The organism is Alcaligenes sp. CHO6, assembly GCF_037120595.1.
GTDB lineage: Bacteria > Pseudomonadota > Gammaproteobacteria > Burkholderiales > Burkholderiaceae_B > Alcaligenes > Alcaligenes ammonioxydans.
In genome coordinates, this window is the sequence record NZ_JBANCI010000001.1 from 557020 (window position 1) to 787705 (window position 230686).

The 230686-nt window shown below is 56.9% G+C and carries 217 protein-coding genes, 4 tRNA genes, 3 pseudogenes and 1 riboswitch (2 of these 225 running past the window's edge); of the genes and pseudogenes, 138 read left to right on the plus strand and 86 right to left on the minus strand.

The genetic code is table 11. From position 1 onward, the window contains the following. Positions 1–2449: the 5' portion of a bifunctional [glutamate--ammonia ligase]-adenylyl-L-tyrosine phosphorylase/[glutamate--ammonia-ligase] adenylyltransferase gene (glnE, locus tag V6936_RS02580; protein ID WP_003799245.1), read on the minus strand. 305 nt of this gene lie to the left of the window's left edge; 2449 of the gene's 2754 nt are visible here — the first part of the coding sequence; its start codon is at positions 2447–2449; the stop codon falls past the left edge of the window. A gap of 100 nt (positions 2450–2549) precedes the next feature. On the opposite strand from glnE, the gene V6936_RS02585 reads away from it, so the two are divergent. Together V6936_RS02585 and bla are read left to right on the plus strand one after the other, a co-directional pair. Continuing rightward, positions 2550–6155 carry a YhdP family protein gene (locus tag V6936_RS02585; RefSeq protein WP_336579334.1) on the plus strand — a complete coding sequence of 1202 codons (3606 nt, stop codon included), beginning with the start codon at positions 2550–2552 and terminating at the stop codon, positions 6153–6155. 210 nt (positions 6156–6365) lie between these two features. Then, positions 6366–7136 carry a class A beta-lactamase gene (gene bla / locus V6936_RS02590; RefSeq protein ID WP_336579335.1) on the plus strand — a complete coding sequence of 257 codons (771 nt, stop codon included), beginning with the start codon at positions 6366–6368 and terminating at the stop codon, positions 7134–7136. 29 nt (positions 7137–7165) lie between these two features. Here bla and V6936_RS02595 read toward each other — a convergent pair whose 3' ends face one another. Then, entirely contained in the window at positions 7166–7846 is a 681-nt protein-coding gene (locus V6936_RS02595; RefSeq protein WP_003799251.1) for a GntR family transcriptional regulator, read from the minus strand. Beyond that, positions 7839–8348: a 4-vinyl reductase gene (locus tag V6936_RS02600; RefSeq protein ID WP_235587730.1), complete on the minus strand. Its 510-nt coding sequence runs from the start codon at positions 8346–8348 to the stop codon at positions 7839–7841. The genes V6936_RS02595 and V6936_RS02600 overlap by 8 nt, the downstream gene beginning before the upstream one ends. Positions 8349–8506: 158 nt before the next feature. On the opposite strand from V6936_RS02600, the gene V6936_RS02605 reads away from it, so the two are divergent. The 7 genes from V6936_RS02605 to V6936_RS02635 all read left to right on the plus strand — a co-directional run bounded on the left by V6936_RS02605 (position 8507) and on the right by V6936_RS02635 (position 16470). Further along, on the plus strand, positions 8507–10030 hold the full coding sequence (locus V6936_RS02605; RefSeq protein WP_003799254.1) for an ABC transporter substrate-binding protein: 1524 nt from the start codon (positions 8507–8509) through the stop codon (positions 10028–10030). An 83-nt stretch (positions 10031–10113) separates the two neighbouring features. After that, on the plus strand, positions 10114–11127 hold the full coding sequence (locus tag V6936_RS02610) for an ABC transporter permease (RefSeq protein WP_059318839.1): 1014 nt from the start codon (positions 10114–10116) through the stop codon (positions 11125–11127). Further along, entirely contained in the window at positions 11124–12008 is an 885-nt protein-coding gene (locus V6936_RS02615; RefSeq protein ID WP_059318840.1) for an ABC transporter permease subunit, read from the plus strand. The genes V6936_RS02610 and V6936_RS02615 overlap by 4 nt, the downstream gene beginning before the upstream one ends. Continuing rightward, positions 12008–13894, plus strand: a complete 1887-nt coding sequence (locus tag V6936_RS02620; RefSeq protein ID WP_059318841.1) for a dipeptide ABC transporter ATP-binding protein — start codon at positions 12008–12010, stop codon at positions 13892–13894. The genes V6936_RS02615 and V6936_RS02620 overlap by 1 nt, the downstream gene beginning before the upstream one ends. A gap of 32 nt (positions 13895–13926) precedes the next feature. Continuing rightward, positions 13927–15240 carry an aromatic ring-hydroxylating dioxygenase subunit alpha gene (locus V6936_RS02625; RefSeq protein WP_003799263.1) on the plus strand — a complete coding sequence of 438 codons (1314 nt, stop codon included), beginning with the start codon at positions 13927–13929 and terminating at the stop codon, positions 15238–15240. Then, positions 15237–15842, plus strand: a complete 606-nt coding sequence (locus V6936_RS02630; protein ID WP_051010384.1) for an aromatic-ring-hydroxylating dioxygenase subunit beta — start codon at positions 15237–15239, stop codon at positions 15840–15842. The genes V6936_RS02625 and V6936_RS02630 overlap by 4 nt, the downstream gene beginning before the upstream one ends. A 13-nt stretch (positions 15843–15855) precedes the next feature. Continuing rightward, positions 15856–16470 (plus strand): flavin reductase family protein, encoded by a 615-nt coding sequence (locus V6936_RS02635; protein ID WP_003799267.1) that lies wholly within the window; start codon positions 15856–15858, stop codon positions 16468–16470. 189 nt (positions 16471–16659) lie between these two features. Here V6936_RS02635 and gdhA read toward each other — a convergent pair whose 3' ends face one another. The 3 genes from gdhA to trxA all read right to left on the minus strand — a co-directional run bounded on the left by gdhA (position 16660) and on the right by trxA (position 19794). Further along, positions 16660–18000 (minus strand): NADP-specific glutamate dehydrogenase, encoded by a 1341-nt coding sequence (gdhA, locus tag V6936_RS02640; RefSeq protein ID WP_003799268.1) that lies wholly within the window; start codon positions 17998–18000, stop codon positions 16660–16662. A gap of 141 nt (positions 18001–18141) precedes the next feature. Then, complete coding sequence (gene rho / locus V6936_RS02645) at positions 18142–19398, minus strand: transcription termination factor Rho (protein ID WP_003799272.1); 1257 nt, start codon at positions 19396–19398, stop codon at positions 18142–18144. Between the two features lie 69 nt (positions 19399–19467). Further along, the gene (trxA, locus tag V6936_RS02650) at positions 19468–19794 is read right to left on the minus strand and encodes a thioredoxin TrxA (protein ID WP_003799275.1); all 327 of its coding nucleotides are present in this window, start codon (positions 19792–19794) and stop codon (positions 19468–19470) included. Positions 19795–20026: 232 nt separating this feature from the next. Between trxA and V6936_RS02655 the strand changes: the two genes are divergently transcribed. The 8 genes from V6936_RS02655 (at position 20027) to V6936_RS02690 (ending at position 31796) form a co-directional block, all read left to right on the plus strand. Beyond that, entirely contained in the window at positions 20027–21988 is a 1962-nt protein-coding gene (locus V6936_RS02655) for a DNA topoisomerase IV subunit B (RefSeq protein WP_039942892.1), read from the plus strand. A gap of 20 nt (positions 21989–22008) precedes the next feature. Continuing rightward, on the plus strand, positions 22009–24318 hold the full coding sequence (parC, locus tag V6936_RS02660) for a DNA topoisomerase IV subunit A (protein ID WP_003799280.1): 2310 nt from the start codon (positions 22009–22011) through the stop codon (positions 24316–24318). 61 nt (positions 24319–24379) lie between these two features. Then, complete coding sequence (locus V6936_RS02665; RefSeq protein ID WP_059318842.1) at positions 24380–25414, plus strand: 2Fe-2S iron-sulfur cluster-binding protein; 1035 nt, start codon at positions 24380–24382, stop codon at positions 25412–25414. 37 nt (positions 25415–25451) lie between these two features. Continuing rightward, positions 25452–26705, plus strand: a complete 1254-nt coding sequence (locus V6936_RS02670; protein WP_003799284.1) for a D-amino acid dehydrogenase — start codon at positions 25452–25454, stop codon at positions 26703–26705. Between the two features lie 7 nt (positions 26706–26712). Then, on the plus strand, positions 26713–28026 hold the full coding sequence (locus V6936_RS02675) for an extracellular solute-binding protein (RefSeq protein WP_003799285.1): 1314 nt from the start codon (positions 26713–26715) through the stop codon (positions 28024–28026). Positions 28027–28129: 103 nt separating this feature from the next. Next, complete coding sequence (locus V6936_RS02680; RefSeq protein ID WP_336579338.1) at positions 28130–29233, plus strand: TcpQ domain-containing protein; 1104 nt, start codon at positions 28130–28132, stop codon at positions 29231–29233. Further along, a complete protein-coding gene (locus tag V6936_RS02685) occupies positions 29230–30072 on the plus strand; it encodes a hypothetical protein (protein ID WP_059318844.1) in 843 nt (280 codons plus the stop codon). The genes V6936_RS02680 and V6936_RS02685 overlap by 4 nt, the downstream gene beginning before the upstream one ends. A 1235-nt stretch (positions 30073–31307) precedes the next feature. Continuing rightward, positions 31308–31796 carry a hypothetical protein gene (locus V6936_RS02690; RefSeq protein ID WP_131070670.1) on the plus strand — a complete coding sequence of 163 codons (489 nt, stop codon included), beginning with the start codon at positions 31308–31310 and terminating at the stop codon, positions 31794–31796. A gap of 125 nt (positions 31797–31921) precedes the next feature. Here V6936_RS02690 and V6936_RS02695 read toward each other — a convergent pair whose 3' ends face one another. Both V6936_RS02695 and uraH read right to left on the minus strand, forming a co-directional pair. Beyond that, positions 31922–33154 (minus strand): urate hydroxylase PuuD, encoded by a 1233-nt coding sequence (locus V6936_RS02695; protein ID WP_059318846.1) that lies wholly within the window; start codon positions 33152–33154, stop codon positions 31922–31924. A 58-nt stretch (positions 33155–33212) separates the two neighbouring features. Beyond that, on the minus strand, positions 33213–33566 hold the full coding sequence (gene uraH / locus V6936_RS02700; RefSeq protein WP_003799293.1) for a hydroxyisourate hydrolase: 354 nt from the start codon (positions 33564–33566) through the stop codon (positions 33213–33215). 205 nt (positions 33567–33771) lie between these two features. Here uraH and V6936_RS02705 point away from each other — a divergent pair, with 205 nt between their 5' ends. The 7 genes from V6936_RS02705 to trmD all read left to right on the plus strand — a co-directional run bounded on the left by V6936_RS02705 (position 33772) and on the right by trmD (position 40515). Then, complete coding sequence (locus V6936_RS02705; RefSeq protein ID WP_059318847.1) at positions 33772–34527, plus strand: GntR family transcriptional regulator; 756 nt, start codon at positions 33772–33774, stop codon at positions 34525–34527. 11 nt (positions 34528–34538) lie between these two features. After that, positions 34539–35471: an allantoinase PuuE gene (puuE, locus tag V6936_RS02710; RefSeq protein WP_003799295.1), complete on the plus strand. Its 933-nt coding sequence runs from the start codon at positions 34539–34541 to the stop codon at positions 35469–35471. Positions 35472–35755: 284 nt separating this feature from the next. Next, entirely contained in the window at positions 35756–38383 is a 2628-nt protein-coding gene (gene alaS / locus V6936_RS02715) for an alanine--tRNA ligase (protein ID WP_003799296.1), read from the plus strand. Further along, positions 38383–38637: a sulfurtransferase TusA family protein gene (locus V6936_RS02720; protein WP_003799297.1), complete on the plus strand. Its 255-nt coding sequence runs from the start codon at positions 38383–38385 to the stop codon at positions 38635–38637. Before alaS ends, V6936_RS02720 begins: the two co-directional genes overlap by 1 nt. A 136-nt stretch (positions 38638–38773) precedes the next feature. Continuing rightward, positions 38774–39034: a 30S ribosomal protein S16 gene (rpsP, locus tag V6936_RS02725; protein WP_003799298.1), complete on the plus strand. Its 261-nt coding sequence runs from the start codon at positions 38774–38776 to the stop codon at positions 39032–39034. A 32-nt stretch (positions 39035–39066) separates the two neighbouring features. Then, positions 39067–39666 (plus strand): ribosome maturation factor RimM, encoded by a 600-nt coding sequence (gene rimM, locus V6936_RS02730; protein ID WP_059318861.1) that lies wholly within the window; start codon positions 39067–39069, stop codon positions 39664–39666. 87 nt (positions 39667–39753) lie between these two features. Further along, positions 39754–40515 (plus strand): tRNA (guanosine(37)-N1)-methyltransferase TrmD, encoded by a 762-nt coding sequence (trmD, locus tag V6936_RS02735; RefSeq protein WP_003799302.1) that lies wholly within the window; start codon positions 39754–39756, stop codon positions 40513–40515. A 397-nt stretch (positions 40516–40912) separates the two neighbouring features. Here the strand turns inward: trmD and V6936_RS02740 are convergent, their stop codons facing one another. After that, positions 40913–43765 (minus strand): valine--tRNA ligase, encoded by a 2853-nt coding sequence (locus tag V6936_RS02740; protein WP_003799304.1) that lies wholly within the window; start codon positions 43763–43765, stop codon positions 40913–40915. A gap of 253 nt (positions 43766–44018) precedes the next feature. Between V6936_RS02740 and ndk the strand changes: the two genes are divergently transcribed. From ndk to rpoD, 19 genes are all read left to right on the plus strand, one after another. Further along, entirely contained in the window at positions 44019–44444 is a 426-nt protein-coding gene (gene ndk, locus V6936_RS02745; protein ID WP_003799306.1) for a nucleoside-diphosphate kinase, read from the plus strand. A gap of 150 nt (positions 44445–44594) precedes the next feature. Then, positions 44595–45743 (plus strand): 23S rRNA (adenine(2503)-C(2))-methyltransferase RlmN, encoded by a 1149-nt coding sequence (rlmN, locus tag V6936_RS02750; RefSeq protein WP_003799309.1) that lies wholly within the window; start codon positions 44595–44597, stop codon positions 45741–45743. Then, positions 45740–46234: a helix-turn-helix domain-containing protein gene (locus tag V6936_RS02755; protein ID WP_003799311.1), complete on the plus strand. Its 495-nt coding sequence runs from the start codon at positions 45740–45742 to the stop codon at positions 46232–46234. The genes rlmN and V6936_RS02755 overlap by 4 nt, the downstream gene beginning before the upstream one ends. Continuing rightward, positions 46231–47517, plus strand: a complete 1287-nt coding sequence (gene ispG / locus V6936_RS02760; RefSeq protein ID WP_039942894.1) for a flavodoxin-dependent (E)-4-hydroxy-3-methylbut-2-enyl-diphosphate synthase — start codon at positions 46231–46233, stop codon at positions 47515–47517. Before V6936_RS02755 ends, ispG begins: the two co-directional genes overlap by 4 nt. A 42-nt stretch (positions 47518–47559) precedes the next feature. Continuing rightward, on the plus strand, positions 47560–48843 hold the full coding sequence (gene hisS / locus V6936_RS02765; RefSeq protein ID WP_003799315.1) for a histidine--tRNA ligase: 1284 nt from the start codon (positions 47560–47562) through the stop codon (positions 48841–48843). Positions 48844–48845: 2 nt separating this feature from the next. After that, positions 48846–49481 carry a YfgM family protein gene (locus V6936_RS02770; RefSeq protein WP_059318848.1) on the plus strand — a complete coding sequence of 212 codons (636 nt, stop codon included), beginning with the start codon at positions 48846–48848 and terminating at the stop codon, positions 49479–49481. 3 nt (positions 49482–49484) lie between these two features. After that, complete coding sequence (gene bamB, locus V6936_RS02775; protein ID WP_442892562.1) at positions 49485–50663, plus strand: outer membrane protein assembly factor BamB; 1179 nt, start codon at positions 49485–49487, stop codon at positions 50661–50663. Then, positions 50660–52018 carry a ribosome biogenesis GTPase Der gene (gene der / locus V6936_RS02780; RefSeq protein WP_003799325.1) on the plus strand — a complete coding sequence of 453 codons (1359 nt, stop codon included), beginning with the start codon at positions 50660–50662 and terminating at the stop codon, positions 52016–52018. The genes bamB and der overlap by 4 nt, the downstream gene beginning before the upstream one ends. Continuing rightward, positions 52018–53100 carry a histidinol-phosphate transaminase gene (hisC, locus tag V6936_RS02785; RefSeq protein ID WP_059318849.1) on the plus strand — a complete coding sequence of 361 codons (1083 nt, stop codon included), beginning with the start codon at positions 52018–52020 and terminating at the stop codon, positions 53098–53100. The genes der and hisC overlap by 1 nt, the downstream gene beginning before the upstream one ends. Before the next feature lie 115 nt (positions 53101–53215). Beyond that, positions 53216–53452 (plus strand): RNA chaperone Hfq, encoded by a 237-nt coding sequence (gene hfq, locus V6936_RS02790; RefSeq protein ID WP_003799329.1) that lies wholly within the window; start codon positions 53216–53218, stop codon positions 53450–53452. Between the two features lie 78 nt (positions 53453–53530). Further along, a complete protein-coding gene (gene hflX, locus V6936_RS02795) occupies positions 53531–54619 on the plus strand; it encodes a GTPase HflX (protein WP_039942895.1) in 1089 nt (362 codons plus the stop codon). Beyond that, on the plus strand, positions 54603–55922 hold the full coding sequence (gene hflK, locus V6936_RS02800) for an FtsH protease activity modulator HflK (RefSeq protein WP_003799334.1): 1320 nt from the start codon (positions 54603–54605) through the stop codon (positions 55920–55922). The genes hflX and hflK overlap by 17 nt, the downstream gene beginning before the upstream one ends. A 9-nt stretch (positions 55923–55931) precedes the next feature. Continuing rightward, on the plus strand, positions 55932–56819 hold the full coding sequence (hflC, locus tag V6936_RS02805; RefSeq protein WP_003799336.1) for a protease modulator HflC: 888 nt from the start codon (positions 55932–55934) through the stop codon (positions 56817–56819). A gap of 170 nt (positions 56820–56989) precedes the next feature. Continuing rightward, a complete protein-coding gene (locus tag V6936_RS02810; RefSeq protein WP_059318850.1) occupies positions 56990–58147 on the plus strand; it encodes an ATP phosphoribosyltransferase regulatory subunit in 1158 nt (385 codons plus the stop codon). 74 nt (positions 58148–58221) lie between these two features. Continuing rightward, on the plus strand, positions 58222–59517 hold the full coding sequence (locus V6936_RS02815; protein WP_003799340.1) for an adenylosuccinate synthase: 1296 nt from the start codon (positions 58222–58224) through the stop codon (positions 59515–59517). A 152-nt stretch (positions 59518–59669) separates the two neighbouring features. Beyond that, positions 59670–60215: a phosphoribosyltransferase gene (locus tag V6936_RS02820; RefSeq protein ID WP_003799341.1), complete on the plus strand. Its 546-nt coding sequence runs from the start codon at positions 59670–59672 to the stop codon at positions 60213–60215. A gap of 122 nt (positions 60216–60337) precedes the next feature. Then, positions 60338–60550 (plus strand): 30S ribosomal protein S21, encoded by a 213-nt coding sequence (rpsU, locus tag V6936_RS02825; protein ID WP_003799344.1) that lies wholly within the window; start codon positions 60338–60340, stop codon positions 60548–60550. Next, a complete protein-coding gene (gene dnaG, locus V6936_RS02830; RefSeq protein ID WP_003799346.1) occupies positions 60547–62544 on the plus strand; it encodes a DNA primase in 1998 nt (665 codons plus the stop codon). The genes rpsU and dnaG overlap by 4 nt, the downstream gene beginning before the upstream one ends. Before the next feature lie 258 nt (positions 62545–62802). Beyond that, complete coding sequence (rpoD, locus tag V6936_RS02835) at positions 62803–65025, plus strand: RNA polymerase sigma factor RpoD (RefSeq protein ID WP_039942896.1); 2223 nt, start codon at positions 62803–62805, stop codon at positions 65023–65025. A gap of 341 nt (positions 65026–65366) precedes the next feature. Here the strand turns inward: rpoD and V6936_RS02840 are convergent, their stop codons facing one another. The 7 genes from V6936_RS02840 to xdhA all read right to left on the minus strand — a co-directional run bounded on the left by V6936_RS02840 (position 65367) and on the right by xdhA (position 75033). Next, the gene (locus V6936_RS02840; protein ID WP_059318851.1) at positions 65367–66671 is read right to left on the minus strand and encodes an ATP-binding protein; all 1305 of its coding nucleotides are present in this window, start codon (positions 66669–66671) and stop codon (positions 65367–65369) included. A 3-nt stretch (positions 66672–66674) separates the two neighbouring features. Next, positions 66675–67349, minus strand: a complete 675-nt coding sequence (locus V6936_RS02845) for a response regulator transcription factor (protein WP_003799351.1) — start codon at positions 67347–67349, stop codon at positions 66675–66677. Between the two features lie 59 nt (positions 67350–67408). After that, positions 67409–68710, minus strand: coding sequence for a methyltransferase family protein (locus tag V6936_RS02850; protein ID WP_059318852.1), 1302 nt, complete (start codon positions 68708–68710; stop codon positions 67409–67411). Positions 68711–68897: 187 nt separating this feature from the next. After that, positions 68898–70223, minus strand: coding sequence for a guanine deaminase (guaD, locus tag V6936_RS02855; RefSeq protein WP_003799356.1), 1326 nt, complete (start codon positions 70221–70223; stop codon positions 68898–68900). A 24-nt stretch (positions 70224–70247) separates the two neighbouring features. Further along, positions 70248–71216 (minus strand): xanthine dehydrogenase accessory protein XdhC, encoded by a 969-nt coding sequence (gene xdhC, locus V6936_RS02860; protein ID WP_059318853.1) that lies wholly within the window; start codon positions 71214–71216, stop codon positions 70248–70250. Then, positions 71213–73540, minus strand: coding sequence for a xanthine dehydrogenase molybdopterin binding subunit (gene xdhB / locus V6936_RS02865; RefSeq protein ID WP_336579343.1), 2328 nt, complete (start codon positions 73538–73540; stop codon positions 71213–71215). The genes xdhC and xdhB overlap by 4 nt, the downstream gene beginning before the upstream one ends. Continuing rightward, positions 73540–75033: a xanthine dehydrogenase small subunit gene (gene xdhA, locus V6936_RS02870; RefSeq protein ID WP_301605839.1), complete on the minus strand. Its 1494-nt coding sequence runs from the start codon at positions 75031–75033 to the stop codon at positions 73540–73542. Before xdhA ends, xdhB begins: the two co-directional genes overlap by 1 nt. Before the next feature lie 143 nt (positions 75034–75176). Here xdhA and V6936_RS02875 point away from each other — a divergent pair, with 143 nt between their 5' ends. Together V6936_RS02875 and V6936_RS02880 are read left to right on the plus strand one after the other, a co-directional pair. After that, the gene (locus V6936_RS02875) at positions 75177–76118 is read left to right on the plus strand and encodes a LysR family transcriptional regulator (RefSeq protein WP_039942897.1); all 942 of its coding nucleotides are present in this window, start codon (positions 75177–75179) and stop codon (positions 76116–76118) included. Continuing rightward, on the plus strand, positions 76115–76873 hold the full coding sequence (locus tag V6936_RS02880; RefSeq protein ID WP_003799367.1) for a LamB/YcsF family protein: 759 nt from the start codon (positions 76115–76117) through the stop codon (positions 76871–76873). The genes V6936_RS02875 and V6936_RS02880 overlap by 4 nt, the downstream gene beginning before the upstream one ends. Here V6936_RS02880 and V6936_RS02885 read toward each other — a convergent pair whose 3' ends face one another. The 3 genes from V6936_RS02885 to V6936_RS02895 form a co-directional block, all read right to left on the minus strand. Next, a complete protein-coding gene (locus V6936_RS02885; protein ID WP_003799369.1) occupies positions 76874–77062 on the minus strand; it encodes a DUF3008 family protein in 189 nt (62 codons plus the stop codon). It abuts the gene before it with no gap. 116 nt (positions 77063–77178) lie between these two features. Next, positions 77179–78381 (minus strand): benzoate/H(+) symporter BenE family transporter, encoded by a 1203-nt coding sequence (locus tag V6936_RS02890; RefSeq protein WP_003799370.1) that lies wholly within the window; start codon positions 78379–78381, stop codon positions 77179–77181. Between the two features lie 25 nt (positions 78382–78406). Continuing rightward, complete coding sequence (locus tag V6936_RS02895) at positions 78407–79171, minus strand: AraC family transcriptional regulator (RefSeq protein WP_003799372.1); 765 nt, start codon at positions 79169–79171, stop codon at positions 78407–78409. A 96-nt stretch (positions 79172–79267) separates the two neighbouring features. Here V6936_RS02895 and V6936_RS02900 point away from each other — a divergent pair, with 96 nt between their 5' ends. Then, positions 79268–80464, plus strand: a complete 1197-nt coding sequence (locus V6936_RS02900) for an MFS transporter (protein ID WP_003799374.1) — start codon at positions 79268–79270, stop codon at positions 80462–80464. An 89-nt stretch (positions 80465–80553) separates the two neighbouring features. Here V6936_RS02900 and V6936_RS02905 read toward each other — a convergent pair whose 3' ends face one another. Then, positions 80554–81726 carry an MFS transporter gene (locus V6936_RS02905; RefSeq protein WP_051010388.1) on the minus strand — a complete coding sequence of 391 codons (1173 nt, stop codon included), beginning with the start codon at positions 81724–81726 and terminating at the stop codon, positions 80554–80556. Between the two features lie 1011 nt (positions 81727–82737). Here V6936_RS02905 and V6936_RS02910 point away from each other — a divergent pair. Beyond that, entirely contained in the window at positions 82738–83526 is a 789-nt protein-coding gene (locus V6936_RS02910) for a deaminated glutathione amidase (protein WP_003799378.1), read from the plus strand. Between the two features lie 11 nt (positions 83527–83537). Here V6936_RS02910 and V6936_RS02915 read toward each other — a convergent pair whose 3' ends face one another. Further along, positions 83538–84185: an alpha-ketoglutarate-dependent dioxygenase AlkB gene (locus V6936_RS02915; RefSeq protein WP_003799381.1), complete on the minus strand. Its 648-nt coding sequence runs from the start codon at positions 84183–84185 to the stop codon at positions 83538–83540. A 79-nt stretch (positions 84186–84264) separates the two neighbouring features. Here V6936_RS02915 and V6936_RS02920 point away from each other — a divergent pair, with 79 nt between their 5' ends. Further along, the gene (locus V6936_RS02920; protein ID WP_003799383.1) at positions 84265–85131 is read left to right on the plus strand and encodes a pirin family protein; all 867 of its coding nucleotides are present in this window, start codon (positions 84265–84267) and stop codon (positions 85129–85131) included. A 355-nt stretch (positions 85132–85486) separates the two neighbouring features. Here the strand turns inward: V6936_RS02920 and V6936_RS02925 are convergent, their stop codons facing one another. The 3 genes from V6936_RS02925 to V6936_RS02935 form a co-directional block, all read right to left on the minus strand. Then, positions 85487–86194: a glutathione binding-like protein gene (locus V6936_RS02925; protein WP_059318856.1), complete on the minus strand. Its 708-nt coding sequence runs from the start codon at positions 86192–86194 to the stop codon at positions 85487–85489. A 99-nt stretch (positions 86195–86293) separates the two neighbouring features. Next, positions 86294–86518, minus strand: coding sequence for a DUF3820 family protein (locus V6936_RS02930; RefSeq protein ID WP_336579344.1), 225 nt, complete (start codon positions 86516–86518; stop codon positions 86294–86296). Between the two features lie 6 nt (positions 86519–86524). Next, on the minus strand, positions 86525–87187 hold the full coding sequence (locus tag V6936_RS02935; protein WP_003799393.1) for a dienelactone hydrolase family protein: 663 nt from the start codon (positions 87185–87187) through the stop codon (positions 86525–86527). 146 nt (positions 87188–87333) lie between these two features. On the opposite strand from V6936_RS02935, the gene V6936_RS02940 reads away from it, so the two are divergent. Further along, a complete protein-coding gene (locus V6936_RS02940) occupies positions 87334–87576 on the plus strand; it encodes a hypothetical protein (RefSeq protein WP_235587731.1) in 243 nt (80 codons plus the stop codon). A 63-nt stretch (positions 87577–87639) separates the two neighbouring features. Here the strand turns inward: V6936_RS02940 and V6936_RS02945 are convergent, their stop codons facing one another. The 6 genes from V6936_RS02945 to V6936_RS02970 form a co-directional block, all read right to left on the minus strand. Then, entirely contained in the window at positions 87640–88182 is a 543-nt protein-coding gene (locus V6936_RS02945) for a GNAT family N-acetyltransferase (RefSeq protein ID WP_003799396.1), read from the minus strand. Positions 88183–88508: 326 nt separating this feature from the next. Next, positions 88509–89639, minus strand: coding sequence for a TIGR03364 family FAD-dependent oxidoreductase (locus tag V6936_RS02950; RefSeq protein WP_003799398.1), 1131 nt, complete (start codon positions 89637–89639; stop codon positions 88509–88511). After that, positions 89639–90658 (minus strand): putative 2-aminoethylphosphonate ABC transporter substrate-binding protein, encoded by a 1020-nt coding sequence (locus V6936_RS02955; RefSeq protein WP_003799399.1) that lies wholly within the window; start codon positions 90656–90658, stop codon positions 89639–89641. Before V6936_RS02955 ends, V6936_RS02950 begins: the two co-directional genes overlap by 1 nt. A gap of 36 nt (positions 90659–90694) precedes the next feature. Then, positions 90695–91561 carry a phosphonoacetaldehyde hydrolase gene (gene phnX / locus V6936_RS02960; RefSeq protein WP_230406170.1) on the minus strand — a complete coding sequence of 289 codons (867 nt, stop codon included), beginning with the start codon at positions 91559–91561 and terminating at the stop codon, positions 90695–90697. 7 nt (positions 91562–91568) lie between these two features. Beyond that, entirely contained in the window at positions 91569–93380 is a 1812-nt protein-coding gene (locus tag V6936_RS02965) for a putative 2-aminoethylphosphonate ABC transporter permease subunit (protein WP_336579345.1), read from the minus strand. Continuing rightward, positions 93367–94443: a putative 2-aminoethylphosphonate ABC transporter ATP-binding protein gene (locus V6936_RS02970; protein WP_336579346.1), complete on the minus strand. Its 1077-nt coding sequence runs from the start codon at positions 94441–94443 to the stop codon at positions 93367–93369. The genes V6936_RS02965 and V6936_RS02970 overlap by 14 nt, the downstream gene beginning before the upstream one ends. Positions 94444–94583: 140 nt before the next feature. On the opposite strand from V6936_RS02970, the gene V6936_RS02975 reads away from it, so the two are divergent. Then, entirely contained in the window at positions 94584–95462 is an 879-nt protein-coding gene (locus V6936_RS02975; RefSeq protein ID WP_003799407.1) for a LysR substrate-binding domain-containing protein, read from the plus strand. Positions 95463–95464: 2 nt separating this feature from the next. Here the strand turns inward: V6936_RS02975 and V6936_RS02980 are convergent, their stop codons facing one another. Further along, positions 95465–97492, minus strand: coding sequence for a DUF4139 domain-containing protein (locus V6936_RS02980; RefSeq protein WP_003799408.1), 2028 nt, complete (start codon positions 97490–97492; stop codon positions 95465–95467). 225 nt (positions 97493–97717) lie between these two features. On the opposite strand from V6936_RS02980, the gene V6936_RS02985 reads away from it, so the two are divergent. Further along, entirely contained in the window at positions 97718–98398 is a 681-nt protein-coding gene (locus tag V6936_RS02985; protein ID WP_415301755.1) for a prepilin peptidase, read from the plus strand. A 303-nt stretch (positions 98399–98701) separates the two neighbouring features. Continuing rightward, a complete protein-coding gene (locus tag V6936_RS02990) occupies positions 98702–99775 on the plus strand; it encodes an NAD(P)/FAD-dependent oxidoreductase (protein ID WP_059318860.1) in 1074 nt (357 codons plus the stop codon). Between the two features lie 819 nt (positions 99776–100594). On the opposite strand, the gene V6936_RS02995 is transcribed toward V6936_RS02990, so the two are convergent. Continuing rightward, positions 100595–100679, minus strand: a tRNA-Leu gene (locus V6936_RS02995). Between the two features lie 160 nt (positions 100680–100839). Here V6936_RS02995 and V6936_RS03000 point away from each other — a divergent pair. Further along, a complete protein-coding gene (locus V6936_RS03000) occupies positions 100840–101412 on the plus strand; it encodes a PadR family transcriptional regulator (RefSeq protein WP_003799415.1) in 573 nt (190 codons plus the stop codon). A 2-nt stretch (positions 101413–101414) separates the two neighbouring features. Next, positions 101415–102215, plus strand: coding sequence for a siderophore-interacting protein (locus V6936_RS03005; RefSeq protein WP_059317529.1), 801 nt, complete (start codon positions 101415–101417; stop codon positions 102213–102215). On the opposite strand, the gene V6936_RS03010 is transcribed toward V6936_RS03005, so the two are convergent. Then, the gene (locus V6936_RS03010; protein ID WP_003799419.1) at positions 102212–102556 is read right to left on the minus strand and encodes a hypothetical protein; all 345 of its coding nucleotides are present in this window, start codon (positions 102554–102556) and stop codon (positions 102212–102214) included. The two genes, V6936_RS03005 and V6936_RS03010, sit on opposite strands and share 4 nt — an antisense overlap. A 118-nt stretch (positions 102557–102674) precedes the next feature. Then, positions 102675–102768, minus strand: a riboswitch (SAM-I-IV-variant riboswitch). Between the two features lie 150 nt (positions 102769–102918). On the opposite strand from V6936_RS03010, the gene V6936_RS03015 reads away from it, so the two are divergent. Together V6936_RS03015 and V6936_RS03020 are read left to right on the plus strand one after the other, a co-directional pair. Next, positions 102919–103003, plus strand: a tRNA-Leu gene (locus tag V6936_RS03015). 717 nt (positions 103004–103720) lie between these two features. Next, the gene (locus V6936_RS03020) at positions 103721–103963 is read left to right on the plus strand and encodes a heavy-metal-associated domain-containing protein (protein WP_100214765.1); all 243 of its coding nucleotides are present in this window, start codon (positions 103721–103723) and stop codon (positions 103961–103963) included. Positions 103964–104476: 513 nt separating this feature from the next. Here V6936_RS03020 and V6936_RS03025 read toward each other — a convergent pair. Then, positions 104477–104561: transfer RNA gene (locus V6936_RS03025), tRNA-Leu, on the minus strand. 109 nt (positions 104562–104670) lie between these two features. On the opposite strand from V6936_RS03025, the gene rnr reads away from it, so the two are divergent. From rnr to V6936_RS03040, 3 genes are all read left to right on the plus strand, one after another. Next, a complete protein-coding gene (gene rnr, locus V6936_RS03030; RefSeq protein WP_059317530.1) occupies positions 104671–107148 on the plus strand; it encodes a ribonuclease R in 2478 nt (825 codons plus the stop codon). Between the two features lie 72 nt (positions 107149–107220). Further along, complete coding sequence (gene rlmB / locus V6936_RS03035) at positions 107221–107967, plus strand: 23S rRNA (guanosine(2251)-2'-O)-methyltransferase RlmB (protein ID WP_003799424.1); 747 nt, start codon at positions 107221–107223, stop codon at positions 107965–107967. 158 nt (positions 107968–108125) lie between these two features. Continuing rightward, a complete protein-coding gene (locus V6936_RS03040) occupies positions 108126–109361 on the plus strand; it encodes a cystathionine gamma-synthase family protein (protein WP_039942898.1) in 1236 nt (411 codons plus the stop codon). Positions 109362–109374: 13 nt separating this feature from the next. Here the strand turns inward: V6936_RS03040 and pdxR are convergent, their stop codons facing one another. Continuing rightward, positions 109375–110847 (minus strand): MocR-like pyridoxine biosynthesis transcription factor PdxR, encoded by a 1473-nt coding sequence (gene pdxR / locus V6936_RS03045; protein WP_003799428.1) that lies wholly within the window; start codon positions 110845–110847, stop codon positions 109375–109377. A 318-nt stretch (positions 110848–111165) separates the two neighbouring features. Between pdxR and V6936_RS03050 the strand changes: the two genes are divergently transcribed. From V6936_RS03050 to V6936_RS03060, 3 genes are read left to right on the plus strand one after another with little or no spacing between them, the layout of a single operon-like run. Then, positions 111166–112725, plus strand: coding sequence for a cytochrome D1 domain-containing protein (locus tag V6936_RS03050; protein WP_336579351.1), 1560 nt, complete (start codon positions 111166–111168; stop codon positions 112723–112725). A gap of 13 nt (positions 112726–112738) precedes the next feature. After that, positions 112739–113083: a c-type cytochrome gene (locus tag V6936_RS03055; RefSeq protein ID WP_003799432.1), complete on the plus strand. Its 345-nt coding sequence runs from the start codon at positions 112739–112741 to the stop codon at positions 113081–113083. Between the two features lie 48 nt (positions 113084–113131). Continuing rightward, positions 113132–114112 carry a precorrin-2 dehydrogenase/sirohydrochlorin ferrochelatase family protein gene (locus V6936_RS03060; protein WP_003799434.1) on the plus strand — a complete coding sequence of 327 codons (981 nt, stop codon included), beginning with the start codon at positions 113132–113134 and terminating at the stop codon, positions 114110–114112. A 387-nt stretch (positions 114113–114499) separates the two neighbouring features. Here the strand turns inward: V6936_RS03060 and nirJ are convergent, their stop codons facing one another. From nirJ to cobA, 7 genes are read right to left on the minus strand one after another with little or no spacing between them, the layout of a single operon-like run. Continuing rightward, the gene (gene nirJ, locus V6936_RS03065) at positions 114500–115633 is read right to left on the minus strand and encodes a heme d1 biosynthesis radical SAM protein NirJ (protein WP_039942901.1); all 1134 of its coding nucleotides are present in this window, start codon (positions 115631–115633) and stop codon (positions 114500–114502) included. A 2-nt stretch (positions 115634–115635) separates the two neighbouring features. After that, positions 115636–116133 (minus strand): siroheme decarboxylase subunit beta, encoded by a 498-nt coding sequence (ahbB, locus tag V6936_RS03070; protein ID WP_301605836.1) that lies wholly within the window; start codon positions 116131–116133, stop codon positions 115636–115638. Between the two features lies 1 nt (position 116134). Then, the gene (locus tag V6936_RS03075) at positions 116135–116620 is read right to left on the minus strand and encodes an Lrp/AsnC family transcriptional regulator (protein WP_003799440.1); all 486 of its coding nucleotides are present in this window, start codon (positions 116618–116620) and stop codon (positions 116135–116137) included. Next, on the minus strand, positions 116613–117599 hold the full coding sequence (ahbB, locus tag V6936_RS03080; RefSeq protein WP_219234908.1) for a siroheme decarboxylase subunit beta: 987 nt from the start codon (positions 117597–117599) through the stop codon (positions 116613–116615). The genes V6936_RS03075 and ahbB (V6936_RS03080) overlap by 8 nt, the downstream gene beginning before the upstream one ends. Next, a complete protein-coding gene (locus V6936_RS03085; protein ID WP_336579352.1) occupies positions 117589–118752 on the minus strand; it encodes a cytochrome D1 domain-containing protein in 1164 nt (387 codons plus the stop codon). Before V6936_RS03085 ends, ahbB (V6936_RS03080) begins: the two co-directional genes overlap by 11 nt. Continuing rightward, on the minus strand, positions 118749–119150 hold the full coding sequence (locus tag V6936_RS03090) for a c-type cytochrome (RefSeq protein ID WP_336579353.1): 402 nt from the start codon (positions 119148–119150) through the stop codon (positions 118749–118751). Before V6936_RS03090 ends, V6936_RS03085 begins: the two co-directional genes overlap by 4 nt. Then, complete coding sequence (cobA, locus tag V6936_RS03095) at positions 119147–119929, minus strand: uroporphyrinogen-III C-methyltransferase (protein WP_003799445.1); 783 nt, start codon at positions 119927–119929, stop codon at positions 119147–119149. The genes V6936_RS03090 and cobA overlap by 4 nt, the downstream gene beginning before the upstream one ends. Positions 119930–119973: 44 nt before the next feature. On the opposite strand from cobA, the gene V6936_RS03100 reads away from it, so the two are divergent. From V6936_RS03100 to V6936_RS03115, 4 genes are all read left to right on the plus strand, one after another. Continuing rightward, positions 119974–120159: a hypothetical protein gene (locus tag V6936_RS03100; protein WP_219234902.1), complete on the plus strand. Its 186-nt coding sequence runs from the start codon at positions 119974–119976 to the stop codon at positions 120157–120159. 341 nt (positions 120160–120500) lie between these two features. Then, the gene (locus tag V6936_RS03105; protein ID WP_003799450.1) at positions 120501–120773 is read left to right on the plus strand and encodes an HU family DNA-binding protein; all 273 of its coding nucleotides are present in this window, start codon (positions 120501–120503) and stop codon (positions 120771–120773) included. A 91-nt stretch (positions 120774–120864) separates the two neighbouring features. Continuing rightward, a tRNA-Val gene (locus V6936_RS03110) sits at positions 120865–120940 on the plus strand. A gap of 179 nt (positions 120941–121119) precedes the next feature. Beyond that, on the plus strand, positions 121120–122238 hold the full coding sequence (locus V6936_RS03115) for a site-specific integrase (protein WP_336579355.1): 1119 nt from the start codon (positions 121120–121122) through the stop codon (positions 122236–122238). Here V6936_RS03115 and V6936_RS17350 read toward each other — a convergent pair. The 9 genes from V6936_RS17350 to V6936_RS03155 form a co-directional block, all read right to left on the minus strand. Continuing rightward, positions 122186–122440 carry a helix-turn-helix domain-containing protein gene (locus V6936_RS17350; protein WP_035272393.1) on the minus strand — a complete coding sequence of 85 codons (255 nt, stop codon included), beginning with the start codon at positions 122438–122440 and terminating at the stop codon, positions 122186–122188. The genes V6936_RS03115 and V6936_RS17350 overlap by 53 nt on opposite strands. Before the next feature lie 88 nt (positions 122441–122528). After that, the gene (locus V6936_RS03120; protein ID WP_336579356.1) at positions 122529–122756 is read right to left on the minus strand and encodes a hypothetical protein; all 228 of its coding nucleotides are present in this window, start codon (positions 122754–122756) and stop codon (positions 122529–122531) included. A 104-nt stretch (positions 122757–122860) separates the two neighbouring features. Beyond that, the gene (locus V6936_RS03125; RefSeq protein WP_336579357.1) at positions 122861–123157 is read right to left on the minus strand and encodes a hypothetical protein; all 297 of its coding nucleotides are present in this window, start codon (positions 123155–123157) and stop codon (positions 122861–122863) included. Further along, the gene (locus V6936_RS03130; protein WP_336579358.1) at positions 123150–123350 is read right to left on the minus strand and encodes a hypothetical protein; all 201 of its coding nucleotides are present in this window, start codon (positions 123348–123350) and stop codon (positions 123150–123152) included. The genes V6936_RS03125 and V6936_RS03130 overlap by 8 nt, the downstream gene beginning before the upstream one ends. Positions 123351–123578: 228 nt before the next feature. Beyond that, on the minus strand, positions 123579–124418 hold the full coding sequence (locus tag V6936_RS03135; RefSeq protein ID WP_336579359.1) for a hypothetical protein: 840 nt from the start codon (positions 124416–124418) through the stop codon (positions 123579–123581). After that, positions 124415–124594, minus strand: coding sequence for a hypothetical protein (locus V6936_RS03140; protein WP_336579360.1), 180 nt, complete (start codon positions 124592–124594; stop codon positions 124415–124417). The genes V6936_RS03135 and V6936_RS03140 overlap by 4 nt, the downstream gene beginning before the upstream one ends. Further along, positions 124569–124874, minus strand: a complete 306-nt coding sequence (locus tag V6936_RS03145) for a hypothetical protein (protein ID WP_252605335.1) — start codon at positions 124872–124874, stop codon at positions 124569–124571. Before V6936_RS03145 ends, V6936_RS03140 begins: the two co-directional genes overlap by 26 nt. A 193-nt stretch (positions 124875–125067) precedes the next feature. Continuing rightward, entirely contained in the window at positions 125068–126744 is a 1677-nt protein-coding gene (locus V6936_RS03150) for a DNA cytosine methyltransferase (protein ID WP_336579362.1), read from the minus strand. A 312-nt stretch (positions 126745–127056) separates the two neighbouring features. Further along, positions 127057–127956 carry a recombination-associated protein RdgC gene (locus tag V6936_RS03155; RefSeq protein WP_336579363.1) on the minus strand — a complete coding sequence of 300 codons (900 nt, stop codon included), beginning with the start codon at positions 127954–127956 and terminating at the stop codon, positions 127057–127059. Positions 127957–128022: 66 nt separating this feature from the next. Between V6936_RS03155 and V6936_RS03160 the strand changes: the two genes are divergently transcribed. Further along, entirely contained in the window at positions 128023–128649 is a 627-nt protein-coding gene (locus tag V6936_RS03160; RefSeq protein ID WP_336579365.1) for a hypothetical protein, read from the plus strand. 14 nt (positions 128650–128663) lie between these two features. Here the strand turns inward: V6936_RS03160 and ssb are convergent. The 11 genes and pseudogenes from ssb to V6936_RS03215 all read right to left on the minus strand — a co-directional run. Next, positions 128664–128990, minus strand: a pseudogene (gene ssb, locus V6936_RS03165) (single-stranded DNA-binding protein); the annotation flags it as partial. Next, the gene (locus V6936_RS03170) at positions 128991–129626 is read right to left on the minus strand and encodes a lambda exonuclease family protein (RefSeq protein ID WP_336579367.1); all 636 of its coding nucleotides are present in this window, start codon (positions 129624–129626) and stop codon (positions 128991–128993) included. It lies immediately after the preceding pseudogene. After that, positions 129626–130390 carry an ERF family protein gene (locus V6936_RS03175; protein ID WP_336579368.1) on the minus strand — a complete coding sequence of 255 codons (765 nt, stop codon included), beginning with the start codon at positions 130388–130390 and terminating at the stop codon, positions 129626–129628. Before V6936_RS03175 ends, V6936_RS03170 begins: the two co-directional genes overlap by 1 nt. 7 nt (positions 130391–130397) lie before the next feature. After that, positions 130398–131465, minus strand: coding sequence for a hypothetical protein (locus V6936_RS03180; RefSeq protein ID WP_336579369.1), 1068 nt, complete (start codon positions 131463–131465; stop codon positions 130398–130400). A gap of 278 nt (positions 131466–131743) precedes the next feature. Next, positions 131744–132103: a hypothetical protein gene (locus V6936_RS03185; protein WP_336579370.1), complete on the minus strand. Its 360-nt coding sequence runs from the start codon at positions 132101–132103 to the stop codon at positions 131744–131746. Positions 132104–133048: 945 nt separating this feature from the next. After that, positions 133049–133225, minus strand: coding sequence for a hypothetical protein (locus V6936_RS03190; protein WP_336579371.1), 177 nt, complete (start codon positions 133223–133225; stop codon positions 133049–133051). A gap of 9 nt (positions 133226–133234) precedes the next feature. Beyond that, complete coding sequence (locus V6936_RS03195) at positions 133235–133420, minus strand: hypothetical protein (RefSeq protein WP_336579372.1); 186 nt, start codon at positions 133418–133420, stop codon at positions 133235–133237. A 1063-nt stretch (positions 133421–134483) separates the two neighbouring features. After that, entirely contained in the window at positions 134484–135149 is a 666-nt protein-coding gene (locus tag V6936_RS03200; protein WP_336579373.1) for a hypothetical protein, read from the minus strand. Positions 135150–136124: 975 nt separating this feature from the next. Further along, positions 136125–138326: a S8 family peptidase gene (locus tag V6936_RS03205; RefSeq protein ID WP_336579374.1), complete on the minus strand. Its 2202-nt coding sequence runs from the start codon at positions 138324–138326 to the stop codon at positions 136125–136127. Between the two features lie 5 nt (positions 138327–138331). Further along, on the minus strand, positions 138332–139417 hold the full coding sequence (locus V6936_RS03210) for an AAA family ATPase (protein WP_336579375.1): 1086 nt from the start codon (positions 139415–139417) through the stop codon (positions 138332–138334). A 431-nt stretch (positions 139418–139848) separates the two neighbouring features. Further along, entirely contained in the window at positions 139849–140562 is a 714-nt protein-coding gene (locus tag V6936_RS03215; RefSeq protein ID WP_336579376.1) for a S24 family peptidase, read from the minus strand. 72 nt (positions 140563–140634) lie between these two features. Here V6936_RS03215 and V6936_RS03220 point away from each other — a divergent pair, with 72 nt between their 5' ends. Further along, a complete protein-coding gene (locus V6936_RS03220; RefSeq protein WP_336579378.1) occupies positions 140635–140838 on the plus strand; it encodes a hypothetical protein in 204 nt (67 codons plus the stop codon). Between the two features lie 42 nt (positions 140839–140880). Here the strand turns inward: V6936_RS03220 and V6936_RS03225 are convergent, their stop codons facing one another. Next, entirely contained in the window at positions 140881–141087 is a 207-nt protein-coding gene (locus V6936_RS03225; protein ID WP_003800272.1) for a hypothetical protein, read from the minus strand. A 63-nt stretch (positions 141088–141150) separates the two neighbouring features. Here V6936_RS03225 and V6936_RS03230 point away from each other — a divergent pair, with 63 nt between their 5' ends. The 8 genes from V6936_RS03230 to V6936_RS03265 all read left to right on the plus strand — a co-directional run bounded on the left by V6936_RS03230 (position 141151) and on the right by V6936_RS03265 (position 145213). Beyond that, entirely contained in the window at positions 141151–141723 is a 573-nt protein-coding gene (locus V6936_RS03230) for a hypothetical protein (protein WP_336579379.1), read from the plus strand. Between the two features lies 1 nt (position 141724). Continuing rightward, on the plus strand, positions 141725–142135 hold the full coding sequence (locus V6936_RS03235) for a recombination protein NinB (protein ID WP_240688247.1): 411 nt from the start codon (positions 141725–141727) through the stop codon (positions 142133–142135). Beyond that, positions 142132–142494, plus strand: coding sequence for a Ref family recombination enhancement nuclease (locus tag V6936_RS03240; protein WP_336579381.1), 363 nt, complete (start codon positions 142132–142134; stop codon positions 142492–142494). The genes V6936_RS03235 and V6936_RS03240 overlap by 4 nt, the downstream gene beginning before the upstream one ends. After that, positions 142491–143321 carry a helix-turn-helix domain-containing protein gene (locus tag V6936_RS03245; RefSeq protein ID WP_336579382.1) on the plus strand — a complete coding sequence of 277 codons (831 nt, stop codon included), beginning with the start codon at positions 142491–142493 and terminating at the stop codon, positions 143319–143321. Before V6936_RS03240 ends, V6936_RS03245 begins: the two co-directional genes overlap by 4 nt. 1 nt (position 143322) lies before the next feature. Continuing rightward, positions 143323–143976 carry a DUF6475 domain-containing protein gene (locus V6936_RS03250; RefSeq protein WP_268378289.1) on the plus strand — a complete coding sequence of 218 codons (654 nt, stop codon included), beginning with the start codon at positions 143323–143325 and terminating at the stop codon, positions 143974–143976. Next, on the plus strand, positions 143973–144308 hold the full coding sequence (locus V6936_RS03255) for a DUF1064 domain-containing protein (RefSeq protein ID WP_336579383.1): 336 nt from the start codon (positions 143973–143975) through the stop codon (positions 144306–144308). Before V6936_RS03250 ends, V6936_RS03255 begins: the two co-directional genes overlap by 4 nt. 149 nt (positions 144309–144457) lie before the next feature. Then, positions 144458–144826: a hypothetical protein gene (locus tag V6936_RS03260; RefSeq protein WP_189393915.1), complete on the plus strand. Its 369-nt coding sequence runs from the start codon at positions 144458–144460 to the stop codon at positions 144824–144826. Positions 144827–145018: 192 nt separating this feature from the next. Next, positions 145019–145213 carry a hypothetical protein gene (locus V6936_RS03265; RefSeq protein ID WP_336579385.1) on the plus strand — a complete coding sequence of 65 codons (195 nt, stop codon included), beginning with the start codon at positions 145019–145021 and terminating at the stop codon, positions 145211–145213. Positions 145214–145290: 77 nt separating this feature from the next. Here V6936_RS03265 and V6936_RS03270 read toward each other — a convergent pair whose 3' ends face one another. Next, a complete protein-coding gene (locus V6936_RS03270) occupies positions 145291–145884 on the minus strand; it encodes a DUF6338 family protein (protein WP_336579386.1) in 594 nt (197 codons plus the stop codon). Between the two features lie 816 nt (positions 145885–146700). On the opposite strand from V6936_RS03270, the pseudogene V6936_RS03275 reads away from it, so the two are divergent. The 19 genes and pseudogenes from V6936_RS03275 to V6936_RS03365 all read left to right on the plus strand — a co-directional run. Then, positions 146701–146781, plus strand: a pseudogene (locus V6936_RS03275) (HGGxSTG domain-containing protein); the annotation flags it as partial. Between the two features lie 96 nt (positions 146782–146877). Further along, a complete protein-coding gene (locus V6936_RS03280) occupies positions 146878–147261 on the plus strand; it encodes a hypothetical protein (RefSeq protein ID WP_336579708.1) in 384 nt (127 codons plus the stop codon). Continuing rightward, positions 147200–148480 carry a phage terminase large subunit family protein gene (locus V6936_RS03285; protein ID WP_336579387.1) on the plus strand — a complete coding sequence of 427 codons (1281 nt, stop codon included), beginning with the start codon at positions 147200–147202 and terminating at the stop codon, positions 148478–148480. Before V6936_RS03280 ends, V6936_RS03285 begins: the two co-directional genes overlap by 62 nt. Next, complete coding sequence (locus V6936_RS03290; protein ID WP_336579388.1) at positions 148480–149850, plus strand: DUF4055 domain-containing protein; 1371 nt, start codon at positions 148480–148482, stop codon at positions 149848–149850. Before V6936_RS03285 ends, V6936_RS03290 begins: the two co-directional genes overlap by 1 nt. Then, a complete protein-coding gene (locus V6936_RS03295) occupies positions 149834–151030 on the plus strand; it encodes a minor capsid protein (RefSeq protein WP_336579389.1) in 1197 nt (398 codons plus the stop codon). Before V6936_RS03290 ends, V6936_RS03295 begins: the two co-directional genes overlap by 17 nt. Beyond that, positions 151023–151175, plus strand: a complete 153-nt coding sequence (locus V6936_RS03300; protein ID WP_336579390.1) for a hypothetical protein — start codon at positions 151023–151025, stop codon at positions 151173–151175. Before V6936_RS03295 ends, V6936_RS03300 begins: the two co-directional genes overlap by 8 nt. 96 nt (positions 151176–151271) lie before the next feature. Further along, positions 151272–152033, plus strand: coding sequence for a hypothetical protein (locus tag V6936_RS03305; RefSeq protein WP_336579391.1), 762 nt, complete (start codon positions 151272–151274; stop codon positions 152031–152033). Positions 152034–152045: 12 nt separating this feature from the next. Further along, positions 152046–153002: a major capsid protein gene (locus tag V6936_RS03310; RefSeq protein WP_336579392.1), complete on the plus strand. Its 957-nt coding sequence runs from the start codon at positions 152046–152048 to the stop codon at positions 153000–153002. Between the two features lie 39 nt (positions 153003–153041). After that, positions 153042–153368, plus strand: a complete 327-nt coding sequence (locus tag V6936_RS03315) for a hypothetical protein (RefSeq protein ID WP_336579393.1) — start codon at positions 153042–153044, stop codon at positions 153366–153368. A 2-nt stretch (positions 153369–153370) separates the two neighbouring features. Then, positions 153371–153739, plus strand: coding sequence for a hypothetical protein (locus V6936_RS03320; RefSeq protein ID WP_336579394.1), 369 nt, complete (start codon positions 153371–153373; stop codon positions 153737–153739). Between the two features lies 1 nt (position 153740). After that, positions 153741–154097 carry a hypothetical protein gene (locus V6936_RS03325; protein WP_336579395.1) on the plus strand — a complete coding sequence of 119 codons (357 nt, stop codon included), beginning with the start codon at positions 153741–153743 and terminating at the stop codon, positions 154095–154097. Between the two features lies 1 nt (position 154098). Beyond that, positions 154099–154488 carry a hypothetical protein gene (locus V6936_RS03330; RefSeq protein ID WP_336579396.1) on the plus strand — a complete coding sequence of 130 codons (390 nt, stop codon included), beginning with the start codon at positions 154099–154101 and terminating at the stop codon, positions 154486–154488. Between the two features lie 35 nt (positions 154489–154523). Further along, positions 154524–154904, plus strand: a complete 381-nt coding sequence (locus V6936_RS03335; RefSeq protein WP_336579397.1) for a hypothetical protein — start codon at positions 154524–154526, stop codon at positions 154902–154904. 155 nt (positions 154905–155059) lie between these two features. Continuing rightward, positions 155060–155560 (plus strand): BRO family protein, encoded by a 501-nt coding sequence (locus V6936_RS03340; protein WP_336579398.1) that lies wholly within the window; start codon positions 155060–155062, stop codon positions 155558–155560. A gap of 44 nt (positions 155561–155604) precedes the next feature. Further along, positions 155605–156528 (plus strand): phage tail tube protein, encoded by a 924-nt coding sequence (locus V6936_RS03345; protein ID WP_336579399.1) that lies wholly within the window; start codon positions 155605–155607, stop codon positions 156526–156528. A gap of 10 nt (positions 156529–156538) precedes the next feature. Next, entirely contained in the window at positions 156539–157012 is a 474-nt protein-coding gene (locus V6936_RS03350) for a hypothetical protein (protein ID WP_336579400.1), read from the plus strand. Between the two features lie 375 nt (positions 157013–157387). Then, a complete protein-coding gene (locus V6936_RS03355; RefSeq protein WP_336579401.1) occupies positions 157388–157795 on the plus strand; it encodes a hypothetical protein in 408 nt (135 codons plus the stop codon). An 8-nt stretch (positions 157796–157803) separates the two neighbouring features. Then, positions 157804–158115 carry a hypothetical protein gene (locus V6936_RS03360; RefSeq protein WP_336579402.1) on the plus strand — a complete coding sequence of 104 codons (312 nt, stop codon included), beginning with the start codon at positions 157804–157806 and terminating at the stop codon, positions 158113–158115. Beyond that, positions 158115–158510: a hypothetical protein gene (locus V6936_RS03365; RefSeq protein ID WP_336579403.1), complete on the plus strand. Its 396-nt coding sequence runs from the start codon at positions 158115–158117 to the stop codon at positions 158508–158510. The genes V6936_RS03360 and V6936_RS03365 overlap by 1 nt, the downstream gene beginning before the upstream one ends. Positions 158511–158726: 216 nt before the next feature. On the opposite strand, the gene V6936_RS03370 is transcribed toward V6936_RS03365, so the two are convergent. Both V6936_RS03370 and V6936_RS03375 read right to left on the minus strand, forming a co-directional pair. Further along, positions 158727–159464, minus strand: a complete 738-nt coding sequence (locus tag V6936_RS03370) for a hypothetical protein (protein WP_336579709.1) — start codon at positions 159462–159464, stop codon at positions 158727–158729. Positions 159465–159551: 87 nt separating this feature from the next. Then, positions 159552–159731: pseudogene (locus V6936_RS03375) on the minus strand (DUF4236 domain-containing protein); the annotation flags it as partial. Positions 159732–159839: 108 nt separating this feature from the next. Between V6936_RS03375 and V6936_RS03380 the strand changes: the two are divergent. The 16 genes from V6936_RS03380 (at position 159840) to V6936_RS03455 (ending at position 176186) form a co-directional block, all read left to right on the plus strand. Further along, positions 159840–160184: a hypothetical protein gene (locus tag V6936_RS03380; RefSeq protein WP_336579404.1), complete on the plus strand. Its 345-nt coding sequence runs from the start codon at positions 159840–159842 to the stop codon at positions 160182–160184. A 66-nt stretch (positions 160185–160250) separates the two neighbouring features. Further along, on the plus strand, positions 160251–163712 hold the full coding sequence (locus tag V6936_RS03385; protein WP_336579405.1) for a tape measure protein: 3462 nt from the start codon (positions 160251–160253) through the stop codon (positions 163710–163712). Beyond that, positions 163709–164050: a phage tail protein gene (locus V6936_RS03390; RefSeq protein ID WP_003800199.1), complete on the plus strand. Its 342-nt coding sequence runs from the start codon at positions 163709–163711 to the stop codon at positions 164048–164050. The genes V6936_RS03385 and V6936_RS03390 overlap by 4 nt, the downstream gene beginning before the upstream one ends. Then, positions 164047–164790, plus strand: coding sequence for a phage minor tail protein L (locus V6936_RS03395; protein WP_336579406.1), 744 nt, complete (start codon positions 164047–164049; stop codon positions 164788–164790). Before V6936_RS03390 ends, V6936_RS03395 begins: the two co-directional genes overlap by 4 nt. Before the next feature lie 32 nt (positions 164791–164822). Next, on the plus strand, positions 164823–165605 hold the full coding sequence (locus V6936_RS03400; protein WP_336579407.1) for a C40 family peptidase: 783 nt from the start codon (positions 164823–164825) through the stop codon (positions 165603–165605). Then, a complete protein-coding gene (locus tag V6936_RS03405) occupies positions 165602–166210 on the plus strand; it encodes a tail assembly protein (RefSeq protein WP_336579408.1) in 609 nt (202 codons plus the stop codon). The genes V6936_RS03400 and V6936_RS03405 overlap by 4 nt, the downstream gene beginning before the upstream one ends. Continuing rightward, a complete protein-coding gene (locus tag V6936_RS03410; RefSeq protein ID WP_336579409.1) occupies positions 166210–170970 on the plus strand; it encodes a phage tail protein in 4761 nt (1586 codons plus the stop codon). The genes V6936_RS03405 and V6936_RS03410 overlap by 1 nt, the downstream gene beginning before the upstream one ends. A gap of 71 nt (positions 170971–171041) precedes the next feature. Beyond that, on the plus strand, positions 171042–171347 hold the full coding sequence (locus V6936_RS03415) for a hypothetical protein (protein ID WP_336579410.1): 306 nt from the start codon (positions 171042–171044) through the stop codon (positions 171345–171347). Between the two features lie 192 nt (positions 171348–171539). Further along, the gene (locus V6936_RS03420) at positions 171540–171716 is read left to right on the plus strand and encodes a hypothetical protein (protein WP_336579411.1); all 177 of its coding nucleotides are present in this window, start codon (positions 171540–171542) and stop codon (positions 171714–171716) included. Continuing rightward, on the plus strand, positions 171703–172929 hold the full coding sequence (locus V6936_RS03425; protein WP_336579412.1) for a phage tail protein: 1227 nt from the start codon (positions 171703–171705) through the stop codon (positions 172927–172929). Before V6936_RS03420 ends, V6936_RS03425 begins: the two co-directional genes overlap by 14 nt. Beyond that, complete coding sequence (locus V6936_RS03430) at positions 172926–173336, plus strand: hypothetical protein (RefSeq protein ID WP_336579413.1); 411 nt, start codon at positions 172926–172928, stop codon at positions 173334–173336. Before V6936_RS03425 ends, V6936_RS03430 begins: the two co-directional genes overlap by 4 nt. Next, a complete protein-coding gene (locus V6936_RS03435) occupies positions 173320–173754 on the plus strand; it encodes a DUF4376 domain-containing protein (RefSeq protein WP_336579414.1) in 435 nt (144 codons plus the stop codon). The genes V6936_RS03430 and V6936_RS03435 overlap by 17 nt, the downstream gene beginning before the upstream one ends. A gap of 80 nt (positions 173755–173834) precedes the next feature. Continuing rightward, on the plus strand, positions 173835–174227 hold the full coding sequence (locus V6936_RS03440) for a hypothetical protein (RefSeq protein WP_336579415.1): 393 nt from the start codon (positions 173835–173837) through the stop codon (positions 174225–174227). Continuing rightward, a complete protein-coding gene (locus V6936_RS03445; RefSeq protein ID WP_336579416.1) occupies positions 174228–174803 on the plus strand; it encodes a lysozyme in 576 nt (191 codons plus the stop codon). Beyond that, entirely contained in the window at positions 174796–175044 is a 249-nt protein-coding gene (locus V6936_RS03450) for a hypothetical protein (RefSeq protein ID WP_336579417.1), read from the plus strand. The genes V6936_RS03445 and V6936_RS03450 overlap by 8 nt, the downstream gene beginning before the upstream one ends. Before the next feature lie 482 nt (positions 175045–175526). Beyond that, on the plus strand, positions 175527–176186 hold the full coding sequence (locus tag V6936_RS03455) for a restriction endonuclease (RefSeq protein ID WP_336579418.1): 660 nt from the start codon (positions 175527–175529) through the stop codon (positions 176184–176186). Positions 176187–176975: 789 nt separating this feature from the next. Here the strand turns inward: V6936_RS03455 and V6936_RS03460 are convergent. Continuing rightward, entirely contained in the window at positions 176976–177314 is a 339-nt protein-coding gene (locus V6936_RS03460) for a hypothetical protein (protein ID WP_336579419.1), read from the minus strand. A gap of 689 nt (positions 177315–178003) precedes the next feature. Here V6936_RS03460 and V6936_RS03465 point away from each other — a divergent pair. Beyond that, a complete protein-coding gene (locus V6936_RS03465) occupies positions 178004–178213 on the plus strand; it encodes a cold-shock protein (RefSeq protein WP_003799452.1) in 210 nt (69 codons plus the stop codon). A gap of 139 nt (positions 178214–178352) precedes the next feature. Here V6936_RS03465 and V6936_RS03470 read toward each other — a convergent pair whose 3' ends face one another. Next, complete coding sequence (locus tag V6936_RS03470) at positions 178353–178766, minus strand: BON domain-containing protein (protein ID WP_003799454.1); 414 nt, start codon at positions 178764–178766, stop codon at positions 178353–178355. Positions 178767–179255: 489 nt separating this feature from the next. On the opposite strand from V6936_RS03470, the gene V6936_RS03475 reads away from it, so the two are divergent. The 10 genes from V6936_RS03475 to V6936_RS03520 all read left to right on the plus strand — a co-directional run bounded on the left by V6936_RS03475 (position 179256) and on the right by V6936_RS03520 (position 189448). After that, the gene (locus tag V6936_RS03475) at positions 179256–180275 is read left to right on the plus strand and encodes a sulfate ABC transporter substrate-binding protein (RefSeq protein WP_003799456.1); all 1020 of its coding nucleotides are present in this window, start codon (positions 179256–179258) and stop codon (positions 180273–180275) included. Between the two features lie 25 nt (positions 180276–180300). Next, positions 180301–181215, plus strand: a complete 915-nt coding sequence (gene cysT / locus V6936_RS03480) for a sulfate ABC transporter permease subunit CysT (protein ID WP_219234900.1) — start codon at positions 180301–180303, stop codon at positions 181213–181215. After that, on the plus strand, positions 181212–182099 hold the full coding sequence (gene cysW / locus V6936_RS03485; RefSeq protein WP_219234898.1) for a sulfate ABC transporter permease subunit CysW: 888 nt from the start codon (positions 181212–181214) through the stop codon (positions 182097–182099). Before cysT ends, cysW begins: the two co-directional genes overlap by 4 nt. Positions 182100–182117: 18 nt before the next feature. Beyond that, positions 182118–183215, plus strand: coding sequence for a sulfate/molybdate ABC transporter ATP-binding protein (locus tag V6936_RS03490; RefSeq protein WP_003799459.1), 1098 nt, complete (start codon positions 182118–182120; stop codon positions 183213–183215). Between the two features lie 250 nt (positions 183216–183465). Next, on the plus strand, positions 183466–184239 hold the full coding sequence (locus V6936_RS03495; protein WP_301607485.1) for an energy transducer TonB: 774 nt from the start codon (positions 183466–183468) through the stop codon (positions 184237–184239). 9 nt (positions 184240–184248) lie between these two features. Then, a complete protein-coding gene (locus V6936_RS03500; RefSeq protein WP_059317537.1) occupies positions 184249–185106 on the plus strand; it encodes a MotA/TolQ/ExbB proton channel family protein in 858 nt (285 codons plus the stop codon). A gap of 2 nt (positions 185107–185108) precedes the next feature. Next, the gene (locus V6936_RS03505) at positions 185109–185609 is read left to right on the plus strand and encodes an ExbD/TolR family protein (RefSeq protein ID WP_003799462.1); all 501 of its coding nucleotides are present in this window, start codon (positions 185109–185111) and stop codon (positions 185607–185609) included. A gap of 89 nt (positions 185610–185698) precedes the next feature. Continuing rightward, positions 185699–186379, plus strand: coding sequence for a response regulator (locus V6936_RS03510; RefSeq protein WP_003799463.1), 681 nt, complete (start codon positions 185699–185701; stop codon positions 186377–186379). Positions 186380–186418: 39 nt separating this feature from the next. Continuing rightward, positions 186419–187558, plus strand: a complete 1140-nt coding sequence (locus V6936_RS03515; RefSeq protein WP_003799464.1) for a sensor histidine kinase — start codon at positions 186419–186421, stop codon at positions 187556–187558. 3 nt (positions 187559–187561) lie between these two features. Then, complete coding sequence (locus V6936_RS03520; protein WP_051010389.1) at positions 187562–189448, plus strand: potassium transporter Kup; 1887 nt, start codon at positions 187562–187564, stop codon at positions 189446–189448. A gap of 93 nt (positions 189449–189541) precedes the next feature. Here V6936_RS03520 and V6936_RS03525 read toward each other — a convergent pair whose 3' ends face one another. From V6936_RS03525 to V6936_RS03555, 7 genes are all read right to left on the minus strand, one after another. After that, positions 189542–189919, minus strand: coding sequence for a hypothetical protein (locus tag V6936_RS03525; protein WP_219234895.1), 378 nt, complete (start codon positions 189917–189919; stop codon positions 189542–189544). Positions 189920–190101: 182 nt separating this feature from the next. Next, positions 190102–190530: a monovalent cation/H(+) antiporter subunit G gene (gene mnhG, locus V6936_RS03530; protein ID WP_336579420.1), complete on the minus strand. Its 429-nt coding sequence runs from the start codon at positions 190528–190530 to the stop codon at positions 190102–190104. Then, positions 190527–190808, minus strand: coding sequence for a K+/H+ antiporter subunit F (locus tag V6936_RS03535; RefSeq protein WP_003799468.1), 282 nt, complete (start codon positions 190806–190808; stop codon positions 190527–190529). The genes mnhG and V6936_RS03535 overlap by 4 nt, the downstream gene beginning before the upstream one ends. Further along, positions 190805–191290 (minus strand): Na+/H+ antiporter subunit E, encoded by a 486-nt coding sequence (locus tag V6936_RS03540; RefSeq protein WP_003799469.1) that lies wholly within the window; start codon positions 191288–191290, stop codon positions 190805–190807. The genes V6936_RS03535 and V6936_RS03540 overlap by 4 nt, the downstream gene beginning before the upstream one ends. Next, positions 191290–192876, minus strand: coding sequence for a monovalent cation/H+ antiporter subunit D (locus V6936_RS03545; RefSeq protein WP_407927747.1), 1587 nt, complete (start codon positions 192874–192876; stop codon positions 191290–191292). Before V6936_RS03545 ends, V6936_RS03540 begins: the two co-directional genes overlap by 1 nt. Positions 192877–192920: 44 nt before the next feature. Then, complete coding sequence (locus tag V6936_RS03550; protein ID WP_003799476.1) at positions 192921–193262, minus strand: Na+/H+ antiporter subunit C; 342 nt, start codon at positions 193260–193262, stop codon at positions 192921–192923. After that, positions 193262–196189 (minus strand): monovalent cation/H+ antiporter subunit A, encoded by a 2928-nt coding sequence (locus V6936_RS03555; protein WP_003799479.1) that lies wholly within the window; start codon positions 196187–196189, stop codon positions 193262–193264. Before V6936_RS03555 ends, V6936_RS03550 begins: the two co-directional genes overlap by 1 nt. Positions 196190–196385: 196 nt before the next feature. On the opposite strand from V6936_RS03555, the gene hemN reads away from it, so the two are divergent. Both hemN and V6936_RS03565 read left to right on the plus strand, forming a co-directional pair. Further along, complete coding sequence (hemN, locus tag V6936_RS03560) at positions 196386–197807, plus strand: oxygen-independent coproporphyrinogen III oxidase (RefSeq protein WP_336579421.1); 1422 nt, start codon at positions 196386–196388, stop codon at positions 197805–197807. A gap of 122 nt (positions 197808–197929) precedes the next feature. Next, positions 197930–199078 (plus strand): NAD(P)H-dependent flavin oxidoreductase, encoded by a 1149-nt coding sequence (locus V6936_RS03565; protein ID WP_059317543.1) that lies wholly within the window; start codon positions 197930–197932, stop codon positions 199076–199078. A 77-nt stretch (positions 199079–199155) separates the two neighbouring features. On the opposite strand, the gene V6936_RS03570 is transcribed toward V6936_RS03565, so the two are convergent. Beyond that, on the minus strand, positions 199156–199692 hold the full coding sequence (locus V6936_RS03570) for a hypothetical protein (RefSeq protein WP_003799485.1): 537 nt from the start codon (positions 199690–199692) through the stop codon (positions 199156–199158). Between the two features lie 343 nt (positions 199693–200035). On the opposite strand from V6936_RS03570, the gene V6936_RS03575 reads away from it, so the two are divergent. The 5 genes from V6936_RS03575 (at position 200036) to V6936_RS03595 (ending at position 210740) form a co-directional block, all read left to right on the plus strand. Next, positions 200036–205945, plus strand: a complete 5910-nt coding sequence (locus V6936_RS03575; protein WP_336579423.1) for an alpha-2-macroglobulin family protein — start codon at positions 200036–200038, stop codon at positions 205943–205945. After that, positions 205929–208091 (plus strand): penicillin-binding protein 1C, encoded by a 2163-nt coding sequence (pbpC, locus tag V6936_RS03580; protein WP_336579424.1) that lies wholly within the window; start codon positions 205929–205931, stop codon positions 208089–208091. Before V6936_RS03575 ends, pbpC begins: the two co-directional genes overlap by 17 nt. Before the next feature lie 74 nt (positions 208092–208165). Continuing rightward, positions 208166–208741, plus strand: coding sequence for a hypothetical protein (locus V6936_RS03585; protein ID WP_059317545.1), 576 nt, complete (start codon positions 208166–208168; stop codon positions 208739–208741). Between the two features lie 113 nt (positions 208742–208854). Further along, a complete protein-coding gene (locus V6936_RS03590) occupies positions 208855–209232 on the plus strand; it encodes a hypothetical protein (protein WP_003799494.1) in 378 nt (125 codons plus the stop codon). 212 nt (positions 209233–209444) lie between these two features. Further along, positions 209445–210740 (plus strand): aspartate carbamoyltransferase, encoded by a 1296-nt coding sequence (locus V6936_RS03595; RefSeq protein ID WP_003799495.1) that lies wholly within the window; start codon positions 209445–209447, stop codon positions 210738–210740. Between the two features lie 180 nt (positions 210741–210920). Here V6936_RS03595 and V6936_RS03600 read toward each other — a convergent pair whose 3' ends face one another. From V6936_RS03600 to V6936_RS03620, 5 genes are all read right to left on the minus strand, one after another. Further along, positions 210921–212441 (minus strand): CoA-acylating methylmalonate-semialdehyde dehydrogenase, encoded by a 1521-nt coding sequence (locus tag V6936_RS03600; protein WP_131070640.1) that lies wholly within the window; start codon positions 212439–212441, stop codon positions 210921–210923. A gap of 78 nt (positions 212442–212519) precedes the next feature. Then, on the minus strand, positions 212520–214088 hold the full coding sequence (gene actP, locus V6936_RS03605) for a cation/acetate symporter ActP (RefSeq protein ID WP_003799500.1): 1569 nt from the start codon (positions 214086–214088) through the stop codon (positions 212520–212522). Then, complete coding sequence (locus tag V6936_RS03610) at positions 214085–214402, minus strand: DUF485 domain-containing protein (protein ID WP_003799502.1); 318 nt, start codon at positions 214400–214402, stop codon at positions 214085–214087. The genes actP and V6936_RS03610 overlap by 4 nt, the downstream gene beginning before the upstream one ends. A 51-nt stretch (positions 214403–214453) precedes the next feature. After that, a complete protein-coding gene (locus V6936_RS03615) occupies positions 214454–215248 on the minus strand; it encodes a crotonase/enoyl-CoA hydratase family protein (RefSeq protein WP_003799503.1) in 795 nt (264 codons plus the stop codon). A 44-nt stretch (positions 215249–215292) separates the two neighbouring features. Further along, positions 215293–216900 carry a long-chain-fatty-acid--CoA ligase gene (locus V6936_RS03620; protein WP_336579425.1) on the minus strand — a complete coding sequence of 536 codons (1608 nt, stop codon included), beginning with the start codon at positions 216898–216900 and terminating at the stop codon, positions 215293–215295. A 115-nt stretch (positions 216901–217015) separates the two neighbouring features. Between V6936_RS03620 and V6936_RS03625 the strand changes: the two genes are divergently transcribed. Then, on the plus strand, positions 217016–218068 hold the full coding sequence (locus V6936_RS03625; protein WP_336579426.1) for a helix-turn-helix domain-containing protein: 1053 nt from the start codon (positions 217016–217018) through the stop codon (positions 218066–218068). A 33-nt stretch (positions 218069–218101) separates the two neighbouring features. Here the strand turns inward: V6936_RS03625 and V6936_RS03630 are convergent, their stop codons facing one another. From V6936_RS03630 to V6936_RS03645, 4 genes are all read right to left on the minus strand, one after another. After that, on the minus strand, positions 218102–218998 hold the full coding sequence (locus V6936_RS03630; protein WP_003799509.1) for a recombination-associated protein RdgC: 897 nt from the start codon (positions 218996–218998) through the stop codon (positions 218102–218104). 167 nt (positions 218999–219165) lie between these two features. Next, positions 219166–220839: an MFS transporter gene (locus V6936_RS03635; RefSeq protein ID WP_131070637.1), complete on the minus strand. Its 1674-nt coding sequence runs from the start codon at positions 220837–220839 to the stop codon at positions 219166–219168. Between the two features lie 4 nt (positions 220840–220843). Then, complete coding sequence (locus V6936_RS03640) at positions 220844–222214, minus strand: sensor histidine kinase (RefSeq protein WP_336579427.1); 1371 nt, start codon at positions 222212–222214, stop codon at positions 220844–220846. Positions 222215–222316: 102 nt separating this feature from the next. Next, the gene (locus V6936_RS03645) at positions 222317–223006 is read right to left on the minus strand and encodes a response regulator transcription factor (RefSeq protein WP_003799515.1); all 690 of its coding nucleotides are present in this window, start codon (positions 223004–223006) and stop codon (positions 222317–222319) included. Positions 223007–223212: 206 nt separating this feature from the next. On the opposite strand from V6936_RS03645, the gene recA reads away from it, so the two are divergent. Further along, complete coding sequence (recA, locus tag V6936_RS03650; protein WP_003799517.1) at positions 223213–224295, plus strand: recombinase RecA; 1083 nt, start codon at positions 223213–223215, stop codon at positions 224293–224295. Further along, complete coding sequence (recX, locus tag V6936_RS03655) at positions 224292–224930, plus strand: recombination regulator RecX (RefSeq protein ID WP_235587613.1); 639 nt, start codon at positions 224292–224294, stop codon at positions 224928–224930. Before recA ends, recX begins: the two co-directional genes overlap by 4 nt. Positions 224931–225110: 180 nt before the next feature. On the opposite strand, the gene V6936_RS03660 is transcribed toward recX, so the two are convergent. Then, positions 225111–226031, minus strand: a complete 921-nt coding sequence (locus V6936_RS03660) for a LysR family transcriptional regulator (RefSeq protein ID WP_336579428.1) — start codon at positions 226029–226031, stop codon at positions 225111–225113. Positions 226032–226531: 500 nt separating this feature from the next. Between V6936_RS03660 and V6936_RS03665 the strand changes: the two genes are divergently transcribed. The 6 genes from V6936_RS03665 to hemC all read left to right on the plus strand — a co-directional run. Next, positions 226532–227110: a DUF2889 domain-containing protein gene (locus V6936_RS03665; RefSeq protein ID WP_336579429.1), complete on the plus strand. Its 579-nt coding sequence runs from the start codon at positions 226532–226534 to the stop codon at positions 227108–227110. 84 nt (positions 227111–227194) lie between these two features. After that, positions 227195–228355: an ADP-forming succinate--CoA ligase subunit beta gene (sucC, locus tag V6936_RS03670; RefSeq protein ID WP_003799526.1), complete on the plus strand. Its 1161-nt coding sequence runs from the start codon at positions 227195–227197 to the stop codon at positions 228353–228355. A gap of 21 nt (positions 228356–228376) precedes the next feature. Next, complete coding sequence (gene sucD, locus V6936_RS03675; RefSeq protein ID WP_003799528.1) at positions 228377–229258, plus strand: succinate--CoA ligase subunit alpha; 882 nt, start codon at positions 228377–228379, stop codon at positions 229256–229258. Positions 229259–229550: 292 nt separating this feature from the next. Beyond that, a complete protein-coding gene (locus V6936_RS03680) occupies positions 229551–230255 on the plus strand; it encodes a TerC family protein (protein ID WP_003799530.1) in 705 nt (234 codons plus the stop codon). A gap of 4 nt (positions 230256–230259) precedes the next feature. After that, positions 230260–230385: a hypothetical protein gene (locus V6936_RS03685; RefSeq protein ID WP_003799533.1), complete on the plus strand. Its 126-nt coding sequence runs from the start codon at positions 230260–230262 to the stop codon at positions 230383–230385. After that, positions 230382–230686: the beginning of a hydroxymethylbilane synthase gene (hemC, locus tag V6936_RS03690; RefSeq protein WP_003799535.1), read on the plus strand. It continues 658 nt past the right edge of the window; only the first 305 of its 963 coding nucleotides appear in the window; its start codon is at positions 230382–230384; the stop codon falls past the right edge of the window. The genes V6936_RS03685 and hemC overlap by 4 nt, the downstream gene beginning before the upstream one ends.

The window sequence follows — 230686 nt, forward strand, 5'->3', positions numbered from 1 at the left end:
TGAGGTCAAATAGTTCGCTGCGATTAGGGTGCCCGGCACTGATCTTGTCACGCATATCCAGAATGTCCGCGCGCAATTTACGACGGTCGCGCTCCATCAGCAAGATGGAGCGGCGGATTTCGTCAAACCGTTGTTTGATCTGCGTATCGCCCGTGACAAAGCGGGCGCGAGTGATGGCTTGATGCTCCCACGACCAGGCGCTGCGGGTTTGGTATTGTTCAAAGGCATCCACGCTGACGGCCAGCAAACCAGCATCGCCATCCGGGCGCAATCGCAGGTCAATATCATAGAGCCGACCGGAGGAGGTCATCGCTGACAACCAACTGGTCATGCGGCGCGCCAGCTTGATGTAGCGCTCTACATTGTCCTGGCTGGGGTCGTCGTACAAAAACACCAGATCCAGGTCCGAGGCGTAGCCGATTTCCTTGCCGCCCAGCTTGCCATAGGCAATAACCGCGAAACGTGGCGGGGTGTCGTGTTCAGGGCCCAGGCTGCGGGGGCGCGTCAGGGGCCAGGTGCGTTCCAATGTCTCCGCCAGCATCATATCGGCCAGGGCTGAGAGCTGGTCAGCCAGCGCCTCAACCGTCAGCACGCCCTCCAGATCCTGGGCCAGCAACTGGAAGGTGATCTGATGCTGCCAGTCCCGCATCATGTTCATTTGCTGTTCCACATCGGCCTGCCCGTCGGGCAGTCGGCAGGCGTCCAGGTCCCGACGCATTTGCTCGGACAGCGCGGGAAAGTCGGGAATTTCCATCAGTGAATGCCATTCGATCAGGCTATCGAGCAGCAGGGGGTATTGCGCCAGATATTGGGCGGCCCACGGACTGGCAGAGACGATCCGGGCGACACGGGCCAGGGTGTCGGGGTACTCGGCCAGCAGGGCCAGATAGGCACTGCGCTGGGCAATCAGCTCGATCAGATTAAATAGCCGGGTGGCGGTCACTTCCGGGTGTTCCGAGCGGTAGGCGTAGTCCTCGGCCAAGGGAATCAGACGCTGCACGCGGTCCAGGCTGGCATTGGGCAGGCTGCGCAGACGGTGGCTGTTCAGCAGCGCCTGACGCAACTGTTCAATGCGCTGCTGCAAGGCCTGATCTTGCTGGGCGCTGATTTCCGCGACCGGGGGGGCGGCCGCAGCGGGCTCGGCGCTTGCTTCTTCGCCCATGCCTGCCAGGCGAAAAGCGTTGCGGAAGGTATGCGAGACAAATTTTCTGTGCTGGCCCAGCTGCGCATCAAACTCGGCCAGGCTCAGCCCCAGCGTGGCAGCCAGCTCGCTGCGCAACGCATCGTCCTGCGGCAGCAAATGAGTCTGCTCGTCCTCCCGATACTGCAAGCGGTGTTCGACCCGTCGCAAGAAGGTGTAGGCCGCCAGCAGTTGGTCGCAGACTTCCTGATCGAGCAGGCCAGCCGCGCATTGGCCTTCCAAGGCCTTGTGCAGACTGGGTGTTTGCAAGGAAGGCTGTCGGCCACCACGTATCAGCTGATTGAGCTGGACCACGAATTCGATCTCCCGAATACCGCCATCGCCCAGCTTGATGTTGTGCCAGGTTTCCACGCCATTGCGATTCAGGGCCCGGCGTGTCCAGTCCTGGCGAATGCGTTCCCGCAAGCCGCGCAGGGCAGACAAGGCATCAAAATCGAAGTACTTGCGGTAAACAAAGGGCGTACGCAAGGCCTCGAAGTGATGGATATCGGCCGCACAGCGGCTGCCTTCAAACGCCTGTGCCTTGATGGGCCGTGCTTTGATCCAGGCGTAGCGTTCCCATTCCCGTCCCTGGTTGACCAGATAATTCTCCAGCGCCTGCATACTCCAGGCCAGTGGTCCGGAGTCGCCATCCGGTCGCAGACGCAGGTCGGTGCGAAACACCTGTCCAAAAGCATCGGTATCGGACAGCACGGGCATCATGCGCTGGGTGACCTTGCCGTAGAACTCATGATGACTCAGCGGGCGGCGACCCTCGGTTTCGCCGTCTTCGTCGTAGAGCATGATCAGATCAATATCCGAGGAAACGTTTAATTCCCCCCCGCCCAGCTTGCCCATACCCAGAATAATCATTTCCTGGGGCAGGCCAGTGTGCGGGTTTTTTGGGGTGCCATGCATCTCGGCCAGTTGCCTTGCCACGGTTTCATAGGCCTGCGCCACTGCCAGATCGGCCAGGCTGCTCATGGCCAGCATGACTTCTTCAAGCGGAGCCAGGCCATTGATATCCCGGATCATCAGCACCAGAAAGACGCGTTCCCGCAGTTGACGCAAGGCCTGGCGCACTTGTGCCAGGCGATCATTGTCGGGCTCTGGCAGTAAAGTCCGATACCATTGAGCAATGAGAGCGGGGGTGACAGGGTGCTGGGCCTGCTCTTGCAGCCAGGTGCCAAATTGTGGCTGAGCGTTTACTTTTCGACGCAAGGGGCCGGACCATTGCATCACGGGCTTCAATATAATGGACTGGCTCATACGATAAGAGGCTTTTCGGAGAAGGGAAGACGGCAAGTGGGATCACTTGTCTGACTGGGCCGGAAATGGCCGCATTTAACTATACTCGGGAATTGAATGCATGGTAGTTCGAGGGCTTGTGCGACTGGCGCTATTGCTCTATTTTGCGCTGATGCTGGGCCTGGTTGGCGTGCGCTACCTGCTCGTTCCCCAACTGGATAATCTGCGTCCGTATCTGGAGCAGAAAATCACCGAGCAAACCGGCCTGCACGTCCAGATGCACGAGTTAAAAGGCAGCTGGCAGGGCTGGAACCCGCATCTGTCCATAACCCAGCTGTCCGTGGCCGAACCGGGCCAGGCGCCTATGTTGCAGTTGCCCAGCTTGCAGGCCGTCATCAGCTGGAAGTCGCTCTTTAGCGGGTCGCTGCAGCTGCGCCAGCTCGATGTGCAGGGTTTGACCATACCCATACGGCGCGATTCCCAAGGCCAGATTCTGGTGATGGGACAAAGGCTGGATATGAACGACGATAGCGTCGATACCAGCCCCCAGGCCTGGCAAGGTCCGGTTCGTTGGCTGCTGCAACAGCGGGGCGTTCGTATCCAGGGTACTTCCTTGCAATGGCAGGATGATTTGCGGGGCGCACCGGCCTTGAATCTGCCGTCCATTGAACTGCAGATCGGCTATCGCCAGGGCTGGCATGAGGTCAGTCTGGCCACTGCCTTGCCGACCAATCTGGGCGAGTCCGTCGCCCTGGCCTTGCGGGTGCAAGGCCAGCGTCGTTTGCCCGAGCATGTGGACGTGATGGGCTTGCCCTGGGAAATGACGGTGCAGGCCAAGGCAGTGGATACGCCGGCCTTGCGTCCCTGGTTGGACATCCCTGCGGCTCTGGACAGGGCTTGGGTGGATCTGCATGCCCAAGCCAGCCAAGCCGACGCGGCCCCGTCCATTCAGATGCAACTGTTGGCTCAACTGCGTGATCTTGCCGTGCGCACCGAGCATGAGGAGCGGGTCCAGCTGGAGCATGCCGTTGTGGAGCTGGAAGGCAGCCTGAGCGATATGCAGGCCTTGGTCCAGGGCAAAGCCAGTGACGATGTGCAGTGGGCGGTGACGATGGATGGCTTGGGCTTGCGGATACCAGACCTGTTTGCTCAGCATGTGGGTGTGGATCAGCTAAAAGCGCAGGGCACAGCACATCGCGATGAGCTGGCCAGACTGGGCCTGAATACGATGATGGTAAATGTGCGCAATGCGGATCTGGATGCGCAACTGTCCGGCAACTGGCGTGAGGACGGCCAGTTTGAGGCCGGTGTGGCGGATTGGACAGGGCAATTCCAGTACCTGAATCTGGCCGCTTTAGTGAACTATCTGCCCTTGACGGTGAATCCTCTGGCGCGTGAATGGATGCAGGCGGGGCTGGTGCAAGGCGCTGTCACCCAGGGCACGATTCGGCTACGGGGCGGGCTGGATACCTTTCCCTACGGTCTGAATCCGGAGGATGGTCAGTTTGAAGTGGCCGGTGCGCTGGATAAGGGGATTGTGGATTATCAGCCGGCCCGCCCCCAGCGTCTGGCCTGGCCTCGGCTGGAAGGCGTGCAGGGCAGCATTCGCATGCATAACGACAATCTGGATATTCTGGCGCAGCAGGCTCGCATGCCTATTGCCCAGCAGCAGGATATCGTCATGCGTGATATTCAGACCCACATTCGCTCCCTGGAGCAAGACAGTGTCTTGACCCTGGAAGGGGTGTCGCAGGCGCCGGCCGGCAGTTATCTGGCCTTGGTGCATCAGTCTCCCTTGAATGATCTGTTAGATGGGTTGCTGGCTGACAGCCGGGTGATGGGAGACTGGACGGTGCCCATCACATTGCAGATTCCTTTGGACAATGCCGACGATGCGCAGGTCCAGGGCCTGATCCAGATGAAGGATGGCAAGTTTCAGTTCATGCCCGAGGCTCCCCCTTTGACGGCATTGAAAGGGGAGTTGGCCTTTAATGAGAAGGGGGTCAGCGCCCAGACCTTGACGGGCAGGCTGCTGGGAGGAGATGCGCAGATCCAGGGAATACTGGAGCCAGGTAGGCCTGGCCTGCGCCTGAGCGGCACCCTGACCTCGCAAGGCCTGGAGCAGTATCTGGGGTTGAAAGGCTTGCAGCGTCTGCAGGGTCAGACAGCCTATAACGTGCTGATGAAACTGGATGCCAAGGGAGCGTTTTCCTTGGGGGCAGAGTCCGACCTGAAGGGGCTGGCATTGAATTTGCCCGAACCTTTTCAGAAGCCGGCTGAACGGGCAGCCCAATTGAAAGCGGACTGGAGCAGTGATTCTGCCGCCAAAATGGATCGCTTGCAGATCAGTCTGAGAGACAGGCAGACCTTTTTGCTCAATTTGCTCCACGCTCAAGGCTCGCGCCAGGGCAGCTACTTCCACAGTGGCAGCATGGGAACGCCAGAATGGGTGACATGGCCTCGACGTGGTCTGGAACTGCGTAGTCGCTACGATCGTATGGATCTGGATGCGTGGGAACAGGTGGTTCAGGAGTTTGGCCAGAATCTGGATGGCAGTCCCGTGGCCCCTTCCGCTCGTCCTTTGCTGCCCTTGCTGGAACGGGTGCAGCTGAATGCAGACCAGGCATGGTTACGGGGACAGAGGCTGGATCAGCTGGAGCTGCAAAGCACCGAGGATGCTGCAGGCAGGGTGTCCCTGCGCTTGAAGGCCCGGCAGGCCCAGGGGCAGGTGCAGGCGCAGCATCGTGATGGTCGTTATACCGGTTTGTTTAACGCCCATTTTTCCCATTTGCATATTGATGGTCAGCGGCCCGATTGGGCGTGGCCCGATGCCGATGTGCCGACGGATGATGATTTGAGCCTGCCGGCTATCTCGCTAAAGGTGGATGACCTGCAGATTCAGGGCATACGGTTTGGCACCTTGCAAGCCATGGGTAAGCCGGCGGGCGCCGGGGCGACGTGGCGGCTGGAGACTTTTTCGCTTAGCGCTCAGGGCATGCATTTGCAGGGCTCGGGTTCCCTGGCCTTGCGCGGGCCCCAGCGCGGTCTGGAGCTGATTGCCAATAGTCAGGTGGTTAATCTGGGTGAGTTTGTGGATGTGAGTGGCTTGCTGACCGAGTCGATCAAGAATGGGGACGGGACCATACAGGCCGCCTTGTTCTGGAGCGATTTCCCCTGGTCGCGCGACAAGCGCAATATCAGCGGCCAGTTTAACGTGGACCTGAAAAAAGGGCGCTTTATCAGTTTGAACTCACGCTCGGCAAAACTGTTGGAGTTGCTCAGCTTGCAGTCCATCTCGCGCCTGAGCCGGCTTGACCTGGATTTGTTCGGGGCGGTGAAAGACGGTTTTGCTTTTGATAGTCTCACCGGACGCATGAATCTGTCTCAGGGCAAGCTGGAGTTGGACAATTACCAGATTAAGGGGCCAGCCGGGGAGATCAAGCTGAAAGGCTGGATCGACATCAAGGATGAAACCCTGGATCTGATTGCGGTGGTCAGCCCGAATCTGGACATGAGCGGGGCAGCAATTGCGGCGTACTTTGCTGTCAATCCGATGGTGGGGGTAGGGGCCATGCTGACCCAGTGGTTGATGCAGGTGCCGATGAGCAGTCACTTGTCCGTCACTTATGCAGTGAGCGGCAAGGTAGATGATCCCCAGCTCAAAGAGCTGGACGCCCCGGCTGTGAATACGGCTGGAAAAGACAAGCAGCCCCGGATTGAGCCTTGATTGCCACGATCGGCTTTCCAGGTGCCCGGCACGGTGCCCGGTAAGCCTGGCGATGGTTTTTGGGGCCGTTTCCCTCGTGTGAGCTGGTTTTTGTAGGGCAGGCCGATGCGCGTGAGAAGACTGAAGCAATGTGGAGCCTTGCTGTTTTTGGCAGGATGGGTTTTCAAGGGGGCGGCAGCCAGTCCTCACTCTGTCGTGCAGACTGCGCAAATGCTCGAACAATCCTTAGGCGCTCGTGTCGGTTTGGCGGTGCTCGATACGGCGGACGGGCATGTATGGCAGTACCGGGCCAATGAACGATTTCCCATGGCCAGCACCAGCAAGCTGGTGATCTGTGCGGCTTTGCTGGCCCGAGGGCCAGGCGCCATGAAGGCGGCCTGGCGGGTCAGGCAGGAGGCTGTCCAGTCTTATGCCCCCACTACCAAAGATCGGGTGGGTGAGCAGATATCGGCGGATCAATTATGTGCGATCACGATGCGCAACAGCGACAACACGGCTGCCAATGGGGTCCTGGAGATTCTTGGCGGGCCCGCGGCCGTCACTTCTTTCCTGCGCAGCGTGGGCGATACGGTGACGCGTCTGGATCGCAATGAGCCCAGCTTGAATGAAGCCGCGCCCGGCGACCCGCGTGACACGACCAGCCCTTATGCCATGGTGCAGACCTTGCATCGTCTGGCCCTGGGCGATGCACTGAAAGCAGCGGGCCGCGATCAGCTGATTGGCTGGCTACGTCGTAACGAAGTGGGTGGACCCTTGTTGCGGGCTGGCGTCCCTGAACGCTGGGCGGTGGCGGACCGAACCGGGGCAGCGGCTTACGGCACACGCGGTGTCGTGGCGGTGATGTGGCCCCCTGAACGCGCGCCGCTGGTGGCTGCCGTCTACATTACGGAAACCCAGGCTTCTATGGATGAGCGCAACGCGGCCATCGCCACGATTGGCAAGGCTATTGCAGCGGCGGTGGAACAGAAAGCGCAGCCCTGATCACCGGGCAGGCACCGGCGGCGGGATGCCTAACCCGCCTGACGCTCCAGCATTTCATCCAATGTTGCGTAATAGCTCATGGACGCATGGCGCAGGTTCGTGCGTACATGCTCGCGCGCCTGTTCCGGGTTCTTGTCCAGAAAGGATTGCAGGATGCCACGGGTTGCCTGCATGGATAGCTCCCGATAGCGTGTATCGCGCAAGGTGGCCAGACGCACGGCTTCCACGTGATCGCTCAGACGCAGAATCATGGTGCTCAAGTGCGGGTTGGGGCACAGGGTGATCCAGCCTTCCCGAAACGCATCGTTGGCAATCATGTATTGCATGGGGTCTGCCGCGGCATGGGCTTTTTCGGCTGCATTGGCGGCCTTGTTCATCAGGGCTAGCCCCTCCAGACTGGCTTGCAGGCAGGCAGCGGCAGCCGCTTCAGGCTCCAGCAACATCCGTATTTCAAAAATCTGCGCAATATCAGCCGGGGTGAAGCGCCGCAGCATGAAGCCGCGCGAGGTGCCTTCCAACAGCCCTTCGTTGGTCAGTTGCAGCAAGGCTTCGCGCACAGGCATGCGTGAGACCTGCAGCTCAGCTGCAATTTCGTGGTCGACCAGGCGATCGTCATAGCGGATGTCACCACTGCGCATGCGGCTGCGCAGGTGTTTGTAGACCTGCTGGCGTATGTTCAGTTTGGGGGCGGCAGGCTGGTTTTTACTCATTGGATTTGGGCAAGACGGTGAACAGGCAGTCGACGTGCCGTCCCTGTGCATAGCAGTGTTTCTCCTGCACCTGGACGTGCTGATCGTAAATCAGTTGGCCGACGGCTGTAAGCATACCAACGATAGGCCGGCACAGGGGCCGATCATGGGCGCCAAATCCTTTGGCAAAGGGGCTGTTTGTCACGCGGACCTGTAAACCGCCTGTGCGCTGCGTTTGAATATCCCAGTTTCCCCAGCCCAGTTGTGCCGAGATGTGGGCAATGCTGTCGAGCAAAGCCTGCGGGTCGTGATGGATAGCTTCCCAGTAGGCCTTGGCGGACAAACCGCCTTGCTCCCTGACAGCCTGTCCCAAGGCGTCCAGCGCCTGTGTGCGAGCGGGCTCATCCAGCCGGCGAAACAGCCCCATCAACACGTCGGCACGCAGCATCACGTAGCGCCGATCGGCATCCAAAATCTGGCCCTGAGCCGTATCCCAGTTCAATCTGTCTCTAAATTTAGTCATTTTTCATAAAAAGTATATTGTTTTGTTTTCTGATAATAGATTGATATTAAAGAAAATAAATTATAGGGAAAACCATTATCCATTTAATTTAAGAATAAACTATATACTTTTTGCGAGGCGGATTGACGCTGGAATGAAGTCATAACAAAAGGGGACAAATGGTGAAAGCGTTGCGAAAAAGCGTGATGGGCCTGGCCTTGGGAGCGGCCTTGATGATGGGGTGGGGAGCGGCCAGCCAGGCAGCGGGAAGCGAGTTGAAAATTGCGTTCCCCGTGGATATTCCCTCCTGGGATCCGACTTCGGTCACTTTTCCTGCTGGTCAGTCGATTTACAAGGCCGTGTTTGACTCCCCCCTGTTTGTGGGTGACGACTTGCAGGTGGCACCACGCCTGATTGAGTCCTGGGAATGGGTGGATGAGCAAGGCAAGGCCTTGAAGGTGAAGCTGCGCGACAAGGTGAAATTCCATGACGGCAGCGATATGACGGCCGAAGATTTGAAGTTCACCTTTGATCGTGCGATCAACAAGAAAACCCTGGCACTGAATGGCATGCTGCCCACCTTGAAGTCGGTGGAGGTGACCGGCCCGCTGGAAGCGATTATCCATTTCAGCTCGCCCACCCCAACGGCTCCCAAAGGTTTGGCCTTTTTGTCGGCCTATATCCTGCCCAAAGCCTATTTCGAAAAGGTCGGGGAGGAGCAATTCCTGAAGCGTCCGATTGGCGCAGGCCCGTACAAGCTGAGCGATTATCAGCGGGGTTCCCGCATCACGCTGGAAGCCTTTGAGGACTACTGGCAAGGCGCGCCCGACTTGAAGCAGGTCGTGTTTGAAATTGTGCCGGACTCTTCAGCGCGCGTCGCAGCGGTTGAGTCGGGTCGGGCAGATGTCTCGGTTCAGATTCCGGTGCGCGAAATCAGCCGTCTGGAAAAGAATCCCAAGCTGGAAGCCAAGGTCTACCCCTATAGCGAGATCTACATTTTGCAAATGCCCAGCTATGTAGACAGCTTCAAGGATGTGCATGTGCGTCGTGCCATGAACATGGCAATCGACAAGGCCGGCCTGTCCCGTGCCTTCTACAAAAATGTCGCCCAGCCCTTGTCGGTTCTGGCCACCAAGGGCTCGCCCGGAGATGTACCTGATCTGAACATTCCTTTCGACAAGAAAGCGGCGGTTGAGGAACTGGCCAAAGCGGGCTACAGCACGCAAAACCCGTTGACCATTACCTTGTATTCCACCAATAACACCTTCCCCTCGGATTATGACCTTGCCCGTGCGGTGGCGCAGATGTGGAGCCAGATTGGCGTGCAGACCACCGTGGAGGAAATTACCGTGGCCAAGTATTTGGAGCTGAGCCATTCGTCCAAATTGACGGGGGTGATGCTCTATAGCTGGGCCAATGCCACCGGTGATCCGGAAATTTTTACCGGCCGTATTCTGGACCCGCGTCTGCGGTTTTCCACCTGGAAGGAGGAGCGTCTGGCAGGCACGCTTGATGAGCTGAATCGCCAGATGGACGAGGAAAAACGCGTAGCGGGCTATCAGGCCTTGAACCGCGAAGCGGCCCAACAAGCATGGAGCCTACCGGTCCTGCAGTCCATTTCCACCATTGCCTACAAGAAGGGCCTGAAGCTCAATACCTATCAGACCGGCTACATTCTGCCGCAAGAGTATTCCTGGCAGTAAACCGTTCATGCACCCCGCAGCCTCAGGCGGTGGGGTGACCTACCGGGCTCCCCCCGGACGTATTTTCTCCTGCGGTTCTTTTCATGAAAAACGTTTGCTTCCTGATGGCGCGCAAGCTCGTCTTCGTGCTGGTGACGGCGTTTGTGCTGTCCATGATTGTGTTCTTCATGCTGCGCGTCATTCCAGCAGATTCGCTGGGCATGATGCTGCCGCCTTCGGCGACCGAGGCCGATGCGCAGGCGCTGCGTGTCGAGCTGGGCATGGATGGCTCGGCCTTGCACCAGTACCAGGTTTGGTTGAGCGGTGTGTTTCGCGGCAATCTGGGTAACTCCATCTTCTTTCATCAGCCGGTGACTGGCTTGCTGGCCCAGGCTTTGCCACCCACTTTGGAGCTGGTCGGTGTCAGCTTGCTGATGGCCTTGTTGATCTCGATTCCCGGCGGCATTGTGTTGTATCTGCTGGATAAGAAGAAGATCGAGTTCGTGGCCGATTTTGTGCTGGTCTTGCTCTTGTCCGTCCCCTCTTTTCTGTGGGGCATCATTTTGATCGTGGTGTTTGGCGTGCTGTTTCCGGTGCTGCCTTTTATGGGGCGCATGGAAGGCACGCCCGTGGTGGACGGCGGCACGGGTTTTCTTTTGCTTGATCTGCTGTTGCGGGGGCAATGGCAAGCCTGGTGGGATGCCTTTTCCCATCTGCTCTTGCCGGCCTTGGCGTTGGCGCTGGCATTTAGCCCCATTGTGATTCGCGTGCTGCGCTCCAGCCTGATCGAGACGGCTACCAGCCAGTACGTGAACGTTGCGCGTTTGCGCGGTGTACCGGAGTGGCGGGTGTTGCTGGGGCATATGCTCAAGAATGCGGCGCTGCCCACTTTGACCTTGATTGGGGTGCAGTTTGGTTTTCTGTTTGGCGGCACCTTGCTGATCGAAGTCATTTTCTCTTTCCCCGGCATCGGCAATCTGATGGTGCAAGCCATCAAGAACCATGACCTTCCCCTGATTCAGGGGGTGGCCCTGGTGTTCTGTCTGATGGTGCTGGTCGTCAACTTCTGTGTCGATGGTTTGTACAGCGTTATGAATCCACGTTTGAGGTCTGCATGAGCACGCATTCACCTTCTTTCTGGCAGGCGCGGCTGCGGCCGGTGCTGGCCCATCCCAAGGTGCTGATTGGCGGCGTCCTGGTTCTGATCTTCTCGCTGGTGGCCTTGTTTGCCCCTCTGTTGGCGCCTAATGATCCCAATGCCCAGGATCTGCTGGCCACACTCTTGCCCCCGGCCTGGCAGGAAGGCGGGTTGGCTCAGTACCCCTTGGGCACGGATGGCCTGGGGCGTTGCATTTTGTCCCGGCTGATTTATGGCAGTCGCGTGGCCTTTCAGGTTGCCGTGACGGCAGCAACTGGCACGATGATTCTGGGTACGGTGCTGGCGATCTTGGCCGGCTACCTGGGCGGCTGGTTCGATCGGGGTGTCAGTTCCCTGGTCGTGTTGTGGATGGCTTTTCCGCCCGTGGTGTTTTCCATGATGCTGATGGTCGGTCTGGGAACCGGTTTGTTCAATGTGATTCTGGCTGTGGTGCTGGTGGACTGGACCCGTTTTTATCGCGTGGTCCGGGCCGAGGTTCTGGTGGTGCGCCAGCGTGACTATGTGTATGCGGCACATCTGCTGGGTTTTTCGCACCTGCGTATCATGCTGCGCGAAGTGCTGCCCAGCGTGGCGCCCTTGATCGTGACCCTGTTCAGTCTGCAGATGGGGGTGGCCATTGTGGTCGAAGCTATTCTGAGCTTTGTCGGGCTCTCTGTTCCTTCGGATGTGGTGGCCTGGGGAGTGATGCTGGCCGATGGCCGTGACCAGATTTATCAGGCGGGCTGGGGACTGATGGCGCCTGTGATCGGCATTGTGTTTGCAGTGCTGGGTTTTAATTTGCTGAGTGATGGCTTGCGTACCACGCTCGATCCTCGGCTCAAGCAACGGGGAGCACACTGATGAGCGTGCCGGTGATTGAATTCAAGCAAGTCAGTGTCTCGGTGCCGGTACAGGGGCAGTCGGTAGAGCTGTTGCGCAAGGTGTCGTTTGCGGTGCAGGCAGGTCGTACCTTGGGGCTGGTCGGAGAGTCTGGTGCAGGCAAGAGCATGATAGGGCGGGTGATCTCGGGCATGTTGCCCAGCAATCTGCGTTTGTCCTCGGGGCAGGTCTGTTTTCAGGGCTCGGTGGTGACGGGCGCACAAATGCGCCGCCTGCTGGGTCGCAAAGTGGCCTTTGTCCCGCAGGAACCCTTGTCCTCGTTAAATCCGGTGCTGACCATACGTCAGCAAATGTTCGAGCACCTGGCTCGACTGGGTATTCCTCGTGCATCGCGTGAACAATACTGCCTGGAGCGTCTGCATGAAGTGGGGCTGCCTGATCCGCCGTCCATGCTGGGACGCTATGCCCATGAGCTTTCTGGAGGGCAGTGTCAGCGTATCTTGATTGCCATGGCCTTTTCCGGCGACCCCGAACTGATTGTGGCCGACGAACCCACTACAGCCCTGGATGTGATTACCCAAGCGCAAATTATCCGGATTTTGCGTGAGGTTCAGCAGCGTCACCAAACTGCCGTAATTTTGATTACGCATGACTTGCGCATGGCCGCCCATGTCTGTGACGAGGTCGCCGTGTTGTACGCCGGAGATGTGGTTGAGCAAGGTCCTGCCGCCGATGTTCTGGACATGCCCTTGCATCCGTATTCCTGGGCCTTGAAAAATGCGACGCCGGCCTTGAATGGCCCCTTGTATGCCTTGCCTTCTTTGGCTGACATCATGCCGGGTTTGAAAGACATGCGGGATTTGCCCGGCTGTCGTTTTGCGCGGCGTTGTCCTACTCGAAATGCAAGCTGTGAACAACGTGCGCCCGCGTTGGCAGCGGTCAAGCCAGGCCACTGGGTAAGTTGTGCCGGTCCCTGCATGACGGGTGATGTGGCGGCGCAAGGCCAGTTGCATGTCTTGCCGCAAGCGCCGTCTGAAGAGTTGGCCCCATTGGTGGAGTTTCAGAATGTGGAGCGCAGCTACCGAGTGACGCGCAATGGTCGCCGCAGCCTGATGTATGCCTTGCGGCCCCTGTCCTTGAGCGTACGTCCCGGCGAGATGGTCGGTGTGGTGGGCGAAAGTGGCAGTGGCAAGAGTACCGTCGCCCGTTTGATGGTGGGTTTGCTGCAGCCCAGCGGTGGGCAAGTGCTGGTGCAGGGCCAGTCCCGGGAGCAGTTTGCCAAAGGCCAGGGCGCGTCCTTGTCGCAGACGATTCAGATGGTGTTTCAGGACCCTGATTCGGCTCTCAATCCACGTCGCAGCGTTCAGCAGCTGGTTACGCAGGTTCTGGAGTTGCAGCCGGGCATGACACCGGAGCAGCGCCGCCTGAAAGCGGACGAGTTGATGAAGCAGGTCGGCCTTGCCCAGGATGCCGGTCTGCGTTTCCCCGCGGAGCTGTCCGGCGGACAAAAGCAACGGGTGAACATCGCCCGCGCCTTGTGTGTGCAGCCGCGTTTGCTGGTGGCCGATGAGATTGTGTCGGGACTCGATGTATCGGTGCAGGCTTTGATTCTGAATCTTCTGTTGCGTCTGAATAAAGAACTGGGCGTGGCGGTGGTGTTCATTTCTCACGATCTGTCCGTGATCCGCTATCTGTGTACACGGGTGCTGGTAATGAAAAACGGCGAAGTGGTGGAGCAGGGCAATACCGCAGAGGTATTTGCCGATCCGCAGCACCCCTATACCCGCGTTTTACTGGGCAGCGTGCCGCCAGACGACTCCAGCCAGATCTGGCCCGCGCCCCTGGACGGCCCGCGCCAGATGCCTGGTGAGGTCGCGCCCGCCCTCGTACCCGCCATGGCGGTCTGAATCCCGTTTTACTCGTATTTACAGGAAGCACTATGAGTTATGCCAATAACGAGGCCGCCTTGTCGGGCCTGACCCAGGATCATCAAGTCCATCGGGATGCCTATCTGGACGAGGACGTTTTTCAACTTGAAATGGAACGGCTGTTCAGCCGTGCCTGGCTCTATGTGGGCCATGAAAGTCAGGTGCCCAAGACGGGCGACTATGTTTCGGTGACCCTGGCGCAAAGCCCTGTCATCATGCTGCGTCATAGCGATGGCTCGGTGCGGGTGGTGATGAATCGTTGCGCCCACAAAGGCGCCAGACTGGTCAGCGAATCCAGCGGCAATGTGGGCAAGATGCTGCGTTGTCCCTATCACGCCTGGACCTATAAGCTGGATGGCTCGTTGCTGGCCGTACCGCTGAAAAATGCCTATGAAAACACGGAGTTTTCACAGTGTCCGGCCGCTGGCGGCCTGTCCACGCCGGGGGCAGTGGAAAGCTATCGTGGCTTTGTGTTTGCCCGTCTCAGCAAGGAAGGGTTCAGCCTGCAAGAGTATTTCGGTGATGTGCTGCAGGCCTTGGACAATATGGCGGATCGTTCTCCGGAAGGGGAGTTGCAGGTGGCGGGCGGTTCGATTCGAACCGTCATCAACTGCAACTGGAAGATGTACATGGAGAACATCAACGACACGGTGCATCCCATCTCCACCCATGAGTCCGCTTCCAGCTCGGCAGCCAAGGTGGGTGAAGTCTTCAAGGAAGAAGACCCTACCGCGCTGGAGCAATTGCTGCCCTTTGGTTCGGGCTATGACTTCTATTCCCGTATGGGTGTGGAAACGTATCCGAATGGGCACAGCATTCTGGGCACCAAGTTCAGCATTCATACCGATTACTCGGGCATTCCGGGCTATGAGGCCATGATGAAAAAGGCCTGGGGCGAGGAAAAAGCAGGTCGGGTGCTGGGCTTCAATCCGCAGAATGTGGTGTTTTATCCCAGCATGGCGGCCAAGGGGTCGCCGCAGATCATCCGTGTGCTGCGGCCTTTGGCAGTGGACCGGACCTTGCTGGAAGTGTGGGTGTTTCAACCCAAAGGGGCACCGCGTGAAATGCTGGATCGTGGTCTGAGCTATAGCCGTCTGGTCTATTCGCCCATGAGTGTGGTGGCGCACGATGATGTGCATTTGTTCGAGAGCCAGCAAGCCAGCCTGAAAGCCCAAGGCAATCCGTGGGTGAATCTGCTGCGTCAATACGATGCGCAGGAACGCGAGCAGGACAAGGGCAGTTTCGACGATGCCAATAACGAATGGGTCATACGTAACCAATACCGTGCCTGGAAACAAGGCATGAAGCAGCAGGAGCAGGAATGATGGGGATAGCGCATGAGCAGGGCCCACGGATTGGCCAAGTGCAGGCTGCCCAGCAAGGTCAGCAACAGCAACAAGTGCATCCGCAGCAAAGCCAGGAGCAAGGTCGGCGTCTGGACCAAACGGCGAACCTGCAACAAAGCCTGCAGAACTTCGTATGGCAAGAGAACGCCTTGCTGGATGAAGGACGTTTTGATGAATGGTACGAGCTGTTTGCGCAAGATGGCTTGTACTGGATTCCGGGTGAATCCGGGCAGGAAAGCCCCGACGGACGCATGTGCATTGCTTTGGAAAACCGCATGTTGATGCGCTTGCGTATCGACCGCCTGTCGCATCATCGTGCCTTTTCCTTGCAGCCCGGCGTGCGTGGTCTGCGCGTGATTCAAAACCCGCGTGTTCAATCTGAACATCCTGACGAGGATGGCTGCTATTGCGTGCGCACCAATCTGATTTATTCGGAGTATCAGAAGCAAAAAACCGAGATTCTGCCGGCTACTGCCTCCTACCGTTTGCGCGCCGTCGATCAGGACTGGGAGATCGTGGAGAAGCGAGTGGACTTGTTGAGTGTGGATGGTTATTTGCCCACCATTCAGCTCTTCATTTAGGCGGCCTATGCACATGACTGACACGACACCCCGCTATCGCAGCCTGTCTTGTGAGGACATGGACGACAGCATGGCTTACCGCCTGCTGACGTCCCTGATCGTGCCGCGCCCGATTGCCTGGGTTTGTAGTTTGGAGGAGTCGGGCAGTGTGAATCTGGCCCCCTTCAGCTCCTTTAACTACGTGGCGCACAGCCCGCCGATGCTGGCGATCAATATCAACCGCAATGAGGACGGCAGCCTGAAGGATACGGCCCGTAATTTGCAGGCGAATAAGGAATGTGTGGTGCAGTTATGCCGCCAGTCTGATCTGGCTGCGGTTCATGCCAGTGCGGCAGCCTTGCCCCCCGGTCAGAGCGAGGTAAAGGAGTTGGGCATGAATCTCGTGCCCAGCCAGCATGTGTGTGTGCCCCGTCTGGATGGGGCAGCCGTGCAGATGGAGTGCAAGCTGGATCAGGTGGTGGATTTGGGGCGAGGTGTGAACCAGCTGCATATTCTGGAAGTGCTGGCTTTCCATGTGGATTCATCCTTGATGGACGAAAAGGGGAAAGTGGATCTGGAGGTGTATCGGCCTTTGGCTCGGTGGACTGGGCCGTATTATTGCGAGCGGGGAGGGATTTTTCAGCCTTGACTTCAATGATGGGCCGTTGTGAGCCTTCTGCGGTTCGTTTTTGGTGGACAACCAGAGCCGGTCCACAGCAGCGTACGTTGCGGGGCTGAGGCCTTTACCAAATGTGCGACGGACCCTACCCCTTTGGGATAGCCATAAAAAAAACCGCCTTGTGGGCGGTTTTTTTGACTACTGAGCAAGGCGCAAAACTTAATAAACGCCTTGATGACGCATGGCACTGGCGACTTTGACAAAGCCGGCAATATTGGCGCCGTTAACGTAGTTGATGAAGTCATTTTCTTGACCATAGTTCACACAATTTTCGTGGATGTCACGCATGATGGAGTGCAGCTTTGCGTCAACTTGTTCACGTGTCCAGTTCAGGCGCTGGGCGTTTTGACTCATTTCCAGACCAGAGACGGCAACCCCGCCGGCATTGCTGGCTTTGCCGGGAGCGTACAGAATCTTGGCGTGAATAAAGGCATCGACCGCATCCAGCGTGCTGGGCATATTGGCACCTTCTGCCACGCAACGCACACCATTTTTGATCAGGATTTCAGCATCTTTGCCGTCGAGCTCGTTTTGAGTCGCGCAAGGCAGGGCGATGTCGACCGGCACATGCCAGGGGCGTTTGCCTTCTTCAAAAAGCAGGCCATGTTCTTTGGCGTAATCCACCAGACGACCACGCTGAACGTTCTTGACGTGCATCAGGGCAGCCAGTTTTTCGCGGGTAAAGCCGTCCATGTCCACCACGCAGCCTTGCGAGTCGGAAACGGTAACCACTTTCGCGCCCAGATCCAGACATTTTTCAATGGCGTACTGAGCCACATTGCCCGAACCGGACACTGACACGGTCATGCCGTCAAAGGACAAGCCTTTGCGAGCCAACATTTCCTGTGCGAAGTAGACGGTGCCATAACCGGTAGCCTCGGGACGAATCAAGCTGCCGCCAAAGCACAAATCCTTGCCGGTGAACACACTGGCCGCGCTGTTGGACAGTTTTTTCATCATGCCGGCCATAAAACCCACTTCACGCGCGCCTACACCGATATCACCGGCTGGAACGTCGGTGTCCGGACCCAGGTGACGGTACAACTCAACGATCAGGGCCTGGCAAAAGCGCATCACTTCGCCGTCTGATTTGCCCTTGGGGTCGAAGTCCGAGCCGCCTTTGCCGCCGCCCATGGGCAAGGTGGTCAACGCGTTTTTGAATGTTTGTTCAAAAGCCAGGAACTTCAGAATGGACAAGTTCACCGAAGGGTGAAAGCGCATGCCGCCCTTGAAAGGACCGATGGCATTGTTGTGCTGAATACGGAAACCGCGATTGACCTGAACCTGGCCACGATCATCTACCCAGGAAATACGGAACTGGATAGCGCGCTCGGGTTCGACCAGACGCTCGAGCAGACCATGATCGGCGTACTGGGGGTTTTTCTCGATGAAGGGCCACAAGCTGGTCATCACTTCCCGTACGGCCTGCATGAATTCAGGCTGATGAGGGTCGCGGGACTGTACTCTGGCTAGGAACTGTTCTAGAGAGATAGATTTCATTGCAAGCGAACTCTGTTTGCAATACTGAGATTTCGAGTGGAACTCAGCAGATTGAAAGAATGGATGCACGGGAATGCACCCGATCATACGCCCATCGCAAGCAAGCCTCTCGTATAGAGAGGCTTGCGCAGGATGTTCGATTTACTTCTTCATCATGTCGAAGAATTCGGAGTTGGTCTTGGTAGCCCGGATTTTGTCCAGGATAAACTCCATGGCTTCAATTTCATCCATCCCATGGATGAATTTGCGCAGAACCCAGACCTTTTGTAGAAGGTCGGGCTTGATCAGCAATTCTTCACGACGTGTGCCTGATTTGTTCAGGTTGATGGCAGGGTAAATGCGTTTCTCGGCCAGACGGCGCTCCAGATGGATTTCGGAGTTGCCGGTACCTTTAAATTCTTCATAGATGACTTCGTCCATACGGCTGCCGGTCTCGATCAGGGCAGTACCGATAATGGTCAGGGAGCCACCTTCTTCCAGATTACGGGCAGCGCCAAAAAAGCGTTTGGGGCGCTGCAGGGCATTGGCGTCCACACCACCGGTCAATACCTTGCCGGAAGCAGGAACCACGGTGTTGTAGGCGCGCGCCAGACGGGTAATGGAATCGAGCAGGATCACCACGTCTTTTTTCAATTCAACCAGGCGCTTGGCCTTTTCAATGACCATCTCGGCCACTTGCACGTGACGCGTGGCCGGCTCATCAAAGGTCGAGGCCACGACTTCGCCGCGCACGGTGCGCTGCATTTCGGTCACTTCTTCCGGGCGCTCGTCCACCAGCAGGACAATCATGGTGGCCTCGGGGTAATTGGTGGTGATGGCATGAGCGATGTGCTGCATCATCACGGTTTTACCCGACTTGGGACTGGCCACGATCAGGGCGCGCTGGCCTTTGCCGATAGGCGAGAAGATATCCAGGATACGACCTGTGATGTTTTCCTCGCTTTTGATGTCGCGCTCCAGCCGCATGGGCTGGTCCGGATGCAGCGGCGTCAGGTTTTCAAACATGATGCGGTGTTTGATGGCCTCGGGCTGCATGCCGTTGACTTTGTCCACCTTGACCAGGGCAAAGTAGCGCTCGCCATCTTTGGGGGTACGCACTTCGCCTTCGATGGAGTCACCCGTGTGCAGATTGAAACGGCGAATCTGCGAGGGAGAAATGTAGATATCGTCTGTGCTGGCCAGATAAGAGGTCTCGGGCGAACGCAGGAAACCGAAACCATCAGGCAGGACTTCAAGCACCCCGTCACCGAAAATCTGCTCGCCTTTTTTGGCGTGCTTTTTCATGATGGCAAACATCAGCTCTTGCTTGCGCAAGCGGTTCGCGTTGTCGATTTCCAGAGTGGCAGCCATTTCTAGCAGCTGCGAGACGTGCAGAGCTTTTAATTCGTTCAGGTGCATGGGTGTGGGGAAGGGCTTTCAGCAGCAGACCGCAGGCCAGCATAGGGCCTGCGTGCGGTTAATCAGAGATTACAGGGAGCTGTCGAGAAACGCGCTAAGTTGGGACTTGGAAAGTGCGCCGACTTTTGTCTCGGCCACTTTGCCGTCTTTAAACAGCATGAGCGTTGGAATACCGCGAACACCGTATTGAGCGGGGGTGTCGGGATTTTCATCGACGTTGAGCTTAGCGATGATAACACGACCTTTGTACAGTTCGGCCGCCTCATCGAGCAAAGGAGCAATCATTTTACAAGGACCGCACCATGCAGCCCAGTAATCGACCAGAACGGGAAGGTCGGCTTTGAGGACGTCAGACTCAAAAGAGGCGTCCGTAATGTGTTTGATGGAGTCGCTCATGGCTAGATACAAAAAAAGAGAGATAACGAAAAACTATACGGGTGGCGTGACCTGAGCACAATGTATTCTACGGCCATTTGCCACGGTCTTGTTGCCAATTTTTGACAGGATACCACTGCGTCTGCCTGATAATGTGCATTCGCCGCGCAGTGCGCGTCAATAAAGCGTTTGCCCATTGGCGCCTAAGCACTCGTAAAATAGCGTTTTTCTGTACGATCTACCGGGAATCAAGTTGTCTACTACACGTTACGACGAATCTTCTATACGGGTGCTCAAAGGGCTGGAACCGGTCCGCCAGCGCCCGGCCATGTATACCCGCACGGACAATCCCCTGCACATTGTGCAGGAGGTCATCGATAACGCGGCCGATGAAGCGCTGGCCGGTTTTGCACGCACCTTGACGGTTACCTTGCTGGAGGATGGCGGCATACAGGTCGAGGATGACGGGCGGGGGATTCCCGTTGGTCTGCATCCTGAAGAGAACGCGCCGGTGGTGGAGCTGGTGTTTACCCGGCTGCATGCGGGGGGCAAGTTCGACAAGCTGAACGGGGGCGCCTACGCGTTCTCCGGGGGATTGCATGGGGTGGGCGTATCGGTGACCAACGCCTTGTCGCGCCGTCTGGAGGTGCTCGTCTGGCGGGATGGTCAAGCCAATGAGATTGTGTTTGCCGATGGCGAGCTGCAGCAGCCCCTGACCCAGACGGGGACGGTGGGCAAGCGCAAGACCGGAACCCGGGTGCGCGTCTGGCCCGATCCCAAATACTTCGACTCCGCTCAGATACCCCTGGCCCAGCTGACTCATATCCTGCACAGTAAAGCAGTGTTGCTGGAGGGGGTGACGGTAGAGCTGGTGCAGCAAAAGACCGGCCAGCGTCAGCAGTGGCGCTACGAGGACGGATTGCGCGGCTATCTTCAGGAAGAAATGCAGGGCGTGGAGCTGTTGGTGCCCTTGTTCGAGGGCCGCCAGTATGCGCCGCAGGATGACGATAATTTCTCCCCGGGTGAAGGAGCCCACTGGGTGGTGGCCTGGACGCTGGAGTCCCAGATTGTGCGTGAGTCTTATGTCAATCTGATCCCCACCCCGGCGGGAGGCACGCACGAATCGGGCTTGCGTGATGGCCTCTACCAGGCGGTGCGTAGTTTTGCCGAACTGCACAGTCTGATTCCCAAGGGCGTCAAGCTGCAGGCCGAGGACGTGTTTGCCCGGGCCAGCTTTGTGCTCTCGGCCAAGGTGCTGGACCCGCAATTTCAGGGGCAAATCAAGGAAAAGCTCAATAGTCGTGACGCCGTGCGTCTGGTCAGTGGTTATGTGCGCAACGCACTGGAACTGCATTTGCATGCGAATGTGGACCAGGGTCGCAAATTGGCTGAAGTGGCGGTGCGTCAGGCCCAGGCCCGTACCCGCTCGGCTCAGAAAGTGGAAAAACGCAAAAGTTCGGGCGTGGCGGTCTTGCCGGGCAAGCTGACGGATTGCGAGTCCCACGATCTGGACAATTCGGAGCTGTTTCTGGTCGAGGGTGATTCGGCCGGCGGTTCCGCCAAAATGGGCCGCGACAAGGAGTTTCAAGCCATTTTGCCGCTGCGCGGCAAAGTGCTCAATGCCTGGGAAGTGGACCGGGACCGGCTGTTTGCCAATCAGGAAATTCACGATATTTCCGTGGCCATCGGCGTGGACCCGCACGATGCCCAGTCCGAGCCGGATTTGTCCGGTTTGCGCTATGGTCGCATCTGCATTCTGTCTGATGCGGACGTGGACGGCTCGCACATTCAGGTGCTCTTGCTGACTTTGTTCTTTCGCCACTTCCCCAAGCTGATCGAGGCTGGTCACGTTTATGTGGCGCGTCCGCCCCTGTTTCGCGTCGACGTGCCTGCCGCCGGCAAGCGTGCGGCCCGCAAGATTTACTGTCTGGATCAGGGCGAGCTGGATGCGGTTTTGGAAAAGCTGCGTAACGAGGGCATACGTAACGAGTCCTGGAGCATCAGCCGCTTTAAAGGGCTGGGTGAAATGAGCGCGGAGCAATTGTGGGATACCACCATGAATCCCGATACCCGTCGTTTGTTGCCCGTGCATTGGGGAGAAGACGGCTTGAGCGGCACGCAAGCCATGTTCACCATGCTGATGGGCAAGGGCGAGGCCTCTGCCCGCCGTGCCTGGTTGGAAGAAAAAGGCAATTTGGCCGATCTGGACGTCTGAGCCCGACTTAAGAGTTATTTATGGACAGCAATCAATTGGATTTTGAACCGGCGGGATCGGACGATGGCATCACGCTGGCAACTTACGCGGAACAGGCTTACCTGGATTACGCCGTTTCAGTGGTACGCGGACGTGCGTTGCCCGACCTGACCGATGGCCAGAAGCCGGTACAACGCCGCATTCTGTACGCGATGGATGCCATGGGCCTGGGCCCAACGGCCAAGCCCGTGAAATCGGCCCGTGTGGTGGGGGATGTGCTGGGTAAGTATCACCCGCACGGTGACCAGGCCGCCTATGACGCCATGGTGCGTATGGCGCAGGATTTTGTGCTGCGTTATCCCCTGGTGGATGGGCAAGGCAACTTTGGCTCGCGCGACGGTGACAATGCTGCGGCCATGCGTTATACGGAAGCACGCTTGACCCCGTTTTCCCGTCTGCTGCTGGATGAGCTGGACGAAGGGACGGTGGACTTCATTCCCAACTATGACGGCAGTCAGAAAGAGCCGGTGACCTTGCCGGCACGCTTGCCCATCATGCTGCTTAACGGTGCATCGGGCATTGCCGTGGGGATGGCTACGGAGATTCCGTCTCACAATCTGCGTGAAGTTGCGCAAGCCTGCGTCAGCCTGTTGCGCAATCCGAATTTGAGCGATCAGGAAATCCACGAGATCGTCCCCGGCCCGGACTTTGCCGGTGGTGGTCAGATCATTTCTGCCGCTGCTGATATTGCCGCGGTGTATGCACAAGGTCGTGGCTCGATCAAGGCCCGAGCCCGCTGGGTGTTTGAGGAACTGGCTCGGGGGCAATGGCAGCTGGTTGTCACGGAATTGCCACCCGGCAGCTCTTCTCAGCAGATTCTCGAGGAGATTGAGGAGCGCACCAACCCCAAGGTCAAGGCCGGCAAGAAATCGCTGAGCACCGAGCAGCAGCAAACCAAGGCCTTGATGCTGAACATGCTCGATGCCGTGCGCGACGAGTCGGGCAAGCAGGCGGCGGTGCGTCTTGTGTTCGAGCCCAAATCCCGCACCATTGACCGGGACGAGTTCGTGACCACCTTGCTGGCGCAAACCAGCCTGGAGCGCAACGTCTCCATCAATCTGGTCTGTATTGATACGGATGGCCGCCCCGGCCAGCGCTCTTTGCGTCAGATCCTGCTTAACTGGCTGGAGTTTCGTCGTCATACGATGGAGCGTCGTACCCGCTACCGTCTGGACAAAGTCACTGACCGGATTCATGTCCTGCAAGGGCGCATGGTGGTCTATCTGAATGTCGACGAGGTCATTCAAACCATTCGTGAGTCTGATGAACCACGCGTTGCGCTGATGGAGCGCTTTGATCTGAGCGAGCGTCAGGCGGACGACATTCTGGAAATGCGCTTGCGTCAGCTGGCGCGTCTGGAAGGCTTCAAGATCGAAAAAGAGTTGCAAGAGCGTCTGGATGAACAGCAGTCCTTGCAAAAGCTTCTGGATGATCCCAAGGCCTTGAAGCGCTTGATGATTCGTGAAATCGAGGCGGACGTCAAAACCTACGGCGATAATCGTCGTACCTTGATTGAAGCGGCCGAGCGCGCCGTGCTTGAGACCAAAGTGGTTGATGAACCGGTGACGGTCATCGTGTCGCGCAAAGGGTGGTTGCGTTCGCGTCAGGGACACGGCCATGATGCCACGCAGTTCAGTTTCAAGACCGGGGATGGCTTGCGCGATGCACTGGAATGCCGCAGCACCACGGATCTGGTTGCCATCGGCACGGATGGACGGGTCTATACTGTGCCCGTTTCCAGCCTGCCTTCGGCTCGAGGCGATGGGCAGCCCATTACCTCCATGATTGATGTGAGCCCCAGTGCGCCGATCGAGCACATTTTGGGGGCCGCGCCGGAGCAGAACTATGTGCTGGCAGCCTGCGATGGCTACGGCTTTGTTGCCTCACAGGGCGATATGAACACCCGACAGCGGGCGGGCAAGCAGTTTGTTACGCTTGAAGAGGGTAAAAAACTGCTCAAACCCCTGGCCTTGCGCCCCGACGATCTCTATGTGGGGCTGCTTAGCGAACAGGGACGTTTCCTGGTCGTGGACATCAAGGAGCTGAAAGTCCTGTCCAAGGGGGGGCGTGGCACGGTGCTGATCAAGCTGAACGAGGGAGACACGCTGAGTCAATGGGTAGCCTTTGGGGAAACCGGTCTGGCGGTCAGTGGAGTGCATCGCAAGCGTGCGTCCACCATTGTGATGGACCTGGATATGCTGGCCATGTATCTGGGCAAGCGCGCCGGCAAGGGCAAGACCCTGTCGCTCAAATTGAACGAGCCCGTGCTGCATCGGCCCGACCTGGCCTGAGTGTATATTGCCGCCGGAGGTTGGTCCTCCGCCTGATGGATTTCTTTGTAGAGTGTTGGATATGAGTTTCAAAGTCACGGTTCAGCCCAGCGGGCATAGTTTTGATGTACAGCCTGGCCAGTCGGTGCTGGATGGCGCGCTGAATGCAGGGATTGTCCTGCCCTATAGCTGTCGCAACGGCACATGTTCATCTTGCCGCGGCAAGGTTATTGACGGGCAGTACGATGCCGGTCGGGCGCCCGAGCAATTGCTCAGCCAGGAGGATCTTGCTGCTGGCTATACTCTGTTTTGTCAGGCCAAGCCCAGCAGTGACCTGTTGATCGAGTCTCATGAGATTCGCATGGCGAGCGATATCCAGATCCGGAAGATGCCCTCGCGCGTAGTGGGCCTGGAAAAAGTGCGGGATGATGTCATGATCGTCCGTCTGCAAATGCCGTCCTCCGAACCATTTCGCTACTATCCGGGCCAGTATCTGGAGTTCATTCTGAAAGACGGCAGCCGTCGCAGTTACTCGATGGCGACGCCGCCTCGGGAAGATAATCAGGTCGAACTGCACATCCGCCACATGCCCGGTGGCGTGTTTACCGATCACGTCTTTGGTGCCGGCGTCACCGCCATGAAAGAGCGCGAGATTCTGCGTGTGGAAGCACCTTTGGGTTCTTTCTTCCTACGAGAAGACAGTGCAGCACCGATGGTTTTCCTGGCCAGCGGCACGGGTTTTGCTCCTATCAAGGCGTTGATCGAACGCCTGATTCAAACCGGGAGCCAGCGTGAGGTGGCTCTGTATTGGGGCGGTCGTCGGCCCAAGGATCTGTACCAGTCCGAATTGGCCGAGAAATGGGCCAGCGAATTGCCCAATTTGCGTTTCATTCCGGTGATCTCCGACGCCCAGCCAGAAGATGGCTGGACAGGCCGCACGGGCTTTGTGCATCAGGCGGTACTGGCTGATTTGCCGGATCTGTCGGGCTGGCAGGTGTACGCCTGTGGCGCGCCGGGCATGGTTGAAGCGGCCCGCAAGGACTTCGTGGAGCAGGCTCACCTGAATCCGGATAATTATTTTGCAGATGCCTTTACATCCTTGGCAGACGTCAAGTAAGCGTCTTGAACACTAGCTCAACAAGCGGACAGTACACATGAAAGTAGCAGTTCTGGGCAGCGGCATTATTGGGGTATCAACTGCCTGGTGGCTCAGCCAGCACGGTTGCGAGGTGGTGGTTGTGGACCGGGGAACGGGCCCGGCACAGGAAACCTCGCGAGCCAATGGCGGGCAGATCTCGGTCTCGTACGCCGAGCCGTGGGCCAACCCGAAAATGCCGCTCAAACTGCTGAAATGGTTGCTGCAGGATGACGCACCTTTGCTATTCCGTCCGCGTTTGGACCTGCGCCAATGGCGCTGGTGCCTGTCTTTCTTGCGCGAGTGCTTGCCCGGACGGGTTGCGCCCAATGTGCGCGCCTTGGTGGCCATGGCAGAATATAGCCGCAGCACGCTCAAGCAGTTGCGCCCTGATCTGGATTTTGATTATCGCCATCAGGAAAAAGGCATCATCACGTTTTACCGGGATGCCCAAAGTCTGGACGATTCCCAGCAAATGGCCGATGTCATGCGCGATATGGGCGTAGATCGCCGTATCATGAGCGTGGACGAGCTGGTGCAGCTTGAGCCCGCTCTGGCATCGGCCCGTGGTCAGATTGTGGGGGGCGACTACACCAAGGACGATGAGTCCGGCGATGCCAACCAGTTTGCCTGCGGTTTGGCCGCCATGGCCGGGCGCGCCGGGGTGGAATTTCGCTTTTCCACCCAGATCACCCGTTTGTTGACCGCCAAAGGGCGAGTGCTTGGGGTGGAGGTCATCGGGACGGATGGCGGCTATGAGTCTATCCAGGCCGATGCCTTTGTGGTGGCCATGGGCAGTTTCAGTCCATCGGTCTTGCAGCCCTTGGGCATTGCCTGCCCCGTCTACCCGGCCAAAGGCTATTCGGCCACCTTTCCGGTGCTGGTTCCGCAGGGAGCGCCCACCGTGAGCCTGACCGATAAGGACAACAAGCTGGTATTTTCCCGTTTGGGTGACCGCCTGCGAGTTGCCGGAACCGCCGAGCTGTCGGGCTATTCGCGCAGCTTGAACCCGGCACGTTGTCAGGCTTTGTTAATGCACGTGGCTGATCTGTTCCCAAGTGCATTGGATTTTGATAATGTTTCTTTCTGGTCAGGACTGCGTCCTGCCACAGCCTCAAATGTTCCGCTGATAGGCCGCTCCTCCATCCCCAACCTGTACCTGAATACGGGGCATGGCACCTTGGGATGGACGATGGGCATAGGCTCTGGTCGAGCCCTGGCTGACCTTATCATGGGGCACAAACCCGAACCTGAATTTCCTTTTTTATCATGAAGGATGTATGAAAAATCTACGCGGATTACTGTTGAAACGTGGTGTTATGGCTTTGGCGATGGCAGCGGGTGGCTCAGCCGCTTTGCTGTTTGGGTCCAATGCCCTGGCAGCCGTTGACATTCAGGTCTGGACCGCTTTGAACGCGCATAATCAGGGCGAGTTTGAAAGTTTGGTTCGGGATTTCAATCGCAGCCAGAAAGACGTCAAAGTGACGGTCAAGGCGCATGAAACCGAAGCGGCGCTCGAGCAGCTCATGAGCGCTGGCAAGGATCTGCCCAATCTGGTGCAGCTTGGCGAGATGTCCGGTCTGGATGAGGTGGCCGATCGCCCCTACATCCTGCCCATGCACACCTTGCTGGCACGGGAAAAGATGGACAACGTGTCCTGGTTCCTGGCCTCGAACTCATTTGTGCGCAATGGCCGTGGTCAATTGCAGGGGTTCCCTTACATGGCCGAAATCCCCGTCATGTACTACAACATCAATGCCTTTGATAAGGCCAAGGTCGAGCCCGCGGTTCCCAGCCGGGTCTGGCTGGACTTGCAAGGCCAGTTGGTGCAGTTGGCCAATAATGGTTCGCGCCGTTGCCCGCTGACCTCGGATCAGTCGGTGTCTATCAATCTTGAGAATCTGGCTGCGGTCAACAATCAGATCTACGGTCTGGCTCCCGGCCCCAAAGTCAAAGGCAAGGTCGGCTTTGATTTTGATCTGATGTATATCCGTCACCTGTCCATGATGATCAGCTGGGTCAAGTCCGAATTGCTGGTTAAGCCGGGCACCCTGCCAGAGTCGCCCCAGCGTTTTGCAAAAGGCGAATGTGCAGTCATGCTGTCCAACTCTGGTCATATTGGCGAATACAGCAATACTCGCGGATTAAAATATGCCGTGACGGGTTTGCCGTACTACCCCGAAGTGACTCAAACGCCCGGTAAACCCTTCGTAACGGGCTCGGCCTTGTGGGCTGTTAAAGGTCATAATGCTGAACAGAATCAGGCCTCGGCCCGTTTCATCAACTGGCTGGCTCAGCCCGAGAATGCGGCACGCTGGTATCAGAACACAGGCTTTCTGCCTGTGAGCCGCGAAGCGTTTAACGCGACGGGCAGTGACTACTACAAGGACAAAGGCGACTGGATGCACCTGGTTGGCGCGTACAGCAGCGGCACCTCGGGTACGGCCAAAGGCAATTTCCGTAATTACCGCCAGATCCGCGCCGTGTTCAATCAAAGTCTGGATAGCGCGCTGGATGGTCATCAGCCGGCCTTGACGGCCTTGCGTACGGCTGCTACCGAAGCCAACCGTCTGGTGGCTCAGAAAGGACGCTGATTTATCTGTCCGTACAAGCCGATCTGGCGGCTTGAGCGAGCATCACCGAAGATAAACCCCATGCCCCTGACGGGACATGGGGTTTTTTCTATGGATGTCTGTGATGCGCGTCTTTGCCCGTTTTATCGTGTTGTTGCTATGTTGCCTTGGGATGTCTGCCTGTCAGACTGGACGGGGGAGCGATGGCCGCTTGGCCGACCCGGCTACGCGTGTGTTCAATTTCGACTGGCGTTTGTCAGGCGACCCGCAAGCCGGCCCCATGCAGGTTTTTGATAATGGCACACGTATCTGGCTGCATTTTGCGCCGGGCCAGAGATTGCCTGCTGTGTTTGGATGGCATGACGGTCAGGAGACTTTGCTGACATTGAACGTGTCCGGTCAATTTCACGTCATTGATGCATTGTGGACGGAACTGGTGTTTCGCGCTGGGCGGTTGCAAGCCAGGGCAAGTCTGAGACCGTCGCAGACAACAGACGACGCCTCGCATCGTCAGCATGATGGGGCTGCTGCTTTGTCGTCGCCGGCCCCTTCGGACAGGCAGTCACGGCAGAACGCTGCCCTGGGGAAGCCCGGCCTGTCTGGTGATACGTCTCTGGGAGTAGCGGCTCCTTCCGTCATGGATGGACGTGCTCAGTCCGAGAGCAGGTCTGGGACGTCCTTGCGATCTGAGTCATCTGCGCGCCTGGAGACGCTGCCAGAGGCTCCACTGAAGCGCCCAATGCCGCCAGAGCGCCCGGCAGACAGTCTTGTAGCAGCATCTGCTGCAGAGGGGGAAACATCCCCGGCAACCCCGCCCTCTGATCTTGATGGGGGAAAGTGGGCGCGTATAGAGGGGGAGGGGCAGGCAGCGACTCCTCGCGTGAAAGGACAGAACCAGCAGGCTGTGGAGGGGCCATGGGAGGAAAAAACACAGTCTGTTTTTGAGCTGCGCCTGAAAGATAAAACGCTACGACAAGCGCTGATTCGTTGGGCCAGGCAGGCCAAATGGGTGTTTACGCCTGAGCATTGGGCCTTGGAGGTGGATTTTCCTATCAAGACGGCCGCCCGATTTGAAGGAGATTTTGAGACGGCGGTGGCCCAGTTGCTGGATGCGGCTAAGCTGAATGCGCATCCTTTACAGGCCTGCTTTTACTCCAATCGGGTCTTGCGGGTGCTGAGCTGGCCCCAAACCTGCAAACCTCAGCGACGGGGGGAGGGGCAATCATGAAGTGCGTCGTTTTGCCACTGGTGTTGCTCATGGCAGGCTGCGTCTTGCAAACAGGCGGACGCCAGGCTGAGCAGGCCTGGTTTGATGAGGCGTTTGTGCTGGATTCAGCAGAGCAACGGTCGGAAAGTGTCACACAGTCTGTCGACAAACCTTGGCTGTTGGGAGACGCAGTTCCCTTGAGAAAAAAGCCTGTTATGCCGGCTGTCCTGCGTCCCGGACAGACTTTCAGCTTTTCTTTGGAGGAACCTTTACCCAGCCTGGATGAGCTAGCCCGCCGCCTTTCAGCCCTGTCTGATCTATCGGTCACGATCAGTCCTGAAGCCCGTTTGCCCCTGGCACACTTTTTACCGCGCCTGAACGTGAACGAGGAAGCTCTTGAGCCAGCGCCGCGTGGGGGTTTGGTCTTTGAGCAATTGCGCTTGTCTGATTTACTGGATCAAATCGCCGCAGTCTACAGTCTGAGCTGGCGGCTCCATGCCGGTCGCATCGAACTGTATCGTATAGAAACCCGTCGTTTTGATCTGCCTGTCGCCGCCACAGAGCAGCATGTCCGTTCCGCTCAAGCCGCTGATAGGGGCGGCGTGGGTGATACGGTGCTTGACCGAGGTCAGGATGAGGGAAGAGGCCGTTCGGCTGCCGCGTATCTGCAGGACATGACGGAAATGTTCTTGTCCCGGGCCGGAAAGGTCAGAGTTCTGGGGCATCCTCCTCATGCCTTGCTGGTGACAGACACGCCGGCCCGTCTGAGTGCCTTGGGCTTGGCCCTGAAGCAACAGCCCGAGTTATGGCACCGGGATGGAATGTTGCCCGGTAAAACACAGCTCAAGGGGGGGCGATGATCTCCGCCACCTTGCCGCGCGAATACTGGTTTGGCTTGCAATGGACTGAGACTGAGCAGAGGCCGTTTGGTGGCCCGCCGGGTCGCTCTCGATGGATATGTCGTATGGGAGCGGAACGGCCCGCACTGGGCTGGGTGTGGGGCAAACAACTGCGTCACCGGCGTCGTGGCTCGGTACTCCGCCTGGCGCGGACGGGGCCGACGCGCTCGGGATTGAGAGGCATCCAAGCCCACTCTGCGGCCGCCTGCCTGGCGGTTCATCACCCTCAGGAAACGGTGCTCCTGTTATGGGCCGTAGCCCCTGGACTGCTGTGGTTCCTGGTGCTGGAACAAGGTAAGGTGGTGGAGGGCAGTGACTGCGTGCTGTCTCAGCTCGGGCAAGTGCATGCCTTGCGGCAAGCGATGCGGACACGGTATCCCAGGCTGCGTGAATTGCGGCAACCTGATGATGTATGGATATGCCTGGAGCAGGGCAGTCGTACCCATACACGCATGCTGCGTCAATCTATCACCAGGATCGGAGATACAAAAAAAACGTTTATCCGCCTGTTCACGCTGTCTCTGTTCTTGATGATGGGAGTGGCTAGCGTGCTGTCGGTGGGTTTACGGGACCAGAACAGCAGAGGAGGGTCCCCTGACAGCCCGGGTTTTGAGATAAGCATTGAGCCAAGTCTCCACCTTCAGTTCACCCCTCGTCTTGACCCAGCCAAGAGCCTGGTGTCCGCTTCTGGCCCAGACTTAGACGATGATCCAAATCCAAATCCAAATTTAAACTCAGGTTCAGACTCAAGCTCCAGTGTAGAGTCAGATCAGGAGCCGGACCCGGCCGCTGCCTCGACTGGGGTCTTGGCTTCCGTTACCTCCCCTGGCTTGCTCACGGTTTCAGCTCCTTTGCCAGCTCCCACTTCAGCCTTACGGGCTCCCTCCCGGCAAAGTGCGACTGCAGGTTTGGAACTCACTTCAGGGCAGGATGCGGGCCGTGCCTTCGCCCTTCTTCAGCAGGCGGCCCAACCCGAGGAGCGGTCTGCAGCGAATTTGTCGATAAGGGACACGTCTCACCAAGGGCGAGGCTGGCAATTGCGGCACATAGACCGTCGTGCGTCGTTCGATGCCTGGGAGTGTCACAGTGTGTGGGCCTGTCTGCGACAGGAAACAGAAAAGAAAGTGGGCCATGCTCGCCCTTCCAGGGTCGCAGAAAGCGCGCCTCAATCATTCAGGCCTGAGTCCTGGGCAAGTTTGAAAGCGATCTACGGTCGCGATACGCGCTTGCTGGCCGAGGTGCAGATCGGTCAGCGTGTGCTGTTGTTTCAGCAGGGGCAGGTATGGCCCGTGGGACGAGAGCGTGATCGGCAAATCCGCTTGTTGTCACTGGACAGTCGTTGTATCGAGCTTGAATTCGAGCCTGAAGCAGGACAGAGTTTGTCTCCAACCTCAACGCCAGCCCCTGTCCCTCCTCCAGCACAGGCCCAAAGCCGGGTACAAGGCCAGACTCCATCAAACGCTCACACCCAGCCACACGCGGTAGACCAGAGCCAAACCCAGGTTCGGGAGCACGGTCAAACCCAAGCACAGGAGCAAACTCAGGCACGGGGGGCAGGCCACGCTCCCTTACGGCATCAAGCTGGAAATTATCGCAATGCGCAAGCCAATACACACAGTCAGCCCCGGCAGGCGATGCAGTCATTCCGATCTGGCAAGCTATGTCTGGCGGCAGGGAGTGGGTAAAGCCCGCAGCAGTCTTCGCTACCAGGTGCGTGGCGCCATAAGATAAAACCCCGACGTGACATGTGTCACATCGGGGCTGGAGGGAGCGGGCTGATGGCCCTGTCAGGGCTTGGCCTGGGGCACTCCTAGTCGCGTGTACCGCTCCAGGCGGCAATCGCGGCACGCTCTTCGTCAGTCATTTGAGTCATATTGCCCAAAGGCATGTACTTGGAGTGCACCACGGTTTTCACCTGTTCTGCGTGCAACACGGTGTTGTCGATGGTATCGAGCAGCATGCCGGCAGGGGCGGCGGTAAAGCCAAAGTCTGCATTGGGCTTGACCGCGTGACACTGTACACATCGGGCATCCATGATTTCCTGGACGCGAGCGACCGTGATCGTTTCGGCGGCCTCACCGGCTGCTGGAGCGCTGGCAACCTCACCTTTGAGATTGGCAGGGGCAGCCAGGTAGCCCACGATCAGCAGGAGAACCACACCGGCAGCCGGGTAGGCTGGCTTTTTGATGCCGGCATGCATCAGCACAAAGTACTGACGGATCAGGGCGCCGGCAAAGATGCACAGCACCATGATGATCCACGCATTGGGGTTGTTATACGTGAACGAGTAGTGGTTGCTCAGCATCAGCAACAGGACAGGCAGCGTGAAGTAGGTATTGTGTACCGAACGCTGTTTGCCGCGCTTGCCATCCAGAGGGTTGGGCGCCTGACCGGCTTTCAGTGCCTTGACCATGCGGCGCTGGCCGGGAATGATCCAGAAGAACACGTTGGCCGACATGCTGGTGGCCATCACGGCGCCAGTCAGCAAGAAGGCAGCACGACCCGAGAAGATGTGGGCGCTCAGGTAAGCCACCACGACCATCATGATGGCCACAGCCACGCTCAGCAGGCCGTCGCGGTTCATGTTGGGACTGATCAGTCGGCACAGACCGTTATAGACCACCCAGCCCAGCACCAGGAAAGCAATGGCCATCACATTAGCCTGCGTGCCCGACATTTGGGCCGCCCATTCCCAGGGACTGTTGGGGTTGACCAGATAGAACTCGGGTTTGGTCAGGTAAAGCAGGGCGAACAGGAAGAAGCCGGACAACCAGGTGGTGTAGGACTTCCAGAAAGACCAGTGCAGGTCATCGGGCAGTTCGGCCGGGTTGGTTAGGTATTTCTGGTTGTGATAGAAGCCGCCGCCGTGGACTGCCCACATCTCGCCAAACACACCGCGTTTCTTGCTTTCTTCGCCTTTAGGCGGTTTCAGGCCATTGTCCAGCATCACAAAGTAGATGGACTCGCCGATCCAGGCGACAGCCGCAATCACGTGCAACCAGCGCAGCAGCAGGTTGCCGTACTCAAGTAGGTAAGCGTACATAAAGATCTCGTATCAGAGTGGTTTCGTATAGAAGCGAAAAGTCGACTTGGATACGCGATCAGCTGCCGCGATAGGTAGACCAGGACCAGGGGGTCACGACCAGGGGAACGTGGTAGTTGGCGTTGGCATCGGCGATACCGAACCGAATGCCGACCTGATCCACAAAGCGGGGTTCAGGCAATGCCACACCACTGGCGGCAAAGTAGTCACCGGCATGAAACACCAGTTCAAATACGCCCGTGTGCATGGCCTGGCCTTGCAGCAAGGGCTCATCACAGCGACCGTCGCTGTTGGTGTGAGTGGTTTTGATCAGAGTGCGTTGATCGTTTTCAATGGCATACAGATCGACGCGCACGCCGCTGGCTGGGCGACCTTGAGTCGTGTCAAGGACATGGGTAGATAGCTTTCCCATAAATGTCTCCGGTTTATGGTGATCAAAAAAGGTCCAGCGAGCCCAGTTTTGAGAACCGGCCGGGGGCCAACGGTGCAAGGATCAGTGCGCTGGGTTGAGGCCCCGAAACTGTCGCTCTGTTTGAGGAATCAGATTGTCGACAATTTATGTTGACGATTTTGTCGGGGTACCGAATAATTGTCAATAGTCAATAACGAGAAATTCTATGCTTCAGATACGGCGGCAAGAGGGGACGACGAATGAATCCCAAGCGCCAAGCGCCTCCTCGCTGCTCGAGGGTGGCCTGGCAGATACCGAGGTCGGGCGTGTATATAGCCAGATCTTCGATGCGGTTGTCGATCGTCGTCTTTTGCCTGGCACCAAACTGACCGAAGCCACGCTATGCACGATCTTCGAGTGTTCGCGGGCGACCGTGCGTGCCGCCCTGGCTGCCTTGGAGCACGACAAGATTGTGGTCATCGAGCCCAATCGCGGTGCGTTTGTCTGGAAGCCCACGGCCAAGCAAACGCGCGACGTCTTCGAGCTGCGGCGCGACCTGGAGTCGCTGATCCTGAAAAAACTGCTCGCTTATCCCGATGTGTCCGAGCGTTTGGCCGGTCTGTACGACATGGTGGAACGAGAGCAGCACGCGTTTGAGCACGGCGATCGCATCAGCTGGTTGCGCCTGTCCAATGCCTTTCACGTGATGCTGGCGCGCTGCGCCGGCAACGATGAACTGACCGAGCTGATGCACACCTTGTGTGCGCGCACCACGCTCATCATCGCCTATCACGACACGCCGGGCGAACAGGCCTGCTCGTTTCATGAGCATAAAGAGATTTTGGACAAGCTTAGCCAGGGAGATGCCCAAGGCGCTCATCTGGCTATGCATCATCACTTAAGTGATTGTGAACATCGCATGAGCGAAGCGGGTGATGGCAGTGTTGCCGATCCTTGGCTGGCCCTCAGCGTAAAACGCTAAACGGAGACGGTATGTCCTTGAGTAAGTACCCTCGTGACCTGGTCGGTTACGGCAAAAACGTGCCCCATGCACAATGGCCTGATCGGGCGCGCATCGCGGTGCAGTTTGTCTTGAACTATGAAGAAGGGGGGGAGAACTGCGTCCTGCACGGTGACCCGGGCTCTGAGCAGTTTCTGTCCGAGATCATCGGCGCAGCAGCCTACCCGGACCGTCACTTGTCCATGGAATCCATTTATGAATACGGCTCGCGGGCGGGTGTCTGGCGGATTCTGAAAGAGTTTGAAAAGCGCGGCCTGCCCATGACCATCTTTGGTGTGGGCATGGCGCTGGAGCGTCACCCCGAGCTGGCACAGGAATTTGTGCGCCTGGGGCATGAAATTGCTTGTCATGGCTACCGCTGGATTCACTACCAGAACGTGTCTGAAGAAGTCGAGCGCGAGCATATGCGCCAGTGCGTAAAAGTGCTGACGGACTTGCTGGGCCATCATCCCGAGGGCTGGTATACCGGTCGGGACAGCCCCAACACCTTGCGTCTGGTGGCCGAAGAGGGTCAGTTCTTGTACAGCTCCGATTATTACGGTGATGACCTGCCGTTCTGGACCGAAGTTCAGCTCAGCGACAATACGGTCAAGCCCCAGTTGATTGTGCCCTATACGCTGGACAGCAATGACATGCGTTTTGCTGCCCCTCAGGGGTTCAACACGGGCGACCATTTCTTCTCCTACCTGAAAGACGCATTTGACGTGCTCTACGAAGAAGGTGAAGACGCTCCCAAGATGCTGTCCATCGGTTTGCACTGCCGTCTGATCGGCCGCCCTGGGCGCTTTCGTGCCTTGCAGCGCTTCCTGGATTATGTGCAGTCGCACGAGCGTGTCTGGGTTTGCCGCCGTGTGGATATTGCCCGTCATTGGGCCGAGCACCATCCCTATCCGTCCAAGGCTTGACCGGGGCAGGGCCAGGGTTTGTGTCTCCTGGCCCATCAAGATGGCATCCTGAATTTGAGCAGGGTGCATGGACATTCCGACTCGCCAGGGTCGGAATTGTTGTTTCTACCCGCTGAAAACAGTACTATTTGTCGCTTACGCAGCCGCTCGTACAGGGAGTGTGGCGTCCTGGCTTCTCACTGCTTTGCCGGGGCGGCAGGTGTTGTGCCAGCGCAGCGCGCGCATGGGCTGCAAGGCTGATCGTCTTATAATAGGCAGTTAAATTTTCCATCGCGTTGCATGTAATGAAAACCTCAGAAATTCGTCAGAAGTTTCTTTCTTTTTTTGAATCCAAGGGACACCACATCGTTTCCTCGGCTTCGCTGGTGCCAGGCAATGATCCTACCTTGCTGTTCACAAACGCAGGGATGGTGCAGTTCAAAGATGTGTTCACGGGCAAGGAAACCCGCCCCTACAACCGCGCTACCAGCTCTCAGCGTTGTGTTCGTGCCGGTGGCAAGCACAACGACCTGGAAAACGTGGGCTACACCGCTCGTCACCACACCTTTTTTGAAATGTTGGGCAACTTCAGCTTTGGCGACTACTTCAAGCAAGACGCCATTCGCTATGCCTGGGAACTGCTGACGACGGTTTACAAACTGCCTGCCGAAAAACTCTGGGTCACCGTCTATCAGGAAGACGATGAGGCCTATGATATCTGGGCCTCGGAAATTGGGGTGCCCAAAGAGCGCATCATCCGCATTGGCGACAAGGGTGGCGTGCGCTACAACTCGGACAACTTCTGGCAGATGGCCGATACCGGTCCCTGTGGGCCGTGCTCTGAAATCTTCTACGACCACGGTCCTGATGTTTGGGGCGGCCCTCCCGGTTCGCCCGAGGAAGACGGCGACCGCTACATCGAGGTGTGGAACCTGGTGTTCATGCAGTTCGAACGTTCCGCTGACGGCACCATGACGCCGCTACCCAAGCCTTGTGTGGATACGGGCATGGGTCTGGAGCGTATTTCGGCTGTGCTGCAGCACGTGCATTCCAACTACGAAATCGACCTGTTCCAATCCCTGATTCAGGCCGCCGCACGCGAAACCAAGACCAGTGACCTGAGCAACAACTCGCTCAAGGTGATTGCCGATCATATCCGCGCCTGCAGCTTTCTGATTATTGACGGGGTCATTCCCAGCAATGAAGGTCGCGGCTATGTGTTGCGCCGTATTATTCGACGCGCTCTGCGTCACGGTCACAAGCTGGGTCAGAAGGGCCTGTTCTTCTATCGCCTGGTGCAAGACCTGGGCTTGGTCATGGGCGAAGCCTATCCCGAGCTGATTAGCCAGCGTGAGCGTATCGAACAGGTGCTGCGCCAAGAGGAAGAGCGTTTTAGCGAAACGCTGGAAAATGGCATGCGCATTCTGGAAGGTGCCTTGGTCAACCTGCCAGCGAATGCCAAACTGGACGGTCAGACGCTGTTTACCTTGTACGACACCTATGGTTTCCCTGTGGACCTGACCGCCGATATCTGCCGCGAGCGTGGCATTGAGGTCGATCTGGACGGTTTTGAAGTCGCCATGGAAAACCAACGCCAGATGGCACGCGCTTCGGGCAAGTTCAAAACAGCCGAAGGCTTGAGCTACTCCGGGGTGCAAACTCGTTTTGACGGTTACACCACCCTGGAAGGCAGTGGTACGGTCACTGCCTTGTATGTGGATGGCACCTCCGTGCAGTCCGTGACCCCGGGCCAGCAAGCGGTAGTGGTTCTGGATGCCACCCCTTTCTACGCCGAGTCCGGTGGTCAGGTAGGTGACGCAGGTATCCTGAGCGATGCCGCGGGTTTGTCCTTTGAGGTGCAAGATACCCAAAAGATTTCCAATCAGGTTTTCGGGCACCAAGGCGTGTTGAACGCAGGCACCCTGACAGTGGGCCAGACCGTTCAAGCCCAGGTGGATACCGAGCGTCGCGAGCGTGTGATTCGTAACCACTCGGCCACGCATTTGATGCACAAGGCTTTGCGTCAGGTGCTGGGCGGTCACGTTCAGCAACGTGGTTCCCTGGTAGATGCTGAAAAAACCCGTTTTGACTTTGCGCACGATGCCGCCATGACGGCCGAGCAAATCGCGCAAGTCGAAGCGATTGTGAACGAGCAGGTTCTGGCGAACCAGGCCGTGCAAGCCCAACTGATGTCCTTTGACGACGCCGTCAGTGGCGGCGCCATGGCTTTGTTTGGTGAAAAGTACGGCGACGAAGTGCGCGTGCTGGATATCGGTTTCTCGCGTGAACTGTGCGGTGGCACTCACGTTCAACGCACGGGCGACATCGGCTTGTTCAAGATTGTCTCGGAAGGTGGTGTCGCCGCTGGCGTGCGCCGTGTCGAGGCCATTACCGGCACCAACAGCCTGCATTGGGTGCAAGCGCGGGAGCGCTTGCTGAGCGAGGCTTCCGCCAGCCTGCGTACTCAGCCAGAAGGTCTGCTAACCCGTATCAACGCCTTGCAAGGTCAGATCAAGGATTTGGAGCGCGAGCGCGAGCAAATGCAATCCAAGCTGGCGGCTTCGGCTGGTCAGGATCTGTTGGCTCAGGCCGTACCCTTGAATGACAGCAGCCGCTTGCTGGTGGCCACGCTGCAAGGCGTGGAAGCCAAAGCCTTGCGCGAAATGGCCGATCAGTTGAAGAACAAGCTGCAGTCTGCCGTGATCCTGCTGTCTATCGTGGCGGACGGAAAAGTCAGCCTGGTGGCAGGCGTAACGCCTGACCTGACCTCCAAGGTCAAGGCGGGTGACCTGGTGGGCTTTGTAGCCTCGCAGTTGGGCGGGAAGGGTGGTGGTCGTCCTGATATGGCCATGGGCGGCGGTACCGATGCCAGCGTCTTGCCACAGGCCAATGCCTCGGTGCAGGCCTGGGTCCAAAGCAAGTTGGGTGCGTAATGGCGATGTCCGAGACTGGCGCTTTGCCCAACAGCGATCTGCAGGTGGATGCAAGCGGGCTGAAATGCCCCTTGCCCATCCTGCGTGCCAAGAAAGCTTTGGCGCAACTGGAGTCCGGGCAAGTGTTGCAAGTTATCACCACCGACCAGCACGCCATTCAGGATTTTCAGGCTTTTTGTCGCCAAACTGGCAACGAATTGTTGGCTCAAGACCAGCAAGCCGAAAAAACTCTGCATTTTTTACGCCGTCGTTAAGCTGACGGCGGTAGAATACTGTTTTGTCTGTTGCGTATCTAGCACTGAATCTGCTATCTTAGCGTGTTACTTTTGGCATGCTTGCCAGAATAGTGCTAGAATTTTTTGTTTACCTTACACAATAAAGGGATTATCAATGGTGGTAATTCGCTTGGCCCGTGGTGGCTCCAAAAAGCGTCCTTTTTACAACGTAGTAGCCGCCGAGGCGAGCCAACGCCGTGATGGTCGCTTCATCGAACGTCTGGGTTTTTACAACCCCGTTGCTGGCGAAGGTCAGGAAAACCTGCGTCTGCAAATGGATCGCGTTAAGCACTTCACCGACAACGGTGCACAGGTTTCGCCCGCTGTGGCTCGCCTGTTGAAAGAATACTCGGCTAAGGTTGCTTCGGCTGCCTAAGTTGATTCACCTGTTTTTTGGTAGTGTTTAGTGTGAAGCAAGACGCGATTCCTGCTGACCTTGTTGAGTTGGGACGCATTGTTTCCGCTTATGGCGTGCGTGGCTGGGTTAAGATCCAGCCGCATTCCATGCAGACCAAAGCACTGCTAAATGCAAAAACATGGTGGTTAAAAACGCCCCGGCCTGAATCTCAGGCGGGCGTTTTTGCGTCTGCATCGCCAAGACAGATCCAAACAGCCAAGCAGCATGGGGCAACCATCGTGGCGCAGTTTGAAGGTCTGGATAATCGAGAGGTGGCCCAAGCCCTTAAAGGGCATACGGTTTGGGTATCCCGTGCCGCTTTTCCCCCGGCGGACGACGATGAGTTTTATTGGGTTGATCTGATCGGCTGCCGCTTTTTTGGCGAGCAGGAGGGCCTGGCGCACCTTCTGGGCCAGGTGGCAGAAGTGCTGGATAATGGCGCTCATTCGATTTTGGTCGTGCATCGGGGCTGCTGGGACGCCAACGGCGTCTTTGCGCCTGAGAAAGACGAGCAGGGTCGACCACTGGAAGAGCTGGTGCCCTTTGTGCAAGCCATTGTGCATACGGTCGATTTGCCTGCTCGCGAACTGCATAGTCACTGGGCGATTTGACCCTTCCCTGCCTAGCGATTGCGATACTAAGGCCCGCTGGGCTCTGTATCGTCATGCTCCAGCCACTTTTTCTCTTGCCGAGCCCTCATGCGATTTGATGCCCTGACCCTGTTCCCGGACATGTTTGATGTGGTCAGCGAGGCTGGTGTCACCGGCCGCGCACACAAGCAGGGCATCTGGCAGATGCGGACCTGGAATCCGCGTGACTACACCACGGACGTGCATCGTACCGTGGACGATCGCCCTTATGGCGGCGGCCCGGGCATGGTCATGCTGGCTGATCCCTTGAATGATGCGCTGGATCAGGCTTTGGCTGATCGTGGCGATAGTCCGGAAGTTATCTTGCTGAGTCCTACAGGGCGACGCTTTGATCAGGCTGTGGCGCAGGAACTGGCTCAAGGTCCCGGCGCAGTTCTGGTTTGTGGTCGCTATGAGGGTATCGATCAACGTTTTATTGATGCACGGGTTACCCAGGAGCTGTCTTTGGGGGACTTTGTGTTGTCAGGCGGCGAGATTGCTTCCCTGGCAATCATCGATAGCGTGGTCCGCCTCTTGCCGGGAGTGCTGAACGACGCTGATTCGGCGCGCCAGGATTCCTTTCATGCGGGCAACAGCGGTTTGCTGGATAGTCCACATTACACACGCCCCGAGGTTTACCGCGGCCAAGCGGTGCCTGAGGTGTTGATGTCTGGTCACCATGGTCGTATCCAGGCTTGGCGACGAGAGCAATCCCTGCGTTTGACCGTGACGCGCCGTCCTGAGCTGATTGAGCTGGCTCGCCAGCGTGGCGAACTTAGCAAGGCGGATGAACGGTTTTTGGCTTCTTTGGCGGCACAACAGCCTGATTGAACCAGCTTGCGCTTGCTGAGCTATCAGCAGGTCGAACAAGCGGGGCTGGGCTTGCCGGCAGGCTCGCCCACGTCGCTATGCCCAACGACTTTTTTGACGCTCTGCCCCTCGGAGCAGGCTTTGTGTCATCTGTGATTTGCGAGAGCGGCTCCTTGCCACGGGCTGGGCCCCTTGTGTCAGGGTGGATCGCTATGCTCGGTGACGGACGTGTTGTGATGGCGGTGTAGCGCAGGCAAGAGAGGCTGCCGGCTTTTTAAGAGGCAAGAACGCTCCGCTCGTGGTGCTGAATCGGCGCGCTGCCCTCGTAAGTGATCTGTAGGCTAAGCCCTTGATGGCAATAAAAAGGCCCTGCACGAGTGCAGGGCCGTTGCCTGTTGCCTGGGTTTACGTCGCGGTATCAGCCCAGACGATCAAACTGCTGCTTCACCTTGGCTAGCGTTTCACCGAACTGAGCCACGCGCTGGCGCTCCTGTTCGACCACAGCGGCAGGGGCGCGCTCCACAAAGCTGGCGTTGCCCAGTTTGGCTTCGGCCTTGTTGATCTCCCCTTGGAGGCGCTCGATTTCCTTGGAAAGACGGATACGCTCCGCTTCCACGTCGATCTCTACATGCAGCATGAGCTGAGTGGTGCCAATCACTTGTACGGGTGCGCCTGCGTCTGTGGGCAACTGGTCCACAATTTCCACGCTTTCCAGTTTGCCCAAGGCAGCCAGGTAAGGGCTATTGGCTTTCAGGGTGGCGGCGTCACCTTGTGCAATCAGCGGTACACGCTGGGCGGGCGAGATGTTCATTTCGCCTCGCAGGGCGCGAATGGCGTCGACCTGGGCTTTCAGCTCTGCGACCTGTGCCTGTGCCTGTTCATCAATGGCGGCAGGGTTGGCAATCGGGTAAGGCTGAACCGAAATGCTGGTGGTTTCATCGGCAGCGCGCTTGCCAGCCACCACCGAGACTTTCTGCCACAGCTCTTCCGTGATGAAAGGGATGATGGGGTGCGCAACGCGTAGCACCACTTCCAGCACGCGGATCAGGGTGCGACGGGTGCCCAACTGCTGTTCGGGTGTGCCATTTTGAATCTGAGTCTTGGCCAGCTCCAGGTACCAGTCACAGTACTCGTCCCACACAAAGTGGTAGATGGCGTTGGCGATGTTGTCGAAACGGTAGTCGGCAAATCCGCGTTCGGCGTCCTGCTCGAGGCCTTGCAGCAAGCTGATGATCCAGCGATCGGCAAAGCTCAATTCGGCTGGAGCATCCGTGTGGAGCTCATGGCCTTCGGTGTTCATCAGCACAAAGCGGGTGGCATTCCACAGCTTGTTGCAGAAGTTGCGGTAACCTTCGCAGCGCTTCATGTCGAAGTTGATGTTGCGGCCCAGCGTGGCATAGGCGGCCATGGTAAAGCGCAACGCGTCCGTACCGAAGGCGGGGATGCCATCGGGATAGTCTTTCTTGGTGCGCTTGCTAATGCTTTGCGCCTGCTTGGGGTTCATCAGGCCAAAGGTGCGCTTGTGCAGGAGGCTTTCCAGATCTATGCCGTCGATCAAATCCACCGGGTCAATGGTATTGCCCTTGGATTTGCTCATTTTCTTGCCTTCCATGTCGCAGACCAGCCCATGCACGTAGACGGTCTTGAAAGGAACGCGGCCGGTCAGGTGCATGCTCATCATGACCATGCGGGCCACCCAGAAGAAAATAATGTCGAAACCGGTTACCAGCACGCTGGAGGGTAGGTAGCGCGCCAGGTCAGGCGTTTCTTCGGGCCAGCCCAGGTCGGTAAAGGGCACCAGGGCAGAGGAGAACCAGGTGTCCAGTACATCTTCGTCGCGGCGCAAGGGGCCTGTCACGCCAGCGGCGCGGGCTTGTTCCAGAGCGTCCTCTTCGGAGCGGGCGACAAACAGGCTGCCGTCTTCGGCGTACCAGGCGGGAATCTGGTGACCCCACCACAGCTGACGGGAAATGCACCAGTCCTGAATATTGTTCAGCCACTGGTTGTAGGTGTTGGACCAGTTGTCAGGGTAGAAGCGCACACGGCCATCGGCCACCACGTCCAGGGCAACCTGGGTGATGCTTTTGCCGGGGTGCAGCGAGTCTTCCGGAGCGGGCTTGCTCATGGCTACAAACCACTGGTCGGTCAGCATGGGTTCGATGACCGTATTGGTGCGGTCGCCCCGCGGCACCATTAGTTTGTGAGGCTTGACGGCCTGCAGCAGTCCCTGGGCTTCCAGATCGGCCACGATTTGCTTGCGCGCGGCAAAGCGCTCCAGGCCTTGATAGGCTTCGGGGGCAGTATCCGCAATGTGGGCATCCAGAGTCAGGATGCTGATCATTTCCAGGCCGTGGCGCTGGCCAACGGCGTAGTCATTGAAGTCGTGGGCAGGAGTTACCTTCACCACGCCGGTACCAAAGGCCGGGTCCACGTAGTCGTCCGCAATGATCGGGATGGAGCGGCCAACCAGAGGCAGGGTAACGGTTTGGCCGATCAGGCCGATATAGCGCTCGTCCTCAGGGTGGACCATCAGGGCGACGTCGCCCAGCATCGTTTCAGGGCGGGTGGTGGCCACCGTCAGATGGGTCAATTCCCCCTGGGGGGTAGTCAGCGGATAACGGATTTCCCACAGGTGGCCGTCCTCTTCCTCGCTCACCACTTCCAGGTCGGATACGGCGGTACCCAGCACGGGGTCCCAGTTCACCAGGCGCTTGCCCCGGTAAATCAGCCCCTGTTCGTACAAGCGCACGAAGGTCTCCAGCACGCCACGGGACAGTTTGTCATCCATGGTGAAGTATTCGCGGCTCCAGTCGCAGGAAGCACCCAGGCGACGAAACTGGCCAGTAATGGTATTGCCGGACTTTTCCTTCCATTCCCAGACTTTTTCCAGGAATTTCTCGCGGCCCAGGTCGTGGCGGCTGATGTTTTGGGCATCAAGCTGGCGCTCCACAATGATCTGGGTGGCAATCCCGGCGTGATCGGTACCAGGAATGTAGACCGTATCGTCGCCTTTCATGCGGTGGTAGCGCGTCAGGCCATCCATGATGGTCTGGTTAAAAGCGTGACCCATGTGCAGCGTCCCGGTGACGTTCGGCGGCGGGGACTGAATCACAAAAGGTTCTGACTGATGATCGCCCAAGGGCTGGACGTGTTGGCCACCCTTGAAAAGGTCGGCTTGTTCCCAGCGCGCGTACCAGCGCGTTTCGATTTCCTGGGGTTCAAAGCTCTTGGATAGCTGCTCGTCGGAGGTCGTTGCGGATGAGTTGGTCATGGTGATGCGGTCTGTCCCCCTCGTATGGCACGGTAGGTGCCGCAGAAGGCGGAACTAATCCTGGGTAAAAAACGAATGTAAGATGCACTATTTTAAGATGTGGCCGTGCGTCTTTGGCGTGGTAAAATGCCGGGTTGCCGTAAATCTGATGAAAGTGCTTGTTTTCATTAAAAAATTTAGCGCGAACCGTCGGATCTGCATTTTGCTTTACGCAGCAAAGACTACACTATATTGTTCTTATTTGGATTTTCACATGGCTATTGAACGCACTCTGTCCATTATCAAGCCCGACGCTGTTGCTAAAAACGTGATCGGTCAGATTATTTCCCGCTTTGAAGGCGCTGGCCTGAAAGTGATCGCTGGTCGCCTGGTTCACTTGTCCCGTGGCGAAGCCGAGCGTTTTTACGGCGTCCACGCCGAGCGTCCTTTCTTCAAGGATCTGGTTGACTTCATGGTTTCCGGTCCTGTGTTCGTGCAGGTTCTGGAAGGCGAAGGCGCCATTGCCAAGAACCGTGAGCTGATGGGTGCCACCGACCCCAAGAAAGCTGAGCCCGGCACCATTCGCGCTGATTTCGCTGAAAGCATTGACGCCAATGCCGTGCATGGTTCCGACGCGCCGGAAACCGCTGCGGTTGAAATCGCTTTCTTCTTCCCAGAGTGCAACGTTTACAGCCGTTAATAGGCTGAACCGCGCAGTACTGGCGGCACTCTGATCAGGAATTGCCCGGCCCGCCGCAACGGTGGTGCGCCGGGCACCTCTCAGAAAAGAGACTTGTTTGCGCTTGTGCAACAAGATAAATGCCAGACGGCGTGAAGGTATTATTTTTTTATGTCATCGCTCGAACCTATCAATCTTCTGGGCCTGGGCCCGGAGCAACTTGTTGAACTGGTCGCCCAATGGGGTGGCAAGCCTTTCCGAGCGCGCCAATTGCAGCGCTGGATACACCAGCGGCAACAGGACGACTTTGGGCAGATGACCGACCTGGCGCGCGAGTTCCGCGAGCAATTGACGGCTCATTGCCTTGTCACCGCGCCCAGCATGTCGCACGAACATATTTCTGCCGACGGCACCCGCAAGTGGCTGTTTGATGTCGGTAGCAACAACGCGGTTGAGGCGGTTTTCATTCCCGAGGACGATCGGGGCACGCTTTGTATTTCCAGTCAGGCAGGTTGTACCGTTGCCTGCCCGTTCTGTTCGACCGGATATCAGGGCTTTAATCGTAATCTGACCACTGCGGAGATCATTGGTCAGCTGTGGTATGCCCGTCGGGCTTTGCTCAGTGCGCCGGAAACCGCTCGTATTGGCGATGCCGCGCAAACCAGTACCCGGGTGATCAGCAATGTGGTCATGATGGGCATGGGGGAGCCTTTGCTCAATTACGATCAGGTGCTCGGTGCCTTGCGCCTGATGCTCGATGATAACGCCTACGGTCTGTCTCGCCGCCGCGTCACGGTTTCCACATCCGGCGTAGTGCCGATGATGGACCGTCTGGCTCAGGATTGCCCGGTTGCCCTGGCGGTGTCCCTGCATGCGCCCAATGACGCGCTGCGCGATCGGCTGGTGCCGTTGAACAAGAAGTATCCGCTGGCTGAGCTGCTCGATGCCTGTAACCGGTATCTGGAGCATGCCCCGCGTGACTTCATCACGTTTGAATACATCATGCTGGACGGTATCAATGATACGGATCAGCATGCGCAGGAATTGTTGGATATTGCGCGTATTGTGCGCTGTAAATTTAACTTGATCCCATTCAACCCTTTTCCGCAGTCCGGTCTGAAACGTTCTTCGGCAGCGCGCGTCAAGCAGTTTGCCCAGAGGCTGATGGATGGTGGGGTGGTAACGACTGTGCGCAAGACCCGCGGCGATGATATCGCCGCCGCGTGTGGGCAGTTGGCGGGCGATATACGAGATCGCACCCGCATCGAACAGCGATTGCCTGATCGGGCGGTCATTCAAATCAAACAGGAACGTGCATGAGCGAGACTCTGGACTCCTTCCATCAATCGGCTCCGGATGCGGGCTCAGGGGTAGGCCCTACACTGCGGGAGTTGCGTCTGGCGCGATCCTGTACGCTTAACGAAGCTTCCACCCGTTTGAAGTTTTCCGTGCGTCAGCTTGAGGCTCTGGAGGCCCAGGAGTGGGATCAGCTCCCCGGTGGCCAGCCGTTGCGGGGGATGGTGCGCAACTATGCGCGTTTTCTGCAGGCTGACGTGTCGGCGGTGTTGGTCATGCTGGAAGCCCAGGTCAGTGACACGGCGGCACCCAAGCCCGTGCCGCGCAGTCCCTCCGGTTCAGGACTGGGCAAAGCCGACTTGAGTCTGTATGCCGATTCGCGCGGCGGTTTTGGCTGGGTCTGGATTCTGATTATTGTTGTGTTGTTGTTGGTAGCGGGCTTTTATGCCATTGACCGGGGCTGGGTTCCCCAGGAATGGCTGGTATTTGATTGGCTCAAGGACTTGAAGAAATGACGCAGGGTCCCGAAACTTCCTCTGCTTGCCAGCCTCTGCCGGTTGGCGCCCAGCCCAAACGGGTGACGCGTACCGTGGATGTGCGCTGGGGTAATCATGTCGTTAAACTGGGGGGCTCGGCACCGGTTGTGGTCCAGTCCATGACCAACACCGATACGGTCGATGCGATTGCGACGGCGATTCAGGTGAAGGAGTTGGCCCGAGCGGGCTCCGAGATGGTGCGTATCACCGTCAATACCCCCGAGGCAGCCCGTGAGGTGCCCGCCATTCGTGAACAGTTGGATCGCATGGGGGTGAATGTCCCCCTGGTCGGCGACTTTCACTACAACGGCCACAAATTGCTGGCGGATTATCCCGAGTGTGCCCAGGCCCTGTCCAAGTACCGAATCAATCCGGGCAATATGGGCGGCGGCAAGCGCCGGGATGATAATTTCGCCAAGATGATTGATATTGCCTGCCGGTATGACAAGGCCGTGCGCATTGGCGTGAACTGGGGCAGCCTGGATCATGAGCTGATGGCCCGCATGATGGATGAGAACAATCAGCGCGCTCAGCCCTGGACCGCCCAGGCGGTCATGCGTGATGCCCTGGTCATCTCTGCCATCAGCAACGCCCAGCGTGCTGAGGAGCTGGGCTTGTCGGGTAACCGGATCGTACTGTCTTGCAAGGTCAGCCATGTACAGGACCTGATTACGGTCTACCAGGATTTGTCGGCACGCTGCGATTACGCGCTGCATTTGGGCTTGACTGAAGCCGGGATGGGCAGCAAGGGAATTGTGGCTTCGACCGCGGCCCTGGCCGTGCTGTTGCAGCAAGGCATTGGTGACACCATTCGTATTTCCCTGACGCCTGAGCCGGGCGGTGATCGTGCCCGTGAGGTGGTGGTGGCTCAGGAAATTCTGCAGACCATGGGCTTGCGCGCCTTCACGCCTATGGTCGTGGCCTGCCCGGGTTGTGGTCGCACCAGCAGTACGGTGTTCCAGGAACTGGCCAACGATATTCAACGTTATTTGCGTGACCAGATGCCTGTCTGGAAGGATCAGTACCCCGGCGTGGAAACCATGAACGTCGCGGTCATGGGCTGTGTGGTCAACGGTCCGGGCGAGAGCCGGCACGCGGACATAGGCATCAGTTTGCCGGGAACCGGGGAAGTGCCCTCGGCGCCGGTCTATGTGGATGGTGAGCGGGTGGTGACCCTGAAGGGTGATACTATCGCTCAAGAATTTCAGACCATTGTCCAGAATTACGTTGAGCGACGCTACGGCAGGGCGCCAACGGTTTGATCAACACGCTTGTCAGTCTATGGCGAGCAAACCATTAGAATTATGACGCAGCAGTTTCAAAAGCTCCGCGCCCTGACGGGCATGAAAGACACCCTACCGGGTGAAAGCGCACAGTGGGAGGCCCTGGAGGCTCTGGTGCGGGAATGGCTGGCCAGTTACGGCTATCGCAATATGCGTACTCCCGTGCTGGAACATACCCAGTTGTTTGCCCGTGGCATTGGCGAAGTGACCGATATTGTCGAAAAGGAAATGTATTCCTTTACCGACTCGCTCAATGGCGACAAGCTCACCATGCGTCCTGAGTTTACGGCTGGCATGGTGCGTGCCTCGATTGAGCACAACCTTCTGTATGACCGGCCCCATCGCGTTTACGCCATGGGCCCCGTGTTTCGCCATGAGCGCCCGCAGCGTGGTCGCTATCGTCAGTTCCACCAGATCGACGTGGAAGCGCTTGGTTTGCCTGGTCCAGACGTGGATGCCGAATTGATCGTCATGCTGGCCCGTTTGTGGAAGAAGCTGGGGCTTACCGACATTCGTCTGGAGCTCAACTCCCTGGGGCAGGCTGAAGAGCGTGCCGCTCACCGCGCCGCCCTGATCGAACACCTGGAAGCTCACAAGGACGTGCTGGACGAGGAAGCCCAGCGGCGCATGTACACCAATCCCTTGCGGGTCTTGGACACCAAAAATCCGGCCATGCAGGATATGGCTAATGCGGCTCCGCGTCTGTTCGACTTTCTGGGCGAGGAGTCCCGCGCCCACTTCAAGGGTGTGTGTGACCGCCTGGATGATGCCGGTATTGGCTACACCTTGAACCCGCGTCTGGTGCGGGGTCTGGATTACTACAATCTGACGGTGTTCGAGTGGGTAACCGATCGCTTGGGTGCGCAAGGCACGGTGTGCGGCGGGGGACGCTACGACGGTCTGATCGAGCTGATGGGCGGCAAGCCTGCGCCCGCCGTCGGTTTCGCGATTGGCATGGAGCGTTTATTGGATTTGTGCTCCCAAGAGGGTGAGCAGGAGCAGGCCCCTGAGTGCCAGGTTTACATGGTTCACCAAGGTGAGGCTGCCCAGCGCAAGGCCTCGCTTTTGGCCGAGCAGCTGCGTGATGCCGGCCTGCAGGTGATTGTTCACGCCGGCTCCAGCGGCTTTAAGTCCCAGTTCAAGCGGGCCGATGCCAGTGGTGCACAGGCCGCCGTGATATTGGGTGAGGACGAACTTCAAAAAGAACAGGCCAGTGTGAAATGGTTGCGTGCTGCGGATGGCGCCCAGCAGCAACAGTCTGTTGATTTCTCTGAACTCGCCAGTGTTTTGTCAGCAAGGATTTGAGCATGGCCTACGATCTTGAAGAACAGGAAAAACTGGATGCCATGCGGGCATGGTGGGACCGCTGGGGCACCTTGTGCATTGTGCTGGCGTTTGCCGCGTTGGCTGCCGTAGCAGGCTGGCGTGGCTGGCAGTGGTATCAAGGCCATCAGGCCGGGCAGGCCATGGGCTATTTCGAGGCCCTGGAAAGCGCCACGACCCAGACCGGTGAAGAGGCCGAGACGCGCATTCTGGCCGCTAGCACGACCTTGCGTAACGATTTCCCCAAGTCCGGCTACACCTCTCGAGGTGTGTTGCTGGCTGCCCATGCTTTGCAGCAGCGAGGCAATCTGACACCAGCTCGTGAGCAGCTGGAGTGGATGGTCAAGACCAACCACGACCCCGCTCTGACGCCTTTGGCCCGTCTGCGTTTGGCCGGTATCTTGCTGGAGCAGAAAGAGTATGACGAGGCCCTGGCTCAGCTGAACAATCCTCCTGTCAGCTTTGCCGGTCTGTTTGCGGATCGAAAAGGCGATATTTTGGCCGCTCAGGGACAGAATGAAGCAGCACGCGAGGCTTGGAAACAGGCTGTCGAGCTGCTCAAGCAAGACCCCATTTCGCAGTTGGTACAGATCAAACTTGATGCCCTGGCAGGAGCTTAATTCATGTCTCTTCCTACTATTCGTAAATCCTCGTCTTCTGCCATGCGTGCCTTGCGTCTCAGTGCCTTGGCACTCAGTCTGACCGCATTGGCTGGCTGCTCCATGTTCTCCAGCAAGGACCCGCGCTTTGAGCCGGCTCCCCTGACAGAGTACACCCCGGGTGTGGCGGCCAAGATCAGCTGGAGCACCTCGATTGGCAGCGGTGCGGATTCGGGCTTTGCGCCACAGGTGGCCGGCTCCTCGGTTTACGCGGCGACCGTCTCCGGTCAGGTCAGTAAAGTGGATCTGGACACGGGGCGTGTGCAATGGTCGACCAATGCGGGCAAGAAGTTGACCGCCGGTGCTGGCTCGGATGGAGTGGTGACGGCAGTTGCCTCGGTAGACGGTAATGTCATTGCATTTGACGACTCGGGCAAGGAATTGTGGCGCAGCCGTAGCAGCAGTGCTGTGAATGTGCCGCCTGCCGTCGGGGCCGGCGTGGTGGTGGTGCGTACCAGCGATTATCGTTTGCAAGCCTTTGATGCCAGCACAGGCGATCTGCGCTGGAGTCTGCAGCGTCCAGGGCCGGCACTGTCGTTGAAGACCAGCATGCAAATGCGCATTATTGATGGCCTGTTGTTGGCCGGCATGCCCAATGGTCGCTTGATGGCGATTGACGCGGCTCAAGGTCGTCTGGTCTGGGAGGGCAGCATTTCCGTGTCCCGCGGCGCCACCGACCTGGAACGCATTAACGACGTTGTGGGCGCTCCGCAAGTGGTCGATCCTTTGTTGTGTGGCGCAACCTATCAGGGTCGGGTGGCGTGCTTTGACGTGTCCCAGGGCGGTCGCCTGGTGTGGGACAGGGAATTTTCGGCCGGTACCGGTATCGCAGCGGACAATCAGATGTTGTATGCCGCCAATAGCCGCGATCAGATTGACGCGTTTGCCCTGACAGACGGGCAAACCATCTGGACGCAAAAGGCATTGCGAAACCGTGGTCTGGCTCCTTTGGCCGTCTTGCCCCAGGCGCTTGCCGCCGGTGACAAGGAAGGCTATGTTCACTTTCTATCGCGACTGGACGGCACCTTGCTGGGCCGGGTCAGTGTCGGCGGTGGTGCCATTGTGTCGCCTTTGGTCGGAACCCCGCGTGGGGTTCTGGTCCAGACGGGCAATGGTAATTTGGTCTTGGTTGGAATCAATTGAAAAGCGTTTCTTTTAAGCCCGTTGTGGCTTTGGTCGGTCGAGCCAACGTTGGCAAGTCCACTTTGTTCAATCGCCTGACGCGTTCGCGCGCGGCGCTGGTGGCCAACTTCCCTGGCCTGACTCGCGACCGTCATTACGGCGAAGGCCGGGTTGGCAGCCGTCCCTATATCGTGGTCGATACGGGCGGTTTCGAGCCGGTGGCTAAAACCGGCATGCTGCTGGAGATGGCTCGCCAGACCCAGCAAGCCATTGCCGAAGCCGACGTCGTTGTCTTCCTGGTCGATGCCCGCGAGGGCGTCAATGCGCTGGACCTGGAAATTGCGCAGTTACTGCGCAAGCTGGGTCAGAAAGTGCTGCTGGCTGTCAATAAGGCCGAGGGCATGCGCTATGAGGCTGGCGGTGTCGAGTTTCACGAGCTGGGCCTGGGCCAGCCTTACCTGATTTCGGCCTCTCACGGCGACGGGGTGGAAGAGCTGATCAATCTGGCCCTGGAGCAGGTACCCAGTCCTGAGCCTGATCAGGATGGGCAGGACGACGAGCAATTCCAGCACCGTATCAAACTGGCGATTGTGGGCCGACCCAATGTGGGCAAATCCACCCTGATCAATACCCTGGTCGGTGAAGAGCGTGTGATTGCCTTTGACCAGCCCGGAACGACTCGCGATGCCATCGAAATCGAGTTCGAACGCAACGGGGTGGAGTACACCCTGATCGACACGGCCGGACTGCGCAAGCGCGGCAAGGTGTTCGAGGCGGTGGAAAAGTTTTCAGTGATCAAGACCTTGCAGGCAATTGAGGCCTGCAACGTAGTCTTGCTGATGATTGACGCACATACGGAAATTTCCGACCAGGACGCCAGTATTGCCGGCTTCGTTGTGGAAACCGGGCGTGCGCTGGTGGTGGGCATCAACAAGTGGGACGGGCTGGACGAGTATCAGCGCGAGTGGATCAAGCGCGAGTTCGATCGCAAGCTGCGCTTTTTGAACTTTGCCAAGATGCACACCTTGTCGGCGTTGAAAGGGCAGGGCATCAATCCCTTGCTCAAATCGGTTAATGAGGCCCATGCCGCCGCTTTCTCGAAATTGTCTACACCCAAGCTCACCCGTGTGATGCAAGAAGCGGTGGAACAGCAACAGCCGCCGCGTAAAGGCATTTTCCGTCCCAAGTTGCGGTATGCTCACCAAGGGGGCATGAACCCTCCGATCGTGGTGATTCACGGCAACGCCCTGGACGCAATTTCGGACAGTTATCGCCGCTATCTGGAAAGCCGTTTTCGCGAGGCCTTCAAGCTGGAAGGCACCCCTTTGCGAATCGAATTCAAATCATCTAAGAACCCTTATTTGAAGGATGCGTAATGAGCCGTTTGTGGAGTGATCATGTCGCTGGACTTTCTCCCTATGTTCCGGGTGAGCAGGTCAAGCTGGATAACCTCTTGAAGCTGAACACAAACGAGCATCCTTACGGTCCGTCGCCCAAAGCGCTGGAAGCGATTCGTCAGGCGGCGACCGATAATTTGCGTCTTTACCCGTCCTACAGCGCCCAGGAACTGCGTGACGCGGTGGCTCACAATCACGGCGTCAACGCCAATAACGTTTTCCTTGGCAACGGCTCGGACGAAGTGCTGGCCCATGTGTTTAGCGCCTTGTTCCTGCGCGGCGTGCGTCCGGTCCTGTTGCCGGACATCACCTACAGCTTTTACACCACGTATTGTTCGTACTTTGGCGTGCCGGCTGACATCGTGCCGCTGCGCGAGGATTTCACGCTGAATGTGCAGGATTATGTGCGCAAGCGCAGCCTGCCGCCCGCTGGCATTATTTTTGCCAACCCGAATGCGCCGACCGGGATTCCTTTGTCGCTGGAAGACATTGAAGCGATTCTTTCCGCTAACCCTGACACGACGGTAGTGGTGGATGAGGCTTATGTGGACTTTGGCGGTACGTCCTCGGTTGGTCTGCTGGAAAAATACGACAATCTGGTGGTCATCCAGACTATGTCCAAGTCGCGGGCGCTGGCCGGTCTGCGCGTGGGTTACGCCTTGGCCAGCGCGGACATCATTCAAGCCCTGGAGCGTGTGAAAGACAGTTTCAACTCCTACCCCATGGACACCATCGCTCAAGTGGGTGCCGTGGCTTCCCTGAAGGATACGGCGTATTTTCAACGCCAGTGTCAGGCAGTCATTGATGCCCGTGAACAGTTGCGCGCCGACCTGCAGCAGCTCGGTTTTGAGGTTTTGCCCTCCAAAGCGAACTTTTTGATGGCTACGCACCCTAAGCATTCAGCTGCTGGTATTCAGCAGGCCTTGCGTGAGCATGGAATTCTGGTTCGCTATTTCCGTCAGCCACGCATTGAGCAGTATTTACGTATTACGGTAGGATCGCCCGAACAATGTGCCCGACTGTGCAACAGTTTGCGGCAGATTCTCGGGCAGAGCGTCTGATATACACCTATAGATAAAAAACTCCAGTCTGGAACGTGCGGATTCAGGGAAAACCCGGTAAAGTAGTGGGATTCGCTTCCATTTCTGGAAAAACAACATAACCGGAGCCTCACCAATGAGCAATAAAGGGCAAATTCTACAAGACCCGTTTTTGAACGCGCTGCGCAAGGAGCATATCCCTGTGTCGATCTACCTGGTCAACGGCATCAAGCTGCAAGGTCAGATCGAGTCCTTCGATCAGTATGTCGTACTGCTGCGCAATACAGTCACTCAAATGGTGTATAAGCACGCGATCTCTACCGTCGTTCCTGCACGCCCCGTCACTTTGGCTGCGGATGAGCAGGCTGAATAAGTCCTCACCCAGTTCGTTGTACTCTGAAAGACCCGTCTCGCGGAGCCCGCGGGCGGGTCTTTGTTTCTGGAGCAAGCGTTGAAGGCACTGGTCATTAGTGTGGACATGGGCGAGCTGGATTACAAAGCCCATGCTGAAGAGTTTTTGATGTTGGCAGAAGGTGCCGGTGCCCAGATCGCTGAGCTGCTGGTGGTACGTCGTTCCCGTCCGGATCCGGCCTATTACATCGGAACCGGCAAGCTGGAAGAGGCCGTCGCGCTGGCCAAGGCCACGGGAGCCGAAGTCGTCTTGTTCGATCATGCCCTCAGTCCGGCCCAGCAGCGCAACCTGGAGCGCAAGCTGGAGTTGCGCGTGGTCGACCGGGTCGCCCTGATTCTGGATATTTTTGCCTTGCGGGCGCAAAGTCACGAAGGGAAATTGCAGGTCGAGCTGGCCCAGTTGCAGCATCTGACTTCTCGGCTGACGCGCATGTGGACTCACCTGGAGCGTCAGAAAGGCGGGATCGGGATGCGGGGTCCGGGCGAATCGCAGCTGGAAATGGACCGTCGCATGATTGGCGACAAGGTTCGTACCTTGCGCGAGCGTCTGGCCAAGGTGCAGCGTCAACGCAGCACGCAGCGTCGTGCCCGCACCCGTAGCGGCACCTTGTCAGTGTCGCTGGTGGGCTATACCAATACAGGCAAATCCACACTGTTCAATGCCTTGACCCGGGCGGATGCGTACGCGGCGGATCAATTGTTTGCCACCCTCGATACCACCACACGTCGTATCTGGATTGAAGGGGCCGGGCAGGTTGTGATTTCGGATACGGTAGGTTTCATCCGTGATCTGCCACCGACCTTGATTGCGGCCTTCCGGGCCACGCTGGAAGAGACTGTCCACGCGGATTTGCTGCTGCATGTGGTTGATGCGGCCAACCCGCAACGCGATGAACAAATCGCTGAAGTTCATAAGGTTCTGGAAGACATCGGGGCCCATGAAATACCGCGCATTCTGGTCTACAACAAAATTGACCAGGCCGGCTACGAGCCACGGGTAGAGCGGGACGAACATGGTACTATTGCCCGAGTCTTTGTTAGCGCTTTAGAGCGCATCGGATTGGATGGGTTGCGTACGGCAATCGTCGAATCAGGTCATTTCGCGGAAAACAATGCGTCTGAACAATAAAATATTCAATCTCAATGATCCCGGTTGGGGACGAGACAGTGGCAAAAACGGTTCCGAGCCACCTCGCCGCCCCGAGAAACAAGATGGCCCGCCTGACCTCGACGAGGTGTGGCGTGACTTCAACAGTCGCCTGGGATCTTTATTTGGCAAAAAGGGACGTCGCTCCCCTCCCGGCGGCACGCCGCCCGGTAGTGGCACTGGCCCGTCCCTTCCCAAGGGTTCCCCCAAGCTGTTCGTCATCGGCGGTGTGGTGGCAGTTGGCTTGTGGTTGGCCAGTGGCTTTACCATCGTGCAGGAAGGGCAGGTGGCCGTAGTGACGCGTTTTGGCGCGTATACGAAAACCTTGAATCCCGGTTTGCAGTGGCGCTGGCCCGCGCCGATCGAAGATTACCAGATCGTTAATATTTCCCAGTTGCGCACCTTTGAGGTGGGCTACCGTGGCAGCTCCCGCAATAAAGTCCTGCCCGAGTCACTGATGCTCACGACCGACGAGAACATCGTCGACATGCAGTACGTGGTTCAGTATCGACTGCTGCCCAACGGCGCGCCCGATTATCTGTTCAATACCAACAACCCGGATGAGTCGGTGCGTCAGGCGGCAGAAACCGCCATGCGTGAAGTCGTGGGCAAGCAGCCCATGGACTCGGTGCTGTATTCCGGCCGTACGCAGATTGCCTCGGATGTGCAGCAGTTGGCCCAGTCCATTCTGGATCGCTACCGCACCGGCATTCAGATCAGCACGGTTGCCATTCAGAACGTACAGCCGCCCGAGCAGGTTCAGGCCGCTTTTGACGATGCCGTCAAGGCTGGTCAGGACCGCGAGCGTCAGATCAATGAAGGTCAGGCTTATGCCAACAAGGTCCTGCCGGAAGCGGCTGGTCAAGTGGCACGCATGATGCAGGAATCCGAGGGCTACAAGGCTCGGGTGATCGGCGATGCCAAGGGTGATACTGCTCGTTTCGGCAGTGTTGAGGCTGAATACGTGAAGGCGCCGGGTGTGACCCGCGATCGTCTGTACCTGTCCACGATCCAGGAAATTCTGGAGCGTACCAGCAAGGTATTGGTTGATACCCGTAGCGATAACAACATGATCTATCTGCCTTTGGACAAGATTGTGCGTCAGGTGGGCAGTCGTACTGATATGGAGCCTTCCGCTCCCGTTGCGTCGGCTGCTTCGCAAGGACAGACCTCCCGCCCGGCCGCCCCGGCCGCGGCTTCCAAGGCGCCAGCACCCGCCAATCCAGCCAGTCTGGATACCTCGCTGGGCTCTTTGGTCAGTCCTTATTCCCCATACGCACGCTAGGAGAGCTTGATGCAACGTTTATTTCCTGCTCTGGTGGCCCTGGCGGTAATTGTCGGTCTGCTGCTGTCTTCGGTCTTTATCGTGCGTGAGCGCGATGCGGCCCTGGTTTTTGCCTTGGGTGAAGTGCGCACCACCATTACAAGCCCCGGCCTGTATTTCAAGTTGCCACCGCCGTTTGAAAACGTGGTGTTCCTGGACAAGCGTCTGCAGACCATTGAAACCAAGGACCCCGAGCGTATTCAGACTTCTGAAAAGAAGAACCTGCTGATCGACTCTTACGTTAAATGGCGTATTTCCGATCCGCGTCTGTTTTACGTGACCTTTGGCGCAACCGATCGTGGTGCGGTCGAGCGCTTGCAGGCGCAGATTCGTGATGCGCTGAACGCTGCGGTGAACGTGCGTACCGTGAAAGAGGTGGTCTCCACCGAGCGTGATGCCATCATGCGCGAAGTGTTGACGTCTGTTGAGGCCCGCGCACGTCCTTTGGGCGTGGAAGTGGTGGACGTGCGTTTGCGTCGTATTGATTTCGCTCCCGAGATTTCGGAATCTGTGTACCGCCGTATGGAAGCGGAACGGACCCAGGAAGCCAATCGTCTGCGTGCGACCGGTGCTGCGGAAGGTGAGCGTATTCGTGCCGAGGCAGACCGTCAGCGTGAAGAGCTGCTGGCCGATGCCTACGCCAAGGCCCAGGCCGTCCGTGGTCAAGGTGATGGTGAAGCAGCTGCCATTTACTCCGAGACGTATGGCAAGAACCCCGAGTTCTACCGCTTCTATCGCAGTCTGGAAGCCTATCGCAGTGCCTTCAGCCAGCAAAGCGATACATTGGTCATCAGTCCCGATTCTGATTTCTTCAAGTATTGGGGCAAGCAAGGGTCAGCCGCAGCACCTGCGAACTGATCAGCGCTATAGAACTCAGGGCCGCGGGGTGTTCCACCCGCGGCCCTGATCGTTTATACTAGCGTGTAAGTTACTAACACCACTTCGCATGCGACTTAGGCGGCTTACAGGCCCCAAGTCGCTTTTTGTTTGGCTGGAACTTTCGTTTATAAGTAGTCCGAGGCACGAGTATGTCCAATTGGTTGTTGCCAGAGAGCCTGGCTGATATCTTGCCTGCAGAGGCGCGTCGCATCGAGGAACTGCGCCGCGATTTGCTAGACTTGTATCGTACTTACGGGTTCGAACTGGTCGCTCCGCCCTTGGTGGAGTATCTGGAATCCCTGCAAGCGGTATCTGGCACAGATCTGAATCTGCGTACCAGCAAAGTCGTCGACCAAATCTCGGGTCGTACCATGGGGGTGCGTGCCGACATGACGCCTCAGGTGGCCCGCATCGATGCCCACCTGCTCAACCGCGAGGGCGTGACCCGGCTTTGCTACTGCGGCTCGGTCTTGCATGCGCGTCCGGCGGGCTTGCTGTCGGATCGTGAGTTGCTGCAGATTGGCGCGGAAATTTTTGGCCATGCCGGTATTGAGTCTGACCTGGAAGTGGTGCAGTTGGCCTTGGAAAGTGTGGGCCGGGCAGGGGTTCATCATCCTCGCCTGGACTTGAATTACCCCGATCTGGGGCGCTTTCTGATCGAGCGCGATCCTATTTTGAAAAGCCGCGTGGCGGAAGTGTGTGAACTGCTCAATGCCAAAGATGTTTCTGGCTTGCGGGCCCTGGGTCGGGATTCGGGCTGTCTGCCTGAAACGACCCGCTATCTGCTGGCCTTGACCTCCTTGTATGGCGATGGCACCGTGCTGGAGCGCGCTCGCAGTGTCTTGCCCGATGAGCCCGAGGTGCGGGAAGCCTTGGGCAGCCTGCGCAGCTTTATTGATGCTTTGCCCGACCACGAGATTACGGTGGACCTGGCCGATATTGGCAGTGGGTATGCCTACCATTCGGGTTTGATTTTCTCGGTCTATGCCGAAGGTTGGCATGACGCTTTGGTTAAGGGCGGACGCTTTGACGGTATTGGGCGCATGTATGGTCGTGCCCGTCCCGCAACCGGCTTCAGCCTGGATTTACGCAAACTCTCGGCCGGGCTGGCGCCGGCCCAGGCGGCCCGTGCCGTACGCGCTCCCTGGGGGAGCGATGCCGCCCTGATTGCGGCGGTAAAGCAGTTGCGTCAACGCGGTGAAATTGTGATTCAGATGCTGCCCGGTCAGCAACTGAGTCTGGATGAGTTCGTGATCGACCGCGAGTTGTTCTCGTCGGACGGTCAGTGGCAGGTTAGGGCGCTGTAAGCCAGACGGCTTGTGGCGTTGGTGATTGTTATCGGTCCGGCACCGTGCCGGCCTCCTTTATTCTGATACTAGACATGAGCAAAAACCTTGTGGTGATTGGCACCCAGTGGGGTGACGAAGGCAAAGGCAAGATCGTCGACTGGCTGGCCGAGTCCGCGCATGGCGTGGTTCGTTTCCAGGGTGGGCATAACGCTGGCCATACATTGTGGATTAATGGCAAAAAGACGATTTTGCGCTTGATTCCTTCGGGCATCATGCACGGGCACGTCACTTGCTACATTGGCAATGGCGTGGTGCTCTCGCCCGAAGCCCTGTTGACCGAGATCGCCGAGCTGGAAGCAGCCGGTCTGGATGTGCGTTCGCGCCTGCAGATCTCGCCTGCCTGCCCGCTGATTTTGCCCTATCACATTGCTGTGGATCAGGCGCGCGAAAAGCGTAAGGGTGACGGCAAGATCGGTACAACCGGTCGTGGTATTGGCCCAGCCTATGAAGACAAGGTGGCCCGTCGCGCTCTGCGTGTGCAGGATTTGTATGATCCTGAGATTTTTGACGAAAAACTGTCCGAAGCGCTGGATTACCACAACTTTGTGCTGACTCAGTATCTGGGCGCGGAAGCGGTATCGGCTGAGCTGGTGCGTGATCAGGCCATGAAGCATGCCGAGCAGCTCGCTCCGATGGTGGCGGACGTCTCCAACAATCTGTATCAGGCCAAGAAGGCCGGGCAGAAGCTGTTGTTTGAAGGCGCTCAAGGCGCACTGTTGGATATTGACCACGGTACTTACCCCTTCGTTACCAGCAGCAACTGCCTGTCCGGTGCGGCCTCTGCCGGTTCGGGCGTCGGCCCCCAGGAGCTGAGCTATGTGCTGGGTATTGCCAAGTCCTACACCACGCGCGTGGGTTCGGGCCCATTCCCGACGGAATTGCTGGATGACACTGGCATGCGTCTGGCAACGGTTGGCAAGGAGTTTGGTTCGGTTACCGGTCGTCCACGTCGTTGCGGCTGGTTTGATGCCGCCGCCATGAAACGCTCGGTAATGATCAACGGTATTTCCGGTCTGTGCATCACCAAACTGGACGTGCTGGACGGCGTGGAGCAGATCAAGATTGGTGTGGGTTACCGCTACAAAGGTGAGTTCCTGGACGTCTTGCCCTACGGCGCACATGCAGTGGCCGAAGCCGAGCCGGTTCTGGAAGAAATGCCCGGCTGGACCGAGTCCACCGTAGGCGTGACCGATTACGACAAGCTGCCTATCAATGCACGTCGCTATCTGGAACGCATTGCCGAGCTGTGCGATGTGCCGATCGATATGGTTTCCACGGGGCCAGATCGCAACGAAACCATCGTATTGCGCGATCCGTTTACCAAATAAGCAATTTATCGCGTTATAATGCCTTGCACCGTTGTACGGTGCGTACAAAGCGGCCTAAAAGGCCGCTTTGTCGTTCTGGACGCTGCGCGGCCTACCAGACTCTTGTTTTGCAGGTATCAACGCGCAGTAAGTGCATTTAATCTGGAATACATATGAGTCTGCCCCCAAATAGCGATACTGATGAATGGGTCTCCTGGGAACAATACAATCGTCTGATTGAGCAATTGGCCCTGATCATTCACGAATCAGGTTGGAAATTCGACAAAATTGTCTGCCTGGCCCGCGGTGGTATGAGGGTGGGGGACGTTATTTCGCGTATCTATGATGTACCTTTGGGTATCCTGGCAACCAGCAGCTATCGTGAAGCGGCGGGCACTGAGCAGGGCGAACTGGATATTGCGCAATACATCACCATTACTCGTGGCACCTTGGATGGCAATGTGCTGCTGGTCGATGATATGGTCGATACAGGCAAGACTTTTATGCGTGTGCGCGATCACTTGCGTGCACAATTTCCGGCGATCACCGAGTTGAAAACCGCCGTTTTGTGGTGGAAAGGCCACGCCCAGGTCGACCCGGACTATTACGTGTCCAAGTTGCCCACAAATCCCTGGATTCATCAGCCTTTTGAGGACTACGATAGCATTCGCCCTCATCAGCTGGACGCCTGGATTCGCAAGGGTACTGGCCAGGCTTGATCGCCGGCATTCAGATACTTGGTGGATAGCCCATTTGCGCCTTGCTTGGTGTATGCCTGCAATCGTGCTACCATAATGGGCTATCTGTTACGCTAACTCTTTTTACAAAGGTCAGGGATTACATGTCCATTGTTCGCCTGAAAGAAAACGAACCCTTTGAAGTTGCTCTGCGCCGCTTCAAACGCACTATTGAAAAAACCGGTCTGTTGACCGAACTGCGTTCGCGCGAATTCTACGAAAAGCCAACGGCCGAGCGCAAGCGCAAGCACGCTGCCGCCGTGAAGCGTCATTACAAACGCATCCGCAGCCAGCAACTGCCCCCACGCTTGTATTGATCCCTGAATCTTTTGTTCAGGAACTGCTCGCCCGTGTCGATGTCGTAGATGTCGTCGGGCGGTACGTGCAGTTGCGTAAAGGCGGGGCCAACTTGCTTGGCCTATGCCCTTTTCACAACGAAAAATCCCCTTCATTTACAGTCAGTCCGACCAAGCAGTTTTATCATTGCTTTGGTTGCGGCGCTCACGGATCGGCAATCTCGTTCCTGATGGAACACACAGGGGCTTCATTCCCTGAAGCGGTACGCAGTTTGGCTGCCTCCGTCGGGATGACCGTGCCCGAAGCAGATCGTACCCCGCGCCAACGAGCGGCCGATGCCCGTCGAAAAGACGAACTATCGCGCCAGCATCATATTCTTGAAACGGCACAGGGGCATTACCTCCGTCAACTGAAACAGTCACCCATTGCCATCGATTATCTGAAGCGTCGTGGCCTGGATGGGGAGACGGCTGCCCGTTTCGGCCTGGGCTGGACCGGTACCGAGCGACGTGGGCTGTCGGCTGTGTTTCCACAGTACGAAGACAAGCAACTGGTTGAGTCCGGTCTGGTGATCGAGTCCGAGGATGGTCGTCGCTATGACCGCTTTCGTTCGCGCATCATGTTTCCGATTCGCAGCACCAAGGGCCATATCATTGGCTTTGGTGGCCGTCTGATTGAAAAAGGCGAACCTAAATACCTTAATTCTCCGGAAACCACGCTGTTCTCCAAAGGCCACGAATTGTATGGCCTGTGGGAAGGGCGCCAGGGCATACGCAAAGAAGGCTTTGTTCTGATTGTGGAAGGGTATATGGACGTGGTTGCCTTGTCGCAGCACGGCCTGCACAATGCCGTCGCGACCTTGGGTACGGCAACCACGGAACATCACATCACCAAGCTGATGCGCGCCAGTGACAGACTGGTGTTTTGTTTTGACGGCGACCGTGCGGGACGCAAGGCCGCCTGGCGTGCCTTAACTACCTGTCTGCCTCTGGTTCGTGATGATGTCTCGATCCGATTCATGTTTCTGGCGGATAATCACGACCCCGATTCCTTTGTTCGTGAATTTGGCGCGGAGGCGTTTCGCGAACAAGCCCAGCAAGCCGCCGCTTTATCGCGCTTTTTCCTGGATGAGCTGGCGGCCCATCATCGCATGGACGAGGCAGAAGGCCGCGCTGCTTGCGTCCACGAAGCCTTGCCTTTGTTGCTGGAGCTGGCTGACAGCACCTTGAAGGTGCAGATTCAGCATGAGTTCGCCCGCATGGTGATGCTGACCCCGGACGAGCTGGCGCAGCGTCTCAGTACGGTAGAGCCGGTGCGCCGACCGGCGCTTGATGCACCGGCAGCCCAGGACGGTCTGGTGGCCCGGCCGCCTGTACCTGCGCAGTCCGCACCGGACGGGATGGAACCGTTTGAGGATGGTTTTGACGGTTCGTTTGCTGATAGCCTGCCCATGGATGGCTGGCACGATGATGCCGACTGGCAACCCCAGCCGGATTATCAGCAGCGTCCTGCTCCAGCGCGAGGCAAGGACAGAAATGCTCGCCCACGCCCGGATCGCGCTCCGCTGGGCGGTAGCCGTGCGGTGACTCCGATGGCCAAGCGATTGCTGCGCTTGCTGATCGGACATCCTACTCTGGTGGGTGAACTGGGTGATCAACAGCTTGAAATTTTGGCTCAAAGCCCCCATTTGCGTCTTGTGCAGGAGTTGATTGCGTTAAGCAATATCAGCTCGGCGCGTCATGCAGGTGCGTTGCTGGAGGCGGTGGACCCCGAGTCTGATCTGGCACCCGTGCTGGAAGCGCTGGCCACCGAGCTGTTGGGCGAAGAGGAATTGCCCGACCCGCAAGGCGAATGGCGTGATGCGCTCTATCGCATTGAACTCGATGCGATCAAGGCAGAGCAATCGGCTTTGGTGGCCACAGGCCTGAAAGAGCCTGAACAGCGTCAGCGTTATCAAGAATTGACACGCCGTATTGCTTTGTTGAATGCTGCTTATACTCGGCAAGTGAAGTAAAATATTGGGTTATGTGTTGTGTTTGTGGCCGGCCAGGGGGTTAAAACTGGTACGCGAGCAAATGTGGCGGGTAGCGGATTGTGAACCACCTTATGCCTTGAGCCCGGAGCCAGGGATTACATTTATTTAGGGTTCGCTAGCGCAGCACGTCCAGGAGCAAGCCGGTTGTGAACACGCTCATTATCAGGCTCTTGCCTGTACGACTCGGTGGCTACATATTTAGTGCCACAGGGGTAAATGGCGTCTATGGAAGAAAATATGACTCAAACGACTGGTAAAACCTCGACGACGGTCTCTCGGTCTGCTAAGAAAACTTTGGCCGCGACAGCAAAATCAGGGGCATCAAGCTCGGTAGAGCTCGATGAGCTTCACGAAAGTGGAGAGCCAGGCGCAGCGCCTGCCAAAAAGGCAGCTAAAAAGGCGGCTGCTAAAAAGACGGTAGCCAAAAAAGCGGTTGCCAAGAAAACAGCGGTCAAGGCCGCTACCGGCGGTCGCCGTGGACGTCCTGCAAAAAACGCAAATAACGACGGCATCGATTTTGTCGATGACGACGAAATGGGCGAAGAAGAGGTCATTCCTGATCTCAAACCGGTTGCCAAGCGTGGAGCCAAGCGCGCCAAGGCCGAAAAAGACGTGTTCGGTGTGCGCGGCCAGTTGAGCCCGGAAGAACAGGAAGCGCGTCGCAATCGCCTCAAGGCACTGATCAAGCTGGGCAAGGACCGGGGTTACCTGACTTACAGCGAGATCAATGACCACCTGCCCGACGATCTGGTGGATGTCGAAGCCATTGACGGCATTATCGGCACCTTCAGTGACATGGGTATTTCGGTTTACGACCAGGCTCCCGACGCGGATACCTTGCTCATGAGCGATAACGCGCCCATGGCATCCAGCGACGATGATGTCGAGGACGAAGCCGAAGCTGCACTAACCACCGTGGATTCCGACTTCGGTCGCACCACAGACCCGGTGCGCATGTACATGCGCGAGATGGGGTCGGTGGAGCTGCTGACGCGCGAGGGCGAGATTGAAATCGCCAAGCGTATCGAAGACGGCCTGAAGCACATGGTGATGGCTATTGCCGCTTGTCCTACCACCGTTAACGAAATTCTGGCCTACGTTCAGCGTGTACGTGAAGGCGTCATGCAGATCGACGAAGTGGTTGACGGTCTGGTGGATGATGATGGCGAAGAGTACGCCGGCTCCGGTGTCACTGCCGACGACGAGGACGAAGGTCCAGCCGGCGGCATGAGCAGCAAGCAGATTGAATATCTGCGCAACAAGTCGCTCAAGAAGTTCGACATCATCGGCGAGTGGTTTGACAAGATGCGCGTCTCTTTTGAGACCGAAGGCTACAAGAGCCCGGGCTATGTGCAGGCTCAGGAAACCATTCTGAACGAATTCATGGGCATTCGCTTTACTGCCAAAATGGTGGAGAAGCTGGCCGATACCATGCGTGAACAGGTTGCGATCGTGCGTCAGCATGAGCGTGAAATCCTGACCATCTGTGTGGATCGGGCGGACATGCCACGCGCCCACTTCATCAAGGCGTTCCCCGGCAACGAAACCAATCTGGACTGGGTGGTGCAGGAAGTGGCTGCCGGCCATCCCTACAGCGCCATTCTGGAACGTCACATCCCTGCGATTCAGGAAATCCAGCAAAAGCTGATCGACCTGCAAACCAGTGTTGTGTTGCCGCTGAAGGATCTGAAAGAGGTCAACAAGCGCATGACCACGGGCGAAGCCAAGGCACGCAAAGCCAAGCGCGAAATGACCGAGGCCAACCTGCGTCTGGTGATCTCCATTGCCAAGAAGTACACCAACCGTGGCCTGCAGTTCCTGGATCTGATTCAGGAAGGCAATATCGGTTTGATGAAGGCAGTGGACAAGTTCGAGTACCGTCGTGGCTACAAATTCTCCACGTATGCAACGTGGTGGATTCGTCAGGCCATTACGCGTTCGATTGCCGACCAGGCCCGTACGATTCGTATTCCGGTTCACATGATCGAGACGATCAACAAGATGAACCGTATCAATCGTCAGATCCTGCAGGAAACCGGCGTTGAGCCTGATCCGGCAACCTTGGCCCAGAAGATGGACATGCCTGAAGACAAGGTTCGCAAGATCTTGAAGATCGCCAAAGAGCCTATCTCCATGGAAACGCCGATCGGTGACGACGACGATTCTCATTTGGGCGACTTCATTGAGGACAACAACACCGTTTCGCCGTCGGATTCCGCCTTGCACGGTTCGATGCGCGATGTGGTCAAAGATGTCCTGGATTCCTTGACGCCCCGCGAAGCCAAGGTGCTGCGCATGCGTTTCGGTATTGAGATGAGCACCGACCAGACGCTGGAAGAGGTGGGCAAGCAGTTTGACGTTACGCGCGAGCGTATTCGTCAAATAGAGGCCAAGGCCTTGCGCAAGCTGCGTCATCCTAGTCGTGCAGACAAACTGAAGAGCTTCCTGGAAAGCCAGTAAGTTGTGAGCAAGTCTGTATAGAGCTTAAAAAAAACCCGGTCTGCGAAGACCGGGTTTTTTTGTGCTCCTAGTGCTCCTAGTGCTCCTAGTGCTCCTAGTGCTCCTAGTGCTCCTAGTGCTCCTAGTGCTCCTAGTGCTCCTAGTGCTCCTAGTGCTCCTAGTGCTCCTAGTGCTCCTAGTGCTCCTAGTGCTCCGCCCAGCCTGACGAGGTGCGTTTTCAAGGCTTGGACGCGGCCTTCGATCGGGGCGGGGAGGGCCTCTTTTTTGACGGACTAAATGGTTTTATTGCTCCTTGCCATGGGGGCAACAGAGAGCAGGAAGAGTCTGGCTGTTTCGGGAGATCAGGCCGGGTCCAGGTCCAGCTTGAAGACACAGCCTTTGCCATCAGGTCCGCTTTGCCCGCTTAAGCTCCAGCCCTGTGCCAGCGCCAGTTGGCGGGCCAAGGCCAGGCCTATTCCTCGGTGGCCTTCTTCTCGGGTGCCTGTCGGCAACTGTTTACCTTGGCTGAAATGGCGCTCGAAAATAAGAATCCGATCTTGCTCGGCAATCCCGGGGCCGTCATCCTGCAAGGCCAGTACGCTGGGCGAAATCCAGCGTAGTTGCAGCTTACAGGGCGCGGCGTGATCGATGGCATTGCGCATCAGGATGCGCAACAACATGGACAAGGCGTAGGGGTCCAGGGTGTAGAGCAGAGTGTCGGGCAACTGGTTGCTCCATCGCACATTGCTGCTGTTGGCATCCAGCAAGGCGACGGCTTGCCAGGTTTGTTGGGCCAGCTCGCGGATATCGACCTCGCGTACATGGCGTTCGGCCGTATAGGCCAGACTTTCCGCCGCGTCCAGACTGGCGCTAATGGCATCGGCCTGAACCATCATGCGTTTCAACCGTTGCTGTGATGGCCCCTCAGGCAGTTGCAGCAGCAAGAGCTCGCAATCACTGCGTATGCCGGTCAGTCCGGTCCGCAGTTCATGGCCTAGATTGGCGGCAAACTCTCGTTCGTGGTTAAGCAGTTCCTCAACGTGCTCCTGCATACGGTTAAAGGCCCGGATCAGGCGGCCCGCTTCGTCATCCTGATGCTCTGGCAGGCCAGAGCGGCCCGGCGCCCAGTTTTCCAGATGACGGGACAGTGTCAGCATGGGCGCGACTGCATGGCGGGCAACACGGCGACCAAGCAGGAAAACCAACAGGATCGTGGCGGAGCCGATCAGGGAAAGAATCAGGCCGAACTCCCGTACCCGGTCCTCGTGCGGGGTGGCCCGGTACACCAGATAAAGCTGGCCTTGCTCCTTGTCCTGCCGCAGTACGTGCCAGGTGTCGCTGCCTATATGAAATTCGTAGAGCCCCGGTTCGGGCACGCGAGCGAACTGGGGCAGATTGTCCTTGGGCTGCTCGGGTACAAACCAGTAGGTATCCAGTTCGGCTCCCAGTGCCTCGCTGCGGCCATAGCCACTGTCGGGCAGCAAAGAGGGGTTGCGCGCGTAAGAGACCAACATGGCGTTGACCATCCCGTCTTCCATGCGGGCAAACGCGATATAAGCCAAGCCTCCCATAATGACGACGAGCAGAGCAGCAATCAGGGTCAGGGCCCACGATACGCGCTGAGTCAGGGTGCTCATGAAACGGCTACGGCGCAGTGCTTGGGCCATGGTTTAACTCTCCTGTTGCAAACGCCAGCCCATGCCCGGCAAGGTTTCGATGGTGCCTGCACCGGCTTCCGACAGGGCCCGTCGCAGAAGATGGATTTGGCTGCGCAATGCTTCAGGCGAAGGGGCACCCTGTGGCCAGAGTGTTTTTTCCAGTGCGCGACGCGTCAAAATGGCCTGCGGATCACGCAACAAGGCCTCCAGCAGCTGGCGGGCCTTGAAGTTCAGGTGTAGTTCTTGCCCGTTCACGCTGACCAATGCGGAATCCAGGTTGTATTCCAGACTCCCCCAACGCAGGGAGCCATGTTGGACCTGTGGCGGCCCCCGTCGCAACAAGGCCCGCAAGCGTGCCTCGACCTCGGCTAGCGCGAAGGGTTTGATCAGGTAATCGTCTGCGCCCAGGTCAAAGGCGGTCAACTTGCTCTCCAACTGGCTGCGGGCGGTCAGAACCAGAGTGGGGATGGGGCTATGCCGGGATTGGCGCAAGGCCTGAAGCACCCCAAAACCGTCCAGGCCCGGCAAGCCCAGGTCCAGCACCAGGGCATCGAAATCCTGTTCCTCCAGCAGTGCGAGGGCGCCATTGCCATCGTAGGCGGCATCCACCACAAAGCCTTTCAACTCCAGGTAGGTATAGAGATTTTCGGCAATCGTTGTATCGTTTTCAACAATCAGGACACGCATGACAGCTTGTTCCACAGAGTAAGGCCGGTTCTTGGTGAGCTTACTGCACCTAAGGCTGTTCAGGGTAGACGCAGCAAGACAGGTACCCAGCCATTGATCTGCAGCCATTGGGCCAGCGCGAAAACGGGCCAGATCAGGAAATAGGGTAGCGCATCACGCAATGTTCGTGCCAGGCCGCCTAAAGAGACTTGCAGTTCAGCAGGGCTGTTCCACAGACTCAGGCGTGGGGCCAGACGAGGGACGCGCTCACAGTAATCCAGATAGGCCTGACCAAACACCTTTTGCAGCAGGACCTGCTCTTCGTCAATCACATTATTGAATACGGCGTAGACGAACAGGGCCAGTACAGGGCCCAGTAGCAGGCTGCCCGACAGGGCTCCCATACCCATGACCGCGCATAGTGAAAACAGGTATAAAGGGTTGCGACTGATGGAATAGGGGCCCTGGCTGATCAGGCTGGAACCTTTGTGTCCGCCCAGATACAGCATGCACCAGCAACGGCCCAGTACGGCAATCAGGACCAGGCCCAGCCCGCTCATGCGTGTGAACTGGAACACCAGTGAGTCGGCCTGCCAGGTGGGCGCAAAAAACGGCAAAATGAGGACCATGAGACCGCCAAACACCCCCAAGGTGCGACGGCGCTGCACCTGAACGCTGGCCAGGTGTTCCCACGCCTGTTCGACGGTGGCGCGTTGGCTATGTGAAGCGGACCAGCGCTTGGGGTTCACAATCAGGGGATAGAAAGCCAGGCTGCCCAGCAACCAGACAATGGCCAGCGAGGCAAATACCTGTGGTAGGTCAAGACGCTCCTGGTCGGCTTCCAGCAGGCCCAGCAAAAATGCACACACTAGTCCCGCCAGCAGACCGCCCCAGCGCAGGCGGGACTGGTTCAAGGCCCAGCCTGCAAAGTACAAATGCAGCAGGCCGGCTCCCACCGCAACGACCGCCCCCACACCCAGCAGGGGTTTGAGCTCGGGCACCCACAAGTACATGATGTGCAGCCCGTAGGAATCAGCCGTACGCTGCAGCAGTAGCATCAACAAGGGAACCGCCAGAAACAGACTGGTGCCCAACAGCATGATGCGCTTGCCCGGCAAGGCGTCCTGTCCACGCAAACGCAACAGTTTCCAGGCGGCAAATGACAGGCCAGCAGCCGCAATCAAGCCGGTCAACAGGCCTTGTGCTTCTTTCATTTCATGGGCCATATGGCCAGGCTGACGGCTGACGGCCAGTAACGGGTTGAGCGGTGACCAGTCCTGAGTCAGGCTGGCCAGCCAGAGAAATAAGAAAGTGACTCCTAGAACTTGGGTTAAGAGGTAAAACAAAGCGTTACGCTGTACCTGGATAGAGGTGCCGGACATAAAGAAATCTCGCCAAGAATAAGAGGGAACCGGAACTGGTTCTCTGCTGACGGGCTCAATGTATCGTTGGCAGCGTAAAATCCGCGTGAAATTGCGCCAGGCCCCAGCGGGCCGATGAGAGCGAAGCAGCGTTCCCGGGTTCGGTCAGCGGTCGATGACCGAGCCCGGGCATGCGTGCCTGTCTGTGTTAGTGATCGCGCTCATGGACCCGGCGACCGGCACTGTAGCTGGCTTGAATGCAGCGGTCATCGCCCAGCAGGGCCAGTACGAATAGCTGTTCTTCCAGCGAGTTCAGCAAGGCGCTGCGGCGCGCCATCAAGGCGGTGGCCTTGGGGTCCAGGACAATAAAGTCGGCCTCGGCGCCGGGTGCCAGCGTCCCGATTTGCCCTTGCATGTCCAGGGCGCGGGCGGCGCCTTCGGTGGCCATGTAAAACATAGACGTCGCCGTCAGGTGGTAGTTGTTCAGACGCGCTACTTTGTGCGCCTCGTTCATGGTGCGCAGCATGGAGAACGAGGTGCCGCCGCCGACATCGGTGGCTAGTGTGTGCAGAACCTTGCTTTGACGGATGGATTGAAAGTCGAACAGACCCGAGGCCAGAAACAGGTTCGAGGTTGGGCAATGGGCCGCGACACTGCCAGTATCATGCATGCGTGCCCGATCCTGTTCATCCAGCCAGATGCTGTGACCGTAGATAGCGCGAGGGCGTAGCAGGCCAAAGCTGTCATACACATCCAGGTAGCTGCGGTTCGTGGGAAAGAGCTCACTCACCCATTTGATCTCGTCTTTATTTTCGGCCACATGGGTTTGTAAAAACACGTCAGGGTAAGCACGGGCCAGCTCGCCACAGGCTGCTAATTGTTCCGGGCTAGAGGTGGGCGCAAAACGGGGGGTCAGGGCGTAAAGCTGGCGGCCTTTGCCATGCCAGCGTTGAATCAGGTCTTCCGAATCGCGCGCGCCGGACTCGGCCGTATCTTGCAAATAATCCGGGCAGTTGCGGTCCATCATCACTTTGCCCGCAATCATGCGCAGATTGCGCTCGTGGCTTTCCTCGAAAAATGCATCCACCGACTGGGGGTGGACACTGCCGTAGACCAGGGCAGTCGTCGTGCCATTGCGCAGCAGCTCATCCAGAAAAACGCCGGCCACTTCGCGAGCATGTGCGCTGTCACCGAAACGGCCTTCTGTCGGAAACGTGTAGGTTTCCAGCCAGGGCAGCAGGCCGCTGGCCGGAGAGGCGATGATATCCGTTTGTGGAAAGTGCAGGTGTGTGTCGATCATGCCCGGCATGATGATTTTCCCGCTCAGATCAAGCGTTTGCGTACCGGCAGGCAACGTGTCCGACAGCTCGGACCAGTCGCCGCAGGCCTGAATCCGGCCTTGTTCATTGACCAGCAACAGACCGTCGCTATGGTAGCGTACTGCCTCGGCAGGGTCTTCCAGCGTGGCGGGGTCCGCTACAAAGTACAGCAGTTGGGCGCGGTAGGCGCAGGCAGGGTGTAAAGAGGTAGTCATAGTGTCCTTGAAGTCGGGGTCGCCTCAGCGACTGAGCCGGCCCATTGCGTAGGCGTGGGCCAGCAATTCCGCGGCGACGGCCACGGCAATAATCGACGGGGCCTTGCCGTTGATGCCGGGCATGCCGATGGGGCAGACCAGGTCCTGAATCCGGGATTCGGGCATGCCGCGTTGTTGCAGACGGCGCTCGAACTGACGGCGTTTGGTCATGGAGCCGATCAAGCCCACATAGGCGGTATCGGGGCGGCGCAAGATCTTTTGGCACAGCGCCAGATCCAGGCCGTGATTATGCGTCATCACCAGAAAATAGCTATTGGCAGGAGCCTGTTCGATCAGGGCATCGGGGATATCCGTCACTTCCAGGCTGACGTTGTCGGGAACCTGGGCGGGAAAGAGTTCGGGGCGTTCGTCAATCCACAGAACCCGGCAGGGCAGGGTGCCCAGGATCTGCACCAGCGCCTCGCCAACATGCCCTGCTCCAAACAGCAAAATGGTCAGAGGAGCGGGGGGCAGGTCTTCCAGCCAGACGCCTTGCGAGCCGTCGTAATCCAGTCGGGACTCGTCGACGAGAGACGGGCACTGGATATCCACCAGCTTGCTGCCATCTGGCCGTAACCGAGAGCGGCGACTGACGGCCTGCCCGGCGCGTAGGGTTCCGTCCAGCGCCTCCAGCCAGTCCAGATCTGCCGTGTCCAAGGTTTCGTACAACAAGGTAACGACACCGCCACAGCATTGGCCCAGACTGGGGCCCAGCGGCAGGCGACTCATGCTCCAGGTCGGTCCGCCCGGCTGGCCGAGCAAGACACGAGCCTGCTCGGCGGCCACCCATTCCAGATGCCCGCCACCAATGGTCAGCCATTGTTCCGTCTGGCTGAACAGCATGACGGTCCCTGTCGTGCGCGGCGTGGAGCCTTTGGCCAGCGCCACCGAACACAGCACCAGCCGTTCGCCCGCTTTTAGACGGGCGAGGGCAAGAGAGGGCCAGTTACTCATTTCGCAGCGCGAATCGCCGTAACTGCCCGCAACACGGCTTCCGCCGTCGCGGGTGCGTTCAGCTCAGGTTCGATTTGGTTATTGCCCACGCTGGCCACGGCGTCGCGAATGGCATTGAAGACACAAAATGGTAGCAGCAAAGGCGGTTCACCCACGGCTTTGGAGCGATGAATCGAGTCCATGGCATTGCAACCGTCGAACAGCTTGACGCGAAAGTCGGTGGGACAGTCGCTGATGGCCGGGATTTTGTACGTCGACGGGGCATGCGTGGTGAGCTTGCCTTGGGCATTCCATACCAGCTCTTCAGTCGTCAGCCAGCCCATGCCTTGGATAAAAGCACCTTCAACCTGCCCGATATCCAGGGCGGGGTTGATGGATCGGCCCACATCGTGCAGAACATCGGCCCGCAAAAGGCGAGACTCCCCCGTCAGTGTGTCGATCAGCACTTCCGCGACCGCCGCTCCGTAGGAGAAATAGTAGAAGGGGTTGCCCTTCATGACCTTGGAGTTCCAGTGCAGGCCAGGGGTGGCGTAAAAGCCGTCGGACCACAGCTGGACACGGGCTTGGTAGGCGTGCTCAACCAGTTGGAAGAAGGGCATGGTCTGCTCACCGATCTGGACTTGACCACGCTCGAACTTCACGCTGGATTCTTCTACCGAGAACAATTGGGCAGCCACTGTCGTCAGACGCTGGCGAATCTGATGGGCGGCATCTTGGGCGGCTTTACCGTTCAGGTCTGTACCCGTGGATGCGGCCGTGGCCGAGGTATTGGCCACCTTGGTCGTATCGGTTGCCGTAACGCGGATATGCTCCAGATTCAGGCCCAGCTCATGGGCGACCACCTGAGCCACCTTGGTGTTTAGCCCCTGCCCCATTTCTGTGCCACCGTGGTTAACCAGTACGGTGCCGTCGCGATAGACGTGAACGAGCGCACCCGCTTGGTTAAAGGCAGGCACATTAAAGGAAATGCCGAATTTCACTGGCGTCAATGCCAGACCCTTTTTCAGGATCGGGCTGCTGGCATTGAATGCACGGACTTGTTTACGACGCTCACGGTACTGACTGCTTGCTTCCAGCTCTGCCACCAGCTCGTGAATCACATTGTCGACCACGGTCTGATCGTAGGGCGTGACATTGCGCTCTTTCTTGCCGTAAAAGTTGATGCGGCGCACATCCAGTGGATCTTTGCCCAGACGGCGGGCGATCGCGTCCAGCGCCACTTCCATTACCAAGGCACCCTGCGGGCCGCCAAAACCGCGAAAAGCGGTATTTGACTGCGTATTGGTGCGGCCGCACAGTGCGCTCATCTCGACATCGGACAAGTAATAGGCGTTGTCAAAGTGACAAATTGCGCGGGTGGCTACCGGGCCGGACAGGTCGGCGGAAAAGCCTGAGTTGGCGGTCATGTCCAGGCGTGCACCCAGCAGGCGACCGTCCTCATCGTAACCAATGTCGTACTCGTAATAGAATCCGTGACGCTTGCCGGTAATCATGAAGTCGTCGTCGCGGTCCAGGCGCAGCTTGATGGGACGTTGCAGCTTGACGGCGGCCACACTGGCCACGCAGGCGTATAGCGCAGACTGGGACTCCTTGCCACCGAAACCGCCGCCCATGCGTCGACACTCCACATGGACCTTGTGAGCGCCAATACCCAGACAGTGGGCAACCAGTTGCTGCATTTCCGATGGGTGCTGGGTGGAGCACCAGATATGCACGGCACCGTATTCCTTGGGTACGGCGTAGGAAATCTGGCCTTCCAGATAAAACTGTTCCTGCCCATTGCATTGAAAGCTGCCCTGCAGGCGATGGGGTGCAGCTTCCAGAGCCTTTTTGGCATCGCCTTGCTTCAGGTTCATGACGGGAAGCACGCCGGCCTGAGCCGCTTTGGCTTCCTGAGGTGTCAGAATGGCTGGCAGATCCTCATAGGTGATCTGGCCCAGACGGGCTGCACGACGTGCCTGATCATGAGACTTGGCAATAACGGCGAAAACCGGCTGCCCGAAGTAATGCACCACGCCATCAGCCAAAATGGGATCGTCATGCAGAATCGGGCCACAATTATTGGCGGCCGGGATGTCGGCAACCGTCAGAACCGCAATGACTCCCGGCGCGCGGCGCACGGCGTCCAGGTCCACGTTCAGCAAACGGGCATGGGCCCGTTCGGACAGCCCCAGAGCAATATGCGCGGTACCTTGCAGCTCGGGCAGATCGTCCGTGTAGTCCGCGGTGCCGCTGACATGCAGCTCGGCCGATTCGTGCAGGAAGGACACGCCCACCCGCTGGGCGCTTGCAGTATTCAGGTGGTCGATAGAGTCAATTTTCATCACAAAGTCTCCAGGCTGGCTTGAGCTCGGTGAAAGACGTTTAGCTGGGCGGGACTCAAAGCGTGTTCAGGGTGGGTTTCCAGAAAGAAGCGGTACAGCAAATTGGCGGCACTCTGCTGGCGATACTCGCTGCTGGCACGCATGTCGCTCAGGGCCTGATAGTCTTGTTGCAGCAACTGCATGGCCGCTTGTACGTTTTGCTCGCTCCACGCCTGGCCTTGCAATACTTGCTCGGCCTGACTGGCCCGCTTGGGTGTCGCGGCCATGCCGCCAAAGGCAATACGGGCCTGTTTGACGGTCTTGCCGTCCAGCTCTATCGCAAAGGCAGCGCAGACAGCGGAAATGTCCTGGTCAAAACGCTTGGACAGTTTGTAGGTGCGAAATTGCCACTGGGCCTTGTGACGGGGGACCAGCAGGCCTTGCACGAATTCGCCCGGTTCCATGGCGGTCTTCTGGTAGGCCAGATACAGGTCCTCCAAAGGCATGACGCGTTCGACGGCGCCTTTGCGCAGCACGACGCGAGCACGCAGCGCAATCAAGGCTGGCATGGAGTCGCCAATGGGCGAACCGTTGGCCACATTGCCTCCCAGCGTGCCGGCGTTGCGAATCGGAAAGGAGGCAAAGCGTTGGCGCAGCTCTGTCAACTCAGGGTGGTCCTCGATCAGGGCGTCAAACGCGTCGTTCAGCAGCACGCCCGCACCAATGTAAAGATCGTCCTCGATGGGTTTCAGTTCACGCAGCTCGGCCACCTGGCCGATGTAGATCAGATGTGGCAAGTCGCGGAATTGCTTGGTCACCCACAGTCCAATATCAGTACTGCCGGCCAGAATACGGGCGTGAGGATACTGTTCGCGCAACTGGGCCAGTTGATCCAGTGTGCGGGGGGCGTGGAAGGTCTGGCCTTGGTACTCGTAGGCCAGCATGTCCTTGTGGCGGATGGTACGCAGGGTGTCTTCAAGGGCTGCGCGGTCCAGACTGACAGCGGGGTAACTGTGCATGGCCTTGGCGGCATCAATAATGGGACGGTAGCCCGTGCAGCGGCACAGATTGCCCGAAAGCACATCGTCGATTTGCGCCCGGGAGACGGGACCATCCTCAGGCGAGTGGCCCATGTACAGGCCCCACAGCGACATGATGAAACCGGGCGTGCAAAAGCCGCATTGGGCGCCATGCCAGTCTACCATGGCCTGTTGCACGGGGTGCAGCGTGCCGTCTTGCTGGCGCAGATCCTCAACGGTATAGAGCACTTTGCCGTCCAGGGTCGGCAGCAACTGGATACAGGCGTTGACAGCACGCAATTGCAATTGATTGTTCTGGTCCAGTTCGCCAATCATGACCGTGCAAGCGCCGCAGTCACCCTCGGCACAGCCTTCTTTGGTGCCGGTGCAGTGCTGATCCTCACGGATGTACTGTAAAACGGTTCGCGTGGTGGGGGCGTGAGCCACTTCCTGTACCTGGCCGCGATAAATAAAACGAATTGGTCTTGTCTCCATGATCTCACTCGACTGGTTTTTTACGGATCGAAGATAGCATTTGCTTAGGACGCGAACATTTGCCTGGAATGATGTTCACTATATAGGCGTATGAGTGTCTATACGGATCAACGGCGCGGGCCAGCGCTTGTATTATTTTGATCATGCCAAAATTACGAGAACAACTAGACCTGCATTTGCTGCGGGTATTGCAGTCGCTGCTCAAAGAGCACAGCGTCTCGCGTACGGCCATCCGCTTGGGCATGTCCCAGCCGGCCGTCAGCAATGCCTTGCGGCGCTTGCGTGAAATCACGGGCGACCCGATTTTATTGCGCGGTAAAAAGGGGATGGTGCCTACCGAGCGCGGCCCCTTTTTGCTGGCACATGCCACGGAAGCCCTCCAAGCAATCGAGCGAATTTCTGCCGCCGCAGAGCCTATGGATCCCAGCCAGTCTACCCGGGTTTTCAATTTGGGGGCGCCAGACTATCTGGACGGGGCTTTTATCCCGGATATCGCGGAGCGGGTACGTCGCCAGGCTCCGCAGGCCCGTCTGGTGGTCCATACCATCAACCCGGATCTGGATTACGTGCAGGCCCTGGAGGAGGGCGAGCTGGATGTGGTGATCGGCAATTGGCTGGAGCCCCCGGAAAAGCTGCATCTGGCGCGTCTGTTTGATGATGAGGTGGTCTGCATGCTGGGCCGCCATCATCCACTGGCCCAGCGTGGCCTTTCCTTGCAGCATTATCTGGAAATGCCGCACCTGGCTCCCTCGGCCCATGTCACGGACAAGCGTGGCTTTATTGACGGCTGTCTGGCCGAGCAGGGGATCAGTCGGCAGGTACAGATGGTGGTACCGTATTTCGGCTTGGTGCCCGGTATTTTGAGTCGTACCGATATGGTGTTTACCACCAATCGTCAATTTGCCGAGTACTATGCTCGCATTTTGCCGATTACGGTCTTGCCCTGTCCGATCCATTTTCCGCTGATGCGTTTCTATCAGCTGTGGCATCCGCGCACCCACAATGCGGCCGAGCTGCTGTGGTTTCGGCGTTGCATTGCCCAGGCTGCCGGTCGGCTGGACGGCTTATCCGAGGGAACAGCATGAGCTTGAACATAGATTTGAATTGCGACATGGGCGAGAGCTTTGGGGCGTGGGTCATGGGCCAGGATGAGCAGGTCATTCCCTGGGTCAGTTCCATCAATATCGCCTGCGGCTTTCATGCTGGGGACCCGGGCACCATGCGCAAGACGGTCGCCCTGGCCCTGAAGCACGGTGTCAAGCTGGGCGCCCATCCTGGTTTGCCGGATCTGGCGGGTTTTGGCCGCCGGGTGATGGCAGTGACGGCTGAGCAGGTCTATGACCTGGTCGTGGTGCAGGTGGGAGCGCTGGCCGCGGTGGCCCGCACCCAGGGAGCCCACTTACATCATGTCAAGGCGCATGGCGCTCTTTACAATATGGCCGCCAAGGACGTTCAACTGGCCCGCGCCATCGCTCAGGCGGTGGCCGATATTGATCGTAGCCTGATCCTGTACGCCCTGGCGGGCAGTGTCCAGGTGCAGGCCGGGCGCGATGCCGGCCTGCAGGTGGCACAGGAAGTGTTCGCCGATCGCAGCTATCAGGATGATGGCAGCCTGACTCCGCGGCAACAGCCTGGCGCCATGATTACCGATGCGGAGCAGTCGGTACGTCAAGTGATGCAGATGATCGAGCAAGGGACAGTGACCAGCCTGTCCGGCAAGACCGTGTCATTGTCAGCGGATACCTTGTGTTTGCATGGCGATCAGGCAGGAGCTGCCGAGTTTGCGCAGCGTTTGCATCAAGCCTTTGCGCAAAGCGGCATCCGCGTACAGGCAGTCTGATTACGCTTTGTGTTCGGGCAGGTTGCGACGAGCTGTGTCGGTACTGGCCAGCTCTTCCAGCTCTTTTTCGCTCATGGTGTTGTACATCTCCAAAGACGCTCCTTTCAAGCTGGACACAGGCGTTTCCCCGCGCTTAGCGGACAAGGCTGCTCCGGCGGCTTTCTGTTGAGCTTGAGATAAAGCAGGCATAACGCACCTCCATAAAAAAGAGTCACGTCTGTAGTGTGCCAAATGGCAAAGACGGCAAGGCAAGCAAATGTGAGGCTTGTTTGCCGTCTTGAACAGAGGCTGAGGGAAAAGCCCACTCAGGACACTTTTCGTTTCTGAATCAAATAGATAGCCATGCCGAAAATCAGACCCCAAAAGGCGCTGCCGATATTGAGCAGGCTCATGCCCGAGGCGGTGGTCAAAAAGGTGACCAGGGCCGCATCACGGGTATCCGGGGCTTCCAGCGCCATGTGAATGCTATTGCCTATGGTGCCCAGCAAAGCCAGCCCGGCAATGGCCGCGATCAGTTCCGTGGGGAAAGCGGCAAACAGGCTGACCACGGTGGCGCCGAAAATACCGGCGGCAATATAAAAAATACCGGCCCAGACACTGGCGCGGTAGCGCTGGCCTGGGTCGGCATCGACTTCCGGCGTCATGCACAGGGCCGCACTGATGGCGGCCAGATTGTAGGCGTAGCCGCCAAAGGGGCCGAAGATCAGCCCCACAATCCCCGTCCAGCTGATGACGGTGGAGTTGGGGGCGTCATAGTTATGGGCCTTCAAGACGGCCACGCCCGGAATGTTTTGCGAGCTCATGGTTACGATGAAAAACGGTATGCCCACCCCGATCAGGGCCGTCCAGGAAAACTCCGGCCAGACCAGTACGGGCGTAGCGGGCGTCCAGCTCAAAATCTCCATTTTCAACAGGCCCTGCAGCGCGGCGATGGTGACACCGGCCACCAGAGCCAGAGGGACCGCATAGCGGGCTGACCACTGGCGCACCGTCAAAAACACAATGAACATGCCCAGACACAGTAGCCATTGGGTCTGCATGGCGCCAAACAAATCCAGACCAAAGCGCAGCAGGATTCCGCCCAGCATGGCGCCGGCAATGCTGCGTGGCATGTAGTGCATCAGCTTTTGAAAGCTGCCGCTAAGGCCGCAAATGGCGGTTAGCAAGGAGGAAAACAGAAAAATTCCCACGGCCTGGGACATGGGCAGCCCCACCAGTCCGGTGGCCAATAAGGCCGCGCCGGGCGTGGACCAGGCCGTCAGAATGGGAATTTTGTAGCGCAAAGACAGGCCTGCCGACAGCAGGCCCAAACCAATACCCAAGGACCACATCCAGGAGCCCAGTTCGGCTGTACTGGCCCCGGCCGCCTGTGCCGCCTGAAAAACAATGGCCGCGGAACTGGTGTAGCCCACCAGCACGGCGATCAGTCCCGCCGACAGGTGAGAGATCTGAAACCAACTTAATAAGCGATGCAGATATCCGTTGCGGGACAGAGGTGTGGAGGTCATGGATGTGTGTTGAGGGTAAGGGGGCTTAAGAGGATGGGCTCTGGCCTACGTAACGGCTGGGGGTCTCGCCCACAATGGATTTGAAAACACTGATAAAGGCACTGATCGAGGTGTAACCCAACTCCCTGGCAGTGCTTTTGACAGACATGCCTGAACCCAGTTTTTGCAAGGCCAGCATGATCATGAATTGTTGACGCCAGCGCCCAAAGCTCATCCCTGTGTGTTTTAGCATATGTCGGGCCAGGGTGCGCTCGCTCATAGCCAGTTCTTGAGCCCAGTCGGCCATGGTGGGGCGTGAATCAGGCTGCTTGAGCATGTGCTGGGCAATTGTTTGCAACACCCTGTCTTCCGGCACGGGAACGTGCAGCTGGCGGGTGGGCATCTGGTTCAAGGTCTCCAGCAGCACCAGAGCCAGTCTATGGGTCTGGCTGCCCAGCTCGTAGTCAGCCTTGAGCTCGCTCAGGTGAATAATCAGTTCCCGCACCAGGGGACTTAACTGCAGGGTGCAGCAGTGCTCGGGCAGTTGATCCAGGCCGGGCTCAATATACAGAAAATGGATCAGGGCCTGATCGTCAACACGGGCGCGGTGCCGGATGCCCACCGGCACCCAGACCGCGCACAGGGGCGGCACCATCCAGTAGCCCTGGTCGGTCTGCAGGGTCACCGAGCCATATTGCGTCATGATCAGTTGGCCATTGGGATGGGTATGCAGGGGATTTTCGGTCGTGCTGCCCATCGCCATCTTGATGCTGAAAACAGGCCCTCCCTGCGGGTCAGCGCTAAAACTCATGGTTTGTCTGTTTAGAGGTATAAATTGTCATAATATCCTGTTTGCGTCGAAGCGGTAAAACGATAGACTAGGGTTTTTACCTACTGGTCGTTTTTCATGTCCCATTCTCGCTTTTCCTGGTTTGCCCACCCCATGCTGGTATTAGTGGGGGTGTTGCTGATTGCGGGCAATCTGCGGGCTCCGATTACGGGTATAGCGCCCTTGCTGGACCTGATTCAGACAGATTTGTCTTTGTCGTCCACGCAGGCCGGCCTGCTCACTGCCATGCCTTTGTTCATCTTTGCCGTGATTTCATTGCTGGCAGCGGGCATGGCTCGGGTGGTGGGCCTGTCTCGTTCTTTGTTTATCGCTTCGGTGCTGATCGCCGCCGGTGTGGTGTTGCGCATTCTGGGTGGGGTAGGCGAGCTGTTTGCGGGTATTGGTCTGCTGGCGGTCGGCATTGCGTTGGGCAATGTGCTGTTGCCGTCGCTGGTCAAACGCCATTTCCCCATGCGCATCAGCCTTGTCACGTCTTTGTATGTCTTGTTCATGGGCTTGGTAGCGGCGTTCAATTCCGCTCTGGCGGTGCCCATGGCCGAGTGGACGGGCCAAAGCTGGCGTTGGTCGTCCCTGATTGTGGTGGGAATCATGGCCTTGGCCAGCGTGGCAGTGTGGGCAACGCAACTGGGTGCAGACCGACGTGCCGCACAAGATGCCCCCGCGCTGTCGGCGTCCGGCGCTCCGGTATGGCGTTTGCCGCTAGCCTGGTATATCACGCTGTATATGGGCTTGAATTCCTTGGCCTACTACATGGTGGCCAGCTGGTTGCCCGTGATGTTGGTGAGTTATGGTTTTGAACCCGATCATGCCGGCCAGATCCATGGTTTGATGCAACTGGCCTCCGCCGTGCCGGCTTTGCTCTTGATGCCGCTACTCAGTCGTTTGCATGATCAACGTGTGGTGGCTTTGGCAGGGGCTGTGCTTCAGACGCTGACCTTTGTGGGATTTCTTGTCCTGCCGTCCTGGTCATCGCTGTGGGCAGTCTTGTTTGGCTTTGGTAGCGGTAGTGTCTTCTTGATTGCCTTGTCCTTGATCGGGGTGCGTTCCACCTCTACCTCGCAGGCCGCCTCCTTGTCGGGCATGGCGCAGTGCATGGGCTATTTGCTGGCCGCCTTTGGACCTCCTGCCATGGGGGGCTTGCATGACATGTTTAACGGCTGGGGTTGGGCTTTGGGTTTGTGCATTCTGGTCAGCTTCGGTATGGCCTATGCGGGTTGGCTGGCTGCTCGTCCAGCAGTGCCCCGCACGTTCTGATGCTGTCAGGGGCGTCACGCAGCTCAGTGTTAGGGAGAGATGAAAAAACAGCCCCTTGGCAGATGCGTGCGGTCCAGGGGGCCATCTACTCAGTCCTTGATGCGCAGCGAAAGGGTATGCAAGGCCAAACCACCTAGCGCCAGCAGTGCGCCTACCCAGGCGGTGGAGGTCCAGCCCCAGCCAGCTGCAATGGTCAGACCGCCCAACCAGGCTCCCAGTGCGTTGGCGAGATTGAAAGCAGAGTGGTTCAGGGCCGCTGCCAAGGTCTGGGCGTCCCCGGCTACATCCATCAGGCGAATTTGCAAGGCAGGCCCCAAGGCGACCATCGTGCCGATCAGCAGGATGTTCAGTGAGCCCAGAACAGGGTGATGGGCGGTCAACATAAATAAAAGCAGGACGCCGCTGGCCCAGATCAGCACCAGTTGGATACTACGATCCAGATGGCGATCGGCATAGCGGGCACCCAGCAGATTCCCCAGCACCATGCCCAGACCGAACAGGGCCAGCACCATGGGGATGGCACTCAGAGACAAGCCGGCCAAGTCCATTAATGTGGATTTGACGTAACTGAACACCGAGAACATACCGCCAAAACCAACGGCCCCTATGCCCAGTGTCAACCAGACCTGCTTGCGTTTTAAGGCGCCCAGTTCCCGTAAAGGACTGGCCAGGGTATTGGCAGGGACAAACGGGACAAAACGCAGGATCAGCGCCATGGTCAGCACGGCAATCACGCTGACGAAAATGAATGCTGCCTGCCAGCTCAGCCATTGACCCAGCGCCGTAGCGATGGGTACGCCCAGCAAGGTGGCCACCGTCAGGCCCAACATTACGTAGGCGACAGCCTGGGCCCGGCGATGGGGGGCGACCAGGCGGGCAGCGACCAGGGCGGCGACACCAAAGTAGGTGCCATGGGGGAAGCCGGCCAGGAAGCGGGTGACCCATACCGTGCCATAAGAGGGGGCAATTGCCGTCAGGAAGTTGCCCACTGCGTAAGCGGCCATCAAGGCAATCAACAGGCGGCGCCAAGGCCAGCGCGCGCCCAGTACGGCCAGTACCGGAGCGCCGATCACCACGCCCAGGGCATAAGCACTGATTAAATGGCCGGCGGTCGGGATGTTGATGCCCAGATCCCGGGCCACATCAGGCAAGAGCCCCATGATGACGAATTCGCCAGTCCCGATGGAAAAGCCACCGACGGCTAAAGCCAGGATGGCCCGTAAAACGTGTTGTGCAGATAAGGAAGGATGTGAGGAGGACAAGATAAGGCCTGAAAAACAAGGGGGAGGGAGGGTAGGTCCCTGACCGGGTATTGTCGCGTACTCCCGGGTGCGGACTCAAGATTTTCCGCGGCTCAATAGCTGTCTACCAAGGTCGGAAGTAGATACGTTTTTCTAATTTTTAATTATCTCTACGTCCTAGCACAAATTAATTTAAGGATCTATAGCGCCTGCCTTAAACAACGTATGCTGATTTTTTTATTTTTTTTATATAGAATCACGGTATTGGGTTTTTTGTATCCAATCATTTTCCTGTGGTAGCTTTCCCCTGATTTTGCAAGAAATCGGGGGTTTTTTTTATGCTATTTATTTTCAATTTCAATCATTAGTTCATTGATTATTCAAGCGCAAAGCGGCCAGCAACAGCGTTCTCACGTTTTGGCCCTAGAAAGGGGCGCTGCCCCAGTATGGATGACAGAGTCTGCGGATGCTTACGCCAGACTCTTTTTTTTTCGTTCTTTTTATGTTGCTCAGTAGAAAATAAAAAACAATATGTCCGGTCATATTAAAAGCTGGTAAAAGGAGTAAAGGATTTAACGAATTCAAGCGTGTCGCTGGCTGAGTTGATTCTCTGTTTAAGCTGGTCAGCCTGTTTTTCGGTATAAGGTCGAATTTTTTCTTTGTTATTTCTTTTATCTTATTTAAGGCATGAATAAATTTTATATCTCATTGAGATGTGTTTTTTTAACCATGCTGCATGAGAGAGCAATTAATTCGCTGGCACGCATGCTCGCTTTTGTTTGAAAGGTGGGCATGGCCCCCCTGCGCTGGGAGGCCTATGAGCACGTCAAGGAGCTCATGGGGGGGGCTTGTCTGCTGTGGAGGTTCGCGCAGCATGGCGCACTCCTTGTGGACCTGGGGCCAGCCATCGGTAAAAAGCGCGGCTGGAGCGGGGTAGCAGATAGGGTGAGGGGCGTTCGGGCCCCGGTCCGGCCTGCTCAGAGGCGACGGCTGCGTTAGAATCGATCAGGCCGCACAGCCAAGGAGGTGATCATGAAAGTTGCATTGGGCCAGATGGCCGTATCCAAAGATTCCCAGGAGAACCTGAATACCTGTCTGGGGCTGATCGAACAGGCATTGCGCTCTGAGGCGCAGTTGCTGGTGTTGCCGGAAGGGGTTCTGGCGAGAAATGTGGCCGACCCGGAGCTAGTGCTGAAATCGGCCCAAACACTGGACGGTGAGTTTGTCAGCCGACTGCGGACCGCGACCCGTGATACTGACCTTACGGTGGTGTTTTGTATTCATACCCCTGCCAGTGAGGGCAGGGTCTGGAATACGCTGGTGGTCTTGCGTGATGGCCTGGTCGTGGCGCATTACAACAAGCTGCATTTGTATGATGCGTTTTCGGTGCAAGAGTCGCGCTATGTGCAGCCGGGTACCGAGATCCCCGCTTTGATCGAGGTGGCCGGTTTCAAGGTGGGTTTGATGACTTGTTATGATCTGCGCTTTCCCGAGCTGGCCCGACGCTTGTGCATCGAGGGGGCGCAGGTGTTGCTGGCACCTTCGGCGTGGCTCAAAGGGCCCTTGAAAGAGCATCACTGGCGAGTGCTGACGACAGCTCGTGCTTTGGAAAATACAGCCTATATGGTGGCTGTCGGTGAATGTGGTGAACGCAATATTGGTCAAAGTCTGGTGGTAGACCCATTGGGTGTGATCGTGGCGCAGGCGGCGGAGACGCCAACCTTGTTGCTGGTGGATCTTGATCGGGAGCGTCTGGCTTACGCCCGCCGTATTTTGCCTGTTCTGGAAAACCGTCGCTTTGCACCGCCTGAGCTGGCTTGACGAGCGGGGCCTTAGCCCGCCTTGCGAAAAGTCAGATTGACCCGGCCTGAGCCCCACAGGGGATGGGCCGGGCCTTCCAGCCTGCGTATGCCATGAAAATTCAATCTGGAAGGCCCCCACCAGATCAGCACATCACCGTCACGCAGCCGCAGGGTACGCACCGGGGCGCTGCGTGTTGCGCCACCCCATAAGAACAAGGCCTCACGCCCCAAGGACACCGAGACAATCGGGTGCTGCAAGTCGCGCTCGTTTCTGTCCTGATGCAAGGACATATGCGCGTGCTCGTCGTAGTAGTTGATCAGGCAGGTATCTGGCTGCAAAGGGCCCTGGCCTGACTCCTGGGCAATGTGCGTCAGCAAGTCCTTGAAGACCGGAGGCATGGCGGGCCAGCCCAAACCGCTTTGCGGGTCGGTGGGACTGTAGCGATAGCCGTGCTCGTCCGATATCCATCCCAAGTTTCCACAGCTACTTTGTGCGGCTGACATGCGATGTCCTGATGGAACCTGCATATGTCGCCAGGGGGCACTGTGCAGCAGTTCTTGAACCGCCCGCGCCAAAGCGGCGGCATAGGGCAGGGCCAGGCCCGGCAGGGCGATCAGGCCGGTATCCAGAGTCAGGACGTTGCCGGGATCGGGATCAAAGAGTGAGAGCGTGGGCATGCGGGAGTAAGCGAACCAATCAGGGACCAGAGTATAGTAATCGGGATTGCATTTTTGCGACTTCCCAATAGAGGTGTCTATGGTCGAGCTGCTGATTCCACAACGCCAGCACAGTATTGGTGCATTTGAGGTGGGGCGCGTTTTGCCCTTTCGCCAACGGCGTATGGTGGGGCCCTTTATCTTCTTTGATCGCATGGGGCCGCAGGCGTTGACGGCACCGGTAGGGACGGAGAATGATGTGCTCCCACACCCGCATATCGGCCTGTCTACCGTGACCTATTTGTTTGAAGGGGCCATGACGCACCGCGACAGTCTGGGCGTGGAGCAGGACATTACACCGGGTGCGCTCAATTGGATGACCGCGGGTTCAGGCATCAGCCATTCCGAGCGCTTTGAACCCATGCGCGCGCAAGGGGGTCGCATGGATGGTATCCAGGCCTGGGTGGCCTTGCCGGAACACAAGGAAGAACAGAATCCGGACTTTGTGCATTATGAGGCCGAGCAGCTACCTCTGATTAAGGATACGGGCCTGGAAGGTCGCCTGATTGCCGGCTCGGCGTTGGGTTTGTGCAGTCCCGCCAGTGTGGCCTCGCCTTTGTTCTACATGGAGTTGCGCGTGCAGGCCGGCCAGTCTGTCCCTTTGCCAACCGGCCACGACGAGCGCGCCATTTATATCTGTGCGGGTGGGTTGGAAATAGGTAGTCAGCGTTATCCAGCTGGCCAGATGCTGGTCTTTGCCAAAGGTGACAGCCCCCGTATCCTTGCCGAGCAGAGCAGCCACTTGATGCTGCTGGGCGGCGAGCCTTTGGGACCACGCCATATCTGGTGGAACTTCGTGTCCTCGCGCAAAGACCGCATCGAGCAGGCCAAGGACGACTGGCTCAATGGCCGCATCCGCCTGCCGCCACTGGACGATGAGCAGTTCATCCCTTTGCCTGCGGTGTAGGCTCAGGTTGACTGTGACGGTGCAGGCCTTGCACCTGGAAAATGGCGTGCAGCTAAAACAGTCGCTGTGGGGGCGCCAAATCGTACACACAAAAAAAAGCCCTGGAAAGAATCCAGGGCTTTGAAGGCTTGCTCATCAGGCTGGTGGATTTGCCTGTATCTGCTCCATGAGCAGACTGGTTTTTTGATTGACGAACAAGCCTGGCAAACGGAATAGTACCGCTTGTGCAGAATGTTTAGGAAGGCAATTGTACGGATTGCCAACAAATGAAATAAAAAAGACCAGTTCGATAGCAGGGCTATTGCAAGGTGGTGTGCGGTGCCACTGATAGCCAGCGATCATGCCTGCTGATCCATCAATCACGGGCAGGAATGTTCAGGCCCCGTTGCACTGCCGGGCGGGCCTGGAATTGCTGCAGGACACGGGCCACGTTCTTGAATTGCTCGTACTCCACCAACTCGCCTGCGCCGTAAAAACCGATCAGGTTGGCAATCCAGGGGAACAGGGCAATATCGGCGATGGAGTAGCGGTTGCCCACCATCCAGTCCTTACCGTCCAGATGCGTGTCGATCACGCCCAGCAGCCGCTTGGACTCGTTGACATAGCGGTCACGGGGGCGCTTGTCTTCATAGTCCTTGCCGGCAAATTTGTGAAAGAAGCCGAGCTGACCAAACATGGGGCCGACGCCGCCCATCTGGAACATCAACCATTGCAGGGTTTCATAGCGTTGGGCCGGGTCCGCAGAGAGCAACTGGCCGGTTTTTTCTGCCAGATAGATCAGGATGGCACCGGACTCGAACAAGGCCAGCGGTTTATTGCCAGGGCCATTGGGGTCCAGAATCGCCGGAATCTTGTTATTGTTGCTAAGTGAAATGAATTCCGGGCTGAGCTGATCGTTGCGCTCAAAGCTGACCAGATGTGGCTCGTAAGGCAGGCCAATTTCTTCCAGCATGATGGAAACCTTGACGCCATTGGGGGTGGGCAAGGAATACAGTTGCAGGCGCTCGGGGTGCTGTGCCGGCCATTTGCGGGTGATGGGGAAGGCGGAGAGATCGATAGTCATGAGGTCCTTCACAATGGGGTGTAGAGGAAGCCTTGATAGTAGCAAGCGGTACGGCGACATACCGTCGCAGCCCGCCACCCCGTAAGGGATTTGTGCCGCTTAGCGGCTGCGCGGGCGCAAGGGGTCCAGCAAGGATTTCAGGCCGTTGTGGTCCAGCTCGTGCATCAGGGCCAGTAGCTGCCCCAGCCGCCCGGAAGGAAAGCCTTCCCGGGCAAACCAGGTCAGGTAATGCCCCGGCAGGTCGGCCAGCAAGCGACCTTTGTATTTCCCGTAAGGCATGGTGGTGTTCAACAGAGCAAGCAGGTCGTCGCTGGATTCAAACATGGGGGCTTAACGGAGATGGTCGGCAAAGAAAGCGAGTGTACGCTCTTGAGCCAGTTGGTAGGACGCTGGGTGAAAATCGGGGCGATGATCGCAGCCAAAACCATGTCCGGCAGGCTCGTACACGTAAATGGCCACGTCCTTTTGCGCGTCTTTAATGGTCTGAATGGCGCTGGCAGGGATGGAATGATCCAGAGCGCCAAAGTGCATTTGCACCGGGATCTTGGGCTGTTCCTGGGCGTTCTGGGCAATCTGTGAACCATACCAGCAACTGGCGGCTTGCAGACCCTGCAAGCGGCAGGCGGCCAGCCAGCTCAAGGACCCTCCCCAGCAATAGCCCACAATACCCACCTTGCGGGAGCCCAAGGCATCGACGCAGGCCTGAATATCCAGCAGGGTTTTGTCGAGCGCAATGCGATTGCGCAGCGCCAGACCCGCTTGCACGTCCTCGGCGGTGTAGCCCAGTTGTACATTTTTCTCTTGTCGGTCGAACAGGGCGGGTGACAGTACGCGGTAGCCTTGCTCGGCAAAGCGCTCGCAGGTGTCACGGATATGTTGATTCACACCAAAAATCTCCTGCAGCACGATCAAGCCGCGTTCGGCCTGTTCATCGCCGGCGGCATAGGCCTCGAAACGGTGCTGGTCTGCGCTAGTCAAGCTAAGCATGCTCATGGCGGGTCCTTTAGCTATAAAACAATAATTCTCTCTTATAACAGTCGCCCATGCTGGGACGCCAGCCTAGGGACGTTTACAATCCACCCGGAATGGCGAGTAGCTTGACCACTTGCCCAAGCCCCTTCTACTTCAATGGAATAATGATGCGTGACGTGCTAATGGACAGTCTGTTCTGGACGATTGTGATGCCCTGGTTCTTGTTTCTAGGGCTGTTTCTTGTTCCCAAGCAACCTTCCTGGTTGCGAAGCTACGCCTTTCCTGGCGTGTTTGTGGCAGTAGGCCTGGGGCTGCTGGCTGCCGTGGCAGTGGGCGTTGGCATTTTCAGTATTGTGCTGGGTTTGATTGCCTTTGCCGTGTGTTACGAAAAGCAGAAAGCCAGCGCCTGAGTCCGGGGCAATGGCCTGAAAGAAACCATCGCAGGCAGTAGGCCGCGATGGTTTTTTTGCGCGTCAGCCATCCACCGGCTCGGTCGGCGTATCCAGCGTCAGCAGGTAAAAGGCGGCATCGAGCCAGCGCCCAAATTTGAAGCCCACTTCCTTGAACGTGCCCGAATGGGTAAAGCCCAGACGCTTATGCAGGTGGATACTGCCCGCATTGCTGGCATCAATACAGCCCACCAGCGTATGCACATTGGCCAGACGGGCACGGCGGATCAGCTCTTGCATCAGAATTTTGCCCAGGCCTTTGCCGCGATGCGCCGGGTGTACATACACGCTGTGTTCCATGGTGTATTTGTAGGCGGGAAAGGCGCGGAAGCTGCCCCAGGTAGCAAAGCCCATCAGCGTGCCCGCATCGTCCATGACGCCCACCACGGGAAAGCCGTTGGCGCGTTTGGTGGCAAACCAGCTCACCATGGCGTCGGGTGGGCGCGGCACATAGTCGTAAAGCGCGGTGGAGTTCACGATAGCGTCGTTCAGGATCGCCAAAATAGCGGCTGCATGCTGCTCTTCATCGCAGTCTATAAAACGCAGCCCGCTGTCACTGTCTTTCATGGATCTCTTCCTGTTCTGAGCAAGCCAAGCCGTCATCACCGATGGTGACGGGGGGTGGGGCGCCAGCCTGGCTGTGTGGAGTGCTAAAGCTCATGAGCGGTAGCTCTGGCCTATCGTGTGGCGTATTTTATTCCACTATGTTGGGTTGCCAGTGGGAAATTCCTGCTAAGAACGTATCGCAGTTTGCTTTATTTTGAGGTCGTTGATGTTGATCTCCAGATGCATGCCTGAAGAAAAGAAAAACGCGCAGCGTGGGCTGCGCGTTTTGGCACTCTTGTGGCGTGGGTAAAGGCTGATCCGCTGGTCGAACCCTCCACGCCCAGCCATCAATCGTAGCGAGCGGCGATATTGCGTTCGCCGATTGCCAGACCTGTGGTCATGCCCAAGCCGGTGTGCATGACCGTCACTAGTGTGCTGCCATCGGCCTGCAAGACGGAAAACGGAGCCGGTCCTTTTGCACCGTACACCCCCTGCCAGCGTTGAAGCACCTGAACCGGGCATCCCAGCACCGTTTCAGCCAGAGCCAGCAGGTACTGGTCTGTTTCTTCCTGGTTGAAGGGACTGGCTTGCTGGCCGTAGTCGTGCGAATCCCCAATGATCAGGTCGCCCTGAGGGGTTGGGCTCATCAGCAAATGAATGCCTTGCTCCAAGAGCACGCCGTGGCGTTGCTGTACCTGCTCGCGCAGTGTGGCTGCCAGAGGCAGGTCGCTGAAGGCACCATAGTGCAGGCAGGACAAGCCTGTCAGCAAGGGTCGGTCCAAGGCCCAGCCCGCGTCTTGTGCACGCACTTTCAGCATTTGCAGACGGGTCACCGAGGGTTTGACGGTCTCCAGCAGTTCGCGATGCAGGCTGCTGTAGTCATGGCCTGGGCACACAAAAATGCTGTTGGCCGTGAAGTCGCCCACGCTGCTGTGTACCTGACCCGCTTGGGCATAATGCACATGTGCTTGGGTATACACATCGACGCCCATGGCCTGCAGGCTGCTGGTAATGGCGGGCAGGGCGTCGCGCGAGTAAATCTGCAAATCGTCCAGACCTTGCAGCGCACCGTGGTGATGCCCCAAGCGGCCTTCAAACAAGGCGGCCAGTTCCTTGCCGCTCAACATCTGGCATGCCACACCTTCATCCTTGGCACGGCCTTGAGCGAAGTCTTCCAGCAGTTCCAGTTCCAGATGATTGCGCGCCAGTACCAGCGAACCATTGCTGCGCACATGAAAGCCCGCTTGCGCGGCCAGTTCCAGCCACAGTCCGCGGCTTTGGCGAGCCAGTTCCATCATGATGCCCGGAGCCTGGCCGGTGACCAGGACCTGACCGAAATTACGTATGGTGGCGCCTTGGGCCTGATGACTGCGCTCAAGCACAGCCACCCGTAGCTTGCGGCGGGCAGCCGCCCAGGCATGTGCCATGCCCAGGATGCCGCCCCCCACCACGATCACGTCGTAGTGTTGTGTGCTCATTACTTCTTGGCTTCCGATTTACCGTCGTAACGCTTGGTCCATTCGTCGATGATGCGCTCGCGGTTTTCAGCAGCCCATACGAAGTTGTTGTCGATCAGACGCTGGTTCAGGTCTGCAGGCAGATGGGGGTTGGCGGTCGCGATGGAAGGAATGGCCAGAACCGCGAAGTTGGTCTTGTACAGATGGTTGGCGGCTTCGCTGGCAGAAAAGTCAGCCAGTTTCTGCGCGGCTTCCAGGTTCTTGGTGCCTTTCATGATAGCCGCGGCCTCAATTTCCCAGCCCAGACCTTCTTTGGGGAACACCAGCTCCAGGGGAGCGCCTTCTTCTTTCAGGCGGGCGCCGCGGTAGTCAAAGGACACGCCAATCGCATACTCGCCGGAAGCAGCCATATTGCAGGGCTTGGAACCCGAGTGGGTGTAGGCGCCAATGTTCTTGTGCAGGCCGTCCATGAAGGCCCAGCCTTTATCTTCACCAAACAGCTGCAACCAGGCGCTGACGTCCAGGAAGCCGGTGCCGGAGGAGGCGGGGTTGGGCATCACGATCTTGCCGGCATAGACCGGCTTGGTCAGATCTTCCCAGGAGGTCGGCATGGGCAGCTTGTTTTTTTCCAGCTCGACGGTGTTCACACACAAGGCAGCGGCAAACCCGTCCATGCCGACCCAGCTGGGCGGATTGTTCTGGTCGCGCATTTTGGCGTCAATTTTTTCCAGACCCTTGGGGGCGTAAGGCTGCAGCATGTCCTGGCTGGCCATCAGGCCCAGGGAGGAGCCGGCCAGACCCCAGACCGCGTCAGCTTTCGGGTTGTTCTTTTCAGCGAGCAACTTGGCGGTGATGATGCCGGTGGAGTCGCGGACCCACTGGATCTTGATATCGGGGTTCTCTTTTTCAAAAGCGGCCTGGTAGGCTTTGAGCTGATCGGCTTCCAGCGCGGTATACACCGTCAGGGTGGTGGCAGCGTGTGCCAAAGAGGCGGTGCCCATCAAAGCGGCGGCCAAGGAGCTCAGAACAATGGTTTTCATGAAGGGATGTCCTTGTGACAGCAAAAGGGGGAGGGGTTAGAGAGAGTCGCTGGGGTGTTCGCCCTGGGCCATGCGCTCATTGATCTGTTCAATCACGGCAGGCAGTTGGGCAACGGTATCAATCAGATAATGAGGCTGGGCGTGGGCAAACGTGGCAGCAGCGCGATCACGCAGGGTCTGGCGGCTCGTTTCATCCAAGGCCAGAAATTCCAGCTCGGTCAGACCGGCGGCGTTGCCCGAGAGCAGCAAACCCACCGTCCACATGCCGGCATTGCGGCCTTCCTCAATTCCGACCGCCGTATCGTCAATCTTGACGCAGGCGCTGACATTGCGGATTTCCAGACGGATGACGTTTTCCAAGGCCATGGCGGGCCAGGGGCGCGCCTGTGGCACTTCATCGAAGGCCACGTGGTAGTCCACCAGCACTTGCTGGCGATGGGCGTGTTGCAACAGATTGTCCAGAACCAGACGCGGGTAGCCGGAGCACGAGCCAATCTTCAGGCCTTGGCGACGCGCCCAAGACAAGGTTTCACGCGCACCCGGGATGGCCGCGGAGAACTCGCCCACGCGTTCGTTTTGCATGGGCAGGAACGTGTTGTAGATGCGGTCCACATCGTTATCATCAGGCTGGCGATCGTGCAGGGCCACGAATTGGGCATGCACTTCGGGCAGTTCCAGCATGGCTTTGATGTGGTCCCATTTGCCAATGCCCATGGCGCTGCGAGCCTGGTCCAGGTTCAGGGTCAGATCAAAGCATTTGAAGGCTTCAACCAGAATTTGAGTGGGAGCAAAGGAGCCAAAGTCCACCAGCGTGCCGGCCCAGTCGAAAATCAGGGCTTCAAGGTGCATGGCCTGGGAGGTGGATGTATCAAGTGGCGTATTTGCGCAAGTAGGGGAGGGCATTGCGGTCCTATCGGGTTGGAGAAAGAGAGGGAGAGCGCCAGGCCTGGCTGCGGCGCAAGGCGGCACGGCTCAGTACATGAACCAGCAGGCAGACAAAACCGGAGCTCAGCATGATGACCGTACACATGGCCGCTGCCGGGCCAATAAAGCCGGCGTCATCCATATTCATGACGGCGACCGAGGCCAGCACGGTTTGCGGGCTGTAAAGAAATACGACGGCAGACACGGTGGTCATGGCCGAGACAAACAAATAGCGCGCCACGGACAGCAAGGCAGGCAGACACAGGGGCAAGGTCACCCCCATCAAGGTGGACAGGCGTGGCGCTTTCAAGGAAGCCGCGGCCGCCTCCAGCTCCGCGGGAATCGCCTTCAGGGCGGTCACGAAGTTCAGGTGGGCGCTGGTGTACAGGTGAATGACGCTGCACAGGACCAACAAGGTCATGGAGCCATACAAGCCGGCCAGGGGGTTGTTGGGATGGTTGAAAAAGAAGATGTAACCCAAACCCAGGACCAGTCCGGGAATGGCCATGGGGGCCAGCGCCAGCATCTGCAACAGGCTGTACAGACCTTTGTCGGTCCGGCCGCGGGCGGGGAGTTTTTCCAGCACCCAGGCACCCAGGAAAATCAGGGCCGAGCCGATCACGGCGGTGAACAAGGCCATGGTCAGGCTGTTGCGCCAAGCCAGCCAGCCGCCGCCATCCATATTGTTGAAGTCGTAGGACTTCAGGGACAGGCTCAGGTTGTAAGGCCAGAACTTGATCAGGGAGGCCCAGACGGCCATGCCCACGATGGTCAGGATCGCCAGGGAAATCAGCACCATGACCCCCATGAAATAGCGGTCGCGGCGGCGGTGTGGCTGGGGCGAATAGGCGCTTAAAGACCCTTGTGCCTGACCGCGAGCACGGGCACGCAGGTGCCGGTCCAGAAAGAAGGTCAGGACGGCCGGGATCAACAGCAGCACCCCAATGGCAGCGCCTTTGGAGAACTGTAATTGGCCGACCACGGCCTTATAGGCTTCCATAGCCAGTACGTTGTAGGAGCCCCCCACGACCTTAGGTACCCCAAAGTCGGTGACCGTCAACGTAAAGACCAGGCAGGCGGCGGAGAAGACGGCATAGCGGCTGGCAGGCAGCGTCACGGTCATAAAGCGACGCCAGGCGTTGGCGCCCATGGCGCGCGCCGCGTCATACAGGCGGGCATCGGCCAGAGCCAGACCGGTACTTAAAATCATCAAGGCATGGGGGAAGGTATAAAAAGCCTCCCCCAGCACAATGCCCCAGAAGCCGTAGATCGTCTCGCCGCCTATCCAGTGACGCAGCAGTCCCTGATTGCCGAACAAATAGATCAAGGACAGGCCCGGCATCAGCGAGGGCGCCAGCAAGGGCAGCAGTCCCAAAGCCCGGAACAGACCGGCACCCCGGATGCAACAGCGCTGCAGGGCAAAGGCAAAGGCGTAGGCAGCGGGAATGACAATGGTCAGGGTGGTGAGGCCAACCAGAATCGAGCGACCCACCATGTGCATGAAGCCTGGGGCGCTGATGATGGACCAGAACTGGCCCAGCCCGACCAACTGACCCTCGCTGTCCTGAACGGCTCGCAGCAGGATAAACAGCATGGGCAGGGCCAAAAACAGCACCAGCAGGGCAAACAGGGCAATCAAGAGGGCGCGTCGTGCTGCCGCGCCTATCCAGGCAGGCAAGACGCGACGAGTCAGCGGGGGATTCTTCACGCGTGTGTCGGCAAGGGGTAGCCCGTACAGGCTGGTCGAGGGCAGGGCGGCCGTGCCAGCTGGCGGCACGGCAGTATTAGTGGTGGGCATGCAAGGCCTCGCTGGGAAGCTGGATACGACAGCGTCGTGCAGCCAGTGGGTCAAGCAGGCGGTCTCCCTGCTCCGGATTGACGATGGCCTGCACAGTCAAGCCGTCCATGCCCTCCGGACGCAGCGTCAGTTTGTAGTGGCGACCTAGGAAGATGCCATCCACAATGTCTGCCAGAAACGTATTGGTGACCGAAGTGGGGCTGTTGTTGTCCAGAACGCGGATGTTCTCGGGACGTATGAACAGTCGTCCGGCACTGGTTGGTGCCTCCTGGCTCAGATCCAGACGGACCCGCTCGACCAGCACCGAGCAATCATGCAAAGGCGTGAACGGCAGCCAGTTGGCCTCGCCCACGAAACCGGCGACAAATGGGTCTGCCGGGGCGCGATACAGAGCCTGGGGACGATCAAATTGAACCAGGCGGCCTTTATCCATCACGGCAATGCGGTCGGCCATGACCATGGCCTCTTCCTGGTCGTGCGTCACCATCAAGGTGGTAATGGACAGCTGTTTTTGCAGCGCACGCAGCTCGCTGCGCAGGCGTTCGCGCACCTGCGCATCCAGGGCGGACATGGGCTCGTCCAGCAAAAGCAGCGAGGGTGAAGGAGCCAGGGCGCGGGCCAAGGCCACGCGCTGTTGCTGGCCGCCGGACAATTGGGCCGGGTATTTGTTTTCCGAACCGGACAAACCCACCAGATCCAGCATTTCCGAGACCCGCTGACGCACTTGTGTGGCCAGGTCTTTGCGGGGCGACAGCCCATAAGCAATGTTTTGAGCCACGGTCAGGTTGGGAAACAGGGCGTAGGACTGAAACAGGATGCCGTAGTCGCGTTGTTGGGGGGGCAGTTCAGTGATGTCACGTCCAGCCATAACGATGCTGCCCCGGTCTGCCTGTTGCAGGCCTGCAATGCATCGCAGCAAAGTGGTTTTGCCGCAGCCCGAGGGGCCCAGCAAACAGACCAGTTCACCGGCCTGGATATCCAGGCTGACCTGGTCCAGGGCAGTAAAGGAGCCGAACTGCTTGTGCAGTCCTTGTATGGTTAAAAAAGCAGGCTTGGCGCTCATCCCGAGGTTCCGACTTGTCATGAATGTCATGAACGTCAGTATGGGAGTCCTATATGGCGGCCCGATGACAGTACAACGAATTTCTGTAATACGAGAATCGGATAATTTGGGTTTTGAGTTTTCCCAAGGAGAGCGGCAGCATGCTGGCTCTGGAACTAAAGTCCTTTCACGCGACGGCCCATTGTGGCTCGATTACCAAGGCGGCCCAGTTGCTGGGTATCAGCCAGCCCACGGTCACCTCGCATCTGCGGCAACTGGAGAGCCGCTACGGGGTGGAGCTGTTTTATCGGCAGGGCAAAGGAGTCTATTTAAGCCAGCAAGGGGAACGCCTGCTGCCGCAAGTTGAGCAACTAATGCAGCAGGCCGCGCAGATTGATTTCAGTCTGCGAGACTTGCGTGATTTGAAAAGCGGCATATTGCGGGTAGGGGCGACCGGACCGTATTACATCATGGCGGTATTACGGAATTTTCATCAGGCCTACCCAGGTGTGAAAATGCGTTTGAGTATCGACAACTCTCATCGGGTGCTGAGTGCCTTGCACGATTACCAACTGGATGTGATCGCTTCGTCGGCGCTGGTGGATGACTCACGTCTGGTGCGTCTTGTGCTGGCCTCCGATCCTTTAGTGGCCGTGCTGCGCAAGGATCACCCGCTGGCAAGCCGCCAACGCCTGCGGATTGTGGATCTGTGCCGCTACCCTATGTTGATGCGCGAGTCTGGGTCCATGACCCGGGAGCTTTGCTACCAGGTCTTTGGCCAGGCGGGGCAGGAGCCCACACACATTCTGGAAATAGGCAGCCGGGAGGCCATTGGGTGGGGAGTGGTGTGCGGCATGGGCGCCAGCTTGCTGCCTTTGCGTGAAGTGCCGGCGCACCCGGACATCATCAGCTTGCCCTTGAGCGATGTCTCGGCGCACTTGAGCGAATTTGTGTATTGCCTCAAAGAACGCGCGCAGGGTCATGCCATACGCGCGTTTCTGGAGCAGGTGCAGGCCCAGTTGCCCGCACCGGGAGGCTAAGTTCAGTTCAGTTCAGCCAAGCCTTTCTCGAAGGCCTGACGGGCCTTTTGAACGGCATCACGCTGATCCTGAACCGCCTGGCGCTGGCTGGCAATCTGGTCCTCTTGCTGGGCCAGCTGTGCGCTAAAGCGTTCGCCCAAGGTGCTCTGTGCGCTGACCGCGGCCAGATTGGCGCGGATGCGCTCCTGCTCTGCAATCGTCTCATTCAGGCGCTCGACCGCCAGGTTCTGCGCCTGCTGGGCCTGGCTCAGTTGCCGACGCAACTCAATCAGCTTGTCCATCTTGGCCTGCAGGGCCTGGTCCTGGCCGTTGCCTCGCCATTGCACCAGCAGGGTTTCGTCGATGTCTTCCAGACGCAGTTCCGTCTGGTCCTGCAGGCTGAGCTGAGCCGTGACGGTGATGGTTTTACCTTTGGGTACCTTCACTTTCAGGCGGTGTTCCTGGGCTGTGTCGCTATCGTGGGCATCGGATTTGAAGGACCAGCCATCCTGACGCGGTAACTGGATCAGGACGGTCCTATCTTCGTTCGCGGGACCCGTGATCTCGAAACGGAAATTTTGAAAGCGGGTCCATTCCGATCGAGCCACGCCATCGCTGACGCGCGTGTTGCTCAGGCGATATTCCTCTGTCTGTTCTTCACGGATCTGCACTTTGCTGTCCTGGGCAAAGTAGATCAGGCGTTGCTCTCCAGTTGGCAGCCCGGCCAGCTCCGCATCTCCCACATGACCGTCTTGCTGGTCAAAGACGGTGATGATGCCCGGTGGCAGGCTATTGGCCTGCTGATTGTTGACCCAAATGGCGGCCGTGGGATGATCGCCCGCCTGACCACTGCGATATACCGACAGAGCCTCAGCCTGCAAGGACGTGTCCATAAATGGGACGGAGACTGTCTGGCCGGTGGGAACATTCACTGTCTCGGGCAAGCTAAAGCGTACCTGGGTTTGACCTTCCTGAGCTTGAGCGTCGCTGTTGGCACCACCCGCGGCCCATTGTTTGGAAAGGGCGCTGTCTGCCATGTAGGCTGCTTCAGCGATGGGGGCAGGGGCAGGGGGGGCCATGCGGGCACGCATGGCATTAGCCATGGCCGGATGGGCTTGATTCGCGCGCACGCTTGCTTGGGTGTCCGCTTTCGGGGCGATGACGCTGCCCACGGCAACGGGCAGTTCGGGGCGCTCGTTCCAGTAGCGCTCCAGCAGGCGTTGACGCAGCATCACTGGCGAACCCGAGCTTAAGGTGACCTTGACGTTTTTCCAGTCCTCGCCAGTGGTGTTTTCGAAAATGGCCCAGGCCTGCAGTCGGGCTTTGCCCTCTTGCATCATCAGTCGGTAGGAGCTTTTCCAGACTGGGGCAGGAATCAGATAGGACAGACGCGCGGTCTTGGTGTCGGTCTTGTTCAGGACCAATTGAATGTCACGCGATTGCTGATTGTTTTGTCCGGCCAAGACCTGCGCGGCTTGCTGCAATTGTTGCTGCACGGTTTTATCCAGCACTTCCAGGCTGGTGTCGGGACCCAGCTCCAATGTCTGAATCTGGCCTTGCTCCGTGAGCACGCTCAGGATGGCCTGGGAGGAGCGCTCGTTAGTGGCCGCGATGGTCTGTACACCCAGAACGGCACCGCGCACCTGGCGACCTTGCGAGCTGGCGCTCAGTTGTTGCCCTCGCAGGGCCTGCGCCAAGGCGGCGGGCGAGCCCAGATCCTTGGCCGAGAAGGGCAAACTGTCAAAGCTCTCTTTCAACGGGGCCAGGCCGGACAGGGTCAACGATTCAATGCGGCTTTTGCCGTCTACGGCCATCAGGGTTTTTAAAATATCATCGACCTGGTTCAGAGGCACGCGCAGTTGGGCGGTTCCGGTGTCGGTAATCGGGATCTGTCGTTCGATCTCGGCCATACCGGCGCTGGATAAGGTGATCGCTTCGATCTGCTGGGCCCAGGCTGCACTGGCTGTTGAGCCCATCCAGACCAGCATCAAAGCACCGGTCAACGAGCGCAGGCGTGGAGCACGCGCCGCGTGGGGCATAAATTGGTTCATGGCGCTTCCTTATTCATCCATAAGCGAAACAAAGGGTTGAAGCGCATTATGCCTAGCCTTGCTGGGCTCTGTCTGTCATTCGGGTAACAAAAAATGCCATGCCTCGATTTCCCGCAGCCTGGAGCAAAAAATGCTTACGTCATCAAAAGCGCACACGCCTCTGCTAGGATTTGGTCAGCGAGACTGTGGGACACGCACTTTTCATTAATCGGGTGAAGGATCATTATGATGTGGACGTCGTGGGGCAATGCCTGGGCGGGAATGGGAGTTGCTCTGGTTTTGGCCGTCTGTTTTTATTGGCCCGCCCGGCGCCTGTCCTGGAGTCTGCCCATCGAACTGGAGTCCGGCTTGAGTACACGCCCACGTCGACTACACCGGCAATGGGGGTGGGTGTGCCAGGCCCTGGCTTTGGGGCTGATGCTTTGGGCAGGGTGGCGCTGGCAACTGACTCCGGCCGCAGTGGCTGCCTGTGTCTGGATCGCCGTTACCGCTTTACTGGCCTGGATTGATGCGGAAACCGGCTACCTGCCCGATCGCCTGACCTTGCCTTTGTTGTGGCTGGGCCTGCTGGTCAATCTGGATCACACCTTTACCACGTTGCCCTTGGCGGTGCTGGGTGCAGCGCTGGGTTATGGTCTGCTGTGGCTTTTGAATCATGGTTTCCTGCTGCTGACCGGACGTGCCGGCATGGGGTACGGCGACTTCAAGCTGCTGGCGGCCCTAGGGGCCTGGCTGGGGGCAAGTGCCCTGCCCGGCATTCTCTTGTCTGCCTCTGTCCTGGGTTTGCTGGCCGTGCTGATCTTGCGCTTGGGTGGTCGGCTGGCGGCAGGGCAGGCCATTCATTTTGGGCCTTATCTGGTCCTGGGGGGCTGGATCATGCTGTTTTCTCTGCCTCGCCTTTTTTAAGAAGCAGGGGCATTCGCTCAGCTAAACAAGATTTGATGGTTTGCCCATGCCCGCCGCAGGGGCCGGAAGTGTCCACCGACAGGTCTTGTTGACCCTTTTGTGAGTGCGGCGCATCTCGCTTGGCATCCTGGGTACTCGCTCCCGGCCAATAGGTGATAGTTGGGGCTGGCTGGGCAGTCGTGGTAAAACGTCCCGGGCCAGTCGGGCTGGCAGCCATTGTGCCCAAGCGGTCAGCAGACGCACAAGGCGGTTCTATGGACATTATCCCGCTGATAAAGCGGACGGGAACCTGGGGATGAAGGGATGATTATTGTTGTTGGTGCTGGTGTGGCGGGTTTGGCAGCGGCGCGCCGTCTGAGTATGCAAGGTCAGGCTGTGACGCTGGTGGCTCCGCCAGAGCGGCAGCCTTCGTGGGGTGAAACCTTGTCTGAACGCGGTGCCCAGGTCTTGACCCGTCTGGGATGGGAAAGCTGCCTGGATGAGACGGTGGCTCTGCGCTCTCAGGGGCGTTTTTCGGTATGGGGAAATGAAGGGCTGCGCACCGTGCAGGACGAGGATGGTCAGGGGTACCTGCTGGACAAGGCACGTCTGGAGCAGGTGCTGCTTGAACGCTTGCAGAAAGAAGAGAAACTCAGCTTGCGTCGCACACGAGTTCTGAGCCTGGAACACCAGCCTCACGGGCTTACTGTCAGATTGGCGGATGGCACGAGCCTGGAAGCCGCTGCCTTGATCGATTGCAGCGGTCGCGCGGCAGTATCTTGCGGGTCGGTTGCCAAGCGTCAACGACTGGACAGGCTGGTCGCGGCCTGGCGTGTTTTTGATCTACCGCAGGGAGCGGAGCCTCTGGCGGCTTCATTGGTCGAAGCGGCGGAGTTGGGATGGTGGTATTTGTCTCCCATGCCCGGCCATCGTTTGACGGTGGCCTTGTTCTCGGATGCGGATCTCTTGCCTGACGCTTTGAGTCATGATGGGTCGACGTGGGCCGGTTTACTGGCTTGCGCCGATGCAGCGCGCGTGCGTATGGAAAGTCTGGGCTTGATCGATCAAATGGCCGACTGTGCTCCTACCGTCAGCGCAGCTGCCAGCGCCACCGTGTCTCACTTTGTTGAAGGCCGTCTCCTTCGCGCTGGCGATGCGGGCGCCGCCATGGACCCCTTGGCGGCCAATGGTCTGGCTACGGCGCTGTGGAGCGGCTCGCAATCGGCACAGGCGGCTCTGGCCCTGACGCAAGGAAACCCTGAGCCGGCACGATCGTATGAAAAAGACTATTTGCTGGGTCTGGTGCGTCACCTGAATGCTCAACATGCCCTGTACGGTAGGGAGCAGCGTTATGCGGCGCAGCCATTCTGGCAACGCCGTCATCGCCCTTTGGAGTAGTCAGCAAAAGGGTGGGCCAGCCGAGCAAAAGGTGATGGGCCTGTGCATGTCAAAAAGCCGAAGCAGAATAAAGCATCTGTTTCGGCTTTTTTGTCGCTGGATCTTCGGGGTCAAGGAGATCGGTGTCTCCCCCTGACGGTTGTGCTCGTTGGCAAGGGGGCATACATCAGATCTGTCGATCCGGGCAGGTTCGCCTTCGTGCGATGCCATGAACTTTCTGGGGCTTTTCAAACTGGTCTTTTGCGCTGCTGGTTTCACGGTTTCAGCTCAGACTGAGTGGTAGCTCGATAGGACGGCGTACGCATTTACTCAAAAGAGTGCGTTTTATGTCGTTGCCAACAGCCCAAGGCTATTTTTAATGGAAAGATCTCAGTACGGATGCGCTCTTTTTAAGTGGCGGCGCAGGGTTTTAACATATGGCCGCTATTCGTATTTTGTAATGGGCATGTTATGTGCTTGGGCCGCACGAACTGGTTTTCCTGGTTTCAGGTAGTGTAAGTGACTGTTGATCCACACTTTTTTCTTCTTGGCCTGATTTTTCTTGTGGCTTTTCTGCTGCTCGCTTTGGGCCCGGCGCTAAGCTTGTCCGCCCCTGGGGAAGCGCTGCCCAGATATCAAGGTAAGTTGCCCGATTTTTAGTACTTATCTGATCGCGGTGCTTGCGTTTGGTGTTCAGCTTGACTGCTGTACTTCAGGGGGGGGGAAGGTCGGGGTGGGGGCCTCGTGCGCTCCTGTAAGGGGCTCGAAGATCTTAGCGTTTGGGTGCGGACACAGCAAAAAGCCGATCATCTTTTGATGATCGGCTTTTTGAGGAATTTGTGGTGCCCAGGAGAGGACTCGAACCTCCACACCCGAAGGCACATGGACCTGAACCATGCGCGTCTACCAATTCCGCCACCTGGGCTTTGATAAGGGCTGCTGCCCGTCTCAAGCATTAAATTATAGGATGGATCTTTTGGTAAATGCAAGCATTTTCATTGGGCACGGTTTATTTTGATTTTTGGTTGATTGTCATTCTCATTATCATTAATATGTGTCGAGTGATATAGCATAAGAGTGTGACTATGAAATTTAACACAATGGATGTCGAGCGCATGTTGCAGGATATGGGGCAGGGTCGAAAGTACTCTGCCCGAGCTATGCAGCTTATGCTGATGGCCTTGCTCAAGGAAGGCAGCACTCATGGGTATCAACTAATCCGTCGTTTTGCGCAGATCAGCCAGAACAGTTATGTGCCCAGCGCCGGCGCGGTGTATCCGGCCTTGGCCTTTTGTGCGACTCAAGGTTGGGTTCTGATTGAGGAGCAAGGGCGCCGCAAGATGTACAGCCTGACTCCGGAGGGGCTGGCGTATCTTGAGGCGCAGAAAGAGAAGTGTGACTACCTACTGCAGTCCTTGACCTACCGCGGGCGCAAGCGGGTATGGATACGGCAGATGCTGGCTGAACAGAGTAGTGACGAGGATTTAAAGGCCGCGCAGGAACAGACGGGTTGGCTGCCCGAATTTGTCCAGGTACGCCATAGTCTTAAACAGGCCATGTTTGAACAATCGACAGCCAGTCTGGCACGACAGGCTGACGTGGTGGCAATTCTGGAGAAAGCCATCGCCGAAATACGCAATTTGCCCAAGGAGTCTTAAGCATGCAGTCCGAACAATTAACGCAAAAAGTGGCCCATCCCCTGAAGTTGCGATTGCTCACCGTCAAGCATCGCCGTGAGTTGGGACCTCATATGCTGCGCATTACCCTGACGGGTGCTGACCTGGAGGGGTTTTACTCGCCGGGGTTTGATGATCACGTCAAACTGATTTTTCCGGATCCAGCCACCCATTCCCTGCGTCTGCCCCAAATGGGTGAGCGCGGTATGGTCTTTGCGGCGGGGCAGGAAAAACCTCCCATCCGTGATTACACGCCGCGCGACTACCGCGCGGCGGAACAGGAGATGGATATTGATTTTGTGCTCCACGGTGACGGCCCGGCGTGCCGATGGGCCATGCAAGCCAAGGAAGGTGACAAGCTGGGGGTCGCGGGACCCCGTGGCTCCTTTCTGCTCAGCAAGGAACTGGATTGGCAAGTCCTGATCGGTGACGAAACTGCCATACCTGCGATGGCACGACGCATCCATGAACTGCCTGCCACGGTGAACGTGCAGGTGTATGTCTTGGCGCGCAATTTATTGACGGTAGGGACGCTAGCGGCGCCCGATCACGTTACGGTGAACTGGATTCCATCACTGGCCGGGTTGCCGGGCATTCTGGACGCGCTGCGGGCTGCGGCGCAGCCCAGCGGCACCGGCTATGTATGGGTGGCGGCAGAATACGCAGTTGCCCAAGGGCTGCGTGAATACTGGGTGCAGGAGCGTGGCCTGGATAAGAACGCGATTCGGGCCAGCAGTTACTGGCGCCAAGGCGATCAGGGCGATCAGGCCCCTCGTCTGGATTAAGCGGCTTGTTGCTGAGGGTAGGGTTGGGCGCGCAAGCGGCCACCCACGTGCAGCACTGGCTGCAGGTCTGTGTCCAGCGTTGTCTCGGGATGCGCCAGGCGATGCTGGTCAATCAGGCGTGCGATCGCATCCATGTTCAGCAGCAATGTGCTGTCGATATCAGGCTGAAAACGGGTCCAATAGCCGCCCCGACAACTGGAGCCCAGCCAGCGAGGCTCATAATCTCCGACAGTATCCGCATGCTGTTCGCGGACAACGGCCAGCCGCGAACAGCCAGGACGAAGCACAATGCGGTAGCTTTGCTGTTCTAGGGTGAGGTGATAGCAGTACGGTGCAGACATAGTTTCTCCTGTTTAGCTCTTGGAAGCGGCTTCCGGGTGAGCAAGTTGGATTAAAGGACCCGTTGAGCGCCTGCTAGGTCAGGCATAAAAAAACCCGCTGGCAGCGGGTTGTTGTCATAACGATCCCTTTGGTTGCCAGATGGCCATATCTTGAATCCACCTTGTGCGGGTACACAGGTTGGCATGGGTTACCCCAACTCTTGATATGGCAATAAGCATAAAAGCGATTTTCATGAAGCGCAAGAGGCCGACAAACTTCTGTCCATCATAAAAAACAGAAATAGTTTGCGCGAATTGAAAATCGTGTTATAGTTATTTTCTGTCTTGCAACGACGTGTTTTAAAACAAGTGTTGCAGTCAGAGCCCAGGTGGCGGAATTGGTAGACGCGCATGGTTCAGGTCCATGTGCCTTCGGGTGTGGAGGTTCGAGTCCTCTCCTGGGCACCAAAATTCCTCAAAAAGCCGATCGTCGAAAGATGGTCGGCTTTTTGTATTGTGGTTTGGGAAATCGGGGTCGTATAGATATCCAGGCGCAGTTCAATTTGGTCCTTTTCATGCCCCCGACGGAGCCAGCCTGTCCGACCGGTAAGGGACTGTGCGGTTGGGTTCGCGTTCAAGCGTAAACGGCGCTTACAAGGCTGGTTCTTCTGCCTGCAAATAATGCTTTATTTATAAGGTTGGTTCTTCTACCTGCAAAGAGTGCTTTGTATTAGGCAGCTCAGGTCGACGCGCTGTTTGATGGCTTTTATTCTCCAGGCAGGATGGTTAGTGCACTCTTCTCCCTGGCCTTGTTCAGGTGCAGTTGAGCTGGCGTTTGAATCCAGTTCTTTCAACCATCGCCGTTGTCCATTCGATCTTGCTTCGTCCACGTGCTGTCAGCCAGCCATCGATCTGATGGGCAAACAAGCCTATTTGCCTAGCTAGCAATTTGGTCAGTTACTCAGTCAGTCGAGTGGTAGTAGTAGCTTGATCTGTCAGTTAGCCTGCTTGCCGTCCTCGTTCCTTGTCTTGTTTTTTGAAGGAGGAGTGCGTACACCCCTGTACTGAATGGCTAATCGTCACTTGCCGTATTTATAAGATGTATTTAATATATATCTTTATGGGCGGTGGCGATTTCATCAACTGCCTCACCTCATGTTAAAGGGATGAAAAATGCAAGTGGGAATGTTGAAATTGGCGGGTCTGCGACACCCTGAGTGTGCTGACAAAGTGGCGAATGCCTTGGCAGCGGTCCAGGGTGTGCAAGCGGCAGACGCTTCGTTTGAGAATGCGAAGGCATCGGTGCGTTTTGATGAAACCCAGGTGTCGTTGGAAGATCTGCATGCCGCGGTTGAACAGGCGGGCTATCAGATTGCCAAGCCAGCGCATGGAGAGGATGGCGCATGTTGTGGCGGCTGCGGCGGTTAATAGCGGCGACTTTATGAAATGGAAAACCGATTGTTCAAACGCAGTCGGTTTTTTTTGTCCCAAAGAATCAGGCGGGGTTTTTGAGGCAGGGGCCGTGGCAGGCAGAAAAAGATCCCTTTGTTTCTCCCGCATGGGATTGGTGATGTGTTCATAGGCCTGTAAAGAAAGCCACCGATCATGCGGTGTTGATTTCTTATTCGGAAGTGCCTGTGCTTAATCAATCATGCGCTTGTATTGCCGTTACGGCAGTCCTTGGGCTAGAAGCCTTGCTCGCTGCGTACCTTCCCAAGTCCAGTCTGGGACAAGAAAATAAGAAGGCTTGCTGGGCGCCCAGCGAATGGCTTGTCAACGCGCAAGAGCCCGGCAAAGGGTGTGGCTTGGGACGTACACGTGGAGTGGGGGCTGCGGGCCTAACCTTTCATGGGGCCTTGCGTCGGTGCCCAAGCGCCTTGCTGTATGGGCGCACAAAACAAAAAGCCGATCATCGAAAGATGATCGGCTTTTTGAGGAATTTGGTGCCCAGAAGAGGACTCGAACCTCCACACCCGAAGGCACATGGACCTGAACCATGCGCGTCTACCAATTCCGCCACCTGGGCAATATCGTTGTATGCTTATGACTGTGCCAAAAGCCTTCAACGTTTTTGCTGCGTAAGCAGCAAAGAAAAAGGATTATAGGCATACTTTATTAATAATGGAAGTGTCCTTTTGAATAAAAAACATCAAGACAGTACTGAGGACCGTATTCAAACAACGGGCCGTTATGAATTGCCGCCTGACTTCGACCCGGATACCCCGACGCGGGAAGCGATCCTGGCGGGGCTGCGCGAAGATGCAGACGGCCTGACCATGCAGGCTCTGGCACAAAAGCTGGGCCTGGGCAAAGAGATTACGGTGGGTTTTGAGCGGCGTGTGCGCGCAATGGAGCGCGATGGACAACTGCTGATCTCCCCCGAAGGCAAGATTCGCAAAAACAGCCAGACTGGTTTTATCGCGGGCAAGGTGTTGGGTCATCGCGACGGCTTTGGTTTCTTGCAGCGTGACGACGGGCAGCCTGATCTGTTCTTGTCCCCACGAGAAATGGCCAAGGTGTTGCACGGCGACCACGTTATGGTGCGCATCGTCGGAGAGTACCGCGGCAAGCCAGACGCCTCGATCGTAGAAGTGACGGCGCGTCACACCAGCAAGCTGGTGGGACGTTTCCTGCGCGAGCGTGGCACGTTTATCGTGGTGCCCGAAGATCAGCGCATCAAGCATGACATTCTGATTCCAAGCGGGGAGCAGGGCGAGGCCGAACCCGGTCAGGTCGTCACCGTAGCGATTACCCAACAGCCGGAGCGGCATCGTCAGCCTTTGGGGCGTGTGATTGAGGTGCTGGGGGAAATTGACGATCCCGGCATGGAAATCGAGATTGCCGTGCGCAAGTTTGAGGTGCCGGTCGATTTTTCCGATAAGGCGCTCAAGCAAGCCGCCCGCATTCCTGCCAAGGTCAAGCCTTCGGAATATAAAGGCCGTGTCGACTTGCGCGATGTGCCATTCATTACGATTGATGGGGAAGACGCCCGCGACTTTGATGATGCGGTGTATTGCGAACGTGTCGATATCGGAACCGGTAAACGGCCCCGCTGGGCGTGGCGTTTGCTGGTGGCAATTGCAGATGTCAGCCATTATGTGCGTTCGGGTGACGCGCTGGATGAGGATGCGCTGGAGCGGGGTACCAGTGTGTATTTTCCGCGCCGCGTGATTCCTATGCTGCCCGAAAGTCTGTCCAACGGAATCTGTTCGCTTAATCCATCGGTAGACCGTCTGGTCATGGTCTGCGATATGGTCGTGTTGGCGGATGGCGCCAAGTCCGGCACCGTTTCAGCCTATCAGTTTTATGAAGCGGTCATCCACTCGCATGCGCGCACCACCTATTCTGATATCTGGAGCGCCCTGCAGCAGCCCACAGGCCCGGCGGCCAATCAGATCCAGCATGTGCTGGAGCCCGTGCAGAATCTGTATGCCCTGTATCGTGTGCTGGCCGAGCAACGTGCTGCGCGGGGGGCGATTGATTTCGATACTGTCGAAACCAAGATCGTGTGCAATCCTTTGGGCCGTATCGAGCGTATTGAGCCCCTGGTTCGCAACGATGCTCACAAACTGATTGAAGAATGCATGCTGGCAGCCAATACCTGCGCTGCTGATTTCATTGCTCGTAGCCGTCGCAACGGTCTGTACCGTGTGCACGAAGGCCCCACGCCGCCCAAGTTGGAAGCCTTGCGCGAGTATCTGCGCAGTTTGGGTTTGACCCTGGAAGGGGGCGATGAACCCAGCTCGGCCGATTACGCCAAAGTCGTGGCGGCAGCGCGTGGCCGCTCGGACTTTGCCATCATTCAGACCATGTGTTTGCGCTCGATGCAGCAGGCCATTTACAGCCCGGAGAAAACGGGACACTTTGGGCTTGCCTATTCGCAGTATGCCCACTTCACCTCGCCGATTCGTCGCTATCCCGATTTGCTGGTGCATCGCGTCATCAAGGGTATTTTGAAGGGCGAGCGCTATGTTCCGGCTATTGATGAGGACCCGGGGGATGAGGCGCTGCCCGCCAGTAAACGGGATTTTGCGCGGTGGGAAAAACTGGGGGCGTTGCTGTCGGCTCGCGAGCGTCGCGCTGACGAGGCTTCCAAAGATGTGGAAGCCTGGCTCAAATGCTGGTTTGTAAAAGAGCATGTGGGCGAGGAGTACTCCGGCAAGATCAGCGGTGTCACCAGTTTTGGCCTCTTCGTCACCCTGGATACTCTGTATGTAGAGGGTCTGGTCCATGTCTCTGAACTGGGCGCGGATTATTTCCAGTACAACGAAACTTTGAATGAGCTGCGTGGCGAGCGCACGGGCTTGCGTTATCGCCTGACCGATGCCGTGCAAGTACAGGTAGCCCGCGTTGACCTGGAGGCGCGTCGCATCGAGTTTCGTCTGGTCAAGGGAGTCGGGTATAAGGCTGTGAAGGCAGCGGCTGAAGCGTCTGATCCTTCCGAGCGTCCCATCAAGAAAGCTGCTCCGACCAAGCCTTTGGCGTTAAAGGGCACTACGGCGTCCCAACGGCGTGCCTCCCAAAAGCAGGCCGAGCGGGATGAAAAGCGCAGCGCGGAAAAGACGGCCAAAGCGGCCAAATCCACGCGTAGCCCAAGAGGCCGGCGCCGATAGGCGTACAATATCAAGCCGGGCTTTTGCCCGGCTTTCTTTATTTGCTTTGATTTATTTCCTCCAAGGATTGTTATGGCTCAGCAGGTTTTGGCCGGTTTTCATGCCGTTATTGCCCGGGTTCGTTATAGCGCCGCTACGGTGCGCGAGGTGTATGTGGATCAGACCCGGCGCGACAAGCGGATGTTGGCCTTTATCGAACAGGTTGAGCAGGCGGGCCTGAAAGTCATGGCAGTGCCCGTCGAGCGTCTTGATGGTCTGGCCAAAGGCACTCGCCACCAAGGTGTGGTGGCCTTGGCTCTTGAGCAGGAATTGGCGGTTGATGTCAACGAATTGCTGGATGATCTTGAAGAGGCTGGCCAGGTTCCGTTCCTGTTGATTTTGGATGGGGTTACTGACCCTCACAATCTGGGCGCCTGCCTGCGCAGTGCCAATGCCGCGGGTGCGCATGCCGTGATTGCGCCTCGCGATCGTGCCGTGGGCCTGAATGCCACCGTGTCGCGTGTCGCGTGTGGGGCGGCAGAGTCCACCCCCTACATTACCGTGACCAATCTTGCTCGTACCATGCGCATGCTGCGCGAGCGTGACGTCTGGCTGGTGGGGACCAGCGACCAGGCAAGTCATACCTTTCATCAAGTAGATGCGCGTCGGCCTATGGCCTGGGTGATGGGGGCCGAGGGAGAGGGTATGCGTCGGCTGACCCGTGAGACTTGCGATGAGCTGGTCTCCATTCCCATGATGGGGGCTGTGGAGAGCCTGAACGTCAGTGTTGCCAGCGCGGTTTGCTTGTACGAGACGTTACGCCAACGTAGCCAGGCTTAATTTCTTTTAAGTCTTGTTACTTACTTAATTACTTATTTGTATAAAAGACAGCCGCTTTCAGCGGCTGCTTCACCAGATAATAAGTGATTGGCCATCAGCCGGGCGCAAGCCCACCAAGGTTGATGGGATGTACTTGCATTTTGGGCTTTGAAACGATCATGGACGAAAACGGCTTTATTACCTCCACCCTGCATTCTGACCGTCGCTTGGGCACGCAGTACGGCGCTATTCATCAGCCATTGCACCCATCGACCGAGTTTGGCTTTCAGGATGCACGTGAGTTGGCCGCGGTCTTTCAAGGCAAATCGGGCTTCACCTATTCTCGTCAGGGCACACCCACAACGGCGGCCTTGGAAGCCAAGATTACACGCATGGAAAAAGGCGTGGGCAGCGTGAGTTTCGCCACTGGAATGGCAGCGCTGACGGCGACCCTGTTTACCTTGTTGCGTCAGGGCGATCACCTGATTGCCAGCAAATATTTGTTTGGCAATACCAATAGTCTGTTGGGCACCTTGCGGGATCTGGGTGTGCAGACCACGCTGGTGGATGCGACGGATCTGGCGCAAGTTCAGGCAGCACGACAGCCCAACACCCGTATGGTTTTTTTGGAAACGATTGCCAACCCAGGCACTCAGGTGGCCGATCTGCAAGGGGTGGGGCAATGGTGCCAGGACGAGGGCCTCTTGTACGTGGTGGATGCCACTTTGTCCTCGCCGTATTTGTTGCCGGGTCGGGAGTTCAAGGCCTCGTTGGTGATCAATTCCCTGTCCAAGCACATCGGCGGTCATGGCAATGCCTTGGGTGGCATGGTGACCGACACGGGCTTGTTTGACTGGACCACCTATCCCAACATTGCCCAGGTCTATCGCAACGGCAATCCCCAGAACTGGGGGCTGGTGCAGATCCGTAAGAAGGGATTGCGTGATATGGGTGGCACCTTGTCGTCTGACGTGGCCCATCGTCTGGCTGTGGGTTCGGAAACACTGCCTTTGCGCATGGAACGCATTTGCGCTAACGCCCTGGCGCTGGCGCGTCATCTGAAGGCTCACCCCAAGGTAAAACACGTGCGTTATCCTGGCCTGGAAGACCATCCTCAGCATGAGCGCACCGCCCACTTGTTCGGCAATCGCTTTGGAGGCCTGATGAGCGTGGTGCTGGAAGACAAAATCGAAATCTTCGATTTTCTGAATCGTCTGAAGGTTTTTGTGCTGGCTACCCATCTGGGCGATAACCGCAGTCTGGTATTGCCGGTTGCGCACACCATCTATTATGAAATGGGGGCCGAGCAGCGCGCCTTGATGGGCATTGCTGATAACCAGTTGCGTATCTCCGTTGGCATCGAGGAAATTGTCGATCTGACCACGGACTTTGATCAAGCGTTGGCTCAGTCCTGAATACATGCTCTGTCTAGTCCTGGTTCAGCCTAGGCTGTATCAGGGCAAGATGCTGCATCGCCTGTTGCAGCTCTCCCGGCTCCAGATTGGCATAGCCAAATAGCAGATGGCGCGGTTTGGTGCCGTCTGCTTCCTGGCTGGCGGCCTGGGCCAGAGGGTAAAGCCGTATGCCATAGTGAAGCGCGGTCGAGGCCAGGTGATCGGCGTTCGGGCTTTGCGATGGCAAACGAAAGGCCAGATGCATGCCGGCATTCTGCCCGCTGATCACACCTGTATTTCCCCATATGTGCTTCAGGCCCTGGAGCAGGATATTGCGCTGGTCCAGATAGCGGCGGCGCAAGTGCTGCAGGTGACGTGGGTAGTCGTACTCATCAAAGAAGCGTGCCAGTACAGCTTGTGTTAACCAGGGGGAGCCGTTGTTGAGCAGCGCCTTGCGGGCGATAAAGTCTTGGCTTAGCTGGGGCGGACAGACCATGTAGGCCAAACGCAAGCCGGGACCCAGGGTTTTGGAAAATGAGCCCAGGTAAATGACCTGTCCCGGGCTCATGGCCTTGAGCGCTGCGGGCAAGGCCGGCCCGTAACAGAAGTCTCCGTCGTAATCATCCTCGATGATCAATGCGCCACTGGTGCTGGCCCAGGCCAGCAGTTCCTGACGCCGCCGCACCGTCAGTGTATGTCCCAAAGGGTATTGGTGCGATGGCGTCACAAAGGCCAGTTGGACGGGCCTGTCGGGCAGGTGGCCGGTGCATAAACCCTGCTCATCCACCGGCACTGGAATGCCTTGTGCCCGATGCCGTTCCAGCAGATGCCTGAACCCGTTATAGCCGGGTGATTCATGCACCGCACAACTATGCTCATCCAGGAAATGCGCCGTAATCAGGCTGAGTGACTCCTGAGTTCCTGCGGTGATGATGATGTGTTCCGGGTCGGCCAGTATTCCCTTGCTGGCCGCCAGATAATCCGCAATCTGCAGACGTAAACCCCATAGCCCTTCCGGTGGCGGGTACTCCGCCATGGCTGAGCCGGCGTAGCGCAGCAACTGATTGGACAGATGAATAAACTGACGCAGTGGAAAAGCATGGGCAGAAGGCCGTCCGACCTTGAAATCGAAGCGAACTGGCAGACTGGGGGCGGGCACATGAACCCCGCTGGCCTGGGCGGTGCTGGTGCGCAGACTGCGTGAGCAATGCGCCGTTTGCAACACAAAATCCGGTGCCAGACGACTGCGTCCATGACGGGTAGGGGTGGCCACGAAGAACCCCCGGCTAGGTTCGCTATGAATCAGATTGGAATCAATCAGCAGGTCATAGGCACCCATCACGGTATTTTTGGACACTTGAAGCAAAGACGCCATCCGCTGAATCGAAGGCAGGCGACTACCTTCTTGCAAGCGCCCTGAGCAAATCAGGCTTTCGATTTGACGGGCAATTTGTCGTTTGTAGGGCGGGCTATGAGTATGGGAGAGCGTAATCGGTAAAGAAAACATGGTGGGACTGGAAAGGAATCAAAACCATCGAGAGCGAGCCAGGCTGAGCCACTATAGGTAACCCCTCTCTCTTTTAACTTGAGTTGGCTCAATGTGATGTTTCGTTCGTGATAAATTTGTCCGCTTTGTTGATCTGTCACCTTACCCATCGTCAGCGATTTTTTTATCTCGGTAAGAGTATTTAATTTACTGTAATTGCGATATAAAAAAACCGTCACCATTCTTTGGTCCGTATCCATACCTTCTCATCAAAAAATAACAATCGTTATATTTTGAATGGCCTTGCCCCTTGGCAAGTCACATGTTGGAGGTAATGGAATGTATAGAAAAATGATGACCCTGGCCTTCCTGTCTGCCACCGTCAGCACGGCACTGGCGGAACCGACGCAAGAGCAAGTGCGGGTGGACAAGCTGTTTCAGGAGAACTGTGCGGTCTGTCACGCAGCCGACCGGGGTGGATACATTGCGCCGGGTCTGCACAGGGATCGTCTCGTTCAAAGTGAGATTGCCTTGCGCGGCACCATCATGACCGGAATCCCGGATACCTTGATGCCGCCTTTCGTGGGGCGTTTGCCCGATGAGGATATCCGTGCCCTGGCCAGGCTGATCAAAAATGAGCCTGTGGTGGAACGTCACTGGGGGATGGACCAGATCCGCGCTAGCGTGAAGGTGTTGGTCGATGAGTCCACCTTACCCGACAAGCCCAATTACGAGATCGACTCTGTCTACGATCTGATGGTCATCATGGCTCGTGGACGCTACGGTCGGGGTGACGGCGCCAATCAGGCCCGTGCGGTTTTCATCAATGGCCAGAACAACCAGAAAGTGGGCGAAATTGCGACGGTGGGAGCACCCCACATCATGGAGTTCAGCCCCAGTCATGAGCGCTGGGCCTATCTGAAAAGTGATGATGGCCATGTCTATAAAATCGACCTGTACACCTTGCAGATTGTGCGACAGGCCAAGATTGGTCTGACGGGCACCGGGATAGCACTGTCCAAGGATGGTAAGTGGCTGGCGCTGAGCTCATTCGTGCCCAACAGCATGGTTATCTTGAAAGCCGACACCCTGGAGCCCGTGAAATATCTCGCGCTGGAAGGCGAGGACCCCGATGGCAATTTCATTAAATCCGCTGGCGGTCCGATCATCGGCAGTCGCATCAATAACAAATTTGCACTGACGCTGCGGCAAGCAGGACAGATCTGGATCATCGACCCGGACAAGCCCGACATGCCCGTGACCAAACTGGCCAAGGTGGGGCGCATGTTGCACGATACTTTCCTCACCCCGGATGGGCGCTATTCCATGGTTGCCTCTTACGATGACAACAAGTATGTGGCCATCGACTTGAAAGACGACAAAGTGGTGCGCGATATTCCGGCTGGCTGCCAGCCTCATGCCGGTTCGGGAGCGGTAACGGAAGTCAATGGGCGTATGCTGGCTTTCGGCACCAATATGGGCAGTTGCAAACTGGGCTCTGTGGTCACCGTCTGGGATACCAAAGACTTTTCGGTGGTGAAACAAATTCCGGTGGCGGGCGCCACCGAATCGCCGGCTGCTCACCCCAATGCCCCGTATGTCGCGGTCGACATTATTGACAAAGACAAGCGTGCCGCCTGGATTCAGCTGATCGACAAAAACACCTTGTCCGTCGTGAAAACCCTGGACGTGGGCGGTCACGCCTTCTTTCCCAATTACAACCGTACGGGTGATTACCTGTACGTCAGCTCTGGCTATTGGGGTGATCGTCTGAAGATCTATGACAGCCGCAGTCTGGAGCTGGTGGCCGAGCACAAGATGGAAAGCCCCTCCGGTGTGTTCTCGCGTGCCCGCACCCGTTGGCACACCATCGGGCAGCCTGAAACCCAAAAATTCTAAGCAAAGGAACATCATGAAACAGCTTTTGATGGGTCTGGCCCTGGCTGGACTGATGGCAGTCAATGCAGCCAGGGCGGCGGACGAGCCGGCCGGATTGCAAGGTTCACATGGGCAGTCACAATTGTCGGCTCAGGCCTCTGCCATGCTGCCCCTGTGTGCATCATGTCATGGGCTAGAGGGAATCAGTACAGTGGGCTTGTATCCCAACCTGGCTGGGCAAAAAGAGGAATATCTGGTCAAACAGTTGCAGCAGTTCAAAACGCGAGAGCGCAATGACCCTATCATGAGTCCGATGGCTGAGCCCTTAAGCCCTGAAATGGTCAATGAGCTGGCTGCTTACTTTGCCAGTCTGAAGTAGCAATGAACCGGGCGTCAGTGTTCACTGACGCCTGAAGGATGTGATGCCATGAATGTGTTTCCCTTGTTCTTCAATCTGACTGGCAAGGTCGTCGTCGTGGTCGGTGGGGGGACGGTCGCCGAGCGCAAGGTTCGTCTTTTGCTGCGTGCTGGGGCACGAGTTACCGTTGTAGCGCCCGAGCAAACCCCATGGTTACGGGCCAGCGCCCAAGCTGGTGCCTTGACCAGTCTGTTCAGCTCTTTTGTGGCGGATCATATTCGTCATGCCTGGCTGGTCATCGCAGCCACCGGTCGGCGCGAGATAAACCGTAGCGTGGCGCAGGCAGCCGAAGCCCTGCATTTGCCCTGCAATGTGGTCGATGACGGTGAGCTTTCGACTGTGCAGGTGCCGGCCATGGTGGACCGCTCGCCCTTGATGATTGCGATTTCGTCTGCCGGCTCGGCTCCTGTTCTGGCTCGACGGGTCCGTGAATGGATAGAAAGCGAGCTTCCCGAATCGCTAGGGCAACTGGCGGGGCTGCTGGCTCGCCGTCGAGCAGAGATCAAACAGGCTTTTCCCGAGCCCCATACGCGCCGTCAGTTTTTTGATTCTGTTCTGGATAGTCCTATTCCCGATCTGTTTGCCCAGGGTAAGCCTGAGCAGGCACGGACGGCTTTTGAGACGGCATTAAAGGAGGAGGTGCCTCCTCAGACTATTGTGGTCACCATACTGCCGATTGCAGATTTGGACGCAGTGGATTTGTTAACCCTTCGTGCGTTGCGCAAATTGAACCAGGCGGACTGGGTTTTATATTTGCCGCTTATCTTGCCCGCAATTCTCGAAAAGGCCCGTCGCGATGCGCGCCTGATGCCTTTGGATCAGGGGGGCGTGGTTTTGCAGGAAACCTTGTTGAATCGGGATTTCTGGGCGCCGCTGTGCCGTTCCTGGTCACCCGGAGAGCGTATTGTGATCACCTGGAAAGCATCGTGGCCTGTGCAGCCTTTGCTTGATCTGTTGCGTCACCATGGCGTGCAGGGCGAACTGGCTTAAACAATCTGCGTATTACGGCTGCGGTTGGGGGCAGATGCTGCATTATGTTCAGCTACCTGACTCAGGCACGATGTGTGTTTATTCGTGTCTGCGTTCTGGGCTTTGACTGACCTGCCATTGGTAATGGCTCACCATACAAAACGCACAGGCTGGTACCTGCATTATTGATTGCTGGGGCCGATGCAGCATTTGTCGATGTTTTATTCCAGCAGCTGCCATTGTGTCTTTGTAGAAGTTGGCGTGCAGATCTAGCGGGGATGTCCTTATAAATCTTGCTCAGGATCTGTTGTGAGTGTGATTTTGAACTTGAATGGGAGTGCGGTGTGGGTGTGGGTGGGCGCTGCTTCGTCGGCAGTGCCCAACCTTGCGCAATAAAGAGGGGCGACCTTAGCGAGTGATTTCCTGGTCATTCAGATAGCAGCCCGGATCTTCAGCCCATACATTGCCGGTGCTCTTTTCTGCGCGGGTGCGGGTATTGCCATTACAGATGTCGAGATACGCGCAGCTCGCGCAGCGCCCTTGTACCTGCCGTGGCTTCTGGCGTAGTCCCCTTAGCAGGGGTTCCTGCTGGTCTGACCAAATCTCTGAGAAAGGGCGTTGCAGTACATTGCCCAAACTATAGTGCCACCACATGGTGTCGGGATGCACATTGCCGCGGTTATCGATATTGGCGATGCCCTGGCCAGAGGAATTGCCTCCCCATTGCCGCAACATGTCGATAATTTTCTGCGTATGTTCGGGGTAGTGCCGTCGTACCCAATGTAAAAAGAAAACACCATCAGCATCGTTATTGCCCGAGGTAAATTCCTTGGGGGTGCCAGCTTGCTGATAGGTCAGGCAGGTGGTGAACAGTTGTTCCATTGCCCATCGGGTGAGCGCGTGGTGACTGGCCAGGGAGCGGTTGCCCAGACCCCTGCCCGCGTAGTTCAAATGAGAGAGATAAAAACGGTCAATCTGCTCTTGTTCCATCACCTGTAGCAGACCATTCAAATCAAGTGCGTTTTCTTGGGTTAATGTAAAGCGCAGGCCGACTTTCAGATGCTTTTCACGACATAGACGCAAACCTTGCAACGATGCCGCGTAGGCTCCTTTCTCGCCCCGAATGTTGTCATGTCTGGCTTGCAAGCCATCCAGCGAGATACCCACATAGTCAAAGCCGCAGTCGGCTATCCGATCAATAGTCTGCTCTGTGATCAACGTGCCATTGGATGACAGTCCAACGTACATACCCAAGGCTTTTGCTCGTTGGGCCAGGTCATAAATATCGGGTCGTAGCAAGGGTTCGCCACCCGATAGAATTAATGCGCGTACGCCGAACTGATGCAAATCATCCATGACCCGGCACGCCTGTTCATGGCTCAACTCCCCTGGAAAATGCTTGTTGGTCGAGGCTGAGTAACAATGGCTGCAATGCAGATTGCAACGCCGGATCAGATTCCAGATGACCACCGGGGCCTTGCTTTTACGCATAGGGGGAACCGGGGAGTGCAACGCAGCAACAAAACGGGATAGGCGAAACATGCTTAAGGCCTCCGCAGACGCAAGCCAGTTTTCTTAAGAATGGCCGTGGAAAATAAAATATCGTGATCGTTCAAAACTCCCGGAAAGTCCTGCCTGATTTGTGTACTGATGTGTAGTGCCTGGGCGCGCACCGTGTCATGGTCTTTGCCATGCAACATGGCAAACAGGTTATAGGGCCACTCGGGTAGGCGTCGGGGTCGACGGTAGCAGTGGCTGATGCCCGCTTGTGTAGCCAGCCATGTGCCTACCGTGTCCAGTTTGTCGTCTGCAATGTTCCAGACGCACATTCCATTGGCTACATAGCCCAAGGCATAGTGATTGGGGACGGCTGCAATACGCCGGATCAAGCCGTGGTCCAGCATGTTTTGAAACTGTGTCATGACATAGGTTTCGGACACCCGCAGCTCTTGGGCTAGTTTTAGATAAGGTTGGGGTTCTATCGCCAAGCCTTGTTCAGACGCATGAATCAAAGCGATGTAAGGCTGAGTTAAGCGACGCATGTCAAAGCTCCAGTTTCAGGCTAAGAAGGTATTCCCGCTCTTTCGGGAATGCGAAAACCGGCAAGCCTGTTTCCACCTCGATGATCCTCAGGCAGGACTCGATCTCCAGCATGCTGGCGGCGGCAAGCACGAACCACATATTCAAGGCGTGAGTGCGACGGTAGTTATGCGCTACCTCCGGGTGGCGGTTCACCGCTTTGACGGTGCTTTCCCAGCGCTTTTCCGGCACGGCCATTGCGGCCAGGCAATAAGCCCCTCCCAGGGCTTCGATCTGAAAGAGAGGGCCAAAGCGGGTCAAGACGCCGGATCGGTGTAAGTGCTGCACGCGTGCGATTAGTTCGGACTCCTTCAAACCAAAATCAGGAGCCAGTTGCGCAAAAGGACGGGAGCAGATGGGGAATCCCTCCTGCAAGCGATTCAGGATAGGTCGATCGGCAGCGTCCAATTCGACCGGTGTGTGGCGTAAGGGGAGATTCGTATTAGTCATGATGAGGCTGGTTAAGCAATGCGCCCCGTTGTTTGAAGCAACGTTTGGAGAACAGAACTTCCTGGGGCAACAGGCTCAAGCCCAAATCGTCGTTCAACTGTGCATGTTGGCTCAGCACCTGCCCACGTTCTTTACCGTGAATCATGCAAAACAGATTGTGATTCCAATAGGGTGGAAAGGGCTGGCGCCGATAGCACAACGTGATGCCGCTTTGCTTGGCCAGTTTTTCGCCCACGGCGTCGATATGCTGCGTGTCTACTGTCCAGACGCACATGGCATTGGCCTGATAGCCCAGCTTGCGATGGTGTAGAACCACACCAAACCGCCTGAAAATCCCTTGCGCCAGAAAGTGGCGTAGATGCAGCAGTACTTGCGCCTCGCTTATTTGCGCGTACTGAGCCCAGGGTTTGAACGGTTCGGCCTGAATCTCCACGCCTTGTAATGCGCATTCAAGCAGCTTGCGTTCAACGCTGCCCAAGGCAGGCAGACCGCTGCCGGGCGCTATAGGGTTGTTTACTTTGGTGTGATGAAGCAGGCTGAAACCCAGATCAATGTGATAGGCCTTGAGCATGGGCAGAGACAGGGGCCGTAAGCCCGTGTGGCACGCGATGTGATCGAGCGTTGCGCGCCGTTCTGCTTCATCTGAACAGGTCAGCACAAACCAGAGATTGATGGCGTGCTCCCGTTCGTAATTATGGTTGACGGCCGGTAGCGTGCTGATCCAGTTTGCCACGCCATCCAGCTCTCGGTCTGGAACTTGCATGCCGACCAACGTGCTGCTTATGCAGGCGGGGTTCAGAACCGGTCCAATGCGGCTGATGATGCCTTGGTCGCGCCAGCCTCGGAGGTAGTCCATCACTGCTGGTTCGCTCAGGCCCAGTAGCAGTCCCAGTTTGCGAAAAGGACGTGGCTCCAGGGGGAAACCGTGTTGCCAGGCATTGAGTAGTTGGAAAGCGGAAGGGGAGAGTTCAGAAACCAATGCGACTGCTCCGATGCGTAAAAAACACGCCACTGGGCTGATGAATACTCAGGCTGCTCAGGTGTTTGAAACTGCGGGTGTCGTATACGTTGACCCGGTTGTCATCGCGTGCCGAGATCCAAACCGCCTCGCCTCGAGGCGTAAACTCCATATGCAGCACAGCCTTGCCCACTTCCAGGGTCCGGATCACGCTGGATGTCGCGACGTCAATGACCTGCACCTTGTCGTTGTCTGGAAAGGCGAAGTTCACCCAAACCTGGCGACCATCAGGCTGGGCCATCACAAATACGGCCTGGCCCAGGACCGGAATGCTGGCCTTTTCTTGCCAGTCCAAGGTACTGGCAACCAGCACCTCGTGGCGCCCTATGGCAGGCAGGAATACATTCTGGCCTGCCAGTGCCCAGCCACGCAGATGCGGCATCTTGTATACCGGCAAGGCCGATTCGCCCCGACCATAGCCAGCCAGGATCTTTCGGACACCTTGTTCAGGGTTCCATAAGTCCAGCAACGCCAAGGCGTCTTCGCCAAACAGCCCGGCAATGTAGTACCGTCCGTCTGGGGTCACCATGGCATCGTAGGGCTGGCGGCCGGCCGGAAAGCGACGGGTGATAGGCCTGAGGGGATTGGACAGGTCGGTCAACCAGATCTCGCCTGCCTCGAACAGAGAGTAGACGAACTGCTGATTGGGCAAATCTGCCAGACCCACCACTTTGGCGCGCTTGCCGGGGGCGTAGGTAGAGGGGACCTCGCTGAGCAAAGTGAGGGTATCGGCATCGAAAACCCGGATGCCGCCTGGCTCGTAGTTCTGTACCACAATCAGTCTGCCGTCTTGCGAGATGGCGCCACCGATGGCATTGCCAGACTGAATGATGCGTCGCACCAGAACTTGCCCAAGCAGATCAACCTTGCTCAGGCCGCCATCACGACCAAACACATAGCCGTAGCGCCCGTCGCGGGAATAGGTGATGTGAGCATGGGACAGATCGCCCAGACCTTCGATGCGCGCCAGACGGCTTTGCTGGCTGGTTTCAATCACGACGACGCTGCCAGTGGCGCGCTCGACAACCAGTCCCAGATCGTGAGTGCCTCGTAGTGGTGGGGTCGAGCAGCCGCTTAGCACAAGCAGCAGGCCAAGCGTTATCAAAGCTTTCATGGTTTCTTGTCCGGGGTTCGAAGCAGAAAATCGGCCAGCCACAGGCTTTCCGAGGGGTGGAGAAAGCGATTCCAGCCGGGCATGGCCGTCCCTGGACGGCCGTGCATGGCCGTCCCTGGACGGCCGTGCATGATCGTCAGCGCGATCTGCGCCGCGCTTTGGCCTTGCAGGGCGTCACTCGTCAAGGCTGGGCCCAGCCCGCCGTTGAGCTTCAGACCATGGCACGAACCACATTCCTGATGCAGCAAGCTACGGAGTGATGCTTGACGTTCCGGGCTGAGGGGCGGCTCATGGGCGGCGAGCTGCTTTGGCAAAAGAAATACGAACAACGCAGCCGGCCATAGCTTTATCAGGAAGCGGGCGATATCAGGGCGCCGGCAGCAATGCCTGGCGCTCACGTCAATGCTCCGAATGGCTCAACGTGCCTTGTGTCCTGAGCGGGTGCTCGGGGCCGGGGGTAATCGGGATGCAAACGCACAACGTCTCCGATGATCAGCAGGGCAGGTGGACTGAATGTCTCTGCCAGTTGCGGCAAGGTTTGCAATGTGCCTAAACCCCAGCGCTGATTTTTAAGCGTGGCATCCTGAGCCAGGGCGATAGGAGTGTCCGCGTCGCGTCCATGCTGAATCAAGGCCTGGGCGATATGGCCGCAATTAGCCATGGCCATGTAGAACACCAGCGTACAGGAGGGGTCGGACAAGGACGCCCAGTCCAGTTCCAGACCCCGGTTATCACGCAGGTGACCGGTGACCACACGCATGCTGCTGGCCAGACCGCGATGGGTCAGGGGAATACCCAGGGAGGCAGCCGCGCCGATGGCAGCCGTAATACCCGGCACAACCTCTACCTGAACACCATGCTGATGCAGATAAAGCTGCTCCTCGCCACCTCGCCCAAAGACGAAGGGATCGCCACCTTTGAGGCGAACGACATGCTGGTGTGTTTTGCTCAGCGACAAAAGCAAGGCATTGATGTCGTCTTGCATACCGGCTCTGCAGGCTGCCACTTTTCCAACATCGTGCAAACTGGCTTCCGGGTTGACGCAGCTCATGATCGCGCGGCTGACCAGACGGTCGTGGACGACGGCATCGGCCTGTTGCAGCAGGTATAAAGCCCGCACTGTGAGAAGTTCAGGGTCACCCGGACCCGCTCCAACCAGATAAACCTTGCCGTGCATCGCTGCGCTCCTTGCTGTCGCTAAATATGAAATACAGGGGAACAATGCAGAAAATTGTAGGAGGCGTGCAGGACCTGGCATGGGTATGGTTCATGCTCAGGGAATGGGTGCGGAAAGTGACTTTTCTGACCACCATTGCGATGCTGCTGATGAGCAAGGACGATGCCGTCAGGCGAGCTTGGTCGATGCGCACCGAGCAGGGGGACGCAGACAGGCGTGCAAGTGCTTGAAAGATTATTCAAAAACGCAAGTATCAGCCCGCTAATTTTGTGCCGGGCGATGCCCAAATAACATATTTGCGGCAGGCTGTTAAGTTTCTCGCAGCAAAATAGGGAAAGTCCTGCAACTTGTATCAACAGTGAGCAATGATGCGGGTTACAGAGGTTTTTTTGCTTGACACGGGTATTAAACGAAGGCTTAATACGCGGTAGCCAACCGGGGCACTTGTGCGCCCGGTAGCCATGACAGACAGGGCGCTTGGATGTCCGGTCGTTTGTCACTATTAAGTCTGACCGCCAAAAACTGGTTCCCGCTGGGGGCCCGTAAAATAATTTTCAGGGGTATTTTCTCAATGAATAAAACCGAGCTTATCGAATTCATTTCCACCAAAGCCGATCTGTCCAAAGCTGACGCTGGTCGTGCACTGGATGCGTTTATCGATGCCGTGACCACCACGCTGAAAGAAAAAGATACGGTTACTCTGGTTGGTTTTGGCACCTTTGCTGTGTCGGAACGCGCTGCCCGTTCGGGTCGTAACCCACGTACCGGTGAAACTATCGAGATCGAAGGCGCCAACGTGCCCAAGTTCCGTCCCGGTAAGGCTCTGAAAGACGCTGTGAATTAATTTATAAATTAATTGGCGCAAAAGGCTTGCAAAAAAAATTCTTTGGTCCTATAATTCTTTTTCTTCACAAGAAGAACGGCATCACAGAAATGGGTGCTTAGCTCAGCTGGTAGAGCGGCGCCCTTACAAGGCGTAGGTCGGGGGTTCGAACCCCTCAGCACCCACCATTTCTTTTGCTAGTCGAATCAAGCACTTAGGTAAAACTAAGTGCTTTTTTTGTGCCTGTTTCACCAGCTTTTTAGGTAGTCTAAGGTAGCCTCAACCAACCAAGATTGGCTTGCTACCAACTCTACTACGCCCTACATTGAAGCCTGTTTATGCTTGGATGGTGTGCTGGAGAAATGTAATGGCTGGTAAGCGGATTCGTGCAAACGGCACCTGGGAATACGTATTTAAAAAAGCCGGGTTGCTGGAAAAACCTATCTATATGACGTTCGCCTCTGAGAAAGAGGGCGATGAGTATGCCCAACGGCTCGAGGCGTTGTTGGATCGGGGGATCATCCCTTCCGAGCATCAGCCAGAAGGGCGCATCCTGACGATTGCTGCGTTGGACAGGGAGTACCAACGTGAAGCCCATCCATCTGCGAAGGATGTCGCAGCGCTGCGCGTGATTGTGCGCATGCATGGCGACTGGCCGTTGGCCAGGATCACGGCCGGCTGGGTAGATAATTGGATTTCAGAAATGAAAAGGGTGGAGCAGCTTGCGCCAGCTACCATCCGTGCCCGTGTGGGGGCGTTGGCAAGGTGTACAGATTGGGGGATGAGAAAGGGCTACGTCCAGTTTCCTGATCATCCACTGCGCTCGTTACCGGACGGGTATGCACAGTACACGAAGATGGATGCCGCACTATCTGGTGGCGGACGTGTTGATACGGAGCGGGACCGTAGGCTTGAGCGCGGCGAGTACGAAAGGATACTAGCGGTCATTCAAGAGGGCCGACTGCCCAGAGCAAGGACTGATCTGCCGTATCCGCCAGCCTTGGAGTGCATTTTTATCCTGGCGGTGGAGACAGCGATGCGATTGAGGGAGATGTACACCTTGACGCTTGCTCAGGTGGATCTGGATAAGCGTACGGTGTTTTTAGAGAAAACCAAGAACGGCGACAAGCGTCAGGTACCTTTGTCCTCGGTTGCTATGTCAGCATTGGAGCGATATTTAGCGATTCGAGAGGAGCAGGGGTTGGAGCACGATCGATTATTCCCGTGGTGGGGTGGTCGGTACGATGCTGCAAGCCTTACAAGAATGAGTGACTTCCTCTCTAAGCTCTTCAAGAGAATCTTTGCGGCGGCTGGTATTGAGGATTTGAACTTCCATGACTTACGCCATGAAGCCACCAGCCGCCTCTTTGAGAGAACTCGCTTGTCAGAGACGGCGATCATGCGGATCACTGGCCATAAGAGCCAGCGCATGCTCATGAGGTACGCGAACCTGCGCGGGTCCGACCTGGCTGATTCACTTTGGTGATCCCACGCATACGGTCAGCAGTCTGCTTGATTAAGAGTTGGTCCAAGTAATTGAGAACGTCGCGTGTCAGCATGACGTAGGCGCGTCCGACTTTCGCTGCTGGCACGGCGCCAGACTGGATGATCTCAAGCATGGTCTTGGGGTGCACCTTCAAAATATCGGCTGCACCCCGCAGATCAGTGGTGTGATTGTTGGTTTGCATGTTTCTTCCATAAAAAAACCCGCCTTGGGGGCGGGTAGATTCCAATCTTTGGCCGTTCTGGCCAGGACTTCCAAAATTCGATCTTGCATCAACGGGCCTGTCGAAACTCCCGTAGGAACCGCTGGCGGAACTGCTCTGTATCCAGCTCTGTGTTACGAACTGCAGTGTTCTCTGGGTTGTTCATCCAATTCCACATTGCGGTACTGAGTAGCTGGGCTGCTGTAATTTGCTTTTGCAGACTGTCGATTTCGCACGCCACGCAGGTTCGACCGCGATGCGCCTGGGCTTCACTGTGTTTCTCACAGCTGTAGTTCATGTCTTTTTCCTGATCAAAAAATTAAAGGGGCAGGCTGTCCACCCATTTGAGGAACAGCTCCCAGAGTGTTTTGCGTCCGGCTTCAGCAGCCTCGGGAGAAATGCTCATGCGCCAGGCTCCTTGGCTGCCGGCGCCTGGCGCAGCATCCGCAGCAGGGCAGTGCGGTACTGGCCCAGGCTTTGGTACGAGATAGCGGACGCATCGCAGGCGACAAAGGCCTCGATGTTGGCCAGGGTTCTTTGTTGCTGATCGACTGGGTCTACCATGTCCAGCAGCGCGAGGATATTCAGTGGGTGAGCCACGACGTCAACGAAAGGTCCGAAGTGCCGATTACATGCATCTCTTGCATCCTCGGCTGCTCGGCGCAGGCGTTTTCGCTCTTCGTAACTTAGGCTAGCCATTGATCTCCTCCTTTCGTATTAACTTCACACGCACCTTGCGGCGCTTGGATTTAGACTTTCGTGAGAACCAGAGCGCCAGCAAGTATGCAAGAGTGACGGCCATCATGAACCCAATGCCTGGCAGGAAGCCGTCAAGAAACTTGCTCAGCATCACTAGGTAATTGAACTCAATGCCGAAGAGGGTGACGGTCACTGGCCTGCTCCTTGCGTCGTTGGTCGTAAAAATCCATCCCAGCCTGCCCAGAAAGGAGTGGGTCTATCACCTTGCCCAATGTGTACATGGAGTTGCAGCGCTGGCACTGGACCCGTAAATCCCTGTGTGCACGGATCACTCCGTCGTAGTACGGTGGGCCTATTTCGGGGTGGCTCGGCAGGTAGAACCATGGGTCGGGCTTATGCCCTAAGAGGCGGCACAAGAGTTTCATGCCTGCTCCTTACGGGCTGCTTTGAGGACGGCGCTGGCTTTCTCGGCCCATTGAACAGGGTCGACCAGGTAATGCCCCAGCAGGAAGTGGATTACTGCGGCCTGTTCATTCTCTGCACGCTCGGCAATGGCGTGGCCTCCAGAACGAAGTGTGTCGGCCAACTGGGCACACATGAAGTTTGGCCGCCCGAGGATTGCGATCAGGTCGTCATTCAGTGGCGGAAGCGCATTCACCCTGTCTGTGTCTTGCTGTGCCCGCAGGGTTTCAATCTCCTTACGCAGCGCTTCAATCTCTGCATCCCTTCCTGGGATACCTGCCATCACATCATCGAGCGTCTGCTGTGTGAGGTCAGGCTGGGCGGCAACGGGGGCGGCGAGCACCGGCTTGGCGGCTATCTGTAGCAGGAATGCGCGTAGAGCCTTCCATTCGTGATTACGACATCCGCTATCAACGTAAACCCGGTACTGGTCACCTTTCTTGCTCACGAACTCCCGCGCTGCTTCCAGCGTCACATAAGTGGCGAAATGCTCCCATGTCTCTTCTATACCGGTGCGGGTGTAATTGTCCGGCACGTTTCCAGATTCTTGATATGCGGCTTCGAGCACCGCTGCATCCTCGTCATCAATCTGCTCGCCTTCGCAGAACCAGCCAATGTTGTCGGTGTAATCCAAGTCCAGGCCGGTAATCAGATTGCGTTTCTCAACGGTGAATATCGGATCTGATGTGCAGTGCTCGAAATCATCGGCGGCGATGCGCTGGGCCATGAGAAGAATTGCATCTGGCACGGCCACTGGCTCCGCGCTCACAGGTGCGTTGTTTTGTGTATCTGTGCTCATCGACGTTTCTCCATCAATTGCGGGTAATTAGGATTGGGGGCGGCTTTGGACGTAACAGGGATGAATGCGCGTGTGCCGTATACCTGTGCAGCGCGTTCCTGGTTGATGGCCAGCTGGCTGATAGCCTGGACTGGGTTGTGACGCATATCGTCAGGCATGCTCAGGTTCTGGCGCATTGGCGTCCTCCTTGTCAGCCTTGGCTTTCTTTCCGCAGAAAGGGCAGTACGAGACGATGAGACCAAGGTCCTTGCCCTTCTCGCTGCGGTAGCCAGGAGCATCCGCCTTAATTCCGAACGGGATGCTGATGTACGTGCCAGGATTGGCACCGTCCAGGACGTAGGTGATGTTGCGGCAGCGAACAGACTCAATCGGTGCCTTTACTTGCGGCTGGTGGTGTTCTTTGATCTTTGCTTCGATTTCTTCAATACAGTTGCAGTTCATGGCTTTGCTTCCCATCCGTTCTCACCCCAGACCACACAAGAGCGTTCCAGCTCATGGCACAGGGATGCATATCCGTTATTGAAATGACCGTGATGCTTGGATTTGTGCAGCAGAATCCGAGGCGTGGGGTCATGGCGAAGGGTAAAAAATTGCCCCGGTTCGATGTGTCGAAGGCGGGGCAGGGGTTTGTTGCTGTAGGCGCTTTGTGTCATGCGACTTTCTCCCGAGGGGAGATCTGCTGATCGGAGTAGTTCGCCTGTACCAGGGCATGGGCCAGTGGTGGGCAGACGCTGTTACCGCACATGCGGACTTGAGCCGTCTTGGTCAGCGGGCTGCCGTCAGGTTTTTGATCGATGATGTACGAGTCAGGAAAGCCTTGGGCCCGGTAGAGCTCTCGAGGCGTCAGCATGCGCAGGCCAATATCCACGATCTGATAATCGACGCCATGGACTGTCACCAGCCCGAAACGATCACGGGTGGGGATTGTGTGCAGAGGCTCGCGCAAACTCACCCCATCCTGCTCATTGCCGTAATACTTCACCAAGAACGAGCGAACTTCCCCAACATGCCCGCCGCCGGCTGTCAGTGTCGGCATAGGCTCGTCATGGCTCTGGCCGAATTGGTTGTTGCGCAGCTTCACCAGGTGGCTTGTCACCAGACCTGCTGGGCAGCCAGACGCCATTACGGTGTTCAGCGGTTGCTCAACATCGCGGATGCCGTGGCTGAACCGTTTACCGCCTGCCTTGCCTTCGCCATGCCCCATGTGAATCAGGTTGGCTGTAATCAAGCTGTGGTGATCCACACTTGTGACGGTCCCGATAGGGTCTTGCAGGTCGCTGCCCACTACGCCGGTGTAGTGTTTTGCCAGAAACGCAGCCACAACGGCATGTTTCTGCGACGCGACGACGGTGCTCAACGGCTTAGCCAGGCCTGGAACCCGTGGCGCTTGACCTGGTCGCTCCCCGTAGCCGGTTTGGATCAGGGTGGGTACAACCAGCGCATGATGACCACCCGTTGTTACCGTTCGCAGCGGTTCATCAATACCGGCCCCGGGATGACCGGTTGTATTGGTGACGATAAACGGGTTGGCAGACTCCACCACATACCGCATCACACCCTTTGCAATGCGTCGGCATGTTGCATCCGCCAGTGGGCGCTTAATTCCTAGAGCTCGTCCTTCCTCTTTTGTGAGAAAGATACTTGGGCATGGGATGGACCAGTCGATGATGTCCGATGCCGGGCGCCAGGCCTGTTGGCCCTTGGCTGGCTTGGCAAAGTGCGTCTGCTGCGGCCAGACGATAGGAAGGCCATCACACCGTGCCACCATGAAGAAGCGTTTGCGGATAGTGGGAGCACCATAGTCGCAGGCCCGCAACTCCTTGTATTCCAGGCGGTACCCAAGGGCGCGAAGCTGCTCTTTCCATAGCTGAAACGTTTGTCCCTTACGCTCAGGGCAAGGCATACCGTCATCGGTCAGCGGTCCCCAGGTCTGAAACTCTTCCACGTTCTCCAGAATGATCACGCGGGGGCGCACGGCCTTGGCCCACTTGACGACCACCCATGCGAGACCACGGATGCGCTTGGACACCGGCTTCCCGCCTTTGGCCTTGCTGAAGTGTTTGCAGTCAGGGCTGGCCCACAGCAGGCCGACTGGCCGACCGCGAGTGGCGATGTGTGGATTGATCTCAAACACATCACTGACATAGTGCTCAGTCTGAGGGTGGTTGATGGTGTGCAGGGCAATGGCCTCTGGGTCGTGGTTGACGGCAATATCAACGTGCCGTCCCAGAGCTTGTTCCAGCCCGGTAGAAGCGCCACCGCCGCCTGCAAAAAGATCGACCACTAGTTCGTCGTGAACGGGGAGCTGAAATTGCGGAGTAAGCACAAATTGTCCTCCTGGCGAATACCCGCCAGAAATAAATAGATGAAGGTATGATTGCCTTTCGACCTGAAGGCGAATAACAACTAAGGAGGGGTTAAGGTGCGAATACCAGACACAGTGGTTCACGTAACCGAGCGCAGAGGCGTTTGGTTCTGGGAGTTTTTTGTTAATGGACGTCGCTTTCAATGCACGGACCGGGGGCTACCGTCAGAAGATCTGGCTCGTAGCGAGGGTGAGGCGGAAAAGCGACGTGTATTAGCCGCTATCAGTTCATCGGAGTAGCTCGCCCGAGTCTTTTTGTGAGTTGATGAGGCTTTAGTGGCTGCGTTCGCCGCCCAGTGCATCGACTAGATCACTGATCATCTTGGCCAGCTCGGAGGTCATCAACGTCATGTCGGCATCAAAGATTTCGTCATCGTTCACGGCCGTCACGTCTTGTTTTTCAGTCAGGATGTCCAGCGGGGCCACACGTTTGACGTCCAGTGCGTCGGTCAGCACAAAGCTGATGCGATCTGCCCAGGTCATGGCCAAACGAGTGCATTGCTTGCCGGCTTCAACGTGCTTGCGCACTTCGTCAATGTCGGCGCTTTGCTTTACGTAGCGCACGGCAGCACCGCTATCGCCGGTGGAGCGCAGTTCAGTGTCCTGGTCCACAGTAAAGTTGGCCAGTTGCTCTTCGTCCACCAGCCAGGAGGTCATGGCGGCACCGGGTGATTGCTCGGTGCACAGAGGCTGCACGGGGAAGGGCTCCACGCTCTTGGCAAACAGGCCCAGCACCTCGTCACTCTTGGCAACCGCTGCGGCATCAATCACAAACCAATGGTTTCGTGTGTCGATCCACACCAAAGTGTCGCGCTGCACCGCATGAGAGCGGGGCATCAAGTCAATGATGACCTGCTCTTTGATTTCCTTCATCTGCTTGCGGCCCGGCTTATAGCCTTGCTGCTCTTCGATTTCGCGGGCCTTCTCGCGGGCCGCCTGGTTGACCACAGCGCTGGGCAGCAGTTTCTTTTCAGCACGCATGCAGATCAGATACTGACCGTTCACTTCATGGACCAGCCCACCACGTTCGCGCGGCGGTACCCAGCCCAGGCTGAGAGGTTCTTGGCTGCCGCATGGCGTGAATTGATGCTTGGCCAACATTTCGTCCAGTTGTTGAGCGGACAAGGCAAATGCCGTATTCAGACGATAGATACGCAGGTTTTTAAACCGCATAGGTGTATTCCTTTCAGGATAGGCTATGCTCACGCGGATAAATCATCGCGTGGAGTGGATGGGGAAATGAAAAAAGAGGACGCCGATCAGTTGATCAGGTGCGTGAAAGAGTGTTGGTGGCGATTGCTTATATTTGCCTCTGTACTACTAATGTTTGTCACGCTTGTTGTTTATGGCTGGCCCGCAGCAGACTTGGGTTTCGGTTGGGGGGCCGTTGGGGCAGTAGGCACGATTGTCACCGGTGGAGCAGCTGTGTTTATCGCTTGGATGCAAAGTAGATGGATGGAGCAATCACGAAAGCGGGATTATTTCAAAGTCATACATAAACTTAGTTCGGCACTGTCGTATTTTTCATTTATATTTGAGGAAAAGTTCTTGAAAGGAGCAGAGGGGAAAGACAGTTTTATAGAAATATTTATTTCTGTAAATCTCCCAAAGGCGGAAGAGGATCTGAGAGCAGTTTACGAAAACTCTAACTCAAATTTACTCAGCAATAAAATTCTTAGTCACATGAATTCTCTGCTTGTTGCATGCGAGATTCTTCAGAAAGCAGGAACCTATAAGGATGACTCCTTTTATAAATTGGAGGCGATGGCTAAGAAAGTAGTGTTGCGTGATGCCCAACCTGTTTTGGAGAGTCTCTATAAATTGGTGAAAAGTGAAGTGGAAGCAATATCTGCCGAGAATCACTAGGAAGTTATATTTGTACCCAACATCTGCATTTGTTCAGCAACGATCTCGGTGGTGAAACGCTCCTGACCGTCCTGGCCTGTCCATTTACGGGTGCGCAGACGACCTTCTACGTAGACGGGGCGGCCTTTACGCAAGTATTCACTCGCGATTTCAGCCAGGCGGTTGTAGAACACCACACGGTGCCATTCCGTTTCCTCGCGGCGCTCGCCGGAGGTACGGTCTTTCCACTGCGAAGTCGTGGCAATGGAAATATTGCAGATGGCCGAGCCTTCCGCGCTGTAGCGTACTTCTGGGTCGCGGCCAAGATTCCCGACCAGAATGACTTTGTTGACCGAGGCCATTTACGCAGCCTCCAGCAGGGCGTCCCGCAGCTCTTGCTGATATTTGGTGACCGTCCGCTCAAACTCCATCAGGTCAGATTCCAGCGATTCGATCTGGTTGTCGTCGCGCTCGATGCGGATGATCTTCATTCGGCCCAGGTCGTGAACCCACAGCACCAGATCCACCCATTTACGTCCAAGCAACCACATTGCACCATTGCATTGGTCCACGTAGGCGGCAATATCGCCGTTCACAAAGGCGGTGAACAGCGTGTCGCTGCTGACCATCGTCTTGATTTCAATGATCCCGTCATCGCCCACCAGACCGTCCACGCTAACCCCAAACAGGCGGTCTGAGGTCGTGATGAAACCGGCCTCGTCAACGATGTGCCCCGTTTTGCGCTCATAAACGGCGCGGGCGTAGGGCTCTTGTTCGGTTCCCAGGCGCATGGCGCCGTTTACAAAGACCTGCATGGGTTCACCGCCTTCGCGCTCTCGGGCTACGTCCATAGCGTAGTCCAGACACTTCTTAGAAGGGGCTCCGCTTTTCAGACGGTCGCGGCAGTCTTTGAAACGGCTCCCGGTGATGACGCCTTTGCGGGCCTGGAGCCATTCCGGCGTACCTTGTTCCGCAGTGTGAATAATTAAGCCTTCCATTATTGAGCCTCCGTAAGCGTCTTTTTCTTGTCAGACACAGCCTTTTTGAAGGCGTTGTAGTCGGCAAGGTTGTTGGTTGCGTAGATGACGTTGCCACCTTCCTGCCAGATGGTTTCCAACTGCTCCAGTGTTTCGGCTTTAGCCACTTCGCTGATCCACTCGTCGCGCAGGTCTGCGCTAATCTTCGAGTTCGCGCTGCCTTGCCCGTCATCGTCGTCACCTTTTTCAGAAACGCCAGTGATGGCCTTGAGGGTGTGGCGCTGCAGGTAAGTGACGGTGGAGGCGATGGCCTGGATGTTGTTCTTGCTTCCGCTTTGGTCCGCATTGGCCTCAAGGGACACAGTATCGGTATGACCCTGGCGGTGTTTGAGAATGCAGGTTACGCGGATCAGGTCTTTCTCTTGATGGGTTTTCCAGCTCCAGGCGAAGCCATGCTTTGAAAGGGCAGGGCCGACCGCTTCGACCACATCGGAAAGTTCTGCGTGCTTGTAGTGAGTGCGCCCGTTCTTCCCGGCGAAGTCGACCGTTTTGCGTTTGATGATTTCGACAGCTTCGGACTTGAATGCAGCCAAGGCATCGTTGAAGGCCTTTTCGGCCTCGCGCTCTTCCCAGCGTTGCTGCAGGTTCATCATCTGCTCCACCTGGTCGAGCGTGGCGCCTTGTTTCATGGCGGCCATCATCATGCCCATGGGGGAATTGGCGGGTACTTGATCAACCGGCGCGGTCAGGTCGCGCTGGGGAGCTTCAATAATCTCTGTGCTCATGGTGTCCTCAATATTGGATTCGGATGGCTGGGATCAGGCCCTTGGCGATCAGAATGACGGCCTGTTTGGCGCACTCGTTGGGCAACCCGTTTTCGATAAATGCGGCCAGAGCGGCGTTGTTGATACTGGCTTTGTGCGCGATATCGGCCTCGCGTTTTCGCTGTGCTGCTTCCTCGGCTGCCTTGGCGTCGGCTTGGCGCTTGATTTCTGCCTGGCGGGCGGCTTCGGCGGCATCTTTGGCGCGTTGCTCGGCGGCCAGCTTTTCAGCTTCAGCTCGGGCCTCGGCCTGCTTCTGGCGCTCGATGGCTTTGGCGCGCTCCTGCTCGGCACGTTCCGCTGCGGCCTTGGCATCGGCTTCGCGCTTGGCTGCCGCATCGCGCTCAGCTTGGGCTTTGGCTTCCGCATCGGCTTGGGCCTTTTCAGCGGCTTGGCGGGCAATCTCCGCCTCGCGGTCTTTCTGCTCCTGCTCGGCCTGCTTGCGTCGTAGCTCAGCCAGTTCCGCCTGTTCAGCTTCGTACTTTTGGCGCTCAGCCAGGGCTGCGTTCAGGATTTCCAGCGCTTTGGCTTTTACCCGGTGAGCCTCGGCCTCAAACTCTTCCCAGGACTCGCCAATCACCACAGATTCAACTATTGCGATGCGCTGGCGGAGGGTTTCAACATCAAGGCCTCCGACTTCTCGGGCTTGTTCGGCCATGCCGTCCAGGTCGGCTCGGTGGAGTGCTACCCGGTTGGCCTCTGCTTCTTCCCAGTCCGTGAGCGGCTTGCGGACTTCATCAGCCAGTGCGTCCAGTTCGTCACGCATGCGCTTGCGTTCAGCGTCGATCAGCTTGGGGATTTCCTTGAGCCTGTCTACCTGCTCTTTGCCCAAGCTATCCAGAGCGGTTTTGATCCTGCGCACCTTGAATGCGCGGCTGGCGATTTCCTTTCGGCCCTTGTCGGTCTTCAGGTTCGGCGCATGCCCGGTGACTTCTTGTCGGATGCGCTCGATATACGGGTCCAGACCGTTTGGTGTTTGGTAAATTTGCAGCGCCGTTTCTGCCGGCGGCAGTTCCGTCAGCTCTAAGACTTCGGTCATGTCATGCTCCAATCGCTCGGGCCCCCAGAGTGGGGCCGAAAAAAAGCAGTCCGCAGACTGCTATGGCAATGAGTAGGGTTAGGGGCCAGCCCCAAGGCGGGGTGCTGCTATTTGGTGCGTAGCATCCCTGGCCATCGAACGGGTTGCGGCGGCGAGTGCGGGGGAAGCCGGGGTTTTGGTCTGTCACGGCTGCCTCCAGATGCTAAGAACGCCCTCAATTCCGAGTGCGATAAAGAAAGCGGCGCAGCAAAAGAACACCGCAAAGATGAAAAACTCGATCAGCACGGCAGCGCCTCCAGTTCTTGCTGGGTCATGCAGTTATGCGTGGTATCTGCCCAGTCGCCGATGATTCGTTCGCGTTCGGTGCGCAGGGTAGGGCGCAGGCTTTCATCACCAAGCGCAGCAAGCAGCTTTGCGGAGTAGTCGAAGCCTGCCGAACTGGAAGCCAGAAGCGCATTCTCCATTTCTTCGATCAGCCCTATGCGGCTTACCTTTTGAGGAATCGATTGCAGGGTCCAGGCGATGTTTACGTACAGCGTTTTGCCATGCAGACAGTTGCGGATCTGCTCCGCGATATAGGCGCGGCGGCGCTCCGCCAGCTCGTAAGCGCGTACCTCGCGCTCTGCGATAGCGTTCATGGTTAGCTCCGTGGGGATTGCGCCGCGTCCGGCGCCATTGAAAGGGGAGAGGGTTAGCCTGCGTCTGCCGCCGTCACGGCATCTGCGCAAATGCAGGTGTTGGCGGGGTTCGGGGTTCTATGCCCTCTAGTCGCAGCACTCCCGCCGCCCATGGCGTGGGCGGGGGTGATTTAGAATTGGTTAAGGGAGTGGGAATGCTGCGGCTGGAGGGTGCCCGCTCTTGGGCTTGTGCTCTATTCGCTGGGCTTGGGAGCCTTAATAATCAAGTGCTGTTATGATCGCCACGCTCGAATTGGTTTTTCTTTATCAGGGTGCTGTTGAATGTTTACTAGAATCTTTGGATCAGTACGACGTGAGTATTTGCTTAGGGCTTACGTCATAGGCTTAGCTTTTTTTGCCCTTTTCGTCTTCATGGATTACCAGGCAGGCTGGCCTGATGGTTTTTTTTGGAAACGGACATTCCCAGGCTTAATTTGCTTGGCACTGTTCCCATTCTCGAAGCTTGTTTATGACGAGTTAAAGCGTTTTGTGCTCGGCGACAACGTTTTTATTCTGAACGCCATAGTGATGCTCATAGCTAAGTTAATCATTAATTTCGCCTTGTTTCTGTGTGCTTGGTTTGTTGCACCTCTGGGCATTGCTTACTTGTGGTACGTGTCTAGATCGCGTGCATAGTTTCCTGATCATCAAGGCGGGCAGGGCGCTACTCCTGCTGTGTCGGCTTCGGAGACTCTTAGCTATGCCACCCGGGAATGGTCGCAAACTTCCGTCCGACTTCATATGCGACAGTTTTGCGTGTCTGCTTTCCACGCCGCCGCCATGATGATGCCCCTGTCCTGGCGCAGGGGAGGCAGATCACTATCTGCTGCCAGTACGGCTACCCAGGTCGGCCCGCCGCGAGCCCGAGGAGATCCGGCTATGCCGGCCCGCCTGGGCGGGTGATGATTAAGTGCCAGCTACCGTGGCGATGGCGGCGCGCGCGGCGCTTTCGCTTTGATGCCAGTCGGTGGCCCACAGGGGGCCTCCGTCCGCATCCAACTGCTCGGAGATATACGCAAATTCGCCGGCTCCGGCGTCGTGCTGCAGGCGTGCGCCAACAGGTGGCGTGTGTTTGTGTTCCATGTCTGTCTCCTAGGCGGCTTCTGTGAGTTCATGGGCCGCGTCTTCTGGGGCGCAGCCATCCTCCCAAAGGGCGTACGCCAGATCGTCATCCTCAAGGTCGCCAACGATCTTGCACAGCTTTTTGAGCCACTTGTCGTACTCGCGCTCAAGGGGGAGGGTTGCGCTTTCTTCGCGAGCAAAATTAACCATGTTCATGTCTATCTCCTATTTATCCGTCAGCACCCTGGGTCAAGGCGCTGGTGGATAACGCCGGTCTATTCCCGGCAGTCACCTTCCGTGCTAAGTTGGAAATTCCGTTTACAACTCAACATGGATGGAAAAGAAATGGCTTTGAATGAGGCTCAAGCAACTGGTTTTGCGCAACAACTGCTTTTAGCAATTGCAGAAAGCGGGGAGATAAAAACTATTGGCCCCAACACAACCTCCAGTGGGGTGGACATAAACAGACAGACTGAGAGAGGCGAAAGGGATGCTGCCTATCTAGCATCGCTCTATCGCAGCTTGGTGAGAGGCCTACAGGAGTAAGCCATCAGCTCTTGAGTTCGTTTTTTCGCAACTCACGGTCGGCAGTAATCAAGGCGCCGACCGTCGTCTTTATCAGCTCATCGATATCCGCACTTGTACCGTGCGCTTCTATCGCTGCTACCAGAACTGCTCGGACAGTTTCTTCAGTAAGGTACATAATCCTCTCGCTTCAGTAAGCACCACCATTGATGCTTACCAAAGCGGCCTGTTTCCAGGCCGTTGCTGGGATTCCAACCAGCATGACCGTTTCCGTTTTTGGCCGTCTACACCTCACCCTCTTTCTCCGTAAACCGTGCTTTGACGGACTGGAGACGGCAGGGATACCGCGCAGAGCCACAACCATGCTTGTGGGTGCTATTGAGCCGGACGAACACCCTCACATAGGCGGGGTGAGCAACATCGGCAGGTGTGTTTTTAAAGAGCCTCCGCCTAAGCGAGCGCAGCCTTTGCTGCTGGCGCTCTCTGTACCGTTACTTACCGTGGCTTTGCCTAAAGGTGTTCTGCGGTTTTGGTGAAGCGTTGAATTTAGTTTAGAACACTGAACCAAATAAAGTCAAGTGTTCTAAACTCATCTTGTTTAGTGTTCTGTGTTTTTGCCGGGAGGAGAGATAGCTAGCGCCCCTAGATCAGATGAGGCCCGGTCAGGAGGGCGGCGCTTATGAGGCCGCTATGCAAAGGGGGAGGGTAATAAAAAACCCGCCGAAGCGGGCTCTGTTAGCCGAAAGTCTTGCAATTACTGAATAATCGCTTCGCCAGACACAGACAGGTAAACAATCCTCCCGGTGAGCATATCCACCTCACATCGAGCAGATTGCGGAATATCTATGCCAAACCCGTTTTTGAATTGAAATGAGCCGTGCGGCCACAGAAACTGCCACACGTCTTTAACCTTTCTGCCAGATGTATGCCCAGGCGTGTTGCCGCTGCCATATGAAGCGACGGCTCCTATTGTTTTTTGGCAGAGAAACAACGCTTCCATCTTGGTTTTTTGCTCGGCCTTTTCTTTCGCTGAAATTGCCCGGCTGTCTTCGCTTGCGACCCACCACCACGCCAGCCAAACGGCCACCAGCACGCCAGCCGCAATAGACCAATCCACAGCAAAAACAGTATCCTTGCCGGGGAAGAAATACCACACCGCGACAAAGACAACCACGCCCCCAAGAACAACCATACCGACCGCTGAAACCCAAAAAGCCACACCGCCCCCACCCACGCGCGACGTGCTCCACGCCCACGCTGCCACAGCGATCAGTACTCCCAGCAATCGCCACAACCCATTGCCACGCCGCGCCCTCCTTTTGGGTTGCGCACTTATGTAGCTCTCCGCCTGCTCTCGGGTAGCAAATTTCAAATTATCAACATGCCAAATGCCATCCCCATCCTGCGTAGGCTTACTCATACCCACCTCCACAAAGTCAATGCGGAGATCATAGTCAACGACGAAAGTCTGCGCTAGGTTGGTGGATGCGTCTATACAGTATTTTGGGTCAAGGCAATGTGGCTAACTGTGGGGGATGAGCATGATGTATGAGGTGAAAATTCGCACTATTGTGCGCAGCTGGCTTGCTAGTCTAGGGCTTCATCAATCAAATTTATTGATCATTAGGAGATCGATATGAAGCTGGTACACGCATCCGTTCATACGATGAAGTCCGCGGACGGGCATGATGTTCGATACGCCAGGCTCGGTTACCAGACTGCACGAGGGTATGTGGGCCAGTCGATGTTGCTGAGCCGGTTAACCCCAGAGCTGAGGGCGGTTGCAGAGTCAGGCGAACTGATAACGCTCGGGAATAGGGCGCAATAAACAAAAAAGCCCCTCTTGGGGCTTTCTGGCTATGGGCTCGTTACGTGAGCTGACGTATCAGAACGGAAGGCCGGGGAATCGGTCTTTTAGCTGTCGGATAAGTTTTTGCCGGGTCGACACCATTTGCTTTGTATAGGTTTGATGGCTTTCGACTGTTCGGCGAGCGGGCTCGCGCAACGGAGAAGTGTGTAGTGGGCTGCGACTAGCCTGGTTAAGTTTTTCGTAGATAGTAATACCTTCTGTATGACTTCAAATTACCGCTACCGCCTGGAAATATAGGTTTTCCTAAGCGATGATGTGGCGTGGAATTTGAAGGGTAGTGAGATAGCGAGATTGCTACCTTTAAATGAGATCAGCCTCATTGTACCATTATGGACTTTTCGCCCATTTAAGCATAGAAGTGCTTTGTACCGCTTCTCCGGACCTGGGGGCGTCAGGGCCTGGTCTGTACGCCCAACAAAACCCTCCTCCATGAACTGCACCTCGAAGGTCGGATCAATGTCCAACTTCTGGGGTGCGGTTCAGTGAGGGGCTTTGTCACTCTTTAGTTGAGAGTGTTTATGGTGCCTATTTTGCTTTGAGTGAGACCTCTTGGCGGACCTCCACTGGCTGCAAAGTTTGATAGCGTTGTCGAATATTGTTATATACGCCCGGAGTGTTTTCTACGATAACTGATACTACCATTGCGTAGGGCAGCGGCGGTAGGGAGCTATTGTTTACGCTCATACCTTCTTCACGTGCTCCGTAGGTAATATCGAACATGGGGTCGTCTAATGTTGTGGCGTTAAACCGGTGCTCGTGTTTTAAAGTGGTCTCCCACTTTTGATCGTCAGTACGGGCCTCTAATTCTGATGTGTACATTTTTCCGGCTGAGAAGAAAGAAGCCGTTTTTGTAGAGGACTTTCGCGGACGTAAATGTACAGTAAGTCCAGCACGAGTGTAGTTGACGGCGTGTTCTGGATCCGTTTGGCTTGCAAAGCACAGGGTTGCACTTAAAGTTACGCGGCCTTTCAGCGGGAGCGAGGGAAATGGAATAAAGGCGCGTAAATTCTGGCCTGCGGTTAATGTTCCTTGGTAGATGACCCGGACTTCATTGTCTTCGCATATCAAAACCTCGTCTATATTTTGCGGGAATCGTCCATGACCGCTATGCGACATCAGTATGTCTACTGGTCGTGTTGCATGGTGCGTCATTAACGCTTTAACTGCTAGCATGCTGAGGGGGGAGTTTAATGATGCCTTCACTCCTATAGCGGTGCGGAGTACTGTCGGTGCGCTGAAGCTTGTGCCAGAAGTATGCACAAGCTGATTGGATAGCGCGTTGTACACTACGAAAGGGTGGCTATCTGACCCGCCGAATGCTACTCCGTCTGGCTTAACTAGTCCTGGGCGTCGGCCGGGGCCATAAGAGCTGTATGGAGCCCGCTGCCAAGTTGACTCGACATTATCACAGGCGCCAACGGCTACGGCGTTGACCATGTCGGAAGGCGGCTGTATGCGACATTCCGGCCACTCCTCCTCTCCAGTATTGCCAACAGCAACTGTTGCGAAAGTTTGTCCGGATGCTAAATGTTTATCGATTAATGCGCTCCATGGATGGACTTCATCGTCATCCAGAGGCGTATATGGCCCGATGCTGAAATTAATAAAGTCCAGTTTCTTGCTTTCCAGAATTTCATTAATATGCTTGAGCACCTGATATAGGTCTAAATCAGGAACATTGTCTTGGGTCTGAAGATCTGGGCTAATGCATCGATAATGCTGCACATTTGCATAAGGCCTTGGAAAACTGTTTTGGTTTTCTTCTAAGGGGCCGAACAAAAGTGCGCTGGTAACGCTATTACCGTGAGTAAGGTAGTCGGAGGTAGTATGTTCAGTTCCAGGCATAATAGTTTCGGTTGCCCACCGACTGAAGTCGGTGTGGCCGAGACCACCATCAAAAACCCCCACTGATAAAGATTGATCTAGGGCTGGAAGCAGTGGAAGTGCTGGTACTGGCGTTGCCGAGATCCTCATTGCGCGACCACCAACGCGAAGAGATGGCATAGCTCTTACTGCACGTACGAATTGGAAAGTTGCAATGTCCTCGGCTAAGGTTGGTGCAATAGAAATGGGCAGAAATGTTAAGCCTGATATGTTTAATGCCCGATCTAAATATGCGGTTCCACCTAGTGATTCTACGTAATTGGAGAACGCTTCTATGATATCGATATCGTTCTTATTTGCGTGAAGTGCAACCTCTAACGTAGCTGGTTCCATGGACTGATTTGCAAGGAAATTCTTTTCCGCCGCGGTGAATGGTTGAATCGACTCGAACCTGCAAAAAGCCTCTTGATGAGTCTTCGCAGTACGCGGGGATTCCAGCATGGCGGAAAATCTGGAGAACGACTCATCTGCTCCTGTGACGTATAGTGTTGCGGTATAGATGGGATCTGTTTTGGACATCCCCGCAATGTTGACTCGTCGAGGATGTATGTATGTAGAGCGGCTCCCTATGCAGCGAAGTCCGCTCGCCATTAGGAGGCTGTTGGGATGATGGGTCTTTGCCAGAAAAGCGGGATGAAGAGTGAACTTGGCTACTGTTTCACCCCGAGGTTTTGCCGCCCTCGGTATTTTTTGAATAGAATCTTTTAGGATTACGAGTTGTCCGCCGAGCCAGCGGCGTTGCTCTTGTATCCCATATGGGTACTTTTTTGGGCCTGAACTGCGCTTTAATTTATGATTATTGGTTAAGGTTTCTCCATAACCCAAAATTATGTTTGTAGGCATGTGGCTTATTCTCCAAGATAACGCTTTATTACTTTGCTTACAGTCGGATGGGTTTTTCCTAAGCGCGCAGCGATTTCACGCCGAGAGTATCCTTCTAAATGCATTAAAACCATTTCCCCCTCATGCGGTTTTTCAACGCCGCCCTTCGATAAACGGAATCGAACAGAATTTCGTACAAGGGTTTTTAGTAGCTCTGACTGCTCAAGCAGCGCCTCTTTGCGGGAAGATAGTATTATTTGCTGGATTGTGCTAAATGATTCGCCAAGTAATAATGCGGCCAAATTAGAGCGAGCTATATCGTTTTGTACGAATTCAATAAGATATTGCTCAATTAGTTCATGGCTTGGCGTTTGAAAATTTATTATATGTTCAAAACGACGCCATACAGCAGGATCTAATAGATCGCCATGGTTCGTTGCTGCGATTAGCATCGAGTTTATAGGCCAATCATCTAGTGCTTGTAGTAGTACGTTAACGAGTCGCTTAAGTTCGCCTACATCTGTATCGTCATCGCGCCGCTTAGCAATAGCATCAAACTCGTCTAGTAATAAAACACATGGCCTTGATACGGCATGATTAAAAACCGCACGAACATTATTGCCGGTTTTCCCAAGAAAGCTACTCATTACTGTCGCTAGGTTGAGCGTCAGAAGAGGGAGACCTAGCTCTTGTGCCATCCAATGCGCGGCTAGAGTCTTGCCGACTCCTGGCTGTCCGCAGAAAAGCAGCATTCGAGCGGGAGCAAGGCCTTCCTGCAAGAGCTCATTTAGTCGACTCCACTCTTTTAATACCAAATTTAGCGTGGATTGCGTTTCCCTATCAAAAATGGGTTGTTTAGCTAGCTGTACGGGATAAATAGTTTCAACGAGCTCCATTCGAGAGTCCACGTCAACTGGTGCTGGTGCGAACTCTCCTGCTCCACGCATGACATTCTCCATTGATAAAAATTTTGAGATCTCTTGGGCTAAAGTGAGATCGGTTTTTTTGAGCTTGACGGCGAGGCGTCCTACCGCTAGCGCAAATGCGCTTCGCGAACCGGTCATTCCTGCTTTGACGACATTAATAAGCTCTTTTTTTGGTAGATTTTCCACTTAATTCCATATAAATCAATTGGTTGCATGGATTGGTAAATTTTTAATAGATATTTTATATTATATTTACCGGGCGCGCCAGCTTGCTAAGTGGCTAATGCCAGTTGCCTGTTCTCGAGTAAGCTCGCCCTTCGGGGGACGTGGCTTCGGGTAGGGGGGCACCTCTTTTACGCATGCAGGCTGCTGGTACAGCGGAGGGGCTGCGTCGATGAAGCTTTGATTTCTTGGGCTTGATGGAGCGGCTTGTGTTTGCACAAGAAGGATTGTTGAAATTAATCCTTCAATATTTCATGAAATGCCATTTTGTAAATAATTCTATGTTTTTAATGGCGTTTGTTATTTTCGTATAAAAAAGGAGCCAAATGGCTCCTTGTCTCTTCCTGCTCAGTCCGTCTTACGTACAGCCTCCCTGGGCTGGGTCACGTTTCGTGTCATCGATCCGATCCAAATTTCTTAAACTGGATCGGCAGCACACGGACAACCCGGCCAATAATGCGTGTTGCATCCGGGCGTTCGCTCCACTTCCAGTCAGGGTAACTTTTGTTGTCTGATGAAACCACAATGTCGCGGCCAACCAACGATAAGCGCTTACACAGCAGCTCGTTGCCATGGAGGATTAGGTAAACGGTCTCCCCGACATACTCATTCACCGCTGTGTCCACAAAGACTAGGTCATCGGGATTGATCGTTGGCGCCATTGAGTCTTTGGCTGCCGTGATGAGCTTGATATTGCCATTGCGGTTTGTGGTGCCCAGCATTTCCTGCGCAACCTGGGCTGGCAGAAACATTGTTGAGACAACCGCGGGGTGATCATCGTTGGTATAGCCGTCGCCACAAGCTGCACGCACATCTAGCAACTCAAAAACAGCTTGGTCTTTTTTTGAGGTGCGCATCTGACCGGCTTGTTTGTCAGCTATTGGGTCACCTCTCCCCAGAACTAGCCACACATGGCTGTAACCGAATCGCTCCTCAATCCCAAGGGCGTTCTCCATTTTTATGGATTTGATGTTGCCATCTAGCCACTGGGTGACCGTTCCTTTTGAGACCCCAGCGGCTTTGGCCACATCGATCTGATCGAAGCCTTGGTCCCGAAGAGCCTCAATCATCTGGTGCATTCTTTTTTGTAGCGGGGTGGACGTATTCATAGTTTGGAAATCTAAACCGTTTTCGGTTTAGTGTGCTTGACTTGAGTTGGTTCAGAACACTAAACTAAAACCATGGACGCTAAACAAATTATCGATGTTATGGGCGGAAGGGCTGAGGTCATGCGCATCACAGGACTGACCAAGGGCCGCATTTCGCAAATGGTCACAGAGAACCACATCCCTGTGGCGTGGATGGTTGCGTTTCGTGCAATGAAGCCATCTGTATTTGGCTCCGAGCCGATTCGCCGCCCCAAAAAGGAGAACGCCAATGTGTGATCCAGAAAAGCGAGAGCCGATACCCATCGGCCCCACAGATATTTAGTGAAGGGTGGAGGCCCCGGCCTCACCTAAGCCGTGAAATTCATTCCATAGCAGTCGATCTAGCACGCCCTCTACATGAGCCTCTGTTGGGTATTCAAACATTTGCCTGGCCAGCTCTTCGGCACGGTCCAGCAGCTCCAGGCGCTCTAAGTCGATTTCTTCTTCCATGCCGGTAGTGTCCGGCCCATTCAGATTCTTATCCATTCGTAGTTCCCGAGGATTGCAAAGTTCTCAGGGGCTACTTTACGAAAGCAGGACGGATCAATCATGCGAAACGAGTCGCACAAATCCAAGCTGAAGACCTTGCTGCACTACGTCGATCAATGGCGCGCGCGTGCGGGCAGCCGCGAGGCGGTGGCGCTGGCCATTGTTGAAACCCATCAACGCCACGGCCTGGAGTCCAGCAGCAAAGTTCGTTTCGAGACGGCCGGTGACACATTCACGTTGGCTAAGAACGCGGCTGATCGGATCTTTCGCTGGCTCGACGATCAGACCAAAGACAGCAACTACATGCCGGCGAACTTCGAGCAGTCCATTCTGTTGGCCATGCCCGAAGACCTGCGCTACGCGTACGTGAACGAAATGCTGCGTCCGTTGGGTTTCTCGGCGCGCAAGTTCATTTTCTGCTTCGGGCAAGAGTTCGATGTGGTGGACCGCGTGAAGGCGATCAACAAGGAAGGCTCGGAAGCCATGGCGGCGGTGCTGAACCTTTCCCAGGACAGCAGCTTGGATGCGATGGAAGCCGCACACAAGGAACTGTCTGAATCCATTGGTACGCAGCGCGCGGCTCGCTCGGCTCTGGAGGAGCAGATCGCCCAGCGTAAGCATGTGGGAGCCTGATATGCGTTTGATCTATCGGGAGTTCACGCTTCGGGATGGACTGAGTTGGAACAACCTTGTGGCATTGGTGCGGGCGAATGCGCGTGCCGCGATCGACAACGATAAGCCGCTCAAGGTCATCGTGACTCAAGCAGAGGCAAAGCGTCGCAGCGTCCAGAATCGCTACTACTGGGCCGCGGTGATCACTCCGATCGCTGAGCAGGCCTGGGTGGGCGGGCGCCAGTTCAGCAAAGAATCCTGGCACGAACTGTATGGGCGCTTGTTCGGTGTTTGCGAAGACATCACGTTGCCCGATGGTGAGGTGGTTACCCGCCGGCTGTCCACCACCGATATGACGGTCTCGCAGTTTTCGGAGTACTGCGAGCGTGTTCAGGCTCATGCCGCCCAAGAGTATGGAGTGGAGTTCTCATGAGAGCCTGGAACAGCACCTTCAAGGCCCCGACAAAGACTATGGCACGCAGCCCCTGGAAGAAGCGCAGTAACAAGCGCGCAGCGACAAAATCCGAGCGCCAGCATATGAACGCTCAATCTGAGTCTGGTTGCATCCTGTGCCGATTCCTGGGGTACGGGAACACGCCAGCAGAGATTCACCATATTCGCCACGGCATGGGGGCAGGGCAGCGCAACAGCCACCTGATGACTATTCCTTTATGCCCTGAGCACCATCGAGGCGCCACCGGCTACCACGGCCTGGGACGTAGGGCGTTTGAGCGCATGTACGGCACAACCGAACTGGATCTGCTCGGTATGACACAGCGGGAGGCTGTATGAGTGTTGAGGTAATGACCGCTGTGTTTAAGCGGTACCCAGTTGGCGGCGGCGAGATGATTCTTGCCCTGGCGTTGGCTGATCACGCTGATGACGACGGGACCAAGGTTTTCCCCTCCATCGACCACTTGATGACTAAGACGCGCCAATCGCGCCGCACTGTCCAGTACCAACTGCGCAGGATGGAAGAGTCTGGCTGGCTGATTCTGGTCAATAGCGGCAATGGAGGCCGGGGTCAGTCTCGCGAGTATCGAATCAACCTTGATTGGATTAAAGGTGGCGAACTACCGGGCCAAGAAAACGGTGCAGAAATTGCACCCATTTCTGATGAAAAAAACGGTGCAGATTTTGCGCCCATTAATTCACCTGAAAAGGGCGCAATTCAAGACATAAAGGGCGCATCTGACGACACAAAGGGTGCAAACGACGACATGAAAGGGTGCAACGGGTTGCACCCGCATATAACCACCATAGAACCATCAAGTAACCGTCATAAACCATCAAAGGCTGACGCCTTGGTTTTGCCCGACTGGCTGGACTCTGATTCGTGGTCGATGTGGGATGAATTCCGAAAAGAAAAATCCGGTAAGGCTTGGACGGAGGCAGCCAAACGGCTTTCTCTGCGAACGCTTGCCAAGCTGCATGCCGCCGGGCAGGACCCAACAGCCGCTATCGAGCAAAGCATTGAGCGTGGCTGGACTGGGCTTTTTGGCATCAAGGAAAGCAACGCCGGACAAGGGCTCTTAGCGCAGTCCGGAGCCTTGAATCGCCAGGAGGCCCTGGAAGCCCGAAACCGAGAAATTGCCCGTCTAGCCGCTTTGGAGTCCTGAGATGCACGACACTGAAAAACAGCAGTTCTTTGGCCTTATGGCCGACGTCTATGCCTTCTACCACAGGGACACATCACGCTTTGCGTTGAACGTCTGGTGGGAAGCCATGAAACCCTTTGATTACCCTGCCGTGAACGAAGCCATAAACCGGCATTGCGTGAACCCCGACAACGGCCAGTATGTGCCTAAGCCTTCGGACATTGTGAAGCTCTTGCGCGGCTCAACTCAGGATAGCGCCTTGGTGGCCTGGGCCAAAGTGGATAAAGCCGTGCGCACAGTCGGCACATACCGCAGCGTGACATTTGACGACCCGATCATCCTGCTGGTGCTGCAGGATATGGGCGGCTGGATCGCACTGGGGACTAAGAAAGAGGACGAGTGGCCGTTTGTGGCGCGTGAGTTCGAGAACCGCTACCGAGGCTATGCCACGCGCCCCAGCCTGGAATACCCCCGTTGGCTACCGGGTATTGCTGAAGCGCAGAACAGCCAGGCCGGCCAGCCGGTAGAGCCGCCGGTGCTGATCGGTGATGCGGTGCGCGCCAAGCTGGTGCTGCAGAACGGCTCCGAAACGCAACGCATCGGGTTCCAGCAGCTCAGCGACAGAGAAATGCAGGAGGCATTGGCCCCCAGCTCACCGCGGAGGCTGCAAGCATGAAACGCAAGTACGGAAACCGCAAGACGGTAATCGACGGCATCCAGTTTCCCAGCAAGCTGGAAGCCACCCGCTACCAGCAACTGAAACTGCTGGAACGGGCAGGGCAGATCACCGGCCTGGAGCTGCAGCCACGTTTCGAGCTGATCCCCAAGCAGCGCCGGGCAGATGGTAAGGCTGAGCGAGCCTGTGAGTACGTGGCGGATTTCCGGTATACGGACGCCCGCACCGGTCAGCAGGTAATAGAGGACGCCAAGGGCATGCGCACGCGGGACTACATCGTGAAGCGCAAGCTCATGCTCCAGGTCCACGGCATTTCGGTGCGGGAGGTCTGATATGTCATACCCAAGCTGGATGTATCAGGACCCATCGAAGCATGTTGATTTCGTGCGCCGCAAGCGAAAAGAACACCAGGAGCGGCAGCCCGAGGCAAAACGAGAACGAGCGCGGGAAGGATTGAGAGAGCTATTCGGGGAGAAGAGGGATGCAACGGTACGACGCTGATTCGATCTTGTGGAACTGGGCTCGCTGGTGCGCCTCGGGCGAGCGCGTGGGGAACATGCTGGACGTGGTGCCGCATTGCGACGACGAGGAAGCGCTCAAACCGGTCATCTTGCCAGAGCAGGCCGAGCAGGTCGACCGCCTGCATAAGACGCTGCCGCATCATGAACAGATGATCATCATTGCTGAGTATCCGCAGCGCCATGGCTTCTTTCGGGGACTGCCGGCTCGCCAACGCCGTGAAAAGGCCCAGCGATGGATTAAAGCCGTGACCGGTGTGTGTGTACGAGAGTCCGAGTACAAGCTGTACCTGGGGTTGTTCAAGGAATTGGTGTGGAGGAAGGTGCGGTGAAGTACGCCAATGAAGTTATCAATCTCATGGGTGCGCATCCTGGCCGACGTTTTAAGGTTCGGCATATCGTTGGATATGTGGCTCCGAACTCAACCCCTAAGCAGCGGGCGTCTATACGCGTCGGAATTCAGCGTGTGCTTTACGCGCTTGAAACCAATGGGCAGATTGGTAGTTCCCGCGCGCAGACAGTGAATGGCGGCGATGCTGAATATTGGTGGAAAACCGCAACATCAAGTTCTTGCCGACCGCAACAGAAACCGCAACAATACAGGCAGCACAACTGTGCCTATAGGTTTTGAACAGGCCCGCCAGTCGAAAGATCGGCGGGCTTGTTTTATGACTTGGGTTTGGGTGGTGCAGGAGGCGGGGGTGGCCGTTGGTATGTAGGAGGCGGGTTGGCATTATTTTGTTCATGCCCGCCTGGAGTTCTAGCGGGAGTGGCTGGGGGACGTATTTTGCTCATTTTAAAGGCGCTCCTTGGGAAGAATCTCAATCCATTCTATATCAGAAGCTTTGATAAGGAACTCTTGAGGCAGGTCTATGGTTCCTAGCTCGTCGTCTAACCAGGCGCAATTTGTCATATGGAAGTGGTCTTTCTCACCACTGGATGGCCACCAGAGCGGCCAGCCATATAGCCTCCGCTCTCCTTTGATGTGAAGAATGATATATGTCGGGTCTCTGCTAAATGCAGCATGCCAACCACTTGGGTGCGAGCTTTTTTTAGATATTCTTAATGCTCTAAATAGTCTGTGTAGATGGTCTTTATTCCACAAGTAGCTGATAAATAGGCCCGTGAACGTCGCTGTGGTAAGCGATAGAAGCGTTTCTGAATCAGTATCCATCTGACCGAGCGTTACCCAGTTGCCAAGGAAAAGTAAAAACTTTTTTTCAAGGCCGACAAATAAGTTAACGGTCATTGAGTAGATGAGGGCTTCTACTATTCGTTCAAATTGCGACGGGCGCTCGTGCGGGGTAAGTACATAAATCACTCCAGCAACAATGAAGCCAGGAAGTAGATATTGCAATAGAGCGATAACGTCGTTTGTTATGCTGGGCATAGGTCTGTATTAAAACTGAATTGGTCGTGGCTCTTCTATAATTGTACTTTTCGGCTTTGACGTAGGCTATTTTGACATGTTTCCTCTGCGGCTACTGGGTTTGTGTTAGTTCAGTGATGAGCGTGGTAGGCTAGGGCTTAGCTCCACAGGACGTTAGTGGTTTGATCAGCACTTTTTTGACATGAGAAGCCATGCTGTTTACTAGAATTCCTCGGATCAAATTGGATAAGCTCTACCATGCAGTTGAGGGTGCAGAGAAGGTCAAAGGTAGAATATCGGCTATTGTTAAGCAACTAGGCATTGAATTTGATAGTCAGAGTCGGACAGGGTTATCACTCACGTCGCATTCTGATTGGCCAGTGTGCGCGCTAATCGAGTCCCCTTTGGGGCGTGGCAGGCTACGAGTAGAATGGACTGTTTTGGAAAGTGGCGTCGCCGGACTAGTAATTGTTGATCGCGAGGTTTTGACTTCATTTAATCAATTGGAATATCAGCCGGTATGGGCATTTACCGTCCCAGAGTATGGGGATGCATACATAGGCTCGGGCCAAGAGCGGGAGAGCCTCAGAATACATGCATTGACAAGTGGGCAAGTTATTGGCACGGCCTACGAGCTTGGTATGTCGATTCTGTATAAGATCGCTGCAGGGTGTCGCGAGGACGAAGATGTCGGGTAGTACGTAAGCCGCCTTAGGGCGGTTTTTTTACGCCTATCCGGATCGATGCGGATAGGCTCGGGTTCTATGTCGACTGAGCGCCTTCTGGCCTTCCCTTTCGTAGTAAATTTCCAAAACACCCCATGAATGAGGTGCTGACATGGCCCTATGTGGCGCAAAGACGCGCAGCGGGGAGCCATGTAAGCGCCATGCGGTGCCGGGGTCCACGCGCTGCAAGTTACACGGCGGTGGAGCGAGCAAAGCCAATAAGGGCAACAAGCACGCCGCCACTCCAGGGAGCATCTACTCCCAGTATTTCACCGAAGAAGAAAAAGACTTGGCTGCCCAGATTGAACTGGGCAAGGTCGATGAAGAGCTGCGCCTGACGCGGATACGCCTGATGCGCGCTTTGGCTCGGGAAGCCGAGTACGGCAACACCCTGGAGCTGGACAGCGAGAAGCGCGAGCCGGTCATCATCGACGGCGTGGTGGTTGCCGGTGCCGAGCAGGTGACCACCACCAGCAAGGTACGGGACTACACGGGCCTGATCGACAAGCTGACGGCTCGCATCGAGAGCCTGGAGCGTACGCGGGCCGAGCTGGCCAAGAATTCGCCGCCGGACGAAACGCCGGTGGGCAAGATCCAAATCGAGATTGTGAATGCAAAGCCGAACCCTTCGCCTACAGATGACGGAGCCGCAAGCGCGGTTCTTTCAGACTGAGGCCAAGTACCCGGCTTTTATTGGCGGCTTTGGAAGCGGCAAGACAGAGACCCTAGCCAACTGCGCACTGCGCGACGCGCTGCAGTCCTCGGATGCCCTGATTGCCTTGTACGAGCCCACCTATGACCTGGTGCGCCTAATCTTGGCACCGCGGATGGAAGAGAAGCTATCCGACCTGGGCATCCGTTACAAGTACAACAAGCAGGAAAACATCATCTATACCAGCGCGCCGAACTGCGGCGACTTTATCCTGCGCACGTTGGAGAACCCGGCGCGTATCGTGGGGTATGAGTCTTACCGGGCGCATGTGGACGAGATCGACACCTTGAAGAAGGTGCAGGCGGAGGCGGCCTGGCGCAAGATCATTGCTCGTAACCGTCAAAAGCCCAAAGGCGTGGACAAGCCGTTCAACCGGGTGAGCGCCTATTCGACGCCCGAGGGGTTCCGGTTTGCTTATGAGACCTGGGCCCGCAAGCCCAAGCCGGGCTATGTGATGGTCCAGGCGGCCACCTCAAGCAATCCGTTCCTGCCGGATGACTATGTTGATTCCTTGCGCGAGTCCTACCCGGCGCAACTGATCGAGGCGTACCTGCAGGGCCGCTTCGTGAACCTGAACAGCGGCAGCGTGTACCCGTCCTTCTGCCGGCGGCTCAATCACAGTGCCGAGGTGGAGCGACCGAACGAGACGCTGCATGTGGGTATGGACTTCAACGTGCTGAACATGACGGCCACCATCAATGTGATCCGCGATGACTTGCCGATCACCGTGGCTGAACTGACCGAGGTGAGGGATACGCCCGCCATGGCCAAGCTGCTCAAAGATCGGTTCAAGGATCGAGGGCATGCCGTGGTGGTCTATCCCGACGCCAGTGGTCAGAACACGAGCAGCAAGAACGCGAGCGAATCGGACCTGACCATTCTGCGGCAGGCGGGGTTCACTGTAAGGGCGAACAGCCGCAACCCATCCGTGCGCGACCGGGTCAACGCGGTGAACGCCATGCTTCTCAATGATATGGACCAGCGACGCTGGAAAGTGAACACGGATCGCTGCCCGGTGCTGACCGAGGCGCTGGAGCAGCAGGCCTACGACAAAAACGGGGAGCCGGACAAGAGCTCAGGGCATGACCATGCAAACGATGCGCAGGGTTATTTCCTGGTCCACCGTTACCCAATTAAGAAACCGAGCGCCGGACAGCGCCAGATTGGAGGTTTGGCGTAATGTCAGTCACAACCACGCATCCCGACTACGATGCACACCTGCCCGAATGGGAAATGATGGACGATGCCTTGGAGGGAGAGCGGGCCATCAAGGCCAAGGAAAACTATCTGCCCAAGCCAGCCGGCATGGTCGAGGCGGAGAAGCTCAGCGGTGAAAACCGCTACCTGTATGAAGGGTATCGAGAGCGCGCCCAGTACGAGCACTGGGTGCGCGACAGCCTGCGTTCGATGATGGGGCTGGTCTCGCGGCTGCAGCCTGAGATTGAGTTACCCGCGCGCATGCAGGCCATGGAGCAAAACGCTACAGATGACGGGTTCAGCCTCAAGCAGTTGTTCCTGCGTATGGTGCGCCAGGCTGTCTCCCATGGTCGTGTGCCTACTGTGGTGAATATCGATGAGCAAGGGCAGCCATACTTCGCTACCTACCGAGCTACGAACGCCACCAATTGGAAAGAGGCAACGATAGAAGGGCGTCAGGACTTGGTGTTGGCAGTTTTCCGGGAGTTCCGTGAGAAGGGCGATGACGTCTTTTCGCACGACACTGAAGCTGTTTATCGCGTCTATGTGCTGGATGATGGAGTTTGTTTCACCGAGGTGCAGGGCAGCGATGGGCAAATTATTGAAGAGCGCCGGCCGCTGGGTACGGTGGCCACCGGCGGGCAGGTAGCAAAAGGGCTGGAGTTCCTACCGGTCATCTACTGCGGCTCGACCGATAATGCTCCTGCTGTAGACGAAGTGCCACTCTTGACCATGGCGCGTGCGGCAATTAAGTCGTATCAGCTCAGCGCCGACTATTTCACCAGCCTGCACTACACCAGCCATCCGCAGCCGTGGGTGTCTGGACTGGAAGCGGATAAACCGCTCTCGGTAACCGGTCCGTCAGCAGCGTGGGATCTTGGCCCGGACGGCGAGTGTGGCTACCTGGAGTTCCAAGGGGCTGGTATCGATGCCGTGCGCCGTGCGATGCAGGATCAGAAGGGGGCGGCGCTGGAGGCCGGTGCCAAGGTCATGGACATGGCCGGCACCGAGTCGGGCGAGGCCCGCAAGGCGCGCCAGGATGACCAGCACGCGACGCTACACACCATTGTCGTGACGGTGGCCGAAGCTATCGAGCAAGGCCTGCGCTATATCGCTGAGTGGATCGGCGAGAATCCTGACGGCGTAAAGTTCACGGTCAAGCCGGAATTCAGCACGCCAGTGATTGATCCAGCCATTGCCCAGCAACTGCTGCAGGCGGTCATGGCTGGCAAGATCAGTGCGGACGCCTACTGGCAGTATCTGATCCTGGGCAAACTGCCTGAGCGCTCGTATGACGAAGAGGCGCTGCACATCGAGAACCCTGGAGGCGTAGAGAATGGCGAGTCTGAGTGATGCCCAGCGGGCTATTGTTGCGGCGCTGGCCCAGCATTCGTCTTATGGCTATCGGGCATCGTCGCAGGCCGTCAACCGCCTCTGGCTGGAGCTGGATCGCATCGGCGCCGGCTTGGCCAAGGAACTGCTGCCACTGCTGGAGGCGTTGAGCCCGGGCGAGCGGGAGGCATTCCTGGCTGGCCGCTATACGACGGATGCGCTCAAAGCCCTGAAGGGCGAGATCGACCAGGCCGCCAAGGCGTTGGACAGGGCCATCCGAGCAGAATGGTCTACCAGTGCTCTGGCGCTGGCCGGATACGAGATTGCCTATATTACCGAGGTAATGGGCAGGGCCGTCGATGGCCTGCCCAAGGTCAAGGTGCCGGCAGTCAAGGCGCTCAAGGCCGCCGCTGACCGGCCGGTGTTTGGTGGTCAACTGCTGGACGATCTACTGACTGACATCCCCGTCCAGGCTCGTGCCCGGATCTATGCCGGGATTCGGCAGGGGATTGGGGAGGGGCAGACCAACGCCGATATCATCCGAGGCTTGCGGGGTACCGACAAACTGCGCTACCAGGACGGCCTGATACATCGCAGCAAGCTGGACGTGGAGCGGGTGGTGCGCACGGCACGCAACCATGTCTCAAACGTGGCGTATGAAAACACCTACCGTGCCCTGGGCGTGAAGTACTTGGTGGTTGTTGCCACGCTGGACGGGCGCACCAGCAAGTACTGCGCGGCGATGGATGGTACGCGGTACGAAGTTGATTCGGATTTTCCACGCCCTCCGTATCATCCGAACTGCCGTACCGTTCTTGCACCAAGCTTTGATGGTGACCTGGTGGGCAACCGGCCATTTGTGCGTTCGCTTAAGGTGCGCGGCGGCTACCGGATTGGCGAGGACGGTGAGCGTGTCCCACGGCCAGCCAGCTTTCGACCGGTGGGGGACATGACTAAGGCGCAGCGTGAGAAGGCGGAGCTGAAAGTTGGCCAAGTGCAGGCCAGCACAAAGTACGGCAGTTGGTTTCGCGGCCAGGATGCTGCGTTTCAGCGCGAATGGTTGGGACCAGCCCGATATAAGCTGTATCAGGATGGCGGCTACGACTTGAGTCGCTTTGTCGATCCGCGTGGGCGTCAGTACACTTTGCAGGAGCTGCGTCGGCGTGACGCGGATACCTTCAAGAGCATATTCGGTGATTGAGCATCAGCCCTGCGACTTCATGTTTCTCGAATGGTGGAAACACCGCATCGTCGAGCGCCGCCCTTTGCTGGAGCGGCCCGAGCTATGGCTGCACATGCACATCAACATTTCCATGCGCCGACAGGAGCTGGAAGACGACACGTAACCCGCCTCTGAGCGGGTTTTTTTTGGAGGCTGCCCGAGGGGCGGCCTTTTTTTATGGCTGGCGAGGCTGGCCGAAACCTTCCCAAGGGGAAACCGCATGTTTGAAGATCTCGATCTGGCCGAGCTGGGCTTGGACCTGCCCGAGGATAAGGCCACTGCTCTCAAGGAGGCGCTGGCCGCAAAAGGGCAGGAGGCTATCGATAAGGCCGTCACAGGCCTAAAAACCAAGAACCAGGAGCTGCTGGGTTCGGTCAAGACCGCCAAGGGCGAGCTGGACCAATTCAAGGCTCAGTTTGACGGCCTGGACCTTGATGCAGTCAAAGGCCTGCTGAGCAAGGCGGACCAGGACGAGGAAACCCGTCTGATTGCCGAGGGCAAGCTGGATGAGGTGGTTTCTCGTCGGACCGAGCGGCTCCGAGCCGATCAAGAGAAGAAGCTTTTAGCGGAAAAGGAGCGTGCCGACAAGGCTGAGGCATTCGCGGCACGGTTCAAGGACAAGGTCCTGGCCGATTCCATCCGTGAAGCTTCGGCCAAGGCTGGGGCGCTTCCTGAAGCCGCCGAGGACCTGATCCTGCGTGCGCGTAGCGTCTTCCAGTTAAGTGAGGATGGCCAACCGGTCGCGATGGCCGATGGCGAGATTGTCTACGGCAAAGACGGCAAAACGCCGTTGTCCCCACTCGAATGGGCCGAGGGCCTGCGCGAGTCTGCACCGCATCTGTGGCCGCGAGCCCAGGGCGCGGGTGCTGTCGGCGACAAAGGCGGCAAGGGCGGCAAAAAGCGCAGCGAGATGTCGCCTGCGGAGATTGCTGCGTACGTCAAAGATCATGGCCGAGAGGCCTACCTGAAATTACCCAAATAAGGAGCGCATTCAATGCCTACCACTGTCAACAGCGACCTGATCATCTATAACGATCTGGCGCAAACCGCCTATCTGGAGCGTCTCCAGGAAGTGCTGGCCATTTTCAATCAATCCTCTGGCGGCGCCTTGGTGCTGCAGAACGAGAACATCGAAGGCGATTTGCGCAAGCGTGCCTTTTGCAAGATTGGCGGCTCGCTTGAGCACCGTGATGTCAATTCGGCTGCCGACGTAACCGGTAAGAAGATCGGCGCCGGCGAAATGATCGGGGTCAAGACACCCTGGAAGTACGGCCCTTACGAAACCACCGAAGAAGCCTTTAAGCGCCGCGCGCGTAGCCCTGAAGAGTTCTCCATGTTGGTGGGCCAGGATATGGCCGACGCCGTCCTGGATTACTACATCGAAGTTGCCTTCGCATCCCTGGCCGCTGCTATCGGTTCCAACGTCAATATGGTCGCCAAGGCCGCTTTTGCGACGGATCACAAGAAGGTCCTGACCAAGGGCATGCGCAAGTTCGGTGACCGCTTTAACCGCATTGCGCTGTTTGGCATGGACTCCGCTACGTATTTCGACCTGGTAGATGACGCGATCGATCAGAAGATCTACGAAGAAGCTGGCATCGTGATCTATGGCGGCACACCCGGCACCATGGGCAAGCCCGTATTGGTCTCGGATAAAGTGCCCGGCAACAGCATTTTCGGCCTGCAGGCGGGCGCGGTCACCTTGACCGAATCCCAAGTCCCCGGTGTGCGTTCCTACCTCATTAACCACCAAGAAAACCTGGCGCTGGGTTACCGCGCTGAAGGCACGTTCAATGTGGATCTGCTGGGCTATTCCTGGAAAGAGGCTTCGGGCGTGAATCCGAATCTGGCAGCTCTGGGCGCTGGTGCCAACTGGGGCAAGTACGCGACCAGCGATAAGGCGACTGCTGGTGTTTTGATCGATCTGACGCCAGATCAGTCGGGCGGCTAAACCTCTGCGGGGCTTCGGCCCCGCTATTAAGGAACAATCATGAGAGTTCTGTATACGACCCAGGCGGCATTCGCCTTGCCTGAAGGCGAGTCCGTGGCCGTGCGCAACCCGATCTATTTCCGAAGCCCCGAAAGTGGAGTCAAAGAAGTAGCGGTTATGGGGGACTTCCCCGAGATCGTTACGGCTTATGAGGCGCTTGATGTGCCTGTTCACGTTGTGCCCGAGGGCGATCGCCAGGAAGCAAGTCTGGAGCCGGCACAAATGGGGCTGCCTGCCCTGCGCAAGTACCTGAAAGGCCTGGGTATCGATTTCGATCCAAAAGCCAGCAAGGACGAGCTGCTGGCGCTGCTGCCTGCTGCGGAATAGCCATGGAGTACGTGACTGTTTCAGAAGTGGACGAGCTGATGGGGCAGTCATGGGCTGCCGAGGACAAAAAGGCGCGTGCGGTGCTACTGGCCAATGCCTGGATGGGTGAGCAGCGTCTGCCCAGTCTGGACCCTATGCCGCCGCAATGGAAACAGGCTGGCGCCGAGGTCGCTATAGAAGCGGCGGCCGACCGGCTTTACCGTGCGACCGAGGTGGGCGTGACCAGCAAGTCCGTGAAGGCCGACACGGTCGACTCCAGTAAAACCTTTGCGTCCAACTACCAGCAACTGACGGCGGGCGAGCGGCTCGCCCTGGCGCTGCTCAAGCCTTGGATAGGGCGGGGTGGTGTCGTTTTCTTGAAGAGGGCTTGATATGGGACTGCGTGACGAGTTGATGGCCGATATAGCCGAGGCCTTCGATACAGACCTGGCGGATGCGGTGACTGAGTTCACGGGCCGGCGCATCGAGCGCGGGCAAGCCTACGATCCGGTGAATGAGGTCTGGCCAGAGGTAGAAATCACCTATACCGGCCGGGGCGTCATCGGGGGCTACAAGCTGGAGCTGATCGATGGCATCCGGATATTGGCCACGGACTCCAAGCTGACTGCGCTGCAAGGCGATGTGGACGGCACACCCAGGGTAGGCGACAAGATCAACGGCATGGAAGTGCTGAATGTCGGCCAGGATCCAGTCGGTGCTACCTGGACTTTGCAGCTACGGAGGGTTTGACATGGCGACTGGTTGGAGTAAACCGCCCACTGCGTTTATCAAGGTGGTGGAGCAGGATCTCGGGCAGAAGCGGCACCAAGTTGCCGTGGAAGCCCTGGCCGCAGTCGTTGCGAGCTCGCCTGTGGACTCCGGCGCTTACCGAGCAAATCACCGCGTCAGCATCGACGGGGTGGATCTGGGCTACGACCTGGAGAAAATCGACCCATCAGGAGCCGAGACGCTACAAGCTGGCAATGAGGCCATCAGCTCTGCTGCCAGTCCATATTGCGAAACCGTCATCCAGAACAACATCCCCTACGGCGAGGTACTGGAGGATGGCCATTCAGGCCAGGCGCCCGCTGGGGTGTATGGCGTGGCTTTCGCCGCTGTCGTGGAGAAACACACCAAATGACCTTTGAGCAGATCCGGCGCGCTATCACGACGCGAATGTCAGTCTTTCCCGGTATTGACCAGGCGCGCATTGATTATCCCAACTCCCTGACGGCATTCACGCCGCCGGAGTCAGGTCTGTGGTGTCGTCTGAGCATCCAGCATGGGCAAGCCTTCATGGCAGGTATGGCCGACCGACCACATAGCCGCAAGCCCGGCATGATCACCGTTCAGTGCTTCGACCGCATCGGCGCTGGAGTGGGCGCTCTTAATCGCCTGGCCGACCTGCTGGAAGAGCACTTTTCCTACTGGTCCCAGGGCGATTTGGAGTGCCTGGAGGCGAGTCAGGTGGACGTTGGCACCGGCGATTCCGTAGGCCGGCCGCAGGGCCTGGGTTTCTATCAGATCAACGTCAATATCCGGTTTAGGGCTGGATAGTCAGTATCAATCTATCTATTACCGGCTGCGAGCCGGTTTCTTGTTTTCTTGGCAGCCTTAAATCGGTAGATACCGAGCCCGAAAGGGTGGAAGAGCTTTGAAAAGTCCGGGGCTGCCCATTGCGGGCGGCCCTTTTCTTTTCGGAGAACGAAACGATGAAAGAACTGATGTTCCAAAACCAAACCATCCGCTTGATAGACAAGGATGGAAAGAAGTGGGCCAGTGCGGCGGATATTGCACGAGCCCTTGGGTATGCTCGCGCCGATAAGGTGACGCGCATCTATGACCGCCACAAGGCTGAGTTTTCAGCCTCGATGACGCAGATTGTCGAGACCCCCACTTTGGGGGCTTCGGGGAATCTCGTAACCCAAACGAGGGTATTCAGCCTTCGGGGAGCGCACCTGATCGGTATGTTTGCCCGCACATCCAGAGCCCAAGAGTTCCGGCGCTGGGTGCTGGACATCCTGGAAGGGCATCAATCGGCTCAGTCGCTTATTCAAGAGTGGTTCGAGGCTAAGGCCGCACTAGACGCACAAGACCGATTCGCCAGCCTGTGCGGCCGAGGTCTGAGCGAACATAAACGCCGAAAGCCACCCCTGGTAACGCGGGTGAATCAAATATCCGAACAGATGCAGCCATCTCTGCAACTGAACTGACCCGGCCCCGAGCCGGTTTTTTTACGCCATCATAGGAGCACGCCATGTCCAGCGGTGCAAAAGTCACAACCCACATCGTCAAGGAGGTCACGCCCGGCGTCACGCCCAGCTCTGGCTGGCAGACCCTGCGCGTCACCGGCAACACCCTGACCCCCACGCCCAACACCGAAGAGTCCGAAGAAATCACGGACTCACGCATCGGTCAGGGCTCTATCACCACCAGTGTAGACATCGCCGGCGACATCACGGGTGAGCTGTCTTACGGCACGTTTGACGACCTGCTGGCTGCCGCCTTCTATGGCGCCTGGACGGCCAATAAACTGACCGTGGGCGAGACGCGCACTACTTTCAGCGTTGCCAAGGGCTACCGCGATGTCGGTGTCTATGCCTTGTTCAAGGGCGCGCATGTCAGCTCTATGGCATTGGAAGTGCCGGAAGAGGGCAAAGCCACAGTGACGTTCTCGATGTCTTGCCTGGACTATGAGGATAAGGAAACGCCGTTTGCGACCACACCAGCAGCGCCCACGGATACGCCGTTCATGTCTTCGATCAGCGTGGGCGACGTGAAAGCGAACGGCGTCTCGCTGGCTGGCCAGGCCTGCGTCTCCGGCTTGACCCTGAACATCGATAACAACCTGCAGACGCAGCGGTGCTTCGGGGCTGAGCGCCTGGGGCCGGGTGCGCTGATCGAAACGTCGGCCGCCATTACCGGCACTGTGAATCTGGCCTGGTCCAAAAAGGCGTGGGAGCTGTGGAAGAACCAGTTCACGCGCACGCCCATTGCCATTGCCTTCCCAATCACCGACAGCCTGGGCAACAAATACGAGATCTCGCTGCCCGCAGTGGAAATCGATGGCGAGCTGCCCAGCGGTGGCAAGGCCGACATTCTCCAGATCCAGCTGAACTACACCGTGGCTAAACAAGCACCCACTATCACGCGCACGCCTGCTGCGGCGCCAGGACCATAAGGAAATATCCATGGCTTTGAGAATCAACCGCCAAGAGCCGGCCGCCACGCATGAGCGCTGGGAGGATTACGACGAAGACGTCTCCTTCAAGCTTGCGGGCCTGGACACCGACGCCTATCAGATCGCCCTGGAACGTGCTCGCCGCCTGATCGCGCGTGAGGACGCGGGCCAAAGCCTGGCGGCCATCAACGTGTCTGGCAACGACGTGCGCGAGCATGACGTGCAATGCCAGTTGCTGGGCCGTTACATCATCAAGGACTGGAAGGGTGAGATCCTAGACGACGCCGGCGGCGCGGTGCCTTACTCGGCCGAAGGCGCGGCCAAGCTCCTGGCCAGCAACACGGATCTGTTCGTGTGGGTGATTGCTACTGCTGCCCAGGTCGCGGCCGGCGCTCAGAAGGAGGTTCAGGAAACCGTGGAAAAGCCGTCGCCCGGTTCCAGTGGGAAAGAGAGTGGGCCGGGCAAAGCCAAAAGCGAAAGCTGATCTATTCGGCCCTGGGTGCTGAAGTGCCCGACGAGCCGCCTACCGATCCGATCACCGATCACATCATCAGCGTGTACTGCGCGGCTGATCGGTGCCGGGGTGTGGCGGTCGGGATAGGCGGGGCTGTGCCGCTGCCTCTCACCACGGCAAACATCACTGCTGTGGTGGAGGCGTATGGGACGCCGCTTTCTAGGAGGGAGCTGGATGCGGCGGTATTTGCGATTGTTAGGTCGAAGGAGAGCGGATAAGATCGAGAAGACTATGCATTACACAGACTTTTAACTACAATCAGCTAAAATATTGTTACAGACGCCAACCTTAAGGCTTGATTGTTATGAGAGTAAAGTTCGAAACGAAAGGCGCTTTGAATTTAAAATGACGAACTTAAAAAGCCCGTCTACCGTTGGGAGCAATGGGGACAGCGTTTTTAAATGGATCGTGCTTGTAGTGGTGGTGGGCTCGTTTCCATTATGGGCGCGTTTTCTTGGAAATGCTGTTTCTCCCACAATCATTAAGGACGCCATAGCAATTTCTGATCTTATTGCATTCTCTTTCTTGCTAGCAGTGACATCAATGTCTGAAAGCTATGACAAAGACACGCTTTTCGGTTATGTGATGGGAAGGAAGGTGCTTTTTTGGGCATCTGTCACTAGTCTTATTTTGTGCTCGGTTTTTTTTGCTTTATCAATGGCTGGCTTTGAGAACCAGGATCGTGCTTTTCAAATTTCTTGGATTTTGGTTATGGCTAATCTTGCTATCGGTTTTTTTGTTTCTTTTGAATAGGTGAGGGGATGGAAAATTTTTTCTTTTTCATCACAGCCTCTTTTTCCATAATGGTTATCATGGTCTCTATAGTGGCTTCTGTTTTTCTAAAGCTCAGAGCAAGTAGGTGGCGTGGTTTTTTTGGTTTTTTAGAAAAAAAAGATGAGAATGAGCAAGGGAAGTTGGTAGGGCAGCAAGCTGGTGTTGAGAACTTAGTCTTTCATATTAACTATTTTGAGATTGACTTAAGTGGAAAGGATTCTGCGCAGATGGAGAATGAGGTAGTTAATTTTAGACATAAAATTAAACCTTTGGATTTGCCCTGCGAAGGAGTGAGCTAGTGAGGATAGATCCAGAAAACTCAAAATTGTTTCTTAGAGAAATAATATATAAACATAAGAGTGGGAAAACCGAAAGCTCGGGCGAAGATAGGCAAGGGGATGCTCAAGTTCATTTTGGAAAAAGAGGGCTAAGTACTCCGAATTTAGGAAGATCCTATGTCTTAGTGGAGGTTTCGCTTGATATGAATACCGCTGAATTTTATTTAAATGCATCGGGATTTATTGGGTTTCCTGTTGTTGATGGGGTGGTTGAGGTTGGTGAGAATCTAAAAGATAAGGTGAATGCAGTTATTAACGAAAATTTAGGTGCATTGGAAGTTTCAGGTAAGAAATTGATTGACTATTTATTGTCCGCTACCATAACTCAGCCTATGGATTTAACTGTTAATGATTAGTTTTGTAGGTGGTATGTTCTTTACGCCCATCGTGCTATTTGTTTTTTAAATTTTGATGCGCTCCTCTCGTGTTGAATTATTGCGTTTTTTTAGAGCGCGGTATATTTTATTTATGTATTTAATTTGCGGGTCTTGGATGTAAAGGTGTGGTGGTTTTGGGTGGTTGTTGCTTTATTACTTAAAAAGCCGCTTTTCAGCGGCTATTTTTTTGTGGGCTTACTTTTGGTCGGCAGGTTGGTGCCACTGTTGAACGAGTAGTTGTGCTTGCCGGAAATCGAGTATAGGTGCGCCTAAAGTGAGGGTCCAGGCTTCGTCGTGTCCTACAAACATGGCATCAGCGCGATTGTAGTAAGCCCGAAATTTGTCTGTGTGGCGTTTTATTGGGCGATGCCGTTGTGCGGAAACCCAGTAAATGATGTGCACAAAGGCTTCATTGTGCCGTTTCTCTTTGCGCAGCAGATTTGCCATCCGTTCGTGCACTGTCGCATCTAGGCTGAGAGTGTTCTCGACGCTGAACTGCTGCGCGGATGCGTGCGCCATGAAGTGACTTTTTTCATCCTGGCAGGCGCGCCAAGCCGCGTCAAAATCTCCTTGCTTTTCTGCTTCTGCAGCTTGCCTGCGAGCAACTGCGGCGAGAGCTAAATAGTCTGTTTGTGACGCCGGAGAAGATAGAAGCAGATGGTGTGGATTATTTGTCGCGCGAGTTGGGGCGGGCTGACTAGGATCTACCAATGCACCGACTGCGGCAGCGCGTTCTTGCCATGTGCTAGTTGTGGGTTGCGGACTAGAGATTGCGGCTGCTATGTCTGGGGCTTCAATGGCTTCTCGTGTCCAAGATTTTCGCATCAAGAGTATGAAAATTGTCAGGCACGCGATACTGACAATGATCATCGGAGTCCTTAGGCCGCTAAAGGCATAGGCAATGCCGGCAGAAAGTAGAAATCCCACGAACATTGCGGTGTCCCATTCTGTCTTGGTAGCAGGGGCTGGCGGGGCGCTTTTGGCTGGACGTCGGTAGAGCTTTGAGGCAGAGATGCCAGTGCCTGGTAGTCCGGCTGTGACGCGAGTGCCGCGCTTGCTGAGGTTTACGGTGGCGCCGCGCCTTCCGATGGATGTGCTAACTCCGGATTTGCTGAAGTTGAGACGTATTCCTGGCGCTATCTTGACGCTTTTGCTAAATCGGAATGCCACGTAATCCCCGCCTGTATCTACTTGTTGCATTTGACCATAGCATTGATGTCGAACATTTCGGAACTGGTGGAAAAAACAGTGCTTTGGTCTCAGTAGAGGGATTGGCTATGATCTCCGCATTGACTTTGTGGAGGTGGTATGAGGCGTATATTTGCAGCTGTTTTATTGATGTTAGGTGTCGGCAGCGCTACTGCAGAGCCAGTGATCCCCGAGGCGTTGGCTCGAGAAATGGTGGAGGCAAAAGCAGGGCTGGCACTGCAGTACGGCGAAATGTGCTTCCAGCGAGTCCAGGCGCTTTTGCTGGGCTACGAGGCAAAATTGCAGGATAAGGATTTGAGCGCGCTGATTCAGGGCATGCCTAATGATGAGGCGACCGGCCTATTCAGAACTGGGTACGGCCTTGAGGGATTGCGAGATCCTCAAATCGCTGGAACATACTCCGGCTGTCTAAATGAGGCGCGGCCCCTTCTTGAAGCCCCCTAGATGTTTGTTAACTGATTAATTCGACCCCCTTTTCGAAGGGGGTTTTTTTTCGCCTGGAGAAATTGAATGGCGCAAGAATCCCGCCTGGCCATCACGATTGACAGCCGATCTGCCGAGCAGAAAGCCAAGGAGCTGGAGCAGGCGCTCGGCGCGATGGAAGCTGCCGGCATCCGTGTCGTCGGATCAACTCGCCGCGTCAGCGGTGGGTTGGTGGGGGTCGGTGGCGCGGCGCGCACAACTACAGCGAGCGTTGATGGCCTCAATAAAGAGCTGGCAAAGACTGAGCAACAGGCGGCCACCTCGGCAGCCACGATAAATCGTGTTTTGAAGTCAGCGCTGCTCGGCGTCTCTACCATGCGGTTGATCGACATGGCTGACGAGTGGGGACAATACGCAAGCCGCATGCGTATGGCAACCGAAACCCAGGACGAGTACAACCATGCTCAGTCTCGGATGGCTCAATCTGCGCAAACTACTTTTCGAGCGATCAACGAGACGCGTGAGGCCTTTATCCAGCTCTCCCCGGTGTTGCGCGAGATGGGGCTGAGCCTGGACCAGAGCATCGACGCCGTTGATGCATTTTCGGGCCTGCTCGTGGTCAATGGTGCCAATGCCGAGCGCGGTGCCGCAGCAATGGAGGCCTTGGGCAAATCATTTCAACGCGGCCGAGTGGACGCTCAGGCGTGGATGACGATCTACAGTACAGCGGACACAATTGTTGAGCATTTGGCTAAAAGCTCAGGAAAAACAGCTGCGGAAATCCGTCAAATGGGCGTTGAAGGAAAAATCTCCGCCGAAATGATGGCTAAGGCATTAGTGTCAGCGTACGAGCCTGTCATCAAGCAGGTCGAGGGTATGCCCACTACGGTGCGCGACGCCCTAACGAATCTGAATACTGCCTTTGGGGAGTACATTGGCTGGCAAAATGAGGCCAGTGGTGCCACTGCCGCATTAGCGTCGGGGTTGGGGCTTCTGGGTGAAAACTTAAGTGGTGTTTTGAATGCTGGCTTGGTGGTGGGCGGGGCTGCTTTAGCCGCGTACTCCGTTAAAACAGGTCTGGCTCGAATAGAGACGGGCAAGCTAACAGTAGCAAAAATTGCTGGTGCTAATGCAGACCGAGCTGCTGCCCTTGCAGCCCGTTCAGTAGCAGTAGCCCGCGTAGAGCAAGCTAGGGCGACCCTGGCTGCGGCAGTCAGTGAAAAAGAAAAATTGGTGGCCACGTCCCTTTTGGCAAATGCAGAAAGGAATCTTGCGGCGGCGTCTGCTTCAGTTGCGACCGCCACTAGGGCGCTAGGGACCTCTATGCTCGGCTTGGTTGGTGGTCCGATCGGAGCCATAACCCTTGCAACTGGTTTAGCTGCGACGGCATGGCTGGCATTCTCAAAAAGCACGGACGAAGCCAAAGAAAGCCTCATTGATATTGGAGAGCCTTTAGATGAAACCGTGAGGAAGTTTCAGGCGCTTGATGCGGCATCTAGGCAGTTAGTGATTAACGAACAGCTTAAGAAACAAGCCGAGGCAGCAGATGAGGCTACTGATGCCTGGAAGCGCTTACAGAGTTCGACAACAAGAGGCGTTAACGAGTTTGGATCGGCATGGAGTCATGGGCAATGGCGCGAGTTCCGCAGGGAGCTGGAGAGCCTGCATGATGCCGGTGAAAGCCTGGAGCCTGCGCTGCGTAAAGCCGCCGAGGCCGGAGTTGTAGATAAGTCCAAAATTGATAGATGGTATGAGCTGGCCTCCATCCTCGCAAAAGCCAATGATCGAGCAGAAAAACACGGGACAGTGGCAGAACGCCTGGCCAAAAAGCATGAAGAGATTCGAACTGCAGCGCAGGGAAGCGCGAGTGGCTTGAATAGCCTCAACGATGCGCTCGGGATAGAGAAGTGGGATGAATACCTGAAGAAGTTGACTGATGCGCGTGACGTAATAGGCATGAACGCCAAGCAGTTAGGGGCTTTTGAAGCAGCTCAGGCTGGCGCGAACTCACTTCAGCAAGAAATGGCCGGCATCGTCACGGCTCAGACTGATGCGTTCAAAAAACTTCAGTCTGCTATTGATGATAAGGACAAGAAGGCCATTGAAGCGGCTCAGAATAATATCCGAGCCTTAGACATTGAGCGGCAGAAGGTTGAGCTGCTGGCGATTAAGACTCAGGCTCTTATCGCTGCAACAAATGCCTTCGCGCGTGGGGAGGTGTCGGGTGATGTGGCAAGCGGTATTTTGCAGAATATGCTGCAAGGCTTTTCTCAGGCTGAGGCTGCGATTGCTGTTAGCAAGGAAGCAGAAGCACAGATCAAGAATATCTATGCCAACACCAATCCTAGCGATAGCACTAAAGGTGGCGCAAACGCAGCTAAGGAGTCCGCCCGTCTGCTGCAAACACTTCGCGATCAAGTGGCTGTTCTTGGTATGTCCGAGAGCGAGATGCAGCGCTATCAGTTGCGCGTCGCTGGTGCGACACCAGAGCAGCTAAAAATGGCTGACTCTTTGTTGGCGACTAAAGAGGCTTTTGAAAAAACGAAAGCTGCCCAGGAGGCTTATAAGTCCTTGATGCTGGATCTTCGTACGGAAGAAGAGCGAACCAACGATCAATTTAAAGAGCGGATAAAAGTTTTGCGCGAAGCGGGCTTAAGCGCAGAGCAATATCAAGCCTCGCTGAACAAGTTGGTCACGAGCAATATCAGTGTTGCGCCGAAGTTCGATGGAGTAGATGCCAGTGTTGGTGGTGCCTCTGGCGAGCTAATCCGCCTTGCCCAGGCTCGGGCAGAGTTGGATAAGTGGCGCGCTGACGAAATCCAAAAGCATCAAGAGTATTTGAAAACTAAAGAGGGCAATGAGCAAGCTTATGCATCGGCAGTCTTGAAGATCAATCAAGACTATAACAAGCAGCAAGAGGGGCTAGCAGACGCTTGGCGCTCAGCAACGTTAGCTAACTTCGCGTCCGTTACAGGCGATGCGGCTGCAATGCTGAAAGGTTTAGGACATGAGGGTAGTCTTGCCTATAAAGCAATGTTTGTAGCGAGCAAAGCGGCTGGTATTGCACAAGCGATTATTAATACAGAAGCAGCAGCGACTCGCGCACGCGCAGAGCTGGGCCCGATTCTGGGAACACCTATCGCTGAAAAAATGCGCATTCTTGGCTATACCTCGGTCGGCATAATGGCCGCTACATCGTTAAGTGGCATGGCCCACAGCGGAATCGACCAGATCCCGCGCGAGGGCACCTGGCTGCTGGACAAGGGCGAACGCGTGCTAAGCCCCCGCCAGAACAGTGATCTGACCTCCTATCTCAAGAAAGCCAATACGGTGCCCGCTGGTGCCGGGGGCGGCGGCCAGCCGATCCAGATCAACGTCGAGGTCAATATCGCCAACGACGGCACCGCTCGGACCCAGGTTGACGGGGCTGGCGCACAACAGGGGCGGCAATTGGCTGAGGTGGTAGGCGGCTATGTCCAGCAGGCTCTTGTGCGCGAGATGCGCCAGGGTGGTTTGTTGTGGAATCGACAAAATGGGTACTCACGATGATGGAAACATTCGCCTGGGCCCCGGAGCAGCAGAACGTGGCCGAGGAGGTACAGTTTCGCGTGTTGTCTGCCAAGTTTGGTGATGGCTATGAACAGAATGCCGGAGATGGACTCAATACCCGTGAGTCGACCTGGCCTCTGACGTTTTTCGGGCGCGAGGAGCGGATCAAGGAAATACAAGGTTTTTTAGACAGCCATGGCGGCTGGCGTTCCTTTCTTTGGACGCCGCCAGGGCAGAGCACGGCCATTGTGGTCAAGTGCAAGGCCTATTCCAGGCCTCATGGGGGCGGCCAGGCCTGGCGACTGTCGGCCACGTTTGAGCGAGGATTTCGGCCATGATGATCAACAGCGAAATTCAAAAACTCGAGCCCGGCGCGATTGTTCAGGTCTTCGAGCTGGATGCTGAGGATATAGGGGCGGGTACCTTACGCTTTCATGGTTACCCGCAGGACGAGCCGATCTGGTGGCAGGGCAAACGTTACGAGCCATGGGCCATCGAGGCGACGGGATTTCAGCGGGTAGGCGAGGGCCGACAGCCTGCACCGACGGTGCGCGTAGGAAACATCGGTCTGGACTCTCAGGGCAAACGCATTCCTGGCGTGATCTCCGCCATGTGTCGCATGTACGGCGATCTGGTAGGTGCGAGGTTCATCCGGCGCCGGACCCTGGCCAAGTATCTGGATGCGGCCAACTTCGAAGCCGGCAATTCAACAGCCGACCCGACTCAGGCCTTTCCAGATGAGGTCTGGCTGATCGAGCAGCGCACTTCTAGCAATGCGGAGATTGTGGAGTTTGAGCTGTCCAGTCCCTTGGACTTTCAAGGTCAGCAGTTGCCAGCACGCCAGATCACAACACAGTGCGCTTGGACCCGAATAGGGGGCTACCGAGGGCCTTACTGCGGTTACACAGGGTCTGCAATGTTCGATAAGAACGATAACCCGGTCAGTGATCCTGCACTTGATCGGTGCCCCGGCTTTGTGCGTAGCTGCCAGATTCGCTTCGCTGCCCAGCAGGGCTGTACGCCGACGGAGGCAGAAATTAACTTTGGCGGCGAACCTGCCGCTGACCGACTCAGATAGCCGCCTTTGGGCGGTTTTTTTATGGGTGACGTATGCAGAAAAAAACCATTGATGCGATCAAGGCTCACGCTCTGGCTGAATATCCGCGCGAGGCCGTCGGCTTTGTAGTGGCTACCGGCCGGCGCGAGATGTATATGCCGGGTGTGAATGCGGCAGCAAAGCCGGAAGACTATTTCGCCACGCGTCCGGAAGATTGGGCAGCCGCTGAGCAACTGGGCGACGTCATCGCATTCGTGCACTCCCATCCGAATATGCCTGCCACCCCCAGTCAGGCGGACCGGGTCGCGTGTGAAGCCATGGCCGAGCATTTCAAACCGCTGGAGTGGCTGATTGTGTCGGTCATGCCTGGTGAGGCCGCACCACAGGTGGTCGGTATCGAATCGTTCTGTCCAGAGAGCTACCAGGCGCCGCTGATCGGCCGCCAGTTCTACCACGGTGTACTGGACTGCTACACCCTGGTGCAGGACTACTACCGGCGCGAGCATGGCATTGAACTGCCGGATTTCGAGCGTGAGGACGGTTGGTGGGAGGGGGAACAAGAGCTGTACCTGGATAACTTCGCCGCAGCGGGCTTTGTTGAGGTGGACGATGGGCCGCGGGCGGGCGATGTGATCCTGATGCAGTTGCGCAGCGATCGCGTGAACCATGCGGCCGTCTTTCTGGGCAATGTTCCGCTGGCTGAGGCGCCCCACGCCCACCCGGTGCCCGACGCCATGCTGCACCACGCCTATGGGTACCTGTCCGAGCGCATTCCGTACGGTGGGTACTGGTCCCAAATCACTCGCAAAATCATTCGACACAAGGAGCTGCTGTGATTGTCGCTACTGATATTGATGACGAGCTGCGCACTGTGCGCTTGTACGGGAAGTTAGGCGCTCGCTTCGGGCGCGTACATCGTCTGGCCGTGAACTCGGTAGCGGAGGCTATCCGTGCGTTGTGTGTGCTGTTTCCCGGGTTTGAGCGGGAAATGATGACCTCGGGCGACCGGGGCGTGTCCTATGCATGCTTCTTGGCCAAGACCAACATCAACGAGGAAACCCTGCAGGCGCCCGCTGGTCAGGACGAGATTAGGATTGCACCGGTTATTCGTGGTGCTAAGCGTGGTGGGTTGTTCCAGACCGTGCTGGGAGTGGCGCTGGTGGCCGTGGCCTGGTGGAACCCGTTAGGCTGGTCAACTGCTATAGCCATGGGCGTCTTGGCTGCAGGTGCCGGCATGGCAATCGGTGGCGTGTTCCAGATGATGGCCCCCACTCAGCAGGGGCTGAGCACGGCAGACCGACCTGAGAACGGCGCGAGCTACAACTTCAACGGCCCAGTGAATACGACCGCCCAGGGCAACCCCGTGCCGCTCGGCTACGGCAAAAAAATCGTTGGTAGCGCCGTGGTGTCGGCAGGAATTTACTCAGAGGATCAGATGTAATGCGGCTTCTCGACTACAACATTGCGGCGCCAGAGGGCGTCGTTTCTGTATCTGGCGGCTACAGCATTCAAGGGTACAAGGGCGGGAAGGGCGGTGGCGGGTCCACTCGCACGCCTACCGAAGACCAGGACAATCTGCATTCCATCGCCTATGCGTCTGTGATTGACTTGGTTAGCGCCGGGCCCATTCATGGTTTTGTGGATCAGAACAATCCGTTGCGCTCGGTCTACCTGGACAACACGCCCATACAAAACGAAGACGGATCGCTGAATTTTCAAGACGTGCAGCTGGAGTTTCGTGCTGGCACGCAGGACCAGCGCTATATTCCAGGCTTCCCCGCTGCTGAGTCCTCTACTGCCGTGAATGTAGAGCTGCGCTCGGACCAGCCGTTCACACGCGCCATCCAGAACGTGCACATCTCCGGTGTACGCGTGGGTCTGTCCGTGCGCGGCCTGAAGCAGCAATCGACGGAGACCGGCGACATAACCGGCTATCGCGTCGAGTATGCGATTGAGCTGTCCACTGACGGCTCCGCCTTTGCCGAGGTGCTGCGCGGCGCTTTCGACGGCAAAACCACGCAGCAATACTCTCGCTCGCACCGGATTGACCTGCCGCGCGCAAGTACCGGTTGGTCCATACGCGTGCGCCGCCTGACACCCAACAGCAGTAACTCCACCATTAGTGATGTGACCTATGTGGACTCCATCACGGAGGTGACCGACGCCAAACTGCGCCGGCCGATGTCGGCGTGCGTGGGGATTCGCGTCAACGCCAAGCAGTTTCAGTCGATCCCGACGCGTGCGTATCACCTGTACCTGCGCGTGGTGCGAGTGCCCAGCAATTACGACGCCTGGACGCGCTCCTACGCGGGGACCTGGGACGGTACGTTCAAAATGTCGTGGACAGACAACCCTGCCTGGGTGTTTTACGATCTCGCTACGAACGCCTGCGACGGCTTAGGCCGGCTGCTGCCCGCCGGCTGGGTTGACCGCTGGGCGCTTTATCAGATTGCCCGGTATTGTGATGAGCTGGTTCCAGATGGCAAAGGTGGTACCGAGCCGCGCTTTTCGTGCAACGTGTACCTGCAGGACAAGGCCGAGGCCTGGAAGGTGCTGCAGGATCTGGCGTCTGTCTTCCGAGGGATGGCTTACTACGCCCATGGTTCGGTACTGGCTGTTGCTGATATGCCTCGCGATGCCGTCTATACCTACTCGAACGCCAACGTAGTGGACGGGCAGTTTAATTACACTGGTTCAGGCCTGAAAACCCGCTACACCGTCGCTCTTGTGTCCTGGAACGACGAGACGGACATGGGGCGAGCCAAGGTGGAGGTGGTTGAGGACCCCGAGGGTATCGCTCGTTACGGTGTGCGCCAAGTCGAACTGACCGCATTCGGTTGTACATCACAGGGCCAAGCGCAACGTATCGGGCGCAGTGCGCTGTTTACGTCGCGGATGGAAACCGAGAGCGTGACATTTGCAGTGGGCTTATCGGGCACACTCGCCCAGCCTGGGCAAGTGATTGAAATTGCCGATGCCCATTTGGCTGGCCGCCGTATTGGCGGGCTGATTAAGTCTGCAACTACTAATGCCGTGACGCTGGATGCGCCGACACGCGTATCTGCTGGCGATCGGCTGACTGTGGTGCTGCCCAGCGGCGTTTCGCAGACGCGTGTCGTGGCAGCCAGTGTGGGGCAGGGCGCCGAACTGCAGGTGATTCCTGTGGCTACGCCGTTCAGCCAGGCGCCGCAAAGTGAGGCCGCTTGGTCGATCAGTGCGCCGGATCTGGCTACGCAAAAATACCGCGTGCTGACGGTGAGCGAGGGTGCCGGCCTGCAGCACACCATCACCGCACTGCAGTATGTGGACGGCAAACACGCGGCCATTGATTACGAAACCCGAGTTGAGACGCCACCCATCAGCGTGGTGCCGCCTCCAGTACAGGGTTTACCAGCCAATGTAGTGATCACCTCGTACCACGTTCTGGCTCAGGGCCAGGCCCGGCACAATGCGGTCATTTCATGGGATGCGGCCGCCAATGCTGTGGCCTATGAGGTGCAATGGCGCCGGGATAACTCGGAATGGGTAAGCATGTCCCGCACCGGCTCGACCAGTGTGGAGGTGCCCAACATCTACGCCGGCGGCTACGTTGCGCGTGTGCGCGCCATCAACGTGCTGGATGTATCCAGCCTGTGGGCCACGTCCGCGCTGACGCAACTGAATGGTGAGGTGTCGGCGCCGCAACCAGTCCCCCATTTGATCACCGCCTCAATCCCGTGGGGTATCCGACTGAGCTGGGGCTTTCCTACTGGCCCTAACATCATCGAGCGTACCGAGATCCGCTATAGCCCTACGCAGGAGTTTGCTGATTCGTTGCCGGCTGGCAGTTTCGCGTATCCCTCGGACTCGTTCGAGCAGACAGGCCTGGCGATCACCACGCAGCATTTCTTTTGGGCGCGGTTGATCGACAAGAATGGGACGCAGGGTCCGTGGTACCCAGCGGAATCTGCACCCGGCGTGCGCGGCGTCCCCAGTCAGGTGGCCAGCGATTACAACAAGCTGATCACTGAGGAGATCGTGGCTGGCGGGATGGGTGACTTGCTAATGGGCAATATCCGCGAGATCCCGAGCATCAAGGAGGCAGTCGGAGGTCTGACGCTTGAACTGGGCGAGTTAAATCAGCGTGTGGATGAGGTCAACAGTCAGGTTGAGGAGCTGCTTAGCGCTGGCGAGTGGAATGTCGGCGACGCCTATGCCGTGGGTGCGGTGGTGTTTGCTGACGGCAAAATGTACCGGGCAAAGAAGGCAGTTCCAGCAGGCAAGCCAGTCACTGATGCAGCGTACTGGGAGTTGATTGGGGACTACGCGTCGATCACGGACGGTTTAGCGGCCTTGGCGATTCAGTCACAAGAGACGATCAGCCGGGTGGAAAATGCCGAGGGCCTGATTCAGGCCAACGCCGAGCAGATCAGCGCGGTGGCTGGCAAGATTGATGACCCTGACACGGGCCTGGGCGCTCTGGGGTCGTTAGTGCAGTCCATGCGCACTCAGGTTGGCCAACTGCAGGATGGACTGCAGTCGCTATCTGAGTCCACAACCGCGCTGTCCAGTCGGGTCGATGGGTTGGATCAGGCTCAGCGCGGTTTGGCCACAGCGGTCCAGTCCCTGACGACGCGGGTTACTGCGACAGAGGGCCGCCTGGATAGCCAAGCCAGCAGCATCACGCAGCTGGGCACGAGCGTCACGAATGCCGATGCCAAGGCGGTCGCTGCTCAGCAAGCTGCTGCCGCTGCAGCGGATGCGGCTGGCGCTAAGGGCGAAGTGATTTTCGGCAGCACGGCCCCGCCCGCCGCTAAGCGCCTGGCTCAAAACCTGTGGATCGATACCGCGGGCAATGCGAATACGCCTAAGCGCTGGAATGGCTCGGCGTGGGTGGCGGTGACCGATAAAGCGGCATCGGACGCAGCATCGGCTGCAGTTGCCGCAAAGGCTGCCGCTGACGCCGCACAGGCGACGGCGAATCAAAAGGCCGATGCGTCGGCGGTCAACGCGCTGACCACTCGGGTGGAGCAGGCTGAGGGCGGGTTAGCCAGCCAGGGTCAGGCCGTCACTGCCCTGCAGAATACGGTCAATGACCCCAGCACTGGGGTAGCCGCTACAGCCGGTGCGCTGAACGACACCAAATCACGCGTCACTGATGTTGAGGGCCGGCAGGATGCAATGGCCAGCAATCAGCTGATCCTGTCCGCTGACATCAAGCGCCAAGCACCTGATGAGAATGCTGAGCTTGAGCGTGTCCTTAACCAATGGCAAACCCAGGCGGCGCTGTCCGAGTTCAAGAGCGTGCAGGCTGACGAGAACCGTGCCCTGGCAGAGTCGATCACTACCCTGACAGCTGTGATCGGACAGGACTCTGCCGCCGTTGAGGAGATCATGCGGTCTCTGGTCGAGCTGGATGGCAAAATCTCCGCATCCTGGGGCATCAAGCTGCAGGCCAACGCAAACGGCGTGCAATACGTCGCAGGCGTGGGACTGGACCTGACGAATGAGTCCGGCGTGATGCAGTCTACGTTCGCTGTGCTGGCTGACCGTTTTGCGGTCATGCACGCGACCAATGGTGATCCAGTTACGGTGTTTTCGGTGCAGGGTGGGACCAGCATTCTAAATACGGCATTGATTGGCTTTGCGTCGATCACGGAAGCCAAGATTGCTAATGCGGCTATCTCGCGCGCCAAGATCCAGGACGCTGCAATCAATGCTGCCAAGATCCAGGATGCGGCTATTACCAGCGCAAAGATTCAAAATGCCGCGATTAAAACCGCCCATATTGGGCATGCGGAGGTCGATACGCTGCGGCTTGCCGGAAATTCAGTCTCTGTAACTGCATATGCAACGGCAGGCGCTGGTGAGTTGGCGGCGGGTAGCACGTTCCGATCCGTCGCAGTAGGGCTCGCGCTGATGCACGGTGCCGATGTTGTTGTTACGGCAACAGTTGAAGGGCTGACCAATACTCAGCCCGGCACGCTCGCGGATACAGGGCATGAGCTGGTATACGACACGGGCGGTTACGACGTTGCTGCGTTTAGAACAGTGAGTGATTTTGATAACTCGATGACAGCGCCCGGGGTGGTTGTGTTCAAAGGCTGGGTTCCTGCTGGCTGGCAGCAGTTTTCGATCCGACAGCGGTCCCCGATTATTAGCTCATTATCAGGGAAATGGGTGGGCGCTGCCGCAATCCGCATCGAAGCATTCATGAGGTAAATATGAAAAACACAGTTTCTTTGTTTCGAGACGGAAGATTTATACAGACGCTCCAAGGGCCTCCAGATCTTGTGATTGCGCCATTTCTGGCGCGTTGGGAAGGCGGCCATGCGCCGGGAGCGTTGGACGACTCCTGGTGGTTTTACGGTGGCCAGGCGCGTCAACGTCCGGCCTGCCCGGTCGTGGCAGAGGGCTTGGTGCTGCGCGGGGTTCGCCCAGGCAGCACCATCATTATCGAAGGCCAGCAGTACGAGTGCGCAGAGGGCGGGGACGTGGAGCTGTCGTTTCAGTTCTCCGGAACGTACGAAATCACGGTCACGCGCTGGCCGTATTTGGATGGGAGTTACACCATTGAAAATCCACCACCAGCCGAATAACCACGCAGAACGCCGGCAACGGGAGTATCCGGATATCGGGGATCAGCTCGATGCGGTCTACAAGCTGGCCCGGCATTTGCAGGAGCAAGGCCAGCGACTACCGCCAGATGTTGATAAATGGGTGGCTCAATGCCGGGCCGTCAAAGAGAAATATCCAGCCGCTTAAAAGCGGCTTTTTTTATGGACAGAGATATGAGCGTTCACAAATCGATCGCGCAGGTTTTTGAGAACAATATGGGCAACCGCATCACTCCGGAGCTCGCCGCTGGCATGATCCGTAGCCTGATCGACATTCTGGCGGCCGGCGTTCAGCCTCGGCCCGAGGGTGAGCAGCCGCACGAGCAGGGGAGCGGCAATGGCGTGGTATAGCACAGGTACGGTAAAAGTCACTGTAAACAGCGCAACAGTGACGGGCACAGGTACACAGTGGCTGGCCGCGGCCCGGCAAGGCGAAGCGTTTGTGGCGCCGGACGGGCGCTTGTACGAGGTGTTGAATATCGCATCCGACACTTCCTTGACACTGACTATGCCTTATCTTGGCGCGTCGGCAACTGGCCAGAGGTATGCACTGGCACCGATGCAGGGGTACGTCAAAGAATTGGCGGACCGTGTGGCCGCACTACTGCTGCTCTCCCAGCAAGAGTGGGCCATGGTTTTGAAAGCGGCTGATTTGCAAGCGTCGCCCAACGACCCGACCCGCGAGAAGATTCTGGTAACAGGGAAATCATTCGGTTTGGGCAGCACCGGGGCGCTAGACAATTACGACCTCTGGCCTTCTGCCTCGCTGGATGACACCGGAGTGCCTGCGGGCATGTACTACGTAAACAGCACGATTGCTGGTAAGCCGCCCGGTGCCGCCGCAGGCATCGTGTGGCACCGGCAGGCCGGTAGCGCCGGGGCTCAATTGTTCATCGTTACGACTGGTGGCCTTCTAATCCGAGGACGCACTAGCGGCGGCTGGGGAGGATGGGACCCTGTTCTTCGTCAAGGCGTGTTTGGCCTGGGCGCAGGCACAGTTGCTCCCCCCAACGGCCGGGATGGCGTTAATCCGTTCGGATGGTATTACCAGTCGAGCCCTGTTCCCGCTTGGGGTGGCGGCCAGTTCTTTTTGGATATGCCATACGGCAGTAGCCAGAACGCTGGCTTGCGGTTGTCCACAATTCCGTATACGGACGACTTCTTTCTGAACGGTGGAGTCTCAGGCAAGAAAGAATACCGGCCCGCCTGCAAGTTGGTCCATGACAAAAACATCGTAGGGGATGTCGGGGCCGGTTCTGTGATAGCCGTCGGCTCTAACGCCAATGGCACCTGGGTGCGGTTCGCCGATGGAACACAGATCTGCTATGGGACACAGCTTTTCCAAGGCATCGCCTGGAATCGAAAGACCTGGACGTATCCCCTGGAGTTCTATTCCAGTCCTGTTGTGACCTGCTCTGGCCAGGGGGATAACGGAGGCTTTGCTTCTGCGCCTTTGGTTGAGCCTTATACCCGAGAGGTGTACTTCACCAAAGTTACTGGCTCAGTGGAAAACGATAACTGGGCAAAATTTGGCTGTATTGCTATAGGGAGGTGGAAAGCATGAAGATGACCCTGAATCTGCGGCCACAAGTTCCAATTGGCGAGGTCCGTACTCTGGTCGTTGAAAGACAGGGGCAGACGCTGCGCCTGAACAGCGAATCACTGGATTTGTCGTTTATGCGCCCGGGAGATTATTTGCCAGCCGGCTCGATTGAGCACCCGTTACTTGGCGGCGCGTCTGTCATTCGCGATGAAACAGGAATTCTGATTGATGGCCTGCTTTTTCATATCGCAGCGGATCAAACAGACCCAGCAGCTTGTTTCCCCGAGCCGGTGGTTATTGTCGAGGACGGCATTGTGCCTCTCCCTGCTCAAAGTCCACCGCCTCCACCACCGACCCCAGAGCCTGAGCCCGACTTGGAGCTTGGCGACACCCGCTACATAGAGTCAGACGATGAACATCAAAATTGATACCAACAAACTCGTCACAGTCGCTGCGCAGTTGCAGGCGCACAAAGACGCGAAAATAGTCGCGCTGTCCGCGGCCTGCCGCGCCGCGATTACCGCTGGCTTCGAGTCGGACGCCCTGGGTGAGCTGCATCTGTACCCGAGCAAAGAGACCGACCAGCTCAACCTGGCCGGTAGCGTGACCGATTCGCTACTGGCCGACCTGCCAGCAGACTGGGTAACGCCGTTCTGGTGCGCGGACTCCACTGGGGAGTGGGCCATGCGCCCGCACACCGCCACACAGATCCAGCAGGTTGGTCGAGAGGCCAAGGCTCGGATTCTGAGTTTGATGCAGCACAATGCGGCGCTGGCCGAGCATGTCCAGCTGGCGCCGGATAAAGCGGCAGTCGATCAAATCGTGTGGGAATACCCAGCCGCCTAAGCGGCTTTTTTTACGTCTGCTGCTTTTGCAGCGCTTCACGGGAGACAGCCATGCCGACCGTATTACACAAGGGGAAGGACTTGGAACCGACAAGCACGGGAACATCGGCGGCTGGTTTGGCCGTCTGGAAGGCGATGGGAGGAATAGCAGGAATGGGGGCCATCGGGGCGGGCTTGGCCACGCTGGTGGTGATGTGTATTCTGCGGCCGCGCACGCAGTCCGAATGGATTGTGGGGGTGATCAGCACGGTGGTGGCCTCGATCTCAGGCGGTGCCGCGGTGATCCAGCACTACGAGCTGCACCACTGGGCGAACAACCCGGTAGGTTTGGTGGCCATGCTGGGCTTAGCGTTTGCCTGCGGACTGCCCGGCTGGGCGGTGGTGCGCTGGGCGTTCAACTTTTTCGACAAGCGGCGCAAAGCCGATATCGCCGAAGTAATTGGCGAAATTCAAGATCTAGCAAGGGGGAAGTAAGTGAACAAGCTGATCGAAGTGATCTCGGGCCTTCTGGCCCTTTTTTTTCGGCCACAGAAAGCAGAGCAGGCCACGCCAGAGCCACAGAAGGCTTCACCGACGGGCATGTCCGCCGACGGCCTGGCCATCCTGCGGTATTTCGAGAGCTGCCGGCTGGAAGCTTATTGGGATGCTGACGGCAAAGTCTGGACCATCGGCTGGGGTGACACTGGTCCAGACGTGGTGGAAGGCCTGCGCATCACCCAGGCCGAGGCTGATGAGCGATTGAGGCGTCGGCTGGCCCGCGAGTTCGTGCCTGGTGTTCTGAACGTGCTGACTCGTCCAGCAAATCAGGCGCAGCTCGATGCCATGGTGGACCTTGCATACAACATCGGCGTGGAAGCATTTCAAGGTTCCACGCTGGTCCGCTTGTTCAATGCCGGCGACCAGGCCGGTGCTGCTGAGCAATTCCCGCGCTGGAACAAATCAGGCGGCAAGGTGCTGCTGGGCCTGCGTCGCCGTCGTGCTGCAGACCGCGCTCGTTTCTTGGGCGCGTCAGGGGCTGAGGCAATCAAGATAGGAGCGGCCATTGTTTAAGGCGCTATTTTCTAAGCTGGCAGGCTGGCTGGGGCTGCTAGGTGGCCTGGCCCTGGCCGCGCTGGCGCTGCTGCAGGTCGGGCGGCGTCAGGGCAGGGCTCAGGCAGAGCAGAAACAAACAAAGGCGGACATGGCCGCTGTGGAGGTGGGACGTGACGCAGCTGAAACGATTGAGCGCCTGGATGATGATGCTGTGCGCGATCTCGCTCGCCAGCGGATGCGCGGCACTAAAGGGCGGTAGTTACTGCGCCGCCGCCCAACATCCGTTTGTGTGGCGATCTGATGCCGAGATAGACGCCACGCCGGTACGAGTGGTGCGCTATGTGGAAACGGAGGCTGAGACTTGGGCGCGGTTGTGTCAGAGATAAAGCTAATGCTGACTGGTACCGATGCGGCACTTCTTGGCGGTATGCGGACAGCTCAGTGGAGAAAGAGCGCTTCACTACACCAAGTGGTCGCTGCTTCTCTACTTGGATTGTGTGCAACCTTCAGTGTGATCCTAAGTGCTGGTGCGCCTGCCTTTTTAGAAACCATAGGGAGTTTTGTTGGATTTTATGGGTTTTTGAGGACGCTTAAGCAGTCTTACATCGCAAAATCTGCATTGCTTGTGTTATAAAGCGGCCACCGAAGGAGAATGTGTTCAGAGTAGCTTGCATAAGCTAGCCAACAATATAGACGCAGTGGATAAGTTTATGCTGGGATTCATTATAAAGAGGATCGGGAGTGGTAATAGATTTTCAAGAGATCAGTGATAGCCATGCGTTTGAGAATTTTTGCATGCATCTGCTTCAGGAAATGGGGTTAAGTATTCCCGTTCCACCAGCTATTGGGCCAGATAGTGGTCGAGACATTGTGTGCGAAGAGCCAAGCAAATTTGCGCAAAAAGGCTATAGATGGCTGGTCAGTTGTAAGCATTTTGCTGGCAGCGCCTCCTCTGTTGGCGTCAATACAGATTGGGCAAAACCACACAAATTAATTGAGCATGGCTGCAATGGCTTTATGTTTTTTTTCTCATCAGCCTATACCGAAGGATTCCGCGCCTCGGTTGAGAGTATATGTAATAGAACAGGAAGCCCATACAAGATTTTTAATAAATTTGACATCGAGCAAATCCTACTTTCCTCACCTAGGTATTATCCAATTATTCGGCAATATTTCCCTATTTCGTATGAACGGCTTGTGACGCGGATTAATGGGGACCAATGCTGTAATTTTTTAACACCTATGGATGCTCTATATGCAATTTATGTGAGGTCTGAGCCATTTGGAGGGATAGTCTATAGCGTTATGGGAGAGTGCTGCGTCGAGGGTTATCTAGATTACTTGGATAGTAACGGCATAGAATATGGTATGGTTCAAATTCGAGCTAGCTCCTATGTTTAATGCGCAAATCACGACAAAACAGCTTGCAAAACCTAACTGTCAGTTCACTGTGGAAAAAAGTGTTCCGGTTTTTTCTTAACCTGGATGTTGAGCATCCACTTCAGTTGAGGCGCTAACCGTTTTTGGCCGGTTTCGTTCAAACGCGTTTAGTCTGGCTTGGCCACTGACGAGCGTCTGTGCCACTCTGGCTGGCAGCACCAGAACAGCTTATCTACTTGATCGCTGCGATCGCCAAGCTGATGCATGACAAGAGGGCGGGTGCCAGGTGGCACGTTATATTTCAGACCGTCGGTGAGCCTTCCGAGGTCATGTGGGTTCCAGTTCATCGGCTCTATATAGTCAACTGGCTCGCGGGCCTGCCTGATTCGTCCACACATATAGCACCTTAGATGGAGTTTGTATGGGTGACATCTTCATCTTGCAGCAGCATATGAGTTTGTTCAATGGCGACAAACCGACTGCCGACCTCTTGCGACCACTCCCTCCTGATTATTTTGTGATTCTCCGAGACCTGCCAGACCACATTGCGAAGTCGGCGTATCTCCCAGAGTAGGGCTTTGACGTCAGCGTTTCTCGGATTGCGATCTTGTATTTCGCGTAGCTGGGAGAGCTGGAGGGGAGGGCGAGTCATGGTTGATTACTGTATAAAAAAACAGTAATTTAGCACTTAACCGCTTGGCAGGTGTTACAGGCCATGGACGCAAAAAAGCCCGCCATAGAGACGGGCTGCTTTGACCTAGCTGCGGAGACAATCATTTCCAGTTAGAACCAGTTTTTCCTCTGTCGCAGCTACCAGGATCGACCTTGCAGAAATCGATTTGCTGTAAACCAACCGCAAACTGTTCCGATGGCTCCAGAGACGGTACCTGCAAAAAACCGGCTAAGGATTTCTTCCTTGGTAAGTCGTTCAGCAGCAAAGAGTTGCTCGCGAGGGTCGTAAGACAGCCAAGGCCAGAGATAGTAAGCTATGAGCAAAATTAGCATCACTCCTATTGCCAAGAATAACTTATTGTTATCCCACATCATGAAGTGCCAGATTGTGATGGCCACGACAGTTAGGAGGAACATGATTAGAGCCGAACTGAAGATCGTCGGCAAGACAAGACCTAAATATTTGAGCGTTTCCATGGTTAATCTCTTTTTGTTTGTCACAGAACAAAGTTTTACCATATTTGCTCAATAAAGGTTTTTGCAAGCACGCCATAATTTCAGCATGAGCACCGTCGCCTGGCAGAGAAAAGGAAAATAGGCTGCCAATGTTGTAAATGACCACCAGCTATCTTGCAGGCTGGTTTTTTAAATGGTTGATTGTGTAATTATTTGATTTATAGGGTAATTATAATCCCTTACAAGGCGTAGGTCGGGGGTTCGAACCCCTCAGCACCCACCATTTCTTTTGCTAGTCGAATCAAGCACTTAGGTAAAACTAAGTGCTTTTTTTGTGCCTGTTTTATTGGCCTTATACGTGCGTTCGCCCTTGATTGAACAGGCACACCAGACCGGGAAAAAGGCCTTCAGATGCTGCCAACAGGCGGTAAAGTGGCTGTAAGCGTTCGTAAACGTACTCCTAGGTTCGCCTTTCAGGTTTGATCGAGCCTTAGCGGCTTGGTACAGAGAACAGGCAGTAAGACGGGGTCATGGGTGGTGGCAACCAGCACAGAGTTGCGCTTTACGGTCCGCTTCCGGTCATCCGTGCGCATTTGCGATCAGTGTCCGGGCCGTCTGGCTATTTACTTTGTAACGGTGCTATCTATATTGGTGAATCTCGGCCATAGTGTGTCCAGGGACATTTTTACCCTGATTATTTAGGACATACATTGAAAACAGAAATTGGTATCGTGAAGTGGTTCAATAACGAAAAAGGCTTCGGCTTCATCATGCCGGAGAGTGGCGGTAAAGACCTCTTCGCACACCACAGTGAAATTCAGGGCTCTGGGTTTAAATCTCTTGAAGAAAACCAACGCGTTTCCTTCGTTGCAGGCGTAGGCCAAAAAGGCCCTTGCGCTACCCAGATCCAAATCATCTGATCTCCTGCTAGCCTTGTCAGGCTAGTGTAGCGTTGATCGATAAGACCGGACCCCATGAAGCATGGGGTCCGGTTTTTTATTGGGTGCTTGACGCTCAGATCTTCGGTACTGGCTCTTTGGGACGGCTCGAGCGGTTCTCTTATTTGTTGACGCTCAGTCCGGTGGCCTTCACCTGTTTTACGCCTTCGGTTTTTTCAGCCACTGCAACTGCTTTCTTGTACTCGCTGTCGTTGGAGACGGTTCCGCTTAGTGTTGCAACTCCGTCGTTCATCTCAACAGCAATGTTTTTGTCTTTGAGTGCATGATCGGCATGGAGTGCCGCTTTAATTTTTTGACTGATTTCGGCGTCACCGTGTTTGTCCCCCGCCCCAGCGCGGTGGGTGCTCACCTCTTTGGCATTTGCTTCCCCTGGCGTTTTGGGGTCTTTGCTTGCATGCCCGGTTGTTGCGGAAAGATCCGGGTGAGAGGGTTTGCTGTCCGCGATGACGACCGTGCTAAATCCTAAGCTGAGCGTAGAAGCAAGTAGCAAGTTAGAAAGAGTTCTGGAGTTCATTGTTTCACCTTTTTTCTGGTTAGCTTTCAGAGTGCACCGTTAAACAGGGGGCGCACGTCAGAACAGAGGGACCTGCTTGGATGCGATGGGATAGGGCGTTTGTATCTAACTATCGTGCTCAACGATCGGGGCGGCCATTTGGGTTCGGCTGCCCGGCGAGACAGACGGGCTCGATATGTTGTGGGCGACGTTTGTGTAATCTACGTAGGACGCCACCACGTCTGGATTTTTTCATAGTCCGGCGGGCCAACCATTTCTTTACGGTTCAAAACGTAACGAAGCGAAGACCTGGTATGAGCAGTGGCTCGAAGTACAGAAAGAGTTGCGCATCCGCCTTGACTACGGCCGGCTCTTTCCCTTGTCAGTGCAGTCTTCTTGGCCCCTCTATCTGCCCGCTATATCTAACCAAAGAATCGGTATTTAGCGGTGTGAAACACCCTTGCTAGACTCGTTCTCATTGCTTGGACATGGTTTCAGGGGGGATGGGGAATGAAGCGGTTTCAACAGAAGTGGAAAGGCGTGCGGGCAGGAGCCTTGCTGGCACTGGTGCTGGCGGCGGCAAGTGCGGTGGCAGCCGAAGTCAGTATTCTGAATGTCTCGTACGACCCGACACGTGAGCTCTACGCTGAGTTCAACAAGGCCTTCCAGGCCCACTACAAGTCACAAACGGGTGAGCAGGTGGTCATACGCAGCTCTCATGGCGGCTCCAGCAAGCAGGCGCGTACCGTGATTGACGGGGTGCCTGCGGATGTGGTGACACTGGGGATCTCTTCCGATATCGATCAGATCGCGCAGTCTGGTTTGCTGGACAAAGGCTGGCAGGCGCGTTTGCCGGACAACAGCACCCCTTATACCTCTACGATTGTCTTGCTGGTGCGCAAGGGCAATCCTAAAGGCATTCACGACTGGAACGACTTGATTCGCCCGGACGTCAAAGTGGTGACGCCCAATCCTAAAACCTCGGCGGGCGCGCGCTGGAATTACCTGGCTGCCTGGCTGTATGCCTTAAAGCAAGCCAATGGGGATGAAGAGCAGGCGCGTGATTTTGTGGCCAAGCTGTACCGTAATGTCAGCGTGCTGGACTCCGGCGCGCGTGGCTCGACCACGACCTTCGTCGAGCGGGGTATCGGTGATGTATTGATTGCCTGGGAGAACGAGGCGCTGTTGTCCGTCAAGGATCTGGGGCCCGATCGTTTTGATATTGTGGTGCCCTCCAGCAGCATCCTGGCTGAGCCGCCTGTGGCGCTGGTCGATGCCAATGCCGCCAAGCATGGTACGGAAAAAGTGGCCCAAGCCTATCTGGAGTATTTGTATAGCCCGGAAGGTCAGGAAATCGCTGCACGTCATTTTTACCGTCCTCGACTGGAGTCGGTGGCCGCCAAGTACCGCGATCAGTTTCCAGCGTTGAAGCTGTACAAGGTCGATGATGAGCTGGGCGGCTGGACTCAGGTTCAGGCCAAACACTTTGCGGACGGTGGTGTGTTCGACAGCATCTATTTGAGCAAATAACCCCACTCTTACTGAGGACCGTTCGATGTCACAGGCTCGTCTTTGGGGATTTCTGCCCGCTGGCCGCAAGCAGCGGGCTTTGCCAGGCTTTGGCTTGACCATGGGTTTGTCCATCAGCTATTTAAGCCTGATTGTGCTCATACCGTTATCGGCTGTTTTGCTCAAGACCACCTCTATGGGCTGGTCAGCCTTTTGGGAGACCATCAGCGCCGCGCGTGTCCTGGCCTCGTTGAAGTTGACTTTTGGCATGGCGGCCTTGGCCGCTGTGATCAACGGCGTATTTGGTTTGATTCTGGCCTGGGTGCTGGTTCGATATCGTTTCCCAGGTCGCCGCCTTGTGGATGCCTTGATTGACTTGCCCTTTGCGTTGCCGACGTCGGTGGCTGGGATTTCTCTGGCAGCGATTTATGCACCTACCGGCTGGATCGGGGCATGGGCGCAACCCTATGTCGGGCAAATTGCGTTCACTCCCTGGGGGGTATTGATCGCCCTGGTGTTTATTGGCCTGCCGTTTGTAGTGCGCACCGTTCAGCCAGTTCTGGAGGAATTGGAGCAAGAGCAGGAGGAGGTCAGTGCCTGTTTGGGAGCCGATCGCTTTCAGACGGTCAGTAAAGTGATTCTGCCCGCCATTTTGCCGGCCTGCCTGACCGGTGTGGCCCTGGCGTTTGCCCGCGCAGTAGGGGAGTACGGCTCGGTTATTTTCATAGCCGGGAATGTGCCGATGGTCTCTGAAATTACGCCTTTACTCATCGTGATCAAGCTGGAACAGTTTGATTACGCTGGTGCCTCGGCGCTGGCGGTTCTGATGATGGTCTTGTCATTCATTATCTTGCTGGCAATCAATCGTTTGCAGTGGTATTTGCAAGCGCGTCATTCTGGGCAGGCGCGTAGCAAAGCGGCCAGGGTGGCTGCGCCTTTTGCCTTGGAGGGCGCCCGATGAGCAGCCTGGCGATGGAACCCGCTGTACCTGTGGTGTCGGTGCCAAGGGCACGCCTGCGGGCAGCGCAGGATGAGGGGCCGGTCGTCAAGGCGGTACTGATTGGCCTTGCCTTGCTGTTTTTTGTTCTGTTTTTGCTGCTGCCCTTAATCCTGGTGTTCATGACAGCGTTCAGTCGTGGTGTCTTGCCATATCTGTCGGCACTGAATCAGAGCGATACCATGCATGCGGCCAGTTTGACCGTGCTCGTGGCTGTTATTGCCGTCCCCTTGAATATCGCGTTTGGTTTGGCGGCTTCCTGGGCTATTGCCCGTTTTGAGTTTCGTGGTAAAAGCCTGTTGACCACCTTGATTGACCTGCCCTTTTCGGTCTCGCCAGTGATCGCGGGTTTGATGTTCCTATTGATTTTTGGTCGTCAGGGCCCGTTTTGGGACTGGCTCGATGCCAATAACATCCGTATTGTGTTCGCCTTGCCGGGGCTGGTTCTGGCAACCCTGTTTGTTACCTTCCCGTTTGTGGCGCGCGAGCTGATCCCGCTCATGCAAATGCAGGGTAGCGACGAAGAGCAGGCCGCGCGGGTGTTGGGAGCCAACGGGCGACAGATGTTCTGGCGCGTGACCTTGCCCAAGATCAAATGGGGTCTACTGTATGGGGTGATTTTGTGCAATGCCCGTGCAATGGGCGAGTTCGGGGCAGTGTCGGTATTGTCTGGTCATATACGTGGCCAGACCAATACCCTGCCTTTGCATGTAGAGATTGAGTACAACGACTATCACACCGTGGGCGCTTTTGCCGCCGCTTCGGTGCTGGCAGTTTTGGCTTTGCTGACGCTGGCGCTTAAATTGTGGGCCGAGCGCAAAATGGTTCAAGACGGTCATCGTGGATGACCGCATTCGGAGTTCATTATGAGTATCGAAGTTCGTCATCTATCTAAACAGTTTGGTGCGTTTACGGCACTGGGTGATGTGACATTGGATTTTCCAGCGGGCGAGCTGGTGGCTTTGCTGGGGCCTTCGGGTTGCGGCAAGACGACGTTGCTGCGGATTGTGGCAGGTCTGGAACATGCGGATGCGGGTCAGGTGCTCATCAATGGCAAGGATGTGGCTTCGGTTGGCACCCGCGATCGTCAAGTCGGTTTTGTGTTTCAACATTACGCCTTGTTCCGCCACATGACCGTATTTGAGAACGTGGCCTTTGGTTTGCGCATCAAACCCCGCAAACAGCGCCTGCCCGAAGCACAGATTCGTCAGCGTGTGCACGAGCTACTGGAGCTGGTGCAGCTGGACTGGCTGGCAGATCGTTATCCTGCCGCTTTGTCGGGTGGTCAGCGACAGCGTATCGCCTTGGCGCGCGCTTTGGCTGTAGAGCCTGGTGTCCTGTTGCTTGATGAGCCATTTGGCGCTCTGGATGCCAAGGTGCGTAAAGAGTTACGTTCCTGGCTGCGTCGTTTGCATGATGACTTGCATATCAGCACCTTGTTTGTGACTCACGACCAGGAGGAGGCCATCGAAGTGGCTGACCGTATCGTGGTGCTGAACAAAGGGCGGGTCGAACAAGAGGGCGCTCCGCAAGAGGTGTATAACCATCCGGCCAGCCCCTTTGTATACGAGTTTCTGGGGGCGGCAAATCGCCTGCCTGGTCAGTTCCGGCAGGGACGGTTTGTAGCTGATCCTCAACTGGGTCAGTTCGAGTCCAGCCAGGCCTTGAACGGGCAGGGCGCCGGGCAGGGCGAAGCGGTGGGCTATGTGCGTCCGCATGATCTGGACCTGCAGCGCAAACTGGATGGCCAAGGTATTGTGGTGGCGGTGCAGCGTATTATTCCCTTGGGGGCAACGGTGCGGGTGGAGCTGGCTCTGAACGAAGGAGAACGGGCCTGGGAGGCGGAGTTCGATCATCAGCGCTGGTCTCAGCTGGACTTGTCACCCGGCGAGCGCGCCTTGGCCTTGCCGCGCAAATTCAGTGCTTTTCCTTTGGAAACCCCGTCCGACGTCCGTCCGTCTTAATCTTTCGCAAACGAGGCGTAACAGGCTGACCGTAAGTCGGCCTGTTTGCGTTAGTATCAGGAAAATTTCTTGCAAAGCAGGCTGAACACAGGATATTTTCCTATTTTCCAGTATTGAGAATCATTCCTGTTTCTGTTAAGATTCGATACTTCACTGGGCATCCTGTCCGGTCCCCTCATGGTCCATGCGGGTTGCAGAATGTGTAGAACGGATTATGACCGGAATTGCTTCTCAAACGAATAATCGCTCGATGCTGGCCTTGAAGGCAACCGGGCTGGCATTAGCACTGGGATTGCACGTGGGGGTTCTGGCTACCATCTTGTGGACGGAAAGCCCCAAGATGGTGGGTGAACCTGCTCCGATTGATGTGGTGGGAGTGACCTTGTTGGAGGTAACGGAAGCGCCGGTCCAGCAAGAGCAGGTCAGTGCTCCGCCCGAACAGGTGGTGGCCGAACCTGAGCCAGAGCCAGAGCCAGAGCCAGAACCTGAGGTGGAGCCCGATCCTGAGCCTGAACCGATCGTGGAGCCTGAGCCAGAGCCGATTGTGGAAAAACCGCCGGTGCCAGAGCCTCCCAAGCCTAAACCGAAACCCAAGCCAAAGCCCAAGCCCAAGCCGCAGCCCAAACCGGAAGTACCGCCAGCAGAAACGCCACAGCCTGCCCAACCGGCAGCACCCGCTGCCCAGGCTGGACCGGCCACGGATAATGCGGCTCAAGCCGCGGCACGTTCTGCACAGGGCGATCGTCCCAAACTGATTGGCCGTGTGGATTATTTGGGTCGTCGACCCGTGCCCGTGTACCCGCGGGCTTCGGAACGCCGTCGCGAGCAGGGCCGCGTAGTGGTGCGTGTCGTGATTTCAACCCAAGGAACCGTGCTGGAAGCCAAGGTGCAAAGCTCCTCAGGCTATGAGCGTCTGGATGAGTCTGCACTGAAGGCTGTACGCACAGCGCGTTTTAAACCGTATACGGAAAATGGTGTGGCCTATCGTGCCATGGCCGATATTCCTTTCGACTTTGTTTACTAGGATAGATCAATGATGCAGGAACTATTTCAAAGCGTATGGGTAAGCCTGGCACAAGTTGCAGGGCCTGTTGCCGATCAGGCTGCCGCCAGTGTTGCTGCTGCTGAGGAAGCGACCGGGGTGCTGCACTTTATCCAGCAAAGCGATGTGGTCGGCAAGACCCTGTTTGTGATTCTGGCCTTGATGTCGATTGCCAGCTGGTATCTGATTATCGTCAAGGGCATCTTGTCTTTCCGTCTGAAACGCCGCTCGCAAAGTTTCATGCGCGAGTTCTGGTCGGCCAGCTCGCTTGAGCAGGTTGAAAACGAGATCGCTACCCACGGTGCACGTGATCCGTTCAGCCATCTGGCCAGTCACGCCATTCACGCTCAAAAGCATCACGTCAAGTACGGGGCTATGCGGCTGGAGGAGAAAGGTTCAACGGGTGCGTTTGTGTCGCGCATCATGCGCAAGGTGATGGACGAGGAAACCGCCAAACTCGAAAACGGCCTGACATTGTTGGCTTCGGTCGGTTCCACCGCTCCGTTCGTAGGCCTGTTTGGCACGGTGTGGGGGGTGTACCACGCGCTCATCAATATCGGTCTGTCCGATGGCGTCACCTTGAACAAGATTGCTGGCCCTGTGGGCGAGGCATTGGTGATGACTGGCCTGGGTCTGGCCGTAGCCATTCCTGCCGTGCTGGCCTATAACGCGTTTGTGCGCACCAACCGCGTTTACTTGTCCCAGCTGGACGCTTTTGCGCATGATCTGTTTACCTTCCTGACGACCGGTCAGCCGGTGCAGGATACGCAACCTGTTCTGCGCCGTGTCCCCAGTTCGGGTGGCGGTGCAGCATCGAGCTCGGCAGCCGCTGCCAAGCGGGAGCATTAATCATGGCCTTTGGCAGCTTTGATAATCGTAATTCGGGCTCTGCGTTGTCTGAAATCAATATGGTGCCGCTGATCGATGTGATGCTGGTGCTGCTGGTGATCTTTCTGATCACCGCTCCTTTGCTGTCGCACTCCATCAAGATACAGTTGCCCCAGGCAAGCTCCGAGCCGATTCAGCAAGATCCCAAGACGATTGATCTGGCTATTGATGCGGCAGGGCAGATTTTTGTCAATGAGCAACTGGTGGCCCTGGAAGATTTGGCGGCTACTTTGGCTCCCTATTCCAAGGAGCAGCCGCAGCCGGAACTGCGTATCCGTGCCGATACCGATACTCGCTATGAAACACTGGCCCAGGTCATGAGCCGCTCCAAGGCTTCTGGCCTGACCCGATTGGGATTCATCACCCGTCCAGGCCCAACGACCCAGGCTCCTGTACAAGAGGGTGACGCACAGAAAGGTCCATCAACGGGCGAGACCACGGGCAAGCCGGCACCGGCTCCGTAACGCTGCGCGTAATCCCTCATGTTGTTTTTTCTGGCCCCTCGCTTTGCATCCGCGACGCGAGGGGCCAGTTTCGTAATAAAATCCCTACAATGCGTGTACTAGTTATTGAAGACGACGCCATACTGGGCGCCGCACTGCAGGAGTTTCTCAGCGATCAGGGCTATGCGGTTGACTGGCTTCAGGAAGGTGAAAGCGCCTTGAAGGAGCTGTCCGCCCAAGTCTACGATTTGCTGCTCCTGGACTTGAACCTGCCAGGCATCAGTGGCCTGGAGGTATTGCGGCAGTTGCGCCAGCAGGGCAATGCGATACCCGTTCTGATTCTGACCGCGCGCGACGGCGTGGATGATCGCGTGGGCGGTTTGGATGCCGGTGCGGATGATTACCTGATCAAGCCCTTTGATCTGTCCGAGCTGGCTGCCCGGGTACGTGTCTTTGGCCGCCGCCGCAGCGGGCAGGTGCAGCCTGTTATTGATGTCGGGCCCTTGAGTTTTGATACGATTGGCCGCGAGCTGCGCTGCGCGGGGCAACGCGTGAACCTGTCGGTGCGTGAGCTGTCCGTCCTGGAAATGCTGATGATGCGGGCCGGTCGTGTGGTCACCAAGCAGCAGATTATTAATTCCTTGTCTGCTTGGGATGCCGATTTCAGCGACAATGCGGTCGAAGTTTATGTGTATCGTCTGCGCAAACGCCTGGAAGGCACCGGGGCAGTGATACAGACTGTGCGCGGCTTTGGCTATCTGCTCGATGTGGAGAGCGTGGCCGGAGCATAACGGCAGCCTGTGCCCGCTGCCAGACACTTTAGGTCAACCATGCCCGATCAGCATCTTTCTTCAGCGGAAAAAACCTCCTTGTTGCGATCATGGCTGGAACGCTTTCTTGCCCCCGGCTCTTTGGCCCGCAAATTGATGGGCCGGCTTTTTCCTCCGATTTCCATTCTTGTTGTACTGGATCTGAGCGTTACCTGGGTGCTGACACGTCGTATGAGCCTGGAGGATTGGCTGCTGCGCGATATTTTCTGGACCATGGCCTTGAGCCAGGTCTTGCTGGTCAGTTTGATCGCCTGGGTGCTGTTATCCGGTATTCGCTCTCAGCTTGCCTCGATTGATGATTTGTCACAACAAATACGCAATCGGGCCGATGATGATTTTGAACGCCTGGATGCGAGCGCCTTGCCGGCGGAAATCGTGCCCTTGGTGGAGCACTTTAACGAGTTGCTGGAGCGTCAGCGTGATACCCTGCAGGCGCAAAAGCGCTTTATTGGTCATGCTGCGCATCAGTTGCGTACTCCCCTGACCGGTTTGCAGCTGGAATCGGAGCTGATGTTGGCCAAGCCCTTACCGGACGATATTCGCCAGCGCGCCGAGCGCATCAAAAGTGTGTCGGATCGTATGATTCGCCTCGGTCAGCAGTTGCTGGTGCTGGCCCGCACGGATGCCGATACCAATATCAAAGACAGTTTTGTGCGCCTGGATCTGTGTGAGTGGACGCGTGAGGAGGGCGGTGACTGGTTTTTGCAGGCCCGTCAGCATGGTGCAGAGATCCATTTGCTGGCGCCTGAAAAGCCGGTTTGGATTGACGCGGCTCCCGTACTGCTGCGCGAGCTGCTGTCCAACCTGATGGATAATGCGTTGCGCTATGGTCAAGGAACGGACCGCATTGTTCTGCGCGTGGCCAGCAACCCGCCGTCCTTGTCCGTCGAGGACCATGGTCCGGGTATTGAGGCCAGCGAGCAACAACGTGTCTTTGAAGCCTTTTACCGTTCACCCGGCACGCAGGCCGGAGGCTCCGGTCTGGGCTTGGCCATTGTGCAGGAAATTGCCCGTGCGCATGGGGCCTGGTGGAGTTTGATGAGCCGCCCTGATTTTCCCGGTACCCGTATCACCATTGTTTTTCCTGGCCCGCGTATTGGTGCGCGTCTGACCCGGCACGATACTTTGATTGGAAATTAAGCTTTGAACACAGCAACAGAAAACCCCAGAAAAGCGGCTCGGGCGGCCTTGTTAGTGGGCGCGTTAGGCGTGGTATATGGGGATATCGGGACCAGCCCGCTCTACACCATGAAAGTGGCCTTGAGTGCCTACAGTCAGCCTGGTGCCGAGCAGGTGTATGGCGTGCTGTCCTTGCTGTTCTGGCTGCTGACCGTGGTGGTTTCCATCAAGTACGTGACGGTGGTGCTGCGACTGGATAATAAAGGCGAAGGCGGCACCCTGGCTTTGATGGAGTTGGCTGCCCGTGGTATTCATGGGCCCAAGCGCCAGCTCATTGTGGTTTTGGGGCTGATTGGCGCTGCTTTGTTCTATGGGGACAGCATCATCACGCCGGCCATTTCCGTGATGTCTGCATTGGAAGGCATTGGCATGGTCTCGCATGTGCTTGACCCCTGGGTGGTGCCACTGGCCCTGGGGGTTTTGCTGGCACTGTTCCTGATCCAGTCGCATGGAACGGGAACCATGGGCAAGTTGTTTGGCCCCATCATGCTGATCTGGTTTCTGGTTCTGGGTGGCTTGGGCTTGTGGCGTGTGATCGAACATCCGCAAGTGCTGATGGCCCTGGACCCGCGTTGGGCGGTGGCTTTTATTGCCCAGGCGCCCTGGCAAACGTTTCTACTGCTTGGCGCTTTGGTTCTGGCTTTGACCGGAGCGGAGGCCTTGTATGCCGACATGGGCCATTTTGGTCGTCCTTTGATTCGTAAAGCCTGGTTCCTGGTGGTGATGCCTTGTCTGGTTTTGTGCTATTTCGGCCAGGGCGCCTTGCTGATATCCGACCCGACCGCGATTCGTAATCCTTTCTTTTATCTGGCACCGAACTGGGCGCTGGTACCCATGGTGATGCTGGCAACGGTCGCAACCGTGATCGCTTCTCAGTCCGTGATTTCGGGGGCGTTTTCCGTAACCCGGCAGGCAGTGCAGCTTGGTTTCTGGCCTCGTATGGTCATTCAACATACTTCGGCCAAAGAAGAGGGACAGATTTACCTGCCTCGGGTGAATTTGCTGTTATGCGTGGCGGTGATGGTGCTGGTGCTGAGCTTTGGTTCCTCGGACCGTCTGGCTCATGCTTACGGTTTTGCGGTAACGGGCACCATGCTGATGACCAGTTTGCTGGCCTTGATGCTGTTGCCGCGTCGCGCCCACGGACTCAAGCGCTGGGCCTGGCTGGGGCTTTTGGGTATTTTCCTGGTACTGGACGTGCTGTTGTTCTCGGCCAATGCGCTTAAATTGCTGGAAGGGGGGTGGCTGCCGTTGCTGGTGGGGGCGGTTCTGCTTGGCTTGATGTTGACATGGAGGCAGGGGCGCGCTGCGTTGCACGAGCGTTTGCTGGAAAACAAACAACCTTTGAAGGAGTTTTTGCTCAACCTGGAGGAATATGCTCCAACCCGCGTACCGGGCACAGCAGTGTTTATGAGCACCATCCCAGATTCGGTTCCCCCAGCCTTATTGCATAATCTGAAACATAATAAAGTGCTTCATGAGCAAGTCCTGTTTTTGACGGTGAGCAGTGCGGGCGTACCCTATGTGCCCTTTGGTGAGCGCTATACGCTGCAACGTCTGAGCCGGGGAAGCTGGCAGGCTGTTGCCTCATGGGGCTTTAAGCAAGAGCCTAATGTACCTCAGTTGCTCGAGCAGATTACCCTGGAGCATCCAGAGCTCAATCTGGAGCCTATGCAAACGTCTTACTTCTTGTCCCGTCAGACCGTGATGATCCAATCGCGACAGCCTTGGTATCTGGGATGGCGTCGACGCTTGTTTGCGTTCATGGCTCGCAATGCCAGCCGCAGCACGCGCTTTTTCAAGATTCCACCCAATCGAGTGGTGGAGATGGGCATGCAGGTCGAGTTGTAAACCGAGAGTATCGTTCAAAACGAAGAATGGGCCTGGTAAGGCCCATTCTTTTTAACTGCCAGCCTGCGCAGGCAAAAGTGTGTCCGCGAAGGTTTATTGAGCGGGCACCACCGTTGTGGTCTCGCGCAGGATACCGCCACCTTCCACGCTGCCGCGTACAGTGGTGTCCTGACCGCGCATGGCTTTCAGGCAGTCTTGCTGCCGATCAGCGGGCAGACGATGGCACCGTGCCTGACGATTGGCCTCCAGATTGTGATCCTGTTTGTCCAGCTTATGCTGACGCTCGGCCTGCAAGGCAGCACCAGCTTCACGACGGCAGGTGGTCCGCTGCTCACCGGTAAATTGCTCGCAGCGCTGGATGTCGTGGCGATAGTCTTTGGTCGGGGTTTGAGCCCAGGCAGCAGAGGACAGTAAACCTAGACTGAGCAAGCCTGCACTCAGGATTCGGGATGGGCGTGTATGTAGACTCATCAATCTCACTCCTTTACTTGCTAAGGGAATCACCGGCTTGGCGAGCGCTGTCACGAGTAGGTATGAGCAGGCCGCAAAGCCCCAAAAGCAGCTGCGTATAGGGCAATCCCTGACACGCAGTAAACCCCTATCAGTATAAGTGGAGCAGTTGCAAGTGAGGGTAATAAAACTTTTCCAACTCCTTACTGGGGGGGGTGCTCCTGGGGCTCAGGTTGTGGCGGAAGGAGGTCTGCGGGCAGGGGGGCTTTGTGCGGCATGTCCAGATAGCCGGGCTCATCGGGCCCGTATTCGGCCAGACGTTGACGATATTCACGTTTGATGGCGGCACGCATCAAAAAAATGGCGGTGACCGGGGAGGTAATGATCAGGAGCACGCTGATGATGAGTGGATGCAAAATAGGACGGCTCATCAAATGGCTCGCGCTGATCGCCACAGCCAGTACCATGAAAAATGTTCCTAGCGTATTTCCCATTGTTGGGGCGTGAATACGCGAGTACACATGCTTGAAACGCAGCAGGCCCGCCGAGCCGATCAAGGCCACAATGCCGCTTAGCACCAGTAAGAGGGCGACTGGAATGGCAAGCCACCAGGGCAACAATGTGTCTGTCATGGTTCGATGACCTCGGCGCGCAGCAAAAACTTCGCCATCGCGGCGGAGCCTACAAAGCCAAACAGGGCAATCAGCAAGGCAATGTCAAAGTACAGGGTTGAATCAAAGCGGATGCCCAGGGCCAGCAAGGCCAGCATGCCGTTGATGTACATGGTGTCCAGTGCCAGTACGCGGTCAGCGGCGGATGGGCCTTTGAGCAGACGGATGACGGCACAACACATGCCCAGAACAAAGCAGCCCAGGGCAAACTGACAGGCCCAGTAAACAATATCGATCATTGGAAAATCTCCAGCAGCGGGGTTTCATAGCGCTTCTGAATCGTGTCTAACCATACCTGCTCGTCCTGAAGGTCCAGAATGTGCAAGGTCAGGATGCGGGTCTTCTCATCAAACCCTGACCAGACCGTGCCAGGCGTGTAGGTAATGATGCAGGCCAGAGCAGCCAGAGCATGCGGATCGGTCAATCGCAGGGGGATGGCCAGAAAACCGGGACGCGGCGCCTTGCTGCCTTTAAGGACCAGTTTGCCCACGGCGATATTGGACAGCACGATGTCCCAGGCAACTTGTCCAATCAGCTTTAAGGCCAGAAATGGGTGACGGATGCTGGCCTTGACGGGCCGGAACGGGATGGCTGCCAGACTCAGGGCAGTAGCCAGAAACAGGCCCAGCACCAGATAGCCTGGCGATAGCGAGTCGTTCAGCAGCAGCCACAGGCCCAGCAACAGCAAGGGCAGGAACAGGTGTTTGGTATAGCGTCTCATCACAGTCCCTCCGCCTGAACGGAGCGCACAGGGTTTTGTCGCAGGACTGAACCAATATAAATACGTGGTTCATCCAGTTGCTGAGCAGTCTGTTCCAGGTACGTGGTGATGGGGCCGGCATACCAGCTCAGAATCCCGCAGGCGACAATAATGCTGGCAATTGGCGCTGCCTCGATCAATTTCAGACGAGGGATGGTCAGTGAGCTATTGCTCCAGAACAGACGAATGCCCACCCGCACCATGGCGATCAAACCGGCCACTCCTGAAATCAGGACCGCGGCGGTCAGAATCCAGGCGTTCAGGGGTTCTGGGGATTGGCCCGAAGCCTTGAGTGCGGCCGTCAGCAAGGACAGCTTGGCCACAAAACCGGACAGGGGAGGCAGGCCGACAATCAGCAAGGCGCAGGCAATAAAGGACATGCCTAGAAAAACCATCACGCCGGGGATGGCGACGCCGACCACATCATCGCTATGGTCTTCGGATTCAGGGTCATCCAGATCAAAGACTTCCTGGCTGACAGCCAGTAGATCGGCGCCAAAGGGTTTGGTGCGGCTGACCAGTTCCAGCAACAGAAAAAACGCGCCCAGCGCCAGCACGCTGCTGAGCATGTAGTACAGGGCGGGACCTGTCAGAATCACGCCGGGCATGCCCAGTGCCGCCAGCAAGGTGCCCGAGGACACGATGATGCAATAGCTGGCCAGGCGTTCGGGTTGTTGGGCCGCTATGACACCGATAGCCCCAAACGCCAGGGTGGCAATTCCGGCAGGGAACATCCATGCTACGCCGAAGGCCGCAGGAGCACCCGTGGGCAGGAGCAAGGAGCCGATACGCAGCAAGGCGTATATGCCTACCTTGGTCATGATGGCAAACATGGCGGCGACCGGTGCGCAGGCATTGCCATAGGCGTTGGGTAACCACAGGTTCAGAGGCCAGGCGGCCGCCTTGATCAGGAAGGCAATGCCCAGGATGGCCAGGGCTGCCTCAAATACCAGGCGGTCCGAATCCGGCATGGAGCCGGCGCGCAAGGCCAGGTCTGCCATGTTCAAGGTGCCCGTGACGCCATACACCAGCGCAATGGCGATCAGTAGCAGGAACGAGGAAATCAGATTGACGGCGATGTAGTGCAGGCCGGCACTGACACGCGCCGCGCCTGATCCGTGCAACATCAGCCCATACGATGCCGCCAGCAACACCTCGAAGAACACAAACAGGTTAAACAGATCCCCCGTCAGGAAGGCACCGTTCAGCCCCATCAGCAGTAGCTGGAACAAAGAATGGAAATGGACCCCTACGCGATCCCAACGTGCCAGCGAATAGAACCAGCAGCAAAACGCCAGTACATTGGTGAGCACCAGCAAAAAGGCTGCCAGCCGGTCTACGACCAGCACAATCCCGAAGGGGGCGGGCCAGTCACCGAGCAGGTACACCCCGACCGATTGCGGCCAAATGGGTGCCAGCGTCCCATCGGCCAGCAAGAGCAGATAGACGGCACACAACAACTGGGCCAGCAAGGAGGCAAAGGCGATCAGTAGTTTGTAGTGACGGCGCTTGTCGCGCAGCATCACCATCAGGGCCGCGGCCATCATGGGAATGGCGACGGGCAATACGGGCAGGTGTTGATTGAGCAGACTCACAGGTCGTCTTCCTCGCGGCCATCAACGTGGTCGGTGCCGCTCAGGCCGCGGTTGGCCAAAATAACAACCAGAAACAAGGCCGTGGTGGCAAAGCCGATCACAATAGCCGTCAGTACCAGGGCTTGCGGCAAGGGATCGGCATAGCTGGCACCCAGCTCACTGCTGTTAATAACGGGCGCGGCACTGATGGTGAGTCGTCCCATGCTGAAAATGAACAGGTTGACGGCGTAAGAGACCAGGGCCAGTCCCATGATGACCTGAAAGGTACGCGGGCGAAGCAAGAGCCACACGCCCGAGCCCGCCAGGACACCAATCGCAATTGAAAGCACGATTTCCATTATTTATTCTCCATCCCGGATGCAGCGTTCGAGGCGGATTGCAGCGACGGCAGTTTGCGATAAAAACGTAATGACTGGTGGGCCAGCGCGATCAGAATCAGGATGGTTGAACCAATCACCAGCATGAATACGCCAATATCGAAGATCAGCGCACTGGAGGTATGTACCTCGCCGATCAGGGGCAGGTGCAGATCCCAGCTTTGGGCAGACAAAAAGGGCTTGTTAAAGACCCAGACCAGCATGGCGGCTACGCCAGCAGTCAGCAGACCCAGACCAATCCAGGTTTGAGGCTGAATCAAGGGGCGCGATTCCATCCATACCACGCCACTGACCATGTATTGCAAGATGATGCCAGTAGCCATAATCAAGCCGCCCACAAAGCCGCCGCCGGGCAGGTTGTGACCCCGCAGCAGGAAATACAGGGCAATCAGGGTGGAGATGGGCAGCAGCAATCGCAGCAACACGGCTGGAATCTGCATGATGCCCTCGGGCAGAGGTGTTTTGGGGTCGGGCTCAACAAAAACGGCTTCACGGCTGTCTTTGACGTTCTGACGACGGGCCAGCGGCTGAGCGATGGCCTCGATGGGGGGCCGGAAGCGTCGCAGCAGCGCAAAGACGGTCAGCGCCACAATACCCAATACGACGATTTCGCCAAAGGTATCAAAGCCTCGGAAATCAACCAAAATCACATTGACCACATTTGCGCCACCGCCCAGGGGCAGGGCCTTCTCGATAAAGAAGGGCGAAATTCCACTGGGGTGGGGGCGGGTCATCATGGCGTAGGCCAGGGCGGCGATCCCACCGCCGGCCAGAATGGCAATGATCAAGTCGCGACTGCGGCGCAACAGGGCACGTCCACTGTTGTCCTGAGCGCCCGGCATGTCGCTGACACGTTGTGGCAGCCAGCGCAGGCCCAGCAGGATCAGCACGACAGTGACGACTTCCACGGCCAATTGCGTCAAGGCCAGGTCGGGCGCCGAGAGCCAGGCAAAGGTCAGGCTGGTCACCAGACCGGCGCCGCCTGAAAGGAGCAGGGAAGCCGGGCGATGGAATTTGGCCTGACGCGCCGCGCCGATGGCGCAGGCGATGCCGACCACCCACATCAGGGCGAAGAACGGATCAATCGGGGTGAAGATAGTGGATTTGAACCAGTTGCCGCGAGCCAGCGGCAGGGCCGCCACACTGATCGTCACGACGATAATCAACAAGATCTGGCGCTGCAGACGCGGCGAATACAGTTTGCCCACCGCCCAGTTGGCTGCCACTTCCAGGTACTCCATGGCCAGCTCGAAAAAGCGGCGGCCATCGGCGCGTGTCAGCAGCGGGGTGCGCCCTTGGCGGTTCTTATAGAAGCGGTTGATGATAAGGACCAAAATCACGCCCATGACCGTTGCCACCAGACTCATGACCAAGGGCAGATTGAACCCATGCCACAGGGCCAGGTCGTACTGAGGCATTTCACTGCCCAAAATAGCGCTGGCAGCAGTATGCAGGAAGGGCCCGAAGGTCAGGCTTGGCATAATGCCCACCAGAAGGCAGGTCAGCACCAGAATGGCGCTGGGTATGAGCATCCGGCGGGGTGGCTCATGGGGCTCGCGGGGCAGATCCTTGGCGACGGGGCCAAAAAATACCTGTGCAATGAAGCGCAAGGAGTACGCCACGCTAAAGGAGCCGGCAATGACGGCTACCACCGGCAAAGCGTATTCCCAGGTATTGCCGTTGCTGGCCAAAACAGTTTCGGCAAAGAACATTTCTTTGGAAATGAAACCGTTCAGCAGTGGGACCCCGGCCATGGAAGCGGCTGCAACGGTTGCCAGTGTGGCTGTCAGGGGCATGGCATGGCGCAGCCCGGACAAGCGGTTCAGGTTTCGGGTACCAGTTTCGTGATCCACAATGCCGGCCGCCATGAACAAAGAGGCCTTGAAGGTGGCATGGTTCATCATGTGAAAGACCGCAGCAACCAGGGCAAGGGGGCTGCTCAGGCCAAGCAGCAAGGTAATCAGGCCCAGGTGACTGATGGTGGAGTAGGCCAGAACCCCTTTCATGTCACGCTGGAACATGGCCACGTAAGCTCCCAGTGTCAGGGAGCACAAGCCGGCACCGCCAATAATGACTGCCCATTCCGTGGTGCCCGACAGCACCGGCCACAGACGGGCCAGTAAGAATACGCCGGCTTTGACCATGGTGGCCGAGTGCAAATACGCCGAGACGGGAGTGGGGGCTGCCATGGCGTGAGGCAACCAGATATGAAAGGGAAACTGGGCGCTTTTGCTCAGGGCGCCCAGAGCAATCAGGATCAGCATCCCGGTATACCAGGGATGATTGCGAATCTGCTCGCCCGACTCCAGTACCACGCTCAGATCGTAGCTGCCTGCGGCCTGGCCGAGCATGAGCACGCCTGCCAGCAAACAGAAGCCTCCGGTGCCGGTGATGATGAGCGACATGCGGGCGCCCCGGCGTGCGTCCATGCGGTGATACCAATAGGCAATCAGCATGAACGAGGACAGGCTGGTCAGCTCCCAGAACACGACCATCTGGATAAGGTTGCCCGACAGCACGACCCCCAGCATGGAACCCATGAAGGCCTGCAAAAAGGAAAAAAAGCGTCGTACCGGGTCCTGGGCTGACAGGTAATAGTGCGCATACAGGGCAATCAGTGCCCCCATGGCCGTGATGATGATGCTAAAGAGCCAGGCATAACCATCCATGCGCAACTTGAAGGTCAGGCCGTGGGCTGGAATCCAGGAACGGGAGGACTCGAGCACCTCTCCGCGAGCGATGTCCGGATAGGCGTAGAGGGTCAGTAGGGCGCAGGTAACGGCGACAGCGCCGGCAAGAGATGCTTGGAGTTTGCGAGAGTTCGCGGGCATCAGGGAAGATAGCAAGCTACCGATAAACGGCAGTGCTAGGATCACGAGCAAATACATCTGGCTCCAACAGGCGGTAATTTAGGCGGCTAGCGCTTAATAATACGATATATGAAGCTAATTTCAGCCCAACAGTCATAAAAAAAGCGTTTTTTTAGTTCTTGTGGCCTTGATGCAGGTCAAGCGTGTACCCGCGATTTTCTCTCACAATGAATGCTTGACTAGAAGAAATCGGTCTTTTGCAGGAGGACCCTCTATGCCGCAAACCTTGGAAGCATCGGACGCCAGCGCCCCGACCACACAGGATATCGAGATCTCTGAAGCCTTGATTCGGCGCTTTGATCGTTCCGGACCGCGCTATACCTCCTACCCTACCGCAGACCGTTTTTTTCAGGATTTCCCCGCACAGCCCTACATTCATGAGCTGTCGCGGCACGCCTTAAGCAGCAGCAATCCCCCCTTGTCGGTTTACGTGCATATCCCGTTCTGCCAGTCGCTCTGCTATTTCTGTGCCTGCAACAAGATCATCACTCAAGATCGCAGCAAGAGCGAGCAGTATCTGGATTACCTGCTGCGCGAGATCGATATGGTCACCCAGTATATGGGGGAGGACAGGCGCACCGAGCAACTTCACCTGGGCGGCGGCTCGCCCACGTTCCTGGACAATGAACAACTCACCCGGCTGATGACCAAGCTCAAGGAGCAGTTCATGTTCACGGCCGATGCTGAGCTGGGCATCGAGATCGATCCACGCACCCTGTCCGACGACACACTCCAGAACTTGGCGGCTCTGGGCTTTAACCGTACCAGCTTTGGGGTTCAGGACTTTGACCCTAATGTGCAAAAAGCCATTAACCGTATCCAGCCTTTCGACATGGTCGAACGTGCCATCGAGCAAGGCCGGGCCGCTGGCTTCCAGTCCATCAATACGGATCTGATTTACGGTCTGCCCTTGCAGACCCTGGAGAGCTTTGCATCCACCATTGATTTACTGGTGCAACTGAGGCCGGATCGGATTGCCTTGTACAACTATGCGCATCTTCCCACTCGCTTTAAGGCTCAGCGTTTAATTAACGAGGAACAGTTGCCCGATGCCGACCAGCGTCTGCAACTGTTCCTGATGTCCTCGCAGCGCCTGCTGGATGCGGGTTATGTCTATATCGGTCTGGATCATTTTGCACTGCCCAACGACGAGTTGAATCTGGCCCGCCTGGATGGCAGCTTGCACCGCAATTTCCAGGGTTACACCACGCGGTCAGCCTGTGATTTGGTGTCCTTTGGCGTTTCGTCCATTGGGCAAGTGGGGACGATGCATGTGCAAAATGCCCGCAGTCTGCGCAATTACTACGCCGAAATTGACCAGGGGCGTTTGCCCATCGAGCGTGGGATTGTGATGCAGCAGGACGATCGCCTGCGCGCCGAAGTCATCATGCACTTGATGTGCAGCATGCCCGTACCGATTGCGCGTCTGGAAGCGCGTTACGGCATCGATTTTGCCAGTTACTTTTCCGCTGAGCTGCAAGAGCTCAGCAGCTATGCGCAAGCGGGCTTGCTGACCGTCGACTCTCAGTCCATTCAGGTCTTGCCCAAGGGCCGTTTGTTTGTGCGCGCCTACAGCATGGTGTTTGACAAGTACTTGAGCCAGGAAAGCGGCGCACGCTATTCCCGCCTGATTTAACACCGTGGCCGTTGTCAAAGACGGCCACCTTTTTATTGCCCTGTTTCTGGTCCCGACGTGGCCGGCAGGTTCTTGCATCAACCTAAGGTATTTACATCGTGCTAAAGACGGATTTACGTCTCATGTCCCTGAAGGGAAAACTGCTTTTGCCTATTGTCCAAGGCGGCATGGGAGTCGGTATATCGGCGTCCCGACTGGCCGGCACTGTGGCTGCACTGGGCGGGCTGGGAACCATCTCCAGCGTGGATTTACGGCGTCATCACGAAGACCTGATGGACAGCACTCAGGGTGAAGTCGAAAAAGGTGTGGTCGATGCGGCCAATTTGCAGGCGCTGGATCGTGAAATCAATCTTGCCCGAGAGCGCTCGGGCGGCAATGGCGGCATCGCCGTCAACATCATGAAGGCGGTTTCGCAGTATCCCGAGTATGTGCGCCAGTCGTGCGAGAGCGGTGCGGATGCCGTGGTAGTGGGTGCCGGTCTGCCGCTGGACTTGCCCGAACTGGTGCAGGACCATCCCAAGGTCGCGCTCATCCCCATTCTGTCCGACGTGCGCGGCGTCACCTTGCTTGTAAAGAAATGGCTGCGTCGCAAGCGATTGCCCGATGCCGTTGTTCTGGAGAATCCCCGGTATGCGGCTGGCCATCTGGGCGCAGCCGATGATCAGTCTCTGAATAAACCGGAATATGCGTTTCAGCGCGTGCTGGAGGGATGTCGTGCCTTATTCCGAGAGTTGGGCCTGGAGTCCGAGCGCATCCCTTTGATCGCTGCCGGTGGGATTCACCGTCCTGAACAGTTGCGCCAGCTTATGGATTGGGGGGCGGATGGCGTGCAAATGGGGACGGCGTTTGCGGTGACCGAGGAAGGCGATGCCCACGAGAATTTCAAGCGTGTTTTGCTGGATGCGGAAGCCAAAGACATCGTGACCTTCATGAGCGTGGCCGGATTGCCGGCTCGTGCCGTGCGTACACCGTGGCTGGACGCTTATTTGCACAAAGAGAAAAAACTGCAATCGGTGGCTCGCGAACGGCCGTGCACCGAAGGCTTTGACTGCCTGGCTCATTGCGGTTTGCGCGACGGTGTGCAGCGTCATGGACAGTTTTGCATTGACCGTCAATTGGCGTATGCCTTGAAAGGCGATGTACAGCGGGGTCTGTTCTTTCGCAGTTCAGAGGCCTTGCCTTTCGGCAAGGCCATGAAGTCTGTGCGCGAACTGATGGACTATATGTTGAATGGTCGCAGCAAAACACCGGGTGTGGTCCCTGCAGTCTAAGGACCGGGGCTGGGCGAACTGTCTGGGGTGCGAACTGAAGCAGGACGCTCTCCAGACTAAGGCGCGCAAGCGGTGTCTTAGCCCTTGAGCTCGCGTATCAGGCCTTCTTCAGCCGCATCGATGGTATGGACAGCTTCCCGTCGTTGTGTCTCCAATGCCAGACGACGGGCAATCTCATAGCACTCCTCGATGTGCTGGTTGCCGACCTTGCGCAGTACGACAAAGCTGATAGAGGCAGAAATGGCACTGCCTATCAGCGGGACATATTTGGCACCATATTTACCGGCCAGCTTTTTTGCTCCCAGACGCACCAGAATATTGATGATGCGATCAGTGCTCAGAACGCGGCCCACCAGGCCCAAGCCCATGCTTGTTCCACCGACCACCACCAGCTTCTTCAGCTCGGGGCTCAGGGCGTCCACATCGCTGGCCGTCAGTCCAAAGCGGGCATTAATAATGGGGATGACCTTCATTAAAATGGCCACGTCGGTACCTACGTCCACGCCGGGAACAGGGACAACGGCAGCGGCGGCTGAAAGCAGGGCGCGTCGACTGATCAGTTTGCGACATTCCTCTCGGGTCTTATCCAGTTCCTGCAGGGTCATGGTGCTCATGTGTCTTTCCTGAAATCGAAGCGCTTGGGTCTTCACAAGCCTCACTCTATATGGGGTTAGTGGGCTGGTTTTCCAGTGCTGCTGTCTGTTCGTATGGCATTTATCGTAGTTGATGTCGCCAGTTTGAGGAAAAAAGGGGGTGTTTGGTCGCATTTGAAATTTTTACTTTCAAATGCCATGTTTGCCCCTTCAAAGCCATTGCGCCGTGATTTAAAGCCCGGCGTTTTTTTTTGTTGCACTTGGTGGCATTCTTTAAGCATGCATGTAAGAGTTTATACACGCTCAGCGTAGCGGATTTCCATTAAACTGGCGCCGAAAATAGCATATCCATAGGGGAAGAACGATGCATCGCCAGTCTTTGCTGGGCTTGATGTTCTTGCTGGGCGTCAGTAGCGCCCAAGCCATTACGATTAGCAGTTTTTCGCCCCAAGGGGCGACGTCCGATTTACGGGATGTCAAAGTTACCTTTGCCAAGCCCGCTGTTCATTTTGGCGATTCACAACTGCCGGCACCTGTCCAGGTCCAGTGTGATGATCCTTCCGTTGCGGGGCAGGGCCGCTGGCTGGATTCCCGTCGCTGGATTTATGAGTTTGATGAGCGACCAGGACCTGGCTTGACTTGTACCGCCGTGGTGTCCAAGAGCTTTCGCAGCATTAATAATGAAGCGATTAGCGGACCGGCTCAATATCGTTTCAATTCCGGTGGCGCCATTTTGGAATCCAGCCGCCCGTATTACAGCATTATTGATGAAGACCAGGTATTTTTATTTAATTTCAATGCGCCCGTTAATAGTGCTTCTTTAGTCAAGCACGGGTATTGCCGGGTTGAGGGCATTGGCGAGCGCATTGGCTTAAAGGCCATTGAAGGTGCGCAGCGTGATGCCCTGGCTCGTTCTGCCTTCTATGTGGATGAGGTGGATGAGCGTTATCAGGCCGTGCAATGCGCGCGTCCTTTGCCCGCCGATGCCAGCGTGTCGGTTGTGCTCGAGCCGGGCATCACGACAGCGATTGCCAATCGCAAGGGCGTGCCTAATACCGACCGCTATACCTTCGATTTTTCAGTGCGGCCACATTTCACGGCTTCGCTTTCTTGTCTGCGCGAACGCGCTGAGGCGCCCTGCACGCCTGTTGGCAGTGTGGCTGTACAGTTCTCGGCACCGGTTGCCTATGAGCACCTGCAGCAGATTCGTCTACAAGCCGGCGACAAGGTATGGGAGCCTGTGTCCGACCAGGATGAGGCCTGGCAAGACCGTGGTCCCGGCCAGAATGTACGATTTGAGGGGCCTTTTCCGGAAAATGCCCAGCTGACCATCCAGGTTCCAGACTCCTTGACGGACGATGCCGGGCGGCCCTTGCAAAATCCCGAGGTCTTGAGCAACGGCATGAAGACGACGACGTATCCGCCGCTGGTCAAGTTTGTGGTGGAGCCTTTTGGGATTGTCGAGCGCTTTGGTCATGCTGATCGCGATGGCTCGGATGACGCTGACCCACCCGCCATTGGTTTGAACTTGCGTAATGTGGAAGCGAATCTGACCACTCAGCAGATGCTGGTGTCGGCCGGGCAGGTGGGGGCGATGGCGGTCAAGGACGATAAGGAGGTCCTGGCCTGGTATTCCCGGCTGCGGCAGCTTAACTATTCCTGGTCGGTGGCAGCTGACACGCTGAAGAGCATGATGGGCAGCGATTTTCGCGTAACCGCTCCCATCGATCAAAACGGTTATCTGGATCTGCGCGCTCAGCCTCTGCTTCAGGGCAAGGATCTTAAAAAGCTTGATTTGCCCGGCATGGACCAGAAAAACGAGCGTCCTTTTGAACTGATTGGCGTGCCGCTGAAAGAGCCCGGTTTCCACGTTCTGGAAGTGGCCTCGCCGCGCTTGGGCGCCTCCTTGCTGGAGTCGGCGGGCACCATGTATGTGCGTAGTTCGGTGCTGGTCACCAATCTGGGGGTACACATCAAGCAAGGTGGTGATGACCTGCTGGTTTGGGTCACTACCCTGGATGATGCCAAAGTCGTGCCCGGCGCCAAAATCCGTGTCATGAATTGCCGCGGCGAAGAGCTGGTGCAGGGCGAAACAGGGCAGGACGGGGTTTTTCATCACCCCCATCCTGTCTCCAGCCCGGATTATTGCAATGAGACTGGCCTGTCCGGCCTGTTTGTGACGGCTCGCATCGATAAAGACAACCCCATGGCCAGGGGCAAAGACGAGTTCAGTTTCGCGCTGAGCGAATGGAACGCCGGTATCGAGCCATGGCGCTTTAATGTGCCCTATAACTGGGGCGGTCGCGATGAGCCGGTTGCGCATAGCGTGATGGATCGCAGCCTGTTTCGTGCCGGTGAAGTCGCGCACATGAAACATTACCTGCGTGAGCGGGTACGCGATGGCTTCAAGGCTCCAGTTCGTTATCCCGAGACGATGATCGTCGAACATGAAGGCAGCGGCAAACGGATTGAATTGCCACTGAAATGGCAAAAAACGGCGGCCGGTAGCGTATTTGCATTGACCGACTGGACGATCCCCAAGGATGCGGAGCTGGGTGTCTACCGACTGCGAACCGAAGGCGAGAACCAGTACTTCAATTTTGGCGATTTCCGTGTTGAGCAATTCAAGCTGCCTGTGCTGGGCGGTAGTATCAAGTTAAGTGATGGTCAGGATCGTCCCTATCTGATCAGTCCTGAGCAGATGCAGGCTGATCTGCAGCTGCGTTATCTGTCTGGTGGCCCGGCGGATTTCCTGCCTGTACAACTGTCGGCGGTGGTGCGCAGTCAGTCGCCCGCGTTCAGCACTTACAGTGACTACAGCTTTGCGCCGCCTGAAAAAGCGGATCGGTCGGCGATGTCAGAGGCTCGCGTTTTCTTGAACAAACAACGCTTCCAGCTCGATGCCCAAGGCGGGTTGCGTGCTAAGCTGGATCAGTTGCCTGTAGTGGATCAGCCTTCCGAGTTTTTGGTGGAGGCGACGTTTTCCGATCCCAATGGCGAGATTCAAACCCTGACCCAGACGATTGCGGTATGGCCTGCCGATGTGGTGGCGGGCTTGCGTGCAGGCACTTGGTTGGCGGCGGGTTCATCCACCCAGCTCTCGGCTATTGCCTTAAGCCCTGACGGCAAGCCCTTGAAGAATGTGCCAGTCCGTATTGAGGCCGCCAATGTGCAGCGCTTCTCGATTCGTAAGCGTATGGTGGGCGGGTTTTACAGCTACGACAACCAGGAGCAGCGCCAAGACCTGGGTACGGTCTGCGAGGGACGCAGCGACGAACAGGGGTTGGTGCAGTGCGATGTAAAACTGGAGAAGGGCGGCCAGGTGGAGCTGCGTGCCATTGCGCGTGATGACAAGGGCCGTGAGTCGGTGGCCGCCAGCACGGTCTGGGTCAGCGGTTCGGGCTCGTTGTGGTTTGGTGGTCAGAATGATGACCGGATAGATGTCATTCCTGCGAAAAAGACCTGGGCGCCGGGCGAAAAGGCGCAGTTCCAGGTGCGAATGCCATTCCGTGAGGCCACCGCCCTGGTGTCGGTGGAGCGCGAGGGTGTGTTGCAGGCCCAGGTTGTCCAGCTCGAAGGCGACAATCCGACCGTCAGCGTGGAGATCAAACCCGAATGGGGGCCGAATGTCTACGTTTCCGTGCTGGTGCTGCGGGGGCGTCTGCGTGATGTTCCCTGGTACTCCTTTTTCAGCTGGGGCTGGAGCCAGCCTCTGACCTGGTACAAGGCCTACTCGGAAGGGGGGGGCGAGTTTGTGGCCCCGACTACCACGGTAGATTTGTCCAAGCCCAGCTATCGCTTTGGTCTGGCCGGTATCGAAGTGAGTAGCCAGCAAGATGCGCTGGATGTGAAAGTCAGCACGGATCGCAATCAGTACGCCATCCGTGAGCAGGCCCAGGTGGATATTCAGGTTCTCAAACCGGATGGTTCACCCGCAGCCGGTGCTTCCGTGGCCCTGGCGGCCGTGGATCAGGCCTTGCTGGAACTGAGCCCTAACACGAGTTGGGACCTGCTCACGGCCATGCGTGCTTTGCGGGGTTACAACGTGCAGACCGCTACAGCACAGTCCGAGATTGTGGGACGTCGACATTATGGCCGCAAGGCGGTGGCAGCAGGCGGTGGCGGCGGCAAGAGCCCCACCCGCGAGTTGCTCGACACCTTGTTGCTATGGAAGGGCAATGTGGAGCTGGATGCTCAAGGACGCGCGACCGTGACGGTCCCCCTCAAAGACTCCTTGACCCAGTACCGCATCGTGGCCGTTGCCGATTTGGCTGGTGAGCGTTTTGGCAGTGGCTCCGCCCAGATCGTCACCACGCAGGATCTGCAGATCATTCCTGGTTTGCCCGCGATTGCTCGCGAAGGCGATCAGTACCAGGCTCAGCTTACGCTGCGAAACAGCAGCCCGCGTGCCATGACGGTCAACGTGCAGGCACAGTACCGTGGCAAGGGCTTGCCATCAGCCGCCTTGCCTGAGCAAACCGTTGAACTGGCTTCCGGTTCGGCCAAAGTGGTCTCCTGGCCCATAACGGTCCCAGCCTCCAGTGGCTCGGCTGATTCGCATCAGTTGGAATGGACACTGGATGCGCAGGAAGTGCTGCAGGCGGCGGGCAAGAGCAAACCTGCCAAGGACAGCCTCTCCATCAAGCAGGAAGTCTTTACGGCCACGCCGGTAACGGTTCAGCAAGGAACGCTGGTGTCCGTGTCCATGGAGCAGCCATTGAACATGTCGGTGCAAGTGCCGGCCGGCGCCCTGAAAAATGAGCAGGGCGGGGTGCAGGGCGGCCTGCAAATGTTGTTCCGTTCCTCCTTGGGGGGCGGAATGGAAGGGGTGCGGGCCTGGTTTGAACGCTATCCTTATACCTGCTTTGAACAGCAAGCCTCCCGCTTCATGGGCTTGCGTGCTGAAGGCGCATGGGCTGGTCTGATGCAGCGTCTGCCTTCCTATCTAGACCAGGATGGCTTGCTGCGTTATTTCCCCAGCAATTACGGTTGGGGTAGCCGTGTACTGACCAGCTACATTCTGGATATCAGCTACATGGCTCAGTCCATGGGGCTGAACTATCCCATTCCTGACGGCTTTCGCAACGAGATGCTGCAAGGACTGGAGAACGTGGTCAATGGCCGAATCCCGTCCATGCAGACCGTTTCTCGCCAGGAGCGGGATATCGAAGTCATTCGTGCGGTTGCCGTATTGGCGAAGTACGGCCGTGCGCGCGTCACAATGCTCGATTCGGTCGAGTTGAATTTGCAAAGCTGGCCGACCGATATTCTGCTGGCATGGGTGGATCTGACCCAGCGCCTGCCCGGGATCAAGCAAGCTGTGCAAAGCCGTAAAGAAGCACTGGGGCTGATTCAGGCACGTCTGATCAGCCGCGGAACCCGTCTGGTGTTTGGCGACGATGCACTCAATGGCAGTCCCTGGGCCATGACCAGCCGGGTGACCAATCAGGCTCGCCTGATGCTCTTGGTCAATGAGATGCCTGACTGGACTGAGGACATGCCTCGTCTGGCCCAAGGTCTGTTGGCCGAGCAACAGCGTGGTGCCTGGCGCATGACGACGGAGAACCTCTTGGGCAGCCTGGCCATCGAGCAATTCAGCCGTCATCACGAGCAGGCCCCGACAGGACAGTCCATGGTGATTCTGGGCTCCGAAACGGCCCAGGTGGTGGACTGGGATATGCTGACACCCGACGGCCAGGGCGTACGCTCCACCAAAATGGATGTGCCTTGGCGTGGCGAGCAGGCAGACAACTTGAGCGTTGAGCAACTAGGTGAGGGCAAGGCCTGGATTGACGTTCGCTCTCTGGCCGCTGTGCCGGTGACCAAGCCTGTGGCGGCCGGTTTGAGCATAGAGCGTCAGGTTCAGGCTGTGGAGCAGGCCAAACCAGGCGTGTGGAGCCGTGGCGACATCATGCGGGTGACGATCAAGGTCAAGGCGCAAGGCCAGGCCAGTTGGGTGGTCGTGTCTGACCCGGTTCCTGCCGGCGCGACCATTCTGGGCAGTGGACTGGGTCGGGATTCGGCCATGGCCACGGCTGGTCAGACGCAGTCCGGTCAATGGCCCAGCTTTATCGAGCGCCGCTTCGATGGTTACCGGGCGTATTACGAGCGTTTTGAGGAAGGCACGACGGAAGTCAGTTACACACTGCGCCTGAACACGGTGGGCCAGTTTGTATTGCCGGCCACGCGGGCCGAGGCTTTGTACGAGCCCGATGTTTTTGCTCTCTGGCCTAATGAGCACGTTTTGGACGTTGTGGATGCGCCAAGCCATTAAAGCAGGGTTGCTGTTGTCGGGACTGGCCCTATGGGCCAGCTCCGGACAGGCCACACCCAGCTATGAAGACGTTCGTCGGTCCTTCCGATCGTCTGATGTGCAGGTCCTGGATCGCCAGGGCCAGCTCATCCAGCGGGTGCGACTGGACTTTCATCAACGGCGCGGCGACTGGGTGGCGCTGGAGCAGATTTCCCCGGCTTTGCAATTGGCGGTCTTGATGTCCGAAGATCGCCGTTTTGAATCGCATGGCGGGGTGGACTGGCTTTCAGTGGGTTCTGCGGCCTGGGACGGTGTGTTTGCGGGACGGAGCCGAGGCGCGTCCACCATTACCATGCAGTTGGCCGGGCTGTTGGATCATACGCTGCTTGGCGGACGGGGCGGGCGTTCGGTGTGGCAAAAACTGGATCAGGTAGTTGCCGCTCAATCATTGGAAGATACCTGGACCAAACCGCAAATTCTGGAGGCTTACCTCAATCAGGTAGCCTTTCGGGGCGAGCTTGTCGGGGTGGATGCGATGGCACGCACCCTGTTTCAAAAGCAGGCCGCTGCGCTGGATGCACGCGAGTCAGCGATTGCTGCCGTTTTGCTGCGAGGCCCCAATGCCTCGGCCTTGACGGTCGAGCGTCGGGCCTGCTTGACCTTGCAGGCAATGGGACGCGCCCAGCAGTGCCAAGCATTAAGTCATCTGGTGCCTGTGGCCTTGCGTCGAGCCGGGCAGGCACCACTGGGGCAGACGCAACTGGCGCCGCATTTCGCCCGCTGGGTTCTGGAGCAAAGTCCACAGACCGAAGCAGGGGATCGCTTGCACACTACCCTGGATTCGCGTCTTCAACGGCAGGTTCAAGCCAGTGTGCGACGACATCTGCTGGATCTGCGCACCGCCCGTGTGCAGGATGCGGCCGTAGTGGTGCTGGATAATCATCAGGGGCAGGTGCTGGCCTATGTGGGCTCCAGCGGCGACCTGTCCGAAGCCGCGCAGGTCGATCATGCCCGGTCTTTGCGTCAGGCAGGTTCCACGCTCAAACCTTTTCTATATGAGCTGGCCATCGAGAAACGTCTGCTGACGGCCGCTTCCTTGCTGCAGGACTCACCCTTGAATCTGCCAACCGGCAATGGTCTGTATATTCCACAAAACTACGATAAGCAGTTTATTGGCTGGGTTAGTGCGCGCAATGCTTTGGCTTCGTCCCTGAATATCCCTGCCGTACGCGTTCTGACCTTGCTGGGGCCGGCCAGTCTGGTGGAGCGTTTGCGCGAACTGGGGCTTAATTTGCGGCAGGACGGTGATTTTTATGGTTACAGCCTGGCCCTGGGCAGTGCTGATGTCACCTTGCTGGAGCTGACCAACGCGTACCGTGCTCTGGCTAATCTGGGCCAGGCTCAGGCGGTAAACGTGCGTATGGATCAGTCCATGGCCGCGTTTCGTCCCGTCATGGACCCTGGAGCCAGTTGGATTGTGGGTGATATGTTGTCTGACCGTCAGGCCCGTGTGCTGACCTTCGGCTTGGACAGTGCCTTGAGTACCCCGTTCTGGAGCGCGGTCAAGACCGGAACCAGTAAAGATATGCGTGATAACTGGGCTCTGGGCTGGACGGAGCACTACACAGTGGGCGTCTGGGTTGGCAACAGTGCAGGACAAAGTATGCAAGATGTATCCGGCGTCAGTGGGGCCGCACCGATCTGGCACGAGGTCATCTCTGTCCTGAACCACTACAGACCCGGTCGTCAAACGGTCCGGCCAGAGCAGGTGCAGCTTCGACAAATCGTGTTTGTGCCGGCTTTGGAGCCCAGTCGTGAAGAGTTTTTTGTAGAGGGCACGCAGACCGATCGTATTCAGTTGAACGATGCAAATCTGGCCTATGCCGGTCCGGCCCGTATCCAGGAGCCCGTCAACGGTACGATCTTGGCCTTGGACCCGGATATTCCGCCGCAAAACCAGCAACTGCGCTTGCTGGCGCAGGGGCAAATCAACGAAGCGTTGGAATGGTGGGTCCATGGCGTGAAAGCGGGCGGTGGGGCCCAAGTGCGTATTCCCCTGGTACCCGGTACGCTGCGCATTGAACTGAAAACCGAACAAGGTCGGTTGATGGACCAAGTCAGTGTACAAATTAGAGGTGCACAAATGACAAGCTTTAACAAAGATTAACCGCTTGCTCTTTTGCATGACTGATACACTGCTATCCTTATTGATACTTCGTAAAGAGAGGGGGGAACTTCACTATGATGACTTTACGCACACTGGCTCGAATTTTGGCGCCCGTTGGTCTGCTCGCCTTGGCTGCTTGTCAAACCGTACAAGAAAAGCCGAGTGACGCTGCCGGTACGTCCAGCGCGGCAACGCAGGCTCCCTCTACGTCAGCGCAACAAGCACCCGCTCAGGCCGGGGCCGAGCAACAGGCAGCGCCTGTGCAGATCTTTTTGGCTGATACACAGGAACAAGCAGGTTGGGCTCGCGTCGATGTGCAGCCCAATGGTGTGCTGTTCGTGAATCCACGCGCCGTTGTGGTGCGTGAGGATTTGGTGGGCGTGCAGGCCGGCACCAACGACAGCAAAGAGGGTTTGCTGGCGCTGGATCTGACGCCTGAAGCGGCTCAGCGTTTGCTGCAAGTGACGACCCAGTTCCCCAAAAAGCGTTTGGCTTTGGTCGTGGGTGACACCATGTTGGCGGCACCTGCGTATGGTTCGCCCGTTAAAGACGGCCGCCTGATTTTCATGGTAGGCACGGAAGCCAATGCGCTGGCGGCGGCTCGCGCCATAGCCGGCCCGCAGGCGACCCAAAACAACGGCAAGAAGTAAGCGCGATTGTTTGATTTGAATGCTGCTCTGGCCCTGGGTTCACCCAAGTCCGGCTGTTTGAAAAACGCGGTGGGCGCCAGCCCGCTGCTCTTGTTCCTGACAGGAAAGTCGGTATGGTGAACCCACCAGGCAGTCTTGCTTTCTACATTCTTTCTTTCCGGGTTCTGATCGCCCTGCACGGGGCGGCGCTTGTGTTCATCATGTTGATGGGCACGGGGGCGATCTCATCAGTTTTTGTTCCCGCCTTCTTACGCCTGCCCTTGTTTGTCTTTTTAATGGGGGTGGTGTCAGCGTTTCTGGCCTTGTGCTGGAGCCAGTGGACCTTGGTCTGGCACAGTTCCAGGACAGGGCGCCGTTGGGCCTGGATACCCGGATTCTGTTCTGCCTTCTTTCTGGCCCTGAGCTTGGCGCTGTTTGTGATTGGCGTCTGGGGCACCTTGGGTTTGGCCGACTTTGCCTATCAACATAGTGAATGGCTGACAGGCCAGTAAAGCGGACCGGTTTTTAGTGTACCCAATAGTGATCCGGCAGCATCCTTGAACGATGCCATGCCAGCAGGCTGGGCTTTCGCATGTCGTGTCCTGCCATCTGCTGCGTAGATCGGCGTTGTATTTTCTGCAATAGCCACAATTCCTCCTCGCTTTTTTCAGCTTTGCGGTTTTAAAATATGCGCATTGCGTATATTTCATAAGCGAGAGCTGATATGGCCGTCTCCCAACAAGTTTTTTTGCGTGATGCAATGCGTCGCCTGAACCTGACTCGTGACGTTTTTGCGGCACGTATTGGGGTGAAGCGTCGTGCTCTTGATACCTGGCTGCTGCCGGAAGGCTCCTTGGAGTCCCGGGCCATGCCCGAAGTGGTGCAGCGCTTTGTCACGGAAATCGTGGAAAATGAAGCGTTGCTGAGCAAGTATGCGCAAAGCGCACAGTCCGGCCCCTTGCGTGATCGCATTGCCACCGGTGGCAAACATCAGCTCTTGTCTGTAGACCAGTTCACCCGTGAAACCGTGGAAGAGCTGTGCAGTCTGGCCGACATCATGCAGCCTATCGCCCGCCGTCAGAAAGTATCGCGCGTGCTGGAAGGCGCTGTGCTGGGTAACCTGTTTTTTGAAGCCTCGACTCGTACCCGCGTCAGCTTCGGCTCGGCCTTTTGCCGCCTCGGTGGTTCTGTGTGTGACACGACCGGCTTTACCTTTTCCTCCATGGCCAAAGGCGAATCCATTTACGACACCAGCCGCGTCATGAGCGGTTACGTGGACGCCATGGTGATTCGTCATCCCGAACAGGGTTCGGTTGCTGAATTTGCGCGCGCCACCAACATCCCGGTGGTGAATGGTGGTGACGGGGCGGGTGAACACCCCAGCCAGGCCTTGCTGGATTTGTATACCATCAGCACGGAGTTCTCCCGTCTGGGCAAATTGTTGGACGGCGCACATATCGCCCTGGTGGGTGACTTGAAATATGGCCGTACCGTGCATTCGCTCATCAAGCTGCTGGGCATGTACCGCGGCCTGAAATTTACATTGATTGCGCCTCCTGGCCTGGAGATGCCCGAACATATTGTCGAGCAGGTGGCCAAGCAAGGTAAGCATGTGATCGAGCAGACCAGTTCCTTGGAAAAAGGCTTGCCCGGTGTGGACGTGATTTACGCCACGCGTGTACAAAAAGAGCGGTTTGAGGAAGGGCAGGACGGCAGCTTTACGGCCGACTTTCAAGTTAACAAGGCGATTATTGATCGCTGCTGCGGCCCGGATGTGATTGTGATGCACCCGCTGCCACGCGATAGCCGCGAAGGGGCCCATGATTTGAGCGTGGATCTGAACCACGACCCTCGTCTGGCTATTTTCCGCCAGGCTGACAATGGGATTCCTGTCCGCATGGCTATCTTTGCCGTTTTGTTGGGTGTGGAAACGCTGGTGCAGCACTCGATGCGGGATGTGACCTGGAATCCTCCCTCCCACGTCGGTCCTGATGATGCGGTTTTCCACGGTATGTACTAAGTGGAGCAGGCGTCAGCGCTAAATACACATGAATAGAAAAACCGGGGCTCTGAATCAGAGCCCCGGTTTTTTTGTCTTTGATAAAAGTGCTTTTTAAGTCTGCTGGGTGAGCAGGCTTAGAGCGATATGCCAGGCCGAATCGCCGCCAGGAGGCGAAGAGTCAGCCCGGCAAATCCACCTTTACTTGGACGTAGGCATGGCAAATTCCGCACCCTTGGAGATGCTTTCAGGCCAGCGCTGCATGATGGATTTCTGGCGGGTGTAAAAGCGCACGCCTTCTTCACCGTAGGCGTGCATATCGCCAAACAGGCTCTTCTTCCAGCCACCAAAGCCGTGCCAGGCCATAGGGACAGGAATAGGGACGTTGATACCAACCATGCCCACATGGATGCGGCGGCCAAATTCACGGGCCACGTTACCGTCGCTGGTAAAGCAAGCCACACCGTTGCCGAACTGGTGCTTGTTGATCAGCTCAATGGCGCTGGCCAGATCCGGTACGCGTACGCAGCACAGAACAGGGCCAAAGATCTCGTCCTGATACACGCTCATGTCGGGGGTGACGTGATCGAACAGGGTGCCGCCCATCCAGAAACCGTCCTCGCATCCTTCACCGGCTTTGGCGCCGTCAAAGTTACGGCCATCCACCAGCAGCTTGGCGCCTTCTTGTACCCCCTTGTCGATGCAGCCACGGATGCGTTCGCGCGCTTGAGGGGTCACGATGGGGCCCATTTCGGCGGCAGCATTGGTGCCGTTCAGAATCTTCAGACTGCGAGTACGTTCTTCCAGCTTGGGCAGGATGCGTTCGGCAGAGTCACCCACCAGCACGGCCACCGAGATGGCCATGCAACGCTCGCCAGCCGAGCCGTAGGCGGCGCCGATCAGGGCGTCCACGGTCAGGTCGATGTCGGCGTCAGGCATGACGACCAGGTGGTTCTTGGCGCCGCCCAGCGCCTGAACACGTTTTCCGCCCGTTGCGCCCATTTCATAAATACGATTGGCAATCGGGGTGGAACCTACAAAGGATACTGCCTGAACATCCGGGTGATTGACCAGGGCCTCAACCGCGTCTTTATCACCCTGCACCACGTTGAATACGCCGTCGGGCAGGCCGGCTTGCTTGAGCAGCTCGGCGATGAACAGGCTGGGGCTGGGGTCAATGGGACTGGGTTTGAGTACGAACGTGTTACCGGCCGCGATAGCGACAGGAAACATCCACATGGGAACCATGACGGGAAAGTTGAAGGGAGTGATGCCCGCCACGACTCCCAGAGGCTGGCGCAGGGTCCAGTTATCGATATTGGTGCTGACCTGTTCGGTGAAATCACCTTTGAGCAGTTGGGGGATACCGCAAGCAAATTCCACAATCTCAATGCCTCGGGTGACCTCGCCCATAGCATCGGATAAGACCTTGCCGTGCTCAGCAGTGATCATGGCAGCCAGTTTTTCCTTGTTCTCATTGAGCAAGGCCAAAAAATTGAACAACACACGGGCGCGGCGCAGCGGCGGCGTGTCGGCCCAGGCTGGGAAAGCGGCCTGGGCACTGGCCACGGCGTTGTCGATATCCTGCTGGTTACCCAGTTTGACCTTGGCGCTGACCTGGCCGGTAGCCGGGTTGTATACCGCTTGAGTGCGTGTGCCGGCGCCAGCGTGCTGGCCACCTCCGATGTAGTGAGCAATTTCGGGGGTGTTTAACTCTGTCATGGTGATGCTCCTGCTGGGATGAATGGAAACAAGGGGCGGCAAGTTCGTCAGGTGACTTGCCGCCAGAGTACCAGTTATCTAGTGAGACACGGCGGCAATGCCGACGGCGGTTTCAGCCCGGACCTGCTGGGCGTCAAACCCGGCGCGGTCCTGGCTGGCGCGGCGGCTGCTGTCCAGCTTCGATACCAGGTAGATCATGAAAAATGCCAAAGGCATGGAAATCAGGGTGGGGAAGTCGTAAGGAAATACGGCTTCGGAAAAGCCTAGAATGCGCACCCAGACGGCGGGCGAGAGAATCACCAGCCCCAGGGCCACAAGCAGGCCGCTTAAACCGCCATAAATGACGCCGCGAGTCGTCACCCCGCGCCAGTACATGGACATCAGCAAGACCGGGAAATTGGCCGAGGCCGCGATACTGAAAGCCAGGGCAACCAGGAAGGCGACATTCTGATCACGGAACAACAGTCCCAGGAAAATGGCGACAAGGCCAATGCCAATGGAAGCCAGACGATTGACGCGCATGGCCTGGGAGGGGGTGACCTCGTCACGACGGATCACCTTGGCGTACAAGTCATGCGCAATGGCCGAGGCACCGGCCAGGGTCAAGCCACTGACCACGGCCAGAATCGTGGCAAAGGAGACCGCGGCCAGCAAACCGAACAGGAGGTTGCCGCCCAGGGCCGTAGCCAGATGCATGATAGGCATGTTCGAGCCGCCCAGCACCATGCCGCCCACCTTGCCGTCCACGTAGAATTCGGGGTGATTCGGCAGGATGGCCATGGCAGCCAGGCCCAGAAAACAGATCACCACAAAGAACACACCCATCAGGCCAGTCGCCACAAAGACGGATTTGCGAGCGGCTCGCGCATCGGGCACGGTGAAAAAGCGCATCATGATGTGCGGCAGACCGGCAATGCCAAACACCAGCGAGACGGCCAGTGACAGGCCGGAGAAGGGATCGGCCATGAGTTTCCAGGGGCCTTTCATGGCAGTACCAGCCTGGTGATGGTCGGCCGCAGCGCTGACCAGAGCGGAAAAGTCGAAGTTGAAGTAATACAGGGCCAGGGCCGCCATCAGAAAGCCATTACCCATCATCAGGACGGCCTTGATGATTTGTACCCAGGTGGTAGCCACCATGCCGCCAACGACCACATATACCATCATCAGCAGACCCACCGCTACCACGGCATAGGTGTAATCAATACCAAAAAGCAGTTGTACCAGTTGCCCGGCACCGACCATTTGGACGATCAGGTAAAACAGCACGACGGTCAGCGAGCTGATGGCGGTAAAGATGCGGGTGCTGCGTTCATCCAGACGGTACGAGACAATATCGCTCAGGGTGTAGCGGCCCAGGTTGCGCAAACGCTCGGCAATCAAAAACATGATGATCGGCCAGCCCATAAAGGCGCAGACGGCGTACAGCAAGGAGTCAAAGCCGTTGGTAAACGCCAGGGACGAAATGCCCAGCAGGGTCGCTGCGGACATATAGTCACCCACAATGGCCAGACCGTTTTGTGTGCCGGTAATGCCTCCGCCCGCCGTGTAAAAGTCCGAGCTGGAGCGCGTGCGCGACGATGCCCAGTACGTGATGCCCAAGGTCACCACGACAAAGGCCCCAAAGATCAAAATGGCTTGAGTATTCATGGGTTCACCTTGGCCAGTACGCGCTCGCACAAGGGGTCAAAGCGGGTGTTGGCGATGTGGATATACACGCCAGTCAATAACCAGGACACAACAATCAGTCCTATTCCGTACACCATGCCTGCGTTGACGGCTCCTCCACCGCCCAGGTCATGGGTCAACACAGTCGGCCAGAAAATGGCCATCACAATAAACAGGCCCGTCAGTCCCAGGCAGATGCCGGCGCAGGCAAATGCCAGACGCCGACGCTGCGACTTGAGTTGTTCATATTCCTGTAGTCCGGACAGTGCCCGGCTTAACTCTTGATGCGACAGCATGGTTTTGTCTCCGTATTGTTGTGATTACTGCCCATGTCCGCCTGGCCGATGTTATTTGCTCGGCTTCACTTTATGAGCTTTCTTGTTAACGAACTCGCCCAGGCGCTCTTGTACGTCCCGCCCGGTCTGTACGACCGCTGCCATCAAGCCCTCGGCAAAGAGACCATCGGTGGCAGACATATCGGCAATGCGGCTGATCGAGCTGACGATGGCGTAGTTCGATAAGAGGGCATTGCCCGCAATGCGCTGGGCCAGTTCCAGGCTCAGCTCATAGGCTGTTTTGGGATTGGCTTCGTTGTTGCACACGTAATGCGCCAGCCCCAGACGCTCTCCTTCCACGGCATCGAGCACACGACCTGTCAGCATCAGTTCGATCATGCGGTTCGGAGAGATGATTTTTGCCGTTCGCACGGTGGCACCACCGCCAGTAAAGATGCCGCGTGTACCCTCGGGCAGGGCAAAAAAGGTACTGCTGTCGGCAACGCGGATGTGCGCGGCACTGGCCAGTTCCAGCCCACCTCCGACCACTGCGCCTTGCAGGCAGGCAATGACGGGAATGCCGCCGTGCTCAATCTTGTCAAAGGCCCGGTGCCAGCTTTGGCAGACACGCAGAAAGTCCACCGCGCTCCGTTCTTTATCGTGGTGCTCTTTCAGGTCCAGGCCTGCGCAAAAGTGATCGCCTTCGGCCTTCATCAGAATTACCCGGATATGCTCGGGAATATTGGAAAAGTAGGCGTCAATTTCAGCGATGGCCTCTTCATCCAGGGCATTGCGCTTGTGCGCCTTGTTCAGCGTGACAATTCCGATGTTGTCCAACTCGGTGGTGAGCAGGAAAGGGGCGGCCATAAAAAACTCCTTGTGTTACGTAAATGCGAGGGCAGTGGTGCAAGTCAGCGGGGATCGGTTTGATCGGTCAGCATCTTGCGCAGCGCCATTTTTTGAATTTTTCCAGTTGCTGTCATGGGCATCTGGTCGATGAAAATGACTTTGTCGGGTACGGACCAGCGGGTGACGCGATCCTGGTAGCGCTTGAGCAGGTGGATCTCGTCCAGCTCAGCGCCTTCGCGGGGCACCACGAACAGGACTGGTCGTTCGCCCCATTTGTCGTCGGCCTGGGCGATACAGGCAGCCAGCTCAACCAAGGGTTCTTCCATGGCGATGTTTTCGATCTCGATCGAAGAGATCCATTCGCCACCGGACTTGATCACATCCTTGCTACGGTCGGTAATGTAGACATAGCCGTCGGCGTCGATGGAGCCTACGTCGCCAGTGCGGAACCAGCCGTTTTCGCTGGCCAGATCGGGCTTGCCGTAATAGCGGTCCATGATCCAGTTGCCCTGGATCAGCAGGTGGCCGCTGCTCTTGCCGTCGCGTGGCAAGGTATTGCCTTGGTCGTCAACGGTCTTCAGGCGTGCACCGAACAGGGCACGGCCTTGAGAGGCTAGAACGTGCTGTTTCTGCGCCTCGGGCAAGGTGCGGTGCTTGGGCAGTAGTTGGCAGACGGTGCCCAGCGGCGAGGTCTCAGTCATGCCCCAGGCATGGCGTACCGTAATGCCGTATTGAGCCCAGCTGGCAATCATATTGGGCGGGCAGGCCGAACCGCCAATCAAAATGCGACTCAAGGTGCTAAATGTCTTGCCTTGAGCGTTGGCGTAATCCAGCACGGTTTTCCAGATGGTGGGTACACCAGCGGACAGCGTCACGCCGGCGCGCTCACACAGGGAATAAATGCGCTCACCTTGCAGATTGGCGCCAGGCAGTACCAGTTTGGCGCCGGACATCAGCGCAGAGTAGGGCAGGCCCCAGGCATTGACGTGAAACATGGGCACCAGCGGCATGACAGTGTCGGCGCTGGCAATGCACAGCGCATTGGGGTGCGCTGAGGCATAGGCATGCAAAAGGGTGGAACGATGGGAATAGAGCGCGCCCTTGGGGTCGCCGGTGGTGCCGGAGGTGTAGCACAGGCCGCTGGCGGTGTGCTCGTCAAAGACCGGCCATTCAAAGCCCGTCGTATCGTTGCCCAGCCAATCTTCATACTGGTCGGCCAGGTCACCTTGTGCCTTGCTACCCATGCGTACCCAGTGTCGGACGCTGGGACACTGGGTGCGCAGATCGCTGACCAGGTCCTCAAAATGTTCGTCATAAAACATCACCGCGTCTTGGGCATCATTGATGATGAAGGCAATTTGCTCGCGCGTCAGGCGGGGGTTGACGGTATGGCAGACCAGACCGATACCCGAGGTGGCATAGTAAATTTCCAGGTGACGATAGGTGTTCCATGCTAATGTCGCCACGCGCTCGCCCGCTTGCACCCCATGCTGTCGCAGTCCCTGGGCCAAATCCTGAACCCGGTGGGCAAAGTCAAAATAGCGGTAGCGATGCAGCTCGCCATTGTCCAGGGCGGTGACGATTTCTTGCTCCGGGTTATTCTCTACGGCATGGGTGAGAATTGAACTGATGAGCAAGGGCATGTGCATCATATTTCCAGTGCCTAACATGGTGATGTCTCCTTGTATTATGACTATCAGCATAGGATGGTTTCGCCCCTTGCCCAATAGCGAATACTGCCGTTGAATATGCAAAAAGTGACAATCTTTGAAGGGTCATGGAAAGATGAATGCTTTGCCCGGCACGCTACCGGTTGCTGTCGATGCTGCGCACACTGCCACGGTGGCGCTGGATCTGGTGCAGGACTGGTTTCACAGTTTGCGCACCAGCTATTCGGAACAGGTGCTGGATCATTGCCTGAAGCAGTCAGGCATCGTGAAGGATTTTATTGATCGCCCTGGCGCTCGTCTGACGCGGGATCAACTGGTGCGCTTGTATCAGGTCAGCGCCCGTAAAACAGGCGATGAGATGATGGGGTTCTGGACCCGGCCTATACGGGCGGGAGCCTTGAAATACATCGTGCGCACGGTGCGGGATGCGCCGTCCATCAATGTGGCTTTGTACCGCTTTACCCAGTTCTGGAATCTGTTGCTGGACGATTTCAGCCTGAATCTGATCCGCACCGATACAGACCTGGGTATTGAGCTGGTGCCCCGCTATGGGGATGCCTGTGTGCATCGTTTCGGACATGCCCTGATGCTCAAGCTCACGCACGGCATCGTGTCCTGGCTGATGGGGCGTGAGGTGTCCGTGCAACAAGTGGCTTTTGCGTTTGCGCGGCCAGCGTTCGCGGCGGATTACTCCGTCTTGTTTCCTGCTTCAGTGAGTTTTGATGTGCCGTGCTCGCACATTGTGTTTGGCGCGGAACTCGGTCAGGTGCGTCCGCAGCGCACTCAGGTGGAGGCCAGGGCCTTTCTGGAGCGGGCCCCGCGCGACTGGATTTTCACCTCGTATCATGAGCATGCCCTGCGATTGAAAGTACGGGAGATTTTGCACACCGATCTGGGTTTGACCCTGCAGGACGTGTCGGGGAAACTGCATATTTCGGCGCGTACCCTGATCCGCAGACTTCAGGAAGAAGGTCTGTCCTTTCAAGGGATTAAGGATGAATTGCGCCGGGATCTGGCGATTTTCAAATTGCTGCGCAAAGATATGTCGCTGGCTGAAATTGCGTATGCATTGAAGTTCAGTTCGCCAGCGACCTTTCACCGGGCTTTCCGTCATTGGACGGGGATGACGCCCGGTGTGTATCGTGCCGCTCAGCAGGAGCTAAGCTGAAGTGGGAGCCAGCAGTCCAGGAAGGACGTGGGCTTACTTGCGTTCACCGCCCAGCACCTCGACCAGGTCGCTGATCATTTTAGCCAGTTCGGACGTCATCAGCGTCATGTCCGCATCGAAGATTTCTTCGTCGTTGACGGCAGTCACATCCTGCTTTTCCGTCAGGATATCGAGCGGTGCGACACGTTTGATGTCCAGCGCGTCGGTCAGTACAAAGCTGATGCGATCCGCCCAGGTCATGGCCAGTCGGGTGCATTGCTTGCCCGCTTCGACGTGCTTGCGCACTTCGTCGATATCGGCACTTTGCTTGACGTAGCGCACGGCCGCACCGCTATCGCCCGTCGAACGTAGCTCGGTGTCCTGGTCAATGGTGAAATTGGCCAGCTGTTCTTCTTCCACCAGCCAGGAGGTCATGGCGGCGCCGGGGGATTGTTCGGTGTAAAGCGGCTGCACAGGGAACGGTTCCACGCTTTTGGCCAGCAGCCCCAGCACTTCATCACTTTTAGCCGTAGCCGCCGCATCAATGGCCAGCCAGTGGTTGCGGGTGTCCAGCCAGACCCGGGTGTCGCGCGAGACCGCAAAAGCACGCGGCATCAGATCTACGATGACCTGTTCCTTGATTTCCTTCATCTGCTTGCGGCCGGGCTTGTAGCCTTGCTGCTCCTCAATATCACGCGCCTTCTCGCGCGCGACCTGATTGATGACTGTGGTGGGCAGCAGTTTCTTTTCGGCGCGCAGGGCGATCAGATACTGACCGTTGACCTCATGCACCAGGGCATTGTTTTCACGGGGACTAACCCAGCCCAGGCTCAAGGGTTCCTGGCTGGAGCCTGGCGTAAAGCTGTGTTTGGCCAGAGCTTCTTCCAGCTCTGCGGCGGAACATGTCCAGTCGGGGGAGAGGCGATAGATGCGTAGATTCTTAAACCACATGGAGACGAAGATAAATAAACGTAGAAAAGGAGCGGGCATACAGCCCGAGGCAATGTTCGATTGTACGCGCAGATGTTCTTGTGCCGCCCGGCCATTTACGCACCCTTGCATTTGCCAGTCCATCTGGCCTTTTTGCGACACGCCAGGCTATCCGCCTGCAGACAGGGCTAACGATTGATATCGTTATGGCGCGTCTCTCGCACAAAAGGCGCACCAATGGCGACGGTGAGCAGGCACACCAGAATCGGGTACCACAGGCCGTCATAAATATTGCCGGTAAGCGCAATCAGGGCAAAAGACAGGGTCGGTAAGAAGCCGCCGAACCAGCCGTTGCCGATGTGATAGGGCAGACTCATGGAGGTGTAGCGGATACGAATCGGGAACATCTCCACCAGCATGGCGGCGATAGGGCCGTAGACTGCCGTGACCAGCGCTACCAGATAAGTCAGCAAGACCACCAGCATGAGCTTGTTAACCTGTTCGGGATCGGCCCTGTCCGGGTATCCGTACTGACGCATGGTGTCGGTCAGTTCGTTTTTCAGCTCCTGCGAGTGCCGGGCAAAATCGGCCCGGCTCAGATGCCCACCCTCAAAGCCATCAATCACATGATCGCCAATTCGGACCTGGGCCACCTGGCCGGGGGCGCCCTTGACGTTGTTGTAGCTGACCGCATGGCTGGCCATATACGACTTCACAATGTCGCAAGAACTGGTGAAGGTATGGCTGCCCACTGGATTGAACTGGAAGGAGCAACGGGTCGGATCGGTGATGACCGTAACCGGGGCGTTGCGTTGGGCCTGCACCAGAGCAGGGTTGGCAAAATAAGCCAGCCCTTGAAACACGGGGTAGTAGGTGAGTGCAGCCAGCAGACAGCCCGTCAGAATAATGGGTTTGCGTCCGACCTGATCGGATAGCCAGCCAAAAAAGATGAACAGGGGAGTGGCCAGCAAGAGGGAGATGACCATCAGGGTTTGTGCCAGCGTGGCCTGCAGTCCCAGCATTTGCGTAATGAAGAACAAAGCGTAGAACTGCCCCGTATACCAGACCACGCCCTGGCCTGCCGTCAGTCCGAACAAGGCCAGCAGAGCGATGCGCAGATTGGCCCAGCGGCCAAAGGACTCGGTAATGGGCGAGGTCGACAGCGTGCCCTCTTCCTTGATGTGCTGAAAGGCAGGCGACTCTTTCAGGTTCATCCGTATCCACACGGAAATGGCCAGCAGCAGCACGGAAATCAAAAATGGAATACGCCAGCCCCAGACGACAAAAGCTTCTTCGCCGACCAGACTGCGTATGCCCATGATGACCAGCAGCGACAGCAATAAACCGACTGATGCCGTGGTCTGAATCCAGCTGGTATAAAAGCCGCGCCGGTGCTGGGGAGCGTACTCGGCCACATAGGTTGCAGCGCCGCCGTACTCACCTCCCATGGCCAGACCCTGCAGTAGACGCAGGACGATCAGCATGATGGGGGCGGCGATCCCGATAGCCTCATAGCTGGGTAGGACGCCCACCAAAAAAGTGGACAGGCCCATCAGTAAAATGGTGATCAGAAAAGTGTACTTTCGTCCAACACGATCGCCGATGCGGCCAAAGATCAGGGCGCCAAAGGGGCGCACTGCAAAGCCCGCCGCAAAAGCCAGCAAGGCAAAGATAAAGCCGGCCGTCGGGTTGACGGCAGAAAAAAAGTGCTGGGCCAAAATGGCCGCCATGGAGCCATACAGATAGAAGTCATACCACTCGAACATGGTCCCCAGGGCCGAGGCAAAAATAACCTTGCGTCCCTGGGTGTCGAGTTTGTTCTTGGTTTTGTGGGAGGCAACACTGGTGATTGTCTGGGGCATGCGCTCAGGCTCTCCAAGGCAAAGACAGTGGGAAACTGACACGCAAGCGCAGGCCACTGGGTTGGCCTCCCGTCAGTGGCATGAAGTCGATGGAGGCGTCATGAATGTCAGCAATCTCCCGCACGATGGCCAAGCCCAGACCACTGCCGTCGGCCTGGTTGCCCATGATGCGATAAAACCGGTCAAAGATTCGTGACTGATGCTCCGCGGGAATACCGGGCCCATTGTCTTCAATCTCCAGCCAGCCTTTGCCGGCTGCCTGACCCGTACGCAGGGTGATCCAGCCACCGGCCGGTGTGTAGATCAGGGCGTTGTCCAGCAGATTGTTGATCAGTTCGTCAAGTAACACCGGATCGGCCTGCAAAAGGATGGCCTTGGGGTGGTTTTCCAAGCCGAGGTCCAGCCCTAGACTCAGGGCGTCCGGCACCCGTTGGCCTACATGCAGTTCAGTCAAGGTGTTCAGGTCCAGGCTCTGCTTGGTGGGGGCATAGAGGGCATCGCTGCTTTCGGCGCGCGCCAGCGCCAGCATTTGCGTGACCAGCCGCGTGGCGCGCTCTGTGCCGCGGACCAGCTGTTGCAGGCTGGCTTCCGTTTGTTGGGGGTCACGCTCTCGCAGGGCCAGTTCGGCTTGTGTGCGTATGCCCGCCAGAGGAGTTTTCAACTGATGGGCTGCGTTGGCAACAAACTGTCTTTGAGTGGCGGAGAACTGGGCCTGCTGAGCCAAAAGACCGTTCATGGCATCGATCAGCGGCACAATTTCGGCCGGAGCCTGTTCCTGGTCCACAGGCGACAGGTCGCCCGGCGCCCGGGCTCGCAGGCGCGCCTGCAGCAGGTTCAGGGGCTCCAGCCCGTGCGTCAGCCCCAGTCCAGCCAGCATGGCTGCCAGCGGCACAAGAATGAATTGCGGAGTCAGCATTCCGATCAGAATTTCCCGGTGTAGCACCGCTCTATGTTCATTCGTTTCAGCGGCAACCGCCAGAAAAGGCGTGTTGTTTTTGTCCTTGCCCCCCCAGACATAGGCCAGACGCAGACTCTGATCGTCCAGAACCACATCCCGGTAACGCAGCAGGTCGGTGTCATAGCTCCAGCTGTCGGGAACTGGCAAATGGGCATTGCCGGCCAACGGGGCTCCATTGGCATCGCGGATTTGCCAGAGGGTGGGCGTGGGACTTTCCTGCCGCAAAATGGTTTGCGCGCCGTGCGACAGCTCAATAGGCTGGTTCAGGTCCTGGCGGCTGATTTCCACCCGCAGCAGGTCCAGATGATCGCGCAAGGTGCGGTCATAGGGCGAGTTGGCAATATGCTGGGCGATGAAATAGGTAATGACAATGCCCACGGTCCACAGCAGAAACAAGGGCCCGAAAATCCAGATCATGATCTTGTGGATGAGCGGACGTGGCGCCCCGCGCCTTTTTCGGGCGGGCGCGACAGTGGCACGTGATGGGGGCGACGCGGGCTGCATGGACGATCCCTTCGCTTAGGCTGGAGCGTCTTCTCGCAGTTTTTCCGGTTCCAGACAGTATCCCAGGCCCCGCACAGTCAAGATGCGCACGCCGCTGGGCTCCAGCTTTTTGCGCAGGCGGTGAATGTAGACCTCAATGGCATTAGGGGTGACTTCCTCCCCCCACTCACAGAGCAGATCCACGAACTGGTTCTTGCTGATCATGCGCCCGCTGCGCGACAGGAAAATCTCCAGCAAACTGGTTTCGCGGGCTGACAGCTCCAGGGGTTGATTGTCGATATACGCCATACGGCCCTTCAGGTCGAAGCTCAGCCGTTTGTGATGCAGCAAGGCGCTGCTGGTGCCGGTACTGCGCCGCGTCAGGGCGCGTACCCGCGCTTCCAGCTCCGTCAGGGCAAAGGGCTTGGACATATAGTCGTCTGCGCCCAGGTCCAGGCCGCGCACGCGCTGCTCCACCGTGTCGCTGGCAGTCAGTATCAGCACGGGAAGCGTGTCCTGCCGCTGGCGGATGGACTGCAATACGGACAGGCCAGGCTTTTTGGGCAAGTCCAGGTCCAGAATCAACAGGTCAAAACTTTGAAGCTGCAAGGCCGAGTCGGCGCTATCGCCATCGTGCACGACATCGACCGCATAGCCTTCGTAGCGTAAGGAGCGAGAAAGTCCATCCGCGAGAATACTGTCGTCTTCAGCTATGAGTATGCGCATGACCCTACACAAACAAATGATTGAATGGCTGGCTGGCATTGTGGCACAAGGCTGTCAGGCCGGTCAGTAGGGGATAACGAGGCTGCAGGCCTAATTTATTTGAATATCTGTGTATATATACAGTATAATTTGATGCAATAATGAGGTTTGAATTTTAATTGTCGTGCCCGTCCGTTGGGGCGCCATTCCACAGTCAAGGATTTTTCATGGACGATAAAAACAGCAAAGCAGTGGCCTCGGAACGTTCCAAGGCGTTGGCCGCCGCTCTGTCGCAAATCGAAAAGCAGTTCGGCAAGGGTTCGATCATGCGCTATGGCGACGACACCGTCGAGCACGACATCCAGGTGGTTTCCACGGGCTCGCTGGGTTTGGACATTGCTTTGGGCGTTGGTGGTCTGCCTCGTGGTCGCGTTATCGAGATTTATGGGCCGGAGTCCTCGGGTAAGACCACCTTGACCTTGCAAGTGATTGCCGAAATGCAAAAGCTCAAGGGAACGTGCGCGTTTATTGACGCTGAGCACGCGCTGGATGTGCAGTATGCTCAAAAGCTGGGCGTTAATCTGGCTGATCTGCTGATCTCTCAGCCCGACACGGGTGAGCAGGCCCTGGAAATTACCGAAGCCCTGGTACGTTCGGGCTCGGTGGACCTGATTGTCATCGACTCGGTCGCGGCTCTGACCCCCAAGGCTGAAATCGAAGGCGATATGGGCGATTCCCTCCCTGGTCTGCAAGCCCGCCTGATGAGTCAGGCCCTGCGCAAGTTGACCGCCACCATCAAGCGTGCCAATTGTACGGTTATCTTCATTAATCAGATCCGTATGAAGATCGGTGTCATGTTCGGCAACCCCGAAACCACCACGGGCGGTAACGCATTGAAGTTTTACTCGTCCGTGCGTCTGGATATTCGTCGCATCGGCTCGATCAAGCGCGGTGACGAAATGGTGGGTAACGAAACCCGCGTTAAAGTGGTCAAGAACAAGGTCGCGCCTCCGTTCAAACAGACCGAGTTCGACATCATGTACGGCAGCGGTATTTCGCGTGAAGGCGAGATTATCGATCTGGGCGTACAAACCGGTGTGGTCGACAAGGCGGGCGCCTGGTACAGCTACGACGGCAACCGGATTGGCCAGGGCAAGGACAATGTGCGGGAATTCCTGAAAGAGCGTCCGGAGCTGGCGCGTGAAATCGAAAACAAGGTTCGCGAGAAACTGGGCGTAGCCTTGATGAGCACCACGGTCAGCCGTGCCGAAGCTGCGCCTGTTGCTGACGCGCCCGAGGGTGATCGTTGATCTCTCCTCCTGAGTTCGATGAGGAGCCCTTTGAGACCGATCCGGAAGAAATCCGGGAACGGAAGCAGGCTCAAAGGGAGCGTATCGCTGCGCTTTCTGCCCGATCTACAAACTCGGGCAGGAATGGCGAGCCAGCCAGCGTTGGCGATGATGCTTCGGCTGTAGAAAAGAAAGCGACCTCCAAACGGGCGGGGCTTTCGCTTAAGGCCAGAGCCTTGAATTTTCTGTCCAGACGTGAATATTCACGTCTGGAGTTGGGCCGGCGCTTGGCGCCCCATGCTGATAGTGCAGAAGAAGTGGAAGCCCTGCTTGACGCACTGGTCGAGCAAAAGTGGCTGTCTGACGAACGTTTTGCGCACAGCGTCGTCAATCGGCGCGCCTCGCGGGTGGGCACCCGGGTCATTTTGCAAGAGCTTCGCCAGCATGGCGTCGATGTGCATCAGACTGAAATTATTAAAGAAGAATTGATGGCAACTGAGCTGGAGCGTGCCAAACAGGTGTGGGGCAAGAAGTTCAGCGCCCCCCCGGATGACCCTCGCAGTTACGCAAAGCAGTATCGTTTCATGGCCAGCCGTGGCTTTTCGGGTCGTATCTTGCAGCAGATCCTGGGCGACTGGGAAGACGATCTAGCCTGAGCAAGCTGCCTCTTTTGCATTGCTCGCGCACTTGGTGATTGCGGGGCGCAGTTGCCGGTAATCCGATCCATTTGCCTACGTTGAACCCTCTCGGCTTGGGGCATGTCTGACTGCCGCCCCTTGCCTGAATTTTTAATCTGACCCGCGGGGTTTATCCTTTTGGCGCAAGGCGTCAATGAGTCACGCTTGAGCAGCCACAATCCCTTGCAGGCTTTTAAAGCAGGTCGCGCGTGCCTGTGCCAGGAAGGCTTGCACATAGTTCGCTTGCACATCTTCACTTCTGACGCTTGCGTAAAGCGTTCGCCACACACCATTCTCCCCCAGGCGACAGGTGCGAATTGAGGCCGGGTTCAAGAACTCCGTCAAGGCCCAATTGGGCAGAGCCGCCACTCCGCGCTGACTGGCCACCAATTGCACGATCATAGGGGTTAGTTCGGCTTGCCGAAGCGCAGCAGGCTCTACATCGGCTGGTGTCAGAAATTGCATAAAAATATCGAGACGGTGGCGCTCTACCGGATAGGTAATCAGAACTTGATCTGCCAGTTGAGACGGTTCTATATAGCGATATTGCGACAAGGGGTGCTGTCTGGAAACCGCTAAAACCAGCTCGTAGCGGAAAAGAGGCTCGTAATGTACAGCCGGATCGGCCTGAGGATCTGATGTAATCACCACGTCCAGGTCCCCGCGCATCAAGGCGGGCAAGGGGGCAAAAGAAAAAGCTGCGCTCAAATCCAGTGTGACATCGGGCCACTCTTGTCTGAAGGCATCCAATGCCGGCATCAACCATTGAAAGCAGGAGTGGCAGTCGATGGCGACATGCAGGCGCCCCGTTTGCCCGGCGGCAAGACGCTGCAGATCACGCTCGGTAGCGCGCACACGCGGCAAGATGTCATCAGCTAACATCAGGATACGCAAGGCGGCCGTGGTCAGGCGGGCGGGGCGGGTGCGACGGTTCAGCAGTGGCACGTGCAATCGGGACTCCAGATCGCGCAACTGGTGCGAGAGAGCAGACTGGGTGACATTCAGGCGCTCGGCGGCCTCTTGCAAGCTTCCGCTGTCACGGATGGCGCTTAGGGTTTCCAGGTGACGGATTTCAAGCATGTTGAGAAAAACTCATATTCCACACAGCGTATCTGATTTTCTTACTAATTATACAGAGGCAATGATTCGCTCCTGCTTGATAAGGGCTCTCTATTGATGCACAGCGTGTTGATGATGACAGTTGTTCATGATCTGGGTGTGGGTGCCCCAGCATCGGGCTAGGGCAGGCTTGGGGACCACTTTAGTCGGCCAAGCCGAGCGGAAGCGTTCAGGTTCCGCGCTCCCCAGCGGGGAAACGGAAATGCCCGGTTGCACTGGACAGGGGGGGTAAAACGGCACACCTGACCAAGTTCACAGGAACGGTGAGGCAGGGTGGATGGGCTTGTCCGGCAAAGGGTCGTTTTTTTCATGCGAATTTGGTATACCGTAGGATGCACCGCGCATGAAACCTGCGTTTGGCCCGCCTGGAATGCGCTTACAGATTATGTAAGTGGCTGATACGGAACATACGAGGTGCGTTATACTTGATCAGTTTCAATCTTGCCGCCTCGTTCATATCAATGCCTTTGCCTCCGCCGTCCGTTGCCCGTGAACCATTGCATACGCGTACCATCACGGTACAGTCGTTCGCACGGGAAGATGGCCTTTGGGATCTGGAGGCGTCGTTGCTGGATGTTAAGTCCTATGACTTTCCCATCCGTAACGGTCAGACCCACAAGGCGGGCGATCCTGTTCACCTGATGCATCTGCGTGTCACCATCGACAGCAGCTTTGCCATTGTGGATGCCGTGGCGGTCTATGACGCAGCTCCCTACCAGGACAACTGTTCGTCCATTTCAGATGCCTATCGCAAATTGGTCGGTCTGAATTTGCTCAAGCAATTTCGTCAGGGTGTCAAAGAGCGTTTCGGACGCTCGGCAGGCTGTACGCACATGAGCGAGTTGGCGCTGGTCCTGCCCACCGCAGCCGTGCAGACCATGGCCGGTCGGCGTCGCAGTAGTGGGGAATCAGAAATTTATCGTACCGACAAGCAGCCTTTCCATCTGGATGGCTGCCATGCCTTGCGCTTGAGCGGTCCCGTGGTTGAGGAGTTTTACCCCGTCTGGTATCGACCCAAAGTGACGGATGGGGTGGAGTAGTTTTTTGTTTTAGTCAGGTTTCAGGCTCAGGCCTGGAGTTCCTGCCTTCTTTTTTTATTGTGTTTTTAGACTGACAGGTATCACATGAAAATTCACGAATATCAGGGCAAAGCACTGCTTAAGCAGTTTGGCGTTGCCGTGCCACGCGGAATTCCTGCCTTCTCCGTCGATGAAGCGGTTGCAGCTGCGCAGGAGCTGGGTGGCTCTGTGTGGGTTGTCAAAGCCCAGATTCACGCCGGTGGCCGTGGCAAGGGCGGTGGCGTCAAACTGGCTCGTTCGATTGACGAAGTGCGTCAACTGGCCTCGGAAATCCTGGGCATGCAGCTGATCACTCACCAGACCGGTCCTGAAGGCCAGAAGGTGGGTCGCCTGCTGATCGAGGAAGGCGCGGACATCAAGAAAGAGTACTACGTCGGTATCGTGACCGACCGTGCTACCCAGCGTGTAGCCGTGATGGCATCCAGCGAAGGCGGCATGGAAATTGAAGAAGTGGCCGAGCGCAACCCCGACGCCATTCTGAAAGAGTTCGTGGACCCTGCTGTCGGTTTGACCAATGAGCAGGCTACCAAGCTGGCCCGCGGTATTGGCGTGCCTGACGCTTCGATCGACAAGGCGGTTGCCGAATTCCAGAAGCTGTACAAGTGCTACACCGAAACGGACGCGGAACTGGCTGAGATCAACCCTCTGATCCTGACCGGCTCGGGCGACATCATTGCGTTGGACGCCAAGTTCAACTTCGATAGCAACGCTTTGTTCCGTCACCCCGATATCGTGGCGTTCCGTGATCTGGCTGAAGAAGATCCTGCTGAGGTTGAAGCCAGCAAATACGATCTGGCCTACATCCAGCTGGACGGCAATATCGGCTGCCTGGTCAACGGCGCCGGTCTGGCCATGGCGACCATGGACACCATCAAGCTGTTTGGCGGCGAGCCTGCCAACTTCCTGGACGTGGGCGGTGGCGCTACGGCCGAAAAAGTTACTGAAGCCTTCAAGATCATGTTGGCCAACAAGGGCGTCAAAGCCATTCTGGTTAACATCTTCGGCGGCATCATGCGCTGCGACGTGATCGCTGAAGGCGTGATCGCTGCGTGCAAGGCCGTCAACCTGAACGTGCCTCTGGTGGTACGCATGAAGGGTACCAACGAAGAGCTGGGCAAGAAGATGCTGGCCGATTCCGGTCTGCCCATCATCAGTGCTGACACCATGGCCGAAGCGGCGACTGCTGTTGTCGCTGCCGCCAAGTAAGAAAAGGTTGAGGATTAGCAAATGTCGATTCTGATCAATAAAGACACCAAAGTCATCACGCAAGGGATCACCGGCAAGACCGGCCAGTTCCACACCCGCATGTGCCGTGAATACGGTAACGGCATGGAAGCCTTTGTGGCTGGCGTGAACCCCAAGCGTGCTGGCGAGGATTTCGAAGGCGTACCTATCTACGCCTCCGTGTCCGACGCCAAGGCTGAAACTGGCGCGACTGTGTCGGTTATTTACGTTCCACCTGCAGGCGCTGCAGCAGCTATCTGGGAAGCGGTTGAAGCTGACCTGGATCTGGTTATCTGCATTACCGAAGGCATCCCTGTTCGCGACATGCTGGAAGTTCGCAACCGCATGCGCGCTGAAAACCGCAAAACCTTGCTGTTGGGCCCGAACTGCCCCGGTCTGATCACTCCTGATGAGATCAAGATCGGTATCATGCCCGGCCACATTCACCGCAAGGGCCGCATCGGTGTGGTTAGCCGCTCCGGCACGCTGACCTACGAAGCTGTTGCTCAAGTCACTGAACTGGGCCTGGGTCAATCCTCGGCTGTGGGTATCGGTGGCGATCCAATCAACGGCCTGAAGCACATCGATGTGCTCAAGATGTTCAACGACGATCCTGATACCGATGCCGTTATCATGATTGGCGAGATCGGCGGTCCAGACGAAGTCAACGCGGCTTTGTGGGCCAAAGACAACATGACCAAGCCTGTGGTTGGCTTTATCGCTGGTGTGACAGCGCCTCCCGGAAAACGCATGGGTCACGCGGGTGCCCTGATCTCCGGTGGTGCCGACACGGCCGACGCCAAGCTGGAAGTGATGGAAGCTTGCGGTATTCGTACCACACGCAACCCATCCGAAATGGGCAAGTTGCTCAAATCGGTGCTGTAAACAAGTAGTACGGGGCCCGCCAAGGCGGGCTCCTTGTCCGGCTGCCTGGCAGTCCGACACGATTGGCCAGCCGGTTTCGTCAAGAAAAACACCACAACCCGGCGCATTCCTTCCCGAATCTGGCCAGCCTGTTCATGCTGAATTGAATGACGTAAAAAGAAGCCCCCTGCGACACTGGCGCTCAGCCTTGTGCGTGATGGGGCATTGTTGTCTTGGGACAGCCCGGCGACAGAAAAAGAAGAAGTGTCCAGCGGCTGGAAAGAGAGTTCATCTTTAGCGACACGGGAACACCATGATCGAATTTCTCCAGACCCTGCATTGGGGTTCATTGTTTCAGATTGTACTGATTGATATTTTGCTGGGCGGTGATAATGCCGTCGTGATCGCGCTGGCCTGCCGTAACCTGCCCAAGCAGCAGCGCATGCAGGGAATCTTGTGGGGGACGGTAGGGGCGATTATATTGCGCGTCGTCCTGATCTTTTTTGCGTTGACCCTGCTGGATCTGCCTTTCCTGAAGTTGGTGGGCGGCGTGTTGCTCTTGTGGATCGGTATCAAGCTCTTGCTGCCCGATGATGACGAGCATGGCAATATTCAAGGCGGTGGCACTGTTTGGGCTGCCGTCAAAACCATCATCATCGCGGACTTCGTGATGAGTCTGGACAATGTGATTGCCATTGCCGGGGCGGCGCAGAATGCGCATTTGGACCACCAGTTGGGCTACGTGATTTTTGGCTTGCTGCTCAGTGTTCCCATTATTGTCTGGGGCAGTACCCTGGTGCTCAAGCTGATCGACCGCTTTCCTGTCGTGGTGACCCTGGGCGGCGCCTTGTTGGGCTGGATTGCCGGTGGCATGCTGGTCACGGACAAGATTGTGGAAAATCAATTTGGCCTCCAGCCACAGCCTGTTAAACTCGGGGTCGAGATTGTTTGTGCCTTATTAGTGGTGGCGCTGGGCAAATGGCTGGCGCGCCGTAAAGGTTCTACCAAGGAAACATAGTTCTATGGCAATTTTTAAATCCTCTGACGCCAAAGGTCAGGAAAGCGGCCTGTCCCTGCTACAGGGCTTAGGAATCCTGGCCATTATCGGTATTGTTGCAGCCGCCATCGTGCGCTACTTTGCTGCATGACCGCTGTGGTTTCTACTCCAGAAGAATTGGTCATTGCCACTCGTGCCAGTCAACTGGCCTTGTGGCAAGCCATGCATGTGCGCGACCGTTTGCAAACGCTGTATCCGCAGTGCAAGGTGTCCTTGTTGGAAATGACAACACGTGGTGATCAGATCCTGGATCGCACCTTGTCCAAAGTGGGCGGCAAGGGCTTGTTTGTCAAAGAACTGGAAACGGCCTTGCTGGATGGCCGTGCTCACCTGGCCGTGCACTCCCTGAAGGATGTGCCGGTGGTATTGCCCGAGTCCTTTGATCTGCCCAT

Excerpts from the sequence above, each read along its gene's own strand:
- V6936_RS03195 (WP_336579372.1), bottom strand. The coding sequence starts at position 133,420 with ATGAACATGGTTAATTTTGCTCGCGAAGAAAGCGCAACCCTCCCCCTT.
- V6936_RS03600 (WP_131070640.1), bottom strand. The coding sequence starts at position 212,441 with ATGACAGAGTTAAACACCCCCGAAATTGCTCACTACATCGGAGGTGGC.
- V6936_RS03010 (WP_003799419.1), bottom strand. The coding sequence starts at position 102,556 with ATGTCTGCACCGTACTGCTATCACCTCACCCTAGAACAGCAAAGCTAC.
- hflK (WP_003799334.1), top strand. The coding sequence starts at position 54,603 with ATGCGTCTGAACAATAAAATATTCAATCTCAATGATCCCGGTTGGGGA.
- V6936_RS03525 (WP_219234895.1), bottom strand. The coding sequence starts at position 189,919 with ATGAGTCTACATACACGCCCATCCCGAATCCTGAGTGCAGGCTTGCTC.
- V6936_RS03185 (WP_336579370.1), bottom strand. The coding sequence starts at position 132,103 with ATGAACGCTATCGCAGAGCGCGAGGTACGCGCTTACGAGCTGGCGGAG.
- V6936_RS03285 (WP_336579387.1), top strand. The coding sequence starts at position 147,200 with ATGCAAAGCCGAACCCTTCGCCTACAGATGACGGAGCCGCAAGCGCGG.
- V6936_RS03085 (WP_336579352.1), bottom strand. The coding sequence starts at position 118,752 with ATGAAAGCTTTGATAACGCTTGGCCTGCTGCTTGTGCTAAGCGGCTGC.
- pbpC (WP_336579424.1), top strand. The coding sequence starts at position 205,929 with ATGCGCCAAGCCATTAAAGCAGGGTTGCTGTTGTCGGGACTGGCCCTA.
- V6936_RS02985 (WP_415301755.1), top strand. The coding sequence starts at position 97,718 with ATGATGTGGACGTCGTGGGGCAATGCCTGGGCGGGAATGGGAGTTGCT.
- V6936_RS03400 (WP_336579407.1), top strand. The coding sequence starts at position 164,823 with ATGCAGAAAAAAACCATTGATGCGATCAAGGCTCACGCTCTGGCTGAA.
- V6936_RS02945 (WP_003799396.1), bottom strand. The coding sequence starts at position 88,182 with ATGAAAGACAGTGACAGCGGGCTGCGTTTTATAGACTGCGATGAAGAG.
- V6936_RS03140 (WP_336579360.1), bottom strand. The coding sequence starts at position 124,594 with ATGCGCCAGAACCTGAGCATGCCTGACGATATGCGTCACAACCCAGTC.
- V6936_RS03380 (WP_336579404.1), top strand. The coding sequence starts at position 159,840 with ATGAGGCGTATATTTGCAGCTGTTTTATTGATGTTAGGTGTCGGCAGC.
- V6936_RS03515 (WP_003799464.1), top strand. The coding sequence starts at position 186,419 with ATGCCCGATCAGCATCTTTCTTCAGCGGAAAAAACCTCCTTGTTGCGA.
- V6936_RS03135 (WP_336579359.1), bottom strand. The coding sequence starts at position 124,418 with ATGAGCACAGATACACAAAACAACGCACCTGTGAGCGCGGAGCCAGTG.
- V6936_RS03510 (WP_003799463.1), top strand. The coding sequence starts at position 185,699 with ATGCGTGTACTAGTTATTGAAGACGACGCCATACTGGGCGCCGCACTG.
- recA (WP_003799517.1), top strand. The coding sequence starts at position 223,213 with ATGGACGATAAAAACAGCAAAGCAGTGGCCTCGGAACGTTCCAAGGCG.
- rho (WP_003799272.1), bottom strand. The coding sequence starts at position 19,398 with ATGCACCTGAACGAATTAAAAGCTCTGCACGTCTCGCAGCTGCTAGAA.
- V6936_RS03040 (WP_039942898.1), top strand. The coding sequence starts at position 108,126 with ATGGACGAAAACGGCTTTATTACCTCCACCCTGCATTCTGACCGTCGC.
- V6936_RS02820 (WP_003799341.1), top strand. The coding sequence starts at position 59,670 with ATGAGTCTGCCCCCAAATAGCGATACTGATGAATGGGTCTCCTGGGAA.
- V6936_RS02705 (WP_059318847.1), top strand. The coding sequence starts at position 33,772 with ATGCTTCAGATACGGCGGCAAGAGGGGACGACGAATGAATCCCAAGCG.
- V6936_RS03630 (WP_003799509.1), bottom strand. The coding sequence starts at position 218,998 with ATGTGGTTTAAGAATCTACGCATCTATCGCCTCTCCCCCGACTGGACA.
- V6936_RS03350 (WP_336579400.1), top strand. The coding sequence starts at position 156,539 with ATGGCTTTGAGAATCAACCGCCAAGAGCCGGCCGCCACGCATGAGCGC.
- V6936_RS03205 (WP_336579374.1), bottom strand. The coding sequence starts at position 138,326 with ATGCCTACAAACATAATTTTGGGTTATGGAGAAACCTTAACCAATAAT.
- V6936_RS02885 (WP_003799369.1), bottom strand. The coding sequence starts at position 77,062 with ATGCCTGCTTTATCTCAAGCTCAACAGAAAGCCGCCGGAGCAGCCTTG.
- V6936_RS03125 (WP_336579357.1), bottom strand. The coding sequence starts at position 123,157 with ATGGCTAGCCTAAGTTACGAAGAGCGAAAACGCCTGCGCCGAGCAGCC.
- V6936_RS03160 (WP_336579365.1), top strand. The coding sequence starts at position 128,023 with ATGAAAAAAGAGGACGCCGATCAGTTGATCAGGTGCGTGAAAGAGTGT.
- V6936_RS02845 (WP_003799351.1), bottom strand. The coding sequence starts at position 67,349 with ATGCGTGTCCTGATTGTTGAAAACGATACAACGATTGCCGAAAATCTC.
- guaD (WP_003799356.1), bottom strand. The coding sequence starts at position 70,223 with ATGACTACCTCTTTACACCCTGCCTGCGCCTACCGCGCCCAACTGCTG.
- V6936_RS03180 (WP_336579369.1), bottom strand. The coding sequence starts at position 131,465 with ATGACCGAAGTCTTAGAGCTGACGGAACTGCCGCCGGCAGAAACGGCG.
- V6936_RS03545 (WP_407927747.1), bottom strand. The coding sequence starts at position 192,876 with ATGATGGCCGCGGCCCTGATGGTGATGCTGCGCGACAAGCGCCGTCAC.
- V6936_RS03475 (WP_003799456.1), top strand. The coding sequence starts at position 179,256 with ATGAAGCGGTTTCAACAGAAGTGGAAAGGCGTGCGGGCAGGAGCCTTG.
- V6936_RS03595 (WP_003799495.1), top strand. The coding sequence starts at position 209,445 with ATGGCCGTCTCCCAACAAGTTTTTTTGCGTGATGCAATGCGTCGCCTG.
- V6936_RS02635 (WP_003799267.1), top strand. The coding sequence starts at position 15,856 with ATGACTGACACGACACCCCGCTATCGCAGCCTGTCTTGTGAGGACATG.
- V6936_RS03635 (WP_131070637.1), bottom strand. The coding sequence starts at position 220,839 with ATGCCCCAGACAATCACCAGTGTTGCCTCCCACAAAACCAAGAACAAA.
- V6936_RS03640 (WP_336579427.1), bottom strand. The coding sequence starts at position 222,214 with ATGATCTGGATTTTCGGGCCCTTGTTTCTGCTGTGGACCGTGGGCATT.
- ispG (WP_039942894.1), top strand. The coding sequence starts at position 46,231 with ATGACGCAGGGTCCCGAAACTTCCTCTGCTTGCCAGCCTCTGCCGGTT.
- V6936_RS03155 (WP_336579363.1), bottom strand. The coding sequence starts at position 127,956 with ATGCGGTTTAAAAACCTGCGTATCTATCGTCTGAATACGGCATTTGCC.
- alaS (WP_003799296.1), top strand. The coding sequence starts at position 35,756 with ATGAAAACCTCAGAAATTCGTCAGAAGTTTCTTTCTTTTTTTGAATCC.
- V6936_RS03270 (WP_336579386.1), bottom strand. The coding sequence starts at position 145,884 with ATGCCCAGCATAACAAACGACGTTATCGCTCTATTGCAATATCTACTT.
- V6936_RS03575 (WP_336579423.1), top strand. The coding sequence starts at position 200,036 with ATGCATCGCCAGTCTTTGCTGGGCTTGATGTTCTTGCTGGGCGTCAGT.
- V6936_RS02955 (WP_003799399.1), bottom strand. The coding sequence starts at position 90,658 with ATGAAAACCATTGTTCTGAGCTCCTTGGCCGCCGCTTTGATGGGCACC.
- V6936_RS03170 (WP_336579367.1), bottom strand. The coding sequence starts at position 129,626 with ATGGAAGGCTTAATTATTCACACTGCGGAACAAGGTACGCCGGAATGG.
- V6936_RS02920 (WP_003799383.1), top strand. The coding sequence starts at position 84,265 with ATGGTCGAGCTGCTGATTCCACAACGCCAGCACAGTATTGGTGCATTT.
- V6936_RS02630 (WP_051010384.1), top strand. The coding sequence starts at position 15,237 with ATGATGGGGATAGCGCATGAGCAGGGCCCACGGATTGGCCAAGTGCAG.
- V6936_RS02890 (WP_003799370.1), bottom strand. The coding sequence starts at position 78,381 with ATGACCTCCACACCTCTGTCCCGCAACGGATATCTGCATCGCTTATTA.
- V6936_RS02675 (WP_003799285.1), top strand. The coding sequence starts at position 26,713 with ATGAAAAATCTACGCGGATTACTGTTGAAACGTGGTGTTATGGCTTTG.
- V6936_RS02680 (WP_336579338.1), top strand. The coding sequence starts at position 28,130 with ATGCGCGTCTTTGCCCGTTTTATCGTGTTGTTGCTATGTTGCCTTGGG.
- cobA (WP_003799445.1), bottom strand. The coding sequence starts at position 119,929 with ATGCACGGCAAGGTTTATCTGGTTGGAGCGGGTCCGGGTGACCCTGAA.
- V6936_RS03335 (WP_336579397.1), top strand. The coding sequence starts at position 154,524 with ATGTCAGTCTTTCCCGGTATTGACCAGGCGCGCATTGATTATCCCAAC.
- V6936_RS02970 (WP_336579346.1), bottom strand. The coding sequence starts at position 94,443 with ATGAGCGCCAAGCCTGCTTTTTTAACCATACAAGGACTGCACAAGCAG.
- hemN (WP_336579421.1), top strand. The coding sequence starts at position 196,386 with ATGCCGCAAACCTTGGAAGCATCGGACGCCAGCGCCCCGACCACACAG.
- V6936_RS03220 (WP_336579378.1), top strand. The coding sequence starts at position 140,635 with ATGGACGCTAAACAAATTATCGATGTTATGGGCGGAAGGGCTGAGGTC.
- V6936_RS02810 (WP_059318850.1), top strand. The coding sequence starts at position 56,990 with ATGTCCAATTGGTTGTTGCCAGAGAGCCTGGCTGATATCTTGCCTGCA.
- xdhC (WP_059318853.1), bottom strand. The coding sequence starts at position 71,216 with ATGAGTAACTGGCCCTCTCTTGCCCTCGCCCGTCTAAAAGCGGGCGAA.
- V6936_RS03565 (WP_059317543.1), top strand. The coding sequence starts at position 197,930 with ATGTCCCTGAAGGGAAAACTGCTTTTGCCTATTGTCCAAGGCGGCATG.
- V6936_RS03385 (WP_336579405.1), top strand. The coding sequence starts at position 160,251 with ATGGCGCAAGAATCCCGCCTGGCCATCACGATTGACAGCCGATCTGCC.
- V6936_RS03390 (WP_003800199.1), top strand. The coding sequence starts at position 163,709 with ATGATGGAAACATTCGCCTGGGCCCCGGAGCAGCAGAACGTGGCCGAG.
- phnX (WP_230406170.1), bottom strand. The coding sequence starts at position 91,561 with ATGCCCTCCCCTACTTGCGCAAATACGCCACTTGATACATCCACCTCC.
- trmD (WP_003799302.1), top strand. The coding sequence starts at position 39,754 with ATGCGATTTGATGCCCTGACCCTGTTCCCGGACATGTTTGATGTGGTC.
- V6936_RS03395 (WP_336579406.1), top strand. The coding sequence starts at position 164,047 with ATGATGATCAACAGCGAAATTCAAAAACTCGAGCCCGGCGCGATTGTT.
- V6936_RS03490 (WP_003799459.1), top strand. The coding sequence starts at position 182,118 with ATGAGTATCGAAGTTCGTCATCTATCTAAACAGTTTGGTGCGTTTACG.
- V6936_RS03295 (WP_336579389.1), top strand. The coding sequence starts at position 149,834 with ATGGCGAGTCTGAGTGATGCCCAGCGGGCTATTGTTGCGGCGCTGGCC.
- V6936_RS03555 (WP_003799479.1), bottom strand. The coding sequence starts at position 196,189 with ATGTATTTGCTCGTGATCCTAGCACTGCCGTTTATCGGTAGCTTGCTA.
- cysW (WP_219234898.1), top strand. The coding sequence starts at position 181,212 with ATGAGCAGCCTGGCGATGGAACCCGCTGTACCTGTGGTGTCGGTGCCA.
- V6936_RS02695 (WP_059318846.1), bottom strand. The coding sequence starts at position 33,154 with ATGTACGCTTACCTACTTGAGTACGGCAACCTGCTGCTGCGCTGGTTG.
- V6936_RS03610 (WP_003799502.1), bottom strand. The coding sequence starts at position 214,402 with ATGCTGTCGCATCAAGAGTTAAGCCGGGCACTGTCCGGACTACAGGAA.
- V6936_RS03260 (WP_189393915.1), top strand. The coding sequence starts at position 144,458 with ATGCAACGGTACGACGCTGATTCGATCTTGTGGAACTGGGCTCGCTGG.
- V6936_RS03425 (WP_336579412.1), top strand. The coding sequence starts at position 171,703 with ATGGCGTGGTATAGCACAGGTACGGTAAAAGTCACTGTAAACAGCGCA.
- V6936_RS03005 (WP_059317529.1), top strand. The coding sequence starts at position 101,415 with ATGCAGTCCGAACAATTAACGCAAAAAGTGGCCCATCCCCTGAAGTTG.
- V6936_RS03660 (WP_336579428.1), bottom strand. The coding sequence starts at position 226,031 with ATGCTTGAAATCCGTCACCTGGAAACCCTAAGCGCCATCCGTGACAGC.
- V6936_RS03340 (WP_336579398.1), top strand. The coding sequence starts at position 155,060 with ATGAAAGAACTGATGTTCCAAAACCAAACCATCCGCTTGATAGACAAG.
- nirJ (WP_039942901.1), bottom strand. The coding sequence starts at position 115,633 with ATGTTTCGCCTATCCCGTTTTGTTGCTGCGTTGCACTCCCCGGTTCCC.
- V6936_RS03430 (WP_336579413.1), top strand. The coding sequence starts at position 172,926 with ATGAAGATGACCCTGAATCTGCGGCCACAAGTTCCAATTGGCGAGGTC.
- V6936_RS02585 (WP_336579334.1), top strand. The coding sequence starts at position 2,550 with ATGGTAGTTCGAGGGCTTGTGCGACTGGCGCTATTGCTCTATTTTGCG.
- hfq (WP_003799329.1), top strand. The coding sequence starts at position 53,216 with ATGAGCAATAAAGGGCAAATTCTACAAGACCCGTTTTTGAACGCGCTG.
- V6936_RS02950 (WP_003799398.1), bottom strand. The coding sequence starts at position 89,639 with ATGAGCACACAACACTACGACGTGATCGTGGTGGGGGGCGGCATCCTG.
- V6936_RS03175 (WP_336579368.1), bottom strand. The coding sequence starts at position 130,390 with ATGAGCACAGAGATTATTGAAGCTCCCCAGCGCGACCTGACCGCGCCG.
- uraH (WP_003799293.1), bottom strand. The coding sequence starts at position 33,566 with ATGGGAAAGCTATCTACCCATGTCCTTGACACGACTCAAGGTCGCCCA.
- V6936_RS03470 (WP_003799454.1), bottom strand. The coding sequence starts at position 178,766 with ATGAACTCCAGAACTCTTTCTAACTTGCTACTTGCTTCTACGCTCAGC.
- V6936_RS02670 (WP_003799284.1), top strand. The coding sequence starts at position 25,452 with ATGAAAGTAGCAGTTCTGGGCAGCGGCATTATTGGGGTATCAACTGCC.
- rlmB (WP_003799424.1), top strand. The coding sequence starts at position 107,221 with ATGGCTCAGCAGGTTTTGGCCGGTTTTCATGCCGTTATTGCCCGGGTT.
- V6936_RS03190 (WP_336579371.1), bottom strand. The coding sequence starts at position 133,225 with ATGGAACACAAACACACGCCACCTGTTGGCGCACGCCTGCAGCACGAC.
- V6936_RS02815 (WP_003799340.1), top strand. The coding sequence starts at position 58,222 with ATGAGCAAAAACCTTGTGGTGATTGGCACCCAGTGGGGTGACGAAGGC.
- V6936_RS03000 (WP_003799415.1), top strand. The coding sequence starts at position 100,840 with ATGAAATTTAACACAATGGATGTCGAGCGCATGTTGCAGGATATGGGG.
- V6936_RS02595 (WP_003799251.1), bottom strand. The coding sequence starts at position 7,846 with ATGAGTAAAAACCAGCCTGCCGCCCCCAAACTGAACATACGCCAGCAG.
- hflC (WP_003799336.1), top strand. The coding sequence starts at position 55,932 with ATGCAACGTTTATTTCCTGCTCTGGTGGCCCTGGCGGTAATTGTCGGT.
- V6936_RS03550 (WP_003799476.1), bottom strand. The coding sequence starts at position 193,262 with ATGGAAATCGTGCTTTCAATTGCGATTGGTGTCCTGGCGGGCTCGGGC.
- V6936_RS02965 (WP_336579345.1), bottom strand. The coding sequence starts at position 93,380 with ATGCCCACCACTAATACTGCCGTGCCGCCAGCTGGCACGGCCGCCCTG.
- V6936_RS03645 (WP_003799515.1), bottom strand. The coding sequence starts at position 223,006 with ATGCGCATACTCATAGCTGAAGACGACAGTATTCTCGCGGATGGACTT.
- V6936_RS02935 (WP_003799393.1), bottom strand. The coding sequence starts at position 87,187 with ATGAGCATGCTTAGCTTGACTAGCGCAGACCAGCACCGTTTCGAGGCC.
- V6936_RS02600 (WP_235587730.1), bottom strand. The coding sequence starts at position 8,348 with ATGACTAAATTTAGAGACAGATTGAACTGGGATACGGCTCAGGGCCAG.
- V6936_RS03620 (WP_336579425.1), bottom strand. The coding sequence starts at position 216,900 with ATGTTAGGCACTGGAAATATGATGCACATGCCCTTGCTCATCAGTTCA.
- V6936_RS02980 (WP_003799408.1), bottom strand. The coding sequence starts at position 97,492 with ATGAACCAATTTATGCCCCACGCGGCGCGTGCTCCACGCCTGCGCTCG.
- V6936_RS03105 (WP_003799450.1), top strand. The coding sequence starts at position 120,501 with ATGAATAAAACCGAGCTTATCGAATTCATTTCCACCAAAGCCGATCTG.
- V6936_RS02875 (WP_039942897.1), top strand. The coding sequence starts at position 75,177 with ATGCCAAAATTACGAGAACAACTAGACCTGCATTTGCTGCGGGTATTG.
- V6936_RS03265 (WP_336579385.1), top strand. The coding sequence starts at position 145,019 with ATGGCGGCGATGCTGAATATTGGTGGAAAACCGCAACATCAAGTTCTT.
- V6936_RS17350 (WP_035272393.1), bottom strand. The coding sequence starts at position 122,440 with ATGCAAACCAACAATCACACCACTGATCTGCGGGGTGCAGCCGATATT.
- V6936_RS02900 (WP_003799374.1), top strand. The coding sequence starts at position 79,268 with ATGTCCCATTCTCGCTTTTCCTGGTTTGCCCACCCCATGCTGGTATTA.
- V6936_RS03055 (WP_003799432.1), top strand. The coding sequence starts at position 112,739 with ATGAAACAGCTTTTGATGGGTCTGGCCCTGGCTGGACTGATGGCAGTC.
- V6936_RS03345 (WP_336579399.1), top strand. The coding sequence starts at position 155,605 with ATGTCCAGCGGTGCAAAAGTCACAACCCACATCGTCAAGGAGGTCACG.
- mnhG (WP_336579420.1), bottom strand. The coding sequence starts at position 190,530 with ATGACAGACACATTGTTGCCCTGGTGGCTTGCCATTCCAGTCGCCCTC.
- V6936_RS02610 (WP_059318839.1), top strand. The coding sequence starts at position 10,114 with ATGAAAAACGTTTGCTTCCTGATGGCGCGCAAGCTCGTCTTCGTGCTG.
- V6936_RS03325 (WP_336579395.1), top strand. The coding sequence starts at position 153,741 with ATGGGACTGCGTGACGAGTTGATGGCCGATATAGCCGAGGCCTTCGAT.
- pdxR (WP_003799428.1), bottom strand. The coding sequence starts at position 110,847 with ATGTTTTCTTTACCGATTACGCTCTCCCATACTCATAGCCCGCCCTAC.
- V6936_RS03535 (WP_003799468.1), bottom strand. The coding sequence starts at position 190,808 with ATGATCGATATTGTTTACTGGGCCTGTCAGTTTGCCCTGGGCTGCTTT.
- V6936_RS03495 (WP_301607485.1), top strand. The coding sequence starts at position 183,466 with ATGCTGGCCTTGAAGGCAACCGGGCTGGCATTAGCACTGGGATTGCAC.
- V6936_RS03505 (WP_003799462.1), top strand. The coding sequence starts at position 185,109 with ATGGCCTTTGGCAGCTTTGATAATCGTAATTCGGGCTCTGCGTTGTCT.
- V6936_RS03250 (WP_268378289.1), top strand. The coding sequence starts at position 143,323 with ATGCACGACACTGAAAAACAGCAGTTCTTTGGCCTTATGGCCGACGTC.
- V6936_RS03115 (WP_336579355.1), top strand. The coding sequence starts at position 121,120 with ATGGCTGGTAAGCGGATTCGTGCAAACGGCACCTGGGAATACGTATTT.
- bla (WP_336579335.1), top strand. The coding sequence starts at position 6,366 with ATGCTCGAACAATCCTTAGGCGCTCGTGTCGGTTTGGCGGTGCTCGAT.
- xdhA (WP_301605839.1), bottom strand. The coding sequence starts at position 75,033 with ATGGAGACAAGACCAATTCGTTTTATTTATCGCGGCCAGGTACAGGAA.
- rpsP (WP_003799298.1), top strand. The coding sequence starts at position 38,774 with ATGGTGGTAATTCGCTTGGCCCGTGGTGGCTCCAAAAAGCGTCCTTTT.
- V6936_RS03315 (WP_336579393.1), top strand. The coding sequence starts at position 153,042 with ATGAGAGTTCTGTATACGACCCAGGCGGCATTCGCCTTGCCTGAAGGC.
- V6936_RS02755 (WP_003799311.1), top strand. The coding sequence starts at position 45,740 with ATGAGCGAGACTCTGGACTCCTTCCATCAATCGGCTCCGGATGCGGGC.
- V6936_RS03240 (WP_336579381.1), top strand. The coding sequence starts at position 142,132 with ATGAGAGCCTGGAACAGCACCTTCAAGGCCCCGACAAAGACTATGGCA.
- V6936_RS03310 (WP_336579392.1), top strand. The coding sequence starts at position 152,046 with ATGCCTACCACTGTCAACAGCGACCTGATCATCTATAACGATCTGGCG.
- V6936_RS03585 (WP_059317545.1), top strand. The coding sequence starts at position 208,166 with ATGATGACTTTACGCACACTGGCTCGAATTTTGGCGCCCGTTGGTCTG.
- V6936_RS02895 (WP_003799372.1), bottom strand. The coding sequence starts at position 79,171 with ATGAGTTTTAGCGCTGACCCGCAGGGAGGGCCTGTTTTCAGCATCAAG.
- V6936_RS02605 (WP_003799254.1), top strand. The coding sequence starts at position 8,507 with ATGGTGAAAGCGTTGCGAAAAAGCGTGATGGGCCTGGCCTTGGGAGCG.
- V6936_RS02975 (WP_003799407.1), top strand. The coding sequence starts at position 94,584 with ATGCTGGCTCTGGAACTAAAGTCCTTTCACGCGACGGCCCATTGTGGC.
- V6936_RS03290 (WP_336579388.1), top strand. The coding sequence starts at position 148,480 with ATGTCAGTCACAACCACGCATCCCGACTACGATGCACACCTGCCCGAA.
- V6936_RS02940 (WP_235587731.1), top strand. The coding sequence starts at position 87,334 with ATGCGTGACGTGCTAATGGACAGTCTGTTCTGGACGATTGTGATGCCC.
- V6936_RS02925 (WP_059318856.1), bottom strand. The coding sequence starts at position 86,194 with ATGACTATCGATCTCTCCGCCTTCCCCATCACCCGCAAATGGCCGGCA.
- V6936_RS02740 (WP_003799304.1), bottom strand. The coding sequence starts at position 43,765 with ATGACCAACTCATCCGCAACGACCTCCGACGAGCAGCTATCCAAGAGC.
- V6936_RS03245 (WP_336579382.1), top strand. The coding sequence starts at position 142,491 with ATGAGTGTTGAGGTAATGACCGCTGTGTTTAAGCGGTACCCAGTTGGC.
- V6936_RS02720 (WP_003799297.1), top strand. The coding sequence starts at position 38,383 with ATGGCGATGTCCGAGACTGGCGCTTTGCCCAACAGCGATCTGCAGGTG.
- V6936_RS02880 (WP_003799367.1), top strand. The coding sequence starts at position 76,115 with ATGAGCTTGAACATAGATTTGAATTGCGACATGGGCGAGAGCTTTGGG.
- V6936_RS03075 (WP_003799440.1), bottom strand. The coding sequence starts at position 116,620 with ATGACTAATACGAATCTCCCCTTACGCCACACACCGGTCGAATTGGAC.
- cysT (WP_219234900.1), top strand. The coding sequence starts at position 180,301 with ATGTCACAGGCTCGTCTTTGGGGATTTCTGCCCGCTGGCCGCAAGCAG.
- ahbB (WP_301605836.1), bottom strand. The coding sequence starts at position 116,133 with ATGCGTCGCTTAACTCAGCCTTACATCGCTTTGATTCATGCGTCTGAA.
- V6936_RS02620 (WP_059318841.1), top strand. The coding sequence starts at position 12,008 with ATGAGCGTGCCGGTGATTGAATTCAAGCAAGTCAGTGTCTCGGTGCCG.
- sucD (WP_003799528.1), top strand. The coding sequence starts at position 228,377 with ATGTCGATTCTGATCAATAAAGACACCAAAGTCATCACGCAAGGGATC.
- V6936_RS03665 (WP_336579429.1), top strand. The coding sequence starts at position 226,532 with ATGCCTTTGCCTCCGCCGTCCGTTGCCCGTGAACCATTGCATACGCGT.
- bamB (WP_442892562.1), top strand. The coding sequence starts at position 49,485 with ATGTCTCTTCCTACTATTCGTAAATCCTCGTCTTCTGCCATGCGTGCC.
- V6936_RS02665 (WP_059318842.1), top strand. The coding sequence starts at position 24,380 with ATGAGTTTCAAAGTCACGGTTCAGCCCAGCGGGCATAGTTTTGATGTA.
- V6936_RS02615 (WP_059318840.1), top strand. The coding sequence starts at position 11,124 with ATGAGCACGCATTCACCTTCTTTCTGGCAGGCGCGGCTGCGGCCGGTG.
- V6936_RS02910 (WP_003799378.1), top strand. The coding sequence starts at position 82,738 with ATGAAAGTTGCATTGGGCCAGATGGCCGTATCCAAAGATTCCCAGGAG.
- rpoD (WP_039942896.1), top strand. The coding sequence starts at position 62,803 with ATGACTCAAACGACTGGTAAAACCTCGACGACGGTCTCTCGGTCTGCT.
- V6936_RS03320 (WP_336579394.1), top strand. The coding sequence starts at position 153,371 with ATGGAGTACGTGACTGTTTCAGAAGTGGACGAGCTGATGGGGCAGTCA.
- V6936_RS03050 (WP_336579351.1), top strand. The coding sequence starts at position 111,166 with ATGTATAGAAAAATGATGACCCTGGCCTTCCTGTCTGCCACCGTCAGC.
- V6936_RS03410 (WP_336579409.1), top strand. The coding sequence starts at position 166,210 with ATGCGGCTTCTCGACTACAACATTGCGGCGCCAGAGGGCGTCGTTTCT.
- parC (WP_003799280.1), top strand. The coding sequence starts at position 22,009 with ATGGACAGCAATCAATTGGATTTTGAACCGGCGGGATCGGACGATGGC.
- rlmN (WP_003799309.1), top strand. The coding sequence starts at position 44,595 with ATGTCATCGCTCGAACCTATCAATCTTCTGGGCCTGGGCCCGGAGCAA.
- V6936_RS03540 (WP_003799469.1), bottom strand. The coding sequence starts at position 191,290 with ATGAGACGCTATACCAAACACCTGTTCCTGCCCTTGCTGTTGCTGGGC.
- actP (WP_003799500.1), bottom strand. The coding sequence starts at position 214,088 with ATGAATACTCAAGCCATTTTGATCTTTGGGGCCTTTGTCGTGGTGACC.
- V6936_RS03435 (WP_336579414.1), top strand. The coding sequence starts at position 173,320 with ATGAACATCAAAATTGATACCAACAAACTCGTCACAGTCGCTGCGCAG.
- V6936_RS03255 (WP_336579383.1), top strand. The coding sequence starts at position 143,973 with ATGAAACGCAAGTACGGAAACCGCAAGACGGTAATCGACGGCATCCAG.
- V6936_RS03060 (WP_003799434.1), top strand. The coding sequence starts at position 113,132 with ATGAATGTGTTTCCCTTGTTCTTCAATCTGACTGGCAAGGTCGTCGTC.
- V6936_RS03230 (WP_336579379.1), top strand. The coding sequence starts at position 141,151 with ATGCGAAACGAGTCGCACAAATCCAAGCTGAAGACCTTGCTGCACTAC.
- V6936_RS03370 (WP_336579709.1), bottom strand. The coding sequence starts at position 159,464 with ATGTTCGTGGGATTTCTACTTTCTGCCGGCATTGCCTATGCCTTTAGC.
- V6936_RS03360 (WP_336579402.1), top strand. The coding sequence starts at position 157,804 with ATGGAAAATTTTTTCTTTTTCATCACAGCCTCTTTTTCCATAATGGTT.
- sucC (WP_003799526.1), top strand. The coding sequence starts at position 227,195 with ATGAAAATTCACGAATATCAGGGCAAAGCACTGCTTAAGCAGTTTGGC.
- V6936_RS03500 (WP_059317537.1), top strand. The coding sequence starts at position 184,249 with ATGATGCAGGAACTATTTCAAAGCGTATGGGTAAGCCTGGCACAAGTT.
- V6936_RS02685 (WP_059318844.1), top strand. The coding sequence starts at position 29,230 with ATGAAGTGCGTCGTTTTGCCACTGGTGTTGCTCATGGCAGGCTGCGTC.
- trxA (WP_003799275.1), bottom strand. The coding sequence starts at position 19,794 with ATGAGCGACTCCATCAAACACATTACGGACGCCTCTTTTGAGTCTGAC.
- hisS (WP_003799315.1), top strand. The coding sequence starts at position 47,560 with ATGACGCAGCAGTTTCAAAAGCTCCGCGCCCTGACGGGCATGAAAGAC.
- V6936_RS03100 (WP_219234902.1), top strand. The coding sequence starts at position 119,974 with ATGCAGAAAATTGTAGGAGGCGTGCAGGACCTGGCATGGGTATGGTTC.
- V6936_RS03235 (WP_240688247.1), top strand. The coding sequence starts at position 141,725 with ATGCGTTTGATCTATCGGGAGTTCACGCTTCGGGATGGACTGAGTTGG.
- V6936_RS03590 (WP_003799494.1), top strand. The coding sequence starts at position 208,855 with ATGGTGAACCCACCAGGCAGTCTTGCTTTCTACATTCTTTCTTTCCGG.
- V6936_RS03120 (WP_336579356.1), bottom strand. The coding sequence starts at position 122,756 with ATGAACTACAGCTGTGAGAAACACAGTGAAGCCCAGGCGCATCGCGGT.
- V6936_RS03305 (WP_336579391.1), top strand. The coding sequence starts at position 151,272 with ATGTTTGAAGATCTCGATCTGGCCGAGCTGGGCTTGGACCTGCCCGAG.
- V6936_RS03020 (WP_100214765.1), top strand. The coding sequence starts at position 103,721 with ATGTTGAAATTGGCGGGTCTGCGACACCCTGAGTGTGCTGACAAAGTG.
- V6936_RS02930 (WP_336579344.1), bottom strand. The coding sequence starts at position 86,518 with ATGTTTGAATCCAGCGACGACCTGCTTGCTCTGTTGAACACCACCATG.
- V6936_RS02990 (WP_059318860.1), top strand. The coding sequence starts at position 98,702 with ATGATTATTGTTGTTGGTGCTGGTGTGGCGGGTTTGGCAGCGGCGCGC.
- rpsU (WP_003799344.1), top strand. The coding sequence starts at position 60,338 with ATGTCCATTGTTCGCCTGAAAGAAAACGAACCCTTTGAAGTTGCTCTG.
- V6936_RS02915 (WP_003799381.1), bottom strand. The coding sequence starts at position 84,185 with ATGCCCACGCTCTCACTCTTTGATCCCGATCCCGGCAACGTCCTGACT.
- V6936_RS02850 (WP_059318852.1), bottom strand. The coding sequence starts at position 68,710 with ATGTCCGGCACCTCTATCCAGGTACAGCGTAACGCTTTGTTTTACCTC.
- V6936_RS03330 (WP_336579396.1), top strand. The coding sequence starts at position 154,099 with ATGGCGACTGGTTGGAGTAAACCGCCCACTGCGTTTATCAAGGTGGTG.
- V6936_RS03420 (WP_336579411.1), top strand. The coding sequence starts at position 171,540 with ATGAGCGTTCACAAATCGATCGCGCAGGTTTTTGAGAACAATATGGGC.
- xdhB (WP_336579343.1), bottom strand. The coding sequence starts at position 73,540 with ATGAAAATTGACTCTATCGACCACCTGAATACTGCAAGCGCCCAGCGG.
- V6936_RS03570 (WP_003799485.1), bottom strand. The coding sequence starts at position 199,692 with ATGAGCACCATGACCCTGCAGGAACTGGATAAGACCCGAGAGGAATGT.
- gdhA (WP_003799268.1), bottom strand. The coding sequence starts at position 18,000 with ATGAAATCTATCTCTCTAGAACAGTTCCTAGCCAGAGTACAGTCCCGC.
- puuE (WP_003799295.1), top strand. The coding sequence starts at position 34,539 with ATGTCCTTGAGTAAGTACCCTCGTGACCTGGTCGGTTACGGCAAAAAC.
- V6936_RS03145 (WP_252605335.1), bottom strand. The coding sequence starts at position 124,874 with ATGGGAAGCAAAGCCATGAACTGCAACTGTATTGAAGAAATCGAAGCA.
- V6936_RS02625 (WP_003799263.1), top strand. The coding sequence starts at position 13,927 with ATGAGTTATGCCAATAACGAGGCCGCCTTGTCGGGCCTGACCCAGGAT.
- V6936_RS02840 (WP_059318851.1), bottom strand. The coding sequence starts at position 66,671 with ATGGCCCAAGCACTGCGCCGTAGCCGTTTCATGAGCACCCTGACTCAG.
- ndk (WP_003799306.1), top strand. The coding sequence starts at position 44,019 with ATGGCTATTGAACGCACTCTGTCCATTATCAAGCCCGACGCTGTTGCT.
- V6936_RS03200 (WP_336579373.1), bottom strand. The coding sequence starts at position 135,149 with ATGAGTAAGCCTACGCAGGATGGGGATGGCATTTGGCATGTTGATAAT.
- V6936_RS03615 (WP_003799503.1), bottom strand. The coding sequence starts at position 215,248 with ATGGCCGCCCCTTTCCTGCTCACCACCGAGTTGGACAACATCGGAATT.
- V6936_RS03680 (WP_003799530.1), top strand. The coding sequence starts at position 229,551 with ATGATCGAATTTCTCCAGACCCTGCATTGGGGTTCATTGTTTCAGATT.
- V6936_RS03460 (WP_336579419.1), bottom strand. The coding sequence starts at position 177,314 with ATGGAAACGCTCAAATATTTAGGTCTTGTCTTGCCGACGATCTTCAGT.
- V6936_RS03685 (WP_003799533.1), top strand. The coding sequence starts at position 230,260 with ATGGCAATTTTTAAATCCTCTGACGCCAAAGGTCAGGAAAGCGGCCTG.
- V6936_RS02770 (WP_059318848.1), top strand. The coding sequence starts at position 48,846 with ATGGCCTACGATCTTGAAGAACAGGAAAAACTGGATGCCATGCGGGCA.
- V6936_RS03625 (WP_336579426.1), top strand. The coding sequence starts at position 217,016 with ATGAATGCTTTGCCCGGCACGCTACCGGTTGCTGTCGATGCTGCGCAC.
- V6936_RS03215 (WP_336579376.1), bottom strand. The coding sequence starts at position 140,562 with ATGAATACGTCCACCCCGCTACAAAAAAGAATGCACCAGATGATTGAG.
- V6936_RS03225 (WP_003800272.1), bottom strand. The coding sequence starts at position 141,087 with ATGGATAAGAATCTGAATGGGCCGGACACTACCGGCATGGAAGAAGAA.
- hisC (WP_059318849.1), top strand. The coding sequence starts at position 52,018 with ATGAGCCGTTTGTGGAGTGATCATGTCGCTGGACTTTCTCCCTATGTT.
- V6936_RS03355 (WP_336579401.1), top strand. The coding sequence starts at position 157,388 with ATGACGAACTTAAAAAGCCCGTCTACCGTTGGGAGCAATGGGGACAGC.